The organism is Massilia sp. GER05 (genome assembly GCF_052056005.1).
In the GTDB taxonomy this organism is placed as follows: Bacteria; Pseudomonadota; Gammaproteobacteria; order Burkholderiales; family Burkholderiaceae_D; genus Telluria; species Telluria orientalis.
In genome coordinates, this window is sequence record NZ_CP178858.1 from 6,872,544 (window position 1) to 7,096,994 (window position 224,451).

The 224,451-nt window shown below is 65.5% G+C and carries 213 protein-coding genes, 1 other RNA gene and 6 pseudogenes (2 of these 220 running past the window's edge); 89 read left to right on the top strand and 131 right to left on the bottom strand.

The genetic code is table 11. The features are described from left to right. The 9 genes and pseudogenes from ACL58G_RS30245 to ACL58G_RS30285 all read right to left on the bottom strand — a co-directional run. Window positions 1-1,212, bottom strand: the 5' portion of a protein-coding gene (locus ACL58G_RS30245; protein ID WP_440964143.1) for an ATP-binding protein. 303 nt of this gene lie to the left of the window's left edge; only the first 1,212 of its 1,515 coding nucleotides appear in the window; its start codon is at window positions 1,210-1,212; its stop codon lies off the left edge, out of view. A gap of 10 nt (window positions 1,213-1,222) precedes the next feature. After that, window positions 1,223-1,675, bottom strand: a pseudogene (locus tag ACL58G_RS30250) (MHYT domain-containing protein); the annotation flags it as partial. A gap of 98 nt (window positions 1,676-1,773) precedes the next feature. Continuing rightward, a complete protein-coding gene (locus tag ACL58G_RS30255; RefSeq protein ID WP_440964145.1) occupies window positions 1,774-3,045 on the bottom strand; it encodes a Zn-dependent hydrolase in 1,272 nt (423 codons plus the stop codon). Between the two features lie 140 nt (window positions 3,046-3,185). Continuing rightward, window positions 3,186-4,574 carry a dihydropyrimidinase gene (hydA, locus tag ACL58G_RS30260; RefSeq protein ID WP_440964147.1) on the bottom strand — a complete coding sequence of 463 codons (1,389 nt, stop codon included), beginning with the start codon at window positions 4,572-4,574 and terminating at the stop codon, window positions 3,186-3,188. A 15-nt stretch (window positions 4,575-4,589) separates the two neighbouring features. Further along, complete coding sequence (locus ACL58G_RS30265; RefSeq protein ID WP_440964149.1) at window positions 4,590-6,092, bottom strand: NCS1 family nucleobase:cation symporter-1; 1,503 nt, start codon at window positions 6,090-6,092, stop codon at window positions 4,590-4,592. Between the two features lie 222 nt (window positions 6,093-6,314). After that, window positions 6,315-7,577, bottom strand: coding sequence for an NAD-dependent dihydropyrimidine dehydrogenase subunit PreA (gene preA, locus ACL58G_RS30270; protein ID WP_440968167.1), 1,263 nt, complete (start codon window positions 7,575-7,577; stop codon window positions 6,315-6,317). Continuing rightward, window positions 7,577-8,941 (bottom strand): NAD(P)-dependent oxidoreductase, encoded by a 1,365-nt coding sequence (locus tag ACL58G_RS30275; protein WP_440964151.1) that lies wholly within the window; start codon window positions 8,939-8,941, stop codon window positions 7,577-7,579. Before ACL58G_RS30275 ends, preA begins: the two co-directional genes overlap by 1 nt. A gap of 143 nt (window positions 8,942-9,084) precedes the next feature. Next, window positions 9,085-10,578 carry a CoA-acylating methylmalonate-semialdehyde dehydrogenase gene (locus ACL58G_RS30280; protein WP_413386989.1) on the bottom strand — a complete coding sequence of 498 codons (1,494 nt, stop codon included), beginning with the start codon at window positions 10,576-10,578 and terminating at the stop codon, window positions 9,085-9,087. Between the two features lie 8 nt (window positions 10,579-10,586). Beyond that, entirely contained in the window at window positions 10,587-11,903 is a 1,317-nt protein-coding gene (locus ACL58G_RS30285; protein WP_440964154.1) for an aspartate aminotransferase family protein, read from the bottom strand. Between the two features lie 171 nt (window positions 11,904-12,074). Between ACL58G_RS30285 and ACL58G_RS30290 the strand changes: the two genes are divergently transcribed. From ACL58G_RS30290 to ACL58G_RS30300, 3 genes are read left to right on the top strand one after another with little or no spacing between them, the layout of a single operon-like run. Further along, window positions 12,075-13,514: a PLP-dependent aminotransferase family protein gene (locus ACL58G_RS30290; RefSeq protein WP_440964156.1), complete on the top strand. Its 1,440-nt coding sequence runs from the start codon at window positions 12,075-12,077 to the stop codon at window positions 13,512-13,514. Continuing rightward, window positions 13,511-14,161: a TetR/AcrR family transcriptional regulator gene (locus ACL58G_RS30295; RefSeq protein ID WP_440964158.1), complete on the top strand. Its 651-nt coding sequence runs from the start codon at window positions 13,511-13,513 to the stop codon at window positions 14,159-14,161. Before ACL58G_RS30290 ends, ACL58G_RS30295 begins: the two co-directional genes overlap by 4 nt. Then, complete coding sequence (locus tag ACL58G_RS30300; RefSeq protein WP_440964160.1) at window positions 14,149-14,700, top strand: GNAT family N-acetyltransferase; 552 nt, start codon at window positions 14,149-14,151, stop codon at window positions 14,698-14,700. Before ACL58G_RS30295 ends, ACL58G_RS30300 begins: the two co-directional genes overlap by 13 nt. 4 nt (window positions 14,701-14,704) lie before the next feature. Here ACL58G_RS30300 and gcvA read toward each other — a convergent pair whose 3' ends face one another. Beyond that, complete coding sequence (gcvA, locus tag ACL58G_RS30305; protein ID WP_440964162.1) at window positions 14,705-15,586, bottom strand: transcriptional regulator GcvA; 882 nt, start codon at window positions 15,584-15,586, stop codon at window positions 14,705-14,707. A 97-nt stretch (window positions 15,587-15,683) separates the two neighbouring features. Between gcvA and ACL58G_RS30310 the strand changes: the two genes are divergently transcribed. Next, window positions 15,684-17,084 (top strand): amidase, encoded by a 1,401-nt coding sequence (locus ACL58G_RS30310; RefSeq protein ID WP_440964164.1) that lies wholly within the window; start codon window positions 15,684-15,686, stop codon window positions 17,082-17,084. Between the two features lies 1 nt (window position 17,085). Continuing rightward, window positions 17,086-18,261 carry an MFS transporter gene (locus ACL58G_RS30315; RefSeq protein WP_440964166.1) on the top strand — a complete coding sequence of 392 codons (1,176 nt, stop codon included), beginning with the start codon at window positions 17,086-17,088 and terminating at the stop codon, window positions 18,259-18,261. Here ACL58G_RS30315 and ACL58G_RS30320 read toward each other — a convergent pair whose 3' ends face one another. Together ACL58G_RS30320 and ACL58G_RS30325 are read right to left on the bottom strand one after the other, a co-directional pair. Beyond that, window positions 18,262-18,879 carry a glutathione S-transferase family protein gene (locus ACL58G_RS30320; RefSeq protein WP_413386981.1) on the bottom strand — a complete coding sequence of 206 codons (618 nt, stop codon included), beginning with the start codon at window positions 18,877-18,879 and terminating at the stop codon, window positions 18,262-18,264. A 60-nt stretch (window positions 18,880-18,939) separates the two neighbouring features. Beyond that, window positions 18,940-19,632 carry a helix-turn-helix transcriptional regulator gene (locus tag ACL58G_RS30325; protein WP_413386980.1) on the bottom strand — a complete coding sequence of 231 codons (693 nt, stop codon included), beginning with the start codon at window positions 19,630-19,632 and terminating at the stop codon, window positions 18,940-18,942. 189 nt (window positions 19,633-19,821) lie between these two features. On the opposite strand from ACL58G_RS30325, the gene ACL58G_RS30330 reads away from it, so the two are divergent. Genes ACL58G_RS30330 through ACL58G_RS30345 form a run of 4 tightly spaced genes read left to right on the top strand, consistent with a single transcriptional unit; the run spans window position 19,822 to window position 22,221 of the window. After that, the gene (locus ACL58G_RS30330) at window positions 19,822-20,076 is read left to right on the top strand and encodes a hypothetical protein (protein ID WP_440964168.1); all 255 of its coding nucleotides are present in this window, start codon (window positions 19,822-19,824) and stop codon (window positions 20,074-20,076) included. Between the two features lie 13 nt (window positions 20,077-20,089). Then, window positions 20,090-20,980, top strand: coding sequence for a sensor histidine kinase (locus ACL58G_RS30335; RefSeq protein ID WP_413386979.1), 891 nt, complete (start codon window positions 20,090-20,092; stop codon window positions 20,978-20,980). A 1-nt stretch (window position 20,981) separates the two neighbouring features. Next, window positions 20,982-21,764, top strand: coding sequence for a LytR/AlgR family response regulator transcription factor (locus ACL58G_RS30340; protein ID WP_413341878.1), 783 nt, complete (start codon window positions 20,982-20,984; stop codon window positions 21,762-21,764). Between the two features lie 22 nt (window positions 21,765-21,786). Further along, window positions 21,787-22,221 (top strand): VOC family protein, encoded by a 435-nt coding sequence (locus tag ACL58G_RS30345; protein WP_413386978.1) that lies wholly within the window; start codon window positions 21,787-21,789, stop codon window positions 22,219-22,221. Window positions 22,222-22,316: 95 nt separating this feature from the next. Here the strand turns inward: ACL58G_RS30345 and ACL58G_RS30350 are convergent, their stop codons facing one another. The 7 genes from ACL58G_RS30350 to xapA all read right to left on the bottom strand — a co-directional run bounded on the left by ACL58G_RS30350 (window position 22,317) and on the right by xapA (window position 30,695). After that, on the bottom strand, window positions 22,317-23,069 hold the full coding sequence (locus tag ACL58G_RS30350; RefSeq protein WP_440964171.1) for a DUF2076 domain-containing protein: 753 nt from the start codon (window positions 23,067-23,069) through the stop codon (window positions 22,317-22,319). 111 nt (window positions 23,070-23,180) lie between these two features. Continuing rightward, window positions 23,181-23,588, bottom strand: a complete 408-nt coding sequence (locus tag ACL58G_RS30355; protein WP_440964173.1) for a cytidine deaminase — start codon at window positions 23,586-23,588, stop codon at window positions 23,181-23,183. Between the two features lie 124 nt (window positions 23,589-23,712). Beyond that, on the bottom strand, window positions 23,713-25,035 hold the full coding sequence (gene deoA / locus ACL58G_RS30360; RefSeq protein ID WP_440964175.1) for a thymidine phosphorylase: 1,323 nt from the start codon (window positions 25,033-25,035) through the stop codon (window positions 23,713-23,715). 143 nt (window positions 25,036-25,178) lie between these two features. Then, entirely contained in the window at window positions 25,179-27,569 is a 2,391-nt protein-coding gene (locus ACL58G_RS30365; RefSeq protein ID WP_440964177.1) for an aldehyde dehydrogenase family protein, read from the bottom strand. 26 nt (window positions 27,570-27,595) lie between these two features. Continuing rightward, the gene (gene deoC, locus ACL58G_RS30370) at window positions 27,596-28,552 is read right to left on the bottom strand and encodes a deoxyribose-phosphate aldolase (protein ID WP_413386973.1); all 957 of its coding nucleotides are present in this window, start codon (window positions 28,550-28,552) and stop codon (window positions 27,596-27,598) included. Continuing rightward, window positions 28,549-29,742 carry a phosphopentomutase gene (locus ACL58G_RS30375; protein ID WP_440964179.1) on the bottom strand — a complete coding sequence of 398 codons (1,194 nt, stop codon included), beginning with the start codon at window positions 29,740-29,742 and terminating at the stop codon, window positions 28,549-28,551. Before ACL58G_RS30375 ends, deoC begins: the two co-directional genes overlap by 4 nt. A gap of 110 nt (window positions 29,743-29,852) precedes the next feature. After that, window positions 29,853-30,695, bottom strand: coding sequence for a xanthosine phosphorylase (gene xapA, locus ACL58G_RS30380; RefSeq protein WP_440964181.1), 843 nt, complete (start codon window positions 30,693-30,695; stop codon window positions 29,853-29,855). 212 nt (window positions 30,696-30,907) lie between these two features. Here xapA and ACL58G_RS30385 point away from each other — a divergent pair, with 212 nt between their 5' ends. From ACL58G_RS30385 to ACL58G_RS30395, 3 genes are read left to right on the top strand one after another with little or no spacing between them, the layout of a single operon-like run. Beyond that, window positions 30,908-32,032 carry a carbohydrate kinase gene (locus ACL58G_RS30385; protein WP_440964183.1) on the top strand — a complete coding sequence of 375 codons (1,125 nt, stop codon included), beginning with the start codon at window positions 30,908-30,910 and terminating at the stop codon, window positions 32,030-32,032. 2 nt (window positions 32,033-32,034) lie between these two features. Continuing rightward, a complete protein-coding gene (locus ACL58G_RS30390; protein ID WP_440964185.1) occupies window positions 32,035-32,955 on the top strand; it encodes a pseudouridine-5'-phosphate glycosidase in 921 nt (306 codons plus the stop codon). Between the two features lie 7 nt (window positions 32,956-32,962). Next, window positions 32,963-33,865, top strand: coding sequence for a LysR family transcriptional regulator (locus tag ACL58G_RS30395; protein WP_440964187.1), 903 nt, complete (start codon window positions 32,963-32,965; stop codon window positions 33,863-33,865). A gap of 90 nt (window positions 33,866-33,955) precedes the next feature. Here ACL58G_RS30395 and pcp read toward each other — a convergent pair whose 3' ends face one another. The 3 genes from pcp to ACL58G_RS30410 are packed head-to-tail and all read right to left on the bottom strand — an operon-like array spanning window position 33,956 to window position 36,289. Beyond that, window positions 33,956-34,627: a pyroglutamyl-peptidase I gene (gene pcp, locus ACL58G_RS30400; RefSeq protein WP_440964189.1), complete on the bottom strand. Its 672-nt coding sequence runs from the start codon at window positions 34,625-34,627 to the stop codon at window positions 33,956-33,958. A 7-nt stretch (window positions 34,628-34,634) separates the two neighbouring features. After that, window positions 34,635-35,591 carry a DUF979 domain-containing protein gene (locus tag ACL58G_RS30405; RefSeq protein ID WP_440964191.1) on the bottom strand — a complete coding sequence of 319 codons (957 nt, stop codon included), beginning with the start codon at window positions 35,589-35,591 and terminating at the stop codon, window positions 34,635-34,637. Beyond that, window positions 35,591-36,289: a DUF969 domain-containing protein gene (locus ACL58G_RS30410; RefSeq protein WP_440964193.1), complete on the bottom strand. Its 699-nt coding sequence runs from the start codon at window positions 36,287-36,289 to the stop codon at window positions 35,591-35,593. Before ACL58G_RS30410 ends, ACL58G_RS30405 begins: the two co-directional genes overlap by 1 nt. 205 nt (window positions 36,290-36,494) lie before the next feature. Between ACL58G_RS30410 and ACL58G_RS30415 the strand changes: the two genes are divergently transcribed. Then, window positions 36,495-37,658, top strand: coding sequence for a hypothetical protein (locus tag ACL58G_RS30415; RefSeq protein ID WP_440964195.1), 1,164 nt, complete (start codon window positions 36,495-36,497; stop codon window positions 37,656-37,658). On the opposite strand, the gene ACL58G_RS30420 is transcribed toward ACL58G_RS30415, so the two are convergent. After that, window positions 37,659-37,961 (bottom strand): YciI-like protein, encoded by a 303-nt coding sequence (locus tag ACL58G_RS30420; RefSeq protein ID WP_440964197.1) that lies wholly within the window; start codon window positions 37,959-37,961, stop codon window positions 37,659-37,661. Between the two features lie 117 nt (window positions 37,962-38,078). Here ACL58G_RS30420 and ACL58G_RS30425 point away from each other — a divergent pair, with 117 nt between their 5' ends. Then, a complete protein-coding gene (locus ACL58G_RS30425; RefSeq protein WP_440964199.1) occupies window positions 38,079-38,381 on the top strand; it encodes a PAAR domain-containing protein in 303 nt (100 codons plus the stop codon). A 112-nt stretch (window positions 38,382-38,493) separates the two neighbouring features. Then, on the top strand, window positions 38,494-39,036 hold the full coding sequence (locus tag ACL58G_RS30430) for a DUF2231 domain-containing protein (RefSeq protein WP_440964201.1): 543 nt from the start codon (window positions 38,494-38,496) through the stop codon (window positions 39,034-39,036). Here ACL58G_RS30430 and ACL58G_RS30435 read toward each other — a convergent pair. Both ACL58G_RS30435 and ACL58G_RS30440 read right to left on the bottom strand, forming a co-directional pair. Continuing rightward, window positions 39,033-42,428 carry an arabinofuranosidase catalytic domain-containing protein gene (locus ACL58G_RS30435; protein WP_440964203.1) on the bottom strand — a complete coding sequence of 1,132 codons (3,396 nt, stop codon included), beginning with the start codon at window positions 42,426-42,428 and terminating at the stop codon, window positions 39,033-39,035. The two genes, ACL58G_RS30430 and ACL58G_RS30435, sit on opposite strands and share 4 nt — an antisense overlap. Before the next feature lie 57 nt (window positions 42,429-42,485). Next, complete coding sequence (locus ACL58G_RS30440) at window positions 42,486-43,358, bottom strand: hypothetical protein (protein WP_440964205.1); 873 nt, start codon at window positions 43,356-43,358, stop codon at window positions 42,486-42,488. Window positions 43,359-43,565: 207 nt separating this feature from the next. On the opposite strand from ACL58G_RS30440, the gene ACL58G_RS30445 reads away from it, so the two are divergent. The 5 genes from ACL58G_RS30445 (at window position 43,566) to ACL58G_RS30465 (ending at window position 49,350) form a co-directional block, all read left to right on the top strand. Continuing rightward, window positions 43,566-44,504, top strand: a complete 939-nt coding sequence (locus ACL58G_RS30445) for an alpha/beta hydrolase (protein WP_440964207.1) — start codon at window positions 43,566-43,568, stop codon at window positions 44,502-44,504. 146 nt (window positions 44,505-44,650) lie between these two features. Then, window positions 44,651-45,655, top strand: a complete 1,005-nt coding sequence (locus tag ACL58G_RS30450; protein ID WP_440964209.1) for a BMP family lipoprotein — start codon at window positions 44,651-44,653, stop codon at window positions 45,653-45,655. A gap of 89 nt (window positions 45,656-45,744) precedes the next feature. Next, window positions 45,745-47,274 (top strand): ABC transporter ATP-binding protein, encoded by a 1,530-nt coding sequence (locus tag ACL58G_RS30455; protein ID WP_440964211.1) that lies wholly within the window; start codon window positions 45,745-45,747, stop codon window positions 47,272-47,274. A 15-nt stretch (window positions 47,275-47,289) separates the two neighbouring features. Next, window positions 47,290-48,384: an ABC transporter permease gene (locus ACL58G_RS30460; RefSeq protein ID WP_440964213.1), complete on the top strand. Its 1,095-nt coding sequence runs from the start codon at window positions 47,290-47,292 to the stop codon at window positions 48,382-48,384. Further along, window positions 48,385-49,350: an ABC transporter permease gene (locus tag ACL58G_RS30465; RefSeq protein ID WP_440964215.1), complete on the top strand. Its 966-nt coding sequence runs from the start codon at window positions 48,385-48,387 to the stop codon at window positions 49,348-49,350. A gap of 48 nt (window positions 49,351-49,398) precedes the next feature. Here the strand turns inward: ACL58G_RS30465 and ACL58G_RS30470 are convergent, their stop codons facing one another. The 9 genes from ACL58G_RS30470 to xdhA form a co-directional block, all read right to left on the bottom strand. Next, a complete protein-coding gene (locus ACL58G_RS30470) occupies window positions 49,399-50,226 on the bottom strand; it encodes a MipA/OmpV family protein (RefSeq protein ID WP_440964217.1) in 828 nt (275 codons plus the stop codon). Between the two features lie 96 nt (window positions 50,227-50,322). Continuing rightward, on the bottom strand, window positions 50,323-51,375 hold the full coding sequence (locus tag ACL58G_RS30475; protein ID WP_440964219.1) for a S1/P1 nuclease: 1,053 nt from the start codon (window positions 51,373-51,375) through the stop codon (window positions 50,323-50,325). Between the two features lie 38 nt (window positions 51,376-51,413). Then, window positions 51,414-53,084 carry a bifunctional metallophosphatase/5'-nucleotidase gene (locus ACL58G_RS30480; protein WP_440964221.1) on the bottom strand — a complete coding sequence of 557 codons (1,671 nt, stop codon included), beginning with the start codon at window positions 53,082-53,084 and terminating at the stop codon, window positions 51,414-51,416. Between the two features lie 130 nt (window positions 53,085-53,214). Then, the gene (locus ACL58G_RS30485) at window positions 53,215-56,628 is read right to left on the bottom strand and encodes a TonB-dependent receptor (protein WP_413386939.1); all 3,414 of its coding nucleotides are present in this window, start codon (window positions 56,626-56,628) and stop codon (window positions 53,215-53,217) included. Between the two features lie 577 nt (window positions 56,629-57,205). Beyond that, the gene (locus tag ACL58G_RS30490) at window positions 57,206-58,696 is read right to left on the bottom strand and encodes an adenosine deaminase family protein (protein WP_413386938.1); all 1,491 of its coding nucleotides are present in this window, start codon (window positions 58,694-58,696) and stop codon (window positions 57,206-57,208) included. A gap of 223 nt (window positions 58,697-58,919) precedes the next feature. Continuing rightward, entirely contained in the window at window positions 58,920-60,227 is a 1,308-nt protein-coding gene (gene guaD / locus ACL58G_RS30495; RefSeq protein WP_440964224.1) for a guanine deaminase, read from the bottom strand. A 1-nt stretch (window position 60,228) separates the two neighbouring features. Then, window positions 60,229-61,239, bottom strand: coding sequence for a xanthine dehydrogenase accessory protein XdhC (gene xdhC, locus ACL58G_RS30500; protein WP_440964226.1), 1,011 nt, complete (start codon window positions 61,237-61,239; stop codon window positions 60,229-60,231). 1 nt (window position 61,240) lies between these two features. Further along, on the bottom strand, window positions 61,241-63,586 hold the full coding sequence (gene xdhB / locus ACL58G_RS30505; RefSeq protein WP_413386936.1) for a xanthine dehydrogenase molybdopterin binding subunit: 2,346 nt from the start codon (window positions 63,584-63,586) through the stop codon (window positions 61,241-61,243). A gap of 10 nt (window positions 63,587-63,596) precedes the next feature. Next, window positions 63,597-65,090 (bottom strand): xanthine dehydrogenase small subunit, encoded by a 1,494-nt coding sequence (gene xdhA / locus ACL58G_RS30510; protein ID WP_413386935.1) that lies wholly within the window; start codon window positions 65,088-65,090, stop codon window positions 63,597-63,599. Window positions 65,091-65,257: 167 nt separating this feature from the next. On the opposite strand from xdhA, the gene ACL58G_RS30515 reads away from it, so the two are divergent. The 9 genes from ACL58G_RS30515 to ACL58G_RS30555 all read left to right on the top strand — a co-directional run bounded on the left by ACL58G_RS30515 (window position 65,258) and on the right by ACL58G_RS30555 (window position 75,644). Then, entirely contained in the window at window positions 65,258-65,815 is a 558-nt protein-coding gene (locus ACL58G_RS30515) for an ATP-dependent Clp protease proteolytic subunit (RefSeq protein ID WP_413337744.1), read from the top strand. Between the two features lie 216 nt (window positions 65,816-66,031). After that, window positions 66,032-67,273 (top strand): porin, encoded by a 1,242-nt coding sequence (locus tag ACL58G_RS30520; protein ID WP_440964229.1) that lies wholly within the window; start codon window positions 66,032-66,034, stop codon window positions 67,271-67,273. Between the two features lie 10 nt (window positions 67,274-67,283). After that, window positions 67,284-67,688 carry a hypothetical protein gene (locus ACL58G_RS30525; RefSeq protein WP_440964231.1) on the top strand — a complete coding sequence of 135 codons (405 nt, stop codon included), beginning with the start codon at window positions 67,284-67,286 and terminating at the stop codon, window positions 67,686-67,688. Window positions 67,689-67,750: 62 nt separating this feature from the next. After that, complete coding sequence (locus ACL58G_RS30530; RefSeq protein WP_440964233.1) at window positions 67,751-69,322, top strand: methyl-accepting chemotaxis protein; 1,572 nt, start codon at window positions 67,751-67,753, stop codon at window positions 69,320-69,322. A 191-nt stretch (window positions 69,323-69,513) separates the two neighbouring features. Next, window positions 69,514-70,197, top strand: a complete 684-nt coding sequence (locus ACL58G_RS30535; protein WP_440964235.1) for a hypothetical protein — start codon at window positions 69,514-69,516, stop codon at window positions 70,195-70,197. A gap of 4 nt (window positions 70,198-70,201) precedes the next feature. Next, window positions 70,202-71,017, top strand: a complete 816-nt coding sequence (locus tag ACL58G_RS30540; protein ID WP_413340973.1) for a slipin family protein — start codon at window positions 70,202-70,204, stop codon at window positions 71,015-71,017. 87 nt (window positions 71,018-71,104) lie between these two features. Continuing rightward, window positions 71,105-72,412: an HlyC/CorC family transporter gene (locus ACL58G_RS30545; RefSeq protein ID WP_413340974.1), complete on the top strand. Its 1,308-nt coding sequence runs from the start codon at window positions 71,105-71,107 to the stop codon at window positions 72,410-72,412. Between the two features lie 247 nt (window positions 72,413-72,659). Further along, complete coding sequence (pilB, locus tag ACL58G_RS30550) at window positions 72,660-74,396, top strand: type IV-A pilus assembly ATPase PilB (protein ID WP_440964238.1); 1,737 nt, start codon at window positions 72,660-72,662, stop codon at window positions 74,394-74,396. 9 nt (window positions 74,397-74,405) lie between these two features. After that, window positions 74,406-75,644 (top strand): type II secretion system F family protein, encoded by a 1,239-nt coding sequence (locus tag ACL58G_RS30555; RefSeq protein ID WP_413340978.1) that lies wholly within the window; start codon window positions 74,406-74,408, stop codon window positions 75,642-75,644. 391 nt (window positions 75,645-76,035) lie between these two features. Here the strand turns inward: ACL58G_RS30555 and ACL58G_RS30560 are convergent, their stop codons facing one another. Then, window positions 76,036-77,451: a hypothetical protein gene (locus ACL58G_RS30560; RefSeq protein WP_440964240.1), complete on the bottom strand. Its 1,416-nt coding sequence runs from the start codon at window positions 77,449-77,451 to the stop codon at window positions 76,036-76,038. Between the two features lie 21 nt (window positions 77,452-77,472). Beyond that, window positions 77,473-78,342: a S1 family peptidase gene (locus ACL58G_RS30565; protein WP_440964242.1), complete on the bottom strand. Its 870-nt coding sequence runs from the start codon at window positions 78,340-78,342 to the stop codon at window positions 77,473-77,475. A 714-nt stretch (window positions 78,343-79,056) separates the two neighbouring features. Between ACL58G_RS30565 and ACL58G_RS30570 the strand changes: the two genes are divergently transcribed. After that, window positions 79,057-79,215, top strand: a complete 159-nt coding sequence (locus ACL58G_RS30570) for a hypothetical protein (protein ID WP_413386925.1) — start codon at window positions 79,057-79,059, stop codon at window positions 79,213-79,215. Here the strand turns inward: ACL58G_RS30570 and ACL58G_RS30575 are convergent. Continuing rightward, the gene (locus ACL58G_RS30575; protein WP_440964245.1) at window positions 79,178-80,086 is read right to left on the bottom strand and encodes a LysR substrate-binding domain-containing protein; all 909 of its coding nucleotides are present in this window, start codon (window positions 80,084-80,086) and stop codon (window positions 79,178-79,180) included. The two genes, ACL58G_RS30570 and ACL58G_RS30575, sit on opposite strands and share 38 nt — an antisense overlap. 94 nt (window positions 80,087-80,180) lie before the next feature. Between ACL58G_RS30575 and ACL58G_RS30580 the strand changes: the two genes are divergently transcribed. The 3 genes and pseudogenes from ACL58G_RS30580 to ACL58G_RS30590 all read left to right on the top strand — a co-directional run bounded on the left by ACL58G_RS30580 (window position 80,181) and on the right by ACL58G_RS30590 (window position 83,143). Continuing rightward, entirely contained in the window at window positions 80,181-81,374 is a 1,194-nt protein-coding gene (locus tag ACL58G_RS30580; RefSeq protein WP_440964247.1) for an SGNH/GDSL hydrolase family protein, read from the top strand. Next, window positions 81,375-82,212: pseudogene (locus ACL58G_RS30585) on the top strand (AraC family transcriptional regulator). It abuts the gene before it with no gap. A gap of 34 nt (window positions 82,213-82,246) precedes the next feature. Next, complete coding sequence (locus ACL58G_RS30590) at window positions 82,247-83,143, top strand: DMT family transporter (RefSeq protein WP_440964249.1); 897 nt, start codon at window positions 82,247-82,249, stop codon at window positions 83,141-83,143. Here the strand turns inward: ACL58G_RS30590 and ACL58G_RS30595 are convergent. Continuing rightward, a complete protein-coding gene (locus ACL58G_RS30595; RefSeq protein ID WP_440964251.1) occupies window positions 83,113-83,418 on the bottom strand; it encodes a signal protein in 306 nt (101 codons plus the stop codon). The two genes, ACL58G_RS30590 and ACL58G_RS30595, sit on opposite strands and share 31 nt — an antisense overlap. 137 nt (window positions 83,419-83,555) lie before the next feature. Between ACL58G_RS30595 and ACL58G_RS30600 the strand changes: the two genes are divergently transcribed. The 6 genes from ACL58G_RS30600 (at window position 83,556) to yidD (ending at window position 88,938) form a co-directional block, all read left to right on the top strand. Beyond that, window positions 83,556-85,727, top strand: a complete 2,172-nt coding sequence (locus ACL58G_RS30600) for a sensor domain-containing protein (RefSeq protein ID WP_440964253.1) — start codon at window positions 83,556-83,558, stop codon at window positions 85,725-85,727. Between the two features lie 96 nt (window positions 85,728-85,823). Next, the gene (locus tag ACL58G_RS30605; RefSeq protein ID WP_413386917.1) at window positions 85,824-86,687 is read left to right on the top strand and encodes a prepilin peptidase; all 864 of its coding nucleotides are present in this window, start codon (window positions 85,824-85,826) and stop codon (window positions 86,685-86,687) included. A gap of 24 nt (window positions 86,688-86,711) precedes the next feature. Beyond that, window positions 86,712-87,353, top strand: a complete 642-nt coding sequence (coaE, locus tag ACL58G_RS30610; protein WP_413386916.1) for a dephospho-CoA kinase — start codon at window positions 86,712-86,714, stop codon at window positions 87,351-87,353. A gap of 73 nt (window positions 87,354-87,426) precedes the next feature. Beyond that, window positions 87,427-88,182 (top strand): cell division protein ZapD, encoded by a 756-nt coding sequence (gene zapD / locus ACL58G_RS30615; RefSeq protein WP_413342473.1) that lies wholly within the window; start codon window positions 87,427-87,429, stop codon window positions 88,180-88,182. A 9-nt stretch (window positions 88,183-88,191) separates the two neighbouring features. After that, entirely contained in the window at window positions 88,192-88,374 is a 183-nt protein-coding gene (gene yacG / locus ACL58G_RS30620) for a DNA gyrase inhibitor YacG (protein ID WP_371763541.1), read from the top strand. 6 nt (window positions 88,375-88,380) lie between these two features. After that, window positions 88,381-88,938 carry a membrane protein insertion efficiency factor YidD gene (gene yidD / locus ACL58G_RS30625; protein ID WP_413386915.1) on the top strand — a complete coding sequence of 186 codons (558 nt, stop codon included), beginning with the start codon at window positions 88,381-88,383 and terminating at the stop codon, window positions 88,936-88,938. Here the strand turns inward: yidD and ACL58G_RS30630 are convergent. The 3 genes from ACL58G_RS30630 to argJ are packed head-to-tail and all read right to left on the bottom strand — an operon-like array spanning window position 88,859 to window position 91,413. Further along, window positions 88,859-89,272, bottom strand: coding sequence for an NUDIX domain-containing protein (locus ACL58G_RS30630; protein ID WP_413386914.1), 414 nt, complete (start codon window positions 89,270-89,272; stop codon window positions 88,859-88,861). The genes yidD and ACL58G_RS30630 overlap by 80 nt on opposite strands. Continuing rightward, on the bottom strand, window positions 89,265-90,170 hold the full coding sequence (locus tag ACL58G_RS30635) for an ATP-binding protein (protein WP_413386913.1): 906 nt from the start codon (window positions 90,168-90,170) through the stop codon (window positions 89,265-89,267). The genes ACL58G_RS30630 and ACL58G_RS30635 overlap by 8 nt, the downstream gene beginning before the upstream one ends. Window positions 90,171-90,174: 4 nt before the next feature. Then, window positions 90,175-91,413, bottom strand: coding sequence for a bifunctional glutamate N-acetyltransferase/amino-acid acetyltransferase ArgJ (gene argJ / locus ACL58G_RS30640; protein WP_440964258.1), 1,239 nt, complete (start codon window positions 91,411-91,413; stop codon window positions 90,175-90,177). A 173-nt stretch (window positions 91,414-91,586) separates the two neighbouring features. On the opposite strand from argJ, the gene ACL58G_RS30645 reads away from it, so the two are divergent. The 3 genes from ACL58G_RS30645 (at window position 91,587) to ACL58G_RS30655 (ending at window position 95,151) form a co-directional block, all read left to right on the top strand. Next, window positions 91,587-92,648, top strand: a complete 1,062-nt coding sequence (locus ACL58G_RS30645; protein ID WP_440964260.1) for an AI-2E family transporter — start codon at window positions 91,587-91,589, stop codon at window positions 92,646-92,648. A 56-nt stretch (window positions 92,649-92,704) separates the two neighbouring features. Further along, window positions 92,705-93,715, top strand: coding sequence for a MerR family transcriptional regulator (locus ACL58G_RS30650; protein WP_440964262.1), 1,011 nt, complete (start codon window positions 92,705-92,707; stop codon window positions 93,713-93,715). Window positions 93,716-93,825: 110 nt separating this feature from the next. Next, window positions 93,826-95,151, top strand: coding sequence for an IS4 family transposase (locus ACL58G_RS30655; protein ID WP_440963700.1), 1,326 nt, complete (start codon window positions 93,826-93,828; stop codon window positions 95,149-95,151). 81 nt (window positions 95,152-95,232) lie between these two features. Here ACL58G_RS30655 and secA read toward each other — a convergent pair whose 3' ends face one another. Next, window positions 95,233-98,016, bottom strand: a complete 2,784-nt coding sequence (secA, locus tag ACL58G_RS30660; RefSeq protein ID WP_413386906.1) for a preprotein translocase subunit SecA — start codon at window positions 98,014-98,016, stop codon at window positions 95,233-95,235. A gap of 245 nt (window positions 98,017-98,261) precedes the next feature. On the opposite strand from secA, the gene ACL58G_RS30665 reads away from it, so the two are divergent. Then, on the top strand, window positions 98,262-98,765 hold the full coding sequence (locus ACL58G_RS30665) for a DciA family protein (RefSeq protein ID WP_440964265.1): 504 nt from the start codon (window positions 98,262-98,264) through the stop codon (window positions 98,763-98,765). A 195-nt stretch (window positions 98,766-98,960) separates the two neighbouring features. Here the strand turns inward: ACL58G_RS30665 and lpxC are convergent, their stop codons facing one another. From lpxC to mraZ, 19 genes are all read right to left on the bottom strand, one after another. Next, a complete protein-coding gene (lpxC, locus tag ACL58G_RS30670; RefSeq protein ID WP_413386903.1) occupies window positions 98,961-99,896 on the bottom strand; it encodes a UDP-3-O-acyl-N-acetylglucosamine deacetylase in 936 nt (311 codons plus the stop codon). Between the two features lie 71 nt (window positions 99,897-99,967). Continuing rightward, a complete protein-coding gene (locus ACL58G_RS30675) occupies window positions 99,968-100,849 on the bottom strand; it encodes a DMT family transporter (protein WP_413386902.1) in 882 nt (293 codons plus the stop codon). A 10-nt stretch (window positions 100,850-100,859) separates the two neighbouring features. Beyond that, window positions 100,860-101,321 carry a GNAT family N-acetyltransferase gene (locus ACL58G_RS30680; RefSeq protein WP_440964267.1) on the bottom strand — a complete coding sequence of 154 codons (462 nt, stop codon included), beginning with the start codon at window positions 101,319-101,321 and terminating at the stop codon, window positions 100,860-100,862. Window positions 101,322-101,328: 7 nt separating this feature from the next. Next, window positions 101,329-101,832 (bottom strand): peroxiredoxin, encoded by a 504-nt coding sequence (locus tag ACL58G_RS30685; protein WP_413339101.1) that lies wholly within the window; start codon window positions 101,830-101,832, stop codon window positions 101,329-101,331. 211 nt (window positions 101,833-102,043) lie between these two features. Continuing rightward, window positions 102,044-103,243: a cell division protein FtsZ gene (ftsZ, locus tag ACL58G_RS30690; RefSeq protein ID WP_056122832.1), complete on the bottom strand. Its 1,200-nt coding sequence runs from the start codon at window positions 103,241-103,243 to the stop codon at window positions 102,044-102,046. A gap of 217 nt (window positions 103,244-103,460) precedes the next feature. Continuing rightward, entirely contained in the window at window positions 103,461-104,693 is a 1,233-nt protein-coding gene (gene ftsA / locus ACL58G_RS30695; RefSeq protein WP_056122830.1) for a cell division protein FtsA, read from the bottom strand. Between the two features lie 21 nt (window positions 104,694-104,714). Then, window positions 104,715-105,542 (bottom strand): cell division protein FtsQ/DivIB, encoded by an 828-nt coding sequence (locus tag ACL58G_RS30700; protein ID WP_413386901.1) that lies wholly within the window; start codon window positions 105,540-105,542, stop codon window positions 104,715-104,717. Window positions 105,543-105,552: 10 nt separating this feature from the next. Next, on the bottom strand, window positions 105,553-106,527 hold the full coding sequence (locus ACL58G_RS30705; RefSeq protein ID WP_440964271.1) for a D-alanine--D-alanine ligase: 975 nt from the start codon (window positions 106,525-106,527) through the stop codon (window positions 105,553-105,555). Further along, on the bottom strand, window positions 106,524-107,921 hold the full coding sequence (gene murC / locus ACL58G_RS30710; RefSeq protein ID WP_371768690.1) for a UDP-N-acetylmuramate--L-alanine ligase: 1,398 nt from the start codon (window positions 107,919-107,921) through the stop codon (window positions 106,524-106,526). Before murC ends, ACL58G_RS30705 begins: the two co-directional genes overlap by 4 nt. Further along, entirely contained in the window at window positions 107,918-109,000 is a 1,083-nt protein-coding gene (gene murG, locus ACL58G_RS30715; RefSeq protein ID WP_413339094.1) for an undecaprenyldiphospho-muramoylpentapeptide beta-N-acetylglucosaminyltransferase, read from the bottom strand. The genes murC and murG overlap by 4 nt, the downstream gene beginning before the upstream one ends. Continuing rightward, window positions 108,997-110,223, bottom strand: a complete 1,227-nt coding sequence (ftsW, locus tag ACL58G_RS30720) for a putative lipid II flippase FtsW (RefSeq protein ID WP_440964274.1) — start codon at window positions 110,221-110,223, stop codon at window positions 108,997-108,999. The genes murG and ftsW overlap by 4 nt, the downstream gene beginning before the upstream one ends. Then, window positions 110,223-111,728, bottom strand: coding sequence for a UDP-N-acetylmuramoyl-L-alanine--D-glutamate ligase (gene murD, locus ACL58G_RS30725; protein WP_440964276.1), 1,506 nt, complete (start codon window positions 111,726-111,728; stop codon window positions 110,223-110,225). The genes ftsW and murD overlap by 1 nt, the downstream gene beginning before the upstream one ends. Window positions 111,729-111,744: 16 nt before the next feature. Further along, window positions 111,745-112,914, bottom strand: a complete 1,170-nt coding sequence (gene mraY / locus ACL58G_RS30730) for a phospho-N-acetylmuramoyl-pentapeptide-transferase (protein WP_056122815.1) — start codon at window positions 112,912-112,914, stop codon at window positions 111,745-111,747. Between the two features lie 4 nt (window positions 112,915-112,918). Next, the gene (locus ACL58G_RS30735) at window positions 112,919-114,385 is read right to left on the bottom strand and encodes a UDP-N-acetylmuramoyl-tripeptide--D-alanyl-D-alanine ligase (RefSeq protein WP_440964278.1); all 1,467 of its coding nucleotides are present in this window, start codon (window positions 114,383-114,385) and stop codon (window positions 112,919-112,921) included. Beyond that, window positions 114,385-115,950, bottom strand: a complete 1,566-nt coding sequence (locus tag ACL58G_RS30740; protein ID WP_440964280.1) for a UDP-N-acetylmuramoyl-L-alanyl-D-glutamate--2,6-diaminopimelate ligase — start codon at window positions 115,948-115,950, stop codon at window positions 114,385-114,387. Before ACL58G_RS30740 ends, ACL58G_RS30735 begins: the two co-directional genes overlap by 1 nt. Further along, entirely contained in the window at window positions 115,950-117,719 is a 1,770-nt protein-coding gene (locus ACL58G_RS30745) for a peptidoglycan D,D-transpeptidase FtsI family protein (protein ID WP_440964282.1), read from the bottom strand. The genes ACL58G_RS30740 and ACL58G_RS30745 overlap by 1 nt, the downstream gene beginning before the upstream one ends. Continuing rightward, complete coding sequence (gene ftsL / locus ACL58G_RS30750) at window positions 117,716-117,988, bottom strand: cell division protein FtsL (RefSeq protein ID WP_413339737.1); 273 nt, start codon at window positions 117,986-117,988, stop codon at window positions 117,716-117,718. Before ftsL ends, ACL58G_RS30745 begins: the two co-directional genes overlap by 4 nt. Further along, window positions 117,985-118,959 (bottom strand): 16S rRNA (cytosine(1402)-N(4))-methyltransferase RsmH, encoded by a 975-nt coding sequence (rsmH, locus tag ACL58G_RS30755; RefSeq protein ID WP_440964285.1) that lies wholly within the window; start codon window positions 118,957-118,959, stop codon window positions 117,985-117,987. Before rsmH ends, ftsL begins: the two co-directional genes overlap by 4 nt. Before the next feature lie 8 nt (window positions 118,960-118,967). Further along, window positions 118,968-119,396: a division/cell wall cluster transcriptional repressor MraZ gene (gene mraZ, locus ACL58G_RS30760; protein WP_036229930.1), complete on the bottom strand. Its 429-nt coding sequence runs from the start codon at window positions 119,394-119,396 to the stop codon at window positions 118,968-118,970. A gap of 477 nt (window positions 119,397-119,873) precedes the next feature. Between mraZ and ACL58G_RS30765 the strand changes: the two genes are divergently transcribed. Beyond that, the gene (locus ACL58G_RS30765) at window positions 119,874-120,824 is read left to right on the top strand and encodes an AAA family ATPase (RefSeq protein WP_413386891.1); all 951 of its coding nucleotides are present in this window, start codon (window positions 119,874-119,876) and stop codon (window positions 120,822-120,824) included. Between the two features lie 7 nt (window positions 120,825-120,831). Here the strand turns inward: ACL58G_RS30765 and ACL58G_RS30770 are convergent, their stop codons facing one another. The 6 genes from ACL58G_RS30770 to ACL58G_RS30795 all read right to left on the bottom strand — a co-directional run bounded on the left by ACL58G_RS30770 (window position 120,832) and on the right by ACL58G_RS30795 (window position 126,430). After that, window positions 120,832-122,547 carry a methyl-accepting chemotaxis protein gene (locus tag ACL58G_RS30770; RefSeq protein ID WP_440964288.1) on the bottom strand — a complete coding sequence of 572 codons (1,716 nt, stop codon included), beginning with the start codon at window positions 122,545-122,547 and terminating at the stop codon, window positions 120,832-120,834. 91 nt (window positions 122,548-122,638) lie between these two features. Further along, entirely contained in the window at window positions 122,639-123,067 is a 429-nt protein-coding gene (locus tag ACL58G_RS30775; RefSeq protein ID WP_413386889.1) for a YybH family protein, read from the bottom strand. Between the two features lie 18 nt (window positions 123,068-123,085). Beyond that, window positions 123,086-124,510, bottom strand: a complete 1,425-nt coding sequence (locus ACL58G_RS30780) for an MFS transporter (protein WP_440964290.1) — start codon at window positions 124,508-124,510, stop codon at window positions 123,086-123,088. Window positions 124,511-124,609: 99 nt separating this feature from the next. Then, window positions 124,610-125,518, bottom strand: coding sequence for a LysR family transcriptional regulator (locus ACL58G_RS30785; protein ID WP_440964292.1), 909 nt, complete (start codon window positions 125,516-125,518; stop codon window positions 124,610-124,612). A gap of 2 nt (window positions 125,519-125,520) precedes the next feature. After that, window positions 125,521-125,877, bottom strand: a complete 357-nt coding sequence (locus tag ACL58G_RS30790; protein WP_440964294.1) for a hypothetical protein — start codon at window positions 125,875-125,877, stop codon at window positions 125,521-125,523. 94 nt (window positions 125,878-125,971) lie between these two features. Beyond that, window positions 125,972-126,430: a hypothetical protein gene (locus tag ACL58G_RS30795; protein ID WP_440964296.1), complete on the bottom strand. Its 459-nt coding sequence runs from the start codon at window positions 126,428-126,430 to the stop codon at window positions 125,972-125,974. A 204-nt stretch (window positions 126,431-126,634) separates the two neighbouring features. Between ACL58G_RS30795 and ACL58G_RS30800 the strand changes: the two genes are divergently transcribed. Beyond that, window positions 126,635-126,973 (top strand): helix-turn-helix domain-containing protein, encoded by a 339-nt coding sequence (locus ACL58G_RS30800; RefSeq protein ID WP_413344188.1) that lies wholly within the window; start codon window positions 126,635-126,637, stop codon window positions 126,971-126,973. Next, on the top strand, window positions 126,957-128,204 hold the full coding sequence (locus ACL58G_RS30805) for a type II toxin-antitoxin system HipA family toxin (RefSeq protein WP_440964298.1): 1,248 nt from the start codon (window positions 126,957-126,959) through the stop codon (window positions 128,202-128,204). The genes ACL58G_RS30800 and ACL58G_RS30805 overlap by 17 nt, the downstream gene beginning before the upstream one ends. A 2-nt stretch (window positions 128,205-128,206) precedes the next feature. Here the strand turns inward: ACL58G_RS30805 and ACL58G_RS30810 are convergent, their stop codons facing one another. The 3 genes from ACL58G_RS30810 to rnpB form a co-directional block, all read right to left on the bottom strand. Then, a complete protein-coding gene (locus ACL58G_RS30810; RefSeq protein WP_440964300.1) occupies window positions 128,207-128,710 on the bottom strand; it encodes a hypothetical protein in 504 nt (167 codons plus the stop codon). Window positions 128,711-128,791: 81 nt separating this feature from the next. Next, window positions 128,792-130,285, bottom strand: a complete 1,494-nt coding sequence (gene glpK / locus ACL58G_RS30815; protein ID WP_440964302.1) for a glycerol kinase GlpK — start codon at window positions 130,283-130,285, stop codon at window positions 128,792-128,794. Window positions 130,286-130,315: 30 nt separating this feature from the next. Then, window positions 130,316-130,655, bottom strand: an RNA gene (gene rnpB / locus ACL58G_RS30820) — RNase P RNA component class A. 125 nt (window positions 130,656-130,780) lie between these two features. Here rnpB and ACL58G_RS30825 point away from each other — a divergent pair. Beyond that, complete coding sequence (locus ACL58G_RS30825; RefSeq protein WP_440964304.1) at window positions 130,781-132,481, top strand: thiamine pyrophosphate-binding protein; 1,701 nt, start codon at window positions 130,781-130,783, stop codon at window positions 132,479-132,481. 3 nt (window positions 132,482-132,484) lie between these two features. Here the strand turns inward: ACL58G_RS30825 and ACL58G_RS30830 are convergent, their stop codons facing one another. Together ACL58G_RS30830 and ACL58G_RS30835 are read right to left on the bottom strand one after the other, a co-directional pair. Further along, window positions 132,485-133,186 (bottom strand): YjjG family noncanonical pyrimidine nucleotidase, encoded by a 702-nt coding sequence (locus ACL58G_RS30830; RefSeq protein ID WP_440964306.1) that lies wholly within the window; start codon window positions 133,184-133,186, stop codon window positions 132,485-132,487. A gap of 54 nt (window positions 133,187-133,240) precedes the next feature. Continuing rightward, the gene (locus ACL58G_RS30835; protein ID WP_440964308.1) at window positions 133,241-133,486 is read right to left on the bottom strand and encodes a hypothetical protein; all 246 of its coding nucleotides are present in this window, start codon (window positions 133,484-133,486) and stop codon (window positions 133,241-133,243) included. A 167-nt stretch (window positions 133,487-133,653) separates the two neighbouring features. On the opposite strand from ACL58G_RS30835, the gene ftsY reads away from it, so the two are divergent. The 4 genes from ftsY to rpoH all read left to right on the top strand — a co-directional run bounded on the left by ftsY (window position 133,654) and on the right by rpoH (window position 137,736). Then, a complete protein-coding gene (gene ftsY / locus ACL58G_RS30840; RefSeq protein WP_440964310.1) occupies window positions 133,654-134,808 on the top strand; it encodes a signal recognition particle-docking protein FtsY in 1,155 nt (384 codons plus the stop codon). A gap of 8 nt (window positions 134,809-134,816) precedes the next feature. Beyond that, window positions 134,817-135,482, top strand: coding sequence for a cell division ATP-binding protein FtsE (locus ACL58G_RS30845; RefSeq protein WP_440964312.1), 666 nt, complete (start codon window positions 134,817-134,819; stop codon window positions 135,480-135,482). Continuing rightward, window positions 135,479-136,399 carry a permease-like cell division protein FtsX gene (gene ftsX, locus ACL58G_RS30850; protein ID WP_440964314.1) on the top strand — a complete coding sequence of 307 codons (921 nt, stop codon included), beginning with the start codon at window positions 135,479-135,481 and terminating at the stop codon, window positions 136,397-136,399. The genes ACL58G_RS30845 and ftsX overlap by 4 nt, the downstream gene beginning before the upstream one ends. 446 nt (window positions 136,400-136,845) lie before the next feature. After that, a complete protein-coding gene (rpoH, locus tag ACL58G_RS30855) occupies window positions 136,846-137,736 on the top strand; it encodes an RNA polymerase sigma factor RpoH (protein ID WP_413337570.1) in 891 nt (296 codons plus the stop codon). A gap of 61 nt (window positions 137,737-137,797) precedes the next feature. Here the strand turns inward: rpoH and ACL58G_RS30860 are convergent, their stop codons facing one another. From ACL58G_RS30860 to ACL58G_RS30870, 3 genes are all read right to left on the bottom strand, one after another. Continuing rightward, window positions 137,798-138,730 (bottom strand): FkbM family methyltransferase, encoded by a 933-nt coding sequence (locus ACL58G_RS30860; protein WP_440968169.1) that lies wholly within the window; start codon window positions 138,728-138,730, stop codon window positions 137,798-137,800. Between the two features lie 97 nt (window positions 138,731-138,827). Continuing rightward, window positions 138,828-139,712 (bottom strand): dienelactone hydrolase family protein, encoded by an 885-nt coding sequence (locus tag ACL58G_RS30865; RefSeq protein WP_440964317.1) that lies wholly within the window; start codon window positions 139,710-139,712, stop codon window positions 138,828-138,830. A gap of 38 nt (window positions 139,713-139,750) precedes the next feature. Continuing rightward, the gene (locus ACL58G_RS30870; RefSeq protein ID WP_440964319.1) at window positions 139,751-140,890 is read right to left on the bottom strand and encodes an acyltransferase family protein; all 1,140 of its coding nucleotides are present in this window, start codon (window positions 140,888-140,890) and stop codon (window positions 139,751-139,753) included. Between the two features lie 134 nt (window positions 140,891-141,024). Here ACL58G_RS30870 and ACL58G_RS30875 point away from each other — a divergent pair, with 134 nt between their 5' ends. The 3 genes from ACL58G_RS30875 (at window position 141,025) to ggt (ending at window position 143,865) form a co-directional block, all read left to right on the top strand. Continuing rightward, a complete protein-coding gene (locus ACL58G_RS30875; protein WP_440964321.1) occupies window positions 141,025-141,621 on the top strand; it encodes a glutathione S-transferase in 597 nt (198 codons plus the stop codon). 79 nt (window positions 141,622-141,700) lie between these two features. Next, window positions 141,701-142,105: a hypothetical protein gene (locus tag ACL58G_RS30880; protein WP_440964323.1), complete on the top strand. Its 405-nt coding sequence runs from the start codon at window positions 141,701-141,703 to the stop codon at window positions 142,103-142,105. Beyond that, window positions 142,102-143,865, top strand: coding sequence for a gamma-glutamyltransferase (gene ggt, locus ACL58G_RS30885; protein WP_440964325.1), 1,764 nt, complete (start codon window positions 142,102-142,104; stop codon window positions 143,863-143,865). Before ACL58G_RS30880 ends, ggt begins: the two co-directional genes overlap by 4 nt. On the opposite strand, the gene ACL58G_RS30890 is transcribed toward ggt, so the two are convergent. The 7 genes from ACL58G_RS30890 to ACL58G_RS30920 form a co-directional block, all read right to left on the bottom strand. Then, window positions 143,866-145,293: a hypothetical protein gene (locus tag ACL58G_RS30890; RefSeq protein WP_440964327.1), complete on the bottom strand. Its 1,428-nt coding sequence runs from the start codon at window positions 145,291-145,293 to the stop codon at window positions 143,866-143,868. Next, a complete protein-coding gene (locus tag ACL58G_RS30895) occupies window positions 145,290-146,162 on the bottom strand; it encodes an ABC transporter ATP-binding protein (protein WP_440964329.1) in 873 nt (290 codons plus the stop codon). The genes ACL58G_RS30890 and ACL58G_RS30895 overlap by 4 nt, the downstream gene beginning before the upstream one ends. Then, window positions 146,159-146,551, bottom strand: a complete 393-nt coding sequence (locus ACL58G_RS30900) for a GntR family transcriptional regulator (protein WP_440964331.1) — start codon at window positions 146,549-146,551, stop codon at window positions 146,159-146,161. The genes ACL58G_RS30895 and ACL58G_RS30900 overlap by 4 nt, the downstream gene beginning before the upstream one ends. A 173-nt stretch (window positions 146,552-146,724) precedes the next feature. Further along, a complete protein-coding gene (locus tag ACL58G_RS30905) occupies window positions 146,725-147,306 on the bottom strand; it encodes a TerD family protein (RefSeq protein ID WP_413386867.1) in 582 nt (193 codons plus the stop codon). 20 nt (window positions 147,307-147,326) lie between these two features. After that, the gene (locus ACL58G_RS30910; RefSeq protein ID WP_413386865.1) at window positions 147,327-148,022 is read right to left on the bottom strand and encodes a TIGR00266 family protein; all 696 of its coding nucleotides are present in this window, start codon (window positions 148,020-148,022) and stop codon (window positions 147,327-147,329) included. 31 nt (window positions 148,023-148,053) lie between these two features. After that, window positions 148,054-148,629, bottom strand: coding sequence for a TerD family protein (locus ACL58G_RS30915; RefSeq protein ID WP_413386864.1), 576 nt, complete (start codon window positions 148,627-148,629; stop codon window positions 148,054-148,056). Window positions 148,630-148,792: 163 nt separating this feature from the next. Further along, on the bottom strand, window positions 148,793-149,863 hold the full coding sequence (locus ACL58G_RS30920) for a DUF475 domain-containing protein (protein ID WP_440964334.1): 1,071 nt from the start codon (window positions 149,861-149,863) through the stop codon (window positions 148,793-148,795). Between the two features lie 122 nt (window positions 149,864-149,985). On the opposite strand from ACL58G_RS30920, the gene ACL58G_RS30925 reads away from it, so the two are divergent. Next, window positions 149,986-150,900, top strand: a complete 915-nt coding sequence (locus ACL58G_RS30925; RefSeq protein ID WP_440964336.1) for a LysR family transcriptional regulator — start codon at window positions 149,986-149,988, stop codon at window positions 150,898-150,900. Between the two features lie 48 nt (window positions 150,901-150,948). After that, window positions 150,949-152,295 (top strand): hemolysin family protein, encoded by a 1,347-nt coding sequence (locus ACL58G_RS30930; RefSeq protein ID WP_413386861.1) that lies wholly within the window; start codon window positions 150,949-150,951, stop codon window positions 152,293-152,295. Here ACL58G_RS30930 and ACL58G_RS30935 read toward each other — a convergent pair. The 3 genes from ACL58G_RS30935 to ACL58G_RS30945 all read right to left on the bottom strand — a co-directional run bounded on the left by ACL58G_RS30935 (window position 152,249) and on the right by ACL58G_RS30945 (window position 156,407). Then, complete coding sequence (locus tag ACL58G_RS30935) at window positions 152,249-154,318, bottom strand: acyltransferase family protein (RefSeq protein WP_440964339.1); 2,070 nt, start codon at window positions 154,316-154,318, stop codon at window positions 152,249-152,251. The genes ACL58G_RS30930 and ACL58G_RS30935 overlap by 47 nt on opposite strands. Before the next feature lie 156 nt (window positions 154,319-154,474). Continuing rightward, window positions 154,475-155,179, bottom strand: a complete 705-nt coding sequence (locus ACL58G_RS30940; protein ID WP_440964341.1) for an IS1595 family transposase — start codon at window positions 155,177-155,179, stop codon at window positions 154,475-154,477. Window positions 155,180-155,582: 403 nt separating this feature from the next. Next, window positions 155,583-156,407 (bottom strand): AraC family transcriptional regulator, encoded by an 825-nt coding sequence (locus ACL58G_RS30945; RefSeq protein ID WP_440964343.1) that lies wholly within the window; start codon window positions 156,405-156,407, stop codon window positions 155,583-155,585. Window positions 156,408-156,492: 85 nt separating this feature from the next. On the opposite strand from ACL58G_RS30945, the gene ACL58G_RS30950 reads away from it, so the two are divergent. After that, window positions 156,493-157,110, top strand: coding sequence for a glutathione S-transferase family protein (locus ACL58G_RS30950; protein WP_440964345.1), 618 nt, complete (start codon window positions 156,493-156,495; stop codon window positions 157,108-157,110). On the opposite strand, the gene ACL58G_RS30955 is transcribed toward ACL58G_RS30950, so the two are convergent. Both ACL58G_RS30955 and ACL58G_RS30960 read right to left on the bottom strand, forming a co-directional pair. Then, the gene (locus tag ACL58G_RS30955) at window positions 157,043-157,960 is read right to left on the bottom strand and encodes a DMT family transporter (RefSeq protein WP_440964347.1); all 918 of its coding nucleotides are present in this window, start codon (window positions 157,958-157,960) and stop codon (window positions 157,043-157,045) included. The genes ACL58G_RS30950 and ACL58G_RS30955 overlap by 68 nt on opposite strands. Further along, on the bottom strand, window positions 157,957-159,000 hold the full coding sequence (locus ACL58G_RS30960) for a TlpA family protein disulfide reductase (protein ID WP_440964349.1): 1,044 nt from the start codon (window positions 158,998-159,000) through the stop codon (window positions 157,957-157,959). The genes ACL58G_RS30955 and ACL58G_RS30960 overlap by 4 nt, the downstream gene beginning before the upstream one ends. Window positions 159,001-159,065: 65 nt before the next feature. On the opposite strand from ACL58G_RS30960, the gene pdxR reads away from it, so the two are divergent. The 5 genes from pdxR (at window position 159,066) to ACL58G_RS30985 (ending at window position 163,958) form a co-directional block, all read left to right on the top strand. Beyond that, a complete protein-coding gene (gene pdxR, locus ACL58G_RS30965) occupies window positions 159,066-160,439 on the top strand; it encodes a MocR-like pyridoxine biosynthesis transcription factor PdxR (RefSeq protein ID WP_440964351.1) in 1,374 nt (457 codons plus the stop codon). Window positions 160,440-160,541: 102 nt separating this feature from the next. Further along, window positions 160,542-161,012, top strand: a complete 471-nt coding sequence (locus ACL58G_RS30970; RefSeq protein ID WP_440964353.1) for a nuclear transport factor 2 family protein — start codon at window positions 160,542-160,544, stop codon at window positions 161,010-161,012. A gap of 11 nt (window positions 161,013-161,023) precedes the next feature. Next, window positions 161,024-162,088 (top strand): sensor histidine kinase, encoded by a 1,065-nt coding sequence (locus tag ACL58G_RS30975; protein WP_440964355.1) that lies wholly within the window; start codon window positions 161,024-161,026, stop codon window positions 162,086-162,088. Further along, window positions 162,085-162,813, top strand: a complete 729-nt coding sequence (locus ACL58G_RS30980) for a LytR/AlgR family response regulator transcription factor (protein ID WP_440964357.1) — start codon at window positions 162,085-162,087, stop codon at window positions 162,811-162,813. Before ACL58G_RS30975 ends, ACL58G_RS30980 begins: the two co-directional genes overlap by 4 nt. Continuing rightward, entirely contained in the window at window positions 162,810-163,958 is a 1,149-nt protein-coding gene (locus ACL58G_RS30985) for an acyltransferase family protein (RefSeq protein ID WP_413386852.1), read from the top strand. The genes ACL58G_RS30980 and ACL58G_RS30985 overlap by 4 nt, the downstream gene beginning before the upstream one ends. Window positions 163,959-164,123: 165 nt before the next feature. On the opposite strand, the gene ACL58G_RS30990 is transcribed toward ACL58G_RS30985, so the two are convergent. From ACL58G_RS30990 to ACL58G_RS31025, 8 genes are all read right to left on the bottom strand, one after another. Next, complete coding sequence (locus tag ACL58G_RS30990; RefSeq protein ID WP_440964360.1) at window positions 164,124-164,744, bottom strand: PEP-CTERM sorting domain-containing protein; 621 nt, start codon at window positions 164,742-164,744, stop codon at window positions 164,124-164,126. Between the two features lie 28 nt (window positions 164,745-164,772). Continuing rightward, complete coding sequence (locus ACL58G_RS30995; RefSeq protein ID WP_440964362.1) at window positions 164,773-167,277, bottom strand: cellulose binding domain-containing protein; 2,505 nt, start codon at window positions 167,275-167,277, stop codon at window positions 164,773-164,775. Between the two features lie 188 nt (window positions 167,278-167,465). Beyond that, on the bottom strand, window positions 167,466-168,536 hold the full coding sequence (locus ACL58G_RS31000; RefSeq protein WP_413386848.1) for an AI-2E family transporter: 1,071 nt from the start codon (window positions 168,534-168,536) through the stop codon (window positions 167,466-167,468). A gap of 151 nt (window positions 168,537-168,687) precedes the next feature. Further along, window positions 168,688-169,287: an SCO family protein gene (locus tag ACL58G_RS31005; RefSeq protein ID WP_440964365.1), complete on the bottom strand. Its 600-nt coding sequence runs from the start codon at window positions 169,285-169,287 to the stop codon at window positions 168,688-168,690. 8 nt (window positions 169,288-169,295) lie between these two features. Then, window positions 169,296-170,195, bottom strand: a complete 900-nt coding sequence (gene cyoE / locus ACL58G_RS31010) for a heme o synthase (protein WP_440964367.1) — start codon at window positions 170,193-170,195, stop codon at window positions 169,296-169,298. Continuing rightward, a complete protein-coding gene (locus ACL58G_RS31015) occupies window positions 170,192-171,349 on the bottom strand; it encodes a COX15/CtaA family protein (protein WP_440964369.1) in 1,158 nt (385 codons plus the stop codon). Before ACL58G_RS31015 ends, cyoE begins: the two co-directional genes overlap by 4 nt. Before the next feature lie 6 nt (window positions 171,350-171,355). After that, window positions 171,356-171,985 carry an SCO family protein gene (locus ACL58G_RS31020; protein WP_440964371.1) on the bottom strand — a complete coding sequence of 210 codons (630 nt, stop codon included), beginning with the start codon at window positions 171,983-171,985 and terminating at the stop codon, window positions 171,356-171,358. Further along, complete coding sequence (locus ACL58G_RS31025; protein ID WP_413338807.1) at window positions 171,963-172,706, bottom strand: SURF1 family protein; 744 nt, start codon at window positions 172,704-172,706, stop codon at window positions 171,963-171,965. Before ACL58G_RS31025 ends, ACL58G_RS31020 begins: the two co-directional genes overlap by 23 nt. Window positions 172,707-172,747: 41 nt before the next feature. On the opposite strand from ACL58G_RS31025, the gene ACL58G_RS31030 reads away from it, so the two are divergent. Then, a complete protein-coding gene (locus tag ACL58G_RS31030) occupies window positions 172,748-172,948 on the top strand; it encodes a twin transmembrane helix small protein (protein WP_036230020.1) in 201 nt (66 codons plus the stop codon). 137 nt (window positions 172,949-173,085) lie between these two features. Here ACL58G_RS31030 and ACL58G_RS31035 read toward each other — a convergent pair whose 3' ends face one another. The 7 genes from ACL58G_RS31035 to ACL58G_RS31065 all read right to left on the bottom strand — a co-directional run bounded on the left by ACL58G_RS31035 (window position 173,086) and on the right by ACL58G_RS31065 (window position 179,165). Beyond that, the gene (locus tag ACL58G_RS31035) at window positions 173,086-173,943 is read right to left on the bottom strand and encodes a cytochrome c oxidase subunit 3 (RefSeq protein WP_413386846.1); all 858 of its coding nucleotides are present in this window, start codon (window positions 173,941-173,943) and stop codon (window positions 173,086-173,088) included. A 76-nt stretch (window positions 173,944-174,019) separates the two neighbouring features. Next, window positions 174,020-174,241: a DUF2970 domain-containing protein gene (locus ACL58G_RS31040; protein ID WP_413338804.1), complete on the bottom strand. Its 222-nt coding sequence runs from the start codon at window positions 174,239-174,241 to the stop codon at window positions 174,020-174,022. Then, complete coding sequence (locus ACL58G_RS31045) at window positions 174,241-174,819, bottom strand: cytochrome c oxidase assembly protein (protein WP_413386845.1); 579 nt, start codon at window positions 174,817-174,819, stop codon at window positions 174,241-174,243. Before ACL58G_RS31045 ends, ACL58G_RS31040 begins: the two co-directional genes overlap by 1 nt. Window positions 174,820-174,826: 7 nt before the next feature. Beyond that, window positions 174,827-174,946, bottom strand: a complete 120-nt coding sequence (locus tag ACL58G_RS31050) for a cytochrome oxidase small assembly protein (RefSeq protein ID WP_229411904.1) — start codon at window positions 174,944-174,946, stop codon at window positions 174,827-174,829. A 7-nt stretch (window positions 174,947-174,953) separates the two neighbouring features. Next, window positions 174,954-176,561 (bottom strand): cytochrome c oxidase subunit I, encoded by a 1,608-nt coding sequence (gene ctaD, locus ACL58G_RS31055; RefSeq protein WP_371768734.1) that lies wholly within the window; start codon window positions 176,559-176,561, stop codon window positions 174,954-174,956. A 96-nt stretch (window positions 176,562-176,657) separates the two neighbouring features. Next, window positions 176,658-177,851, bottom strand: a complete 1,194-nt coding sequence (coxB, locus tag ACL58G_RS31060; RefSeq protein WP_413386843.1) for a cytochrome c oxidase subunit II — start codon at window positions 177,849-177,851, stop codon at window positions 176,658-176,660. A gap of 402 nt (window positions 177,852-178,253) precedes the next feature. Beyond that, entirely contained in the window at window positions 178,254-179,165 is a 912-nt protein-coding gene (locus ACL58G_RS31065; RefSeq protein WP_440964376.1) for a methyltransferase domain-containing protein, read from the bottom strand. A 103-nt stretch (window positions 179,166-179,268) separates the two neighbouring features. Between ACL58G_RS31065 and ACL58G_RS31070 the strand changes: the two are divergent. The 3 genes and pseudogenes from ACL58G_RS31070 to trmL all read left to right on the top strand — a co-directional run. Next, window positions 179,269-179,379, top strand: a pseudogene (locus ACL58G_RS31070) (ComF family protein); the annotation flags it as partial. 93 nt (window positions 179,380-179,472) lie between these two features. Then, a complete protein-coding gene (locus ACL58G_RS31075; protein ID WP_440968171.1) occupies window positions 179,473-180,069 on the top strand; it encodes a ComF family protein in 597 nt (198 codons plus the stop codon). Window positions 180,070-180,136: 67 nt separating this feature from the next. Continuing rightward, window positions 180,137-180,607, top strand: a complete 471-nt coding sequence (gene trmL, locus ACL58G_RS31080) for a tRNA (uridine(34)/cytosine(34)/5-carboxymethylaminomethyluridine(34)-2'-O)-methyltransferase TrmL (protein WP_413386840.1) — start codon at window positions 180,137-180,139, stop codon at window positions 180,605-180,607. A gap of 52 nt (window positions 180,608-180,659) precedes the next feature. Here the strand turns inward: trmL and ACL58G_RS31085 are convergent, their stop codons facing one another. Together ACL58G_RS31085 and ACL58G_RS31090 are read right to left on the bottom strand one after the other, a co-directional pair. Next, complete coding sequence (locus tag ACL58G_RS31085; RefSeq protein WP_413386839.1) at window positions 180,660-180,923, bottom strand: PAAR domain-containing protein; 264 nt, start codon at window positions 180,921-180,923, stop codon at window positions 180,660-180,662. A 45-nt stretch (window positions 180,924-180,968) separates the two neighbouring features. Beyond that, complete coding sequence (locus ACL58G_RS31090) at window positions 180,969-182,093, bottom strand: hypothetical protein (RefSeq protein ID WP_440964379.1); 1,125 nt, start codon at window positions 182,091-182,093, stop codon at window positions 180,969-180,971. 244 nt (window positions 182,094-182,337) lie between these two features. Here ACL58G_RS31090 and ACL58G_RS31095 point away from each other — a divergent pair. Continuing rightward, window positions 182,338-182,676: pseudogene (locus tag ACL58G_RS31095) on the top strand (integrase core domain-containing protein); the annotation flags it as partial. Window positions 182,677-182,738: 62 nt separating this feature from the next. Here the strand turns inward: ACL58G_RS31095 and ACL58G_RS31100 are convergent. After that, entirely contained in the window at window positions 182,739-183,959 is a 1,221-nt protein-coding gene (locus ACL58G_RS31100) for a hypothetical protein (RefSeq protein WP_440964381.1), read from the bottom strand. Between the two features lie 149 nt (window positions 183,960-184,108). Here ACL58G_RS31100 and ACL58G_RS31105 point away from each other — a divergent pair. Next, window positions 184,109-184,445 (top strand): annotated as a pseudogene (locus ACL58G_RS31105) (IS481 family transposase); the annotation flags it as partial. A gap of 62 nt (window positions 184,446-184,507) precedes the next feature. Here the strand turns inward: ACL58G_RS31105 and ACL58G_RS31110 are convergent. From ACL58G_RS31110 to ACL58G_RS31135, 6 genes are all read right to left on the bottom strand, one after another. Next, on the bottom strand, window positions 184,508-185,632 hold the full coding sequence (locus tag ACL58G_RS31110) for a hypothetical protein (RefSeq protein ID WP_413386835.1): 1,125 nt from the start codon (window positions 185,630-185,632) through the stop codon (window positions 184,508-184,510). After that, the gene (locus ACL58G_RS31115) at window positions 185,629-186,852 is read right to left on the bottom strand and encodes a hypothetical protein (protein ID WP_440964383.1); all 1,224 of its coding nucleotides are present in this window, start codon (window positions 186,850-186,852) and stop codon (window positions 185,629-185,631) included. Before ACL58G_RS31115 ends, ACL58G_RS31110 begins: the two co-directional genes overlap by 4 nt. Next, window positions 186,846-187,256: a hypothetical protein gene (locus tag ACL58G_RS31120; RefSeq protein WP_440964385.1), complete on the bottom strand. Its 411-nt coding sequence runs from the start codon at window positions 187,254-187,256 to the stop codon at window positions 186,846-186,848. Before ACL58G_RS31120 ends, ACL58G_RS31115 begins: the two co-directional genes overlap by 7 nt. Window positions 187,257-187,297: 41 nt before the next feature. Beyond that, complete coding sequence (locus tag ACL58G_RS31125; RefSeq protein ID WP_440964387.1) at window positions 187,298-190,102, bottom strand: type VI secretion system Vgr family protein; 2,805 nt, start codon at window positions 190,100-190,102, stop codon at window positions 187,298-187,300. A 1,108-nt stretch (window positions 190,103-191,210) separates the two neighbouring features. Beyond that, on the bottom strand, window positions 191,211-191,690 hold the full coding sequence (gene rfaE2, locus ACL58G_RS31130) for a D-glycero-beta-D-manno-heptose 1-phosphate adenylyltransferase (protein WP_413386831.1): 480 nt from the start codon (window positions 191,688-191,690) through the stop codon (window positions 191,211-191,213). Between the two features lie 10 nt (window positions 191,691-191,700). Beyond that, complete coding sequence (locus tag ACL58G_RS31135) at window positions 191,701-192,891, bottom strand: PilT/PilU family type 4a pilus ATPase (RefSeq protein WP_371766143.1); 1,191 nt, start codon at window positions 192,889-192,891, stop codon at window positions 191,701-191,703. 141 nt (window positions 192,892-193,032) lie between these two features. Between ACL58G_RS31135 and ACL58G_RS31140 the strand changes: the two genes are divergently transcribed. Then, window positions 193,033-193,977 carry a hydrogen peroxide-inducible genes activator gene (locus ACL58G_RS31140; RefSeq protein WP_413386827.1) on the top strand — a complete coding sequence of 315 codons (945 nt, stop codon included), beginning with the start codon at window positions 193,033-193,035 and terminating at the stop codon, window positions 193,975-193,977. Here ACL58G_RS31140 and ACL58G_RS31145 read toward each other — a convergent pair. Beyond that, window positions 193,955-194,476, bottom strand: a complete 522-nt coding sequence (locus tag ACL58G_RS31145; protein ID WP_440964390.1) for a hypothetical protein — start codon at window positions 194,474-194,476, stop codon at window positions 193,955-193,957. The two genes, ACL58G_RS31140 and ACL58G_RS31145, sit on opposite strands and share 23 nt — an antisense overlap. 167 nt (window positions 194,477-194,643) lie before the next feature. Between ACL58G_RS31145 and ubiA the strand changes: the two genes are divergently transcribed. From ubiA to ACL58G_RS31165, 4 genes are read left to right on the top strand one after another with little or no spacing between them, the layout of a single operon-like run. After that, window positions 194,644-195,498 carry a 4-hydroxybenzoate octaprenyltransferase gene (ubiA, locus tag ACL58G_RS31150; RefSeq protein ID WP_440964392.1) on the top strand — a complete coding sequence of 285 codons (855 nt, stop codon included), beginning with the start codon at window positions 194,644-194,646 and terminating at the stop codon, window positions 195,496-195,498. Between the two features lie 39 nt (window positions 195,499-195,537). Further along, on the top strand, window positions 195,538-195,858 hold the full coding sequence (locus ACL58G_RS31155) for a DUF883 family protein (RefSeq protein ID WP_413337132.1): 321 nt from the start codon (window positions 195,538-195,540) through the stop codon (window positions 195,856-195,858). Further along, entirely contained in the window at window positions 195,858-196,265 is a 408-nt protein-coding gene (locus ACL58G_RS31160; protein ID WP_440964394.1) for a phage holin family protein, read from the top strand. Before ACL58G_RS31155 ends, ACL58G_RS31160 begins: the two co-directional genes overlap by 1 nt. Further along, window positions 196,252-196,545, top strand: coding sequence for a hypothetical protein (locus ACL58G_RS31165; protein ID WP_056122581.1), 294 nt, complete (start codon window positions 196,252-196,254; stop codon window positions 196,543-196,545). Before ACL58G_RS31160 ends, ACL58G_RS31165 begins: the two co-directional genes overlap by 14 nt. Here the strand turns inward: ACL58G_RS31165 and ACL58G_RS31170 are convergent. Continuing rightward, the gene (locus ACL58G_RS31170; protein ID WP_413386819.1) at window positions 196,542-197,177 is read right to left on the bottom strand and encodes a hypothetical protein; all 636 of its coding nucleotides are present in this window, start codon (window positions 197,175-197,177) and stop codon (window positions 196,542-196,544) included. The genes ACL58G_RS31165 and ACL58G_RS31170 overlap by 4 nt on opposite strands. A 395-nt stretch (window positions 197,178-197,572) precedes the next feature. Next, window positions 197,573-197,788 (bottom strand): annotated as a pseudogene (locus ACL58G_RS31175) (GDP-mannose pyrophosphatase); the annotation flags it as partial. On the opposite strand from ACL58G_RS31175, the gene ACL58G_RS31180 reads away from it, so the two are divergent. Next, complete coding sequence (locus ACL58G_RS31180) at window positions 197,778-198,527, top strand: DeoR/GlpR family DNA-binding transcription regulator (RefSeq protein ID WP_440964397.1); 750 nt, start codon at window positions 197,778-197,780, stop codon at window positions 198,525-198,527. The pseudogene ACL58G_RS31175 and the gene ACL58G_RS31180 sit on opposite strands and share 11 nt — an antisense overlap. On the opposite strand, the gene ACL58G_RS31185 is transcribed toward ACL58G_RS31180, so the two are convergent. Together ACL58G_RS31185 and ACL58G_RS31190 are read right to left on the bottom strand one after the other, a co-directional pair. Beyond that, the gene (locus tag ACL58G_RS31185; RefSeq protein ID WP_413386815.1) at window positions 198,524-199,057 is read right to left on the bottom strand and encodes a hypothetical protein; all 534 of its coding nucleotides are present in this window, start codon (window positions 199,055-199,057) and stop codon (window positions 198,524-198,526) included. The two genes, ACL58G_RS31180 and ACL58G_RS31185, sit on opposite strands and share 4 nt — an antisense overlap. 52 nt (window positions 199,058-199,109) lie before the next feature. Continuing rightward, window positions 199,110-199,517, bottom strand: coding sequence for a hypothetical protein (locus ACL58G_RS31190; protein ID WP_413386813.1), 408 nt, complete (start codon window positions 199,515-199,517; stop codon window positions 199,110-199,112). A gap of 136 nt (window positions 199,518-199,653) precedes the next feature. Here ACL58G_RS31190 and ACL58G_RS31195 point away from each other — a divergent pair, with 136 nt between their 5' ends. Then, window positions 199,654-200,205, top strand: a complete 552-nt coding sequence (locus ACL58G_RS31195) for a DUF488 domain-containing protein (RefSeq protein WP_413386811.1) — start codon at window positions 199,654-199,656, stop codon at window positions 200,203-200,205. Here the strand turns inward: ACL58G_RS31195 and ACL58G_RS31200 are convergent. Both ACL58G_RS31200 and ACL58G_RS31205 read right to left on the bottom strand, forming a co-directional pair. After that, the gene (locus tag ACL58G_RS31200; protein ID WP_440964400.1) at window positions 200,202-201,542 is read right to left on the bottom strand and encodes an MBL fold metallo-hydrolase; all 1,341 of its coding nucleotides are present in this window, start codon (window positions 201,540-201,542) and stop codon (window positions 200,202-200,204) included. The two genes, ACL58G_RS31195 and ACL58G_RS31200, sit on opposite strands and share 4 nt — an antisense overlap. Continuing rightward, window positions 201,542-201,769, bottom strand: a complete 228-nt coding sequence (locus ACL58G_RS31205) for a hypothetical protein (protein WP_160409665.1) — start codon at window positions 201,767-201,769, stop codon at window positions 201,542-201,544. Before ACL58G_RS31205 ends, ACL58G_RS31200 begins: the two co-directional genes overlap by 1 nt. 58 nt (window positions 201,770-201,827) lie before the next feature. Between ACL58G_RS31205 and ACL58G_RS31210 the strand changes: the two genes are divergently transcribed. Continuing rightward, complete coding sequence (locus tag ACL58G_RS31210; protein ID WP_413337123.1) at window positions 201,828-202,211, top strand: type II toxin-antitoxin system PemK/MazF family toxin; 384 nt, start codon at window positions 201,828-201,830, stop codon at window positions 202,209-202,211. 8 nt (window positions 202,212-202,219) lie between these two features. Here ACL58G_RS31210 and ACL58G_RS31215 read toward each other — a convergent pair whose 3' ends face one another. Beyond that, window positions 202,220-203,116, bottom strand: a complete 897-nt coding sequence (locus ACL58G_RS31215; protein WP_440964403.1) for an alpha/beta hydrolase — start codon at window positions 203,114-203,116, stop codon at window positions 202,220-202,222. Between the two features lie 185 nt (window positions 203,117-203,301). On the opposite strand from ACL58G_RS31215, the gene ACL58G_RS31220 reads away from it, so the two are divergent. The 5 genes from ACL58G_RS31220 to ACL58G_RS31240 all read left to right on the top strand — a co-directional run bounded on the left by ACL58G_RS31220 (window position 203,302) and on the right by ACL58G_RS31240 (window position 208,511). Then, entirely contained in the window at window positions 203,302-206,214 is a 2,913-nt protein-coding gene (locus ACL58G_RS31220) for a TIM-barrel domain-containing protein (RefSeq protein WP_440964405.1), read from the top strand. Between the two features lie 16 nt (window positions 206,215-206,230). Continuing rightward, window positions 206,231-207,232, top strand: a complete 1,002-nt coding sequence (locus ACL58G_RS31225; RefSeq protein WP_440964407.1) for a family 43 glycosylhydrolase — start codon at window positions 206,231-206,233, stop codon at window positions 207,230-207,232. A gap of 69 nt (window positions 207,233-207,301) precedes the next feature. After that, window positions 207,302-207,685, top strand: coding sequence for a hypothetical protein (locus ACL58G_RS31230; RefSeq protein WP_440964409.1), 384 nt, complete (start codon window positions 207,302-207,304; stop codon window positions 207,683-207,685). After that, window positions 207,682-207,825 (top strand): hypothetical protein, encoded by a 144-nt coding sequence (locus ACL58G_RS31235; protein WP_413386800.1) that lies wholly within the window; start codon window positions 207,682-207,684, stop codon window positions 207,823-207,825. The genes ACL58G_RS31230 and ACL58G_RS31235 overlap by 4 nt, the downstream gene beginning before the upstream one ends. Window positions 207,826-207,827: 2 nt before the next feature. Further along, window positions 207,828-208,511 carry an alpha/beta hydrolase gene (locus ACL58G_RS31240; protein ID WP_440968173.1) on the top strand — a complete coding sequence of 228 codons (684 nt, stop codon included), beginning with the start codon at window positions 207,828-207,830 and terminating at the stop codon, window positions 208,509-208,511. Here ACL58G_RS31240 and ACL58G_RS31245 read toward each other — a convergent pair. Genes ACL58G_RS31245 through ACL58G_RS31255 form a run of 3 tightly spaced genes read right to left on the bottom strand, consistent with a single transcriptional unit; the run spans window position 208,508 to window position 210,574 of the window. Then, window positions 208,508-209,002, bottom strand: coding sequence for a hypothetical protein (locus tag ACL58G_RS31245; protein ID WP_440964411.1), 495 nt, complete (start codon window positions 209,000-209,002; stop codon window positions 208,508-208,510). The genes ACL58G_RS31240 and ACL58G_RS31245 overlap by 4 nt on opposite strands. 9 nt (window positions 209,003-209,011) lie before the next feature. Beyond that, window positions 209,012-209,830 carry a pyrroline-5-carboxylate reductase gene (gene proC, locus ACL58G_RS31250; protein WP_440964413.1) on the bottom strand — a complete coding sequence of 273 codons (819 nt, stop codon included), beginning with the start codon at window positions 209,828-209,830 and terminating at the stop codon, window positions 209,012-209,014. Window positions 209,831-209,872: 42 nt separating this feature from the next. Next, window positions 209,873-210,574: a YggS family pyridoxal phosphate-dependent enzyme gene (locus ACL58G_RS31255; RefSeq protein WP_440964415.1), complete on the bottom strand. Its 702-nt coding sequence runs from the start codon at window positions 210,572-210,574 to the stop codon at window positions 209,873-209,875. Window positions 210,575-210,738: 164 nt separating this feature from the next. Here ACL58G_RS31255 and ACL58G_RS31260 point away from each other — a divergent pair, with 164 nt between their 5' ends. After that, the gene (locus ACL58G_RS31260; RefSeq protein WP_056122528.1) at window positions 210,739-211,782 is read left to right on the top strand and encodes a type IV pilus twitching motility protein PilT; all 1,044 of its coding nucleotides are present in this window, start codon (window positions 210,739-210,741) and stop codon (window positions 211,780-211,782) included. Window positions 211,783-211,791: 9 nt separating this feature from the next. Next, a complete protein-coding gene (locus ACL58G_RS31265) occupies window positions 211,792-212,928 on the top strand; it encodes a PilT/PilU family type 4a pilus ATPase (RefSeq protein ID WP_056122526.1) in 1,137 nt (378 codons plus the stop codon). Window positions 212,929-212,938: 10 nt separating this feature from the next. Here the strand turns inward: ACL58G_RS31265 and ACL58G_RS31270 are convergent, their stop codons facing one another. Continuing rightward, window positions 212,939-213,370, bottom strand: a complete 432-nt coding sequence (locus ACL58G_RS31270; protein WP_440964418.1) for a hypothetical protein — start codon at window positions 213,368-213,370, stop codon at window positions 212,939-212,941. Between the two features lie 61 nt (window positions 213,371-213,431). Here ACL58G_RS31270 and ACL58G_RS31275 point away from each other — a divergent pair, with 61 nt between their 5' ends. Beyond that, window positions 213,432-213,914 carry a glutathione peroxidase gene (locus ACL58G_RS31275; protein ID WP_440964420.1) on the top strand — a complete coding sequence of 161 codons (483 nt, stop codon included), beginning with the start codon at window positions 213,432-213,434 and terminating at the stop codon, window positions 213,912-213,914. Between the two features lie 10 nt (window positions 213,915-213,924). Here the strand turns inward: ACL58G_RS31275 and ACL58G_RS31280 are convergent, their stop codons facing one another. The 3 genes from ACL58G_RS31280 to ACL58G_RS31290 all read right to left on the bottom strand — a co-directional run bounded on the left by ACL58G_RS31280 (window position 213,925) and on the right by ACL58G_RS31290 (window position 218,002). After that, window positions 213,925-214,920 carry an alpha/beta hydrolase family protein gene (locus tag ACL58G_RS31280; RefSeq protein ID WP_440964422.1) on the bottom strand — a complete coding sequence of 332 codons (996 nt, stop codon included), beginning with the start codon at window positions 214,918-214,920 and terminating at the stop codon, window positions 213,925-213,927. 46 nt (window positions 214,921-214,966) lie between these two features. Further along, window positions 214,967-217,009 (bottom strand): glycoside hydrolase family 97 protein, encoded by a 2,043-nt coding sequence (locus ACL58G_RS31285; protein ID WP_440964424.1) that lies wholly within the window; start codon window positions 217,007-217,009, stop codon window positions 214,967-214,969. A 63-nt stretch (window positions 217,010-217,072) separates the two neighbouring features. After that, window positions 217,073-218,002, bottom strand: a complete 930-nt coding sequence (locus ACL58G_RS31290) for a LysR family transcriptional regulator (RefSeq protein WP_440964426.1) — start codon at window positions 218,000-218,002, stop codon at window positions 217,073-217,075. 60 nt (window positions 218,003-218,062) lie between these two features. On the opposite strand from ACL58G_RS31290, the gene ACL58G_RS31295 reads away from it, so the two are divergent. Genes ACL58G_RS31295 through ACL58G_RS31305 form a run of 3 tightly spaced genes read left to right on the top strand, consistent with a single transcriptional unit; the run spans window position 218,063 to window position 219,872 of the window. Beyond that, complete coding sequence (locus ACL58G_RS31295; protein WP_440964428.1) at window positions 218,063-218,956, top strand: NmrA family NAD(P)-binding protein; 894 nt, start codon at window positions 218,063-218,065, stop codon at window positions 218,954-218,956. An 8-nt stretch (window positions 218,957-218,964) separates the two neighbouring features. After that, complete coding sequence (locus ACL58G_RS31300; RefSeq protein WP_440964430.1) at window positions 218,965-219,201, top strand: hypothetical protein; 237 nt, start codon at window positions 218,965-218,967, stop codon at window positions 219,199-219,201. After that, a complete protein-coding gene (locus ACL58G_RS31305) occupies window positions 219,198-219,872 on the top strand; it encodes a hypothetical protein (protein ID WP_440964432.1) in 675 nt (224 codons plus the stop codon). The genes ACL58G_RS31300 and ACL58G_RS31305 overlap by 4 nt, the downstream gene beginning before the upstream one ends. A gap of 21 nt (window positions 219,873-219,893) precedes the next feature. Here ACL58G_RS31305 and ACL58G_RS31310 read toward each other — a convergent pair whose 3' ends face one another. Next, window positions 219,894-220,172, bottom strand: a complete 279-nt coding sequence (locus tag ACL58G_RS31310; RefSeq protein ID WP_440964434.1) for a hypothetical protein — start codon at window positions 220,170-220,172, stop codon at window positions 219,894-219,896. 198 nt (window positions 220,173-220,370) lie between these two features. Here ACL58G_RS31310 and ACL58G_RS31315 point away from each other — a divergent pair, with 198 nt between their 5' ends. Both ACL58G_RS31315 and ACL58G_RS31320 read left to right on the top strand, forming a co-directional pair. Beyond that, window positions 220,371-220,865 carry an Hcp family type VI secretion system effector gene (locus ACL58G_RS31315; RefSeq protein WP_413337105.1) on the top strand — a complete coding sequence of 165 codons (495 nt, stop codon included), beginning with the start codon at window positions 220,371-220,373 and terminating at the stop codon, window positions 220,863-220,865. A gap of 26 nt (window positions 220,866-220,891) precedes the next feature. Beyond that, window positions 220,892-221,317, top strand: a complete 426-nt coding sequence (locus tag ACL58G_RS31320; protein WP_413337104.1) for a hypothetical protein — start codon at window positions 220,892-220,894, stop codon at window positions 221,315-221,317. 240 nt (window positions 221,318-221,557) lie between these two features. Here the strand turns inward: ACL58G_RS31320 and ACL58G_RS31325 are convergent, their stop codons facing one another. The 4 genes from ACL58G_RS31325 to ACL58G_RS31340 form a co-directional block, all read right to left on the bottom strand. After that, entirely contained in the window at window positions 221,558-222,247 is a 690-nt protein-coding gene (locus ACL58G_RS31325) for a pentapeptide repeat-containing protein (RefSeq protein ID WP_440964436.1), read from the bottom strand. A gap of 4 nt (window positions 222,248-222,251) precedes the next feature. Beyond that, window positions 222,252-222,566: a hypothetical protein gene (locus tag ACL58G_RS31330; protein ID WP_413337102.1), complete on the bottom strand. Its 315-nt coding sequence runs from the start codon at window positions 222,564-222,566 to the stop codon at window positions 222,252-222,254. A gap of 56 nt (window positions 222,567-222,622) precedes the next feature. Further along, the gene (locus tag ACL58G_RS31335; protein WP_440964438.1) at window positions 222,623-223,423 is read right to left on the bottom strand and encodes an STAS domain-containing protein; all 801 of its coding nucleotides are present in this window, start codon (window positions 223,421-223,423) and stop codon (window positions 222,623-222,625) included. Between the two features lie 97 nt (window positions 223,424-223,520). Continuing rightward, window positions 223,521-224,451 carry the 3' portion of an ATP-binding protein gene (locus tag ACL58G_RS31340; RefSeq protein WP_440964440.1) on the bottom strand. Its footprint extends 719 nt past the window's final position, so only the last 931 of its 1,650 coding nucleotides appear in the window; its start codon lies beyond the right edge, outside the window; it ends in the stop codon at window positions 223,521-223,523.

The following is a 224,451-nucleotide window of genomic DNA, read 5'->3' on the forward strand; positions in this document are numbered from 1 at the left end:
GCCGCTGTACGACAGGATCTGTTCCAGCACGTCGAGCGTATCCGGCGCGTCGTCGATCACGAGCACCCGCACGCCGGACAGGTCGGCCAGGTCGTCCGCGCCCGTCAGCGCCATCGGAAGCACGCCCGTTCCCGGCAACGTGACGGCGCTCGGGCGCGCCAGCGGCAGGCGCACGGTGAACGTGGTGCCCGTGTGCACGCCGGCGCTGTCCACGGCGATCGTCCCGCCGTGCAGTTCGACGAGCTGCCGCGCGATCGACAACCCCAATCCCAGGCCGCCGTGCTGGCGCGAGATCGACGCATCCTGCTGGCGGAAGCGGTCGAACACGTACGGGAGGAAGTCCCGCGCGATGCCGATGCCCGAATCGATCACGCGGATCACGGCGTCGTTGCCGTCGCGCCCCAGCAGCACCTGCACGCTGCCGCCCGTTGGCGTGAACTTGACCGCGTTCGCCAGCAGATTCCACAGCACCTGCTGCAGCCGGCCCGGATCGGCGCGCACTTCGAGCGGCAACATGCCCGGCTCGCGTCCCAGGTCGGCGCGCAGGGCGATCATCTTGGCCGCGGCGGCCGGGTGCACGGTGCCCAGCGCCGCCTCGATGATGCGGGACGGGTCGACCGTCTGCACGTCCAGGCGCACGGTGCCGGAAATGATGCGGCTCATGTCGAGCAGGTCGTCGATCAGCTTGCCCTGGGCGCGCGCGTTGCGCTCGATCGTCTCCAGGGCCCGTATCATGGTCGCCTCGTCCTTCACGCCCCGCTGCAGCATGCCGGCCCAGCCGAGGATCGCGTTCAGCGGCGTGCGCAGCTCGTGCGACAGGGTGGCGAGGAATTCGTCCTTCAATGCCGACAGGCGCTCGGCTTCGTCGCGCGCGACGCGCTCGCGCTCCAGCAGGTGCTGGCGCTCGGCGGACGTGGCCTGCGACATGGCGAGGATGCGCGCGTTCGCTTCCAGCCGCGCGTCGAACACGGACGCGATGAGGGCCAGGCCCAGCACGCAGAACGTGGCCAGCACGACGAGCGTGGCGAGGCTGTCGCGATGCACGCCGACGCGCGCGGCCATGCACACGCTGTCGGCCGGGAAGTTCGCGGCCGCCATGCCCGTGTAATGCATGCCGACGATGGCGCAGCCCATCACGACGGCGGCGCCGATGCGCGGCACCCACACGTTCTGGCGTGCTGCGGCGCAGCCGGAGCGCGATCCACAGCGCAAGCGCCGACGCGCCCACGGCGATCAGCACCGAGAGCGCGAACAACAGCGGGTCGTACACGATCCCGGGCTGCATGCGCATGGCGGCCATGCCCGTGTAATGCATCGCATTGATGCCGGCGCCCATGATGACGGCACTGACGCCCAGGCGCACCGGGCCGAGGTTGGCGCGGCTCACCTGCCACAGCGCGAGGCCGGACGCGGCGATCGGCAGCACCAGCGAGACGAGGGTGATGGGGATGTCGAAAGCGATCGGGATCGGGAGGCGGAACGCCAGCATCCCGACGAAGTGCATGGCCCAGATCCCGGATCCCATCGCGATCGCGCCGCCCAGCATCCAGGCGAATTTCGTCCGCCCGGTCGCTTCCGCCACCCTGCCCGCGAGGCTGAGGGCGGAATACGACGCGACGATCGCGACAAGGATCGAAATCAGGACGAGCGGGGTTTCATAGTATCCGGTCAGCATCGTCGGTCAGACGCGTGCCGCCCGGCGGGCGGCTTCGGACCACAGTATGCTACCGGCGCGTGCGATCGGCCAGAATAGTAACAAGAAATTGCACTTTGTTACTTTTGAGCAACAAGCTCACCGGCCTCCGACGTGGAAACGACGCCGGCCCGTTCCAGCATCGCGTGCAGCAGCACGTTGCAGCCGGCTTCCAGGTGGCCGGGCTGGGCATCCTCGATCTCGTTGTGGCTGATGCCGTCCTTGCACGGCACGAAGATCATGCCGGCGGGCGCCAGCCGCGCGACGTAGATCGCGTCGTGGCCGGCGCCGGACACCACGTCCATCGTCGAATAGCCCAGCCGTTCCGTCGCGGCGCGCACGGCGCCCACGCAATCCGGGTGGAACGGGCAAGGCGGGTAGTACGACACGCGCTGCAGGTCGATGGCCAGGCCCGTCTCGCGCCGCGTGCGCTCGACGAATGCCTCGATCTCGCCGTGCATCGTGTTCAGCAGCTCGTCGGTGACGTTGCGCAGGTCGATGCTGAACTTGACCTGGCCGGGGATCACGTTGCGGCTGTTGGGGAACACCTGGACCATGCCCACGGTGCCGCGGCCATACGGCGGGTAGCGGTTGGCGATGGCGACCGTCTCCTGCATGATGGCCGTCGCGACCTGCAGCGCGTCGCGCCGCAGATGCATCGGCGTGGGGCCCGCGTGCGCTTCCATCCCGGTCACGGTGCAGTCGTACCACGACAGGCCCATCACGGCGGGCACGACGCCGATCACCCTGTTCGCGTCTTCCAGCACGGGGCCCTGCTCGATGTGGGCTTCGAAATACGCGCCGATCGGGTGGTCGCCGGGTGTCTGCCCGCCCCGGTAGCCGATCCGGTCGAGTTCCTCGCCGACGGATTTGCCGTCGACGTCGCGCGCCGCATACGCCGTCTCCAGGCTGAACGCGCCGCAGAACACGCCGGAGCCCATCATGACGGGCACGAAGCGCGAGCCTTCCTCGTTGGTCCAGAACACGACCTCGATCGGCGCCTCCGTGCGGATGCCGCGCTCGTTCAGCGTGCGCACGACTTCGAGGCCGGCGAGCACGCCGTAGTTGCCGTCGAACTTGCCGCCGGTCGGCTGGGTGTCGATGTGGCTGCCCGTGACGATGGGCGGCAAGTCCGGGTTCGTCCCTTCCCGGCGCATGAACACGTTGCCGATCTTGTCGACAGTGACTGACAGCCCCTCGGCCTTCGCCCACTGGACGACGAGGTCGCGGCCCTGGCGGTCGAGGTCCGTCAGGGCGAGGCGCTTCACGCCGCCCTTCGCGGTGGCGCCGATTTGCGCCAGTTCCATCAGGGAGTGCCACAGGCGGGTGCCGTTGATGCGCAGGTCGTTCATCTTGTTCTCCAGTTGGTGCTTGCATCACCGTCGTCCTCGCGAAAGCGGGGACCCATGCTGAGTGTGCGATTTGGTGGCGTCAACCATGCACGCAGGCTCAGTATGGATTCCCGCTTCCGCGGGAATGACGTGCGTAGCGTTCAAATAGTGCTGGTGAAAGCCGGCCGCTCCACATATCGCCCGGCCCCACGCTCCGCCCGCAAATCCCCATTCGCATACACGAGCTTCCCGGCCGCCACCGTGTGCGTGGGAATCCCGCGCACCGTGCGCCCTTCGAACACGTTGAAGTCGCCCTTCGAATGCTGCGTCGCGGCCGACAGCGTGCGCGTCCCTTGCGGGTCCCACACGACGACGTCGGCATCCGCCCCAACGGACACGGAACCCTTGCGCGGATAGATATTAAAAATCTGGGCCGCATTGGTCGACGTCACGCGCACGAATTCGGACGGCGTCAAACGTCCCGTGTTCACGCCCGCGTCCCACACGACGGCCATGCGTTCCTCGACGCCACCGCAGCCGTTCGGGATGCGCGTGAAATCGTCCGCGCCCATTCCCTTCTGGCCGGCGCAGAACGTGCAGTGGTCGGTCGCCGTCGTGTGCAGGTTGCCGCCCTGGAGGCCTTGCCACAGCGCCGTCTGGTGGTGGCTGGAGCGGAACGGGGGACTCATCACGTAGGCGCGCGCGACTTCGGGATCCGCGTGGCGGTAGACGCTGTCGTCGATGACGAGGTGGCCCGCCAGCGCCTCGCCGTACACGCGCTGGCCGCGTGCGCGGGCGCGCGTGATGGCCTCCAGCGATTCGGCGCACGACACGTGCACGATGTAGACGGGCGTGCCGAGCACATTCGCGATGGCGATCGCGCGGTTGGCCGCTTCGGCTTCCACTTCCGGTGGGCGCGACAGCGGATGCGCTTCCGCCCCGCGGATGCCCTTCGCCAGCAGTTCGCGCTGCAACTGGTAGACCAGCTCCCCGTTCTCCGCGTGCACGGTCGGGATCGCGCCCAGTTCGAGCGCGCGCCGGAAGCTTTTCACCAGCGTCTCGTCGTCGGCCATGATGGCGTTCTTGTACGCCATGAAGTGCTTGAAGCTGTTCACGCCGTGGCGCTCGACGAGCGTGCCCATGTCTTCGTGCACCGTGTCGTCCCACCACGTGACGGCGACGTGGAACGTGTAGTCGGCCGCCGCCTTTTCCGCCCAGCCGCGCCACGTCTGGAATGCGTCCATCAGGCGTTGTTTCGGGTCGGGGATGACGAAGTCGATGATCGTCGTCGTGCCGCCCGCGAGGCCCGCCGCCGTGCCGGTGTAAAAATCATCGGCGGTGACGGTGCCCATGAACGGCAGCTGCATATGCGTGTGCGGGTCGATCCCGCCCGGCATCACGTACTGGCCGCCGGCATCGATCACTTCCGCGTGCGCGGGCGCCTCCAGGTTCTCGCCCACGGCGACGATCTTGTCGCCTTCGCACAGCACATCGGCACGAAATGCACGGTCGGCGTTCACCACCGTACCACCGCGTATCAACAGGGTCATTGACGTCTCCTCGGGTCAATCGAGCGAACGGGCCGGATGCAGCGCCGGCGCCGCCCTGCCCTTCATCATGAGGCCGTACACGACCGCGGAAATCGCGATCCCGACGAACCACGCATAGGTGTACAGGGTTTTGAACACGGCGCCCACGTCCGGGAACGAGTCCGGAAACGCCGCGTTCATGAAGCCCGGGATGTTCGGCAGCACGCCGGCGACGAAGGCAACGATCGCGGCCATGTTCCAGCCGCTTGGGGTAAATCCATTCTGGTAGCCATAGATGCCGTCGTCCTTGTACAGGTGGTCGACCGCGAGTTCCGTGCGGCGGATCAGGTAGTAATCGATGATCAGCACGCCCGCGATGGGTCCCAGCAGCGCGGAATAGCCGATCAGCCACGTGAAGATATAGCCCTGCGTCGACTCCAGGATCTTCCACGGCATCATCGCGAGCGCGATGCCGGCCGTGATGTAGCCGCCCGTGCGGTACGAGATGTGGCGCGGCGCCAGCGCGGAAAAGTCGTAGGCCGGGCCGACGAGGTTGGCGGCCAGGTTGACGCTGACCGTGTCGACCAGCAGAACAATCAACGCGATCAGCACTGCGGCGCCCGTCATGCGGCTGGCCAGGTCGACCGGGTCCCACAACGCCTTGCCGTACAGGACGACGGTGGCCGACGTGACGATGACGGCCAATGCAGCCAGCAACCCCATCGGCACGGGCAGGCCGACGGACTGGCCCAGGATCTGGTCGCGCTGCGTCCGCGCGAAGCGGGTGAAGTCGGGGATGTTCAGTGCGAGCGTGGCCCAGAAGCCGACCATCGCCGTCAGCGACGGCCAGAACGTGGACCAGAACTGGCCGGCCTTCTTGCCGCCTTCGACGAACTGCGACGGCGCGTCCAGCAGCGGGCCGAAGCCGCCCGCTTTCTGGTAGACCCAGCCGAGCAGCACGAAGCAGATCGCGATCTTCAGCGGCGCCGTGTACGTCTCCAGCTTGCGGATCGCATCCATGCCGTGCACGATGAAATAGAACTGGATCGCCCAGAACGCGAGGAAGCACAGCAGCTGCGCGCCGTTGATGCCCAGGCCGGCGAGCCTGGCGCCGCCGATCTCGTGCCCGGCCAGCACGCCCAGCAGCGTGTAGATCATGCTGCCGCCGAACCACGTCTGGATGCCGTACCAGCCGCACGCGACGATGGCGCGCATCAGCGCCGGCAGCCGCGCCCCGCGCGTGCCGAACGCGGCGCGCGCCAGCACGGCGTACGGGATGCCATATTTCGTGCCGGCGTGGCCGATCAGCAGCATCGGCAGCAGCACGATGGCGTTCGCGAGGAACACGGTGAACACGGCCTGGTACGCGGACATGCCGGCCTCGATCAGGCTGGCGGACAGCGTATAGGCCGGGATGCACATCACCATGCCGACCCACAGGGCGGCGAAGTGATACCAGCGCCACGTGCGCTGCGCGGCGCTCGTCGGCGCGAGGTCTTCGTTCCAGAGATCCTGGTTCATTGCGGGATCGGTGCTCATCGGGGCGGTCTCCGTCGGTTTCGTTCAATGCACCATATTAGCAAGACGTAGGGTGGGCGGCCCTCCGCCCACGCATAACGCCAACGAACCGCAAACGTTACGCGTGGGCACGGCCAACGACACGCAAACGTTACGCGTGGGCACGGCCAACGACATACAAACGTTACGCGTGGGCACGGCCAACGACATGCAAACGTTACGCGTGGGCACGGGGTGCCCACCCTACGCCTGCGGATTGCGGGGATCCTGCGTCCAGTTCATGTACGGCTTGCCCGTCTGCTGCGGCACCATCGTGATGCAGCTCTCGACCGGACAGGTGATCTCGCACAGGTTGCAGCCCACGCATTCCTGGTCGATCACCTCGTACTTGCGCGCATTCCCGTCGACCAGCCGCGCGATGGCCTGGTGCGACGTGTCCTCGCACGCCACGTGGCAGCGGCCGCACTGGATGCACTTGTCCTGGTCGATGTGCGCGATGACCTGGTAATTCATGTCCAGGTATTTCCAGTCCGTCGTGTTCGGCACGGCCTTGCGCGAGAACGCGGCGATGTTGTCGTAGCCCTTCGAATCCATCCAGCGCGACAGCCCGTCCTTCATCTCCTCGACGATGCGGAAGCCATGCAGCATCGCGGCCGTGCACACCTGCACCGAGCCGGCGCCCAGCGCGATGAACTCGGCCGCGTCGCGCCAGTTGCCGATGCCGCCGATGCCGGAGATCGGCAAGCCTTTCGTCACCGGATCGCGCGCGATCTCGGCCACCATGTTCAGCGCGATGGGTTTGACGGCCGTGCCGCAATAGCCGCCGTGCGTGCTCGCGTTGCCGACTGCGGGGAACGCGACCATGCGGTCCAGGTCCAGGTGCGTGATCGAATTGATCGTGTTGATCAGCGAGACGGCATCCGCCCCACCCGCCAGCGCCGCCCGCGCGGGTGCGCGCACGTCCGTGATGTTGGGCGTCAGCTTGACGATCACCGGCAGCCGCGTGTACGTCTTGCACCAGCGCGTAACCTGCTCGATCAGGTCCGGCTGCTGGCCCACCGCGGCGCCCATGCCGCGCTCGGGCATGCCGTGCGGGCAGCCGAAGTTCAGTTCGATGCCGTCCGCGCCCGTCGCCTCGACGAGCGGCAGGATCTCGCGCCACGGCGCTTCCTCGCACGGCAGCATCATCGACACGACCAGCGCCCGGTCCGACCACGCCTTCTTGACCGCGGTGATCTCGCGCAGGTTGATCTCGAGGCTGCGGTCCGTGATCAGCTCGATGTTGTTGAAGCCGATGACCTCGCGGTTCTTCCCGTGCAGCGCGGAGTAGCGCGACGACACGTTGACGGCCGGCGGATCCTCGCCCAGCGTCTTCCACACGACGCCGCCCCACCCCGCCTCGAAGGCGCGCACGACGTTATAGGCCTTGTCGGTCGGCGGTGCGGACGCCAGCCAGAAAGGGTTCGGCGACTTGATGCCGCAGAAATCGATGCTCAGGTCGGCCATCATGCCTCCGCTTTGGAAAGGATGTCGTCATGGATCGCCAGCGCGGCCAGCTTGCCGTGCTGGACGGCCTGCACCGTCAGGTCCTGCCCCGGCGCCACGCAGTCGCCGCCCGCGTACACGCCCGGCAGCTTGGTGCGGAACCGCGCATCGACGTGGATCTTGTCGCCTTCCCGCTCCAGTTCGCGCGCGAGCAGGTCGGACAGGGAGTCTCCGTCCATGTGCTGGCCGATGGCCTTGAACACGGCATCTGCCGCGATGTCGATGAACGCCCCCGTGCCGGCAAGGCGGCCGTCCTCCAGCCGCGTTTCTTCGAAGCGCATGCCGCGCACGCGTCCCGCGGCGTCGAGCAGGATCTCGTGCGGTGCGGCCCACGTGCGGATGCGCACGCCATTCGTCTTCGCGATCTCGATCTCGTGGCCGGTCGCGCTCATCGCGTCGAATCCGCGGCGGTACACGAGCGTGACCTCGTCCGCGCCGAGCCGCCCGATCTGCACGGCCATGTCGACGGCCGTGTTGCCGGCCCCGATCACGATGGCCCGCTTCGGCACCGGCAGCGCCGCGAGGTCCGCGGCCTGGCGCAACGTGGCGATGTAGTCGACGGCGGCCGCGAGGCCCGGCGCGTCCTCGCCCGTGAGGCCGAGGCGGCGGCTCGCACCCAGGCCCAGGCCGAGGAACACGGCGTCGTAGCGCGTGTGCAGGTCCTGCAAATGCAGGTTGCCGCCCAGGATGCGGCCGTACTGGATCTCGATGCCGCCGATGGACAGCAAGAAGTCGACCTCGCGCTGGGCGAAGTCGCCCGGCAGCTTGTACTTGGCGATGCCGTATTCGTTCAGGCCACCGGCCTTGTCGCGCGCTTCGAACACGACGACGTCATGGCCCAGCATCGCGAGCCGGTGCGCGCACGACAGCCCGGCCGGGCCGGCGCCGACGACGGCGATCGTCCTGCCGGTCGACGGCGCGCGCTGGAACGGATGATCGGCGAAGTGCGCGTTGTCGATGGCGTGACGCTGCAGCAGGCCGATCTTCACGGGCTGGCCTTCGGCGTCGTTGTTGCGCACGCAGGCGTCCTCGCACAGGATCTCCGTCGGGCACACGCGCGAACAGCTGCCGCCGAAGATGTTCTGCTTGAGGATGTTGACGGCGGCGCCTTCCACGTTGCCGTCGTGGATGTTGCGGATGAAGCTCGCGACGTCGATGCCCGTCGGGCAGGCGCGCGTACAGGGCGCGTCATAACAGTACAGGCAGCGGGCGCTTTCGATGGCGGCCTGGCGGGTCGTCAGTGCCGGCGCCAGGTCCGTGAAGCGCTCGGACAGGGCACCGTGCGTGCCGGCGGCGGGGGGCAGGTGGTGGAGTGACTCGATCATGAAGCATCCCTTCTTTTCGTAGTGACTCAAAAAAACCACCGTCGCTCCCGCGCAGGCGGGAGCCCAAGTTGAGTGCGTCGTCGAGATGCGTGCAACCTGGGTCCCTGCCTTCGCAGGGACGACGTATCAACGGATCGTGTCCGTCATTTCATCTGCGGGAACGCGAACTCCACCCCGCTGCTCGCCGTATTCGGCCACCTTTGCATGACCGCCTTGTGCCGCGTATAAAACCGCACACCCTCCGGCCCGTACGCGTGATGGTCGCCGAACAGGCTTTTCTTCCACCCGCCGAAGCTGTTGAACGCCATCGGCACCGGCAGCGGCACGTTCACCCCAACCATCCCGACCTGCACCTGACGCACGAATTCGCGCGCCACGCCGCCGTCGCGGGTGAACACGGCCACGCCGTTGCCGTATTCGTTGCGGTTGATGAGGGCCAAAGCACTCCCGACGTCCGGCAGGCGCACGACGCACAGCACGGGGCCGAAGATTTCTTCCTTGTAGATGGACATCGACGGCGTCACGTGGTCGAACAGGGTGCCGCCCACGAAGAAGCCGTTGGCGCGCTCCGGCACCTTGAAGCCGCGGCCGTCGACGACCAGCGTCGCGCCCTGCTCCACGCCTTCGCCGATCAGCTTTTCGATGCGCTGCTTGGCCGCCTGCGTGACCACGGGCCCCATCTCCGCGCCATCCGCCATGCCGTCCGCGATCTTCAGGGCACGCGTGCGCTCGGCCAGCCGGGCCACGAGCGCATCGCCCGCGTCGCCGATCGCCACGGCCACCGAGATCGCCATGCAGCGCTCGCCCGCCGAGCCGTACGCAGCGCCGATGAGTGCATCGACCGCCATGTCCATGTCGGCATCGGGCATCACGACCATGTGGTTCTTCGCGCCGCCCAGCGCCTGCACGCGCTTGCCGGCTGCGCTGCCGCGGGCGTAGATGTATTCCGCGATCGGCGTCGAGCCCACGAAGCTGACGGCCTGGATGTCCGGGTGGTCGAGCAGCGCGTCGACCGCGCCTTTGTCGCCCTGGACGACGTTGAACACGCCGTCCGGCAGCCCCGCCTCCTTCAGCAGCCGCGCATGCAGCAGCGACGGCGACGGATCCCGTTCGGACGGTTTCAGGATGAACGTGTTGCCGCACGCGATGGCGACGGGGAACATCCACATCGGCACCATCACGGGGAAGTTGAACGGCGTGATGCCCGCGACGACGCCCAGCGGCTGGCGCATCGACCACGCGTCGATGCCGCGCGCGATCTGGTCCGTGAACTCGCCCTTGAGCATCTGCGGGATGCCCACCGCGAACTCGACGACTTCGATGCCGCGTGCGACTTCGCCACGTGCGTCGGCGAACGTCTTGCCGTGTTCGCGCACGATCATCGCCGCGAATTCATCGGTATGCTTCTGGCACAGTTGCAGGTAGTTGAACAGCACGCGGGCGCGGGCCAGCGGCGGTGTCGCGGCCCAGGCGGGGAATGCGGCGCTGGCCGCTGCCACGGCAGCCGCGACGTCCTCGATGCTCGCCAGCGCCACGCGCGCGCAGGGCTCGCCCAGCGCGGGGTTGTAGACGTCCGCGTAGCGTCCGCCGGACCCTTCGGCGACGCTGCCGCCGATGTAGTGATTGATCGTCTCCATGTTCTCTTTCAGTCGAGGTTTTTCAGGACGGCGGCCAGCTTGCCGAACAATTCGTCGATGTGTTTTTTCTCCAGCACGAGCGGCGGCGACAGCGCGATGATGTCGCCCGTCGTGCGGATCAGGATGCCGTCCGCGAAGGCCTGCTTGAACGCGGCGAACGCGCGCGCCCCGATCTTGCCGGGGATGCTTTCCAGCTCGATGCCGGCGACGAGGCCGATGGTGCGGATGTCGATCACGTGCGGCAGGCCGCGCAGGCTGTGGACGGCGTCTTCCCAGTACGGCTGCAGCGCACGCGCGTTCTCGAGGATGCCCTGCTCCTTGAAGACTTCCAGCGTGGCGATCGACGCGGCGCACGCGAGCGGATGGCCGGAATACGTGTAGCCGTGGAACAGCTCGATGCCGGCCGGCGCTTCCATGAACGCATCGTGGATGAATTTTTTCGAGAACACGGCACCCATCGGCACGGTGCCGTTGGTGAGGCCTTTCGCCGTCGTCATCATGTCCGGCTCGACGTCGAAGTAATCGACGGCGAACGGCGTCGTCAGGCGGCCGAAGCCCGTGATCACTTCGTCGAAGATCAGCAGGATGCCGTGCTTCGTGCAGAGTTCGCGCAGGCGCTTCAGGTAACCCCGCGGCGGAATCAGCACGCCCGTCGATCCGGCCACGGGTTCGACGATGACCGCGGCGATGGTCGACGCGTCGTGCAGCGCGACGATGCGTTCCAGTTCGTCGGCCAGTTCCGCGCCATGTTCCGGCTCGCCGCGCGAGAACGCGTTCTTGCCGGGGTTGTGCGTGTGCGGCAGGTGGTCGACACCCGGCAGCAGCGGCCCGAAGGCCTTGCGATTCGGGCCGATGCCGCCGACGGACAGCCCGCCGAAGCCGACGCCGTGATAGCCCCGCTCGCGCCCGATCAACCGCGTGCGGCCGGCGTCGCCGCGGGCCTTGTGATACGCGAGCGCGATCTTGAGCGCGGTGTCCACCGCTTCCGAGCCGGAGTTCGTGTAGAACACGTGGCCGAACTTGTGATTGGTGTAGTCCATCAGGCGTTCGGCCAGGTCGAAGGCGGCCGGGTGGCCCATCTGGAACGTGGGCGCGAAGTCGAGCTGGGCGACCATCTCGCTGACGGCGGCGACGATCTTCGGCTGCGCATGGCCGCACGGGACGCACCACAGGCCGGCGGTGCCGTCGAGGACGGCGTTGCCGTCGACGTCCTTGTAATACATTCCTTGTGCCGAGACGAGGAGGCGCGGATGGGCCTTGAAGTCACGGTTGTTGGTGAATGGCATCCAGAAGGATGCCATCGATTCGGGTCTGGACTCGTTCATGCGACTCCCCTTATGAATATGACGGCCAGTACAAAATTTACCAACTGGCAAAAACAATGATGCAATAATAGACAGCAGTACAACAGCGGCACATATACACAATCTGCGAAAATGGCCAACCGTATAGGTAGCATAGCCTGTACAGTTTCGGACGTCGCGCGATGGAGGCGCATGGAACCAACCGAAAAGAGCGAGAGCGAGGGATGGCCGGCGCTGGCGATCGACCGCCAGCGGCGCGGCAGCCTGGTCGACCAGATCGTCGCGGCCATCGCCGAGATGGTAAATCGCCGCACGCTGCCCGCCGGGACCAAGATGCCGTCCGTTCGACAATTCGCAAAAGTGAATGGCGTCAGCACCTTCACCGTCGTCGAATCGTACGACCGCCTGCTGCACCTGGGCCTGCTGTCATCGCGACGCGGCTCCGGATTCTTCGTCGCACGCGGCACGGAAGCCCCCGCGCAGCAACCCTGTCTGCCCGCGGCCGCCAATGTGGTCGACACGCTCACGCCCGACCTCTATTCCGGCCAGACGGATGCGCTGCCCGTCGGCGCCGGCTGGCTGCCGCCCGAGTGGTATGGCGAGTCGACGATCCTCGACGCCGTGCGCCACGCGATGAAGATCCCGGCCAGCCGCCTGCGCGGCTATGGCCATCCGCTCGGCTTTCCCAGCCTGCGCCAGCATCTCGCCACGACGCTGTCGGCCGACCTGTGCGCGGTCGAGCCGGAGCAGATCCTGCTCACGCACGGCGCCACGCACGCGTTCGACCTCGTGCTGCGCACGCTCACGCGGCCGGGCGACGTCGTGTTCGTCGAGGATCCCGGCTACGGCAATTTGCTCGCGCTCGTCCGGCATCACGGCTGCGAGGCCGTCGGCATCCCGCGCGGCGCGCATGGCCTGGACATGGACGTCCTCGCGCGCGCGGCCCAGGCGCGCCAGCCGAAGCTCATGTTCGTCAACACGGTGCTGCAGAATCCCCTGGGCACGTCGCTGTCGCAGGCACAGGCGCACCGGCTGCTCGCGCTGTCCGAGCAGTACGATTTCTGGCTCGTCGAGGACGACATCTACCGCGAACTGGCCGCGCGCGGCGACTCGTCGCTCGCGGCCATGGACGGGCTGCGCCGCGTGATCCGCATCGGCAGCTTTTCCAAGACCCTGTCGCCCGTGCTGCGCGTGGGTTCCATTTGCGCCTCCGGGTCGTTGATACCGGAACTGGTGCGCGTCAAGATGCTCACGGGCCTGACGACGTCGGAAGTGAACGAGCGCGCCGTCTACGATGCCGTCGGCAGCCGCGCCTACCGCAAGCAGGTCGAGCGTCTCGTGCTGCAGCTGGACGACGCGCGCGAGCTGGCGCTGGAGCGCCTTGGCGACGCGGGCCTCGTGCCGCTGGCCCGGCCGCGCGGCGGCATTTTCGTCAGCGCGGGCTGGCCGGCGCAAAAACAAAGCGGCCGCGCCATCGCCGAACGCGCGCTGCGCGCGAGCATCCTGCTGGCGCCGGGCGAATTCTTTGCACTGACGCCGCCCGATACCGCCTGGTTCCGCTTCAACGTCGCCTATGCCCACGAGCCGGCCCTGCTCGATTTCCTGCGTTCGATCCGAGGAGAACTACCATGACCATCGCCCCCGTCAAACATCGCGTCAGCCACCGTGACAGGGTTGAAACAACCATCCTCACGGAAGCCGTGCGCCAGTTCGCCGAATGCGGCTACGAAGGCACGTCGATCGCCACCGTCGCCGAGCGTGCGGGCCTGTCGAAGCAAAACCTGATGTACTACTTCCCGACCAAGCAGGCCTTGTACCAGCGCGTGCTCGACAACGTGCTGGACGACTGGCTCGCGCGCATGGCCAGCCTCGCGGATCCGGGCAAGGACCCGGGCGACGTCCTGCGCACCTATGTGCGCGCGAAGCTGACGTTCTCGCGCGAGCAGCCGCTCGCGTCGCGCGTGTATGCGATGGAAGTCATCGGCGGCGCCAAGCTGTACGCCGACCAGATCCGCCGCCGCGTGATCCCGCTGCTGCGCGCGGACATCGCCGTGTTCGAGCGCTGGATCGCGGAAGGGAAGATCGCGCCTGTCAACGCCACCCATCTGCTGTTCGCCGTGTGGGCGATGACGCAGTCGTACGCCGACTTCGCCGCCCAGATGACGCTCGTGCTCGACCGCGAACAACTGCAACCATCCGACTTCGACGACGCCGAGCGCCTGATCACGGGCATGGTCCTCGCCGCGGTCGGCCTCCAGGAGAAAACATGCCCACCCTGAGCCCCATCGAACTGTTCACGCCCCGCCTGAAACTGCGCTGGATGAGCGAGCGCGACGTCGACGCGCACTATGCCGTGTTTTCCGATCCGGAAGTGGCGCGCTACTGGAGCAGCGGACCGTGGACGTCGCTGGACCAGTCGCGCGAGCACATCGCCGCCACGCAGGCCGCCTACGCGGACGGCAGCGGCATGCGCCTGGGCGTCGAACTGATCGAAACGGGAGAACTGATCGGCAACGTGAGCCTGCACCGCTTCGTCGACACCAGCCGCCGCTGCGAAATGGGCTACGCGTTGGCCCGTGCCCACTGGGGCGGCGGCTACGTCAGCGAGGCGCTGCGCGCGCTGCTGGCCTACGGTTTTACGACGCTGGACCTGAACCGCATCGAGGCCGACATCGACCCGCGCAACGGGGCGTCCGCACGGGTGCTGGAGAAGCTCGGGTTTCAAAAGGAAGGCTATATGCCCGAGCGGTGGATCGTGCAGGGCGAGCCTGCCGATACGGTGTATTACGGCCTGCTCCGCCGGCACTGGAACGGGTGACCTGCTAGTCCACCGCCAGGATCCAGTCGCGCAGGGCGGCCACCTTCGGGTTGTCCTGCCGGGCTTCCGGATAGACCAGGTAGTACGCGAACGTCTCCATGTGGGCCGGTTTCGCGAGCTTGACCAGGCGCCCGGCCTCCACCTCGTGCGCCACCATGGCGGCCGGCAGCAGGCCGGCGCCCTGCCCGGCCAGCACGGCACCCAGCAGCAGGCTGGCGTCGTCGAACGACGGGCCGCGCGGCAGCGCGACATCATCCACGCCGTTGGCCTGGAACCACAGGCTCCACCCCTTGCGGTCGGCATCGTGCACATGCGGCCAGCGCGCCAGGTCCGCAGGCGCTGACGGCAGGCCAAGGCGCTCGACGAGGGCCGGCGCGGCCACCGGCACGATCTCGACGGAGGCCACGCGATAGCTCCGCAGTCCGGGATAGCGCCCGGCGCCGTGCCGGACGGCGACGTCCACGCCGTCGCGCGCAAAATCGGCCAGCGCGGTGCTGGTCACGATGTGCAGGTCGATGCCCGGATGCGCGTCGCGGAACCGCTGCAGGCGCGGCATCAGCCACGCGGACGCGAAGAACGGCGTGACGCTCAACGTCAGCGTGCCGGCATCCGCGGACGCCGCGAGGCGCTGCGTGGCCTGCGCGATCTGCCGGAAAGCATTGCGCACGGGCGGCAGGTAATCGCGGCCCGCCTGGGTCAGCAGGATGCCCCGGTTGACCCGCTCGAACAGTTTTACGCCGAGGTGCTCTTCCAGTTGCCGCACGAGCTGGCTGACCGCGCCCGGCGTCACGCACAACTCTTCCGCCGCCGCTTTCACGGACAGGTGCCGCGCGGCGGCTTCGAACGCGCGCAGCGGCTTCAAGGGCGGCACCGGCTCACGGATCATTTAGAAAATCTCAATCGAAACAGGAAGGAAAACTCGGTTGTGCCACTGTCATGCCAAGGCTAAAGTACCCGCATTGTAAGCCGATTCTGGAAAGAGAATGACTAAACCGACAGATGTTCTGCACTATCTCGACATCGGCGCGCTTGGGCTCCTGATCCGCAACCGCAGCGTATCTTCCCGGGAGGTGACCCAAGCGCTGCTCGACCGCATCGCCGCGCTCGACGGCGACCTCCATGCGTACGCGCTGGTGCTGGCCGACGCCGCGCGCGCGCAAGCCGACGCGGCCGACAGCGAGATCGCGGCCGGCGGATGGCGCGGGCCGCTGCACGGCGTGCCGATCGCGGTGAAGGACCTGTTCGACGTCGAAGGCGTGCCGACGCGCGCCGGCATGCGGCTGCGCAGCCAGCCCGTCGCCACCCGCGACGCGACGGTGGTGCGGCGCCTGCGCGACGCCGGCGCCGTCCTCGTCGGCAAGCCCGAGCTCACCGAAGGCGCGTATTCCGACCACCACCCGTCCGTCATCCCGCCGCGCAACCCGTGGCACGCGGACTACTGGCCGGGCATCTCGTCGAGCGGTTCCGGCGTCGCCGTCGCGGCGGGCATGGCATATGGCTCGCTCGCCTCGGACACGGGCGGGTCGATCCGCTGGCCGTCCGCGGCGAATGGCCTGACGGGACTGAAGCCGACGTGGGGCCGCGTGAGCCGCCACGGCGCGGCCGAACTGGCGGCGTCGCTGGACCATGTCGGGACCATGGCCCGCAGCGCCATCGACGCCGGCATCCTGCTGGACGCCATCGCCGGGGCCGATCCGGACGACCCGACGGCGTCGCCGATGCCTGTCCCCGACGACACGTCAGGCGCCGGCATCGCGGGCTGGCGCATCGGGGTGGACGCGGCGTGGAACCGCGACGGCGTGGATGCCGGCACGCGCGCGGTGCTCGCCGGCGCGCTCGCGACGTTTGCCGCACTGGGCGCGGAAATCGTCGACGTCCGCTTCCCCGACGTCGCACAGGCCGTCGCCGACTGGGTACCGCAATGTGCCGTGGAGGCGGCCGTGGCGCACCGGGACCGCTATCCGCGCATGCAGGCGGATTACGGCACCGTCCTCGCGGCGGTGATCGAGACCGGCAAGGCATTGTCCGGCACCGATTACCAGGCCATCCTGCTGCGGCGCGCGGCCTTCCGCGGCCGTGTCGACCGGGTCCTCGCCTCCGTCGACGTCCTGCTCACGCCCGTGCAGCCGTTCGCCCCGCTCACGCTCGCGCAGATCCGGACGCTGGGCACGCAGCCGGACCTCATCGCCGGGCTGCAGCGTTACACGTGCCCCTTCAACATGTCCGGCCATCCGACGCTCACGTTGCCGGGCGGCTTCACCGACGATGGCATGCCGGTCGGCCTGCAACTGGTGGCGCCCCGCTGGCGCGAGGACGCCCTCGTGCGCGCCGGCGCCGCGTTCCAGGCGCGAACGTCGTGGCATCGGCGCCATCCGGAGCGGTAGCATGGGATCGCGCGTGTTCTACGGCTGGACCGTCGTCGCGGCGGCGTTCGCGGTCTGTTTCGTCGGATTCGGCTGCGCGTACACGTTCAGTGCGTTCGTGCCGGCGCTGCAGCGCGACTTCGAGGCGTCGCGCGGATCCGTGTCGCTCGTGTTTTCGCTGGCGGGCTTCCTGTATTTTGCGCTGGGCGTCGTCAGCGGCCCGCTCGCCGACCGCTGGGGTGCGCGCCGCCTGGCCATGCTCGGCATGCTGCTGGTGGGCGCGGGCCTCGCGCTGGCCGGCGTGGCGCGCAGCCTGCATGCGGTGTATGCCGCCTACGGCCTCGGCGTCGGCGTCGGCATCGGTTGTGCGTACGTGCCCGCGCTGGGCGCCGTGCAGCGCTGGTTCGTCACGCGCCGCGGTGTTGCGTCCGGCCTCGCGGTCAGCGGCATCGGCGTCGGCACGCTGGTCATGCCGCCGCTCGCGACGGCGCTGATCGACGCCTTGGGATGGCGCAACGCCTACCTCGCGCTCGGATGCGGCGCGGCGGTCGTCGGCATCGGCATGGCCGCGCTCATTGCCGACGATCCCGCCGGCAAGGACATGGGGCCGGCCGGCGTCCACTCGGGCATGCTGCTGCGCGAGGCCGTCCGGTCGCGGCAATTCGTCTTGCTGTACGCGGCCTGCCTGGTCTGCTCGTTCGGGGTATTCGTGCCGTTCGTCCACCTGGTGCCGTATGCGCTGGACCACGGCATCGGCCAGAAGGACGCGGCTTACCTGCTGGGGACGATCGGCATCGGCAGCACGCTGGGCCGGTTTTTCCTCGGTGGACTGGCGGACAGGGTCGGGAGACTGGCCTTCCTGCTGGCGATGTTTGCCGGCATGGCTGCCGCACTCGCGGTGTGGGCCGCGTCGACGGGCTTCCTCGCGCTGGCCGGGTTCGCGCTGCTGTTCGGCCTGTTCTACGGCGGCTGGGTCGCCATCATGCCGCCCGTGGTGACGGATTTGTTCGGCAACCGCCAGGTCGGCGGCATCATCGGCGTCCTGTACACGAGCGTCGCGGTGGGTACGCTCCTCGGTCCCACCGCGGCCGGCTACCTGTTCGACGCGAGCGGCAGCTATACGGTGCCGATCGTGGCCAGCGCAGCCGTCAACGTCGCGGCGGCGGGGATAGCCGCGCTCGTGGGCAGGCCGGCCTGATCACCATTCGTGCGTCGTCCGCTGCCACGCCGGCAGCGCCTGGATGCGCTCGAACCAGGCCAGCAGGTGTGGATACGCATCCAGCGGCAGGTGTGCCCGGTCCTTGTACATGAGCGGCGCCGCGACGGCGTAGTCGGCCAGGGTCACGCCGTCGCCGGCGAGCCACTGGCGCGTGGCCAGGTGCTGGTCCAGCACGCGGGCCGCCTCGGCCAGGTCGGCTGCGCCGCGCGCGACTTCCGCCGGATCGGCGTCCTGGCCCGTGACGAATTTCTTCCAGAGGTGTTCCCACGTGAACACGCCGATGGGCGGGGCGAAATGCTGGCACGCCCAGAACATCCAGCGGCTGACGTCCGCGCGCGCCCGGCGCTCCTGAGGCCATACGGTCTGGCCGGGCGTGCCCTCGGCCAGGTATTGCATGATCGCGCACGATTCCCACAGGATGAAGTCGCCGTCGATCAGCACGGGGAGCTTGGCATTCGGATTGACCTCGCCGAGGCGGCGGCGGTCGTCCTGGCTGGCCAGGTTGATCTGGATGAGGTCGAACTCGATGCCGAGGTGGTCGGCCGCCAGCAGCACGCGGCGGGTGTTGGACGAGTAGTGGTTGTAGTAGAGCTGCATGGCCGTCTCCTGAGGGTTGGTTGATGCGGTGATGTTAAGACGGCCCACTGACAGATTCTGTCAGGAGTATTCGGGGATGTCGTACGCCTTGCGCCACTCCCGCAGCAGCTGGTGCCGCGGCGACGGATAGCGCTCCGTGATCGGTTCGGCCCGGACGATGCGGTCGACGCGGAAGTGGCGGATCGCATCGCGCAGTTCGCACCATGCCGCCATCACGCGCTTGCCCTCGAAGAACGCGAGCGCGAACGGCCATACGATGCGCTCCGTCGCCGTGTCGCGCTCGTCGCGGTACGCGATGCGCAGCTTGCACTGGCGCCGGATCGCCTCGCGCGCCGGCTGGATGAACGCCTCGACCGGCGCCGCTTCCGGAAAGGCCGGCACCCACAGACTCATCTCGGCCATGTGGTCGCGCAGGTCGCGCGGCGTGGCCGTCGCGATCTTGGCCAGGGAGCGGTCGGCCGCGTCGGACAGCGCCGCGTCGCCCTGCTGGCGCACCCAGCGCGCGCCCAGCACCAGGGCTTCCAGCTCGTCGGCGTCGAACATCAGCGGCGGCAGGAAAAAGCCCGTGCGCAGCACGTAGCCGACACCGGCCGAGCCCTCGACGGGCGCGCCCAGTTGCACGAGTGTCTGGATGTCGCGGTAGATCGTGCGTTCCGACACGCCGAGGCGCTCGGCCAGGGCGCTGGCCGTCACGGGGCGGCGGTGGCCGCGCAGGGCGTCCATCAATTGGAACAGGCGTCCGGTGCGGCTCATGGCAGGCGTAAAAGTTTCATGGACGACATCATATTACGCCGGACCGACGGGGTCCAGACGCCCCCGTCCATCCGGCCGCACGACCAGTCATCCCGCATTTTCGGCAGTTCGTCGGTACCCCGTGGCCACGATGCCTGCAGGGATGTAAAGTGACTCCATCGAAACAAGTTCCAACCGCAAGGAGTCATCATGACCAGGACCTACCACCGCAGCTTCGGCGCCACGCTGGAAGACCTCGCCCGCGACATCGTCGACGCCTGCCGCCGCACCGTGCGCGCCATCGCCGTGATGCCGTGGCCCGCGATGCTGGCGTGCTGCATCGCCCTCGCCTTCGTGATCAGCATCCTGCCGCTCGCATTGTTCCTGTTCGTCCTGTTCATGGGCATCAAGGTCGTCATCGGCGCATTCGTCGTGGACCACCGCCGCGCACACCGCGAGAAATAAGCAGGAGAGCATCATGCGCGCCAGCGACATCAACCGCGTACTCGACTTCGTACGCGACGCCTTCCACGAAGCCAGCAAGGTGTGGTGGCGCTTCTTCGACTGGCTCGCCGTCGTCGAATGGCGCCAGCTGTTCCTGACGTGGTTCTTCGTCGTGGTCTTCTTCCAGCTCGTGAACACGCCCGAGCCGGCTTTCTGGTACATCTTCATCTCGTTCGCCGTCAAGGTGCTGGCGGGCGGCAAGCGCAAGGCGGAGCTGATGGCGCGCGAAGCGACGGCACAGGCCAACGTCGCCACGCTGGAACGCCGCCTGATGGAGGCGCAGATGGCCGCGCTGCAGGCCCAGGTCGAACCGCACTTCCTGTTCAACACGCTGGCCCTGATCGGCCAGCTGATCGAGACGGACCCGAAGGAAGCGGCGCGCGTGCACGCCCACCTGATCGACTACCTGCGCTCGACCCTGCCGCAGATGCGCCAGCGCGGCGGCGCGACACTGGGCAAGCAGGTCGAGCTGTCGCGGGCTTACCTTGCCATCATGCAGGCGCGGATGAAGGAACGACTCAACGTGCGCTTCGACGTGCCCGACTTCCTCGGCAGCGCCCCGTTCCCGCCGATGATGCTGCAGACCCTGATCGAGAACGCCATCAAGCACGGCCTGGAGCCAAAGATCGAAGGCGGCACCGTCGCCGTGCGCGCCCACGTGGTGGGGGCTGACCTGCACGTGGAAGTGTGCGACGATGGCGTCGGCATCGACCCGCACGCGGACGACGGCGTCGGCCTCGCCAACATCCGCGAGCGCCTGCAACTGCTGTACGGCGCGGAAGCGTCGCTGGCCATCTCGACCCCGCCGGGCGGCGGCGCCTGCGCCACGATCCGGCTGCCCTACAAGATGATGGAGGATGCTTGACATGGTTACCGCCCTGATCGCCGACGACGAAGCCCCGATGCGCGACCTGCTGCGCGCGCGCCTGCAACAGGCGTGGCCGGACCTGCAGATCGTCGCCGAGGCCGCGAACGGCGTGGAAGCCGTCGAGCTGGGAGAGCAATTCCGGCCCGACATCGCCTTTCTCGACATCCGCATGCCGGGCCTGTCCGGCATCGAGGCGGCGCGGCGGCTGTACGAGCGGTCGCACATCGTGTTCGCCACGGCCTACGACCAGTACGCGCTGGACGCCTTCGAACAGGGCGCGCTCGACTATCTGTTGAAACCCGTGTCGGCCGAACGGCTCGCGACCACGTGCGCGCGGCTGCAGGCGCGCCTGCGCAAGCGTTCGTCGGCCGAGGCCGCGCCCCCGCAGGACATCGGCCAGCAACTGGCGAAGCTGACCACCCTGCTGGAAAACAAGGGCAAGCCGGACAAACCGACTTACCTGCGCTGGATCCAGGCCCAGGTCGGCGCCAGCCTGCGCATGGTGAGCACGCGCGAGATCCTGTTCTTCCAGTCGGACGAAAAATACACGCGGGTGCAGACGGCGGCAGCCGAATTCCTGATCCGTAAGACGCTGAAGGAATTGCTGGACGAACTCGACCCGGACGAGTTCTGGCGCATCCACCGCTCGACGCTCGTGCGCGTGGACGCCATCGCCGAAGTGAAACGCGACCTGCGCGGACGCCAGATGCTGAAGGTGCGCGGCTATCCGGGCGAGCTCGAGGTCAGCCGCAACCACGGCAATCTGTTCCAGCAGATGTGAATCCATCCCATAGGAGACCGCCATGCCCTCGATCGCCATCCCCTGCCTGCGCTACCGCGACACCCCGGCCGCCATCGACTGGCTGTGCGAAGTCTTCGGCTTCGCCTGCCAGGTCGCCGTACCCGGCATCGACGGCGCCATCGCCCACGCACAACTGACGCTCGGCGACGGCATGATCATGCTGGGCTCGGTCAGCGACGAGGGAGAATATGGCAAGGTGCTCGTGCAGCCGGACGAGATCAGGGGCCGCCAGACCCAGACCGTCTACCTGCAGGTGAACGACGCCGACCGCGTGTGCGAGCGCGCACGCCATGCCGGCGCCATCATCCTGCAGGAACCGAGCGACACGGAATTCGGCAGCCGCGGCTTCATGTGCCGCGACCTCGAGGGGCATGTGTGGAACGTGGGGACGTATGATCCGTGGAAGCCGGAAGACCTGTTCCTGACGAACTCATGATCAGGTGTAGGGTGGGCGGCCCCCGCCCACGCGCGACGCTTGCACATTGCCGGCGTTACGCGTCGGCACAAGTGCCCACCCTACGAATGCGCAACTCAACTGAACAGGCCTTCGTCCGACCCATCCCCGTCGAAAAAGCCCTGCCCGCCGTCGATACTGCCGTTGTCGACGCTGCTGTCGAACAACCCTTCCGACGAGCCATTGTCCAGCACACGGTCCACGTCGCCCAGCCCCGCCTGGTCCGCCAGCGCGCTGCCGGACTGGTCGTTGAACAGGTTGTTGCTCGGATCGTCGCTGTTCAGCAAGCGGTTGCCGCCGTGGTCGTGGTGGCCGAACATGTTTTCCAGGCCCTGGAAGAGGAAGCCGCCGGCCGCGACACCGGCCGCCGTCGCGGCGATCGAACCCAGCGTACCGCCGAAGCCGCCACGCAGGAAGCCGGACGACGGCGCCGACTGGTATTGCGGCTGATACTGCGGCTGATTCTGCGGCTGATACTGCGGCTGATATTGCGGTTGGGATTGATAAGGCTGTTGGGTATCGCGTTGGTAGGACTGGGCCGGCTGCGACCTGCCGCTATTGCCCCAGGAATTTGCGTCGAGGAATTTACCGCCGTCACCACCTTGCTGACTGGAACGCACCTGGCTTTCCAGCCCGGCGATGCGGTCCTTGGCATTGTTCAGCGCCTGTTCGAGCAGCAACGCCCTCTGCACCAGCAGGTAGGCGGCGTCGGGCTGCTGGGCCACGGCGCGCTGGATCAGGGCATCCGCTTCCGGGTCTTTCTGGATGCCGCGGGCCTGGATCAACTGGCTCAGGAAATCGTGCAACATCTGCGAATCTTGCGGGCTCATGACATCTGCTCCTTTGAATGGTCGGATAGCCCACATGTTGTGGGCCTGTCCTTGAATTCAAGTTTGACAGCATCCGGGCAAGATTGCCTTAAACGGCGCTGAACCGTGCGCTCAAGGCTTCTGGAGATCCCGCCCGCCGAACGCGTTCGGCAACTGCGCGGCCGCGGTCGTCTCCATCACGTCGCCCTTCAGGTTCGCCAGCACGACGGGCAAGTCGTTGCCGCCCAGTTCCAGGATCACCTGGCGGCAGGCGCCGCACGGGGCGATGGGGCCATCCGTGTCGCCGATGACGGCCAGCGCCGTGAAGTCGCCCGGCACGTAGCCGTGGGCGATGGCGGAAAAGAATGCCGTGCGCTCGGCGCAGTTGCACAGCCCGTAGGACGCGTTCTCGACGTTACAGCCGCGGAACACGCGGCCGTCCTTCGTCTCGAGCGCGGCGCCCACCTTGAAGCGCGAATAAGGCACGTATGCCAGTTCGCGCGCGGCGCGGGCTTCAGCTATCAGTTTTTTGTATTTCATGGGGGCTCCCGAACGTCGTCCCCGGACTAGCCGTCCGCCTTGGCGGGGACCCAAGGTTGCTTGCGCAGTCGAGACGCCGACGAATTGGGCTCCCGCCTGCGCGGGAGCGACGGTTGATGTCGTCTTATGGGCGAATCGTTTTGTAGATCATCGGCTGCGCGGCAGGCTGTTCGGCCGCGATGCGGTACGCCGCCTGCACTTCGCGCACGGCGCGTTCCGCGGCATCCCGCGTGCGTGCGTGGACGAGCGCCAGCGGCTGGCCGGCCTCCAGTTGCGTGCCCAGCTCGACGAGGTCGGTGAGGCCGACGGCGAAGTCGATCGGATCCTGTGGACGGATACGCCCGCCGCCCAGGCCGACGACGGCCAGGCCCAGGCCGCGGCAATCCGTCGCGTACGCATAACCCGATTCGAGCGCCGGCACCGGCACCACGATCGGCGCCTTTGCGAGGTGCGCGTCCGGATCGTCCATCAGGTCGGCCGGACCACCCAGCGCCTTGACCATGCGCGCGAAACGCTCGGCCGCTTCGCCCGAATCCAGTGCGTGCTGCAGTTTGGCGCGCGCCGCCTCGTCGGTCGCGGCGAGGCCGGAGATGACGAGCATCTCGGCGCACAATGCCATCGTCACCTCGTGCAGGCGTGCCGGGCGCGACTTGCCGGCGAGGTAGTCGATCGCGACGCGCACCTCGACGGCATTGCCGGCAGCCGGGCACAGCGACTCGTTCATGCCGGTCAGGATCGCCGACGTGCGCGTGCCGGCGCCGTTGCCGACGTGGACGATGGACTCCGCCAGCTCGACGGATTTTTCATACGTCGGCATGAACGCGCCGCTGCCGGCCTTGACGTCCATGACGAGGGCATCGAGGCCGGCCGCCAGCTTCTTCGACAGGATCGAGCCCGTGATCATGGCGACGGATTCCACGGTCGCCGTCGTGTCGCGGATGCTGTAGAAACGCTTGTCGGCCGGCGCCAGCTGCGCGGTCTGGCCGATGATGGCGACGCCGACTTCCTTGACGATCTTGCGGAACAGTTCCGGATCCGGCACGGTGCAATAGCCGGGAATCGAATCGAATTTATCCAGCGTACCGCCCGTGTGACCGAGGCCGCGGCCGGAAATCATCGGGACATAGCCGCCGCATGCGGCGATCATCGGACCGAGCATCAGCGACACGACGTCGCCCACGCCACCCGTGGAGTGCTTGTCGACGACGGGACCGGGCAGGTCCAGCGACTTCCACTCCATGACCTGGCCGGAATCGCGCATCGCGAGCGTGAATGCGACACGCTCGTCCATCGTCATGTCGTTGAAGTAGACGGCCATCGCGAGCGCGGCGATCTGGCCTTCGGTGACGCTGCCGTCGGGGATGCCACGCACGAAGAAGCGGATCTCTTCCGGACTCAAGGTGCCGCCATCGCGCTTTTTGCGGACGATTTCTTGGGGGAGGAACATAACGTTCTCGCTTTAAACAATCGGTTCGTAAAACCGTAGGGTGGACACCCTGTGGCCACGCGTGACGCCAGCACGGAGTCGGCTTACGCGTGGGCTCGGGGAGCCCACCCTACGTTGGCGTATTCAAGCCGCCCATCAGAAAATCAGACGCCGTATGGAATCCACACATTTTTCACCTGGCTTGCGTGCTGCAAGACGGTACGCCCGCCCGCCTGCTTCGCATCGAACCAGTCGCGCCCTTTCGCGCCGCCGGTCCACGTGCGCTTCAGCGATTCCGCCGACAGCTTCTCGACTTCCGCACAGCCTTCCGCCGACCCGTCGTGGCGCCACACGGCATCCACGTCGAAGTGCGATGCCAGCGTGCGTGCCAGTTCGTCGTGGCTGCCCGTGACGATGTTCAGCGCGCCGCCCGGGAGGTCGGACGTGTCGAGCACCTGGTACAGGTCCAGCGCGGACAGCGGATGCGCTTCCGACGGCACCGCCACGACGCGGTTGCCCAGCGCCAGCGCCGGCGCGACGAGCGAGACGAAGCCCAGCAGCGGGTTCTCGTTCGGACACACGATGCCGATCACGCCCACCGGTTCGTTCAGCGCGACGGTGATGCCGTGCATCGGCGGCTGGTGCGCCAGGCCGTCGTATTTGTCGGCCCATGCGGCCCAGTAGAACAGGCGCTCGATCGATGCCTGCACTTCGCGTGCCGCATCCTTGGCGCCCGTCTGCGCAACGATGCGCGCGGCGAATTCGTCGGCGCGGATCGCCAGGTTTTCCGCGATGTAGTACAGCACCTGCGCGCGGTTGTGCGCGGTCGCTTTCGCCCAGCCGGACGCCTTGTGCGCCGCCTCGACGGCGTTGCGGATGTCCTTGCGGTTGCCCTCGCCCACGTCGGCCAGGAACTCGCCGCCGGCGCCATGGATCGCGCGACTGTACGCGCCGTCCGGGCGCGCCTGCTTGCCGCCGATGTACAGCTTCGCGGTGCGGTCGACGGCAAACGGGCTGTCGCCGCCCGCCAGCTTCACTTTGCCTTTGTGCTCCAACTGAGCTGCGACGACAGGTGCGGCCGGACGCGCATCTTCCGCCAGCGGCACCAGGTACTCGACCATGCCTTCTTTGCCGCCCTCGCGGCCGAAGCCCGATTCCTTGTAGCCGCCGAAACCGCATGCGGCGTCGAACTGGTTCGCCGTGTTGATCCACACGACGCCCGCCTTGATCTGCGGGGCGACGTCCAGCGCGAGGCTGATCGATTCGCTCCACACGCAGGCCGCGAGGCCGTACACGGTGTTGTTCGCGAGTTGCACGGCTTCGCCCGGCGTGCGGAAGCTCGAGGCGACGAGCACGGGGCCGAAGATTTCCGCCTGCGCCACGGAGGCCGACGTCGACGCGCCCGTGATCAACGTGGGCAGGTACCACGAGCCGGCGACCGGCGTTTCACCGGCCGGCTGCCAGATCTCGCAACCTTCGGCGCGCGCCGCTTCCACGAGACCGTGGATGCGCTGCTGCTGCACCGGATCGACGAGCGCGCCGATGTCGTTCGATTTGTCGAGCGGCGAGCCGACGCGCAGGTTCTGCATGCGCGCCTTGACCTTCTCGATGAAGCGCGGGTAGACGCTTTCCTGCACGAGCAGGCGCGAACCGGCGCAGCAGACCTGGCCCTGGTTGAACCAGATCGAGTCGACGAGGCCTTCGACGGCGGCATCCAGGTCGGCGTCGTCGAACACGATGAACGGCGACTTGCCGCCCAGTTCCAGCGACAGTTTTTTACCGGTACCGGCCGTGGCCTTGCGGATGATGCGGCCCACTTCCGTCGAGCCGGTGAACGCGAGCTTGTCGATACCCGGGTGATTGACGATCGCCTCGCCCACGCGGCCATCGCCCGTGACGATGTTGACGACGCCCGCCGGCACGCCCGCCTGCTGGCAGATCTCGGCGAACAGCAAGGCGGTCAGCGACGTGTACTCGGCCGGCTTGAACACGATGGTGTTACCCGCGGCCAGCGCGGGCGCGACCTTCCAGGCCAGCATCAGCAGCGGGAAATTCCACGGCACGATCTGGCCGACGACGCCGACGGCGCGGTAGTCCGCGAATTCTTCCGACTGCAGCTGGGCCCAGCCGGCGTGGTGATAGAAATGACGGGCGGCCAGCGGCAGGTCGGCGTCGCGCGTTTCGCGGATCGTCTTGCCGTTGTCCAGCGTTTCGAGCACGGCGAACAGGCGGGAATGCTTCTGCAGCAGGCGCGCCAGCGAATACAGGACTTTCGCGCGGCCGTGGCCACCGAGGGCGACCCAGCCCGGCTGCGCGCGGCGCGCGGCGTCCACGGCGCGGTCGACGTCGGCCTGCGTGGCCTGCGTCACCTGCGCCAGCTCGCTGCCGTCGGCCGGATTGAACGAGCCGAAGGTGTCGGCGCCATCGGTCCAGGCACCGTCGACGAACAGGCCGAAACGGCGGCCATGGGCTTCCAGCCACGCTTGCGCTTCCTTGGTGCTCTCGGGGGCCGGGCCGTAATCCATAGTTTGCAGAATTTCTTTAATAGTGGGCATGACAGGTCCGTGGGTGATCAACTGAGTCAAGGTTGCGCGTGACGGTGTGCCGCGGAATAGCTGCCGGTGACGTAGTGCTCGAGCTGGCGCTCGATGTCGGTCAGGAGGCTGGAGGCACCGATGCGGAACAGATGCGGTTGCAGCCATTCGTTGCCCAGCTCTTCCTTCATCACGGTCAGGTATTGCAATGCGGCCTTGGCGGAGGACACACCCCCGGCCGGCTTGTAGCCGACCTTGTAGCCGGTGCGTTCATAGTACTCGCGGATCGCTCGTACCATCACCAGCGACACGGGAATGGTCGCGTTCACACCTTCCTTGCCGGTCGATGTCTTGATGAAATCGGCGCCTGCCATCATGCAGACCCACGATGCTTTTGCTACGTTTTCCAGAGTGACGAGATCGCCCGTCGCGAGGATCGCCTTCACGTGCGCGTCGCCGCACGCCTGGCGGTACGCGACCATCTCGTCGTACAGCGCCTGCCAGTTGCCCGTCAGGACGTGCTGGCGCGTGATCACGATGTCGATCTCGGTGGCGCCCGCGGCCACGGACAGCTCGATCTCGCGGATTTTCGTTTCGAGGCTCGACAGGCCGGCCGGGAACGCGGTCGACACGGCCGCGATCGGGAGGCGGCCCTGCAGCACCTGCGCGGCCGGCTGGATCATCTCGTGGTAGACGCACACGGCGCCCGTCGTCAGGGAGTCAAGGCCCAGTGCCTGCATCAGGTCCGCGCGCAGCGGACGCATCGCCTTGCGGCACAGGCGCTCGACGCGGCCCGGGGTGTCGTCGCCGGACAAGGTCGTCAGGTCGATGCACTCGATGGCGCGGATCAGCCACGCGGCCTGGTATTCCTTCTTGACCGTGCGGCGATTCGCGAGGCTGGCGGCGCGGCGGTCGGCGGCGTTGCGGTTGACCTTCAGGTGGTTGATCCAGCCCAGGTCGAGGTCGATTGCCGTGTTACGTTGAAATTCCAGGTTGGGGCTCATAGCAAAGCGGTTCCGTTGGCAAGGGGTTTGACGCCGAGGTGGTGCGCCAGGGTGGCGCCGATGTCGGCGAACGTGTCGGACACGGGCAGCTCGCGCGCCGGCGCGGCCGGGCCGAAGAACAGCATCGGGATGTGTTCGCGCGTGTGGTCGGAACCGGGCCACGTCGGATCGCAGCCGTGGTCCGCCGTGATGACGACGAGGTCGCCCTCTTTCAGCTTCGCGATGAAGTCCGGCAGGCGGGCATCCAGTTCGTGCAGCGCGTTGGCGTAGCCGGCGACATCGCGGCGGTGGCCGAAGTGCATGTCGAAGTCGACGAAGTTCACGAACGTGAGCGACTTGCCCGGCGCGGTGTCCGCCACGTCCAGCAGGCGGTCGAACAGCGCCATGTTGTCGGCGCCCTTGATGAGTTGCGTGACGCCCTGGCCGGCGAAGATATCGCTGATCTTGCCGAGCGCGATGACCTCCCCGCCGGCATCCTTCACGTGGTCCAGCAAGGTCGGCGCGACGGGCGGCACGGCGTAGTCGTGGCGGTTGCTCGTGCGCTTGTAGTTGCCGTTGCTGCCGGTGAAAGGACGCGCGATCACGCGGCCGATGTTGTACGGCTTGACCAGTTCATACGCGGCTTCGCACACCTGGTACAGGCGCTCGAGGCCGAAGTGCTCTTCGTGCGCGGCGATCTGCATCACGGAGTCGGCCGACGTGTAGATGATCGGTTTGCCGGTGGCGACGTGTTCGTCGCCCAGTTCCGTGATGATGGTCGTGCCGGACGCGTGGCAGTTGCCCAGCCAGCCCGGCACGTTCGTGATCCCGGCCAGCTTGTCCGTCAACGCTTGCGGGAACGTGGGCACGGTCTTCGGGAAGTAGCCCCAGTCGAACAGCACGGGCACGCCGGCGATTTCCCAGTGGCCGCTCTGCGTGTCCTTGCCGGTCGAGCGTTCGCGCGCGACGCCCCAGGCGCCGGTGAAACCATCGCGTTTCTGGAAGCCCGCGGGCCACTCGCCGCTCGCCTTGTGCGCGGCGGCGCCGAGGCCGATGGTTTCCAGCGTGGGCAGCGACATCGGCTTGCCCGCATCCGCGGCCCACTTCGCGATATGGCCGAGGGTGTTGGCGCCCGCGTCGCCGTATTTGTCGGCGTCGGGCAAGGCGCCCAGGCCGAAAGAGTCCAGCAGGAGGATGAATGCGCGTGACATAAGTTATCCCTGTTCCCGTCGCCCCTGCGAAGGCAGGGGCCCAATTTTGTACGCGTTATCGAAACGCACGCAGAACTTGGGTCCCCGCCTTCGCGGGGACGACGCATCAATTAAGCGGTTTTACCCAGTCGTTCAATAAACCCGTGGATCAGCGTAACCATATCCTTGGCCGCAATCGCAGCATACTTCAGGGTCTGCTCGTGCGACAGCGGGAACGGGGTCAGGCCTTCGGCCAGGTTCGTGATGGCGGACATGCCCGCGACCTTCAGGCCGCAATGACGGGCCGAGATCACTTCCGGCACGACCGACATGCCGACGACGTCCGCACCCAGCGCCTTGAACGCGCGGATCTCGGCGGCCGTCTCGAAGTTCGGGCCCGGGCAGGCGAGGTACACGCCTTCGTTCACGGTAATGTTCTTCTCGGCCGCCGTGGCCTTGATCAGGTCGCGCATGTCGGCATCGTACGCATTGGCCATGCTGAAGAAGCGCGGGCCGAAGCGGTCGTCGTTCGGGCCGGCCATCGGGCTGCCCGGCAGCAGGTTGATGTGGTCCGTCAGCACGACGACGCTGCCCGCATCCACTTCCGGACGCAGCGAGCCGGCGGCGTTCGTCACGAACAGCAGCTCGCAGCCGATCAGTTTGAAGGTGCGCACGGCCGACGTCATCACGGCCGGGCCGTAACCTTCATAGAAGTGGCCGCGGCCCTTCATGCACACGACCGGCACACCGGCGAGCATACCCAGGACCAGTTCCCCCGCGTGGCCGTGCACGGTGCTGATCGGGAAGCCCGGCAGGTCGGCGTAGCTGATCGATACCGCATCCTCCATCTGCTCGGCCAGCACGCCGAGGCCGGAACCGAGGATCAGGGCCACGCGCGGCGTGAAGCCCGGCTTGCGGGCGCGGATGACGTCGGCGGCTTCGAAAGGAGTGTTGCTGAAGGAGTGAGTAGTCATTGTCGCGGTCCGGTCGAGAATCGGGCAGAGGGATGCACCAAATATGCCAACTATGCATGAACCCCGATTGTGTTGGCAAATACCATTTTTCTGGCAGATTTATATCTTGCGGGAATAAATTCGCGCTAGACTCCGATCATGCATATGCCCGCGTTGACCTTGGGCAAACATATGTTTAAGATGAAAAACAAAAGTTTAATCCAACCGTCATCGTGACAGAACCGTCGAAGAAACAACATCTCTACGAGGCCATCCGCGCGAATCCTTTCATTTCGCAGCAGGAGCTCGCCAACCAGCTCGGACTGTCGCGCTCCGCGGTCGCCGGCTATATCGCGGGTTTGATCCGCGAGCGCAAGCTGCTCGGGCGCGCCTACGTGCTGCCGGACCGCCGTCCCGTCGTGTGCGTGGGCGCGGCGAACCTCGACCGCAAGCTGCGCTCGACGGCGCCGATCGCCCTGCGCACGTCGAACCCGGCCAGCCAGAGCGAATCGTTCGGCGGCGTGGCGCGCAACATCGCCGAGAATCTCGCCCGGCTGGGCACGACGGTCGCGCTGCTGACCGCGATCGGCGCGGATTCCTCCGGCGCCGCCCTGCTCGACCACGCGGACAGCATCGGCATCGACGTGCGCGGCGCGCTGCGCCTGGACGGCTGCTGCAGCGGCACGTACACGGCCGTGCTGGACCGCGATGGCGAGATGGTCGTCGCGCTGGCCGACATGGCGCTGTATGACCGCATGGAGCCGGCGTTCGTCGACGCGCGCCAGGCGCAGCTCGCGGGCGCCGCGCTCGTCGTCGCGGACCTGAACCTGCCGCGCGACACCGTCGCCGCCCTCGCCCACCAGGCGCGCCGCAACGCGACGCCGCTCGTCCTTGTCGCGGTATCCGAACCGAAGATGGCGCGCCTGCCCGACGACCTGTCCGGCGTGCGCCTGCTGATCCTCAACGCCGGCGAACTGGCGGCGCGGGTCGGGCGTCCCCTGGTCGACGACGCCGCACTCGCGGCGGCCATCCGCGCAGTGCAGGCCCAGGGTGCGCAAGACCTGATCGTCACGCGCGGCGCGCGCGGCGTCCTCGTCACCGCGGGCGACGGCATCGTCGACCTGGCCGCGCCGCCGGTCGACGTCGTCGACGTGACGGGCGCCGGCGATGCGTTCGCCGCCGCCATTTGCTGGTCGCTCGTGCAGGACAGGGGTGACAACGGCGCCGACGACCTCGTACTGGCGTGCCGCCGCGGCCTGCATTTGTCGGCCCTCACCCTGGGCGTGCCCGAGACCGTCCATCCCGGCCTGGGGCCGGACAGCCTCGCCACCGAATTCCTTCCGCTTTCACAGGACTGAACATGCAAGCCTTCCTCCAGTTTTCCCCCGAAGTGCAAGCCGCGCGCGCGGCGGGCAAACCCGTCGTCGCGCTCGAGTCGACGATCATCTCGCACGGCATGCCGTACCCGCAGAACGTGCAGACGGCACGCGAGGTCGAGCAGGTGATCCGCGACGCCGGCGCGGTACCGGCCACCATCGCCCTCATCGACGGCCGCATCTGCGTGGGCCTGGCCGACGACCAGCTCGAACAACTGGGCAACGCGCAGGATGCGCTGAAAGTGAGCCGGCGCGACCTCGCGTACGTGCTGGCCGAGAAGAAGTTGGGCGCGACGACGGTCGCCGCGACGATGATCTGCGCGGCGCTGGCCGGCATCGAAGTCTTCGTCACGGGCGGCATCGGCGGCGTGCACCGCGGCGCGGAGACGAGCTTCGACATCTCCGCCGACCTGCAGGAACTGGCGCGCACGAACGTCGCCGTCGTGTGCGCGGGGGTGAAGTCGATCCTCGACATCGGCCTCACGCTGGAATACCTGGAGACGCACGGCGTGCCGGTGGTGAGCGTCGGCCAGCCCGGCTTCCCCGCGTTCTTCACGCGCGAATCGGGCTTCCATGCCGACTTCCAGCTCGACACGCCGGAACAGCAGGCCCGCTTCATCCGCACCAAGTGGCAGCTGGGCCTGACGGGCGGCGTCGTCGTCAGCAATCCGGTCCCAACGGAATCGGCGATGAAGAACGACGAGATCGACGGGATCATCGCGCAGGCCCTTCGGGAGGCCGACACGCAAGGCGTGAAAGGCAAGGCCGTGACGCCGTTCCTGCTGGCCCGCATCAAGGACCTGACGGGCGGCAGGAGTCTCGCCACGAACATCGCGCTCGTGAAGCACAATGCCCTCGTCGGCGCCCGCCTCGCGGTGGCGCTGCACGCGGCCGCCCACGTTTGAGACCATCATGTCGATCGACCTGAAGCAACTGAAATACTTCCTGGCGGTGGCCGAAGAAAAAAGCTTCAGCCGCGCCGCCGAGCGCCTGCACATCTCGCAGCCGCCGCTGTCGCAGCAGATCATGAAGCTGGAGAGCGAACTGGGGGTGCGCCTGTTCGCGCGCACGACGCGCAGCTTCGAGCTGACCGTCGCCGGCAAGGCGCTGATGCACGAAGCGGCCGACCTGCTGGGCCGCATGCGCATGACCATCGACACGATCCGCCAGATCGACCGCGGCGAAGTGGGCCGCCTGCGCGTGGGCATCGTCGGCTCGGCGATGTGGGGCCCGATCCCCAGCCTGCTGGAACAGTTCCAGAGCCAGTTCCCGCGCGTGACGTGGACGATCCACGAACTCGGTCCGAACGACCAGTGGGACGCGCTGCGCGGCAAGCAGATCGACGTGGGTTTCTGGCGCGAGCCGAAGATCGACGAGGACATGCTGAGGAACGCCGGCCTGCGCCAGGAACTGGCTTTCCGCGAAGACGTATGCGTCGCGATCAACGCCCAGCATCCGCTTGCGCAGCAGGAGGCGATCGAGCTGAGAGCCATCGCCGACGAGCCGATGCTGACCCTGCACCTGGACCAGTCGGCCGAGCCGCGTTACCTGATCCAGTGCTGCGTCAACGCGGGCTTCCAGCCGACGATCTTCCAGGAAGCCGCGGAGCCGCAGACCCTGCTCGCGATGGTCGGCGCGGGACTCGGCGTGGCGCTGATGCCGGCGACGACGAGCCGCATCGGCTGGCCGGGCGTGCGCTTCCTGCCGGTGCGTACCAATCCGCCGTCGGCCAATCTATACATCACGTATCCGACGCAGGACGATGCGCCGGTGGTGCGGGCATTCCTCAAGATCCTGCATCCGGCCGGAGAATAACCCGTTGGGTGGGCGGCCCTCCGCCCGCGCGCAACGCCGGCGATATGCGAACGTCGCGCGTGGGCACGGGGTGCCCACCCAACGCACGATTCAATGGGTAGCTCCGCCGGCCTCCGCCGTATCGGTCTCCGTCACCACCGCCACCTCCACCGCAATGCGAAGCGCGTCGACGATGTCGCGCAATGCCATCGACGGCGGCCGCTCGGGGCGATCGGCCGCCTGCTCGGGCAGGAACGGCACGTGGATGAAGCCCGCCTTCACGGGTTGCCCGACCGCGTGGTGCATCAGGCCGTAGAACACGTGGTTGCACACGAACGTGCCGGCCGTCTGCGACACGCCGGAAGGAAAGCCGCGCAGGCGCAGCGCCTTCACGATGGCCTTGACGGGCAAGGTGGTGAAATACGCTGCCGGGCCGTCGGCCGCGATGGGCGTGTCGACGGGCTGGTTGCCCGCGTTGTCGCGGATCGACGCATCGTCGACGTTGATGGCCACGCGCTCCAGCGAAATCTCGGAACGCCCGCCGGCCTGGCCGACGGCGATCACGATGTCGGGCTTGACGCCCGCGATGGATTCGCGCAGGACGTCGAGGGCGGTGCCGAACACGCACGGCAACTGGCGCGCGACGACCGCGAAACCCGGCCCGGACCAGCCGTCCAGCGCGCGCACGGCTTCCCACGACGGGTTGATGGCGGCGCCGTTGAACGGTTCGAATCCGGTCAGCAGGACGGTCCTGGTGGGTACTTGGGTGGTGGGTGCAGTCATGGTCGGCTCATCGATACATCAGGAAGTACAACAGGACGATATTCGCGCCCAGCAGCGGCAACGCGGTCGGCAGCTGGGCCTTGATCACGGCATTCTTGTCGGGCAGTTCGAGCAGTGCCGCCGGCACGATGTTGAAATTCGCCGCCATCGGCGTCATCAGGGTGCCGCAATACGCGCTGAACATGCCGATCGCGGCCATCACGGCCGGGTTCGCATGATACGCCCCGACCAGCACGGGAATCCCGATGCCGCCCGCGATGACGGGGAACGCGGCAAAGCCGTTGCCCATCACGACGGTAAATAATGCCATGCCCACGCAGAACGCGGCGCAGGCGAGCAGGCGCGAATCGAGCGGGATATAGCTCGTCGCGACGTGGGCCACGGCCTTGCCCACGCCCGCCTCGGAAAACAGCAGCCCGAGCACCGCCAGCATGTGCGGCAGCACGACGGCCCAGCTCATCGCATCGATCAGGCGCCGTGCCTCGCGCACGCCCTGCAGCGGTGTCGCGCGCGTGAGCCAGCACGCGAGCGCCAGCGCGGCGATGCTGCCGCAGCCCATGCTCACCAGGGTCAGGTTCTTCGGGTCCAGCAGGTAGCGCATGCCGACGTGGACGTCCTTCAGCACGACGGAACCGAGCATCGTCACGACGGGAATCGCCAGCGCCGGCACGAGCAGGCGGTTGCCCAGGCGCGCCGCGGTGGATTGTCGTTCCGCTTCCGGCAGGACGTCCGCCTTCCCCGGTCGCACGAAACCGAACCCGGCGACGAGCGCCATCGAGATCATCAGCACGCCCGCCACGCTGGGGGCCAGGCGTTCGCCCAGCAGGTAGACGAGCGCGTACAGGCCCCAGAACAGTGCCGTCGTGAAGCGGCGCGGATTCGTCTTGTCGCGCAGCGTCATGAGCGCGCATGCCGCGAACAGGAGGCCGACGAGCAGGTAGAAAAAATCGAGCGCAACGAACATTACGCAACCTCGCTTGCGGTCTCGCGGCGGATGCGGGCGTCGAGCCGGCGCAGGTTCCACGCGTGGATCACGAACGCCGTCACCGCCGTCGGGATGCCCCACAAGGCCATGTGGATGGGATCGACCTCCAGGCCCTCGGCTTTCAGGATCGTCTGCATCAGCACGATGGCGCCGAACGCGACGAACACGTCCTCGCCGAAGAACAGGCCGACGTTGTCCGTGGCCGCGCTCATCGCCCGGATGCGCTGGCGCAGCGGTTCGGGCAGGTGCCCGTGGCGCGCCTCGGCCGCCGCCTCGGCCATCGGCGCGACGAGCGGACGCACCATGTTCGGATGGCCGCCCAGGCTCGTGAGGCCGAACGCGGCCGCCACCTCGCGCGCCAGCAGGTACACGGTCAGCAGACGGCCCGTCGTGGCCGAGCGGATGCGCGCGATGCTGGCCTGCGCGTGCTCCTTCAGGCCGAAGCGTTCCAGCAGGCCGATCGCGGCCAGCGGCAGCAACAGGATCAGCGGCAGGTTGCGCGTCTTGATGAACGCCGTGCCGAGCGACTCCAGCAGGTGCAGCAGCGGCAGGTGCGCGGCCCAGCCGGTCACGCCGCAGGCCACGATCACGACGAGCACCGGATTGGCCCGCAACACGAATCCGGCGGCCACGGCCGCGATGCCGAGCAGCGGCCACAGGTTGACGGCAGATTGCATGATCCTCCAGCGGTTGTGGTTGCGTGCGGAATCTTAACCTAGAGCCAGCCCTGCGCCGTTCGTGTCTTGTGCATCCGGTGATGCCGTCGCTTCGCCACGACGCGCCGCCGACCTGCACACAAGCGGGCGGCACGCTTTGCGCGCACGCATGGCTTACCAGGCGATGCGCGCTAAGCTCGATGCCGTATCCATCGGGGGTTCGGCCATGACTGTCTTCGAACGCGCGCTACGCTGGGTTGTGTCTGGTTTCCTGCTGCTGGGCTTGTCCAGTTGCGGCGGCGACGTGGGCATCGGCATCGGGATCGGCTGGTTCCACGAGCCCGACCATCCATGGCCCGACCATCCCGACTGGCCCAGCTGGCCCGACCGGCCGCAGGGCGCCACGGGCCTGTTCCCGATCGCGGGCGACGTCTGCGGGCAATGCGCCGGCTCGCAGGATGGCACGGGCGGCGCTGCGCGCTTCAACGGTCCGCAGGGCATCGCGGCGGACGCGGCGGGCAATCTGTACGTGGCGGAAAGCGCCAGCGCCACCGTGCGCAAGATATCTCCCGACGGTGTGGTGACGACGCTGGCGGGCACGCGCGGCGCCGTCGGCTATGCGGACGGCGCCGGCGCGGCGGCCCGCTTCAACGACCCGAGCCGGCTCGTCGCGGACAGCAACGGCAATGTGTACGTGACGGACAGCGGCAATGCCGTCATCCGCCGCGTGGCGCCGGACGGCACGACGACGACCATCGCCGGCGACGGCACCTGCGGCAGCGCGGACGGCAAAGGCACGGCGGCGCGCTTCTGCAAGCCGCGTGGCATCGCGCTGGACCGCCTGGGCAATCTGTGGGTGGCCGATACCGGCAACCACATGCTGCGCCGCATCGACGCGGGCGGCAACGTCACGACGGTCGCCGGCACCCCGGGCGTGTGCGGCAGCCGCGACGGCAACGGCGGGCAGGCGCAATTCTGCGAACCGCAGGACGTGGGCGTGGACAACTGGAACAATGTCTACGTCGTCGACACGGGCAATTCGACGATCCGCATGGTGAACGACAAGGGCATCGTGTCGACGCTGGCCGGCCAGCCGGGCCGCTGCGATGCGGTGGACGGCAGCCCGGGCGTCTCGCGCCTGTGCGCGCCGGGCGGCATCGCCGTCGACGGCAACGATCTATACATCGCCGACACGGGCAACTCGACGATCCGCCGCATCAACCTCGACAACGTGACGAGCACCGTGGCCGGCGTGCCGGGCCACGCGGGCATCACCCTCGGCGCCCTGCCCGGCAGCCTGGACCGGCCGATCGGCGTGGCGCTGGCGCCCGACCGCTCGATCGCGCTCACGACGCACAACCTCGTCGTGAAGCTGTTGCCGGCGAAGTAGTTACGCTGGACGGACGGGGTTGCTGGCCTGCTCGCCAACGACCGTGATCCACGGCCGCACGTGCCACTGCGTGACGAGTCCATTCACGACATACGGATCGGCATGGGCGAAGCGCTCGGCGGCGTCCGACGATTCGCCGCTGAACAGCAGCACGGCCTTGTCGGCCGGATCGGCCAGCGCACCGGCGATGACGATCTCGCCGCGATGCTGGGCTTCCCATGCCAGCTTCAGGTGTTCGTTGCGGAATTCGCCACGGCGTTCAAGGTAGTCCGGGGCCAGGTCGTAGATCAGCAGAAAGTGCACAGTATGTCTCCGTAAAAACGCGTTGGTGCCGGACATGGTAATCGCTTCGGCGCGGCGGCGTCGTGTCAAGGCGGTTTGCACAACGTCGACCGCGGCAGCGCATGACAGCATTGGGAGATGAAACGACATCACATCACACTGGGTGCGCCCACCACGGCCGACGGCACCGTGACCTCCGCGAGCGCGCGGGTCTCGATTAACGGCGGCCGCGTTGCGCTGGAGGGCGATACGATCGCTTGCCGGACCTGCGGCAGCACGGGCGTCATCCGCTGCGTCGGGCCGCGCATTCCGGAGCGCTACAACGGCAAGCAGGTCGCGCTGGAGAACGATCTGTGCATCTGCAACTGCCCGAGGCCGCCCAGGCTGGTTGCGAACCAGACGATCAAGGCGCAGTTCATCGACGATGGCGCGATGCCATGACCGACCGTGCCCCACGGTACCGTGCGTAGCCGATACCCGGCCTTATGCCACACTTTGCTTCTCCCGCCGGCTCGCCTGTCCTGGTGCCGGCACCATCTTTTCCGGAGGAAGCATGCCAAAATCGACGATTGCCGGCCATCCGCTGCACCCGATGCTGATCGTGGCGCCGGCCGCCCTGATTCCGTTCGGTTTCATCCTCGACGCCATGCACCGCGCGACGGACAACGACGACTATGCGAACGCCGCCTTCTACAGCCTGACCGGCGGCCTCATCGGCGGTCTCGCGGCCGGGGTCGCCGGGGCCATGGATTACCTGGAGATCGAGAACGAGACCGAGGTCAAGCAGACGGCCAACGTCCACGCGATGCTGAACGGCGGCGCGCTTGCGGTGACGGCGGCCAACTTGGCGCTGCGGCGCAACGGCTACAAGCACACGGGCGGGTCGCTGGCACTGTCGGCGATCGCCGCCATCGGCGTGGTCGTGTCCGGCTGGTTCGGCGGCCGCATGGTCTACGAACATGGGATGCGCGTCAAAGGCGTCAGTCCCGTGGCGCATGCGCCCGAGGCGAAGATGCTGCCGGGCGACGAGCGCGTCGTGCAGGCGCTGCACGACGTAGAACGTTACGCGCCCTCGTCCGGCCCCATGCTGCACTAGAGCTGGGCAGCTCGACGGCGGACAGGCTTGTTGGCGGCGCCCGGCGTCGCCAGCTCGTCCGCCGCCGTCATCACCGTGCCTGCCGGATGGGCGTTGGCGAGCGGACGGGTGAAGACGACGCCGGTACCCGACACGCTGGCGCCCGCGTCATGGGCGCGCGTCAACGGCGCCTGGAGCGTCAGCTTGCCTGATCTCCACCCCGTCTCCACTGCGGCGACGACACCCTGCTCTTCCTCCGCCCCGCTGCCGATGACAACGGCCTGGCCGGCCGCAAACTGGCGCGCATCGTCGACCCGGACGACCGTGGAGCCCTTGTCTGCGGGCGCCGCTGCGCGGGTGAGCCCGGGCGAACCGACCGTCGCGACCGTCAGGGTTTCGGCATGGTCGCCCGCATCGATGACGACGGCCTGGCCGGGTGCAACATGCGCGACCGTGTCCACCTTGACGCTCGTCGATCCCGCCGTCGTCGCGCCTGTCCGGACCGAGACGGGCGTTACAAAATCCACGCAGTCGTTGTCGCTGTCCTGGCCGTCGGGATAGCGTCCCGTGCTGCCCTGGGTCGCATCCACTTTCGCGAGGACGCCGCTGAACGGGATGCCCGGGAGGGAGCGCTCCCCCGTTTGCGCGGCGCGGATACCCGGCGCTTCCGCGTGACAGGTGGCGGCCTTGCCGGCGGCGCCGCGGAATCCACCGGATGCCCACGGGTCGACGAGATCCCCGTAGTTCAGGCTGTCGACGACGTACCCCGCCGCATCGCGCAGCACCATGCTGCCCGCCTCCCGGGACAACACCGGGCCGCCGAACCACTGGTTCGGTGTGCCCTGGAATCCCGCGCTGGTCACGGTGTCCACGCGCACGACGGCATCCGTGTCATGCGCACGCGCCAGGGCGCGGTCGAGCACGATCCCGCTGCCCGCCGGGCGCACCGGCTCGTTGCTCGAGTGCGCATGGCGGGTGGCGGGAGTAAAACGGATGCCCGTGCCGCGCACGCTGAACGGCAGGTTGGCGGCATGGTCGTGCTTCAATGGCGCCGCCAGGTCGAGGTCCGTGCCCGGTTCCACGAACGGCTCGTTGGCCACGTGATCCTTTGCGAGTGCAGGGGAAATGGTCAGCGTGAGGTCGCCGCCCGGCGTGCCCTCGACGCGCACGATATCGACGGTCTGGAGCTTGCCGGGCGCACCGATCACGGCCTTGCCGGGCGTGTAATCGACGGGCTTCGGTGTGGGGAAGCCGATCGCGCCATGCACGACGATCGTCGTGGCGCCGGCAGCGGCGTCGCGGGCCAGGCTCGTGCGCCGCGCGGCCGTGCCCACGTGCTTGACGGTGACGACGTCGATGCCATGATCGGCGCTGTCGATGTCGAGCCGGATCTTGTCGCCGGCGGCGATGCCATCGGTCGACGTCACCTGGATATTGGTGGCCCCTGCCGCCGCGTCGAGACCGAGCCACGCCTGGCTGCCCGCCGTGCCGACGCCCGTGATGGTGACCTTTTCGTAATGCTCGGTCGCGCGCCCGTCGACGGGATACGACATGCCGTAACCAAGGGCAAGCGTATCGCCTACGGCAAAACCTTCGGTGCTGGTCACGGGGACGCTCGTCGAACCGGCGGGAATGGTGATGATGGGACCGTCGGGCAGCGGCTGCCACAGCGGCGTCGCCTGGCCGGCCGCCGTGCCGACGCGGACGACCTTGCGGGTTTCGTCGCCGACCACGATAGTGTCGCCCGGCTTGATGCCATCGACGTTCCGCACGTGGATGGTCGCATCGCCCGGCTGGGCGGGCAGCACGAGGCCCGAATTGGACAAGCCCAGTACATAGAAGCCGTGCGGCGCCAGCCGGGTCCCGGCAGGCATTTTCACCTTGGAAAACAGGGGCTCGCGCGTCGCGTGTTGCGCGAACGTCCAGTTCGAGATATCGACTTCTTTCTCGCCGGCGTTGTACAACTCGATGAAAGCATTGGTCGCGTTGGTGCGCGCGCCGTCGCTCAGGCGGAATTCGTTGATTTTTACCGGCGCCACATTGCGCACCTTCGCCACGGCCGATTCGGTGCGGCCTGCCCACGTGGCCACGCCTTTCAGGTCGCCATTGAACGGCGCGGCACCGGATGTCACCTTGAAAACGGCATGCGCGCTTTGGCCGGGCGCGACCGCGTCGGCGATGGTTTTCGCGGCCGCGTCGACATGCCAGCCCTTCGGCACCGCCAGCGACAAGGCGACGCCCTGGACGGGTTGGCCCGTCGTATTCGTGAACGTGACCGCCAGGTCTTTGGACGCCAGCGGCGCGAACGTGTGCAGGCTGCCCGGGACGTCGGACGCCGCTGCGGCCCCGACACTGACGGCTGCGACCTCGTAACGGGCGGCCGCCACGTTCTGCGCGACCAACTGGTCCGTCTCGTTGGACGGATACGTCCGCGGCGCCGTCATCGCGCCTTCGTAGAACGTGCCTTGCGACGCGGTACTGTTGTCGCCGCCATTGCCGAGAAGGACGGCGCCCTGCTTGCGCATGGGGTCGTAGGACGCATCGATCCGGCGGCCTTCGTACATGACGGCCAGTTGTCCCCGCTGGGCATCGCCGCCCAGCGTCGCCCAATGTCCGGGCTTGCCTTTCGTGACGGCCGTGATGAAGCGCGAACCGAGGGTGGGCAGGTTGGCGCACAGCTTCGATTTGTCGTCGTTGACGCAACCGACGAGATTGTTTTCATGGTCGGCCATCACCCAGGGCCCGGTCCCGCTGCCGCGATACCACCCTTTCGCGTTGCCGAAATAGATCGCTTCCATGGTGCCGTTGTCGTCGTCGATGCTGTCGATCTCGCCGTTGCCATAGTCGAAGCAGCAGGCACCGTTGTAGTGATAGCCATTGATGACGGCATATTGCCCACCCGCCTGATCGTCGACGGGCACGCCGTGCGTATCGTTCAGGCGCAGGCCCATGCCCGGCGCGATGTACACGCCATAGACCTTGTGCCCCATGATGGTGACCGGCGCCAGGTCCGCGAGCGGCAGATTGTCCATGCCGCCCAGCGCGGGCCCGGTCCACGTGCCGCGCGGCGCCTGCACCAGGTGATTGCGCTTGCCCGACTGGTCGTACAGGATCGTGATCCAGCAATAGGTGTCGGCGCAAAACGCGTCCTGCGCCGCCGCGTTCGCATAGCCGGCGCCTCGCACGACGCCGATGTCGCGCGTTTTGCCGTCCGACTGGCGCATGACCTGGTACAGCGGGCCGTCGTACGCGGCATAGAGCGCGCGCGTGGTGCTGTGCGCGGCCACGCAGGGCGCGCCCGCCTTCGCATAGATGTCGCAGGGGCCTTCCGGCCGGGGAGCCTGGGTGGATGCCCAGGCCGGCAGTCCACTCAACAGCAGCGCCAGGCTGAAGAACAGTTTTAGAATTTTCATGTTATCGATCTCTCCAAGAACCTCCCATCGTAGAGTCGATCACATGACCTGGACCAATTACTTTTTTTGCTTGATCGATATCCGATTTGCAATGTCCCGCTGGTCCGCGGCGCGGGCAACGATCGCGTCGGCATGCGCCTGCGCACGCGCCTTCTGGTCCGGCGTGAGGCCGGTACCGATCTCGTCCAGGAACGGACCGTTGAACGGGATGGCCTGCGGCTCGGGCACGCCGTCCAGCTTGACCATGATGTCGCGCAGCGCCATGCCGTAGGCCAGCGCGCTCTGGCGGTCCGCGGCGATGGCCGGGTGGCCGAACCAGAAACCGGTAAAGAGTTGGTACAGGCTGGCCCAATAGCCCTGCTCCGCCTGCTCGTTCAGCATCCCGTTGATCCTCTCCTTCCACTCCTTCACGAGTGGATCGCCGGGGCGCGTCGTGAGGGCGGTCGGGTCGCCGAACGGGCCTTCTTCGACCAGTTCCGCCAGCGCGCCGTCCACGCCCGCGCGCGCGGCGCGTTCGAGATGGTCGATGCGCGCCATCTTCATTCTTTCGTTGACGGTCGCGCAGGCATGCGCGGGATCGGCGATGGCATCCGGTTCGGTGCCGTCACGCTCGGGCAAGTGACCGGTGCGCCCGAACACGACGCAGGCGTGCAACAGCCACCACGCGCGGTACGCATCGCGCGGATCGCCGCTGGCGACCAGCCGCTCGATGCGCTGCGCCAGCGGTTCGGCGGGCACCGGCAGCGGGGCCGGCGGCGCACCGAGGTCGGACAACCAGGCCGGCCCGGCCGTCGCGCCGGTCGTCGACGCTGGCGGCACGGGCAAAGCAGCCGGCGTGACGACCGGCGGCGCCGACCGCCACGCCGGCACCACCAGCACCGCCAACAGGCCCAGCCCGGCACATGCCGGCACGACCGCTTTCCACCTCATCCCGCCTCCACATCCTGTCTTCATGGACAGCCTAACAAACCCTGTGAGGCGGCGACAACGCCCGCGCTGTAACAGGATGTTGCGGCAAAGCTACTCTTCGTGAGTTCGCACCATAATGAAGGTGTATTTGATGGGCACCGCACAGACTTCATCCGTAGCCACAGGTAGACTGTATACATGAGCACACATAAAAAATTGGCGGCAGGTATGGCTGGCTTTGCCAGCATGTTGTGGCTGGGCCTCACGGCCGCGGTCGCGGCGAACCAGCGCCGTCTCGTGTTCAATCCCACCGTCGAACGCGAAGTGGCGCATCCACGCAGCAGCGGCCACCGCACCCGCCCCGTCGTGCTGCGCGCCAAGGACGGCACGCGGCTGTCCGGCTGGCTGATGACGCCGAAGATGCCCGGCTTGCGTCCCGCCGTCATTTATTTCGGCGGCCGGTCCGAGGAAGTGTCCTGGGTCGTGCGCGATGCCGGCAAGCTGTTCCCCGGGATGGCTGTGCTGGCCGTGAACTACCGCGGCTACGGCGATTCCCACGGCGACCCGGCCGAAGCGCACATGATCGACGACGCCTGCATGCTGTTCGACTGGATGGCCGCGCACCACCACGTGGATCCGAAACGCATCGCCGTCGTCGGCCGCAGCCTCGGGTCCGGCGTGGCCGTGCAGGTCGCGAAGGAGCGGCCCGTGCACTCCGTCGTGCTGATCACGCCTTACGATTCGATCCTCGCCCTCGCGAAGCGCAAGTTCCGCGTGATGCCGATCGAGTACATGCTGCGCCACCGCTTCGAGTCGATCAAGTACGCACCCACGCTGAAGGCGCCCACGTTCGTGCTGCGCGCCGCCAGCGACGACATCGTGCCGCACTCGCACACCGACCAGCTCGTCGCCAAGCTGGCCCAGCTGATCGGGGACGAGACCGTGCCCGACTCGGACCACCTGAATATCCCGTACCTGGAAGACACGCAGACGCGCATCGCGCGCTTCCTCACGTCGCAGTTCGCCAGGCCGATCGAGATTCCCTCCCCCGCGCCGACACCGGCCGCGCCCATTCCGGCGCCGGCACCGGAGATCGTCATCCCGGCTACGACCACCGCGGCCGTCGCCGCCATCGCCGTTCCGCCCGCACTCCCGCTCGCCGACTGAAACGGCGCTATTTATATGTCAACAAAATAAATAGCAAAGTAAAATCGTATTTGCCACGAATAAACTGGCTGATGCATAGTTCCGAGAATCCCCCTCCCTGCACAGCCGTTGCGCCGGTAAAATATGGGATTCAGGAGCCTAAATCAATGAAATTCAAGCAACTTTGTACGATGATCGCGGCGCTGTGCATCAGCGCCAGCGCCAGTGCCGACATGGCGGGCGCGAAGCTGGCGATCGTCTACGATGCCGGCGGCAAGTTCGACAAATCCTTCAACCAGTCCGCCGCCGAAGGCGTCGCGCGGTTCACGAAGGAAACCGGCGTCAAGGTGTTTGAAGCCCAGGCCAACTACGACACCCAGGCCGAGCAGGTCCTGCGCGCGCTCGCCCGCAAGAAGCTGCAACTGATCGTCTCGATCGGCTTCTCGCAGACGCAGCCCGTGCAAAAGATCGCGGCCGAATACCCGAACGTGCACTTCGTGATCATCGACGGCAATGCCCAGGGCAAGAACGTCAACTCCGTGCTGTTCAAGGAAGAAGAAGGCTCGTACCTCGTCGGCGTCGCCGCGGCGATGGCGTCGAAGACGAAGACGATCAGCTTCGTCGGCGGCATGGACATCCCGCTGATCCGCGCGTTCGCCTGCGGCTACGTGCAGGGCGCGCGGGCCATCAATCCGAAGGTGCAGGTCCTGCAGAACATGGTCGGCACGACGGCCGCGGCCTGGAACGACCCGGCCAAGGGCGGCGAGCTGGCACGCGCGCAATTCGACCGCGGCTCCGACGTCGTCTTCGCCGTCGCGGGCGGCTCCGGCATGGGCGCGCTGCAGATGGCCAAGGAAAAGGGCAAGCTGGCGATCGGCGTGGACTCCAACCAGAACTACCTGTACCCGGGCACGATGCTGACGTCGATGGTCAAGCGCGTCGACAACGCCGCGTACGAAGCGTTCATGAAGGCGAGGAACGGCCAGTTCACGTCGGGCATCACGTACGAAGGCCTGAAGGAAGGCGGCGTCGACTGGGTGCTCGACAAGGACAACCGCATGGTCGTCACCCCCGAGATGGAAAAGCGCGTGACGGCGGCCCGGGCCGACATCATCGCCGGCAAGATCAAGGTGGTCGACTATCGCGCGGCCAATTCGTGCCCAGTGCAGTAACACGGCATCGAACACAGTTTGACAGTGAAGCGCGCCGCGCCGGTTTCCATGCCGGCGCGGCGCGCTTTTAAATGAATGGACAGACCGCTATGCAGCCAGCCGTAGAATTTCGCAACATTAGCAAAGCCTTCGGGGCGGTGCAGGCGAATGCCGACGTCAGCTTCGCCATCGCCAAGGGCTCGATCCATGGCGTGATCGGCGAAAACGGCGCCGGCAAGTCGACCCTGATGAGCATCCTGTACGGCTACTACAACGCCGACAGCGGCCAGGTCCTGATCGACGGCCGCCCGCAGGACATCCGTACCAGCCATGAGGCTATCGCGCTCGGCATCGGCATGGTGCACCAGCACTTCATGCTCGTCGAGAACATGACCGTCCTCGACAACGTCATGCTGGGCAACGAGGGCGGCTTCAAGCTGGCCGCGAAGCGCGGCGCCGTGGAAGCGAAGCTGCGCGAGATCTGCGACCGCTACCGCCTCGACGTCGACCCGCTCGCGACGATCCACGATTTATCCGTCGGCGCGCAGCAGCGCGTCGAGATCCTCAAGCAGATCTACCGCAGCGCCAACATCCTGATCCTCGACGAGCCCACGGCCGTGCTGACCGCGCAGGAGACGGCGTCGCTGTTCGAGATCCTGCGGCTGTTCAAGGAACAGGGCAAGACCATCATCCTGATCACCCATAAACTGCAAGAGATCATGGAGATCACGGACGAGGTGACGGTGATGCGCGCGGGCCGCGTCGTCGGTGCGGTCAAGACCGCGGAGACGTCGCGTGAAGAACTGGCCAACATGATGGTCGGCCGCCCGATCCAGAGCGAGCTGCCGCGCGCGCCGTACAACCCGGGCGCGGAAGTGCTGAAGGTCTCGAACCTGCGGCTGCAGGATGCGAACGGCGTCGCCCTCCTCGCCGACATCGACTTCACCCTGCGCGCGGGCGAAGTGGTCGCCATCGCGGGCGTGTCGGGCAATGGCCAGAGCGAGCTGCTCGAGATCCTGTCCGGCATGCGCCTGCCCACGTCGGGCAAGGTCGAATTCCTCGGCCAGGACCTGCCGTACACGGGCCGCACGAACGCGGACGGCCTGCCGGCGGAGTTCCGGGAACGGGGCATCGGCCACGTGCCGGAAGACCGCCTGCGCGACGGCGTGATCAAGGATTTCTCCGTGATGCAGAACACGGTGTTCGGCTACCAGGACAACGTAAAAAACCGCTGGGGCCTGTTCGACTACAAGAAGATCGCGCAGCGCTGCGCGCACCTGATGACGGCGTTCGACGTGCGTCCGAACAATCCGGACCTGCGTATCGGCCTGCTCTCGGGCGGCAACCAGCAGAAGGTCGTCATCGCGCGCGAAGTGGCCGCGAAGCCGAAGCTGATGCTGGTCGGCCAGCCGACGCGCGGCGTGGACATCGGCACCATCGAAAGCATCCACACGCAGCTGCTGCGCCTGCGCGACGAAGGCGTGGCGATCCTGCTGTCGTCGGTGGAACTGGAAGAGGTGCGCGCGCTCGCGGACCGCATCATCGTGATGTCCGGCGGCCGCATCACCGGCATCCTCCCCATCGACGAATTCGATACCACCCGCATCGGCCTCATGATGGGCGGCATGCACAAGCACTAAGGCCGGAAACTGAGCATGAAAAAGACTGAATTGCCACGCTGGGCCACCGGTTTCGTCCTGCCCATCCTGAACCTGATGTCGGCGCTGCTCGTCGCGGCGCTCGTGATCCACCTGCTGGGCGAGAGCCCGTCGGAGTCGCTCCGCATCCTCGTCGACAGCGCCATCCTCGATCCGGAAGGCCTCGCGTACACGCTGTTCTACGCGAGCACCTTCATCTTCGCGGGCCTCGCCGTGTCGATCGCGATGCAGGCTGGCCTCTTCAACATCGGCGCGGAAGGCCAGATGTACGTGGGCGGCCTGGGCTTGACGTGGGTCGTGCTGGCGCTCGACGCGCACCTGCCGGGCATCCTATTGACCCCGCTCGCGATGATCGGTGCGGCCGTCTTCGGCGCGCTGTGGGCGTTCATTCCGGGCTATCTGCAGGCGAAACGGGGCAGCCACGTCGTCGTCACGACGATCATGTTCAACTTCATCGCGGCGAGCCTGATGAACTTCGTGATCGTCAAATACCTGATCCCGGAAGGGCAGCAGAACCCGGCCTCGCGCGTGTTCGCCGACAGCGCCGCCCTGCCCCTGCTGAGCAAGCTCCTGCCGGTGCTGGGCGACACGCCGCTGAACATCAGTTTTATCCTTGCCATCCTCGCCCTGGTGATCTACGGCGTCGTCGTATGGCGTTCGTCGTGGGGCTACCAGCTGCGCGCGACGGGCCTGAATGCGCACGCCGCGCACTACGCGGGCGTGAAAATCAGCCGCACGATCATCGTGACGATGCTCGTGTCGGGCGCGCTGGCCGGCCTCGGCGCCGTCAACTCCGTGATGGGCTCGACGCACTACCTGTCACTGAACTTCCCCGCCGGCGCGGGCTTCGTGGGCATCGCGATCGCGCTGATGGGCCGCCAGCATCCGGTCGGCATCTTCCTGTCGTCCGTGCTGTTCGGCGCGCTGATCCAGGGCGGCTTCGACCTGTCGCTGGAAAAACCGAACATCCCGCAGGAGACGTTCATCTTCATCCAGGGTCTGATCATCCTGTTCTGCGGCGCGATGGAAAACTTCTACGCCCCGGCCATCCTGAAACTGCTCAACGTCACCCGTACCAACAAGGGGATTTGAATGGAAGACTTCCAACTCGCCAGCATCATCGTCTCCACGGTGCGCAACGCGCCGGTGCTGATGTTCGCCGCGCTGGCCGGCCTGTTCGCCGAGCGCTCGGGCGTCGTCGACATCGGCCTCGAAGGCAAGATTCTCGCGTCGGCATTCGCATCGGCCGCTGTTGCGTACACGACGCAGAACCCGTGGTACGGCATCCTCGCCGGCATGGGCGTGTCGGTCGCCCTCGCGATGGTGCAGGCGTTCGTGTCGATCACGCAGAAAGGCAACCAGCTCGTGGCCGGCATCGCCATCAACATCGCCATGAGCGGCCTGACGTTCGTGCTCGCGCAATTCTTCTTCCAGCAGGGCGGCCGCACGCCGGACCTGCGCAATGCGCGGCTGCTCGACGTCGTCCTGCCCGGCACCGCGGCCGTCGAGCATATCCCCGTCATCGGCTGGCTGTACGGCCACCTGATCGGCGGCCAGTCGGTGCTGGTCTACGTCGCGTTCCTGCTGCTGCCCGTCGTGCACTGGGTCGTGTACCACAGCCGCTTCGGCCTGCGCCTGCGCGCGTGCGGCGAGAACCCGCATGCGGCCGACGCGGCCGGCGTCTCGGTCGAGCGCACGCGCTATCTCGCCATGTTCGTGGCCGGTGTCCTGTGCTCGTTCTCGGGTGCTTACCTGACGCTGGTCCAGAGCGGCTTCTTCCTGCGCGACATGTCGGCCGGCGCCGGCTACCTGGCGCTGACGGCGCTCGTCTTCGGCAACTGGCGCCCGCTGCACACGGTGCTGGGCTGTTTGATGTTCGGCCTGTTCGGCGCGATCCAGATCCAGCTCGAAGGCGTCGACCTGCCCGTCGTCGGCCGCCTGCCGGGGTCGCTGATCCAGGCGATTCCGTACATCGTCACCGTCGTCGTTCTCGCCGGCCTGATGGCCAAGTCGGTCGCGCCGAAAGCCATCGGCAAGCCGTTCGTCAAGTCGCGTTGAGATTGTCGCGATGCCGTAGGGTGGGCTCCCCGAGCCCACGCGAACGCATCACTCATTGGCGCGCCGCGACGAGCGCGCCAACGTCCACGCCAGCCCCACCCCGGCCGACGCGCCGGCATCCTTCCTGAAGAGCGGACTGTCCCGGTTCGCATTCCCCGCATAGCTGTCCAGCCGCACGAACGCGAACGCGCGCACGTCCGGGTTGACCTTGACCGTACCGAACACGCCCGTCCGCACCAGCATCAAGCCGCTGTCCGCCCGGTAGGCCGGCCGGTCCGCCGTCGCATACTGCGGCGCGACGTCGTAGAAATAACCATGGATGCGGCGGTCGCCGAACACGGCGCCGACCTGCGCTTCCATCGTCCAGCGGCCCGCGTCGCCGCGACGTTCCCACACGAAGCGCGGCTCCGTCGTCCACCCCTGGCGGCGCAGGCCGCCGCGCGCTTCGATGACGGCGCGTACCGGGAGTTCGAAGCGCAGGCGCCCCGCCTCGCCCAGGTCGGCGAATTTATACTTCACGCGCGGGCCGAATTCGACGAGCGTGCCGAGGTCGGGCATGCCGCGGCGCGCCTCGACGTCGTCCGAACGGGACGGCAGCGCGCCCGCGAAGCCGATGTCGAATTCGACCTTGTCCGTGTCCAGCAGGCGCGCGCCGACGCCCTGCTGGTCGGCGCGCAGCACCTTGCCGCGATACAGCAGGAACGGCAGCACGAGGCCGCGGTTGCTGCGGTCGGACGCGCCCGGATACGCGGGCGTGTTGAACACGGCGGCGCCGATGCCGGCTTCCCACAGCGGGAGGTTGGGTTCGGCGGCCACGGCGGGCACGAGTGCCACCAGTGTGGACGCGGGGATGATGAAACGAAGAATCGTGGGCATGGTAAGGGTCCGTATGAATCCGCGATTCTAACCCACGAAAAAAAACCGCCGCGGCCTTGTGGGCGCGCGGCGGCTTGCGGAAGGCTGGCGCCGGGATTACGGCCAGATCGCCTTCAGCAGCGAGGCCAGGTTGTAGCCGCCCTTGATCATCTGTGTCTTTGCGAGCGCGGAGCTGGGCACCGGATAGTCATTCGGCACTTCCAGCGTCCACGTGTAATAGGTCTCGCCCTTCTTGCTCACCTGCGGCACGATCTTGCCCGCGGTGACGCCCGCGAACGCGATCTTCGAGACCGCCAGCGTATCGTCCGCCCACTGGTACGGCCAGGTGACGGGATCGCCGCTGTTCTGCGCCACGTTCGGCTTGCCGTCGATGGCGGCCTGCGCGAACCGCTCCGGCGTCTTCGCGCGGACGCGGCGGAACGCGTAGTCGACCGTCGTGCTGTCCCAGTACGAGTGGAACGGCTTCGTCAGCGCCTGCGGCACGCCCGGCTTGACGGGCTTCGGTTCGCCGGGCGGGATCAGGTTGGCGGACATCTGCTCGATCTTCGCGTCGTCCATCAGGAAGTTGTTGCCGCCGCGCGAATCGAAGACGACGGTCTCGTCGATCTCGGCCTTCGTCTTCGGCACGATGAATTTTCCGTCCTTGTCGACGAAGGCGGCGCCCACGTGCAGCGGCTGGACGATGTCGCCCGCCAGGTGGGTCACGAGGATCAGCGCCTGGCGCTTCGTGAACTTGTGCGGATTGGTCGCGGGCGTGTCCTTGCCCTGCAGGACGGCGATGGCTTCCTTCAAGGTCTGCACGATGTCGTCGTCGGCCGTGCCGGCGGCGCCGTCGTGGTAGTGGTCGAGCTGGAACGGGACGTCTGTGTAGTGGTATTCGCCGTGCTTCGGATTCGCGTTCACGTACTCGATCATTTCCGGCGTCTGCGGACCGCACCAGTTGCCCTTCACGCAGTCGGGCCACGTCGACACGGCTTCCAGCGATTCGCCCGGCAGCAGCAGTGCCTGCACCTGCGCCTCGGCATGCGTGCCCTTGATCAGCTTGTCGGCGATGGCGCCCACGGCGCGGTGGCCGTCCGTGCCCCATGCGGCCGCATCCATCGACACGAAGGCGCCGGCCAGCGCCACGACACATGCGATTTTCTTCATGAGATTCTCGTTAAATACTGTGAATACGGTTTATATCGTTAGCGGACCTTGCGGATGCGCTGAGGTGCGGCAAAACTCATGCCGCCGGCTTCCGGATGCTTCTGCAAGTACGCGATCAGCGCATCGAGGTCGCGCAGGCCCGTCTCGACGCGGCGCGTGCCCTTGGCGAACATCGGGATGTTGTCGCCGCCCTCCGCCAGGAAGTTGTTGGCCACCACGCGATACACCTTGTTATCGTCGAGCGCCTTGCCATCCACCTTCACGTTCGCCGTGCGGCGGCCGACGGGTTGCGTGCCGTCCCAGTCGTACGTCAGGCTGCTGGACACGGCGAGGATCGAAGGATCGGACGATGCCGGCCGGTCCCACTGCTGTTCGAGCACGCGGCGCAGCTGCGCGCCGGTGAGGTCCATCACGACGAGCGTGTTCCCGAACGGGAGCACGGCCTGCGCCTGGCCGAAGCTCACCACGCCGCCCTCGCCCACTTCGAGGTCCTTGCGGATGCCGCCCGGGTTCATGAAACCGATCTGCGCGCCCTGGTCGCGCGTGGCGGCGACGGCCGCGTCGGCAATCACGCCGCCCAGCGCCGATTCGCCGGCCGGATTCTCCTTGCGCGACAACGCGCCCTGCACGCGTGCCACCGGCTTCGCCAGCTCCGCGCGGCTCTTCGCACGCACGTCGGCGAGGTACGCCGACAGGCTCGCGTCAGGCTGGAATGCGTCCGGCGCCATCACGACGTTGCGCACCTGGATGTCCTGGACGGCCTTCGTGGCCGGATCGAGCGTCAGCCTGATGCGCGACAGCAGATGGCCGTACGCGTCCGCCTGCGTGACGACCTTGCCGTCCACCTTGCACAGATAGCCCGTGTGCGAATGGCCGCTGATGACGAGGCGGATCGCGGGGTCGAGTTTCTTCGTGATGGCGACGATCGGGCCGTGCAGGGTGTCGCAATCGGCCTTGTCGTACGGCTGGTCGGCGAAGCCGCCTTCGTGGATCAGCACGACGAACACCTGCGCGCCCTGCGCACGCATCGCGGGCAGCACGGCGTTGATCGATGCCGCTTCATCCTCGATGGCCAGGCCTTTGATGGACGAGGCGATCGTCACGGAGGCGAGATCGTGCAGCACGGCGCCGATCAGGCCCACCTTGACGCCCTTGACGTCGACGATGCGCCAGCCCGGCACGAGGGTCTTGCCCGTCTGCGCGTCGACGACGTTGGCGGCGAGGTAAGTAAAACCGGCGCCCTTGAAATCGGGCGAGAAGCGGCATGCTTTCGCGGGACGCGGCGAATCGCAGCCGCCGTGCTGCTGGCGCAGCAGCTCCTTCGGTCCCTGGTCGAATTCGTGGTTGCCGAGCGAGCTGGCGACGAGGCCCATGCGGTTCAGCGCCTCGATGCTCGGTTCGTCCGCGAACATCGACGACGCGGCGGGGCTCGCGCCGACGAGGTCTCCGGCCGCGACGAACAACAGGTCCGGGTCGTCCTTGCGGAACGTGTCCAGCGCGCCTTTCAGCACGTCGATGCCGCCCGCCTGGATCGTGCGCGGCTGCGTGGAGCCCGGCGGCGTGTACGTGTACTTGCTGGGCTCGAGATTGCCGTGGAAGTCGTTCAGCGCGACGAGATTGATCTCGAGCGGACGGACCGGCGCGGAGGCGCAGCCGGACAGCAGCAACGCGGCGCCCAGGGCCAGCACGAACGGACGGGATACGATCATATGAAGTCTTTGTGATGCGAACGGCAGCCATCGATTATGGCACGCCCGTTCGCAGTTCTGGTCTTTACAAGGGAAGAAAAGACGGCCGGTGTCGCCACCGGCCGTCATCGTTACATCGGCACGCGTCCGATCAGAACTCGTACTTGACGGTTGCCTGGATTGCCCACTGCGATTCGCCCTTGTTCTGGCGGATGACGTAGTCCTCGACCTGCGGACGCACCGCGTACACGTATTTGCCGTTCTGCATGCCCGCGTAATCGACGAAGCTGCGCGCCTGGCCGCCGGCGGACTGGAAGGCCACCTCGTTGATATGACCCCATTTCTTGTTCAGCAGGTTGCCGAAGTTGATGAAGTCCAGCGAGAAGAAGGCTTTGTTCCGCTTGAACATACCCGGGATTTCCTGGCTGATGCGCAGGTCGAAGCTGTTGGTCCAGGGCGCGAAATCGCTGTTGCGTCCAACCACGCCGCCTTTCGAATTGCGCAGGGCCTTGTTGCCATTGACGATATCCCAGAACTTCTGCTCGTTGGCGTGGCTGGTCGCCGTATCGCCGGCGAAGACCACCTCACCCGAACCGAAGGCCTTCGGAACGTACAACAGGTCGTTGCCGGCCTGGCTGTCGCCGTTCATGTCGTTGTTGAAGGTCCAGCTGAACGGCTTGCCGGAACGGCCTTCGTAGAACACGCCGAAGCGCGTCTTGTACTCGCCAAAGAACTTCTTCTCCCAGTTCACGAGTGCGTTGATGCGGTTCTTGACCAGGTAGCCCGCGTTGGCGGCCACGTTTTCGTTCGGATTGAACACCGAGCGGCCGTTCCAGTTCGAGGTCGACACCGACGACGTCAGCGGCGAGACTTCCGTCGCGTCGGTGTGGCTATAGGCCACCGACCAACCGAGGCCCTTGGTCATCGGCGCCGTCAGCGAGACGGTGGCGACCTTCGAGCGGCCCTTGTCGGTCGAGCGGGCGAGCATCACGTCGGTGAAGCTGCGGTTGCTCAGGAACTTGCTCGTCACGTTGCGCGACACGGTGACCGTGCCGTCGGCGGCCGAGAAGTTCGCCGAATCCATGCCGGCGGCATTCCAGAACAGCTGGCGGCCATCCGAACCAACGGCCGTCGCGCCTCCCAGGTTCAGGTTCTCGTAATAGATGGCGTCCTTGTTCTTGGTGTACAGGTACTCGGCGCCGAACACAAGGCCATACCAGGGCAGTTCGGTATCGAACGCCACGTTGGATTTCCAGATGGACGGCTGGCGCAGACCTGGATCCAGGAAGTCGACCTTGGCCGCCGGCGCGCCCGGGATCGTCGGTTGCGCATCCGGGTTTACGCTGAAGAAGCCGTCGCCCTGCGGGCACTTGACAGTGCCGGTGACGGAGCAGTTGACGATGCGGGTGGAGACGCCCGGGTTCGAGAACGGGTTGGCCATCCAGACGGCGGCGGCGGCACCCTGGAACAGGCCGATGCCACCACGCACCTGGGTCGGACGGGCACTGTCGACGCGGTAGTTGAAGCCGAAGCGCGGCTGCCACAGCTTCTGGCCGTCCGGCGTGACCGTGTTGTCGTAACCGAAGCCGCCGGATTGCGCCTTGCCGGTCGCGAAGTTCCCCGGCACGACCGGCTGGGCCGCGGCGGCGTTCGCGAGCGGACGGCCGCCCACGCCCGTCTCGTCGACGCGCACGCCATAGGTCAGCGTCAGGTTCTTGTTGACGTTCCATGTATCCTGCACGAACAGGCCGGTGTCGCGCATCGAGAAGCTGGCGGCGGCGTCGTTCAGCGACGCCACGCCAGGCGCCGTCAGCTGCACGCTGTACGAGGTCGGGCGGCCGCGGCGGAAGTTTTCCAGTACCGCCGCTTCGATCTGGGCGTTCGTGCCTTTGGAGCAGGTGAACGTCGAGGGCACCGAGGTATAGCCGCCGATCGCGTTGTAGTCCGCGCAACCGAACGTGTAGTTGCCGTAGACGTCCTGCAGGTAGGCGTTGAAGATCTCGTTCTTGCTGTTGTCCGCACCGAACTTGATCGCGTGGTCGCCAACGGTCCAGTTGGCGCCCGCGTACAAGTCATACGTCTTGGTGCCCAGCACGTTGAACTGGCGCGAGCGCTCGGTGCCGAAGTTCAGGTAACGGGTCGCCGTCGGCACGCCTTCCGGGGCGTCGGCGGGCAGCGGACCCGAGAACTGGAGCGCCATGGCCGGCAGGCGTGTGCTGTTGGCCGGCACCGAATCATAGAGGCGCTGCGAGGCCTTGAACTCGGTCGAGAACGTCGGCGTCCAGTCCGAGAGCACCTGGCCGACGATGGTTTCGATGCTCTTTCCCTGGTTGTAGTTCGACGAGGTCAGGCCGACGCCGCTGTTCGAATAGCCCGGGTACATCGGCTCGCTCTGCGACGTTTTCGAATAACGCAGGCTGGCCCGGTGGTCGTCGTTGATGTTCCAGTCGAACTTGAGCATCTGCTCGCGCGACGTCATCTTCGAGCCGCCGGCCGTCGGGCTGCCGATGTCAATGCCGTAGACGCTCCTGGCGATCTGCTGCGCCGAGGCGATCGACGACTGGGTGATGCCGACCGTGGTGGCGGCGCCGCTGCCGAGCGGGCCGTAGTTGGACGAGGCGCGGGTGCTGTCGAATTCTTCGCTCAACGCGAAGACGAACAGCTTGTCCTTGACCAGCGCACCGCTGGCCCAGACGCCCTTGGTCGTCTCGTCGAACGACGGCGGCGCACTGTAGGTATCCTTGGTGATGTCGTAGCGGTCGCCGGCCCACTTGTCGTTGCGGTAGACGTAGTAGACGCCGCCCTTCCACTTGTTGGTGCCGGATTTGGTGACGGCGTTGATGTTACCGCCGGTATACCCCTTCTGGGTCACGTCGTAGTTGGCGACGTTGACCTGCACCGACTGGATCGCTTCGATCGAGATCGGCTGGCGCGCGGTCGGGCTGCCGTTCGACTCGAGGCCGAAGGTGTCGCTGACGTTCACGCCGTCGATGGTGATCGTGTTGTAGCGCGAGTTCTGGCCGGCGACGGACATCTCGCCGCGTTCCTTGTCCGTTTGCGAGACGCGCGGGTCGGCGCGGGCATAGTCCTGCAGGTTGCGGTTGATCGAGGCCTGGGTCTGCAGTTGGGTGGCGCTGATGGCGGTGCCCGCGCCCATGTTGCTGTTGTTGAAGATGTCGGAACGCGCGCGGTTGCCGGCGATGGTCACGGTCTGCATCGGCGCGCCGACGGTCGCGTCGACGGTGGCGGTTTCCGCCAGCTGCAGGTAGATGCCTTCGCGTTTTTCGGTAACGCCGTCCTTGGTGATGATGATCGTGTACGGACCGCCGGTACGCAGGCCGCGCGCGATGTAGCGGCCTTGCGCATCGGTGACGACGTTGCTGACCGAACCGGATTCGGTGTGAACGATTTGCACTGCGGCGCCGGCGGCCGGTCGGCCGTCAGCGCTCGAGATACGACCGCCGACAGCCGACGTCGTGTTCTGCGCCAGGGCCGGCGCCCCCGCGAGCGCAATCGACAGAGCCAGCGCCAGCTTCGTCAGCTGGATCCGTTTTTGATAGATCATTGGATTAACCCCAAATAGACTTGATAGTTATGGTTGGGAACGGAGTTCCCCCCTCTTGAGTACTGCAATCCTCGACCGGCCGCTCATGACGCCCGGTCTCTCGTTCTTTCTGCATGCTGTTCGACGGTGCGGATGTGGATGACAATGCACCAGCAAAAAGCAGCGCACGCGAGTCTAGCGGTTAATTGTTTCCAGGCTATTACACCCAAAACCACGCATTTTCTCGGACGTTGGCTTAATAAAAGGCCAATATGGCATGAAGCCGTTTATCGAGACAAATACGTTTTCACTTCGGAATTTATAGCTTGAGCGTATAAGTTGCTCAAGAAGTGAGCAGGCGGTCGCGTGCGGGATGCATTTTCCCTCAGAAACGGACAGGTCGGGATGATAAATGGGGCGTTCTCGAATGAAATTGTTTAGCTTGGTTTTTAAGCAAACGACATGACAATTAATCCATTCTGTCGCGAGTTGGCCACAGGGGCGGCATATGCGGTGCCTGTTCCACATAGTCGGGTGGCAACTGCGGTTCGGAGGAAGGATGCCGGCGGCGGGACCGCCGCCGGCGGGAGGATAAAACTCAATGCTTCACGGCGGTGCGTTCGAGCGCGGCGACGTCCGACTCGAAGCGCGCGAAGCGTGCATCGAGCAGGCGCGTCAGGCGCTGCTTGTCGGAGTCCGGCAGGAAGCTGTAGCGGATGCTGTTGTACGACGCCTTTTTCACTTCCGCATAGCTCGGCTTGTAGCGGCTGGCGAACAGCACGTATTCGTTGGCCAGGTTGTGGCGCGTGACGCCCGCGTCGTCCGTCGAGATCACGTACGGCACGCCATATTTGCGGTACAGCGTGATCGGGTGGTTCTCGCCCTGCACGCCCTCGATGAACGCGTTCGACGTCAGGTTGATTTCGACCGGGATGTCCTTCGCGCGCATCGTCTTCATGATGCCGACGGCGTTCGTCTCGTGCGCGAGGTCGATACCGTGGCCGATGCGCTGCGCGCCCGCCACGTTCAGCGCCTGGTCGATGTGGTATTTCAGGTCTTCCGGCGGCACGTCGCCCAGCGCCAGCTCGCCCGCGTGCATCGCGACGTTGACCTTCGGGTACACCTTCTTCAAGTAGCGGAACATCTGCATGTGCAAGGTGTAGTCGCGCATGGAGACCATCTGGCTTTCCTGGCCCACGATGTTCACGCCGACGATCTTGCCGCCCCGCGCGGCCGATTCGAACGCGGCCAGCATCGACGAGAATACGCGCGACGGCGAGAACAGGCGCACGACATAGGTCTGGTAGCGCATCGTGAAGTTCTCGTCGTCGATGCCCTGCGCCGCTTCGTTGACGGTGCGGACGAACGTGTCGACGGAGGCGCGGAACGCCGGCGTCGCGTTCAGCTTCTGGCGCGCGGATTCCAGCAGCTGGGCGAATTTCGCCTCGTCGCGTGCGCTGTCCCAGGCGCGCTTGTCGAATTCGGGATCGGAGACCGTGTCCGGGCTCTTGAACATCGTCTCGATGTAGGCCACGTTCTCGGCCAGCGCGCGGTTCTTCAGCTCGACGAGGCCTTCGTGGAAGTTGCGGTCGGAGATGGGGCCGAAGTAGCCGAAGGTCTGGAAGAACTGGCGGTCCGGCGGCGGTTGGATGGCGCCGTGATTATTGAAATCCTTGCTCGACCAGCGCTGCAGCAGCTCGCGCCACGTGGCGTCGTCGGCATACACGTCGGACGACGACAGGCAGGCGCGGTCCTTCGGCTGCTTCGCGCGCTCGTGCTCGACGACGCTCCTGTCGGTCTCGATCTTGTAGGTCAGCTTGTTGACGCAATAGCCCTGCTTGTCGAGCCAGTCGACATAAGTCTCGGCATAGATCGCGCCGGAGTAGTGGTGGTGCAGGTCGCCGCCCTTGGGCATCTGCGAGAAGAACAGGACCAGCTCCGCCGTCTTCGGCTGGGCGCCCGCGATCAGGGACGCGTAGTGGCGCGCGGTGGCCGCTTCATTGGGGCCGGACGCCGGGGTGCGCGCGGAAGCGGCGGCCGCGAGGGCCGCCAGGGTGATCAGCAGGCTGCTGCTCAGGGTTTTTGTCATGTCGGTCTCGACTGGTGAGTGGTTGTTGACAGTATCTCATCAGCCGCCGAGTCGCAGAACACGAACTACAGGACCGCAAACCTCAAAACCGTCATCCCCGCGCAGGCGGGGATCCAAGCTTGTATGCGCAGTCGAGATGCAAACAAAACTTGGGCCCCCGCCTTCGCGGGGGCGACGATTCATGAGCTCACGTTACTCACACGTTCGGTTTCATGCTCTTCGCTTACTGCGCCCGCTCGTGCACCCGCTTGCCCGCCGCATACGTGGCACGGATCGCGCGGTCGTCGCCCAGCAGCGCCAGCGCGAACAGGGTTTCCTCGAGCGAGTCGCCGTTCGCCGTGCGGCGCGCCAGCAGCGGCGTCGCCTTCGGGTCGAGGACGATGAAGTCCGCCTCGGTGCCGGCGGCAAAATTGCCGATCGTCCCTTCGAGCTGCATGCTGCGCGCGGCGCCCAGCGTGGCGAGATAGAACATGCGCAGGGCCGGGAGATAGCTGCCTTTTAACCGCGCAACTTTATACGCTTCATTCATTGTTTGCAACATCGAGAACGACGTGCCCGCGCCGACGTCCGTCCCCAGCGACACGTGGGCATGCACGCTGTCCGCCTTCGCGACGTCGAACAGGCCGCTGCCGAGGAACAGGTTCGACGTCGGACAGTGGGAAATCGCGGCGCCCGTGTCGGCCATCAGCGCGAAGTCGACGTCGTCCAGCCAGATGCAGTGGCCGAACATCGCGCGCGGGCGCATCAGGCCAAAGTGTTCATAGACCTGCAGGTAGCTGCGGTTGTCCGGGTACAGGCTTTTCACCCACGCGCATTCGTCGCGGCTTTCCGACACGTGCGTCTGGATGTACGTGGTCGGAAACGCGCGCGCCAGCTCGCCCGCCGCGGCCAGCTGGGCCGGAGTCGACGTCGGCGCGAAGCGCGGCGTGATCGCGTACATCGCGCGGCCGTGATTGTGCCAGCGTCGGATCAGCTCTTCGCTCTCGCGCAGGTCGGCCGTGTCTTGCAGGAAGTCCGGGCAATTCCGGTCCATCAGCACCTTGCCGCCGGCCATGCGCAGGTTGCGCGCGGCGCTCGCCTCGAAGAACGCGTCGACGGATTCCTTGTGCACCGTGCAGTAGACGAGCGCCGTCGTCGTGCCGTTGCGCAGCAGTTCGTCGAGGAAGAATTCGGCGACGGTGCGCGCGTGCACCGGGTCCTTGAACTGGCGCTCGGTCGGGAACGTGTAGTTCTCCAGCCACGGCAGCAGGTCCGGCGCGGGCGAGCCGATCATGTCGGTCTGCGGGAAGTGCAGATGCGTGTCGATGAAGCCGGGCGTGATGATCTGGCCCCGGTAGTCGACGACGTCGGTGCCGTCGGGCAGCGTGGCGACCAGCTTGTCGTAGTCGCCGGCGGCGAGCACGCGGCCGTTCTCGACGACGAGCAGGCCGTCCTGGTGCCAGGCATGGGCGTTCTCGGCGAAGGCCGGATCGGCGTGGAAGTGCAGCAGGCTCGCTCGGTAGGCCTGCACGGTACGGGTATCGTTGGACATCTCAGTCTTGTTCCAGTGGGACTTCGGTTGCGGTCGCGGGCGCGGCGAGGGCCGCCTCCCAGACCATCAGCAGTTGCGCGACGACGGCGACGGCGATCACCGCGGGTTCCTTGCCCTTGATGCCGGGGACGCCGATCGGGCACACCATGTCGTCCAGGCGCGCGCGGGAAATGCCGCGGTCGCGCAGGCGGTGCTCGAACTGCCTGCGTTTGGTTTCCGATCCAATGAGGCCGAACCAGTCCTGGTGCGCGGGCCGTCGGAGGATCGCTTCGGTCAGGCGCTGGTCGAGCGCATGGTTGTGCGTCATGACGAGGAAGCTCGTGCCGGCGGGCGCCGCGCGCACGACGGCTTCCGGCAGGTCGGTCGCTTCCACGACGACGTTCGGGGCGACGGTGGCCGGGAACAGGTCTTCCCGTTCGTCCACCCACGTCACCTTGCACGGCAGGTCCGCCAGCAGGCGCACGATGGCGGCGCCCACGTGGCCGGCGCCGAACAGCATCACGTGCGCGCGCGGCGCCGGGACGTGGTCGACGAGCCAGCGCCGTCCCGCGTCATCGAGCAGCACGCGAGTGCCGCCGCTGCGCTCGAAATCCGGGTAGCGGCCGCCCTTGCGCTGGATGTTGTGGCCCAGCGCGTCGACGAGCGCGAGATCGGGTTCGCCGTCCAGGGCGACGACGCGCCACACGTCTTCATGACGGCGCGCGGCCAGCTCGGCGCACTGGTCGCGGTCGACCAGTTCGAACGCGAGGTGCACGACGCCGCCGCAGCACTGGCCCAGGCTCGGGCCGAGCGGGAAGCGTTCGATGCGGCGCGCCTCGCTGGCGCCGGCGGCGAGCATGGCGCGCGCCGTCTCGATGCCGCGCAGCTCGAGGTGGCCGCCGCCGACGGTGCCCCACTGCCCGCCGGCGTCGACGAGCATGCGCGCGCCCGGTTCACGGGGTACGGAACCGTCGACCTTCGCGACCGTGATCAGGACGGCCGGCTGCGCGGTGGGGATGAGCCAGTCGTCCATGCTAGGGCCCCTTCGATTCCTGCACGGCCTGTTCGACGAAGGACACGGCGTCGAGGATCGCCTCGCTCGTCGCCGGCGCGCGCAGCGGCGGGTTCACCTTGTGGTCGCCCACGGCCGAGATGGCGTCGCGGATCGCGAGGAACACGGAGAACGGCAGCAGCAGCGGCGGTTCGCCGACGGCCTTCGAGCGGTGGATCGAATCGGCCACGTTGCGGTTGTTGAAGAGCTTCACCGTGAACGCGTCCGGGCAATCCGACACGCCCGGGATCTTGTAGGTGGACGGCGCATGCGTCATCAGCTTGCCCTGCGCATTCCACCACAATTCTTCCGTCGTCAGCCAGCCCATGCCCTGGATGAACGCACCTTCGACCTGGCCGATGTCGATGGCGGGGTTCAGCGAGTTGCCGGCGTCGTACAGCGCATCGGCGCGCAGCAGTTTCCACTCACCTGTCAGCGTGTCGATGACGACTTCCGCCACCGCCGCGCCGTATGCGAAGTAGAAGAACGGGTTGCCCGTCATCGTCTTCGGATCCCAGTGCAGGTTCGGCGTCGCATAGAAACCGTCCGACCACAGCTGCACGCGCGACAGATACGCTTTCGCCACCAGTTCGCCGAACGGGACTTCGTGGCCGTTCGCGAACACGGTGTCCGCGACGAAGCGCACGTCTTCCACGGCACCGCCGTACTGCTTCGCGGCAAACGCGGCGAGGCGCTCGCGGATCTGGCGCGCCGCATCCTGCGCAGCTTTGCCGTTCAGGTCCGCGCCCGTCGATGCGGCCGTCGCCGACGTGTTGGCGACCTTGCTCGTGTTGGTCGCGGCGATGCGCACGCGGGTCAGGTCGACGCCCAGTTCGTGCGCGACCACCTGCATCACCTTGGTGTTGACGCCCTGCCCCATCTCCGTGCCGCCGTGGTTGACGAGGATGGAGCCGTCCACGTACACGTGCACGAGCGCGCCGGCCTGGTTCAGGTGCGTCACGTTGAACGCGATGCCGAATTTTACGGGCGTCAGCGCGAGACCCTTCTTCAACACGGGGCTCGTCGCGTTGTACTCATTGATGGCCTGGCGGCGCGCGCGGTATTCGCTCGTCTGTTCCAGCTCGCCCACCAGTTCGTGGATCACGTTGTCGACGACAGGCTGGCCGTACGGCGTCACGTTGCGGTCGATCTTGTCGTAGAAATTCAGCTTGCGGATGTCGAGCGAATCCTTGCCGAGGTTGCGCGCGATCTCGTCGATGATGTACTCGATCGCGATGGCGCCCTGCGGACCGCCGAAACCGCGGAATGCCGTATTCGACTGGGTGTTCGTCTTGCCTGCCGCCGCGCGGATGTCGCAATCGGACAAATAATACGTGTTGTCGAAGTGGCAGATGGCGCGGGTGGCCACAGGGCCGGACAGGTCCGCCGAGTAGCCGGCGCGGCTCACCATGTCGACCTTCGCCGCGAGGATGCGGCCGGCGTCGTCGTAGCCCACTTCGTACAGGTAGTGGAAGCAGTGGCGCTTGCCCGTGACCATCATGTCGTCGTCGCGGTCCGCACGCAGCTTCACGGCGCGGCCCAGGCGTTTCGCCGCGATGGAGGCGCAAGCGGCCCACAGCGCCGACTGCGATTCCTTGCCGCCGAAGCCACCGCCCATGCGGCGGCACTCCACCACCACGTTGTGCGAGTGCAGGCCCAGCGCATGCGCCACGACGTGCTGCATCTCGCTCGGGTGCTGCGTGGAGCACAGCACGAGCATGCCGTCGTTTTCCTGCGGGATCGCGTACGAGATCTGGCCTTCGAGATAAAACTGCTCCTGGCCGCCCACGTACAACTCGCCCTTCACGCGCAGCGGGGCACGTTCGAATGCGGTTGCGGCATCGCCGCGCGTCAGGCGCATCGGCGGTAGCACGTACGAGCCGGCGGCGCGCGCGGCCTGCGGCGTCAGGATCGCCGGCAGTTCTTCGTAGCTGACTTTCGCCTTCTTCGCGGCACGGCGGGCCAGGTCGTGGCTGTCGGCCACGACCACGAAGATCGGCTGGCCGATGTATTGCACGAGGCCGTCCGCGAGGATCGGGTCGTCGTGGATGATCGGGCCGCAATCGTTGGTGCCCGGGATGTCCTTTGCCGTGAGCACGGCGCGCACGCCGCGGCTGGCCAGGACGTCCGTAAAATCGATGTCGAGGATGCGGGCGTGCGCCTTGCCCGACAGGCCAAGCGCCGCGTGCAACGTGCCGCGCACTTCGGCGATATCGTCGGTGTAGTCGGCCTGGCCCAGCACGTGCAGCCGGGCCGATTCATGCGTCTTGCCGAGGCCGACCTGCTTCCATTCGGCCTTGGTCAGAGCGGGGGATCCTGCGTCGTTCATGTGTATCTCCTCAAGCCAGTGCGGTCGGCGCGCTTTTAATTTCAATCTTCGCGAACGGGTTGACCGCGTCAGGCGGCAGCGGGTTGTCCTTGCGCGTTTCGAGCCAGTAGCGGCGCAGCAGGTTCTGCGCCGTCTTCATGCGGTAGGCGCTCGAGGCGCGCATGTCGGACAGCGGTGCGTAGTCGTGCGCCAGCGCGGCCATCGCGTCCGTCACGGCCGCTTCGTCCCAGGCGCGCCCGTTCAGGACAGCCTCGGCTTGCGCGGCGCGCTTCGGCGTCGCGGCCATGCCGCCGTAGGCGATGCGGGCCTCGACCACGATGCCGTCTTCCAGCGTGAAGGCGAAGGCGGCGCAAACGGCCGAGATGTCCTGGTCGAAGCGCTTGGCCAGTTTATAGGTGCGGAACGCGACGTTCCTGCGCGGCAGCGGCACGCGCACGGCCTGCACGAATTCGCCGTCGCGCCAGTCCTTCACCTGGTAGCCGAGGTAGAAGTTCTCGAGCGGCATGGTGCGCTCGCCGTCCGGACCGCGCAGCACCAGTTCGCTGCCGATGGCGATCAGCCACGGCATCGAGTCGCCGATCGGCGAACCGTTCGCCACGTTGCCGCCCAGCGTGCCCGCGTTGCGGATCGGGAGCGATGCGAAGCGCTGCCACAACTCGCCCAGCGCCGTCTCGTAATGCTTGCAGATGGCGGCATACGCATCTTCGAGGGAGACGCCGGCGCCGATCTCGACGTAGCCATCCTGCTCGCGCACGGTCTTCAGTTCGGCCACATGGCCCAGGTAGATGACGTCCGTCAGGTCGCGCATCTGCTTCGTGACCCACAGGCCGACGTCGGTTGAACCGGCGAGGATCGTCGCCTTCGGATGCGCGGCGCGCACGGCCACGAGTTCATCCAGGGTACGCGGGGCGTGGAAGGTCTGGCCATCGTATTCATAGGTGGCGCCCGCGTCACGCTGCAGCGCCCGCAGTTGTTCGGTGACGGCGGCGCGGTCGAAATCGACGCGCGGCAGCGTGACCATGCGCCTGGCGGCGTCGATGATGGGACGATAGCCCGTGCAGCGGCACAGGTTGCCGGACAGGGCATCGTCGATCTCGCAGCGGCTCGGCTCGCGGCCTTCCTGCTTCAAATACATGCCCCACAGCGACATCGCAAAACCCGGCGTGCAGAAGCCGCATTGCGAGCCGTGGCATTCGACGAGGGCCTGCTGCACGGGGTGCAGGTTGCCATCCTGCTGCGCCAGGTCTTCGACGGTGAACAGGGCCTTGCCGTCCAGGGTGGGCGTGAACTGGATGCAGGAATTCACGGAGCGCATCTGCAGTTCGCCGTTCTCCAGCGATCCGACGACGACGGTGCAGGCACCGCAATCACCCTCGGCACAGCCTTCCTTGGTGCCGGTGCAGTGCAGGTCCTCGCGCAGGTGCTGCAGGATGGTCTGCGTCGGCGCGACGTCGTTCACTTCATGGACGGCGCCGCGGTAGAAAAATCGGATCGGTGTGGACATCATCGCCTCGGAAAGGATCTTGTGAAAATTATGACTAACTGGATGCAAGAGTAGCACCGGGGGGCAGGCTAGATATATCGGAATACCGATTTTGAATATCAGATATTTTCAATAGCGCGACGTAGGCTTGTGAAACTTGCTATGCTTGAGCCGTCAATGGAGGCGTCATGGCTTTGCACATCGTACATTTCATCGGACCGATCAACGCAAATTCCGCCTGTACCGTGCGCAACCTTTGCTTGCAGGCACTGCAGAGCGGCGCGACGGAGATCGAGCTGCACATGTCGACCGAAGGCGGCAACATGACGGCCGGCTTCGCCCTGTACTACTTCCTGAAATCGCTGCCGCTGCCGCTCACGACGTGGAACGTGGGCAGCGTGGAGTCCGTCGGCGTCGCCATCTTCCTGGCCGGGCAGCAACGCTATGCCTGTCCCGGCACGCGCTTCCTCATCCACCCGCTGCACTGGGGCTTCGGCAACCTCGTGGCGGCGGACCACGCCCGCATCTCCGAATGGCGCGACTGCCTCGACTTCGACGCCGAGCGCTATGCCGCCATCTACGAAGACGCCACCCGCGGCGCACCCGGCGCCCACGACATTCGAACCTACCTGACGGGCAGCGCCCGCATCTACACGGCCGAGCAAGCGGTCGAGGCCGGCATCGCGCACGCGGCGCGGCAGGCGCGCCTGCCGGAAGCCGGCACGACGACGCACTGGTGGAATTAAATACATCATCCAATTCTGACAGGACGCCCTGTCTGATCTGCACAACAAAGATAGCGGTCACAACTGAATAGAGTGACTATTCGTGAGTTTTTCCTTGCTGCAATTTTTGCTGCAACTCTACAATTCACTACAGATTCGTTACACGGCCTGACGCGCGCCGTCACAGTGCTTCCATAACAAGAACCTCCACCCGCCGTCTTCAGCAGGGAACCCCCCATGAAAAAACGCATCGTCGCGAGTGCGCTCGCCTTGTCTTTTGTCGCGCCTTGCGCATTCGCGCAGAATGCCGTCCGCATCAGCGGTTTCGGCACCGGCGCCCTCACCTGGACCAACACCGACAAGGCCGAGTTCGGCCGCCCGAACCAGGCCGGCGGCGCCACGAAGGACGTCACCACCGGCGTCGATTCGAACTTCGGCGTGCAGGCCGACTACGCCGTCAACAGCTGGCTGTCCGTGACGGGCCAGGGCCTCGTGCGCAAGGATGCGCAGGACGATTTCGGCGCCGAACTGGCATGGGCATTCGCCAAGGCGAAGGTGTCGGACGACGTCTCGATCCGCGTCGGCCGCATGGGCCTGCCGGCATTCATGATCTCGGACTACCGCAACGTGGGCTACGCGAACACGATGCTGCGTCCGCCGGCGGAAGTGTATTCGCAGATGCTGTTCAACACGGTCGACGGCGCCGACGTCACCTGGCAGCACAGCGATGCCGCCACGACGTACACTGCACAATTCGCGGTCGGCAAGACCAAGGCCGACGTCGCCGGCGGCCCGAGCCTGGACGGCCGCCGCGTGACGGCGCTGAACCTCGTGGCCGAGCACGGCCCGCTGACGGTGCGCTTCGGCCGCGTCGATGGTCGCCTGACGCTGAACGGCTCGGCGTCGCTGACGGCGCTGCTGAACACGCTGAATACGGTCGCTGCCGGCTACAAGTTCCCGCAGGCGGCCCAGCTCGCCAAAGACATCGACGTGCGCGACAAGAAGGCCTCGTTCACGTCCCTCGGCGCGACGCTCGACTGGAACGACATCGTCGTGCAGGGCGAGTACGCGAAGCGCAAGACGGACAGCTACATCAACGACACCACGTCGTGGTACGTGATGGGCGGCTATCGCATCGGCAAATTCCTGCCGTACTACAGCCACGCCAGGCTGTCGATCGACGGCAATGTCCACAACGGCATGCCGGCGGCCTGCCCGGCCGGCTACCCGGCCGCCTGCACCCCGACGCTGGCCACGCTTTCCGGCATCGTGTCGAACCTGCGCTACACCGGCGTGAGCCAGGGCGAACAGCAGACCGACACGATCGGCCTGCGCTGGGATGTCCACTCCTCCGTGGCCCTGAAGGTGCAGTTCGACCGCGTGCGTCCGAACAAGACCGCCGGCCTGCTGATCGATGCGCAGCCGGGCTTCAAGGGTCCGGTGACCGTCGGCGCCGTCGCGCTCGACTTCGTGTTCTAAGGGGACGACGATGAAACATCCGATCAAGACCGGCCTCGCCGCCGCCGCACTGTGCCTCGCGCTGCCCGCCATCGCCGACGTGGTCGTCGTCGTGAACCCGAAGGCTGCCGACGCCTCGATGACGAAAGACCAGATCGCGCAGTATTTTCTTGGCAAATCGGGCGCGATGAGCCCGATCGACCAGCCTGAAAGCGCCCCCGTCCGCGCCGAGTTCTATAAAAAGGTGACGGACAAGGACGGTTCCCAGGTCAAGGCCTTGTGGTCCAAGCTGGTGTTCACCGGCAAGGCCACGATGCCGAAGGAAGCCGCCGACAGCGCCGCCGTCAAGAAGTTGGTGGCCAGCGACCCGAAGGCCATCGGCTACATCGAAAAGAGCGCGGTCGATGCCTCGGTCAAAGTGATCTACACACCGTAAGCATCCCCACCCACCCGCCCCGGCGTTATCCGGCGGCGGGTTGTTGAACTTAAGGAAACGGCATGAGCATCAAGCGCAAGATCTGGGCACTCCCCGTCATCTCGACCATCATCTTCGGCCTCGGCGTGGCGGTCTCCGCCAGCATCGCCAGCGGCGCCCTGGACTCGATCCGCACGACCGAAGCCGTGGATTACCCGGCGCTGGGCACGGCGAAGGCGTTGACGGCGGACCTGCAGGGCATCACCGACGGCTTGCGCGATGCCGTCTCCGAAGGCGACAAGGCCCGCATCGCCCAGATCGGCGACCAGGCCAACAAGGTCCGCGCCAAGCTGGCCGACGTGACGAAGATCCCGGGCATGGACGCCACCGGCAAGCGCCTCGCGAAGGAATTCGAGGATTACTATGCGCCGGCCGTCTCCGCCGCCAAAATCATGCTCGAACTCGAGCAGGGCGATCCGCAGGCGACCGTGCAGCGCATGCAGGGCGCGCTGACGGTGCTCAATGCCGACGTCGCCAAGCTCAACGACCAGGCCCAGCAGAATTTCAAGGACGGCATCGCGCGCAGCAGCTCGAGCGTGCGCCGCGTGCTGTCCGTCACCATCATCACGGCCCTGATCGTGATCGCCACGCTGATCGGCGTGTCGTGGTTCGTCATCCGCACCATCTGGCAGCAGCTGGGCGGCGAGCCGGAGTACGCGCGCGAGATCACGCGGCTTGTTGCGGCCGGCGACCTGTCGATGGATATCCGCCTCGACGCCGGCGACCAGCACAGCCTGCTCGCCGCGCTGCAGGAAATGCGTACGCGCCTGGCGACGATGGTGTCCGGCATCAAGACGTCGGCCGAGACCATCGCCTCGGCCAGCGCCGAAATCGCCAGCGGCAACGCCGACCTGGCCAGCCGCACGGAATCGCAGGCCGGCAGCCTGGAGCACACGACGCGCGCCGTCGAATCGCTGACCGATACGGTCCGCACGAACGCGGCCAACACGAACCAGGCGAACGCGCTCGTCGTGTCCGCCACCGACATCGCCACCCGCGGCGGTGAAGTGGTCGGCAACGTGGTGTCCACCATGGGCGCCATCAACGCGTCCGCGAAGCAGATCGTCGAGATCATTTCCGTGATCGACGGCATCGCCTTCCAGACGAATATCCTTGCGCTGAACGCCGCGGTGGAAGCGGCCCGTGCCGGCGAACAGGGCCGCGGCTTCGCCGTCGTCGCGGGCGAGGTGCGCAACCTGGCGCAGCGCTCGGCCGCCGCCGCCAAGGAAATCAAGCAATTGATCGGCGATTCCGTCGCCAAGGTCGACGCGGGCAGCGCGCTCGTCGACGAAGCGGGCGCCACGATGGGACAGATCGTCGCGTCAGTGCGCAAGGTGCACGACATCATGGCCGAGATCAGCGTCGCGGGCCAGCGCCAGGCCGAAGGCATCGAACAGATCGGCCGCGCAATCGACGACATGGACCAGATGACGCAGCAGAACTCGGCGCTCGTCGAGGAAGCGTCGGCTGCGGCGGAATCGCTCGCGGAGCAGACGGAGCAGTTGTCGGGTGCGCTGGCGCAGTTCAAGCTGGCGGCCGGGCACGCGCTGGGGGCGCCGGCGGTCCAGGCACGGCTGGCGCTGGCGCGCGGCTGAACGGCGGCGCGCAATTCGCAATGGACAGTGCACATCCTGTCCGGATTCGGCGTATGCTGTCATTACAAGCGCCGTACTGCATGCAGTGACCGACCTGGTCGCGCGGAATCAACGGCAACGCACGGAACCCGGCCGCCAGCGGCGGCCACTCGCCGGCACGACGCTCTCCATGAGACAACGGGGAGATCATCATGCGTCACACCTTGAAAGCCGTCTTCGACCAACGCAGCGATGCCCAGCACGCCCTGGACGCATTGCTGGCATCGGGCTACCCACGCGCCGACATGGCGCTCTCGAACATGCGCACGACGGAACCGGACACCTCGCTCCGGCATACCGCCGCGCGGCTGCTCGGCACCTTGTACCACCGGCACGCGCAGCCAGGCGACACGCGCGAACGCCACATCGTCACGCTCACGACAGGCACCGATCCGGAAGCCGCGCGCGCCACCGGGATCATGGGGCAGTACCGCCCGGCCGGCGTCGAAGACATTCCTGACGAGGGTGATCCCGCCGCCTGGACCGGGACCGTCGCGCCGCGCCGCGCCTACCCGCCGGGCACCGCACCCGGCGCCCTGCAGCACCATCCGCACGAAGACAGCCATTATTTCGGCACCCAGGACGCCGACGCTCCGCCCGCCGGCAACACGTTCAAGGAGACGATGGGCAGCATCGCGCGGTGGGACAACCCGGACGAGGATGCCACGTGGGCCGCCCCTGCCGGCGCCAAGGCGCCGCAGTCCGACCAGGCCTGGGAAGACGTCGAGCCCGCGCTGAAGCGCGAGTGGGAATACCGGCACGCCGGCAGCGCGGCGTCCGCCTGGGACAAGGTCAAGCTGGCCATGCGCCATGGCTGGGAACGGATGCATCACTGACATCATGAATCCGGTCACATCGTTCCTGGTCGCCGTCAGCCTGGGCATCGGCATCGTCCTGACCTGGTGGGTCAATCCGCTGCCCGGGTTGCTGTTCGTCGCGCTGGCCGTGATCATCGCGTTCTCGCTGAAAATGGCGAACACGTGGCAAAAATTCGTCATCCTGAGGCTGGGGAAGCTCCATAGCGTCAAGGGCGCCGGCCTGTTCGCCATCGTGCCCGTCATCGACAACGTGATCGCCGTCATCGACGTGCGCATCCAGACGACGGCCTTCAACGCCGAGCAGGCGCTGACCAAGGATACGGTGCCGGTCAACGTCGATGCCATCATTTTCTGGCACGTGCACGATGCGGAGAAGGCCGCGCTGGCGATCACCAACTACCGCGAGGCGATCGACCGGGTCGCCCAGACGTCGCTGCGGGAAATGATCGGCATGTCGATGCTGGCGGCGCTGCTGTCCGAGCGCAAGGAGGCGGACGCGCAACTGAAGGAATCGATCGGCCGGAAGACGGCGCCGTGGGGCATTACCGTCGGTTCGGTGGAGATCCGCGACGTCGCCATTCCCGTCGTGCTGCAGGATGCGATGTCGCGCCAGGCCCAGGCGGAACGCGAGAAGCAGGCCCGCGTCATCCTCGGTTCCGCCGAGGCCGCCATCGCCGGGAAATTCGTGGAAGCGGCCGACATGTATGCCGGCCATCCGGCGGCCCTGCAACTGCGGGCGATGAACATCATCTATGAAACGACGAAGGAGCGCGGCGCCACCATCCTGATCCCCAGTTCGATGGTCGACAGCCTGAATCCGGGCACCGCGCCTCCCTAGCCAAACTTGCAAGCCCCCTCCCCTTGTCTTAGAATCGACCTCTGCGCTGGCCTTCGCCAGTTTCCCGACGATTCTTCACGGTGATCCTTGGAAACCGTACCACTTTGGGTGCTCATCCTCGCACTCGCCCTCCTGATCCTCTGTTCGGCCTTCTTCGCGATGGCGGAAACCGCCCTGATGGCGGCCAACAAATATCGCCTGCGCCATCTCGCGAAGCGGGGCAACCGCGCCGCCATCACCACCCTGTGGCTGCTGGACCGCACGGACAAGCTGCTGTCGCTGGTCCTCATCGCCAATACGCTGATCAATGCGATGGCGACGGCGCTCGTCACCGCGATCGCCATCCTGTTCTTCGGCCACGAGGAAAGCGTGATCACGATCGCCACGGCCGTCGTCGCGTTCCTGCTGATCGTGTTCGCGGAGATTTCTCCGAAGATCATCGGCGCCACGTATCCGGAGCGCATCTCGCTCGGGTCCAGCTACGTGCTGCGTGCGCTGATGAAGGTCGCGAAGCCGGCGATCTGGTTCGTCAACCTGTTCGTCAACGGCCTGCTGCGCGTGCTGCGCATCCGCGGCGTGGGCGTGGGCCATGCGGATGCCCAGCAGAGACTGTCGCCGGAGGAATTGCGCTCCGTCGTGCTGGAAGCGGGCAGCTACATCCCGCAAAAGCACAAGAGCATCCTGCTGAACCTGTTCGAACTGGAAAAGATCTCGGTCGAAGACATCATGACGCCGCGCAGCCAGATCGAAGCGCTGAACCTCGCGCTGCCGGTCGACGACCTCAAGGCCGAGCTGACCACCTGCTACCACAACAAGCTGCCCGTGTACGAGGGCGAGATCAACCGCATCGTCGGCATCTTGCACGTGCGCAAGGCCGTCGCGCTGCTGAACGAGGAAGACGACCTCACGATCGAGCACTTCCGCGAACTGTTGACGGAGCCCTACTTCATTCCGCAGGACACGGGCGTCTTCACGCAGCTCCAGTATTTCCAGGAAAACAAGGAGCGCCTGGGCATCATCGTGGACGAATACGGCGAGGTCCAGGGCCTGGTGACCCTGGAAGACATCATCGAGGAAATGATCGGCGACTTCACGACCTCGACGCCGGGCGCCGCCCGCAGCGATGCGATGGCGTGGAATGCCCAGGGCGAAGTCCTGCTGGAAGGCACGACGCCGCTGCGCGACATCAACAAGAAGCTCGGTCTCGACCTGCCCCTCGACGGGCCGAAGACCGTCAACGGCCTGCTGCTGGAACAGCTGCAGGAGATCCCGGAATTCCCCATCGCCCTCAGGATCGGCAACTGCGTGATCGAAGTCGTGCAGGTGCAGAACCAGGCCATCAAGGTCGTGAAACTGTTGCGGCCGGTCGCGGTCAAACGCTGGTTGGCAGCCTGATCGGGCCTCGCCGGCCGAGCGCCGCCGGCCACGAACCGGCGGTAAGCCCTTGTTCTTGCACGAGGAATAACGATGTTGTTCACACGACATTGCGAGCCGGTTACATGCCATTTCATCCACGTGGTATGCACGCATCTTTCCCTACGACAAAGTCTTGACCGATTTGATGCCTACGGGCATCATCGAGACGATCCGCCGGGGCCGTCCATCCTGCCCGGCTTCCTGTCGTCCTTCCAAACCTGACCATATGGCAGCAGTCCTTCCCAACACCACCCCTGGCACGGCGTTGCCCGGGCTGGCGCGTGCACTGGTGCAGGCCGGACGGCTGACCTTGCCTCAAGCGGACACCTTGCAAAAGAAGGCGTCCGCCGACAAGGCCGGTTTCATCGACACCTTGCTCGGCAGCAGCTCCATCGATGCGAAATCCCTGGCGGCGTTCTGCGCCGAGACGTTCGGCTATCCCCTGCTCGACCTGAGCACCTTCAGCCCCGACGCCCTGCCCGTCAACGCGATCGACCCGAAACTGATGCAGGCCCAGCGCGTCGTCGCGCTGGCACGCAGGGGCAACAAATTGTCGGTGGCGGTGTCCGATCCGACGAATACGCAGGCGCTCGACCAGATCAAGTTCCAGAGCGAGTCGACGGTCGAGCCGGTGATCGTCGCCCACGACACCCTGCTGGCGCTGCTGGCGAACATCGCCAAGAGCGCCGAACAGGACTTGAGCGAGCTGGCCGGCGAGCAAGGCGACATCGAATTCGCCGACGAAGAACCGCAAACGCAGGCGGCGGAAGCGGCCGCCGCCGCGGCGGCGGAAGTCGAGGACGCGCCCATCGTGCGCTTCCTCAACAAGGTGCTGATGGATGCAATTACCTTGGGCGCGTCGGACATCCACTTCGAGCCCTACGAAAAGCAGTACCGCATCCGCCTGCGCGTGGACGGCGTGCTGCGCGACCATCTCGCCCCGCCGCTGTCGATCCGCGACAAGCTCGTCTCGCGCATCAAGGTGCTGGCCAAGCTCGACATCTCGGAAAAGCGCGTGCCGCAGGACGGCCGCATGCGCCTCGTGCTGTCGCCCACGAAGACGATCGATTTCCGCGTCAGCACCTTGCCCACGCTGTTCGGCGAAAAGACGGTCATGCGTATCCTCGACGCGACGCAGGCCCAGATGGGCATCGACGCGCTCGGCTACGACCCCGACCAGAAAGCCCTGCTGATCGACGCCATCACGCGCCCGTACGGCATGGTGCTCGTGACGGGCCCGACGGGTTCGGGTAAAACCGTGTCGCTGTACAGCTGCCTGAACCTGTTGAACAAGCCGGGGATCAATATCTCCACAGCGGAAGACCCGGCCGAGATCAACCTGCCCGGCGTGAACCAGGTCAACGTCAACGAAAGAGCGGGCCTCACGTTCCCCGTCGCGCTGAAAGCCTTTCTGCGCCAGGACCCGGACATCATCATGGTCGGCGAGATCCGCGACCTGGAAACGGCCGACATCGCCATCAAGGCGGCGCAGACGGGCCACATGGTGTTTTCCACCCTGCACACGAACGATGCGCCGTCGACCTTGACGCGCCTGATGAACATGGGCGTGGCGCCGTTCAACATCGCCTCGTCCGTCATCCTGATCACCGCGCAACGCCTCGCGCGCCGCCTGTGCACGTGCAAGCAGCCGCTCGACATCGGCCGCGACACGCTGAAGGCCGCGGGCTTCCGCGACACCGACTTCGACGGCGACTGGAAACCCTACGGCCCCGTCGGCTGCGAACGCTGCCTGGGCTCCGGCTACAAGGGCCGCGTGGGCATCTACCAGATCATGCCGATCACGCCCGCGATCGAGGCGCTGATCCTCGCGCACGGCAACGCGATGCAGATCGCCGCCCAGGCCGAGGCCGAGGGCGTGAACTCGCTGCGCCGCTCCGGCCTGCTGAAAGTGAAACAAGGCCTCACCAGCCTCGAAGAAGTGCTCGGCTGCACGAACGAATAAGGATCCACCATGGCAACGACATCCGCCCCGGCACGCCGCGCGCCCAGCGCGCAGATCAAGGAACACATCTTCGCCTGGGAAGGCAAAGACAAGACCGGCAAGACCGTGCGCGGCGAAATGCGCGCCGGCGGCGCGACCATCGTGAACGTGACCCTGCGCCGCCAGGGCATCATGGTCACCAAGGTCAAGAAAAAGGTGTACCGCAGCGGCAAGAAGATCCAGGACAAGGACCTCACGCTGTTCACGCGCCAACTGGCCACGATGATGAAGGCCGGCGTGCCGCTGCTGCAATCGTTCGACATCGTCGGCAAGGGCCATTCGAACCCGTCGATGTCCAAGCTGATCATGGACCTGCGCGCCGACATCGAGACGGGCACCAGCCTGAACAACGCGTTCCGCAAATATCCGCTGTACTTCGACCCGCTGTTCTGCAACCTCGTCGGCGCCGGCGAGCAGGCCGGTATCCTCGAAGACCTGCTGACGCGCCTGGCGATCTACAAGGAAAAGACGCTCGCGCTGAAGAGCAAGATCAAGGGTGCGCTGATGTACCCCTGCGCGATCATCGCCATCGCCTTCATCGTCACCGCCGTGATCATGATCTGGGTGGTGCCCGCGTTCAAATCCGTGTTCTCCAGCTTCGGCGCGAACCTGCCGGCGCCGACCCTGATCGTGATGGGCATCTCGGATTTCGTCGTGAAATGGTGGTACATCATCTTCGGCTCGATCTTCGGCGCGCTGTACTTCTTCTTCCAGTCCTGGCGCAGGTCGCTGAAAATGCAGCAGTTCATGGACCGCGTGCTGCTACGCCTCCCCGTGTTCGGCGAAGTGATCCGGAAGGCGACGATTGCCCGCTGGACCCGCACGCTGGCGACGATGTTCGCGGCCGGCGTGCCGCTCGTGGAAGCGCTGGACTCCGTCGGCGGCGCATCCGGCAACAACGTCTACCTGGAAGCCACGAAAAAGATCCAGACGGAAGTCAGCACGGGCACGAGCCTGACGGCCGCGATGCAGAACGCCAATGTCTTCCCGAACATGGTCACGCAAATGGTCGCCATCGGCGAGGAATCCGGCGCGCTGGACGGCATGCTGGGCAAGGTGGCCGACTTCTACGAGGAAGAAGTGGACGAGGCCGTCAAGACGCTGTCGTCGCTGATGGAGCCGATGATCATGGTCGTGCTGGGGGTGCTGATCGGCGGTCTCGTGATTGCCATGTATCTGCCGATCTTCAAGCTGGGGTCGGTGGTCTGAAGGCGGTGCTGTAGATCCTCGAAATACATCGCAATGTCTCAGAAAACTTCGCAGTGAATTTGCAGTGTCATCACGTAGTCAGCAGTAGTTTTGCTTGGATCTGGCAAAACTACTGCACAGGCGAGCTGCGCAACGACTGAGGATTTCCCGAGAAACAAGACGCTGCGAACGGTCAAGCGTTCGCGGTCCATGCATCCTGCAACTCGGCCGTATCCCAGGCGGGCGCGTTGCAACCCCGTCGCCAGTCAAGCGTGTGAGATGACGAGGGCAACCTGGTTCGACAATGACGGGATCGATGTCTGCCACGAGTTCGTAGTACGTCGCCTGAGTATTCAAATTGCCCTTCGCGGCGAATGCGAGCACATCCAGACTTGTTGCTATTCCGGTCGATCTAAGGATTCGCCATGGTGCCCTGCATACTGTTCGTTACCGCCTCCGGTTGCTGCCAACTATTTCCGAGTCCTGGCACCGTATTGCGTGGCATGCGCACGTAACCGGTGTGGGAATCCAGCACATTGCCAGCGAGGACGGCGCCGTCGCTGCCAAGCAGGCTGTAAGCCAGCACGGCGCCACCGGAATGGAACAGCTTGGCGCCCGTGAACAGGTTGTTCGTTGCCAATGAATTGCCACCGGAAGCGACGACCTTGACGGTCAAAGCCGGTACGCCATCCCTGAGTTTCCTGATACTGAATCCGACCTTGATCAGTTGAGTCAGTGGGCTGACAGGATGCTGTTCGCTGGTCGCATTGAGCGCATCGATGACTTGGGTGACACGTGTATCGATCGACTTGAGTTGCGCGAGCAGCGTGGTGACGCCTTCCACTGCCTGCTTCTTCTGCAGGGACACGGCGGCGGTAGCCGGCTTCTTATTGGCCGCCCCTTTTGCCGCTTTCGGCTTGGCGGCGTCGGCGGCATCCTGGACCGCGCGGTTGTTCAGCCAGGTCGTCATGTCCGATTGCAGGTCAACCGCCCGGTCATGGTCCGCGGCCAGTTCGTTCACCGTAGCGCCAATGTCGGAGGCGGCGGCGCCATCCACGAACCCGGGATAGACGACCAGCGCTTGACGGTTTCCGGAAACGCTGCGCCACGAATGCGCCAATGCGGCCTGCAATGCAAGGGGATCGATCGTAATGGCCGATGAGACAACGCTCATCTGCGTTTTGAACGCCTGGGCAAGGCTCGCCAATGCGGCAATGCCGTTCACGACCAGCGGGATCGTCGCCGGTCCAGCTTTGGTTCCCGACTCGGCCGTGGTTTTGAGCGACACGAAATCGTTCTGGGCCTTGTTGACGGCCGCCTTGTATTGCCGGCTGAGTGTCTTCAGGGAATTCTCGGCCACTTGGTAGGCGGGGAATGACGAGAGCAATGATTCATCGGCCAGGAGTATCCCCTTGCTTCCCACTGGGTCGATGTCCTTGATCTCCGTGACGATCCGGTCTGTCAGCGGCAGTAATGTGCGATAGGTCAGCGCACTCGTTTCGATGGCCACACCGCTCACGCTGACATCCGTGATCGCGCCCTTCAGCGACATTTCCGACAAACTCTTGGTCGCCGTGGCCAGCGTCGCCTGGCGCTTATCGGCCAGGTCCTGTTCCTTGGCGTCGGCTTCCTGCGCGGCTGTTTTCTCTGCCTGATCGAGGGAAAGTTGTGCCTTGCGCGCGCGCAGCTGATCCTCGAGCGCGTCGGCTTTTGCTTTTTCGATAGCAGCAGTCTCTTCAGCGATTTCCTTGGCGGTCTGCGCGAATGCAGCGGAATAAGCGGACAATGAAATCGCCAGCACACAAAGCAGTCTGAATCGTGGGGACATAGTTCACACTTTCCTGAGAAGTTAGCAGGTAGCTGCACGGATACCGGCAGGAGTGCAGCGCGAGGCTTCGGCACGTTCGCGGTCCGGATCGAGCAGCGTTTCGCCCGTCTTGGCGAGTTGCTGCGCGACCCAGGCGCGTTGCGCGATGACTTTGGCGTATACGCCCGGCACCTTGCCACAGCTTAGGCCACCGACCGTCACGCCGAACTGGATGCCACGGCCCCCGCCAAGGGGACGGTAGAGCGGGCCGCCGCTGTCGCCATGGCAGGTATCGGCGCCGCCCGCGCCCGCGCAGAACGTGCGGATCGTCAGCATGCCATCATATGCCGCAACGCCCGCGCAATCGGGTGGCGTTTGCGGCACCTTCGCTTTCAGCAGTTCATTCGATACCGACGATCTTTCGGTCATTCCCCACCCCACCACGCTTAATGGGGAGCGATCGTTTTCCTCGGCAGCAGCCAATGCCATGAAAGGAGGCGACAAGGAGGTTTTCGTGTGGACGAGCGCGATATCGTTATCCCAGATTCCATAGCGGTATTTTTCGTGCGGGATCACCTCGAGCACCTCAATATATTTCCGCGCACTCGAGAGCTTCGCGGCCCCGGTCGACATCGACAGCACATCATTTGGTATGCGTTGTTGCGTGCTGGGGTCCCAGAAACAGTGCGCCGCCGTCAGTATCCAGTGCGGTGCGATGACTGTGCCGCCGCAAAGCAGTCCGGCGACGGGACCGAGGTTGGCAACGTGAATGGCGACTTGCCATGGAGCCTGTTCGGATGGAATCGGCACACCGCGATAAACCTCGATGCCCTGTGGGGCAGACAATGCCATTTGTCCGGTCAGGGCAAGAATACAGAAGCAAAAGAACTGGTGCGCACGATGAATTTTCATATCCGACCCGATTTAGGAAAGCAATTACCTGCCTCGTATCCAAACCAGGCTGTCATCTCTGCACACACGACAGAACCTGCGACACGTCCTGTCAATACTACAAGACTTGCCACAATTAGTATATGAATAGTTAATACTGCTTTTCGTCATTCGACTTGCATAGCAGCTCTTCTTTCCACTTTTCAGCCCGTACTCGTTTTCTACTCACGCTGTAGAAACTGCGACGTTTTATGAGACAGCTACGACGAGATGCGTGAGAAAAGTTCGGAGTTCAAAGGTGTACTACTGCGAGAGGACTTGGTTCCCTACAGGTGCCGACCAGCGTCGTACGCCGCAACCGGACTCGCGAATGCGGCGTCCGGATGCCGGCCACGATGCCCCAGATGGCGGCCCAGCGCAACGCGCGGTCCGTGGACGGCCCAAGCGGCCGCGCCGCCGCCGCACGCTGCAGCGCGAGCGACATGCGTTTCATCGCATAGAGTTTTCGATCGGATACCGGGAGTGCCATGTTTGCAGATTAACAAGCGCAACGATGGCTGACCGTGATCTGCCTAACGCACCATGCGTGAGCGCGGATGTGTGCGCCACCGCACGGTCCAGCTCAGCCATGACTGGTATTTTAGTTGACGATTCTTCAACACTCACCGGTATCTCATGGCCTCTTGCCCCGAATGTGGTTCTTCCTACGTACGCCGCATCCCGCGTACGCCCCTCATGCGTATCCTGTGGAGCAGCCAGCACATCCTGTGCAGCGATTGCGGCGAACGCTCCGTCGTCTTCCCGAAGCTCATGACACTGGCCGCAAAGCACCGCGCATCGAGCCGGACCGCGCGCTTCATCCTGAACCGCCTGCAAAGCCAGCAATCCCACTGAATTGCCCGACCGCGAAGTCGATGAACAGCCGCGTCCGCAGCGGCTGAAACTGCCGCGACGGATACAGCAGCGTTAAATCCTGCGGCCGCGCGGCCCACCCCTCCAGCACCCGCACCAGTTCCCCACTGTCCAGCAGATCCCGGACGAGCCAGTCCGGACACACGCCGATCCCGCCGCCCAGCACCAGCGCCTCCCGTATCGCCAGCGCATTGTTCACCCGGAAGCGGCTCGATGTCGGCACCCGTGCCCGCTCTTCGCCTCGGAACAATTCCACCGTGTTGCCCGGCGTCCAGGCGAAGCGGACGACGTCGTGCGCCGGCAAGTCGTCCGGCACCGACGGCACGCCCCGCCGCGCGAGATACATGGGTGCCGCCACCAGGAAGCGCGGCACGCTCGCCAGGTGCCGGCCGATGGCATCCGGCGGCAGCGTGCCGCCCAGCCGGAACGCGACGTCGACGCCTTCCTCGACCAGATCGACGAAGCGGTCGTTGAGAATCAGTTCGACGTCGATGGCGGGGTGGTCGGCCAGGAAGCGCTGGACCATCGCATTGATGCGGAACTGGCCCAGCGCGACCGGCGCATTGATGCGCAAGAGTCCTGCCGCCTGCCCCGTCATGCCCTGCACGTCGCCCACGGCCGCGTCGAATTGCTCGACGATGCGTTTGGCGTCGGCGTAGAAGCGCTGGCCCTGCTCCGTCGGCGACAGCCCGCGCGTGCTGCGTTCGACCAGGCGTACGCGCAGCTGCCGTTCCAGCTGGGCCAGCCATTTGCTGACGGTGGGCTGCGTGGTGCCGAATTCCCGGGCCGCCGCGGACAGGCTGCCCAGTTCGAGGGTGCGTACGAAGACGCGCAGCGCGTGGAGCGTATCCATCTATTCTAAATTGGAATGAGTGACCATCGATCCTACCATCTTCATCGCCACTCCAGAATGACCTAATGTGGAGTCCTCAACCAAGGAGCCCACCATGTCCAAACCGATCGCCGCACTCACTCTCTCCCTGCTGCTCGCCGCACCCGACGCGCCGGCGGGCGAGCACTGGGCCACGTCCTGGTACGCGGCCCCGCAACCCGCCTGGGACGGCAGTTTCACGCTGCCGATGAATGTCCCCACCAGGCTCGACAACGCGACCCTGCGCGAGACCGTCCGCCTGAGCGCGGGCGGGCAGCGCATCCGGCTCGTGTTCTCGAACCGGTACGGTCATGAACCGGTCAGGCTCGGCGCCGTGCGCGTCGGCCCCGCCGACGACCCGCACGCGGCGCGGGCGCTGACGTTTTCCGGGCAATCGGGCGCATCCATCCTGCCGGGCGCCACGGTGACGAGCGATCCGCTCGCCCTCCCCGTGCGGCCGCTGTCCCGGCTGGCCGTGACGACGCGGCTGCCCGCGCCGACGAACGTCGCCAGTTTCCATTGGGGCGCGCAGCAGACCGTGCAGATCGACAGCGCCAATGTCGGCGGCCGTTTGTTCCTGAGCGCCGTCCTGGTCGAGACCCCACAACCCGCGCGCACCGTCGTCGCGCTCGGCGATTCGATCACGGACGGCAACGGCTCGACGCCGGACGCGGACCGCCGCTGGCCGGACATCCTGGCCGAACGGCTGGCGCCGCACGGCATCGCCGTCGCCAATGCCGGCATCTCGGGCGGACGGCTGGCGCGCGACGGCATGGGCGCGAGCGCCCTCGCCCGCCTCGAACAGGATGTATTGAGCCAGCCCGGCGTGTCGGATGTCATCGTACTGCTCGGCATTAACGACATCGGCTGGCCCGGCAGTCCGTTCGCGCCGGGCGAGCGTCCCGCCACGCTGGAGGAACTCACGGCCGCGTACCGGCAATTGGTCGCTGCCAGCCACGTCCGGGGCGTACGCGTGACGGCGGCGACATTGCCGCCGTTCGAAGGCGCCCTCGCCGGCACGCCGTACGCCGGCCACTACAGTCCCGCCAAGGAACGCCTGCGCCGGCAGTTGAACGACTGGATCCGCACGGCCGGCGTGTTCGATGCCGTCGTCGACTTCGACGCCGTCCTGCGCGACCCTGCCCGGCCGCGCCGCCTGCGGGCCGGTTTCGATTCGGGCGATCACCTGCATCCGGGGGATGCGGGCTACCGCGCCATGGCCGAGGCGATCGCGCAGTTGCCCGATTTGCGCGGCTGGTACACTGAGTAGATGCCCAAGTCCAGGAAAAGCGCCGATTTCAGGATCGTCCGTGCCGCGGTGCCGGGGGTGCAGGCCGTGGAAGCGCGCAGCGACCACGTCTTCGCGCGCCACAGCCATGACCAGTACGGCGTCGGCCTCATGCTGGCCGGCGGCCAGAACGTCGAGCAGCGGGCGCGGCCAGGTCGAGGCGCTGGCCGGCGACATCATCACGGTGAATCCGGGCGAAGTGCACGACGGCGCCCCGCTCGGCGGCGCGCCCCGCGCGTGGCGCATGCTGTACCTGCCGCCGCATATCGCCGATACCGTCGCGGCCGACCTGAGCGAAGGCGCCCGCCGCGATTACGCGTTTCACCTGCCGGTCGCCCACCATGCCGCGCTGGCCGACTGTTTCCGGCGGCTGTACGCGGCCGTCACGGGCGACGCGACGGCCCTCTTGCGCGAGCAATTGCTTCTCGAATTGCTGCATGGCCTGCAAGGTGATGCACGACCCGACCGGCCCACATCGGTCACGGCCGCGATCGCGCGGGCGCGGGCGATGATCGACGACGCGCCGGCCGCCGCGCCCAGTCTCGCCGACCTGGCGGCAGCCTGTGGGCTCAGCCGCTTCCAGCTCGTGCGGCAGTTCGCGCGGGCGACGGGGCTGACGCCGCACGCCTACCTGATCCAGCGCCGCATCGACGCGGCCCGTGCCTTGCTGGCGCGCGGGTCGACGCTGGCGGACGCGGCCGCCGCCAGCGGTTTTGCCGACCAGAGCCACATGACGCGCCTGTTCATCCGCACCTACGGCATCACGCCCGGCGCGTACGCCTGCAATTTCGTTCAATACCGGCGCACACACGAGGACTAACCTGCGTTCCCATGTCGATGACGAGGAGAACGCCGTGTCCGCTAAAACCCTGGGTTACCTGTACCTGACGCTGGCCATGGTGCTCGTCGGCAGCACCGTCGTGGCCAGCAAGATCGCCGCCGCCGGCCTGCCGCCGTTCACGGCCACCGCGCTGCGCTTCGCGCTCGCGCTGCCCTGTTTTCTCGTGCTGCTGCGCGTCTCCGGCCAGCGCCTGCCGCGGCCGGGCTGGCGCGACGGCGCCCTCCTGCTCGTACAGGGGCTGGCCGGCACGGCCGGTTACACGGCGCTGCTGATGGCCGGGCTGCGCGCGACGTCGGCGCTCGATGCCGGCGTCATCCTCGGCACCCTGCCCGTCGTGTCGGCCGTCGTGGCCGTGCTCGTGCTCGGCGAGCGGCCGCGGCCCGCGCTGATCGCGACCGTGCTGCTCGCGGGCGTCGGCCTGTACGTGCTGCAGCCGGCGGCCCGCGGCGCGGGGTCGTCGACGGGCAATGCGCTCGTCTTCGGCGCCGTGCTGTGCGAAGCCCTGTTCATCCTGCTCAACAAGCGGGTGCGGATCGCGATGTCTCCGCTCGCCCTGTCGACGCTGATGAGCGCCATCGGCCTCGCCGCGTCGCTACCGTTCGCGCTGGCCGAACGCGGTTCGATGGCGGCCGTGACGCCGGCCGCGCTGCTCGCCGTCGGCTACTATGCGCTGCTGCCGACGGTCGGCGGGTTCCTGCTGTGGTATGCGGGCACCGCCCGCGTCGGCGGGACGGAGGCCGCACTGTTCACGGCGCTGGCACCCGTGGCCGCGCTGCTGCTGGCGGCCCTGCTGCTGGACGAGCCGGTGGGACCGCGGCAATTCGCCGGCATCGCGTTCGTGCTCGCGGCGGTGGGCGTATCGGCATGGCCCGCGACCCGTCAGCCGCAGGTCTTGCCGCCCACGCCGTGATAGCCCTTCGCCCTGGCGTCCGCTTCCGTCATGTACTCGCCCTTCCTGGTCTTGCCGTAGTACTTGCTGCCTTCGCAGTGATAGACCTTGCTGGCGCTGTTCGCCCACACCTTGCCCGCGCCGCCGCCGGACGCTTCTTTCTTCGGCGCGGGCTTGCTGGCCGCGGGCGCGGTCGGCGCGCCCTTGTCCGGTGCCAGCGGGTTCGGCACGGTGGTCTGGGCGAATGCGGTGGCGGCGGCAAGTGCGGCCAACAGCAGGACGAGATGACGTTTCATGGTGGCTCCAATAGGCCGGATCGAACACCGGCATGTAACTTGCATTGTACGGGGTAGTCCAATACTACGATGGCAACCAGCCCGTTTCAGTGCAAATCGAAACCGCCCGTCCGGTTCTGGTGCACGCCTGACATTACATGCAAAACATCGACATCTCTCTCCTCCATGACGACGCGGGCGACCGCCTGGCCGGACTCGGCCGCTGGTGGCTCGACCGCGCGGGTGGCGGCATCACACTGTCGGCCGTGGCCGCATCGTTCTTCGGCACCGGCCGGCATCCGGATTGCCTCGCGCGCATCGAGCCGGACGACCGCGCCGCCGTGCATACCACCCTCGACCGCATCAAGAAAGGCGACGCCGGCGCCGAATGCGAATTCCGCGTCCACACCGATGGACTCGGCCTGCGCTGGCTGCGCCTGCAGCAGATCGACAGGTCCGCCACGGGCATCCTCGTCGACGTGACGGCCGCCCGGCAGGCCGCCGCGCGCGAGCGGTTCAATTTCGCGCTCACGCAATACCTGGTGGGCACCGACAGCATCGACGACGCCGTCACCGGCATCCTGCAACTCGTGTGCGAGGAACTGGGCTGGGAATGGGGCGCATTCTGGGCCCTCGACGAGCGCACCGGCACGCTGCGCTGCCGCTACGCGTGGCAGGCGCCGCGGCAGGCGCTGGCACCGTTCCGGGCCGCGAGCGCGCGCCTGACGATGGCGCCCGGCGAAGGCCTGATCGGCACCGTGTGGGACAGCGGCGAGGCCCGCTGGATCGAGGATGCGAGCGGCACGGCCGACCTGTTGCGGGCGGAGGCGGCACGCGCGTGCGGCCTGCAGTCGGCGTACTTCTTCCCCGTGACGTTCGTCGCGTCGGACGCGTGCCTGATGCGGCCCGGCGTGCTCGAATTCTTCAGCGTCCAGCAGCGCCAGCCGGACGCGCAGTTGCCGGGCCTGGCGAAATCGATCTCCGCGATGATCGCCCAGGCCGTCGAGCGCATGACGCAGCAGGAGCGCATCCGCGTGCGTGCGCAGACGGACGAGATGACGGGCCTGGCCAACCGCGCCCATTTCTACGACCAGGTCGACCGCCAGTGCCGCGACGCGCGGGCCGGGCAGACGTTCGGCGTGCTGTTCGTCGACCTCGACCAGTTCAAGCCCATCAACGACGCCTTCGGCCACGACGCCGGCAACGTCGTGCTGACGGCGTTCGCGTCCCGCCTGCGCGCGCTGGCGCCGCCCGGCTGGCGCATCGGCCGCCTGGGCGGCGACGAGTTCGCGCTGCTGTCGGCGCCCGGCGTCGCGCCGCAGGAACTGGAACGCGTCGCCGAGTCGGTGCTGGACGCGGCGCGGCGCCGCTTCGTCTACGGCGAGCACCGGCTCGCGGTGTCGGCGAGCATCGGCATCAGCACGTATCCCGACCACGGCGGCTGCACGCGCGAACTGCTGCACGCGGCCGATGCCGCCATGTACGCCAGCAAGCGGAACGGCCGCAACCTGGCAAGCCGCTTCAGCGGCGACGGCGCGCCGGCCGACGCGGGCCACCGCATCGGCCTGCTGACCGACCTGCATTGCGCGATCCGGCGCGGCGAATTCTTCCTCGAGTACCAGCCGATCCGCACGACCACCGACATGGACATCGAGGCCGTCGAGGCGCTGATCCGCTGGCGCCGGCCGAACGGCGAGATCGTCCCGCCGAACGTGTTCATTCCGCTGGCGGAGCAGAGCCGCCTGATCGTCGACATCGGCCGCTGGGTCGTGCGCCAGGCCTGCCACGACCTCGCCCGCCTGCGCGCGGCCGGGCTGACCCGCGTGCGCGTGCACGTCAACATGGCGGCGCCGGAATTCATCGATGCCGAACTGCCGGACCGGCTCACGGCCATCGCCGCGGCGGCCGGCGTCGATCCCCGCGGCATCTGCCTCGAACTGACGGAAGGCGTCGTGATGAAGCATGCCGATAAATCGATCGCCATCATGCGCGAACTGCGCCGGCGCGGCTTCGGCATCGGCCTGGACGACTTCGGCATGGGCTATTCGTCGCTGTCGCTGCTGAAGAACCTGCCGATCGGCTCGCTCAAGATCGACCGGCTGTTCATGGCCGGCGTGCCGTACGACCGCAACGATTGCGCCATCGTGCGTTCGCTCCTCGACCTCGGCCGGCACATGAAGCTGACGGTGGTCGCGGAAGGCGTCGAGACCGATGCCCAGCTGGGCTATCTGCGCCAGTTCGGCTGTCCCCTCGTGCAGGGCTGGCTGCCGGGCCGGCCGGTGCCGCTGGAGCGCCTGTTCGACCTGATCGCGCAGCCGCAGGCGGCTTGAACGTGGCGGCGGCGCCTCATTGTGCTGCCCAAAGAGCGGGAAAACCCCTAGAATAGTTGATCCACGGAATCAGCCACCCATCGGATCATCGTACTCATGGAAACCCTGCTCTTCGCCGCCCCGGCGACCCTCGCCGCGACCCTCGCCGCCGCCTTGTTCGGCCTGTTGATCGGCAGCTTCCTGAACGTGGTCGTGTACCGCCTGCCCGTGATGGCGCAGCGCGAACTCGACAACTACATCGCGCACGAAGCGGGCAAGGACCTGCCGCACCCGGACCGCTTCAACCTGATGGTGCCCCGCTCCGCCTGCCCGCACTGCGGCCACCAGATCACGGCGCTGGAAAACATCCCGATCGTCAGCTGGCTGGCCCTACGAGGCAAATGCAGCGCGTGCAAGGCGCCGATCTCGCCCCGCTATCCGATCGTGGAAGCCGTCACGGGCCTGCTGTCGGCCGTGCTGGTCTGGCATTTCGGCAGCGGCTGGCTGGGCCTCGCGAGCCTCGCGTTCGCGTACTTCCTCATCGCGATGACGCTGATCGACTACGACACGAAGACATTGCCGGACGACCTCACGTATCCGCTGCTCTGGCTGGGCCTGCTCGTGAACCTGAACGGCACCATCGTCCCGCTGCGCGACGCCGTGATCGGCGCCATGGCCGGCTACCTGGCGCTGTGGGCCGTGTACTGGCTGTTCAAGCTCGCCACCGGCAAGGAAGGCATGGGTTACGGCGACTTCAAGCTGCTCGCCGCGCTGGGCGCGTGGATGGGCTGGGCGATGTTGCCGACCATTATCATCCTGTCGTCCGTCGTCGGCGCCCTCGTCGGCATCTCGCTGATCGTGTTCGCCCGCCGCGACCGCAACAATCCGATTCCCTTCGGACCGTATCTCGCCGCGGCTGGTATGATCGCACTCTTGTACGGAATACCACTCACCCGCTACGCGCAGGGTTTCTTGGTCTAGCCTCGCGCCGGGCCCGAGGATCGCATGGAGACAGCTTCACGTTTTGCGGTAGGGCTCACCGGTGGCATCGGCTGCGGCAAGACGACCGTGGCCGACCTGTTCGCCGCGCGCGGCGCCGCCGTCATCGACACCGACCAGATCGCCCACAGCCTCACGGCCCCGCACGGCGCCGCGATGCCCGCGCTGATCGCGGCATTCGGTCCCGACTACGCCACGCCGGACGGCGCCCTCGACCGCGCGAAAATGCGCGCGCTCGTGTTCTCCGACCCGTCCGCGCGCGCCCGCCTGGAGGGCATCCTGCATCCCCGCATCCGCGACGCGACGGCCGCCGCCGCCCTGCTCGCGGATGGTCCTTACACGATCTTCGTCGTGCCGCTGCTGATCGAATCGGGCACCTGGCGCGAGCGCGTCGCGCGCGTGCTCGCGATCGACTGTTCGGAAGAAACGCAGGTTGCACGCGTGATGGCCCGCAACGGCATGGCGGAAGACCAGGTCCGTGCCATCATGGCGGCCCAGGTGACGCGGGCGCGCCGCCTGGAAGAAGCGGACGACGTGATCCTGAACGACGCCGGCATCGACGCCCTGTTGCCGCAAGTGGAACGCTTGCACCGCTTTTATCTTGACGAAGCGGCAAGATTAACAATGCCGCCAAGCCAGCGTTTGTAATTTTGTGCATCATGGTTCAGAATCACGAGGTTACTCGCCAGCCTACATTCAGGGGAATGAGAGGAATGACATTTTGATCGTCTATGAATACCCATTCAACGAGCGAATTCGCACGTTGTTGCGGCTGGAGGACCTGTACGAGAAGTTCAAATTCTTTGTAGCCCAGGAACATCCTCTGCAGCACCATGTCGCGCTCGCGACGATCTTCGACATGCTGGAAGTGGCGGGCCGCGCGGACCTCAAGTCCGACCTGCTGCAGGAACTCGAACGCCAGAAGCAGAGCCTGCTGGGCTACCGCAGCAATCCCGCCGTCGCCAGGGACATGCTCGACGCCGTACTGGCCGAGCTCGACACGGTCAGCAACGCCCTCGTCAACGCCCAGGGCAAGACGGGCCAGAACGTGCGCGACAACGAATGGCTGATGAGCATCCGCGGCCGCACGATCATCCCCGGCGGCGCCTGCGAATTCGACCTGCCGTCCTACCACGCGTGGCAGCGGCGCCCGACCGAACAACGCCACGCCGACATCATGGCGTGGTTCGCCCCGCTGGCTCCGCTGTTCGAGGCCCTGGCCCTCGTGCTGCGCCTGCTGCGCAATTCCGGCGGCCCCGTCAAGATGATCGCCTCGTCCGGCAGCTACCAGCAGATGTTGCAAGGTAAGGTGTACCAGATGCTGCGCCTGTCGGTGGACGAGTCGCTCGGCGCGATCCCGGAAATCTCCGCCAACAAGTACATGCTGTGGGTACGCTTCACGACCCAGGGCGGCGACCTGAAACCGAAGCCGCTGGAAGAAGACGTCCCGTTCGAACTCACACTCTGCAATTTTTAGAAGCACACCATGACCGTCGTATCCTGCCCCACCTGCGGCAAGAAGGTCGAATGGAAGCCGGAAAACAAATTCCGCCCATTCTGTTCCGAACGCTGCAAGCAAATCGACCTGGGCGCCTGGGCCGAAGAGAAATACACGATTCCCGGCGCGCCGCCGGGCGATGCCGACGACGAATCCGTCTCGAAAGAATAAGTTCGCGTGAAGGCCGCCGCACTGGCGCTGGCCGCCATCCGCTTCTACCAGCGTTTCATCTCTCCGTACAAGGGCTTTTCCTGCGCGCTGCGCGTGGCGACGGGCGGTGACAGCTGCTCGGCGTATGGCCACGCGGTCATCGCGCGCTTCGGGCTCAGGCGCGGACTCGGACTGCTCGACCGCCGCCTCGCGCTGTGCGGCCACGTGCACCGGCAGATGCCGCGCCCGCCCGCGCCCGTGCTCCATCCGCGCGTGCGACGCCAGCAGGGATTCTGCGACGCGCCGTGCGACGTGCCCTGCGACGGCCCCGGCCACTGCCATTTTCCGTGCGACGGCCACCACCACTGCGGCGGCGTGCCGCGGCATCTACCCTGCGACGCGTGCGATCTGTGCGATGTCTGCGACGGCTGCGACGCGTGGAAACGCTGGCGCGAGCGCCGCCGCCGGCACGACACGCGTGACCTGGATGCGGCGGCGGAACGGATCAGGCGCCGGAATGCCCCGCGTACCGCACCTGGTCCAGCCACTCGAGCAGCGGAATCGTCGCCGGCAGCAGAGGACTGACGGCATACGCGCCCTGCCACGCGAACGCCTGCCCTTCCAGGCTTTGCGGCTCACCTTCCCACTCGCGGCTGATGTAGAAATACAGCCGCACGTGCGCGTGCTCGTACACGTGTTCGACGCAGCACCACGGCTCCGCCGAGATCACCGTCACGCCCAGTTCTTCGACGAATTCGCGCTGCAGCGCGTGGAAGATGTCCTCGCCCGGCTCGACCTTCCCGCCCGGGAATTCCCAGTAGCCGGCATACGGCTTGCCGTCCGGGCGCTGGCCCAGCAGCACGTCGCCGTTCGGGCGCATCAGCACGCCCACGGCCACATCGACAGGCTTCTCAGACATCGACCTGTTCCTGGTCCGGCGCGGGCGGCAGCTTGCCCGCGTAGTCCTTGGCGAACTGCCACGCGACGCGGCCCGAGCGCGAGCCGCGGCCCAGCGCCCAGCGCAGCGCATCGCCGCGCGCGCCCTCGATCTGCTCCGGCGTGCAGCCGAAGCTCGCCAGCCAGTGGCCGACGATGTCCAGGTAGTCGTCCTGCTTGAACGGATAGAACGACAGCCACAGGCCGAAGCGCTCGGACAGCGAGATCTTTTCCTCGACCGTCTCGGCCGGGTGCAGGTCGTCGTCGGCCACGTGCTTGTAGCCGGCGTTGTCCGAGAATTTTTCCGGCATCAGGTGACGGCGGTTCGACGTCGCGTAGATCAGCACATTGTCCGACTGCGCCGCAATGCTGCCATCGAGCGCCACCTTCAGCGCCTTGTAGCCCGCCTCGCCCTCTTCGAAACTGAGGTCGTCGCAAAAGATCACGAAGCGCTCCGGCCGGCCCGCGACGAGGTCGACGATGTCCGGCAGGTCGGCCAGGTCGGCCTTGTCCACTTCGATCAGGCGCAGGCCCTGCGGCGCGAACTGGTTCAGGCACGCCTTGATCAGCGACGATTTACCGGTGCCGCGCGCGCCCGTCAGCAGCACGTTGTTGGCGGGGCGTTTGGTCACGAACTGGCGCGTGTTCTGCTCGATCTGCTCTTTCTGCGGACCGATGTGCTGCAGGTCGTCCAGGCGGATGCTGGCCGTGTGCGCCACGGCCTGCAGGTACTTGACGTTGCCCGCGCCCGGGCGCTTGCGCCAGCGGTAGGCGTAACCGTGGCGGAAATCCGGATCGCGCGGCGCCGCGGGCGGCAATAAAGCCTCCACACGCGCCAGCAGGGCTTCGGCGCGGTGCAGGAAATTCTCCAGCTGGTTCATCGGGTCAGGAACGGTAGTCGGCGTTGATCGAGACGTAGTCGTGCGACAGGTCGCAGGTCCACACGGTGGCATCCGCCTTGCCGCGCGCGAGCACGACGCGCACGAGGATCTCGGCCTTCTTCATCACGCGCTGGCCATCCTCTTCCTTGTACTCGGGATTGCGGCCGCCGGCCTTGGCGACGAGGACGTCGTCCAGGTACAGGTCGAGCTTCGCCGTATCGAGATCGTCGACGCCCGCGTAGCCGATGGCGGCCAGGATGCGGCCCAGGTTCGGGTCCGATGCGAAGAACGCGGTCTTCACGAGCGGCGAGTGGGCGATGGCGTAGGCGATCTTGCGGCATTCTTCCATGTCGCGGCCCTGCTCCACGGTGATCGTGATGAACTTGGTGGCGCCTTCGCCGTCGCGGATGATCTGCTGTGCCAAATGGCGCGAGATGCCGGTGACGGCGTCGCGCAGCGCTGCGTAGTCCGGGCTGTCGGTCGAATCGACGACGAGCGAACCCGCGCCCGTGGCGACGAGGATGAACGAATCGTTGGTCGACGTGTCGCCGTCGATCGTGATGCTGTTGAAGGAGCGGTCGGCCGCGTACTTCACGAGTTCGTCCAGCACGGGTTGCGCGACCTTCGCGTCGAAGGCGAGATAGCCCAGCATCGTCGCCATGTTCGGCTTGATCATGCCGGCGCCCTTGCTGATGCCGGTCATCGTGACGGCGTGGCCGCCGATGGTGGTCGTCAGCGACGCCGCTTTCGGCTGCGTGTCCGTCGTCATGATGGCTTCGGCCGCGTTGAACCAGTTGTCCGCCTTCAGGTTCGCAATGGCGGCCGGCAGGCCCGCGACGATCTTTTGCACCGGCAGCGGTTCCAGGATCACGCCGGTGGAGAACGGCAGCACCTGCTGCGCGTCGAGACCCAGCAGGCGTGCCACTTCGGCGCACGTGGCCTGCGCGTTCTGCAGGCCCGGCTCGCCGGTACCCGCGTTCGCGTTGCCCGTGTTGACGACCAGCGCGCGGATCGGCTTGCCGCCACCTTTGACCGCTTCGAGATTCGCCTTGCTCACCTGGACCGGCGCCGCGCAGAAGCGGTTCTTGGTGAACACGCCGGCGACGGTCGCCCCTTCGGCGAGCTTCATCACCAGCACATCCTTGCGGTTCGGCTTCTTGATGCCGGCTTCGGCGTAACCGAGTTCGATGCCGGCGACGGGTTTCAGTTCGGCGGCGACGGGCAGGGGGGAATTGACGGCCATGGCGTTCTCTAATGAAAAGATGGAAAGAAGGTCCGGTATTGTACCGCCTGCGGGCGACATGCACGGACGGGCAGCCGCTGTTAATACACGCTTAAGTCGACCACTTAATAATCGGCAACACTACTTACCCGGCGATGACGCTTTGGTAAGATGGCCCATCCACCGGAGGAGCAATGACCGACAACCAACGCGACGTAATGAGCGCCGGCTTTTCGCTGGCGATCGTCCTGTGTGCCCTGTTCGTGACGCAGCGCTTCATCCTGCCGCTGCTGTGGGCCGCGATCCTGTGCATCGCCACATGGCCGCTGTACGCGCGCGTCCGCACGGCGCTGGGCGGGCGCACGATCGTCGCGGCGGCCCTCGTCACGGTCATCGTCGCCATCGTGTTCATCGCGCCGCTCGCGCTGGGCGTCACGTCGGCCGCGCGCCAGGCGCCCGCGCTGGCGCAGCTGGTCGCGAGCGCCAATACGGAAGGCCTCGCGGCGCCCGAGTGGCTGCACCGCATCCCGTTCGCCGGCGACGCCATCTACAACTGGTGGCTGGCCACGCTCGGCCAGCCGCACGGCCTCGCGCACCTGCTGCAGGACGGCTCCGTGGGCCGCATGCAGACCGCCAGCGAAGTGCTGAAACGGGTCGGCAGCGGCGTCATGCACCGCCTCGTCGACATGCTGTTCGCCTTCCTGTGCCTGTTCTTCTTCTACAAAGACGGGGCCGCGCTGCAGCGCCAGACGGACGCCATCGGCGCGCACCTGATCGGCACGCGGCGCTGGACCTTGTTCTCGCTGAAGGTGCCCGTCGCGGTGCGCGCCACCGTCAACGGCCTGGTGCTCGTCGGTCTCGCGGAAGGCGTGCTGCTGGGCATCGGCTACCAGATCGCGGGCCTGCCGTCGGCCGTGCTGTGGGCCGCCGCGACGGGCGTCCTCGCCATCATCCCGTTCGGCGCCCCGCTCGCCTTCGGCGCCGCCGCCGCGCTGCTCGCGTACCAGGGCGCGACGATCGCGGCGATCGGGATCCTCGTGTGGGGCGCCATCATCCTGTTCATCGCGGATCACTTCGTGCGGCCGGCGATGATCGGCAATGCGACGCAGCTGCCGTTCGTCGCCGTCCTGCTGGGCATCCTCGGCGGCGTCGAGACGCTGGGTCTCATCGGCCTGTTCGTCGGGCCTGTCGTGATGACCTTGTTCGTCACGTTGTGGCACGAGGCGCGCGCGTTGCGCGAGGCGCGTACCGCTTGACCCTCACCTAACGTGAGGCCCGAGACTGTCCGCACGCTGAAGAACGGAGACGAACGATGCTGAAAGTAGGAGAGCTGGCCGCCCTGGCCAACCTGACGGTGCGCACCCTGCACCACTACGACGGCATCGGCCTGCTCCGCCCTTCCGCGCGTTCCGATGCCGGCTACCGGCTCTACGACCGCGACGACGTGGCCCGCCTGCACCGCATCCAGGCCCTGCGCGCGTTCGGCCTGAGCCTCGCCGACATCGCCCTCACGCTGGACAGTCCGGCCGGCTCGCCGCTGGCGATCGTCGACCGCCAGCTGGAAGCGCTCGAAACGCGCATGGCGGAAGCCAGGCGCCTGCGCGACCAGCTGCTGCGCGTGCGCGCGCAACTCGTGCAAGGCAGCGCGCCTGACCTGTCCACGTGGCTCACCACATTGGAGAACACCATGGACATGATCAACGTGTACGAACGCTATTTCACCAAGGAGGAACTGGAACGGCTGCCGATGGTCCGCAGCGACGCCGCCCAGGCGCAATGGCAGGCGATGGTCGAACAGGTGCGCGGCCTGATCGAATCGCAGGTGCCCCCTGGCTCGGATGCCGCCAAGGCTTTTGCGCTGCGCTGGCTGCAGACATTCGACCGCGACACCGGAGGCGACGCGGCGCTGCAGGCAAAGCTGAACGCGATGGTCGAGCGCGAAAAGGACGCCGTCGGCATGCCTGCGCAGATTTTCGACTACGTGAAGGCCGCCGTCGGCGAGCTGAAATCCGACACGTGGGCGAAATACCTGCGGCCGGAAGTCCTCGACCGCATGCGCCGCCACATCGCCGCGCGCGGCCACGAATGGACGCCGCTGATCGCGCAAGTACAGGCCGAGATCAAGGCCGATCCGAACGCAACGGGCCCGCGCGCGCGCGACCTGGGACGCCAATGGATGGCCCTGTTCCACGACATGGTCGGCACGGACCCGCAAGACGTCGACGCGTTCCGCAAGGCCACCGCGACGGAACCCCTGCTGCGCATGGGGCCGGGCATCGGCGACGCGACGCTGGCCTGGCTGCGCAAGGCGCTAAGTACCTGAAGCAATTGCTTAAAACCGGGGTCAGAGCCCTAATGCCGTTCAGTTAAGACTGAACGGCATTTTTATTTAATCGTTGTAAACGCCGGGCATCGCTGTTAACCTTCGTCGCCATGTTCGACGACACTCTGCATTTTCTGGCAAATCATCTTGAGGCTCCCGACTGGGCAAGGTTGGGGGAGCATTTGCCATACGAATGGATCGAGCAGGCCGTCATAAGCACGGAAGCGACGAGTATCCGACATCGTCGCCTGCCTGCCGAGCAGGTTGTATGGCTGATGGTGGCACTGGCTTTGTATCGGCACAAATCGATCAGCGAAGTGCTGGATGATCTTGGTTTGGCGCTACCGGACGCGCAGACGCCGTTCGTCAGCAAAAGCGCTGCGGCCCAAGCGCGCCAGCGCGTCGGACCTGAGCCCTTGAAGTGGCTATTCGAGCGCTCGGCAAGGCATTGGGTGACGCAGGACAGGAAGGCTTACCTGTTCAAAGGACTGCAGCTGTTCGCCATGGACGGGACGACCTTGCGCACGCACGACACTGCGGAAAATCGCAACCACTTTGGCGCCCAGAGTTACGCCAGCGATACGGTCGCCAGCTATCCGCAAGTGCGCGGTGTCACCCTCACGTCGCTGCCCACGCACCTGGTGCATAGTGCCGCGTTCGGCCCATACTCGACCAATGAAATGCTGTACGCAAAGCAGCTTATCGAGGCTATTCCGGATGAATCGCTGACGGTCTTCGATCGAGGCTTTCTCTCGGCCGAAATCTTGTGCGGCCTGACAGGCAGCGGCGCCGAACGGCACTACATCATTCCAGCCAAATCGAACACCAAGTGGGAAGCGCTCGAAGCCGAAAGCGACGATATGTTGGTGCGCATGCGTGTGTCGCCCCAGGCCAGGGCCAAGTGCGCAGAATTGCCTGAGTTCTGGGAAGCGCGCGCGATCACCGTCGTCGACGCACAGGCGCGCAAACGCATCCTGCTGACCTCGCTGCGCGACCGTCGTCGCTACAAGCCAAGCGATATCGCCGCCTGTTACGACAAGCGCTGGGGGATTGAAACGAGCTACCGGGAGCTCAAGCAAACGATGCTCGGCACGGCACTGACGCTGCGCTCGAAAACAACGGATGGCGTATATCAGGAAATCTGGGGAACGCTTATCGCCTACAACCTGATCCGGCTCGAGATCGCCAAGGCTGCGCTGGCGGTGAAGTGCGAGCCGACCGAGGTCAGCTTCATCCGGGCATTCCACCTGATCCAATTCGAACTGCACTGGGCCGGCGTCACGAGATCGTATGGAAAATTGCCTGCGTCGATGAGACACTTGCGGGAAAGGCTGGTTAGCCTCCTGAAAGACGAACGGCCCGGCCGCAAATGCGACCGGGCCGTCAAGGCAACGCCAAAGCGTTATGCCGTCCGGAAGGTCAAGAAGCTAGCTTAACTGAACGGCATTAGGGTCAGAGCCCGGTTTTAAGCAACAAAAAAGGCACCCGCGGGTGCCTTCTTTTTGGGGGTTACGGCATCACGCCAGCTTGCCGTGGCAAGCCTTGAACTTCTTGCCGCTGCCGCACGGGCACGGGTCGTTGCGGCCGACCTTCACGCCCATGTAGGTGGTGGCCGGATCGTCCGCCATCGCCGTCGTGCCTGGAGTGACTGCGAGCGGCGCCAACAGTTCTTCCGGCGCCGCCGTCGGGTCGAAGTCGGCGTGCTGGTAGTTGACGTTTTCCAGGTGTGCAGCCGCTGCCTGCATCGCCGCTTCCGCCGCCTCGACTTCCTCGCGGGTCTGGATGCGGACGGTCATGATGGTGCGGATGACTTCGTTCTTGATCTGGTCGAGCATCGCGCCGAACAGTTCGAACGCTTCGCGCTTGTATTCCTGCTTCGGGTTCTTCTGCGCATAACCGCGCAGGTGGATGCCCTGGCGCAGGTGGTCCAGCGCGGCCAGGTGCTCGCGCCAGTGCGTGTCGATGTTCTGCAGCATGACGTTGCGCTCGAAGCCGCCGAACGCTTCCTTGCCGACGATGCCGACCTTCGCTTCGTACGAGCTCTCCGCGGCGGCCAGCACGCGCTCGAGGATGTCGTCGTCGTTCAGGTTCGGCTCTTCCTCCAGCATCTTCGCCAGCGGCACCGGCAGGGCCCATTCGTCGGCCAGCACGCGCTCCAGCGTCGGGATGTCCCACTGCTCTTCCACCGACTCCGCCGGCACATGGGTGCGCACGACGTCGGTGAACACGCCGATGCGCAAGCTGGCGATCAGCTCGGAGATGTCGGCCGCTTCCAGCAACTCGTTACGCTGGGTATAGATCACCTTGCGCTGGTCGTTGGCGACGTCGTCGTATTCCAGCAGCTGCTTGCGGATGTCGAAGTTGCGGGCCTCGACCTTGCGCTGCGCGCCTTCGATCGAGCGCGTGACCATGCCCGCTTCGATCGGTTCGCCTTCCGGCATCTTGAGGCGGTCCATCACGGCGCGCACGCGGTCGCCCGCGAAGATGCGCAGCAACGGGTCGTCCAGCGACAGGTAGAAGCGCGACGAACCCGGGTCGCCCTGGCGGCCCGAACGGCCGCGCAGCTGGTTGTCGACGCGGCGCGACTCGTGGCGTTCGGTGCCGATGATGTGCAGGCCGCCCTGCGCGACGACGTGGTCGTGCAGCGATTGCCATTCCTCGCGCAGCTTGGCCGACTGCTCGGCCTTCTGTTCCGGCGACAGCGATTCGTCCGCCTCGATGAACTGGATCTGCTTCTCGACGTTGCCGCCCAGGACGATGTCGGTGCCGCGGCCGGCCATGTTGGTGGCGATGGTGATCATCTTCGGACGACCGGCCTGCGCGATGATCTCCGCCTCGCGGGCGTGCTGCTTCGCGTTCAGCACGTTGTGCGGCAGCTTGGCCTGGTCCAGGATGCCCGACAGCAATTCCGAGTTCTCGATCGACGTCGTACCGACGAGGACCGGCTGGCCGCGCTCGTAGCAGTCGCGGATGTCGTTCACCATCGCCTGGTATTTTTCCTGCGCCGTCTTGTACACCTGATCCTGGCGGTCCTTGCGCTGCGACGGACGGTTCGGCGGGACGACGACGGTTTCCAGGCCGTAGATCTCCTGGAATTCGTACGCTTCCGTGTCCGCCGTACCCGTCATGCCCGACAGCTTGCTGTACATGCGGAAGTAGTTCTGGAAGGTGATCGAGGCCAGCGTCTGGTTCTCGTTCTGGATGCGCACACCCTCTTTCGCTTCCACGGCCTGGTGCAGGCCGTCGGACCAGCGGCGGCCCGTCATCAGGCGGCCGGTGAATTCGTCGACGATCACGACCTCGTTGTTCTGCACGACGTAGTGCTGGTCCTTGTGGTACAGCACGTGCGCGCGCAGGGCGGCGTACAGGTGGTGGATCAGCGTGATGTTGGCGGCGTCGTACAGCGACGCGCCTTCCGGCAGCAGGCCCATTTTCGTGAGGATGGCCTCGGCCTTTTCGTGGCCGGCCTCGGTCAGCAGCACGGTGTGCGCCTTCTCGTCCTTCGTGTAGTCGCCCGGGACTTCGATGTTGCCCCTGCCGTCCGGGGTTTCCTCGCCGATCTGCAGGGTCAGCAGCGGCGGGACTTCGTTGATCTTGTGGTACAGCTCCGTGTGGTTCTCGGCCTGTCCGGAAATGATCAGCGGCGTACGCGCTTCGTCGATCAGGATCGAGTCCACCTCGTCGACCACGGCGAAGTTCAGGCCACGCTGCACGCGCTCGCGCATCTCGTAGACCATGTTGTCGCGCAGGTAGTCGAAGCCGTATTCGTTGTTGGTGCCGTAGGTGATGTCGGAACCGTAGGCCTTCTGCTTGCTGTCGTGATCCATCTGCGACAGGTTCACGCCCGTCGTCAAACCGAGCCAGCCGTACAGGCGACCCATCTGCTCGGCGTCGCGCTGGGCCAGGTAATCGTTGACCGTCACGACGTGCACGCCCTTGCCGGACAACGCGTTCAGGTACACGGGCAGGGTCGCCATCAGCGTTTTACCCTCGCCGGTGCCCATCTCGGCGATCTTGCCGTAGTGAAGGACCATGCCGCCGATCAGCTGCACGTCGAAGTGGCGCATCTTCATGACGCGCTTGGCGGCTTCGCGGCAGACGGCGAAGGCTTCCACGAGGATGTCGTCCAGCGTGGCGCCCCCGGCCAGGCGTTGCTTGAATTCGTTTGTCTTTGCCTGGAGATCGGCATCGGACAGCGCTTCCATCTGCGGCTCGAGCGCGTTGATCTCGCGTACGGATTTTTGGTATTGCTTGAGCAGACGCTGGTTACGGCTGCCGAAAATCTTGGTCAGGAATGACATGCTGTGTTCTTCAAAAGTACGCCGCGAAAAAGGTCCGAGGAGCCCAGGATGATAGCAAAAACATATCTCCCCGAGAGCACCAATGGCAAAAAGCCACCGATTTTATCATGCGATCCGGCCACACTTGGGGGTCGCCCGGCGGATCACAAGTGCGGCTGGCAAAAAATGTTATCAAACTGCATTCGATTTCACACAAGACGCACGATTCTTCGCGGCAGGGCCGGCGGCTGTGGTATGTTCCGAGCATGCAGTCCACGAACAATCAGCAGCGTCCCTTCCATATCTACGGCACCCGCGACCGCAAGACGTCGTTCGTGGCGACCGACTTCCTGCGCGCCAACGACCGCCTCGCCGCCCTGATGCCGACCGCCCTGCGCGTGGGCAATTTGCAGCGCGACGTCAAAGCGATCCTGCCGCCGATGTACGCCGGCTGCGACGTGCTGTCGTTCCAGGATGCCGTGCTGACCCTCGCCGTGCCCTCTTCCGCCGTCGCGGCCAAGCTCAAGCAGCAGCTGCCCAAGCTGCAGGCGGGTTTGCAGAAAAAGGGGTGGCAAGTGGAGAACGTGCGCATCAAGATCCAGATGCGGCCGAACGTGCCCGTGCGCGAGGAGCTGAAGCCGTCCTCGCTGACCTTGCCGCCGACGGCGGTGGATGCGTTCGAGCAGTTGGGGGAAACGTTGCCGGAAACGCCGCAGAACGCGGCGCTGATCGCGGCAATCAAGAGGCTGGCGGAGAGACGGAAGAAATAGGAGCGTCGTTACTGCGAGACCGTCGTGAAAGTAACAAGCGCCGTTACCTTAACACCGTCATTCCCGGCACTGCCGGAAATGACTTCCCGCGAAGGCGGGCATCCAAGTGCGTTAGCGCAGTGCCGGCCTGCATTGGGTTCCCGCCTGCGCGGGAACGACGTTGTTTGGGGACGCGGGTAAGCTAAAGCCGGCGCCTCAGGTCAGCGCCCACTCCCTTTCCATCTGCGCGCCGTAGGACACGGGCGCCCGCTCCTGCGCATCGAACGTCACGATCTCGTACGATTCCGGATGCGCCAGCAGCTCGCGCAGCAGCAGGTTGTTCAGGCCGTGGCCCGACTTGTGCGCCTCGTAGCTGGCCAGCAGCGGCGAGCCGACGAGATACAGGTCGCCGATCGCGTCGAGGATTTTATGGCGCACGAACTCGTCGTCGTAGCGCAGGCCGTCCGCATTCAGGATGCGGTACTCGTCCATCACGATCGCGTTTTCCAGCGAGCCGCCGCGCGCCAGGCCCATGCCGCGCAGGCTTTCCACGTCCTGCATGAAGCCGAACGTGCGGGCACGCGCCACGTCGTGCACGTACGAGACCTTGCCGAAGTCGACGATCGCGCGCTGCGTCGTGCCGTCCACGGCCGGGTGGTTGAATTCGATGAAGAAGTCGAGCTTGAAGCCGTCGTACGGGGTCAGGCGCGCCCATTTCTCGTTGGCACCGCTGCCCTGGCGGACTTCCACGGGTTTCAGCACGCGGATGAATTTCTTGGGCGCGGCCTGCTCCTGCACACCCGCCTGCTGCAGCAGGAAGACGAACGACGACGCGGAACCGTCCATGATCGGAATCTCTTCGGCCGTGACGTCGACGTACAGGTTGTCGATGCCGAGGCCGGCGCAGGCCGACATCAGGTGCTCGACGGTCGAGACGCGCGCATTGCCCTGCGTGAGCACCGACGCCATGCGTGTATCGCCCACGATATCGGCATTCGACGGGAACTCGACGATGGGGTCGAGATCGACGCGGCGGAACACGATGCCCATATCGGCGGCCGCCGGACGCAGGGTCAGCTCGACCTTGGTGCCGGAGTGCAAGCCGACACCTGTCGTGCGCACCAGTTGTTTGATGGTTCGTTGTTTGAGCATCGTTCGATTATATCGTAGCGTTTACAGCCTTGCCGGGACCCGCCTGCCCCGGTGGCAGGAACACCACGTTTTCAAGGATGCTCGGCTTCCGCGTGAGTGGTTTCGTGGCGGATCAGGTACAGGCCACTGCCGATGATGATGGCGGCGCCCAGTAAAGTGTATTCATCTGGCAAGGTTTTCCACATGAGCCAGTCGATGGCCACGCCCCAGGCCAGCGCCGTGTATTCGAACGGCGCCACCACGGACGCCTCGCCGTGGCTGAACGCCTCCGTCAGCGCCAGCTGGCCGAAAAAGCCGCTCACGGCCAGCATCAGGATCAGCAGCCAGTGCCCGGCCTGCACGGGCACCCACGCGGGCGCGGCCATGGGCGTCGCACCGATCGCCATCAGCACCATCAGCCAGAACATCATGTGCTCGCCCCGGTCCGTGCGCGCGAGCACGCGTCCGGCCACGGCCGACACGGCATAGCACACGGCCGCGGTCAGCACCGCGAGTCCGCCCAGCGAGAAAAAGCCGGCGCCGGTCGGCCGCAGCACGACGAGCACGCCGGCCATGCCGACGCCGATCGCGATCCAGCGCGCGCCGTTCACGCGCTCGCCCAGCACGAACACGGACAGCACCGTGATCAGGATCGGGCCGATGAAAAAGATCGAATACGCTTCGGCCAGCGACAGCGTCTTGAGGCCGTACGTGAACAGCGCCAGCATCGCGATGCCGATCGCGCCGCGCAGCAGGTGCAGCGGCCAGCGGATCTGCCAGAGCGACCGCTGGCCGCCGCGCCAGAATAAATAAGCGCCGACGAGCGGCAGCGCGGACAACGCGCGGATCGACGCCACCTGCATCGCCGGGAAGTGCGCGGACAGGAGCTTCATCGTCATGTCCATGATGGAGAACATGGCGACGCAGACCAGCATCGCGCGAATGCTGCGCATGTTCCCGGCGAGGCGGCTCATGGGCGATCTCTCAAAGCGGCATCTCCATGAACAGCGACAGCGGATCCTCCCGGTAATCGCCGAACGGCGCGCGGCGCTCGAAGCCGAGACGCTCGTACAACCCGATGGCTTCCGGCTGATGAATGCCGGTCTCCAGGCGCAGCACCGACAGGCCGGACATCCGCGCGAACATCACGAGGTGCTCGAGCAGCTTGCGCCCGGTGCCGAGGCCGCGCTTGCGCTCGTCCACGAACATGCGTTTGATCTCACCATAAACTGAGCCATACTCCTGCTGGTTGACGAGCGCCGCGCACCCGACCGCCGCACCGTCCACGTCGCGCGCGACCAGGAACAGCACGTCGCCCTGCATCAGCGACGCGACGTCCATCAGGTGGTTGCTCTCGACCGGATACAGCGCGGCGCAGTACGCGTCGAGGCGCGCGAGCAGGTCGCGCACCTCGGGTTGGTCCGGCGTTTCGGTGTTGATGATCAAGGGTCGATCAGCCCAGTTGCTTGAGCAGCGTCTCGGCCGACGACACGTCGAAGCCGCCGTTCTCGATGTTCAGCTGCTTGACGACGCCGTCCTGCACCAGCATCGAGTAGCGCTTGGAGCGCACGCCAAATCCCTTGGCGACGAGGTCGAATTCCAGGCCCAGGGCCTTGGTGAACGTGGCGCTGCCGTCGGCCATCATGCGCACGATGCCGGTGGCCTTCTGGTCGCGGCCCCACGCGCCCATCACGAACGCGTCGTTCACGGAGATGCACCAGATCTCGTCGACGCCCTTGGCTTTCAGCTGGTCGGCCAGCTGGATGTAGCCGGGCAGGTGCTGCGCGGAGCAGGTCGGGGTGAAGGCACCCGGCAGGCCGAAGATGGCGATGGTTTTACCTTTCACGAGGTCGGCCACGTTGAACGTGTTCGGACCGAGTGCGCAGCCTTCGGTTTCGACGTCGATGAATTCTTGCAGGGCGCCTTCCGGCAGGCGGTCGCCGATCTGGATCGTCATGGTGGTATTCCTTTCAAGTTTCAAGAACCCGCAAGTATGCCTGAACCAAAGAAAACCGGGGTCAGAGCCCTTATTTTGGCAACTGCCCACGAGCCAATTCCAAAAATCGGGCTCTGACCCCGGTTCTCAAAAACGAAAGGCCAGGCTGCTTGGAACAGCCTGGCCCCGCATCATGGAGCGCCGGTGGTCAGCCGGCGTTGGAGTCTGCTACTTAGTCGGCTTGCTTGCGCAGGAACGCCGGGATGTCGTAGGTCTCGACACCGTTGTTCTGCATCGCGCGCACCTGCTCGGAGGCCTGCTCGCGGCGCCACACGGCCGGCTGCTTCATGCCGTCCATCGCGCCGGCGGTCGCCGTACCCATGGTCACGCCGGCCGTCACGCCCGGGGTGCCCGACATCATCGGCGCGCCGTACGTGCCGGTGCGCAGCACCTGCTGCGGCTGCACCAGCGAGATGTTGGCCTTGTTCTTGCCCAGGCCCGTCGCGACGACGGTCACGCGCAGTTCGTCGCCCATCTCGTCGTCGTAGGCGATGCCTTGTGCGATCGCGGCGTCCGGTGCCGCGAAGGCGCGCACGGCGGCCATGACTTCCTTGATCTCCTTGCCTTTCAGGCCGCGCGACGCGGTGACGTTCACCAGGACGCCCTTCGCGCCCGACAGGTCGATGCCGTCCAGCAGCGGCGAAGCGACGGCCTGTTCGGCGGCGATGCGCGCGCGGTCGACGCCCGACGCGGTCGCGGTGCCCATCATGGCCTTGCCCTGCTCGCTCATGATGGTCTTCACGTCGTTGAAGTCGACGTTGATGTGGCCCGGGACGTTGATGATCTCGGCGATACCGGCGACGGCGTTGTTCAGCACATCGTCCGCATGCTTCATCCAGTCCAGCATCGATTCGTCTTCGTAGATGTCTTCCAGCTTCTCGTTCAGGATGACGATCAGCGAGTCGACGTGCTTGGTCAGTTCGTTCAGGCCGTTTTCGGCGACGTCCATGCACTTCTGGCCTTCGTACGAGAACGGCTTCGAGACGACGGCCACGGTCAGCGCGCCCAGGCTCTTGGCGACTTCCGCGACGATCGGCGCGGCGCCGGTGCCCGTGCCGCCGCCCATGCCGGCGGCGATGAAGACCATGTGCGCGCCGCGCAGCGCGTCTTCGATGCGCATGCGCGATTGCTCGGCCAGCTGGCGGCCGATTTCCGGACGCATGCCCGCACCCAGGCCGGACTCGCCGATCTGGATGATGTTGTGGGCGCTGGATGCGGCCAGCGCCTGGGCGTCGGTATTCGCCGCGATGAACTCCACGCCGGCGACGCCCTTGTTGATCATATGCTGGACCGCATTGCCACCCGCGCCGCCAACGCCGACGACCTTGATGACCGTGCCCAATGCTGCGTTATCGACCATATCGAACTCCATGATGAACTCCTAATCTCGATGAGCCGTTTCCAAGCCCGAATCCTCGCGGACATCGCCAGGACTCGAGATTGGAAACGCGCCACTATTTTAAAAATGTTTCGTGTCCGTTACCAAGCAAATCTGCTACTAGCTGTTACAACCACTCCGAAAAACCCGCCACGCGTTGCGTTTACGTTGTTCCCATCCTGGCTCACGCGCGCTGCGGTCCTCCGCCGCCTCAGAAATTCCCGAGGAACCACTCTTTCATTCGTTGCCACACTGCCTTCACCGACCCGTCCTGACGGGTGACGATATGACCGCGCAGGTACTGTTTTTTCGCTTCCAGCAGCAGACCGAGGACCGTCGCGTAGCGCGGGCTGCGCACGACGTCCGCCAGTTGGCCGCGGTATTCCGGCGTGCCGAGGCGCGCCGGCTTCAGGAAGATGTCTTCCGCCATTTCGATCATGCCCGGCATGATCGACGAGCCGCCGGTCAGCACGATGCCCGACGAGAGCACGCCTTCGTAGCCGGACTCGCGCACGACCTGGTGCACCATCGCGAACAGTTCTTCCACGCGCGGCTCGATCACGGCAGCCAGCGCCTGGCGCGACAGCGAACGCGGTCCGCGGTCGCCGAGGCCCGGCACTTCCAGCGACTCGCCCGGATCGGCCAGCACCTGCTTGGCCACGCCGTAGCGGATCTTGATCTCTTCCGCCTCGCCCGTCGGCGTGCGCAGCGCCATCGCGATGTCGCTCGTGATCTGGTCGCCGGCGATCGGCAGCACGGCCGTGTGGCGGATCGCGCCGTCGCTGAACACCGCGATGTCGGTGGTGCCGCCGCCGATGTCGATCAGCACGACGCCCAGTTCCTTCTCGTCGTTCGTCAGCACGGAATCGGCCGACGCCATCGGCTGCAGGATCAGGTCCGAGACCTCGAGGCCGCAGCGGCGCACGCACTTTACAATATTCTGGACCGCGGACACCGCACCGGTGACGATGTGCACGCGCACCTCGAGGCGGATGCCGCTCATGCCGATCGGCTCGCGCACGTCTTCCTGGTTGTCGACGATGAATTCCTGCGGCACCGTGTGCAGCAGCTGCTGGTCGGTCGGGATGTTCACGGCCTTCGCCGTCTCGATCACGCGCGCCACGTCCGTGGCCGTCACTTCCTTGTCCTTGATGGCGACCATGCCGCTCGAGTTGAACGAACGGATATGGCTGCCGGCGATCCCCGCATACACGTTGCGGATCTTGCAGTCGGCCATCAGCTCGGCTTCCTCGAGCGCGCGCTGGATGGATTCGACGGTCGCTTCGATGTTGACGACAACGCCCTTCTTCAAACCCTTGGATTCGTGCTGGCCCAGTCCGATCACCTCGTGGCGGCCATCGGCCATCACTTCGGCCACTACCGCCACCACCTTCGAGGTACCGATGTCGAGGCCGACGATCAGGTTCTTCGCGTCTTTTGTCATGTTTGCTGTCGCCTGCTTAAATTAGATCTGCTTTGTAGTTTTGGTATTTGTTTTTTTCTTCACTGCCGCCTTCACGGGCTTGGTCGCATCCGCCGGCACGGTCAATGCCGCCGAGGACAATGCGAGACCGTTCGGATAGCGCATGTCGATCGTATCGATGCGCCCCTCCTGCAGTCTAGCCACCAGCTGGGGGTAAATGCTCACCAGCCGCTGCACGCGCCCGTGCAGCGTGTCCTTGTCCTTCTCGCGCCCCAACTCCACGCTCATGCCGTTGTTCAGCTTCACGGTCCAGGCGTAGCGGTTCGACAGGCTGATCGACTCCGGCATCAGGCGGATCGGCGCGAACCAGCGGCGCAGTTCCGCGAAGCGCGTCAGCACTTCCTTCTCGCTGCCGGGAGGACCATCGAACGCAGGCAGTGCGTGGTCCTCGTCGGCCTCGGCCTCGCCCAGGTTGGCCGTGAACACGTCGCCCTTCACCGACAACAGCTTGCCGTCCCCGCCCCAGGTGCCGAGCGCCTCGTGCTCTTCCACCTGCACGATCAGCTGGTTCGGCCACTCGCGGCGCACGCTGGCCTTGCGCACCCACGGCACGGCCTCGAAGGTGGTGCGCACCTGTTCGAGGTCGGTCGTGAAGAAGTTACCGCTGATCTTCCCGAGCACCCCGTTACGCACCGTCAGCTCGTTCACGTGCTGCAGGTCCAGCCCGTACATGCTCTCGACCCGCACCGCGCGCAACGTGAACATCGGGCGCTGCGACAGCCACCACACTCCCGACGCCACACACGCGAGCACCACCAGCGCGGTGAGCGCGCTGGCGGTTGCATTCAGAGCTCGCACGTCATGCCACATCTTTGCTTCCTTATCCCTTCTTGGCCTGGCCAGCTTTCAGGCTGGCGGAGCGCAGGATGTCCACGCACAGGTCTTCGTAACTCGTGCCCTCGGCACGCGCCGCCATCGGCACGAGCGAGTGCGTCGTCATGCCCGGCGACGTGTTCACCTCCAGCAGGAACGGCTCGTTGTCCGACGCGCGCAGCAGCACGTCGATGCGGCTCCAGCCTTCGCAGCCGAGCGCACGGTACGCGTTCACCACGTGCGCCTGGATCGCGGCCGTCGTCGCCGCATCCAGCGGCGCCGGGCAGTGGTACTTGGTGTCGTCCGTGAAGTACTTGTTCTGGTAGTCGTAATTGCCCTCGGGCGCGACGATCTCCACGATCGGCAGCGCGCGCGCGGTGGGGCCGCTGCCCAGCACCGGCACGGAAAATTCGCGGCCCTGGATGAACTGCTCGACCAGCACCACCTTGTCGTACTGGCGCGCCAGGTCGACGGCGGCCTGCAGCGCTGCCGCGTCGGTCACCTTGGTGATGCCGATCGTGGAACCTTCGAGCGGCGGCTTGACGATCAGCGGCAGGCCCAGTTCGGCGACGATGGCGTCCGTGTCGACGTTCGCACCGGCGGCGATGGTGACGTAGCGCGGCGTCGGCACACCGGCCGCCAGCCACACGATCTTGGTCGTGACCTTGTCCATGCCGACGGAGGACGCCATCACGCCGCTGCCCGTGTACGGGATGCCCAGCAGTTCCAGCGCGCCCTGCAGCGTGCCGTCCTCGCCGTAGCGGCCGTGCAACGCGATGAACACGCGGTCGAATTTTTCCGCGGCCAGTTCGGCCAGCGAGCGCTCGGCCGGGTCGAACGCATGCGCGTCGATCCCCTTCGATTTCAGCGCCTGCAGCACGCCGCCGCCCGAAATCAGCGAAATCTCGCGCTCGGCGGAGCGGCCGCCGAACAGCACGCCGACCTTGCCCAGGGCTTTTGCGTCGGTTTCCGTAATGCTCACGATGTTACCTTTTGATTCGATGTCAGTTGATGGGGAACGCCGCCGATGGAGCCGGCGCCCATGGTGAGCACGACGTCGCCGTCGCGCGCCACCTTGAGGATCGTCGCCGGCATGTCGGCGATCGCTTCCACGAAAATCGGTTCGACCTGGCCGCCCGCGCGCAGCGCACGCGCGAGCGCGCGGCCGTCCGCCGCCACGATCGGGGCTTCGCCGGCCGGATACACCTCGGCCAGCAGCAGCACGTCCGGCGCGGCCAGCACCTTGACGAAGTCCTCGAACAGGTCGCGGGTGCGGCTATAGCGGTGCGGCTGGAACGCCAGCACGAGGCGGCGGCCCGGATACGCGGCGCGCGCGGCGGCCAGCGTGACCTGGGCTTCCACCGGGTGGTGGCCGTAGTCGTCGACGAGCGTGAAGCTGCCGCCCTGCGGCAGTTCGATCTCGCCGTAGCGCGTGAAGCGGCGGCCCACGCCGTTGAATTCGCGCAGGCCCTGCGCCGTCGCTTCGTCCGGCACGCCGATCTCGCGCGCGATCGCGATCGCGGAACAGGCGTTCAGCACGTTGTGCATGCCCGGCTGATTCAGCACGAAGTCCGTGTCCGGATAACCCTGCTGGCGCACGGTGAAATGCATCTGGATGCCTTGGGCGCGCGCGTTCAGGGCGCGCACTTCGGCGTCTTCCGAAAAGCCGTACGTGGTCACGGGCTTCGTCACCTGCGGCAGGATAGCCCGCACGTTCGCGTCGTCGATGCACATCATCGCGCGGCCGTAGAACGGCAGGCGGTGCGTGAAGTTGACGAACGCGCCCTTCAGCTTCTCGAAGTCGTGTTCGTACGTGTCCATGTGGTCGGCGTCGATGTTGGTGATCACCTCGATCATCGGCGACAGGTTCAGGAACGACGCATCCGATTCGTCCGCCTCGGCCACGATGTAGTCGCCGGTGCCCAGCTTCGCGTTGGCGCCCGCGCTGTTCAGGCGCCCGCCGATGACGAACGTCGGGTCCAGGCCACCCTGCGCGAGCACGGACGCGACGAGGCTCGTCGTCGTCGTCTTGCCGTGCGTGCCGGCGATGGCGATGCCGCGCTTCAGGCGCATCAGCTCGCCCAGCATGATCGCGCGCGGGACGATGGGGACTTTCGCGGCGCGCGCGGCGACGACTTCCGGATTCGCTTCGTTGACGGCGGTCGACGTGACGACGGCGTCCGCGCCGGCGATGTTGTCCGCCGCGTGGCCGATGCGCACGTCCGCGCCCAGCTGCTGCAGGCGCTGGCTGGCCGCGTTCGACGCGAGGTCCGAGCCCGACACTTTATAGCCGAGGTTCAGCAGCACTTCCGCGATGCCGCTCATGCCGCTGCCGCCGATGCCGACGAAGTGAATGTGTTTGATCTTGTGTTTCATTGTCCGCCGTTCGCCAGTTCTTCAAGTACGCGCGCGATCGCCGCATTGGCGTCGCGCCGTCCCACGGCCTGCGCCGCCTCGGCCATCGCCAGGCAGTCGTCGCGCGTGGTGGTTTGCAGCAGCTTTGCCAGCTGCTGCGGATTCAGTTCGCCTTGCGGCAGGTGCACGGCCGCCTTCTGCCCCGCCATCCAGATCGCGTTGTCGCGCTGGTGGCTCGTCGTGCTGGCGACGAACGGCACGAGCACGCTCGCGACGCCGGCCGCCGTCAGTTCCGAGATCGTGATCGCGCCGGCGCGGCAGATCACGAGGTCCGCGTTCGCATATTCCGCCGCCATGTCGTCGATGAAGTCGACCACGTTCGCCTGCACGCCCGCCTGCGCGTACGCGGCACGCAACGCATCGATGTTCTTCTTGCCCGACTGGTGGGTCACGGTCGGACGCAGCCCTTCCGGGATCAGCGCCAGCGCGGCCGGCACGCTGTCGTTGAGCACCTTCGCACCGAGGCTGCCGCCGACGACGAGGATGTTCAGCGGGCCGGTGCGGCCGGCGAAGCGGTGCCCCGGCGAGGGCATCTCGAGGATTTCCTTGCGCACCGGGTTGCCGGTGACGACGGCTTTACCTGCCGCCTTGCCGAAATCGGCCGGGAAGCCGAACAGCACCCGCTGCGCGAGCGGGCTCAAGGTCTTGTTCGACAGGAGCAGGGCCGCATCCGCGTTCACGAGCGCCAACGGGATTCCGCGCGAGCGCGCCATCATCCCGCCCGGCACCGTCACGTAGCCGCCCATGCCCAGCACGACGTCCGGGCGGCGCAATGCGAGGTACTTGCGGATTGATGCAAAGCTGGCGACGAGCTTGAACGCGCCGGACACCGTGTGCGCGATGCCCTTGCCGCGCATGCCGGCGAAGTCGATGGAATCCATCGGGATGCCGTGCTTCGGCACGATATCCTTTTCCATGCCGTGCTGCGTGCCCAGCCACGAGACTTCCCAGCCGCGCTCGCGCATCGATTGCGCGATGGCGATGCCGGGAAAGATGTGGCCACCGGTGCCGGCGGCCATGATCATGAGCTTCCTGGTCATTGACGGCCTCCCCGCATCCGTACCCGGTTTTCGTAATCGATGCGCAGCAGGATCGCGAGACCCACGCAGTTGAACAGCACGCCGGAACCACCATAGCTCATCAGCGGCAACGTCAGGCCCTTCGTGGGCAGCAGGCCCAGGTTCACGCCCATGTTGATGAACACCTGTACGCCGATCCAGATGCCGATGCCTTTCGCGGCGAGGCCGGCGAAGTGCTGTTCCAGCGCGATGGCCTGGCGGCCGATGTCGAACGCGCGCTTGACGAGCCAGTAGAACAGGCCGATCACGATGAGCACGCCGACGAGACCCAGTTCCTCGCCGATGACGGCCATGATGAAGTCGGTGTGCGCTTCCGGCAGGTAGTGCAGCTTCTCGACGGAACCGCCCAGGCCCACGCCGAAGAATTCGCCGCGGCCGAACGCGATCAGCGAGTGCGTCAGCTGGTACGCCTTGTCCAGCGCATTGCCCTCTTCCCACGGGTTCATGTACGCGAACATGCGCGCGCGGCGGAACGGCGACAGCGCGATGATGGTCGAGAACACCAGCACGAGGACGGCGCCGATGCCGCCGAACCAGATCATGTTGAAGCCGCCGAGGAACAGGATGCCCATCGAGATGCAGACGACGACGCCGAACGCGCCGAGGTCGGGTTCGAGCATCAGCAGCGCGCCGACGAGCGCCATCGCGGCGGCCATCGGCATGAAGCCCTTCGTCAGCTTGTGCATGTACTGCTGCTTGCGCACCGTGAAGTCGGCCGCGTACAGCACGGACACCACCTTCATGATCTCGGACGGCTGCAAATTGAAAATCTTCAGCGACAGCCAGCGGCGCGCGCCGTTGACGACGACGCCGACGCCGGGGATCAGCACGAGCGCCAGCAGGACCAGCGTGGCGACGAACATCAGCGGCGCGAAGCGCTGCCACGTCGCGACGGGAATACGGAAGACGAACAGGCCCGTCACCATCGAGATCACGATGAACATGGCCTGGCGCACCAGGAAGTAGTTATTCTTGCCGGCGAGGTAGGCGAACTTGGGCGAGTCCGGCAGCGCGATCGACGCCGAGTACACCATCACCATCCCGAACAGCATCAGCAGCAGCACGACCCACACGAGCGGCTGGTCGTATTCCATCATGCGCGACGGGCGTGCGCGCGTCGCGATCGCGCTGTTTCCCGCGTCGCTGGAGCTGCCGCCGAACTTGAAGGGAATCTGGAAGGCCATCAGAGATCCTGTCCCTTCTCGAGCGCGATGTCGCGCACGGCGTCGACGAAGACCTGGGCGCGGTGCGCGTAGTTCGTGAACATGTCCAGGCTCGCGCACGCGGGCGACAGCAGCACGACGTCACCCGATTTCGCCAGGCCGCTCGCGCGGCGCACGGCTTCCGGCAATCCCGGCAGGTCGAAGCACGGTACGCCGGTGGGGGCCAATGCGGCGCCGATGGCGGGGCCGTCGCGGCCGATCAGCAGCACGGCGCGCACGTAGCGCGCGCACGGGCCCGCGAGCGGGCTGAAATCCTGGCCCTTGCCGTCGCCGCCGGCGATGAGCAGGATCTGGCGATCGGTCTCGCCGAACGTTTTACCGAGGCCTTCCAGCGCGGCGACCGTCGCGCCCACGTTCGTGCCCTTGGAATCGTCGTAATACTCGACGTTGTCGATGCTGGTGACCAGTTCGACGCGGTGCGGCTCGCCCTGGTAATCGCGCAGGCCGTGCAGCAGCGGCGCCAGCGGCAGGCCACAAGCGCGGCACAGCGCCAGCGCGGCCAGCGCGTTGGAGGCGTTGTGCAGGCCGCGGATGCGCAGCGCGTCGGCCGGCATCAATCGATTGATCGTGACTTCGACCGGCTCAGTCGATTGCGCCGGGTCGTTCTTCTTTTTCTTCTTCTCGGGTTCTTCCAGAGGATTCGCATTCGCAAGCCACAGCACGCCGCGCTCGTTCACGAGACCGAAGCTGCCCGGCGCATCCGGTTCGCCCGTGCCGAACGTGGTGATCGTCGCGCCCGGCGCCGTCATGCCCATCACGACGCTATCGTCGCGGTTCAGCACGCGCACCGTGTCGGCGCCGAAGATGCGCGCCTTGTCGGCGGCATAGGCGACCATGCTGCCGTGCCAGTCGAGGTGGTCCTGCGTGATGTTCAGGACCGTCGCCGCGTCCGGGTTCAGGCTGTACGTCGTGTGCAGCTGGAAGCTGGAGAGTTCCAGCACCCAGGCCTGCGGGAGCTCATCCGCATCAAGCACCTCGCGCAGCACGTCCAGCGCGGCGGGGCTGATGTTGCCCGCGACCTTCGTCGTGAGACCGGCGCGGCGGCACAGCAGGCCGGTGAGGCTCGTCACCGTCGTCTTGCCATTGGTGCCCGTGATGGCGATGACTTTCGGGGAATACCCCTGCTCCGCCTTCAGCGCCGACAGCGCCTGCGCGAACAACTCGATCTCGCCCCACAGCGGCACGTGGCGTTCGACGGCCGCCGGCGCGATCTCCGCGAGTTCGCGGTTCGGGGCGAGGCCCGGGCTGACGGCGACGAAGTCCACGCCGTCCAGCAGGTTCGCGGCGAACGGGCCGGCGACGAAGTCCGCATCCGGCACCGCAGCGCGCAGCGCGGGCAGGCGCGCGGGTTCGGCGCGCGTGTCGGCCACGCGCACGCGGGCGCCGCGGCGCGCGAGCCACAGCGCGATCGCCAGGCCCGATTCGCCGAGTCCCAGTACCAGTGCGGTTTTGCCGTCGTAGTTCATCTCGGTTACCCCGTTATCAGCGCAGCTTGAGGGTTGAGAAACCGACGAGGACCAGGATCATCGTCACGATCCAGAACCGCACCACGACCTTGGTCTCCTTCCAGCCCTTCTGTTCGAAATGGTGGTGCAGCGGCGCCATGAGGAACACGCGGCGTCCCGTGCCATAGCGCTTCTTGGTGTACTTGAACCAGCTGACCTGGATGATCACGGACAGCGTCTCGGCGACGAACACGCCGCCCATGATGAACAGGACGATCTCCTGGCGCACGATGACGGCGATGGTGCCGAGCGCGCCGCCCAGCGCCAGCGCGCCCACGTCGCCCATGAACATCTGCGCGGGGTGCGCGTTATACCAGAGGAACGCGAGGCCCGCACCGGCCATCGCGCCGCAGAAGATCAGCAGTTCGCCGGCGCCCGGGATGTGCGGGATGAACAGGTATTTCGAATACGTCGCGTTACCGGTGAGATAAGCGAACAGGCCCAGCGCGCCGCCGACCATCACGGTCGGCATGATGGCGAGGCCGTCGAGACCATCGGTGAAATTGACGGCGTTGGAGGCACCCACGATCACGCAGTACGTGAGCGCGATGAAGCCCCACACGCCCAGCGGATAGCTGATGGTCTTGAAGAACGGGACGATCAGGTCGGCCTTCGGCGGCAGGTCCATCGAGAAGCCGGACTGCACCCATGCGAAGAACAGCTGCCACACTTCCCACGGCGTCGCGGCCGAGACGGAGAACGCGAGGTACAGCGACGAGGTGATGCCGATCAGCGACATCCAGAAGTATTTTTCGCCCGAGCGCATGCCCTCGGGGTCCTTGTAGACGACCTTGCGGTAATCGTCGACCCAGCCGATGGCGCCGAAGCCCAGCGTGACGACCAGGACTGGCCAGATCAGGCGGTTCGAGAGGTCGCACCACAGCAGCGTCGAGACGCCGATCGCGATCAGCACGAGCACGCCGCCCATGGTCGGGGTGCCGTGCTTGGACAGGTGCGTCTGCGGACCGTACGTGCGCACGGCCTGGCCGACCTTCATCTCGGTGAGCTTGCGGATCACGGCCGGACCGCACAGCATGCCGATGCTGATCGCGGTGATGGTCGCGAAGACGGCGCGGAACGTGATGTAGTTAAAAACGCGCAGCGGACCCAGATAGTCCTGAAAATATTGTGCGAGCCAAAGCAGCATAAGTCTAGTGGGCTTCCTTGCCGGTGTTGGTTGATGCGGTCAGGTGTTGGACCACGCGTTCCATCTTCATGAAGCGCGAGCCCTTCACCAACACAGTTGCGTCAGATTTGCTGCCCAGTTTTTGATCCAGTGCTGCCAATAATTCGTCGAACTGCTCGTGGTGTTGCGCTCCCGATCCGGTCATGTGGCGAGCCAGTTCGCCGGTCGCGAGCACGGTGTCGATGCCGCGGCTTGCGGCATACGCACCGATTTCCTGGTGAAACTCAGGTCCTTGCGTGCCAACCTCGCCCATGTCGCCCAGCACGAGGATGCGCGGCGACGGGTACTGCGCGAGCACGTCGATGGCGGCGCGCACTGAGTCGGGGTTGGCGTTGTACGTATCGTCGATGATCGTGGCGCCGTTCGCGGCCTGCTTGCGCTGCAGGCGGCCGCTCACGGGCGCGAAGGCTTCCAGGCCGCGCACGACGGCATCGACGGGGATGCCCGCCGCGAGCGCGCAGGCGGTGGCGGCCAGCGCGTTGCGGACGTTGTGGACGCCGGCGGCGTTCAACTTGATCGTAAACTCAGCCGCGTCGCCCCCGTGAAAACGGGGGCCCATGCTGACGTCGGGTTGAGGCGCATTTTGCTGGTCCTGCGCGCTCGGCATGGGTTCCCGCTTCCGCGGGAACGACGTAACTTTGAGCTCACTGCCGAAATCTGTCGTCGTGTACGTCGCGCGCACATCGCAATCGTCGGTCAGGCCGAACGTCAGCACTTCGCGCTCGCCCGCCAGCCCGCGCCACAGGTCGGTGTATTCGTCGTCGCCCGGGAACACGGCCACGCCGTCCGCCGGCAGCGCCTGCAGCACGGCGCCGTTCTCGCGCGCGACAGCTTCCACGGTGTGCATGAATTCCTGGTGCTCGCGCTGCGCGTTGTTGACGAGGGCGACGGTCGGCGCGGCGATGGCGGCCAGGCGCGCGATCTCGCCCGGGTGGTTCATGCCCAGTTCCACGACGGCGGCCTGGTGCGCTTCCGTCAGGCGCGTCACGGTCAGCGGGACGCCGATCTCGTTATTCAGGTTGCCCTGCGTGGCCAGGCGTCCCTCCGCGCCGAAGGCGGCCGTGAGGATGGACGCGATCATTTCCTTGACCGTCGTCTTGCCGTTGCTGCCGGTGACGCCGATGACGGGGATGGCGAAGCGGCGGCGCCAGAAGTTGCCGATGCGGCCCAGCGCGACGAGCGTGTCCGGCACGACGATGGCCGGCAGCGGATAGTGGTCGGGGAGCTTGTCGACGACGACGGCGGCGACGGGCTTGTCGACCAGCTGGCCGAGGAAGTCGTGCGCATCGAAGCGGTCGCCGCGCAGGGCGACGAACAGCGACCCCGGCATCACCTGCCGGCTGTCGGTCGACACACCCTGGAAGTACGCGTCGCGCGTGACGCGCGCGCCCTCGATGGACGACATCACTTGCTCGATCGAGCCACGAATCATCAGACAGTCCTCATCATGGTGAGCCGCGCGGTCAGCGCCAGCGCGGCGTGGTCGGCATCGGAAAACGGAATCTTCCGGCCCTTGATTTCCTGGTACGGCTCATGGCCCTTCCCCGCCAGCAGGATCACGTCCGGCTTGGCGGCATGCTTCACGGCCGACAGGATCGCGGCGGCGCGGTCCTCGATGGCCTGGTGCGTCGACGCCGGATGGTGCGGGTCCATGCCGGCCACGATCTGCTCGATGATCGCGCGCGGCTCCTCGCTGCGCGGGTTGTCGCTCGTGACGAGCACGTGCTCGGCCATCTGGGCGATGCGGCCCATCTGCGGACGCTTGCCCGGATCGCGGTCGCCGCCGCAGCCGAACACGCACCACAGCTGGCCGCCCCGCTCCTGCGCGACCTGGCGCAGCGCTTCAAGCGTCTTTTCCAGCGCGTCCGGCGTGTGCGCATAATCGATCACGACCATCGGCGTATCCTGGCCGCCCAGCTGCTGCATGCGGCCCGGCGCCGGCACGAGCGCCTCGACGGCGTCGAGCGCGGCGCGCAAGTCGACGCCTTTCGCCAGCAGCGCGCCCAGCACGGCCAGCACGTTGCTCGCGTTGAAGTGGCCGACCATGTGCGTGCGCGCGACCGCGCTGCCGTACGGCGACTCGATGTGGAATTCGCTGCCGTTCGGGCGGCTGCGCAGGCTCGATGCGCGCAGCACGGCGACGCCGTCCAGCTCCGGTCGCATTTGCCCCCCCTTGTGCACCGCGCGCAGCGTGTAGCCGAGGACGGCGACATCGGGACGCGCGGAACGCAGGTGCCGCGCGATGCGCACGCCCGCTTCGTCGTCCAGGTTGACGACCGCCGTCTTCAGGCCCGGCCAGTCGAACAACTGGCGCTTCGCCGCTTCGTACGCCGCCATGTCGCCGTGATAGTCGAGGTGGTCGCGCGTGAGGTTCGTGAACACGGCCACGTCGAAGTGCATGCCCGCCGTGCGGTGTTCGACGAGGCCGATCGACGACACTTCGATCGCGAGCGACGTCGCGCCCGCGTCGCGCAGCCTGGCGAGTTCCGACGCGAGCAGCACGGCGTCCGGCGTCGTGTAGCCGGTGACGTCGAATTCCGGTTCGGCGCGGCCGCGCACGAGGCCGACGCCCAGCGTGCCGATGACGGCCGTGGTCTCGTTCAAGTGAGCGAGCGCCTGCGCCGTCCACAGCGCGCACGACGTCTTGCCGTTCGTGCCCGTGACGCCGACGGTGAACATGGCGGCATCGGGCGCGCCGTAGTACGCATGCGCGATCGGGCCGGCGTTCTTTTTCAGGTCCCGCGCAGCGAGATGCGGCACATCCAGCGTTTTGTCGAACGCCTGCGCGTCCGACTCCCAGGCGAAATCGCGGTCGTCGAACACGACGGCGGCGGCGCCGTTCTCGATGGCGGAGCGGATGAAGCGGCGGCCGTCGGCGGCCTCGCCCGGATAGGCGAAGAACACGTCGCCGCCGCGCACGCGGCGCGAGTCGGAAACGAGACGGCCGCCTGGTGCGGCGGCCTTGATCCACTGGACGATGTTCGGCGTCTCGGCCATCAATTACTCTCCTCGAGAGGATGTTCGGGAATGATGATGTCGGTGACCGTGGAGTCGGGCGGCACGTTGGCGGCCCGTAGCGCATTCGCGGCCAGCGCCGCGAACGTCGGCGCCGCGACCGCGCCGCCGGTGTGGAACGGGCCGGACGGATCGTCGATCATCACGGCAATGACGAAGCGCGGGTTCGACATCGGCGCGATGCCGACGAAGTTGCCGACGTAGTGCGTCTGCGAATAGCGGCCGTTGATGACTTTCTGCGCCGTGCCGGTCTTGCCGCCGACGCGGTAGCCGGCGACCTGCGCCTGCGACGCCGTACCCTGCGGGCTCACCACCGATTCCACCATCGTGCGGACCTGGGCCGCGGTCTTCGGCGAGATGATCTGCTGGCCGACCGGCTTCTCGGTCACCTTCTGGAACGACAGCGGGATGACGTCGCCGTCGCGCGCGAAGATCAGCCAGGCATGCGCCAGCTGCAGCAGCGACATCGAGATGCCCTGGCCGAACGACATGTTGGCCTTGGCGACGGTCCGCCACGATTTGTAGGGACGCACGCGGCCGGCCGCGGCGCCGGGGAAACCGTAGCGCGGCGCCTGGCCGAAGCCGACCTTGGTGAACATCTCCCACATCTCCTGGGCCGACAGCATCTCCGAGATCTTGGTCGTGCCGATGTTGGACGACTTCTGGATGATCGTGGTGACGTCGATGACGCCGTGCGGATGCGTGTCGCGGATCGTGTGGCCGCCGGTCTGGTAACGGCCGTTGCCCGTGTCGAACAGCGTGGTCGGCTTGATCAGGCCCTTGTCCAGCGCCAGCGCGACGGTGAACGGTTTCAAGGTGGAACCCGGCTCGAACGTGTCGGTGATGACGCGGTTGCGCAGCTGCTCGCCGGTCAGGCGCGAGCGGTCGTTCGGGTTATACGTGGGCCAGTTGGCCAGCGCCAGCACCTCGCCCGTGTGCACGTCCAGCACAAGGGCGGCGCCGGCCTTGGCGTGGAACTTCTCCACCGCGTCCTTGATGCTGTTGAAGGCGATGTACTGCAGCTTGGAATCGACGGACAGCGTGAGGTCCTTGCCGTCGTGCGGCTCGCGCGACAGGCCCACGTCCTCGACGATGCGGCCCAGGCGGTCCTTGATCACGCGCCGGCTGCCGGTCTGGCCCACGAGGTTCTTCTGCTGCGCGAGCTCGATGCCTTCCTGGCCCACGTCCTCGACGTTCGTGAAGCCGACGATGTGCGCCATCACCTCGCCCTGCGGGTAGTAACGCTTGTATTCCTTGCGGGTGTCGATGCCGTCGATGCCGAGCTTCTCGATTTTGGCGATGACGTCCATCTCCACCTGGCGCTTCAGGTAGACGAAGGTGCGGTCGGAATCGAGCTTCTTCAAGAGGTCGGCCTCCGGCAGGTCGAGCAGCTGCGCCAGTTCGCGCAGCTTCGGACGCGGCGAATTCAGCACGTCCTCGGGGATCGCCCACACGGCCTTCACGGGCAGCGACGACGCGAGCACGATGCCGTTGCGGTCGAAGATCTTGCCGCGCGTGGCCGGCAGTTCGAGCGTGCGCTCGTAGCGGCTCGCGCCCTGCTTCTGGAGGAACTGGTTGGAGACGCCTTGCAGCCACAGCGCGCGCCCGGCCAGCGCGAGGAACGCGGCGAACAGCACGAACAGGACGACGCGCGAGCGCCAGTCGGGCAGGCGCACGGCCAGCACGGGGCTCTTGGAAAACGCCACGCCCTTGGCGGCGGCGACGCGGGATCCGTTGGTGCCGGCCTTCATTTACCGCCTTCCGTCAGGTATTGGGTACGCGCCGGGGACAGCGGTGCCATGTCCAGCTGCGAGCGCGCGATCTGTTCGATGCGCTCGTTCTTGCCGAGGGTGGATTGGTCGAGCTGGAGCTGCGCCCAGTCGATCTCGAGCTGGCGCTGCTGCTGCAGCAGCTTTTCCTGGTCGATGAACAGGTGGCGCGCCTGGTAGCGCGCGTTCACGACCGACAGCGCGCAGCCGACGAGGAGCACCGTCAGCACGACGTTCAGCTTGCCGCTCATCGGGCTCCCTCCGGCGCGTCCACTCCCAGCCGCTCGGCCACGCGCAGCACCGCCGAACGGGCGCGCGGGTTGGCGCCGACTTCCACGTCGGACGGTTTCGTCTTGCTGATCAACTTCATCAAGGGCTTGGGCAAGTCGACGGCGCGGATCGGCAACCGGCGATCCGGTTGCTCGACCTTGGCCTTCGACGCCAGGAACTGCTTGACCATGCGGTCTTCCAGCGAGTGGAAGCTGATCACCGACAGGCGAGCGCCGGGCTTCAGCAGTTCGAAGGCGGCGTTCAGACCTGCTTCAAGGTCCTCAAGCTCTTGATTGATGAAAATCCGGATAGCCTGAAAGGTGCGGGTTGCCGGATCCTTGCCTTTCTCCCGGGTTTTGACCGCGTTTGCCACGATTGCGGCAAGCTGTCGTGTGGTTGAAATTGGTTCGACTGCCCGGCCAGCAACAATCGCCTTTGCAATCTGAAAAGCAAACCGTTCTTCTCCATAATCCCGAATCACCTTTTCCAGTTGTCTCTCCGGCACTTCGGCCAGCCAGGCGGCGGCGGAAATGCCCCGTGTCGTATCCATCCGCATGTCCAGGGGCCCATCGTTGCGGAAGCTGAATCCACGGCTCGCATCGTCGACCTGGGGCGAGGAGATGCCCAGGTCCAGCAGGATGCCGTCGACCTGGTGCACGCCCCGTGCCGCCAGCGCTTCGCGCATCGTCGCGAAGCTGTCGTGCACGATCGAGAAGCGCGGATCGTTCATCTGCTCGGCCGTCGCGATCGCCTGGGGATCCTTGTCGAAACCGATCAGGCGCCCCTGGGGCGCCAGTTTCGACAGGATCAGCCGGCTATGACCGCCGCGGCCGAACGTGCCATCTATATAAGTACCCGCAGCGCGCTCGCCTTCGAGGGCGAGTGCATCGACTGCTTCATCCAGCAGCACCGTACGATGCTGCAAACCGGGCACCGGCTGAGTCACATTCATGCGGCGCCTTAGAAGGAGAAATTGGAAAGGACATCGGGCATGCCACCCGCGACGGCTTGGGCCTCGTTTTCCGCCAGCTTGGCGGCGTCCCAGATCTCGAAATGGGTCCCCATCCCGAGCATCATCACTTCCTTCTCCAATCCAACTGCATTGCGCAGTTCGGGCGAAATGAGCACCCGACCCGCGCCGTCCATCTCGACATCGCAGGCGTTCCCCAGGAAAATGCGTTGCCACGCCCGCGCCGACATCGGCCAGGCGGCGATCTGTTCGCGATGCTCTTCCCACACCGGGCGCGGGAAGAACAACAGGCAACCATGTGGGTGTTTCGTGAGCGTCATACGGCCTTCACATTGCTGCATCAAGGCGTCGCGATGCTTGGCCGGTATTGACATCCGTCCTTTGGCATCGAGATTGATCGCTGACGCGCCCTGAAACACGTTGTACCTAGTTTTGGAGAGTTATCAGTCTGATTATTTTTAGGCGCCGGGAGATACACCGATCTCCCACAAAACTGCACTTTTTGCCACCGTTTCCCACTTTAGAGGAAGCGTTGTCTGTGGTCAAGCGAATTCACGTTTAGAAAACGGCGAAATTGCCAATGAAACCAATGACTTAGCGAACTTACTTGACGGAACCTCAAGTAAAAATGTTGAGCAAAATTAGGCACTTAGGTAAAACAATGCATGTGCGACCTCATCTGCACACATGTGTTTCACCCTTAATAAAGGACAAGACTTGACTGTCGGTAGGTTGCCATATGGCAACACAGACAGCACGGCAGAAAGCGCGATTCGATCACGTGCGCGTTAGAATGAAAGCGAGGCGATCACCCGGCCGTTTCCGGCTCGCTTGGCGGTTTTTTCGGGGAGCCCAGTAGTATAAGTGAGTCCGTACTATCGTGCAGGAGTTTTGCCATGAGCCTTACCTTGGCCCGCAGCCGTGCCGTCTACGATCTCAATGAAGTACAGGGCGCGCTCGACCGTAGCCGCGGACGTTCGCCCGAGCTCGAAGCGTTCTACGAACGCATGCTCGAGACCGGCGCCGAACGTTTCGTCACCACCCCCTCTTCCATCGACGCCCTCGACCCGCTGTTCGAGGAATGTCCGAATTTCGACGAAGTGCTGGACGACCTCGCGCGCTATTTGCGCCTGGCCCATGCCGGCGATAAGGGTTTTAACGTCATGCCGATCCTGCTGCTGGGCGGCCCGGGCGTGGGCAAGACCCATTTCGCCAAGCGCCTGGCGAAGGTCATGCACACGGACTGCGAGCTGATCAGCATGAATGCGCTGTCGGCCGGCTTCGTCATCACGGGCAGCTCGGCCAGCTGGCGCGGGGCCAAGTGCGGCAAGGTGGCCGAACGCCTCGTGCGCGGGCAGTTCGCGAATCCGGTGATCGTGCTGGACGAGGTGGAAAAGGCGACGGGCTCTTCGCAATCCGACCCGCTCGCGGCGCTGTATCAGTTACTGGAGCCGGAAACGGCCAGCGCGTTCCGCGACGAATTCATCGACGTCGACATCGACGCTTCGCAGATCTTCTGGGTGCTGACCGCGAACTCCACCGAAGGCATTCCGCACCCGCTGCTGAACCGGATGGCCGTCTACGAAGTCCCGGCACCGACGCCGGAACAGGCCGCCGGCATCGCCCAGCGCATGTATGCCGGGCTGCTGCGCGAGCTGAATTTGGCGGCGTTCGATCCGCTCCTGGGCGACGGCGTGCTGGACAAGCTCGCGGGCGTGTCGCCGCGCGACCTGCGCAAGACGTTACTGGATGGGCTTGGCTATGCGGTCGCGGACGGGCGCGCGCACGTGAAGGTGGACGACATCCGCCTCAAGCCCACGCCGGGCAAGGGGCGGATCGGGTTCTAATCAAAGATCAGAACTCTTCCCACTCGTCGCCCGCGCCGGCACCGGCCAGATGCCTGGCACGCGGCCGCTCTGCCGACGCCTTGGCCGGCGCGGCCGGCTTCTTCCGCACCGGCGGCGCGATGGCCGGCGCCGCCTGTTTCGGCTGCACGGCGGGCACAGTCGCGGCCCGGTCATGCGCACCACCCAGCCGGAACACGGCGACGGTCTGCGACAGCTTGGATGCCTGCTCGCGCAGCTGCTCGGACGCGGCGGCCGCTTCCTCGACGAGCGCGGCATTCTGCTGCGTGGCCTGGTCCATCTGGGAAATCGCGAGCTGTACCTGCCCGATGCCGTCGGTCTGTTCCTGGCTCGCGGCGCTGATCTCGCCCATGATGTCCGCCACGCGGCGGATGCTCTCGACCACGTCGCGCATCGTCGTCCCGGCCTGGTCGACGAGCCTGCTGCCGTCGTCCGCCTTCTGGACGGAGTTGTCGATCAGCGCCTTGATTTCCTTCGCGGCCGCCGCGCTGCGCTGCGCCAGGCTGCGCACTTCCGACGCCACCACCGCAAAACCCCGTCCCTGCTCGCCGGCGCGCGCCGCTTCGACGGCCGCGTTCAGCGCGAGGATATTGGTCTGGAAGGCGATGCCGTCGATGACCGCGATGATGTCGACGATCTCGCGCGCCGATTCGTTGATCGCGCCCATGGTGTCGACCACTTCCGCCATCACCGCGCCGCCCTTCTCCGCCACTTCCGATGCGGATACGGCGAACTGGTTCGCCTGGCGCGCATTGTCCGCATTCTGTTTCACCGTCGACGTCAGTTCTTCCATCGACGACGCCGTTTCTTCCAGCGACGACGCCTGCTCCTCGGTGCGCGACGACAGGTCGGCGTTGCCGGACGCGATCTGCTGCGACGCGGACGCGATGGTCTCCGTGCCGCTACGCACTTCTCCGACGATATTGACCAGCGCTTCGTTCATGTCGCGCAGGGCTTGCAGCAACTGGCCGGTTTCGTCCGCCGAGTGCACCTCGATCCGCGTGCCGAGGTCGCCGGTGGCCACGGTGCGCGCCACGTCGACGGCTTGCCGCAGCGGCCGCGTGATCGAACGCGTGATCCAGACGGCCACGACCGTGCCGAGCACGAGCGCGACGGCCGCCAATCCCATCAGCCAGGCGATCGTCGACTGGTAGGTCTCCTCGGCGCGGTGGCCGCTGTCGAGCACGCGCCTATCCTGAAACTTGATCAATTCCCGCACGGCGTCGAAATAGCCGCGCTGGTCCTTGCGCACCTGGGTCAGCAGGAAGGCCGCGGCTTCCGGTTTTTTACCGGCATCCATCATGTCGAGAAAGGCCTGCTGCGACGTGCGGTACACCTCCCGCGCATCCTGCACGGCTTTCAGCTTGACCTTGCCTTCGTCGGATTTGATCAGTGCCGCCAGCTTGTCGAGATTGACGGTGTTTTCCTGCCTGTTCTGGAGCACGGTCTGCCGTTCCCGCGCCACTTCCTCCGGTTTGTCCCACAACAGCATATTGCGCATGGCGCGGGCATTGCGGTTCACGACGTCGAGGCTTTCGTAGGCGAGGACCGTCTTCGGATAATCCTCGTCGACGATCTTCGACGTACCTTCGTTCAACAAGTGCAGGCTGGCAATGCCGAACCAGATGCATGCCCCCAGCAACACGAGCAGCAGTCCGAATGCGCCGCCCAGCCGATTACCAATTTTCCAGTGTTTGATATTCATGCCGCCTTCCATTCGTCAGGACCAGCCGGTAGCATACATGATTGCAATAAAGCATTGTTTGATACCTGTCGATGTTGCCAGTACGAAAATCTCAGGCGGTGTTTCTCAGAACCGTTTCCCCCGTTTTCGGATTCGTCAGCGTGACGTTCTCGAGCGCCTTGATGCGCCAGGCGCCGGCCTGCCGCGTCAGCACGGCAAGAATCAGGGTATCGACGGCGTGCGCACCGGCCGGATGCGCCGGACCGGCCGCGAGGCGGCTCCAGAAGTGCACGACCGCCGCGTCGGCGCCGATCGGGATCACGTCGATCAATTCGTTGTCGAGCGTGGAATCGCTGTAGACGGTGGCGTGGATCGGGACATGCATGTCGACGATCGCGTCGATGCCGCGTACGTAGCGGCCGAACCGGTTCACGAACGTCGCGTCGTCATGGAACAACGTCCGCAAGGCTGTCATGTCATGGCTGTTCCAGATGGCCTGGAATGCGTGGGGTGCATCGTCGGGTCGTGCCAGGAGTGTCATTTGGATCCTCATCGATATCTATTTATGCACTTCAATGTCCAGCGTGATCTCACGGCCGGCCGGCAGGCGCGGCTGCACACGCCATACCACGATCGCGATCATGGCGGCGACGCCCAGCGCAGCCGTGACGTGGACGGCTGCCAGGGCGTGCGCCATGTCCGGTCCGCCTTGCGACAGCGGCACGAGCAGCGCGATGCCCACCGCACTGCCCAGCTGCTGGCAGGTCGACGCCGCACCGGAAGCGACGCCTTGCCGATGGGCCGGCACGCCCGTCGTCGCCGTCGCGAACATGACCGTGAACGTCATGCCCATGCCGGCACTGTACAACAGCAGGCCAGGCAGCAATCCGGTATAACCGCTCGCGCCTGCCATCGCCCAGGCCGTCAGCAGCATGCCGACGCCGCCGGATACCAGGCCGATCAGCAGACCGTGCCGTAGGCCCAGGCGGCCCGCAACGTGTCCACCCAGCGACGACATCACGATGATGACGCAGTACAGGGGTACATAGGCCAGTCCGGCCTGCCATACCGGGAAGCGCAACACGGCTTGAAAATACTGGGCCAGGAAATACAACAGCGAGCCGAACGTGGCGCTGAACATGAGGATCACGGCAAGGCCCGGCGCCAGGCCAGGTGCCGCGAACAGGGACGGCGGCAGCAGCGGGTCGCGGGCGCGCCGTTCGATGGCGACGAATCCCGCGAGCAGCAGCACGGCCGCCAGCCCCGCCGCGAGGATGGGCGCCGCGTCCCAGCCATGCTCCGGACCGCGTACGAGCACGTAGACGAGCAACGTCATGCCGAGGGTGCCCGCGAGCGCCCCGGCCGCATCGACATCGCGGCGCCCGGTGCGTGCCCCGTCCGGTGCGATCACGAGGAAGGCGGCCAGCACCCCGGCAACGGCGAGCGGGACGTTGACGAGAAATATGGCACTCCAGCCGAACATCTCCGTCAGCAGGCCGCCGGCCAGCGCGCCCAGGGCCATGCCGCTGCCGCCCACGCCGGCCCAGACGGACAGGGCCAAATGCCGCGCCCGTCCCTCCGCGAAGTTGACGGTGATGAGCGACAGCGTGGCCGGAAACAGCAGGGCCGCGCCGACGCCCTGCACGGCGCGCGCCGCGAGCAACAACCCCGGGCCTGGCGCCAGGCCACCTGCGAGCGACGCGAGTCCGAACAGCGTGAAGCCGGCGACGAGCATGCTGCGCCGGCCGAACAGGTCGCACGCGCGGCCGCCGAGCAGCAATAACCCGCCATACGGAACGATGTACGCGCTGACCACCCATTGCAACGTCTGCGGCGTGAAGCCGAGGGCCGTGCGGATCGATGGCAGGGCCACGAAGACGATCGTGTAGTCGAGCGAGATGATGAGGTGGGAAAATGCCAGCAAGGCGAGCGCGGCGAGGTGGCGCCCGCGCGGCGCGGACGTCGATGATGTCGTGTCGGTCATGGGTTCCTCCTGTTGACACGGGCATTATCGAAGCGGCGCCGGCGCCTCCGCCATCATCGATTTTGCATGCCCCGGCCACGCGCGTGCAGGGCGGACGCGTCAGGACGGCGTGCGCTCCAGCCGGGCCGGCAATTCCGCCGCCAGGAAATCGACGAGCGCGCGCAAGCGGACGTTCTCGCGCATGTCGGCGTGGAAGCCGAGGCGCAGGTCGAGTGCCGGATCGGACGCCGGAACAACGAGGCGGTGCAACTGCGCGAACGATTCGCCCAGCGGACGGGGCACGTGTCCGATCGCCTCCCCGGCCAGCGTCGCGGCCACGACCGTATGCATGTCGCCGGCCCGCAGTATGACGTGCGCATCGGGCAGCACCGCGCGGATCCATGCGTCGTGCAGGAAGACGTCCTCCCGCGGTTCGATCAACACGAGGCGGTGGCCGCGCCCCTGCTGCGCCGGGTCCGGCAGACCGTGGCGTTCGATGTAGCCGGGAGCGGCGAACAGGCTGTAGGGAACGGTGGCGAGGCGACGCTGGATGAGGTTGTCCTGTTCGATCCGGCGGAACGACACGCTCAAGTCCGCCTCACGGGCCGCCAGATTGAAATTGCGCTTTTCGTTGATGAGCCGCAGCGTCAACCCGGGGTGCTGCGCGCCGAAGCGTGCCAGCAGGGGCGCCACGAAGGCGGCGCCGAGCCAGTCGATGCTGGTAATCGTCAGCGCGCCTTCAAGGCCGTCCCCGGTCGCCGCCAGCTTACGCAGCACACCTTGTGCTTCGGCATCCATGCGCTCCAGGCCGGCGAGCAGTCCGGCACAGGCGGCGGTCGGCACCATGCCGTACATGTCGCGGTCGAACAACTGGATGGCGAGACGCCCTTCGATGGCGGCCACGCGGCGGCTCACGGTCGGCTGGGTCAGGCCGAGGACGCGCGCGGCACCGTTGAGAGAACCATGCCGCGCAACCGCGAGCAGGACGCGCAGGTCATCCCAGTCGGGACCGATCGTCATGTGTGCCATCCTCACAAAATCGACGCCAGCAGCAAGCCTCCGCAGACCGCCACGTTGCTGAAAAAACCGTTCGCGGCGCCAACGCGCTCCCGGCCCGACAGGCGCCAGAAGTCGAGCAGGGTTACGCTGGCGCAGGTCGTAAAGGCGAGCAATGCAATCGCGCTGGCGTGGCGCGACGGCTGCCAGAGCAACCCCAGGCCGGCCACGATCTGCACGGCCGACCCGGCGGCAAGCATCGCCCGGGGCGCGGGCCAGCCGCGGACGGCCAGCATACTGCACATTTCACGGAAACGGAGAAAGTGAGCGCAGCCCGCGCGTACGAAATTCAGGGCGATACACGCGAGCGCAACCATCGATACTGCGGACATGAGCATTCTCGAGAAAGAGGAAAACCCGATTCTCGGGTCCGCCGCGCCCTGATGCCATCATCGATTTTGCATGCCCGGTCTGCGTGGTGCGCCATCACACTGTCGCCATGTCCTCGACACGCAAATAATTGACGAGTTCATCGCGCTCGAACGATCCATCCCACTGTTTTTCGCCTAGCAGTTGCGGCAATGCGCTGTGGGTCAGCAGCGCGTGGAACCTATCCTTGATGAGTTGCGGCCGGATATCCCGCACGCGCACCCGCGACACCTTGCGCGATAAATCCATGACGATCCCGAACAGGATCCAGTCGAGCTGTAACAGCAGCATGCTGGCCGACTGGATCGCCCGCGGCGCGATGCTGGTTTCGTACAGCCGGGCCACCGACGATTGCCGCGCCCCGGCATCGGCGCCGGGATCTCCCGTCAATTCCTCCGGCCACCAGGCCAGTACCTGGTTCAGCAGGCACGCGAAATCGGCATGGTCGGGAAGGATGATTTGCCCATCAAACATAAAAGAAAGGTAAGAAATATTACCGGGCAGTATATCGATCAAAGTGAACGAAAAGCTCTCACAATTTCACCATTAAAAGGAATCGCACTGTTCAGATTGCATACGGGTCCGCGAACGTTGCTCATGGCATTCATAGATAACGGTTTATAGTCCATAAAACGCTATCTATGAAACCATTTTCTTAACAAAGCCTTTATAGATAATCGCTTACTTGCTGTAAGACGCGTTCTTTGATAGCCTCGAAACATGCCCAAAAAACTTTCAAATGCCGACATGTGGCCGACGCTCGTGCAGGAGCGCCTGGTCGAATGGGGCCGCTGCGTCAATGTGCAGCGTATGCAGCAGCGCATCACGGCGGCCGACCTGTGCCGCCGGCTGGGCATTTCGGAAGCCACGCTGCGGCGCCTGGAGCGGGGTGATCCGGGCGTCGGTGCCGGGGCCTACCTGAATGCGCTGCTGACCCTGGGCATGGCGGATGAAGCCACGCCAGCCTTGAAACCCGAACTCTGGCGCAAGGCCCCGGGCAAGCGGGTCCGGCCGACGCGACAGGAGCAAGGCGCCACATCCGATGCCGATTATTTCTAAGCCGTTGTACGTGTACCTGCAGCGCCCGGACGACGGCGCATGGGTCACCGTGGGCCGCTACGTGGCCAGCGCGCCCGGCGAAGGCACGTTCATGTATGCGCCGTCGTATGTCGACAGCGGACTTGCGTGGGCGATCGATCCCGTGAACCTGCCGTTCGTACCCGGCACCCAGTACAGGACCCGGCGTTACCGGGGATTGCACGACGTCTTGCGCGACGCGTGTCCGGATGCCTGGGGCCAGGCCTTGCTGCGGCGCGAATACAACCTGCCCGCCGACGCCCCGCCGTTGCAATACCTGATCAAGACCGGCAATATCGATCGCTGGGGCGCGCTCGCCGTCGGGTCGACACCCCGGTTTTCCGGCGCGGCGCTGAACAGTCCTCCCTTGCCCCTGCTCGACCAGCTGGTCGAGGAACTGGCCGCGCTGGCGGAACACCGGCCACCGGTCCGGCCCGCCATCCGGCGGCGGCTGGTGCAGACGGCCAGCGTCGGCGGCGCGCGTCCGAAGACGACCGTACGCGATGACGCCGGCGCCTTCTGGCTGGTCAAGCCGCGGATGCCGATGGACCCGGCCGACATCCCCCGCCTCGAACACTTCGCCCTCGAATGGGGCGCGGCGAGCGGGCTGGATGTGGTGGAAACCGTCCTGCATCCAGGGCCGGGAGGCCGCAGCGTCCTGCGCGTGCGCCGCTTCGATCGCGACGGCGGCCGGCGCTTCATGTGCGTCAGCGCGGCGTCCCTGCTGCAGGCGGAATATCCGGACGATCCGGCCCACACCGACCGCTGGAGTTACCCGCGCCTGGCCGAAGAATTGCGCCGGGTCGGCGCACCGCCGGAGGATGGTATCGAACTGTTCGGCCGCATGGTCTTCAACGCCGTCTGCGGCAACGACGACGACCATGTGCGCAACCACGCGATCGTCCATGGGCAAGGCCGCAAGGGCTGGCGCCTCGCGCCGGCGTTCGACGTCGTGCCGAATCCGGCAGAAACGCCGCGCCGCCTGGTCATGCAACTGTCCAGGGGGCGCTTCGACATCGCGCGGGACGCCATCCTCGGCGACGCCGTCCGCTTCGGTTTCACGGGGCGCGACGCCTGCGCGGCGTATCTCGACGCGCTGCTGGCGCGCATCGAGGCGGCGTTTCCGCTGGCCGCCGCGCGGCTCACGGACGACTGGCGCGCGACACTGCACGCGCGGATGACGGCGAACCTCGCGCTCCTGCGCGGCACGTAGCCCTACTCGTCCACCTTCGCATCCTCGCTCTTGGCCGCTTCCATCGCCTCCGGCTCGAGCACTTCCGCCGATTTGTTCATGCGGATGAACACGCCCCAGCCGGCCATCAGCAGCCCCGCCGCGACGAGCACCGACGCCGCGTGCGGCAGCAGTTCCGGTTCCTCGTGCAAGGCCTTGAACGTGCCGACCAGCCCCTCGATCGACAGCGCGACCACGACGACGACCATGAAGCGCGACAGGTAGCGGCGCACGCGCGTGGGCGCGCTGATGTGGGCGTCGCGCACGACTTCTTCCTCGGTGATGGTCTGCGCGATCTGCAGCGACACGACGGCGATGGCCAGCAGGCCGATCGCCTCGATGGCCATTTCGGCGCTCTCCTCGGCCTCGGCGCCGACCGCCTGCCAGCCGGTCTGCACGGCCAATACCGTGATCAGCACGGACACGAGCACGAACAGGAAGCCGAGCACCGCGTGCGCGGTCGAAAAGAAAAACTTCAGGAATTTCAAAGACGCCTCCGGTCGCAACGCATCGATGACAAGGTTGCATCGATTGTGCCCGAACCGCGCCGGCGCGGCCGCACGCGAGCGTCAGTGGTGTTCCGGCACCGCCCACGCGCGCGCATGCGCGACCGCGCGCGACCAGCGCGCCATCATGTCGTCGCGCCGCGCGGCCGGCAGCTGCGGCTCGAAGCGGCGCTCGCTCTTCCACTGCGCCGCGATCTCGTCGCGCGACGACCAGAAGCCGACGGCGAGACCGGCAAGGCAGGCGGCGCCGAGGGCCGTCGTCTCCGTCACCTGCGGCCGCACGACGGGCACGCCCAGCAGGTCGGCCTGGAACTGCATCAGGAGGTCGTTGCGCGCGGCGCCGCCGTCGGCGCGCACTTCGTGCACGACGCAGGCGGCGTCCTTCTGCATGGCGGCCAGCAGTTCCGCGCTCTGGTAGGCGATCGCTTCGACGGCGGCGCGCGCGATGTGCGCGGCCGTCGTCCCGCGCGTCATGCCGACGATGGTGCCGCGCGCATACGGGTCCCAGTGCGGCGCGCCGAGGCCGACGAAGGCCGGCACGAGCATCACGCCGCCGCTGTCCGGCACCGACAGGGCGAGCGCCTCGACGTCGGCCGACTGCTTGATGATGCCGAGGCCGTCGCGCAGCCATTGCACGGTGGCGCCGCCCATGAACACGCTGCCTTCGAGCAGGTAGTCGGTGTGGTTGCCCACGGTCCAGCCGACGGTGGCGAGCAGGCGGTTGTGCGACTGCGGCGGCGTGTCGCCCGCGTGCATCAGCATGAAGCAGCCGGTGCCATACGTGTTCTTGACCATGCCGCGCCGGTGGCAGGCCTGGCCGAACGTGGCCGCCTGCTGGTCGCCCGCGATGCCCGCGATGGGGATGGCGCGGCCGAACCAGGCGGGGTCGGCGTCGGCCACGATGCCGGAACTGGGCACGACTTCCGGCAGCATCGACGCCGGCACGCCGAACAGAGACAGCAGTTCCGGGTCCCAGCGCAGGCTGTTGATATTGAAGAGCATCGTGCGCGCCGCGTTGCTCGCGTCCGTGACGTGGCGTCCCGTCAATTTATAGGTGAGCCAGCTGTCGACGGTGCCGAACGCGAGCTCGCCCCGCTCCGCGCGCGCGTGCGCGCCCGGCACGTGCGTGAGCAGCCATTGCAGCTTGGTCGCGGAAAAATAGGCATCCAGTTCGAGACCCGTCTTGCGCTGGATGAGGGGGGCCTTGCCCGCCGCGCGCAGATCGTCGCAGAGTTCGGCCGTGCGCCGGTCCTGCCAGACGATGGCGTGGCACAGCGGTTCGCCCGTGCGGCGGTCCCACACGACGGTCGTCTCCCGCTGGTTCGTGATGCCGATGGCGGCGACGTCGCCCGCATCGATGCCGGCCTCCGCCAGCACCTGGCGCGCGCATGCGAGCTGGCTGTTCCAGATGTCGAGCGGGTCGTGTTCGACCCAGCCGGGCTGCGGGAAATGCTGGGGATATTCCTGCTGGGCGATGCGCACGACCTGGCCCTGGCGGTCGAACAGGATGGCGCGCGAACTGGTGGTGCCCTGGTCGAGGGCGAGGATGTAACGCATCGTCGTCGAGCTCCCCGGACCGTGAATCATGTGTAAAGCAGGCCGATAGGCCGGATTCTGTGTAACGTCCTTGCGGACGCTATGACAGCCATTCCTCTAGGCGCCGAATTACTCCGGCGCTCAAGCTTCCTACCCGCACGCTCCGCGAGCAACATCAACGCGTGCCTATTTGGAATTGCTCCGAGTGGAGGTTACCGCGTTTCACCGTAACTTAATACGCTCGTCTCTGTGGCCCTATTCCTCGCCTTATACCCGGCTTGCGCCGGGCTTTCGGCGGACGGCCGTTAACCGTCACCCCGCTCTGTGGAGTCCGGACCTTCCTCCCGCCCACGACCTTGCGGCGTGGACCAGCGGCTGTCTGGCCTGCTTCACGGGCTGCATTGTACAGGATTACGTAGCTGCCATTTGTGAAAGGTCGTGTCGCTATTTGAAAAGCCAGCCCAGGGCGAGTTGCATAGAATGCCCGAATTCCATCGTGATAAGGATGACCTCACCATGACGCACCCCTCCCGCAGCGGCGGCCAGATCCTGGTCGATGCGCTCCAGGTCCACGGCGTGGACACCGCCTTCGGCGTGCCCGGCGAAAGCTATCTCGACGTGCTCGACGCGCTGCACGACTCGAACATCCGCTTCGTCATCAATCGCCAGGAAGGCGGCGCGGCGTTCATGGCCGAGGCCTACGGCAAGCTGACGGGCAAGCCCGGCATCTGCTTCGTCACGCGCGGCCCCGGCGCAACGAACGCCTCCATCGGCGTGCACACCGCGTACCAGGATTCCACGCCGATGATCCTGTTCATCGGCCAGGTCGGCACCGACTTCATGGACCGCGAAGCGTTCCAGGAAATCGACTACCGCCGCATGTACGGCCAGATGGCGAAATGGGTCGCGCAGATCGACCGCGCCGAACGCATCCCCGAATACATGGCGCGCGCGTTCCAGGTGGCGACGAGCGGCCGTCCCGGCCCGGTCGTCCTCGCGCTGCCGGAAGACATGCTCGTGGCCCGCGCGCAAGTCGCGGATACGCGCCGCTACCAGCCGACGCAGGGCGCGCCGTCTGCCGCGCAGATCGCACAACTGCGCACGCTGCTGGCACAAGCGAAAAAGCCCTTGCTGCTGCTGGGCGGGGGCACGTGGACGGATGCGGCGTGCGCCGACGTGCAGAAATTCGCCGAGGCGAACGCCCTGCCCGTCGCGTGCGCGTTCCGCTTCCAGGACCTGCTGGACAACGAGCACCCGCACTACGCGGGCGACGTCGGCATCGGCATCAATCCGAAGCTGGCCGCACGTGTAAAAGAGGCCGACGTGCTGATCGCGTTCGGCCCGCGCCTGGGCGAGATGACGACGAGCGGCTACTCGCTGCTGGCATCGCCCGTGCCGCGCCAGCGCCTCGTGCACATCCATCCCGATCCGGAAGAACTGGGCAGCGTCTACCAGGCCGAATTGATGATCGCGAGCGGCGCGCCGCAGGCGGCATCGATGCTGGCGGCGATGGAGCCGGTCGATGCATCGGCATGGCGCCACACGGTCGAGGAAGCGAAGGCCGAGCTGCGCGCGTGGCAGGAGCAGCCGCCGATCTTCAAGGACGGCACCGCGCCGCTGGACCTGTGGCAGATGGTGCAGGACCTGCAAGCCGCCCTCCCGCGCGACACGATCATCACGAACGGCGCCGGCAACTACGCGACGTGGGCGCACCGCTTCTGGCGCTACGGCGCGATGCGCACGCAGCTCGCCCCGACGAGCGGCGCGATGGGATATGCCGTTCCCGCCGGCGTGGCGGCCAAGATCGTGCGGCCGGAGCGCACCGTCGTCACCTTCGCGGGCGACGGCGAATTCATGATGACGGGCCAGGAACTAGCGACCGCGGTGCAGTACGGCGCCGGCGTCATCTTCCTGGTCTTCAACAACGGCATGTTCGGCACGATCCGCATGCACCAGGAACGCGAATACCCGGGCCGCGTGTCGGGCACGCAGCTGCACAATCCGGATTTCGCCGCGCTGGCGCAAGCGTACGGCGGCCACGGCGAGGCGGTCGAGACGACGGCCGGTTTCGGCCCGGCGCTCGAACGCGCCATCGCGTTCACACGCACGCACAGGCTGCCGGCGCTGATCGAGCTGCGCTACGACGGCAACCTGATCACGCCGGGCGCCACCCTGGACACCATCCGCCGCAACGCGCAGGCGGCCAAGGCGGGCTGATCTTCAAGCCACGGCCAGGCCGCGCAGGGCCGGGACGACGTCATGCAGGCGCGCCACTTCGAAGGTGGGCAGCGCATGCGTGTCGTTGGCGAGGCCGCCGGGATTGAACCAGCAGCTTTCGATGCCGAAGCGGTTGGCGCCGAGGATGTCGGCATCGAGGCGGTCGCCGACGATGATCGTTTCCGCATGCGTGAACGCGCGCGCCATCCTCACGGTGTAGTCGAAGAAGCGGCTGTCCGGCTTCGCATGGCCGCACGCCTCCGACGTCGCCACGAACGACACATGGTCGCGCAGCCCGGCACTGGCGATGCGGCGGTGCTGGATCTGCTCGACACCGTTCGTGATGATGCCCACCTCGCCGATGGCGGCCAGGGTCGCGCAGAGTTCCTTCGCGCCGTCGATGAGGACGACCGTGTCCGACAGCGATTCGAGGTACAGGCGGCTGGCCGCTTCCGGATCGAGGTCGAGACCGCTCGCGGCGAAGGTCTGGCGGAAGCGTTCCACCTTCAGGAAATCCTTGGAGACAGTGCCCGTCTCGAAGCTTCGCCACAGTGCCGTATTGATGGCCTGGTAGCGGGCGAACAGCCCGTCGGGAAGCGCGGCCAGGCCCAATGCACGCATCGTGCGGTCGAACGACAATTGTTCGGAAGCTTTGAAGTCGAGCAGGGTGTCGTCGAGGTCGAAAAGAAAAAGTCTGTGTTTCATGGCGCTGCAACCGCAAGGTGTCCTTCGGAAATAACAGGATACCAGCAGCGCAGATTACATGCCGAGGTTGCCGTCGAGTCCCAGTTCGGCCGGCCACGGCACCGGCGCGTCGAAGGCGCTGGCGGGACTGGATGGATGGGTCAGGAACAGGGCGACAAGGGCAATGAAGAGCCAGACGATGACGTTGCGCAGCGATGGCGCCGAACTGCCCACCACGTGATCGCCGGCGATGAGCCTCTTGATAAACCTGGATACGTTCACGATCGTCCCTCGGTGACGCGTCTTCTTATCGATGTTCACAATTTACACCCGTTACGTACTAAATTCCAGCACGGTGAGCGGAGTGGTATTGTTGAGCTGTATTCTAGCCACAATATGGTCGAGCAGGCGCACCTCAGAAGTGTGTTCCCGCTCTGGTAGAATACGCGCGACCCTATCCGGCATTCCGCCGCCCTCCCGAATACACAATGTTTAGTTTCTTCAAAAAGAAAAAACCTGAAGCCGAGACGCCGGCTGCGGTCGAACCCGCGGCGCCCGTGGCCCCGGAGGCTGAAGCGCCGGGCGTCGCCACGCCAGCCGAGCAGCCGGGTTTCCTGCGCCGCCTGTTCGGCGGTGGCGATGACGCACCGGCCGCGCCCGAGGAAGTTGTTGCGGGCGCTTCGACGGCCTACGAAGGCCAGCTGTTCCCCGAAACCGCCGAACGTCCCGTCAGCGAAGCGGAAGCCAGGCGTTCCTGGATGTCGCGCCTGAAGGCCGGCCTGGCCAAGACGTCGAGCAACCTGTCGCTGCTGTTCGTCGGCGCGCGCATCGACGAAGACCTGTACGAGGAACTCGAATCCGCCCTGCTGATGTCCGACGCCGGCATGGATGCCACGCAATTCCTGCTGGACAACCTGCGCCGTAAGGTGAAGGAAGACAAGCTGCTCGACGCGGCCGCCGTCAAGGTGGCGCTGAAGGGCCTGCTGGTCGACCTGCTGCGTCCGCTGGAAAAGCCGCTCGAGCTGGGCCGCCATGAGCCGCTCGTGATGATGATCGCGGGCGTCAACGGCGCCGGCAAGACGACGACCATCGGCAAGCTGGCCAAGCACATGCAGCGCCATGAACAATCCGTGCTGCTGGCCGCCGGCGACACGTTCCGCGCCGCCGCGCGCGAGCAACTGATGGTGTGGGGCCAGAGAAATAACGTCACCGTGATCTCGCAGCAGTCGGGCGACCCGGCCGCCGTCGCGTTCGACGCCGTCCAGTCGGGCAAGGCGCGCGGCGTCGACGTCGTCATGGTCGACACCGCCGGCCGCCTGCCCACGCAGCTGCACCTGATGGAAGAGCTCAAGAAGATCAGGCGCGTGATCGGCAAGGGCATGGAAGACGCGCCGCACGAAATCCTGCTCGTCATCGACGGCAACACGGGCCAGAATGCGCTGGCGCAAGTCAAGGCGTTCGACGACGCGCTGCAGCTGACCGGCCTCGTGATCACGAAGCTGGACGGCACGGCCAAGGGCGGCATCCTGGCCGCCATCGCACGCACCCGTCCGGTGCCGGTGTACTTCATCGGCGTGGGCGAAAAGCTGGAGGACCTGCAACCCTTCAGCGCCGACGAATTCGCCGAGGCGCTGCTGGGATAATACGCACGATGATCGAATTCCAGTCCGTCTCCAAGAAGTACTCGGATTCCGCCGACACGCTCGCGCTGTCCGACGTATCCCTGAACATCGCCAAGGGCGAGCTGGTGTACCTGGCCGGCCCGTCCGGCGCCGGCAAGTCCACGTTGATGAAAATGGTGGCCGCCATCGAGCGTCCGACGTCCGGCCGCGTGATCGTGAACGGGCAGGACGTCGGCCGCATCCGCAAGGCCGGCATCCCCTTCCTGCGCCGCAACCTCGGCCTGATCTTCCAGAACCAGCGCCTGCTGAACGACCGTCACCTGCTGGCCAACGTGATGCTGCCGCTGATCGTCACCGGCGCGCCCAGGGCGCAAGCCGAACAGCGTGCCCGCGCGGCGCTGGACAAGGTCGGCCTGCTCGACCGCGCCTTCGCCCTGCCGATGGAACTGTCCGGCGGCGAACAGCAGCGCGTGGCGATCGCCCGCGCCATCGTCAACCGCCCGCAGATCATCCTGGCCGACGAACCGACCGCGAACCTCGACCGCGCCGCGGCCGACAAGGTCATCGACGCGCTGCACGCATTCCACGCCGTGGGCGTCACGTGCGTCATCTCGACCCACGACGACCAGATCCTGGACAGCGCTGCGCGCGTGATCCGCCTCGAACACGGCCATGTGACGGGAGGTGGCGCATGAACATCTGGTTCCGCCAGCACCGCTTCGCGCTCGGCGCCGCGCTGTCCCACGTGCGCAAGGCGCCGGGCAGCTTTTTGTTCAACGTGCTCGTCGTCGCCGTCGCGCTGGCCCTGCCCTTCGCCGGCGTCACCCTGCTCGACAATGTGCGCCCGTTATCGCAAGAACTGTCCGTCGATCCGGAAATCAGCCTGTTCCTCAAGACCGACACCCCGCGCGACCAGGCCCAGGCCCTCGCGCCGCAGCTGCAGCAGATCCTGCACGGCAGCCATGCGAAGGTCAGCTTCGTGCCGCGCGAACAGGCGCTGGCGAGCCTGAAGGAAAAGAGCGGTCTCACGGACGTGATCGAGACGCTGGGCGACAACCCGCTGCCGGACAGCTATGTGATGAAGCTGGAAGGCTTCGCCAGCGGCGCCGACGCCGCGCGCGTGGACGGCCTGGCCGAGCAAATGCGCGCCCTGCCGGACGTCGACTCCGTGCAAATCGACTCGGCCTGGGTGAAGCGCCTCGCAGCCCTGCTGGGCATACTGCGCCTGGCGCTGCTGCTGCTCGCGATCACGCTGGGCGTCGTCGTGATCGCCGTCGTGTTCAACACGATCCGTTTGCAGGTGCTGACGCAGCGCGAGGAAATCGCCGTGTCGAAACTGCTGGGCGCGACCGACAACTTCATCCACCGCCCGTTCTACTACACGGGCGCCCTGCTGGGCCTGTGCGCGGGTGCGGTGGCGCTGGGTGCCGTTACGCTGGCGCTGCGTCCGCTGAACACGGCCATCGCCGAGTTTGCCCGGCTGTACGCGTCGGAATTCCAGCTGGCGCCGCTGCCGCCGCTGGGCATGGCGGCCTTGCTGGCGATCAGTGCCGGGCTGGGCCTCGTTGGGGCCATGTTGTCGGTGCAGAGGCATCTGGCGCGGCTCAAGTAAGCATTCTTTTTTCGCCCGCCCCGTGAACCCGTCCGCTGCTGGCCAGTCAAATCCGGCAGCGGACGCGAGGCATCCACCTACATGGCAACGTGCGCCAGCCAACAGAAAGCGCAGCACGCGTCGCCTAACCTGTCTTCTACCGATTTCAAACGATATGAGCGTCACATTTGAGCCGTATCAACTGAACCGCGCGTACCTGCTCTACAGTTGAATCGAACCGTTTTTTTTGATTCCTGCGGGCAATACTTTAATGAAACTTAAACCCATCGTAAGGGATATGGTGGCGCCTAGCACTCACCTCAAGAGAGTGCTAATATTACGTCAGACTATCGCGGGAAATGGTTTTGATAGCACCGTCAGCATCCCGACTACAAGCCAGCCAGCTGCGCCTTCGGGGCTCTGGAGATGGCGAGACGATGCAGCAGTTTATCTACGAGGGAGTGACTATGTCCGCACAATCCGCATTGGTTCCGGCCGGCAGTCATGCACTGGGACTGGGTTTCAGTGGCAATCTCGGTAATATCGACGCCTATATCTCGGCAGTGAACCGCCTGCCGATGCTGTCCCACGAGGAAGAAGTTTCCCTGGCTAAGAGCCTGCAGGAAAAGAATGACCTGGACGCGGCCCAGAAACTGGTGCTGTCGCACCTGCGCCTGGTCGTGTCGATTGCACGCGGCTACCTGGGCTATGGCCTGCCGCACGCCGACCTGATCCAGGAAGGCAATATCGGCCTGATGAAGGCAGTCAAGCGTTTCGACCCGAACCAGGGCGTCCGCCTGGTGTCCTACGCCATGCACTGGATCAAGGCCGAGATGCACGAATACATCTTGAAGAACTGGCGTCTGGTCAAGGTTGCAACGACCAAGGCGCAGCGCAAGCTGTTCTTCAACCTGCGCAGCAACAAACAGGGCCTGGACGCCATGTCGCCGCAACAAGTCGACGACCTGGCGAAGATGCTCGACGTGAAGCGCGAAGAAGTGATCGAGATGGAAACGCGCCTGTCCGGCCGCGACATCGCGCTGGAAGCGCCGACCGACGACGAAGACGACAAGTTCTCGCCGATCGCCTACCTGTCCTCGGACCAGCAGGAACCGACCAAGGTCCTGGAAGCCGAAGAAGTGGTGCGCCTGCAATCGGAAGGCCTGGAAACGGCCCTGTCGAAACTCGACCCGCGCTCGCGCCGCATCGTGGAAGCGCGCTGGCTGGCCAACGACGACGGCTCGGGCGCCACGCTGCACACGCTGGCCGAGGAATTCGGCGTGTCGGCCGAGCGTATCCGCCAGATCGAATCGGCCGCGCTGAAGAAGATGAAAACCGCGCTGGCGGCTTACGTGTAAGCCGTTTGCAGCCCAACGACAAAGGCACCCCAGGGTGCCTTTTGTTTTTTGGACATGCCGTCTACGAAATCGTGCGCCCGAATCTGCCAGCGAATGCCTGGAGCCTGGCAGGGTCGAAGGCGCCCACGATGTTCGGATACCTGAAGCCCCCGACGACGTGGTGATACATGACGTGGTAGGCATCGTCGGCATTGTGGAGGTCGCGGATGTCGTCCATGTCGACCGCGTACAGGTAAGGAAAGACGCCCCGCAGGAAATCGAAGAAATCGGGGATGGGGATGCGCTGGAATACGTTCAGGCACCAATGGTTCAGTTCGAGGGTGACCGTCGGCTTGCAGGTCGACAGCGTGTCGCGCAGGCCTTCGATGACGTCGCGCTCGAATCCTTCGACATCGATCTTGATGAAATCGACGCCGTCCAGGTTGGCGCCCTGGATGAACGTATCGCCCTGGGCAATCTCGATCGCCTCGACCTGGTGCCCCGCCGATGCCTGCATCTTGTTCGATACGAATCCACCTGAACGGTTATTGGCGGAAAACGTCAGCTCGAAACGCCCTTCGGTCTTGCCCAGCCCGAGGTTCAGCGCGGTCACGTTGTGCAATCCCGATGCGTCCAGGTTCTTTTTCAGGAACCCGAACGTGGTCGGGGACGGTTCGAAGCTGACGACCCGGCGCGCGCGGCTGCCGAACAGGATCGACGTGCAACCGATATTGGCGCCGATGTCGAGGACGGTGTCGGACGGTGCCACCAATGAATCGAACAGTTGGACCATGTGGGGTTCGAATACCCCGCGGATGTGGTCCAGGTAGTTGTCGTCGGACTCGATACGGTAGTACTTGCCACCAATGTCCGTCGTCACGTGACCGGGACCATCGGCGTCGGGCGCGTCGGTCACCCCGGGCGCCTCGGACGCTTCCATGGCAGGTTCGGGAGCGTCGGCTGCCTCGTCTTTGTTCGACACCGGGGATGGGCGCTTGAAATAGCTCAGCAACATCTTCAACGTTCTCTCCACAAGTCATTAACGATAGGGTGCGGAGGGCACGATAGCACGGCCGGACGAGCGCAAGACTCACCAATTATCAAACGCGCCGCTACGCCAGCTTCGCCTTGAAGAACGTCATCGTCCGGCCCCACGCCAGTGTCGCGGCCGCTTCGTCGTAGCGCGGCGTCGTGTCGTTATTAAAACCGTGCTCCACGCCCGGGTAGACGAAGTGCTGGTAGTCGACGCGGTTCGCCTTCAGCGCGGCCTCGTACGCGGGCCAGCCGGCCAGGATGCGCTCGTCCTTGCCGGCGTCATGGATCAGCAGGGGCGCGCGGATGCGGGCGACGTCGGCCGCGGGCGGCTGCATGCCGTAGAACGGCACCGCGGCGGCCAGGTCCGGCAACTGCGTCGCGAGGTAGTTGGCGATGCCGCCACCGTAGCAGAAGCCCACCACGCCCACCTTGCCCGTGCCCTGCGGCAGCGCGGCCAGCGCGTGGGCGGCGGCGATGAAGTCGGCGCGCGTCTTCGCCTGGTCGAGCTTGGGGAAGAGTTCGCGGGCCTTGTCTTCGTCGCCCGGATAGCCGCCCAGCGGGGTCAGCGCGTCCGGGGCGAAGGCGACATAGCCGTCGAGCGCGACGCGGCGGGTAACGTCCTCGATGTGCGGGTTCAGGCCGCGGTTTTCGTGCACGACGAGGATCGTCGGCAGCTTTCCTTTCGCATTGGCCGGCTCGGCCAGGTAGCCGTGCACCTTGCCGTAGCCCTGCGGCGACGGGAAGTCGACGTACCGCGTCTTCAGGCGCGCGTCCGCGGGCGCGACGAGCGGCGCGACGAACGACGGCGACAACTGCGCCAGCAACGCGGCGGCCGTCGTGCCGCCGGCGGCATAGCGGCTGGCACGCGACAGGAAATCGCGGCGCGACACGCGGCCGTGCACATAGCCGTCGAACAGTTTCAGTACCTCGGGGTCGAAATCCGCTGCGGTCAAACGTGTCATGTCCAGCCTCCTGTCGGGTTCAAGAGCGCCAGCATACTTCAGATCCGGATGACGATGCGCCTCTTGAACAGCTGCCACAGCCCTGCCCCCAGCACGAGCAGCAGCAACGCCGAATACGCGGCCGAGGCCACCCGCGCTTCGGGAATCGCCTGCGCCAGCCACGCGGCCAGCAGGTCGTGCAGGCTGCCGGCACCGAGCGGCAGCTGCATCACCGTATCGATCAGCGTGATGCCGACGAAGGCCAGCGTCGCATTGGTGCCGAAGGCGAGGACCGGCCGGGTCCACGCGGGCGCCTCCTGGCCGGGCGGCACGAGGCGCATCAGCACGAGCAGCGACAGCAGCGTGAACCCGCCGGACGCCAGCGCAAAGCTGGGCGTCCACAGTTTTTTCACCATGGGCACGAGCGGATCGAGCAGGAAGCCGGCCAGCAGGCAGGCCACGCCGGCGATCGCGAGGGCCGTCAGCGTGGCGCGCTTGTGCGACCGCATCAACAGCAGCGACGCCGCCACGCCGAACAGCACGTTGACGAGCGCGCCCAGGGTGGACACGAGGCCTTCCGGGTCGAAGGTGACGACGTCGCCGGTCTTCCCCCACGGCCACAGGTGCGGGACGCCGAACACGGCGCGGTCGACGACGGCCGGCAGCGCGTGCAGGGAGTCGAAGCACGCGCGCCCGCAGCCGGGCGCATCCCACGCGAGCAGCAGCGCGGCATAGCCCACCAGCAGCGCGACGCTGGCCGCCACCGGCACCGAGACCCGCAGTCCGTCGCGCCGCAACGCCAGCACGCACCCCGTACCCACGATGGCATAACACAGCCCGATGCGCTGCAGGATGCCCGGCAGGCGGACATGGGCGAAGTCGAAGCCCGGCAGCAGGTTCAGCACGACGCCGAGCGCGACGAGCACGGCCGAGCGGCGCAGCACGTGGCCGACGAGGGCCGCCCTCCCCCGGCCCGCGCGCCGCGCGAGCGCAAAGGGCAGCGCCGCCCCTGCGCAGAACAGGAAGGCCGGAAAGATCATGTCGGCGATGGCGAAGCCGCGCCAGTCGGCATGCGTCAGGAACGTGAAACGCCGGTCCCAGCCGCCCGCGTACGCGACCATGATCATGCCCATCACGGCGAGGCCGCGCAGCAGGTCGATGGCGGTCACGCGCGGCGTGGAAGGTGCTGGCTTTTCCATGCTGTTCCCCATGTATGAAATCGATTTCAAATATGCGCCGCGGGACGTGCCATCGTCAAGTCATGATGCATAACGCACATCATTGTCCAGAAGGAAATAGAATGGAAGACCACCGCAACCCACCAGGAGATTCCATGCAACTCATCGGCATGCTCGATTCACCGTTCGTCCGCCGCGTCGCCATCTCGTTCGACCTGCAGAACATTCCGTTCGAGCACAAGGCACTGTCCGTGTTCCGCAACTTCGACGAATTCTCCGCCATCAATCCGACGGTCAAGGCGCCGACGCTCGTGCTGGACGACGGTTCCTTCCTGATCGATTCCACGCTGATGCTCGAATACGGCGACGCGCTGGCGGGCAACTCCCTGCTGCCGGCCGCCCCGGCCGCGCGGGCGCAGGCGCTGCGTGCCATCGGCCCGGCGCTGGCGGCCTGCGAAAAGACGGCGCAAATCGTCTACGAGTACTCGCTGCGCCCGCAGGAAAAACAGCACCAGCCGTGGCTCGACCGCGTGCAGCAGCAATTGCTCGCGGCGCTCGGGCTGCTGGAAGCGGAGACGGACGCGTTCGACATCGACGCACTCGACCAGGCTGCCGTCACGGCCGCCGTCACGTGGTCGTTCGTCCGCTTGATGGTGCCGCAGATCGTGTCGCCCGACCACTTCCCGCGCCTGGCCGCCTGGACCTCGCGTGCGGAGGCGCTGCCGGTCTTCCAGCGCTATCCGCTCGTCTGAGCGCCACTGAACGGCAAGCGCGCCGGCCTGGACTGGCGATTTTGCTATGATTGGTTTCACACCAACAACCGGACGCCCAATGAAACTGCCGTCCCTGGCCGCCCTCGCGGCGGCCGCGTCGATGCCGATCCTGGCCGGCTGCGCCTCCCCTCCGCCGCAGGACGCCGTGTACCCGCTCCGGCCCGAGCAAAGCGTCGTCCTCGCGCGCGGCGCCGTGCTCACGTACGACAGTTACAGCGACAGCCGCTGTCCCGCGAACACGCGCTGCGTCTGGGCCGGACGGCTGATTTTCCGCTTCCTCATCGACGGCCCGAACGGCGCCGAAGAATTCACGCTCGGTCCCGACCAGCCGACGGCCACGCCCGCGGCGCTGCACGGGGCCCGCGTCACGCTCGACACGTCCGCGATCCCGCCCGCGCGCGCGGCCGGCACGCTGCGCCCCAGCGACATCATTCCCGTCACGCTCAAGATCTCCGCCAAATGACCACGTCGACCACTTCCGCCAAAACCCTCGCCTGCGGCCTGATCCTCTCCATCGTCCTGACACCGCCGCTCGCGCTGGCCAAGACTCCGGTCGCGACGGGCACCGGCGGTGCCGTCGCCACGATCAGCGAAAAGGCGTCGGCCTCCGCGCTCGCGATCCTCAACAAGGGCGGCAATGCCATCGACGCGGCCGTCGCGGCGGCGGCCACGCTGGGCGTCACCGATCCGTTCAGCTGCGGCATCGGCGGCGGCGGCTTCATGGTCGTGTACCTCGCCAAGGACAAGCGTGTCGTCACCATCGACCACCGCGAGGCGGCGCCCGCGTCGTTCAGTCCTTCCGTCTTCCAGGAGAACGGCAAGGCGATCGATTTCGACACGGCCGTCGCCAGCGGCGCATCGGTCGGCGTACCGGGCACCGTGCGCGGCTGGCACGAGGCGCTGGAGCGCTACGGCACGATGTCGTTCAAGCAGGTGCTGGCGCCCGCGATCCAGGTCGCGACGAAGGGCTTCCCCGTCAGCGACACGATGCACGGCCTGATCGTCGAGAACGAGAAAAAATTCGGCATGTTCGAGACGACGAGCAAGCTGTATCTCAGGAACGGCAAGGCCCTGCCGGCCGGCACCGTCGTCAAGAACCCGGACCTCGCCAGGGCCTACCGCGAGCTGGCGGCGAAAGGCTACAAGGTGTTCTACGAAGGCCCGCTGGCGCAGGCCGTCGTCGCCGCGGTCAATCGCCCGCCCGTCACGGCGGGCGTCCAGGTCCGCCCCGGCACGATGAGCCTCGCGGACATGGCCAACTACGAGGCGCGCATCCGCCAGCCGATCCGCTCCACCTACCGCGGCTACGACATCTACGGCATGCCGCCGCCCAGCAGCGGCGGCGTGACGGTGGCCGAGGCCCTCAACATCCTCGAAGGCTTCGACCTGAAGTCGATGCCGCGCGCGAACGTCGAACACCTGTACCTGGAAGCGAGCCGCCTCGCTTTTGCCGACCGCAACGCCTTCCTCGGCGACCCGGAATATGTCGACGCGCCCATCGAAGGCGTGCTGTCGAAGCAGTTCGCGGCGCAGCGCCGCTCTCTGATCCGGCCGGACCGCGCGGCGGGCGTCGTCCCCGCCGGCGACGCGTTCCTGTACGAGAACGACCAGAGCTTCCCCCTGCGTCCGCAGCAGAACCTGATCATGAAAGAAGGCACGCACACGACGCACCTGACGGTGTCGGACAAATGGGGCAACGTCGTGGCCTACACGTTCACGATCGAGTCGTGGGGCGGCAGCGGCATCGTCGTGCCGGGCTACGGCTTCCTGCTGAATAACGAGATGACCGACTTCGATTTCACGGGGCCGGCGCCGAACATTCCCGAAGCCGGCAAGCGCCCGCGCAGCAGCATGGCGCCGACGATCGCCTTCAAGGACGGCAAGCCCGCCTTTACCATCGGCAGCCCGGGCGGCGCGACGATCATCACGACGGTGCTGCAGACGATCGTCAACTACATCGACCTCGGCATGACGATGGACCAGGCCATCGACGCGCCCCGCCTATCGCAGCGCAACGCGAAAGAGACCTCGGTCGAACCGGGTTTTACGGACACCCCGCAGGCCCAGGCGCTGGAACAGTTCGGCCACAAGTGGGAAGCGAAGCCCGAGGAGATCGGCGCCGCCAACGCGATCGTGTTCAATCCCGACGGCACCGTGACCGCGGTCAGCGAAGGCCACCGCCACGGCATTGGCACGGCGCTCGTGCAGAAGCGCGGGCACTGATCACCCCAGCCGGCCTGCCGGGAAGGCCGGCGGCGCGGCGAGCATGCGCTTCCAGTCGAGCCGCAGTTGCACGAGGCAGACGGCCAGCGAGAGTTCGATCAGCCACGGCCAGGCCGTGGTGCCGGTCAGCTTGCCGAGGGCCACGGCCACGAGCGCCTGCACGAGGGCGTACGCGCCAGCGCGCAGGCCCAGGGCCAGGTTCCAGCCGCCGCGGACGCTCGCGTAATCGCCCAGCAGTCCCATCATCGCCACCTGCCCGGCCAGGCTGCACAGGCCGAGCTGGCGCAGCAGCCCATCCGGTCCCATGCCTGCCATGAACGACGCGCCCGTCAAGGCTGCCGTCAACAACATCCACACCGCGAGCGCCTGACGCAGCAGCCGCGTGGCGAGGCGCCGGTTCAGCAGCGCGGCATTGCCGGCCAGCGGCGTCAGGCGCAGCAAGGCCTGCTCGCCCTGCGTGCGGCGCAGCTGCTGGCCATACTGGGCCGTGCTGAATGCGACGACGAGCGCCATCATGGCCGGCCCGGCGTCCAGTAACACGCCGGCGAACGATTGCGCCGCCGCGCCGCGCGGCACGGCCAGCACGATGTGCACGACGACGCTGACGACCATGACCACGACGATGGCGCCGCCCCAGGAAGTCCAGTGCGCCATCGGTCCCAGCGCATGCATCAGCATCGTGCCCGGATCGGCGCGCCGGCGCTCGCAACGCAGCGCGACGCGGTACAACGACAAGTTGCCTTGCCACGCCATACCGTCGGGCATGGGCTGTCGTTGTTCCGTACGGAAGGCGAAGTGGTTCAGGCGCCTGATCTGGTCGCCGCGCCGCGCCAGGAAAGCGTCGCCGCCGGCCGGATACATCCAGCGCAGGCCCCACACCGCGGCGGGCAGGACCAGGATGCTCATGACCCAGAAGGCGGCGTTGCCCGTCATCCCTTCCACCCACGCGGGCGGCAGTATGAAGTGCACCAGCCACGGTCCGTTGCCGCCCAACACGAGCAAGACCACGACGTACTTGTTCCCCGCCATCATCAACGCCAGGCACAGCGTGCCGAGCGCGACGATCGGCAGCACGGCCCAGTTGCCGAGGCCGTACGCAATGCCGAGCGTGGCGATGCACAAGTACGCGGCCGTCATCTGCAGCAGGCGGCGGCGCTGGCGCGGCAGCAGCCATGCGTTCATGGGCGAATTCAGGCGGATGGAACCGGGTACGAACAGGAAGGTCCAGATGAACGCCAACGCCATGAAGACGACGGCGATGGCAAAGCGCAGCGCCTGCAAGGGAGACAGGTCGCCCAGCACGGCCACGATGATGCCGCATGAGGCGATGGCGCCGGCCACCAGATAAACGCCGCGCAGCGACCCCGGTTCGCGCTGCGCCGCCGCCGCGCGCCAGATCGCCCGACAATCCTGCAGCGCGGCGTTCATTGCGTCACCTCGATGAACAGGTCTTCCAGCGTCAGCGGTTCCACGCGCACGCCCGGCTCGCGCGCGAGGCGCGCGACGTCGTCGCCCTGCGCCTGCACGATCACGCTCGTCATGCCCCCCTCGTGGCGCCGCCGCACCTCCCCCGCCAGCGGCGCACCGGGCAACGTGGCGGCCGGCACGACGACGCGGCGCGCGCCTTCCAGCAGCGCATCCGTCTGGCCCTGCAGCGCGATGCGGCCATCTTTCAAGAACGCGAGGTCGAACGCGACGCGCTCCAGGTCGGACAGGATGTGCGTGGAGAACACGACGCTCGTCCCCCGCTCGATCACCTGGTCGACCAGCTCGCGCAGGAATTCGCGCCGACCGACGGGGTCGAGCGCGGACACGGGTTCGTCGAGGATCAGCAGTTCCGGCTCGTGCGCCAGCGCGCGGATGATGGCCAGTTTCTGCTGCTCGCCGCCGGACAGGCGCTTGATCGGCTTGTTGCGCAGCTCGGGGCCGAAGTCCCAGCGCGACAGCAGACCGTCGACCTTGCCGGTGTTCCAGCGCGGGTACATCGCGCGGAAGTAATCGAACATCTGCACGGGCGTCAGCCAGTCGAACAGGTCGGTGCGCTGCGGGACATAGCCGATGCGGCCCCGTGCGTCGTCCGACAGCCTCGCCACGTCTTCGCCGAACAGCGCAACGCTGCCGGCGTCGGCCTCGCGCAATCCGAGCATGCATTCGAGCAGCGTGGACTTGCCGGCGCCGTTGCGGCCCAGCAGGCCGACCACCTGGCCGGGTGCGATCTGCCAGTCGAGATCGGCAAGCACCCGCTGGCTGCCGAAATACTTGCTGACCGAGGACATGCGAACGATGGCGGCACTCATTTTGTTTCCTTCAGAATAGTTGCGAACAGGGACAGGACGGTTTCTGGATCGAGCTCGAGCTGGCGCGCCTCGACGGCGGCACGCTCGAGCGTGGGACGGAGCAGATCGGCGCGGTCGGCCGGCTGCGTGGATGCGGACTCGGCGACCACCATGCCGAGGCCGCGGCGGCGCGCCAGCACGCCTTCCATCTCCAGCAGGCTGTAGGCCTTGGAGACGGTCATCGGATTGAGCGCCAGCGCCTGCGCGATCTCGCGCACGGACGGCATCTCGTCGCCGGGACGAAGCTGGCCGCTGGCGGACAGGCGGCGCACCTGCTCGACGAGCTGGCGGTAGATCGGTTCGGACGAGCCGGTCGCGATCGAAAACAGGTTGGCGGTGTGTGCGGGCATGGTGTCTACTGTATTAATTGAGTAATACAGTACGCCCGAGGCGTATCGCCGTCAAGCGATATTTACAAAAAAAGACGGCTCCACGAGGGAGCCGTTAAAGGGCGTGGGCGCCAAGCCGCCCACGTTGGATCTGCGGACGGAGACTGGTCCGCAGGGACGACAAAAAAATTACATCAGAGGTGCGGGACGATCAGCGGCATCAGGTCGTCGAAGGTGCGGCCAGTGCCGTTCTCGCCGATCGCATGCATCTTCCACTCGCCGTTATGGCGGTACAGCTTGGCCATGATCTGGGCCGTGTGCGAACCCTGCACCGACAGGTCGTAGCGCGCGATTTCCTTGCCGTTGCTCGTGTCGAACAGGCGGCAGAACGCGTTCTGGACCGTCGAAAAATTCTGGCCCGTGAAGCTGTTGACGGTGAAGACGAGCGACCTCACGTTCTCCGGCACCGTGCGCAGGTCGACGACGATCTGTTCGTCGTCGCCGTCGCCGGCCCCCGTGCGGTTGTCGCCGGTGTGCGTGATGCTGCCGTCACGGCTTTTCAGCTGGCGGAACCAGACCACGTCGACCGGGCGGTTCGATTCGTCGAACATCACGACCGACGCGTCGAGGTCGACCGCCTGGCTCTTCGCGCCGAAGCCGAAGAAACCGCCGGACTTCGCGACGTCCCAGCCGAGGCCCATCGTCACGCGGGACAGGGCGCCGCCGGCTTCCTTCTCCAGCGAGATCTTCTGGCCCTTCTGCAGATTGACTGCCATAGCTAATACTCCTTTGATTGTCAGCGTCCGGGCGCCTGCATCCACGCCTTGAACGTGGCGCGATTGCGCGAACAGACATAAATCTTGCCGCGACCGGAGAAGCGCAGGACGAGGCCCTCGCCGCTGGTCTGGCTGTTGATCAGGTTACCCAGGAAGCCGCCGCTGGTGCCGGTCGTGATCGAGACCTCGTAGTGCAGGGTGCTGTCCCAGGCGACGACGTGCGAGTTGTCGATGATCGCGTCCTTGCCCGGTTCCACATCGAGCACGTTCATCGAGCCGAAGCCGGAGACGACCACCTGGCCGCTGCCCGACGTCTCGGTCACGAAGAAGCCGCCGCTCTGGGCGAACAACGCGTTGCCGAGACTCTGGGTGCGCACGCGCAGGTCGACGCCGGAACTGGCCGCGACGAACGCGCCGTCGCTGATGATGAACTGGTTCGGGCCGCAGTCGACCACCTGCATCGCGCCCGGCAACGTGGGAGACAGCAGGCAGTCGCCGTCGCCGCGGGTCGCTTCGATGTGCTGCTGGAAGAACGACTCGCCGTTGGCGAAGGTGCGCATCAGCGCGCTGCCCAGGCCACCCTTCATCTTGCCCTTGAGGTCGAGAGTCGATTCCATCATGACCATCGCATCCGATTCGCAGTAGATGGTCTCACCGCGCTTCAGCGATACATGCAGGAAGGGATCGACGTCCCCGGTCACGGTAAACACTGGCATTTCTAGCTTCCTTTCAGGCCGGCGTTTTAAATTAGACGCTCACGCCATAGTTCTTGGCGAGGGGGCCGAGGCCGCCGTTGAAACCCTGGCCCACTGCGCGGAACTTCCAGTCCGCGCCGTTACGATACACCTCGCCGAAGATCATGGCCGATTCGGTCGAACCGTCTTCGGACAGGTCGTAGCGGGCGATCTCGCTGTTGTTGGCCGCGTTGATGCAGCGGATGAACGCCTTGCCGACCATGCCGAAATTCTGGCGGCGCGTATCGCCCTCGTGGATCGTCACGGCCAGCACGATGCGGTCGACGTCGGCCGGGACTTTCGTGAGGTCGATGTTGAGGGTCTCGTCATCGCCTTCGCCGGCGCCGGTGCGGTTGTCGCCCGAGTGGGTCACCGAGCCGTCGGACGACTTGGCGTTGTTGTAGAAGATGAAGTCGGCATCCGAGCGGACCTTGCCCGACTGGTTCAGCAGGAACGCGACGCCGTCCAGGTCGAACGCGGCGCCATCGGTGGCGCGCACGTCCCAGCCGAGGCCCAGTTTGAGGCTGGACAGGCCCGGTGCTTCCTTCGACAGGTTGACGTTACCGCCTTTTTGCAAGCTGATTGCCATGATGATTCTCCTTCGTTTTGATGTGAACACCCTGGTTGCCACATGCGGTGAACTGGTGTTCTGCCGTTCGCCGCGTATTCTTTTCGTAGGGTGGGCGGCCTCCGCCCACGCGGGCGTTTGCGTATCGCCTGCTTCCGCGTGGGCACGGGGTGCCCGCCCTACGTCATTCCACTGCTGCTAACTCTTTACGATCCAATCCCAACGCTTCCTGCTTCTTGCGATACCGGATCGACGACCACACCGAGGCACCGATGAAGGCGACACCCGCCAGGCCCGTGACCAGTTCCGGCACGTGGAACTTCATACTCGCCAGCATGATCAAGGCCAGGATGCCGATCGCGTAGTGAGCGCCATGCTCCAGGTACACGAACTGGTCGAGCGTGCCCTTTTCCACCAGGTACACCGTCAGCGAACGCACGAACATCGCACCGATCGCCAGGCCCAGCATGATGATCACGACGTCGTTGGTGATGGCGAACGCGCCGATCACGCCGTCGAAGCTGAACGATGCATCCAGCACTTCCAGGTACAGGAAGCCGCCGATACCGCCGCGCTTGACCATCTCGCCGACGTCGCCGCCACCCTCTTCCGACTTCTCGAGCAGGTTCGACAGCACGTCCACGCCGACGTAGATCAGGATGCCCCACAGGCCCGAGATCAGCACGACCATCTTCTGGGCTTCCGGCACCAGCGACAGACTGGCCATCAGCGCGCCGATCGAGATCATCACGGCGATCGACGACACCTTGCCGAGCGAGCCGAGCTTGGCTTCGAAGTGGCCGAGCCAGTGGTGTTCCTTCTCTTCATCGAACAGGAAGTTCAGGAAGACCAGCAGCAGGAACATGCCGCCGAATGCCGCCACTTCCGCGTGGTGGTTCGTCAGGTGCATCGAGTACTGCTTCGGATCCTGCAAGGCCATGTTCCACACGTCCATCAGGCCCAGGTCGGCCGCCACCGCGACGATCACAAGCGGGAACAGCAGGCGCATACCGAACACGGCGATGATGATGCCGACGCCCAGGAACAGCTTTTTCCAGAACGCGTCCCAGGTCTTCAGCACGGAGGCGTTGACCACCGCGTTGTCGAACGACAGCGAGACTTCCATGACCGCGAGAATCGCGGCGATACCCATCGCCGTCAGCGCGCCGGCCACGCCGGCATGCTCGTAGCCCCACCATGCCGAGCCCAGCAGGCACAGCGCCGTGACGATGAATGACACCCTAAAATGCTTCATTCTTATGTCCCTTCTTGGGATATGTGTTGTTGACAAGGCGCAGTGTAGAGGCGATGATCCAAGCGAAAAAGCGAAGATAACAAGAGAATCACTTCGAAAAAACCTGCGTTATTCACGTGATAATGAAATCCGACATCAATTTCCGCCACCTGTACTACTTCTGGGTCGTGGCCAACGAAGGGGGCATCACCCGTGCCGCCGAACGGCTGGGCCTCGCCGTGCAGACGGTCAGTTCGCAATTGACGCTGCTCGAGCAATCGTTGGGCAAGACGCTGTTCGCGCAGCAGGGCCGGCGCCTCGTGCTGACGGAAGCGGGCCGGCTGGCGCTGGGCTATGCCGACCAGATCTTCCTGCTGGGCGAGCAGATGCAGGAGGCGCTGAACGAGTTCGACAGCGGCCGCACGCGTCTCACGGTGGGCATCTCGGACTCGCTGCCGAAGCTGTCGGCCTACCGCATGCTGGAAGCCGTCACGCGCATGGACCGCCCCGTGCGCATCGTCTGCTACGAAGACCAGTTCGAGGCGCTGCTGGCCGACCTCGCGCTGCACAAGCTGGACGTCGTGCTGACCGACCGTGAAGTGCGCGCCGGCGCGACCCTGAAAGTGTTCAGCCACCAGCTGTTCGACAGCGAGATGGTGGTCGTGGGCACGCCCGCGCTCGCGCAGCGCTACGGCGGCGCGGACGACGAGTTCCCGAAGAATCTGAACGGCGCGCCGTTCCTGCTGCCGGCACGTAATAATGCCCTGCGCGGCAAGATCGACGAGTGGTTCGTACAGCACCACGTGCGGCCGGACGTGGTCGGGGAGTTCGAGGACAACGCGCTGCTCAACACGTTCGGCCGGCGCGGCCTGGGCCTGTTCTTCGCGCCGGCCGCGCTGGCGGACGATGTCGCCGAGCAGTTCGGCGCCGTGCGGGTCGGGCTTGTTCCGACGGTGCGCGAACAGTTCTACATGATCTCGAGCGACCGCAAGATCATGCACCCGGCGGTCGAGGCCATCCTGGCGGGATCGCGAAAAGCGACGCACCCGGCGGCCTGACCGTTACAATGCAGCTCGGCTTTTGCCTTTCGAGTAAACATACCTTCTATGCAAAACGTATTGCTCGTCGTTCTCTCGCTGCTGCTGGTGGCGCTGAACGGCTTCTTCGTGGCGGCCGAATTCGGCATCGTCACCCTGCGCAAGACCCGCGTGCGCGCCATCGCCAAAACGGGCGGCCTGCGCGGACGCATCCTCTACAAGGTCCACAGCCAGCTCGACGCCTATCTGTCCGCGTGCCAGCTGGGCATCACGCTCGCGTCGCTGGGCCTGGGCTGGGTCGGCGAACCCGCGTTCGCGAACCTGCTGGAACCCGTGTTCTCGCTGCTCGGCGTCACGAGCCCGCAGATCATCCACGGCGTGTCGTTCGTCGTGGCGTTCAGCGTGATCTCGTTCCTGCACATCGTCGTGGGCGAGCTGGCGCCGAAGTCGCTGGCGATCCGCGTGCCGGAAGCCGTGGGCCTGTGGAGCGCCGTGCCGCTGTACGGCTTCTACTGGTCGATGTATCCGGCCATCTGGCTGCTGAACGAAAGCGCCAACCTCGTGCTGCGCGTCGCGGGCCTCTCGGGCGTGGGCGGCCACGAAACGCATTACTCGAACGACGAACTCAAACTGATCCTGCGCACCAACACGGGCACGCCGGCCGAACGCTTCACGCACGACGAGCGCCACATCCTCGCGCAGTCGCTGGAGTTCGCCCAGCACACGGTGGCGGACCTCATGCGCCCCATTAACGAGGTGAGCGCGCTGTACGCGAGCCGCTCGCTCGAGCAGAACCTCGACACGATGCGCCGCAACCGCTTTTCGCGCTACCCGTATTTCGACGAGGACGGCGAGGAAGTGCTGGGCGTGATCCACCTGAAGGACCTGTTTTTCGCCGAGCAGTCCGGTAAGGACGTCGATGACCTGACGGATTACCTGCGTCCCGTCGACCTGATCTCGGCGCGCACGCCGGCCATCGAGCTGTTCCGCCGGTTCCGCAGCGGCGCCCCGCACTTCGCGCTGATCGGAGAGAAAGGCAAGCGTCCGGTCGGCTTCATCACGCTGGACAACCTGCTGGGCGCCATCGTCGGCGAAATCCGCGACGAGTTCCGCCTCAACGAAAACGACTGGCTGCCGCAGGGCGACGGCACCTACATCGGCAAGGCGAGCCTGCCGATCGTCTCGCTCGAACGCGTGCTCGGCATCGACATCGACAACGAAGAGATGGGGCTCGATGAAGTCGAATCCGTCGGCGGGCTGTTGATGGCCAAGCTGGGGGATATTCCCAAGCAGGGGCAGCGCATCGAATTCCCGAAATTCGACGTCGTCGTCAAGAAGACCAACGGGCCGCGCATCCTGCTCGTCAAAGTCATTCCGCAGCTGGAGCGGGGGGCGGATGAAGACGATCTGGACTGAGAGAAGCAGTTCCTGACCTGTTCGCGTCGAGGAATGCGTTGAGATCTTTGCCGATCAGCCCCGCGGCATAGTCCGATATGTGGTCCGTATGGCCGTACAGGAAACGGCCGTCCTTGCGCATGCCGCAATAACCGGTCACGCCGTCGCACAGATATTTCGCCGTCTCGAACAGCGCCACGTCGTCGGTAAATACTGCGCGCACATCCTCCAGGACGGAACGGTATTTCTGCGACAACTGCAGTTGCCGATCCAGCGAAATCCTGCAGTTCTCATTTTCTGCGACAAACAGCTTGTTCACGACAGGAATCGACGTGATGCGGCCAAGGCAATCCTCCGGATGGGCCAATGTCGGGTTGTCGACGACCAGCACGACTTTCTTGCGGGCGCGAACGATCTTTTCGACGGTGTTACGCAAGCCTGCCGCGACCGCATCGCGATTGTTACTCGTAGGCAGGTCTTCGATGGTGTAGTCGTGCTCCAGCGAAAACATTGCGCGCGCGGATGTCGCAATGACGACTACCCGGATGTCCGGATTCGCCACCGCCGCGTTCACCATGGACGCTGCAACAGTCCGGTAGGGATTGAAGATACGGTTGTCGGACAAGATCGGCACGGAACCGCCGCCGGGTCCGTTATCGCCGATCAGGAGCCAGCGCCCCGCGGCGCTCGAGGTACGTACGACGCCGGGCCACAGCGCGCCTGCCTTGCTGTCGCCCAGCAACGCGTACGTGACGGGGCCGCGCGGATCCTTGAAGCAGCCGAAGAACAAGGCTTTGTCGGTCTCGCTCAATCCACAATCGTGCACGAGTTCCACGCCCGGACCGCCGTCGTTGCCGGTAGCGATCGAAGTATTGATCTTCACGACCTCGCGGAAAGCGAGCCCGTACCTGACAAACGTGTCGTAGCCCACCACCCCGACGACCGGCATCAGGGCCACCAGCGCTGCCACCTTGAACCCGGCGCGGCGGCGGCCCAGCCGTACGGGCCTTTCGACCAGCCGGTAAGTCAGCCAGGCAAGGACGATGGACACCAGCACGATCGCGCCGCGCACCGGAGCAGCCGGCACTTTGCTGTGGAGAATTCGGGCATACGTCAGCAATGGCCAATGCCAAAGGTACAGCGGAAAACTGATCAGCCCGATCCATACCGCGATCCGGTTCGACAGGATCACGCGATTGACCCAGGCGCCAGGACCCGCGAAGATCAGCAGCACCGCGCTCAGTACGGGGACGAGCGCCCATTTGCCTGGAAAGCCGAGGCGTTTGTCGATGTGCCAGAAACCGAATGCCAGCAGCAGGGCCGCAACGACGGACATGGTGCTGGACCATCGTTCCAGCCGAGGCGCGTTCGCGGCCGTGAAGTTGGGCTTGTACAGCGTCACCCAGGCGAGAATACTTCCCAGCATCAGCTCCCAGAAACGCGTTTGCGGCGAATAGAAATCCGCAATGGCGTCTACCTTGACCTGGTGCAGATTCAAGCCGAAGGACAACAGGGCAACCAGTATGCCGATACTGAGCAGGTCAAGGCGTACGCGGTAGGAGAACCACAGCAACAGTGGCCAGAAGATGTAGAACTGCTCCTCGACACCCAGGCTCCACAGGTGCAGTAGCGGCTTGGTGTCGGCCGTGTTATCGAAATAACCGGATTCGCTCCATAGCACGAGGTTGGAAACGAAGCCGGCGCCGCCGGCGATATGCTTGCCGAGTTGCATGTATTCGTCGCCCAGCAGGGAAAACCAGCCGAACGCGTAACAGGACACCAGGACGAGCAGCAGCGCCGGGAAAATGCGCTTGACGCGACGGAGATAAAACTCGGTAAAACTGAATGTCCCGCGGTCGAGGTTTTCATAGATAATCGTCGAGATCAAATAACCCGATATCACGAAAAACACGTCGACGCCGATGAATCCGCCTTTGATCCATTCCGGGAAGGCGTGGAAGGCGACCACCGACAGGACCGCGACGGCGCGCAAACCGTCGATGTCGCGCCGGTACTTGGGATGCGAAAGGTGAGGGAGTGACATGTTTGCGGCCGCGCGAGCGACAATTAACAATGCAAACCATCCAGCAAAGCAGGTAGCCTAGCCGGAAAAGTCACTGATATTCACGACGTGCATCAATCGACGCCGAGTGACGTCTTTTTGTAGGCTGTGTTCGCGATGATTCGGTAACCCGCTCGCCTAGCCGAGCTGGACCGCAGCGCACAGCAGATGAGCCGGCTTCGTGAGCCGACGATCGTCCAGCATGCGCTGCCATCCCGAGTAATGGATCAGGTAGCGGCTCGCCACGCCGCGGAACCGCACCAGCCAGCTCTTGAAGCGGCTGTGCCAGCTATTCACGTTTTGAATGTGAATCGCGCCGCGCGCCCGGATGCCCGCTTTCACGTTCACCGCTTCATGCGTGATGCCGGCCTGCTCCGCGAAATGCCGATATACGATGGCGCCGTCGGTGATCAAGAGGACGTCGTCCGGCAGCACGGGTTTGAGGTACTCATGCAATTGCGCCACCGTCACCTGGCCGCGCCCCGTATGAAAATCGAGCGTACGGCCACTGCGGTCGCGCGCGATGAGCAGGCAATCGTGTTCCCGGTTGATACCCCGCCGCTTGGCCACGCCACCCCGCTTTCGCGGCGGCCGCGCGAGATTCCGTGCCCCCTTCTGCGATTCGAGCCGATACGTCTCGTCGACTTCGACGATGGCCGACAGCGTTGCCGGCCGGTCGCGCATGGCACCGGGCACGAACCGGTGGCGCCATCGAAAACTGGTCGTACGATGCACACCGACGACTTGCGCGGCATCACGCACCGTGCGCGATTCGAGCAAGCATTGCAGATACGGCAGCCAGAGCTCCTTCTTGCGCAGCCGCGCCAGCGGCGTTCCGGTCAATGCGTTGTGGCTGCGCCCACATGTGAGGCAACGGAAGCGCTGCAGTCCGCTTGCCTGGCCGCAGCGGTGCTTGCGGGCGCAGCCGCAGTGCGGACACGGCCGGCCCGCCGCCGCCTGCTCGATCAGGGCAATGCACTCGGCCGGATCCGCGATGCCGCCGATCCATTCCCGTAGCCGGGCCAGGTCGTTCTGGCGACAACTGCACCGCCAGCAACATGGCGAACAATTCGTCGAACGTCAGGCCGCGCATCGCCACTCCTCATGAGTTAACTCGACGATGCGTATGACCTCTGCAACGAATTACAGTTCACATAACTAGCGCGAACACAGCCTTTTTTGTATTAGCTACGCATCGGCGGTACGGGATGCGGCGCTGGACACTGCTCCATGCGTCTTGAACAGGTCACGCGCCGAGCGCCTGCCGCGCTTCCTCGCGATACCGCCCCGGCGACTTGCCCACGAGCCGCCGGAAATCCGACGTGAAGTGCGCCTGGTCGAAATACCCGAGCCCCTGCGCCAGCGCGGCCAGGTCGACGTCCGCGCCTTGCGCCAGGCGATCCGCCGCCTCGTGCAACCGAAACCGCCGGATCACCCATTTCGGGCTCACGCCCACGTACTCGCTGAACAGCTGCTGCAGGCTGCGCACGCTCATGCCCGCCGTCGCGGCCAGCGCCTCCACCTGCGTCAATCCGGGCATCGATTCCACCGCGCGCAGGATCGCGGCGATCCGGTCGACCTGCGGATCGGGTGCCGGCAGTACGGAGCGCAGCAGCGCCCCCGCCGCCTCGATCATCGCGGCATCGTCCGTCGTATTCAAAACCGCATTCTGCGCGGTCCCCTCGTCCCACGGGAATACGTCGCCGAGCACCAGCACCTTGTCCGTGATCGTGTGCAGCGGCCGGCCGAGAAACGCGCGAAAAGCGCCCGCCCGGAAACGCAGCCCGCAGACCTTCCCCGCGTCCTTCAATTCGTAATCGAACGAGCCCGTCGTCAGGCCCCAGATGCCCGTGCGGGCGCGGTCGAACACGATGTGCACGCACGGGTACGGCAAGGTGCGCTGCGTGTGCGGCGGGCGGCCCTGCAAGTCCCACTCGACGATCCAGTAATGATCGAGGAACGGCGCCAGATCCGGCGGCGGCAGGTAGCGGCCGAGCCGGAACATCTTGCCGGCGAGCGCCGGCGCGACGACGCCCTTGGCGCGGTCGGTGACGGTGGGAAGATGGCTCATCGGGGCATTCTAGCATTCGCGTTTTTCCAAGACGGCAGCGGCGGGCAAGCCTACTCTGTCCGCTCACCGCCATCACGAGGACCCCATGAACCTGACCCTGTTCCACGCTCCGAATTCGCGCTCCGGCGCGGCCCGCATCCTGCTCGAAGAACTCGGCGCGCCCTACCACCTGCACGTGCTGAACCTCAAGAAGAACGAGCAGCGCGCGCCAGCGTACCTGGCCATCAACCCGATGGGCAAGGTTCCCGCCATCCGCCACGGCGATGCCCTCGTCACGGAGCAGCCGGCCGTCTTCATCTACCTGGCCGACCTGTTCCCGCAAGCGGGTCTCGCGCCCGCGCTGGACGATCCGCTGCGTGGTCCCTATCTGCGCTGGCTCGCGTTCTACGGCTCGTCGTTCGAGCCGGCCATTACCGACCTCGCGATGAAGCGCGAGCCCACGCCGCCGATGATGTGCCCGTACGGCGACTTCGACACGATGCTGGCCACGTTGACGGCCCAGCTGCGCGCGGGCCCGTACCTGCTGGGCGAACGCTTCTGCGCCGCCGACGTCCTGTGGGGCATCTCGCTCGGCTGGGCCACGATGTTCAAGCTGGTGCCGGAACTGCCCGAGATCATGGCCTATATCGATCGCGTCAGTTCGCGTCCGGCCGCGCGCCGGGCCGCGGAAGCGGATGCGCTGCTCGCGGCCGCGCAGGGTTGATCAGGCCAGTCGCCAGCGCCGTCCCCAGCACGATCAGGGCGCTGCCGGCCGCCATCGCGGTCGTAACAGTCTCGCCGAGGAACAGCACGCCCCACAACACGCCGAACGCGGGTACGAGGAACGGCACGGCCATCGTCCTCGCCGCGCCCACGCGGGCGATCAGGCGGAAGAACAGCAGGTACGCGAGCGCCGTGCAGAGCGCGCCGAGGCACAGCAGCGCGCCCCACGCACGGGGCGACGGCAGCGCGGCCGGATGCAGGGCCAGTGCTGCCGGCGCCAGCACGAGCGCGGCGGCCAACTGGCTGCCCCCGGCGACGGCCAGCGGCGGCACCGCTGCCAGATAACGCTTGCTGAAATGGGCGGAAAACGCGTACAGCATCGTGGCCGCCACGCATGCCGGCACGGCCCATCCCGTCGCCCCCGGCTTGAAACCGGCGTTGTCCGCCACGAGCCACACCACGCCGCAGAACCCGAGCGCCAGCCCGGCGGCGCGCGTGCGGCCGATGGCCTCGCCCAGCCACGCGCGCCCGATGACGGCCGCGTACAGCGGCGTGGCCGCGTTGAAGATGGCGGACAGGCTCGCGTTGATGCCCAGCGCCGCGAGCGCGAACAGCACGAACGGCAGCGCGGAATTCGTCAGGCCCACGAGCAGCACCGGCTTCCAGTGCCGGCGCAACGCACGCCAGTCGCCGGCCAGCAGCGGCAGCAGCAGAACGGCGGCGATGGCGGCGCGGGCACCGGCCAAGGTCAGCGCGCCGAACTCGCCGGCGCACACGCGCATGAACGGATACGATGCGCCCCACAGCGCGGCCAGCGCCGTCAGGCAGGCAATGTCGCTCTTCTTCATCATTGCCCCCTCGCCGCGCGCAGCGCCGCATCGAGGCCGCGTTCCTGCGGCCCCAGCACGCGTGCCACGCGGCCCTCCGCGTCGATCAGCACGACGCTCGGGATGGCGCGGATGCCGAAGGCGGCGAACGCCGCGCCGTCGCGGTCGAGCGCGACCGGCGGCGTGCCGGGATGCGCCTTCGCGTAGGTCGCCAGTTCGGCGGCCGACGTCCACAGCGGCGCGGCGACGGCAAGCCAGTCCACGCCGCCCCGTTTCATCAGGCGCGTCGCGTCCTCGCGCACGCGCCGGCAGGCCTGTGCGGTGGCGGGACGGGTCTCGCGCAGATACGTCTCGCACCACGGCGCAAAGAACACGAGCGCGCGCGGCTTGCCGGCCGCGCCGGCGGGCAGGTCGACACCTTCGACCTTGTCGCCGACATGGAACACGCGCGCCGCCTGCGCCTGCGGCGCCAGCGCGACCGGTTGCGCCGGCGCCGCCGCGGCCCGGCCTTGCGCGGCGCGATCCAGCGCCGCATGCAGGGCCGCATCGTCGAGATGGCCCACGTACGCGATGCGGCCGTCGGCACCGATCAGCACGTGCTGCGGCGTCACGCGCAGGTTCAGGCGGCGCCCCAGGGTGCCGTCGTCGAGCGCGATCGGCATCGTGAGGCCGTGGCGGGCGCGGTAGGCGCGCACGTCGGCCTCGGTGTCGCTGAAGCCCGCATTGACGGCGATGACGTCGATGCGCTTGCCGTACTGCCGGTGGATGCGTTCGAAGCCCGGCATCTGCTGCAGGCACGGCGCGCACCACGTGGCCCAGAATTTCAGGTAGACGGGCTTCCTGCCGTAGCGGGTGGCGAGGTCGATGGTGCCGCCGTCGAGCGTGCGCAGGACGGCGGCCGGTGCCGGCTGGCCGATCAGCGGCTGGCCGGCGTGCGCGGCGCGGCTGGCGCCGTCGTCCGCGGCCCCGCAGGTCGCGCAGGCGAACAGCGCGGTGGCCAGGGCGGCGATGAAGTGGATGAGGGTCATGGGATTCTTCATGGTGACGGTGGATGAGGCTTTCATCGTAGTCACCAGTTGGATCAGACCAAAGACGCAAGAATTGCATGAATCCCTGTACCATTCACCGCATGGACCTTTCGATCAACATCGACCGCGGCGCGCGCACACCCGTCGCCGGCCAGATCGCCGCCGCGATCGGTGCCGCCATCCACGACGGCCGTCTCTCTCCCGGCGCCCGGCTGCCGTCCTGGCACGACCTGGCCGTGCAGCTGGGCGTCGCGCGCGGCACCGTGCGCGCCGCCTACGACAGCCTGCGCGACCAACAGCTCATCGTCACCGCCGGCGCGGCCGGCACGCGCGTGGCGCGGCAGGCGGTGCGTGCGGGCACCGCGCCCGAACGTCCGGCTACACCGCCGCCGCGCCTCGCCGCACCGGTCCCGTTCCAGGTCGGCGTGCCGGGCCAGGACGTGTTCCCCTTCAAGACGTGGTCGCGCATCATGGGCCGTGCCGCGCGCGCCGCGGCCGCGCAGCCGCTGGGGTATCCCGATCCGCGCGGCGAACCGGTGCTGCGCGCCGCCATCGCGGCCTACCTCGGCATCGCGCGCGGCATCGCGTGTCACCCGTCGCAGGTGTTCGTCGCGAACGGCCATGCCGCCGCGCTCGGCCTCGCCCTGCGCGCGCTGCGCCTGGAAGGACGCACCGCGTGGGTCGAGGATCCCGGCTACGCGTCGGCGCGTACCGTGCTCGCGCAACATGGCGTGACGCCGTCTCCGGTGCCCGTCGATGCGGAGGGACTCGACGTAGCGGCGGGCATCGCATCCTCTCCGAAGGCGGCACTGGCGGTCGTCACGCCGGGCCAGCAGGCGCCGTTGGGCATGACCCTGTCGCTGGCGCGCCGGCATGCGCTGCTCGACTGGGCCGCGCATGCCGGCGCGTGGATCGTCGAGGACGACTACCTGGGCGAGCTGCAGCTGCAAGCCCGCGCCACGCCGGCGCTCGCCGCGCGCGACCATGCAGGCCGCGTGCTGCACATCGGGACCTTCAGCAAGACGATCGCCCCGGCGCTGCGCGTCGCCTTCCTCGTCGTGCCGCCCGCGCTGGCGCCCGCGGTTGCCGACGTGGCCGATGTCGCCGCGGCGGCGCCGGCACCCGCGATCCAGTTCGCCATCGAGGAATTCCTGCGCGACGGCCACTACCTGCGCCACCTGCGCCACATGAAGCGCGTGTACGCCGAGCGCCGTGCCGCGCTGTGCGCCTGCCTGCGCGATCTCGGCCTGGCGCATGCCGAGGCCGGCCTGTCCGTGCTGCTGCCGCTGGCGGATGGCGTCGACGATGCCGCGCTGGCGGCGCGGGCGCGCACGGTGGGCCTCGCGCCGTCCGCCCTGTCGTGGTGGCGCGCGCAAGAAGACGATGCGCCCGGCGGCCTGCTGCTGGGCGTGACGAACGTGCCGCCCGAGCGCGCGCAGGCCGCGTGCGCCGCGCTGGCCGCGCTGCTGCGCTGAGCCGCTACCGGTTCGCCGCACGGCGCGCACGGTCCGGCGCAGCGTGCTGGCCCGCGCGCGCGGACACGCCTATCGTGGTGTCTTTCCATATCGGGAGCCGCCATGCGCGCCATGTTTTCTCTCTTCCTCGCCCTCTGCCTCGCCGGTCCGGCGCACGCGGCCAATGCCGAAGACGCGGCCATCCGCCAGCTCGTGCAGCAATTCCAGACCGCCATCGTCGCGCGCGACGGCAAGACGCTCGGGTCGCTGTTCGTGCAGGAAGGCGGCAGTTGGTGGTCCGTGCTGGACGAACCGACGTATGCGGCGGCCAAGGCGCGCAATCCGGCCGCGCGGCGCCTGGAGCCATCCACATGGCAGGAGTTCGCCGAATTCGTCTCGCACAGCGCCAGACCGATCGAGGAGCGCTTCTACGACGTGCGCGTCCGCACGAACGGCACCGTCGCTTCCGTGTGGTTCGATTTCGACTTCCTCGCCGACGGCAAGGTGACGAACCGCGGCAGCGAAACGTGGCAACTCATGCGCACGGACGATGGCTGGAAAATTGTCGCGATGCTGTATTCCGTCCACCAGTGACGCGGGCTAGAATGGCCGATCCGTCCACACGCCACGCCGCCGTGAAAGAAGACACGCCCCTGCTCGTCCCCGTCCTCGCCGCCCTGCCGGTATTCACCTGCATGGTGATCCTCGGCCTGCCCGCGCTGGGCCATGGTTACGCGCCCATGTTTCGCACGCTGTTCTTCGTCGCGTGCGCCGTCTGGACCGTGCCGCTGGTCCTGCTGCAGCGCGCGCTGTGGCGCCAGGGCCGCGCGTGGTGGGCGATGACGCTCGTCCTGCTCGCGGCGTCGTATGCGATGGCGGTCGCGAACTCGCTGCTGGGCCAGTGGCTGTCGATCGCGCTCGGGCTGGAGACGGGCTACCACTGGGACGACCTCCTGCGCGGCCTGGACGGCTGCTGGCTCGCGCTGGTCGCGTTCTGCGCGATGCATGCGGTGGCCGTGTACTACCTGTCGCTGCAACGCACTCGGCTGCGCCTCGCGCAGGCGCTCGCGGATGCGCGCGACGCCGAACTGCGCGCGCTGCGTCTGCAGGTCAATCCGCACTTCCTGTTCAACACGCTGAACGCGGTGTCGGCCCTCGTCGCGGCCGGCGCGAACCGCGACGCGAACCGCATGCTCGCCCGCGTGTCCGATTTTCTCCGCGCCACGCTGGCGCACGACGGCCGCCACGAGCACACACTGGCCGAAGAACTGGCGCTGACGGAAGCCTATCTCGACATCGAAAAAGCGCGCCTCGGCGAGCGCCTGCAACTGGCGATGCATGCGGGGCCCGACCTGCTCGATGCCGCCGTGCCCCATTTGATGCTGCAGCCGCTCGTCGAGAATGCCGTGCGCCACGGCATCGCGCCGCTCGCCGCGCCGGGCCGCATCGACATCCACGTCGACCGCGCGGACGACCGCCTGTGCGTGGACGTGCGCAACGACGGCGCCCAGCCGACGCAAGGCGGCGGCGGCATCGGCCTCGCCAACGTCGCGAACCGCCTGCGCCATTTGTACGGCGATGCCCAGCGGGTCGACGCGGGCTGGCGCGACGGCCGCTTCCACGTGTCGCTGACGTTGCCCCTCAGGGTGAGCACTGGGGTGGCGGCATGATGCGCGTGGCGATCGTCGACGACGAACCGCTGGCCCGGCTCGCCGTGAAGGCGCGACTGGCGCGCCACGCGGACCTGGCACTGGTGGCGGAATACGGCGATGGCGACACGGCCGCCGCCGGCCTCGCGGCCATCCGGCCCGACCTGGTGTTCGTCGACGTCGAGATGCCCGGCAAGAACGGCCTCGACATGCTCGCCGCCCTGCCCCGCGCCGCGCGGCCGCTGGCGATCCTGCTCACGGCCCACGACACCTTCGCCGTGCGCGCCTTCGACCTGGCCGCCCTCGACTACCTGTTGAAACCCGTCGACGACGACCGCCTGGACGAAGCACTGGACCGCGCCCGCACGGCCATGACGCACATGCGTCCCGCGCCAACGCCCGCATGGACGCGCAACTTCACGGTGCGCGTGGGTACCCGCACGGTGCTCGTCGACGCGGCCGACGTCGAGCGCATCGAGGCCGACGGCGACTACGCCACGCTGCACGCGGGCGGCAAGACCTACCTCGTGCGCGAACCGCTGCAGGAACTGGCCCGGCGCCTCGATCCGGCCCGGTTCCAGCGCGTGCACCGGTCCAGCATCGTGCGCCTGGACGTCGTCGCCGAACTGCGTGCGCTGACGAACCGCGACGCCATGCTGCGCCTGCGCGACGGCACTTTGCTGCGCGCGAGCCGAACGTACATGCCTGCGCTGACGCAGGCGCTGACCCTTCTTGCGCATCCATGATCCAATCTGCCTTCACTGCCCGCCTGCGCGGCCTCGACCTGCTGCGCGCCGCCGCCATCCTGCTCGTCCTGATGAGCCACTACATGGGTTTCGTCAGCCACGCGCCCACGTTCGGCGTCGTCGGCCAGGTCGGCTGGGCCGGCGTCGACCTGTTCTTCGTGCTGAGCGGCTACCTGATCGGTAACCAGCTGCTGGCCCCGGCCGCGCGCGGGGAATCCCTGTCGCTGAAGACCTTCTTCATGAGGCGCCTGCTGCGGACGCTGCCCAATTACTACGTCGTGCTCGCCGCTTATTTTCTAATCCTCTGGTTGTTTCCCGGCGCGCCGCTCGGCGGTTCCAGCATGGCGGACCCGTGGCGCTTCCTGACGTTCACGCAGAACTTCGGGCTCGCCTACGGCCAGACGTTTACACACTCCTGGTCGCTGTGCATCGAGGAGCAGTTTTATGTGCTGCTGCCCCTCGTCGTGCTGGCCCTCGCGCGCATCGGCTTTCCCGTGCGGTTCGCGTGGGGCCTGCTCGTGGGCGGCATCGTCGCGGGCATGGCCACGCGCGCCGCGGCGTATGCGCTGCACGGGCACGATGCGTTCATGGCCGAGGTCTATTATTCGAGCTTATGCCGCGCCGACGAACTGCTGCCCGGCGTCGCCATCGCCCTGCTGCGCAAGTTCCATCCGCACGCATTCACTCGCCTTCTGCGCCACGCGAACGCGCTGTGCGCGGCGGGCCTCGCGCTGGGCGTCGGCATCCTGACCTGCATCCACCTCGACTGGCCAACGACAGCCTTGACGTCGACGTTCGGGTTCTCGCTGCTTGCGATCGGCTGCGCGCTGATGACGTGCGCGGCGCTGTCCCCGGCGTGCATCCTGAATCGCATCGACATTCCCGGCGCGTCGCAACTGGCGCTGTGGTCGTACGCCGTGTACCTCGTGCACAAGCCCGTGTTCATGGCGCTGCGGCCGCACATCGAGCGCCTGCACATCGATGCGGGCGCACCGCTCACCGTCGTCGCCGTCATGGGCGCGGGCTGCGCCGGCGGTTGGGTGCTGTACCGCTGCGTGGAGACGCCGTTCATGCGGCTGCGCGCGCGCCTGACCACCGCTCATACCGCCGACAACGCATTCCATCGCACGGCCGGCGTGCGCTGATCAGGGCAGGTCTACAGTGGCATCATCGCCACCGTGGAGAGCCCGCCATGCTGGAACTGCAGGGCGGACATCGTCGGCTTCCATGGCAATGCTACCGTCATGTCGAGCCTCGCGTGGGCGAGACTCGGCGGAACAGAACGCGCCCAGCCGGCCTGACGATTTACTTCACGCCGCCGCGCCAGGCGCCTTGCGGCGGCGCGCGCGGCCCAGGATCAGGGCGAACGCGCCCAGGCCGAGCACCAGCGGGCTAGCCGGCTCGGGCACCGTGCCGCTGGGGGGAACGGAAGCGGCGGTGGTGAAGTCGTCCATGACGAACCAGCCGGTATCGCGCGTGATGGTCAGCGACGACACGTTGTCGAATGCCGCGGCCGCCCACGTGTAGCTGCTGCCGATCGCGACCGGACCGGTCGTGCCGATGAGGTGATTGAGGGCGTCATAGGCGGAGATGGCGATCCACGACGCCTTGTCCGCGGCGCCCATCGGCGCCGCGAACCACGCGCCGGCAAAGTTGAACGGCGTGGCGCTGCCGATGGTGGCGCCGTCGGAGCCGAAGCCGTTCACGGCGAAATGCGTGCCGCCGTGGGCGCCGTTGCCGTAGCCGTCGATGCCGGTGTCGCCGGCATACCAGTCGTCGCTGAAGGTCAGGCCGGCATACGGATTGAGATCGGCCAGGCCGGCGAAGTCGCCGTCCGTGGCCACGTCCTCGAAACCGACGATACCGGCGTTGGCGGCGCCGGCCAGCATCAGGCTGGCGCTGGCGATCAATGCGAACAGAGTCTTTTTCATGGGAATACCTTTGCTGTATCGGGGTTCGTTATTTGCAGATGTCGCCGGTCACTTGCGGGACATTCGCGTTCAGCGCGTCCTGGCCCGCGATGACGAAGCCGAGCGAGGCCGTGCCGCCCGGCGCGATGTCCTTGTTCCAGCCGCCGCCGTCCGACGCCGTGAACGTCGGTGCGGTGCCCGTCACGACCCCGTTCCACGCGCTGCCCGACACATACGTGCCATCGCTGTAGGTCCAGGACACCTCCCAGCCATGCAGCGTCTCCGTGCCCTGGTTGGTGATCGAGACGGTGGCCATGCCGCCGCCCCACCAGGTGCTGGAGAGTTCGTACTTGCACACGGCGGTGGGCGCCGGCTTGACCGGAACCTGCGGAACCACTTGCACGTCGCCGGTCGGATCGATCTTGCCGTAGGCGATGCCGCGGCCGTTGGTGCTCATGTAGACCAGGCCATACGTGTTCATGTCGCCGGTGACCCAGCGTCCCAGCGTGCCGCCGTATTGATGGGCGTCGTCGTTGACGCGGTCCCAGTGGGCGCCCTTGTCGATCGAGCGCAACAGGCCGCGCGACGTGCCCACCGTACCCCACATGTAGAGGGTCGGATAGCTAGCACCAGGCGCTTCCTTGCCCAGGCCCATGGTGCCGCAGGAGCTGATCCCGCCGACGCTGGTGAACGTGGCGCCCGAATCGGTCGAATGGGAGATGCCCTTCGAACCCACGCAGGCCCACACGTCGCCCTCGATGCCGGGCGTGGCGCGCACGAGGCTGTTACCGCCGGCCGGCAGGGTGGCCTTGGCGTCGAACGACACGCCGCCGTCGGTGCTGACCAGCATCTTGCCCGTGCTAATGTCGTAGACGTAGAACTTGGCCGGGTTGACCCGGTCGGCGACCGGATAGGCGTCCTTCACGGACAGGCCGGCCACCGGCGTCCAGTTGGCGCCGAAGTCGGTCGAGCGATACGTGGTGGGCGAACCTTGCGGGCTGTGCAGCAGCACGGCGCCGTCGGCCGACAGCGCCAGGTTGCCGAACTTGCCGTTCATGGTCGGCGCCTTTTGCCAGCTCGCGCCCGTATTGGTCGAGATATACATGGCGTTCGAGCCGACCCGCGCCATCACGTGCGTCGCCTGCGGCGCCACGGCCAGGCCGGTCGTCGTGCCGACGCCCGGCGAATGGCGCAGCGCGTACTGGGACGGATCGGGCTGGGTGAAGCCGTCGTAGTCGCCGATGACGGACACGAACGGGCCGCCCGGGATGGCCTCGGCGGCGAACGAACCGGTTTCTTCCATGCCTTTCACGTCGAACTTCCAGACGCTCGTCGTCGCGTCGAGATCGGTGGTCCTGAACACGCCGTTACCCGAGATCACCCACGCGGTCTTCGGATCGAACGGGTCGAACTCGACGTCGCCGGCCCAGTGGATCGACGATTCCTTGACCCAGTCGATGCCATTCGGGTCGATCTCCATGCCGCGTTGCATCAGGTCGACCCAGGAACGGCCGGCGTCGTAGGACGTGAAGATGTGGTCGCCGTACCCGTCCGGGTTCCTGTGTTGCAGCCAGTACATGTTGGTGGTCGACGCGATCAGGTGCTTCGGATTGCTCGGGTCAACACTGATGCCGGCGAACGCATTGGTCATGCCGGCCGGCGTGATGTTGGTCCAGGCGCCGCCGACCATGTTGTATTCCCAGACCTGGCCCGTGGTCATCGGTTCGCTGTCGCTCTGGCCGTGCGGTCCGGCGCCGTTGGCGTAGGTCAGGTACAGGCGGCCCTTGTTCGTCAATGCCGCGCGCTGCGGCATCAGGTTCGCCGGCGCACCCGCGACCGGGGCGAAGGTGATGCCGCCGTCCTTGCTCATGTACAGGTTCGGTCCGACCGAGCCGTAACGCGATACGCCGACGAAAATGCGCTTGGCCGTCCCGCCGCTGACGCTGGTCGGATCGAGCAGCACGAAGCTGATGCCGTTGCCGTTGGGCGTCGAGGCCACGTTCAGCCCGTTCACGTGAGTCCAGGTCGCGCCTGAATCGACGCTCTTGAACAGGCCGTTGTCGCGCGTACCGACGAACAGGACGTTGCTCGAGCCCGGGTCGACCTGCAGTCGTTCGCCGTTCGAGCGGCCCATGCCATTGCCGTGGGCCTTGAACTGGGCCGTCACGTCGACCAGGTCGAAATGCTGGCCGTAGTCGGTGGAGCGCATGATCACGGTCTTGCCGTTGCTGAAGTAGCTGGTGCCGGCCAGCATGTAGACGGTGCCCGGGTTGCGCGGGTCGACCGCGATCGACTCGACGCCCATCAGGCCGGTATCGCTTTCGCTGATCCAGTCCGTCAGCGCGACCCAGCGTTCGTCATGGGCATCCCAACGGTAGGAACCGCCCACGTCGGTGCGGGCGTAGATCACGCCGCGCTCGAGTTTACTTGGGATGATTCCGCTGACAAAACCACCGCTGCCCATTGCAACGTTGTCCCAGCGATAAGTTTCGGCGTGCGCGCCCAGCGAGAACAGCAGGCCCAAGGCCACCGCCAGCGATTTTTTCAATTGCATCGTTGTCTCCACTTTTTTACGAGAAGGCCCCTGCCTGCTCTCATCGCCGCCCGCGAGCGGGTTCAACGGCTTTATGATGGAAACAATTATGTAAGTACGAAGTGAGAGTTAATAGTCCATTAATCAATAAGGTTAATAATGAAATCTATCGAAAAATAACTTCTGCCGGTCGCGAGTTCCGATTTGGATCAGACGCCGTTGCCGTTCTGCCTGACGATCGGATCCTTCGTATGGGTCCACCCGCTCATCAGCGAATAGCCCACCGCAAGCAGCGTGGGGCCGATGAACATGCCGACGAAGCCGAACGCGATCACGCCGCCCAGCACGCCCAACAAGGTCAGCAGGAACGGCAGGCTGGAGCCGCGGCTGATCAGCATCGGGCGCACGACGTTGTCGACGCCGCTGATCAGGAAGAAGCCCCACACGAGCATGAAGATGGCCCATCCCGTCTCGCCCTGCGCGAACAGCCAGATGGCCGCCCCGCCCCACACGATCGGCGGCCCGACGGGAATCAGCGACGACACGAACACGAGCACGGACAGCAGCGGCACCGCGGGCACGCCCGCGATGAAGAAGCCCAGCGCGGCGACGAGCGCCTGCGCCAGCGCCGTGCCGAGCAGGCCGTACATCACGCCGCGCACGGTCTGGCTGACGGTCTCCGCGACCGATTCCGCCTCCTCGTCCATGATGCGGTGCATGGCGGCCCTGATGACGGCCATCAGCGCTTCGCCGTCGCGATAGAAAAAGAAGCTGACGAATGCCGCGAGGCTCATCTGCGCGACGCCCGCCCCCAGCATTATCCCGCCGGACAGCAGCGCGTGGCGTGCCGGTTCGACCATGCGCCGCGCGAGTTCCATCATGCGGTCACGGCTGGCGACGAGCTGGCGCAGGTAGTTGTCGAGCTGGTCGCCGACGAGCGGGATGTCGCGGATCCACTTGGGCGGCAGCAGCTCGCCCTGGTTCAAAGCGGCGCGGATCTGGTCGAACGACGACGCGACGTTGTCCGCGAGGTTGTACGCGACGAGCGCCAGCGGGATGATCACGAGCAGCGTGAGGGAGAGCGTCATCGTCAGCGCAGTGAGCGTGCGCCGGCCGCGCAGGCGCAGCAGCAGGCGCTGGTACAGGGGCCAGGACGAGATGACGACGGCGGCCGCGAACAGGATCGCGGCCAGGAAGGGTTGCAGGACGTAGAGGCAGCCGAGCGTCAGCAGGATGACGACGGCGGCACGCGTGTAGTTTCTACCTGGTCGTTTGTCCATTCAGCCTGATATCCGAAGGTTTTCAGGGGCCTCGAAAAACCGTAGCGAGCGGCAGCAGATTCGGCCGAGAAGCGCAGCTGTACGAGAGTACAGCGAGCATCGCAGGCTGAATCTGCAACGCGCAGCAGGTTTTTCGACGCCCCTGCGATTGTCAGGATAATAACTGACGGAGGTCGTGCACGATAGGATCGGGGCCCTGGCCGTGGCGGATGAACAGGCGCAGGCGGCCGGCGCGGTCGAAGACGTAGCTGCCGGCCGTGTGGTCGATCGTGTAGCTGCCCGGGTCCGTGCCCGGCACCTTCGAGTAGAACACCTTGAATTCCTTGGCGGTCTTCGCCGTCTGCTCGGGCGTGCCGCGCAGGCCGAGGAAGCGCTTGTCGAACGCGGGCACGTAGTTGGCCAGCAGTTCCTGCGTGTCGCGCTCGGGGTCGAGGGTGACGAACAGCACCTGCACCTGGTCGGCCAGCGGACCCAGTTTCTGCATCACGGCGGCCATCTCCGCCATCGTGGTCGGGCAGACGTCCGGGCATTGCGTGTAGCCGAAGAAGACGACGACGGCCTTGCCCTTGAAGTCGGCCAGGGTGCGCGGCTTGCCGGTGTGGTCGGTCAGCGCGAAGCCTTTCGCGTAATCGAGGCCGGTGACGTCGGTGTTCTGGAACGATTCCTTCTGCTTGCCCGGCAGCTTGTCGCATGCGGCGAGGGAGACGGTCAGCGCGCAGGCGGCGACGAGGACGGGCAGCAGTTTTTTCATCATCGGTTCTAGAGGTATTGTTTGACGTAGTGGTCGACGAGCAGCGCCGCGAACAGCAGCGACAGGTAGACGATGGACCAGGCGAAGGCCTTGCGCGCGACCTGGTCGCTGTAGTGCTTGTGGATCATCCAGCCATGGCGCAGGAAGATCGCGTTCAGCACGATGGCCGCCGCCAGGTACACGACGCCGCTCATGCCGACGGCGAACGGGAACAGCGTGCAGGCCGCCAGCGCGACGGAGTACAGCCACACCTGCTGGCCCGTGTACTGCATGCCGTGCGTGACGGGCAGCATCGGCAGGCCGGAACGCACGTAGTCGTCGCGGCGGTACATCGCCAGGGCCCAGAAGTGAGGCGGGGTCCAGACGAAGATGATCAATACGAGCAGCCAGGCTTCCATCGGCACGGTATTCGCGACGGCGGCCCAGCCGAGGGCCGGCGGCATCGCGCCCGACAGGCCGCCGATGACGATGTTCTGCGGCGTGTTCGGTTTCAGCAGGACCGTGTAGATCAGCGCATAGCCGACGAAGGTGACGAACGTCAGCCACATCGTCAGCGGATTGATCATCGTGTACAGGATGCCCATGCCGGCACCGCCGATGATCGCGGAAAAGATCAGGACCTGCGTGGTCGACAGCTCGCCCATCGCGGTGGCGCGGCGCGCCGTGCGGGCCATGCGGGCATCGACTTCCGCCTCGATCAGGCAGTTGACGGCGAACGCGGCGCCGGCCAGCAGCCAGATGCCGATCGTGCCCCAGACGAGCACGTGCCAGCCCGGAAAACCGTCGGTGGCGAGGAACATGCCGATCACGGCGCAGAAGACGGCCAGTTGCGTGACGCGCGGCTTGGTCAGCGCCCAGTACTGGGCGACGCGGCTGGGCGGTTTGTGGATGGCGGTTTGCGTAATCATGGGTGGCTCGCGGACGTCGCCGCCTCACGTCGTGGACTGCGCAGCGCCAGCTCGAGTTGATACTGTACCTTGTAGTTTAACATGGTCACCAGAAGGACGAGGCCAGCCGCCCCCGCGTTGTGGAGCACGGCAATCGGCAACGGGAAGTTCAGGAACACCGTCGCGATGCCGGTCGTTGCCTGGGCGACAAGCACCAGCGCGAGGTTGCGCGCCGTCCCGTGCAGGCCCGGCAAACGCCACGCGCGCCACGCCGTATAGCCCAGTACGAGGACGACGACGAGCGCGAAGTTGCGGTGCACCCAGTGGATCGCCGTCAGCGCGGAAAACGGCAGGTAATGCCCGGCCGCCGTCTTGCCCAGCTCGCGCCACAAGGTGAAGCCATGTTGCCAATCCATCTCTGGGACAATTTGTCCATTACAAAGCGGGAAATCGCTGCATGCGAGTGTCGCGTAATTGGTACTCACCCACCCGCCCAATGCCAATTGGACAAGCAGCACGGCGCCCGACAGCCAGGCCAGCGGACGCAGCTTGCGTAGCACGGTGGGCGGGACGGCCGGCGGCGGGGCCAGCAGGTTGTCTTCGCGTCCGGCCAGCCACACGGCCAGCGCCAGCAGGGTCAGGCCGAACAGCAGGTGCAGCGTGACGATGACCGGCTGCAGTTTCAGGGTGACGGTCCAGGCGCCGAACGCGCCCTGCACACACACCCACAGGAAAAGGAGTGTCGGCAACGCCGGGCCATGCGTGGGCCGCACACCGCGTGCCCGCGCACGGCGCCATTCCAGCCACGACGCCACCATCAACCCGATGATCAGGAAGCCGATGCCCATCGCGAGGAAGCGGTGGATCATCTCAATCCAGGCTTTCACTTTCGTCACCGGGCCGGTGGGCATCAGCGCCTCGGCCGCGGCGATGTGTTCATGCGCGAGGAACGGGTTCGCTTCGCCGTAGCAGCCGGGCCAGTCGGGGCAGCCGAGGCCGGAATCCGTCAGGCGCGTAAAACCGCCGAACACGATCAAGTCGAACGTGAAGAACGCGATCACCCACGCCAGCTTGCGGTATTTGTGGGTGCCCGTCGCCGTCCACACGAGCGCGAGCGGCACGCTGGCCGCCAGGATGCCGGTCAGGGCCAGCAGGATGAAATTCGAGACTTCCATTGCGCGTTACCCGACGGCCGATGCCTTCAACAGCTTGTTGATGTCCTTGTACACCTTGCGCACTTCCTGCAGCTGCGGATCCTTCGGGAAGCGCATCATCAGGTGGCCCAGCGGGTCGATCAGGTAGATGTGGTCGGCCGGCGTCGTGCCGCCGTCGACCGGCAGCCATTGATTCACCGTCGCGGCGTCGGCGCGCAGCATGTGCGTGCCGTCGTATTCGCGGATGATCAGCGTGTCCAGCGGTTCCTGGTCGGTGATGAGCCAGACGCGCTCGATGCGGTCCGCTTCCTTCCCCTGCATCAGGCGCAGCTGGCGCAGCGCGAACAGCTGCTTCCGGCAAGAGTCCGGGCATGCCCCCGGCCCGACCACCAGCATGACCCACTTGCCCTTGAACTGTTCCAGCGCCTGCGGACGGCCGTCCAGCGTGGTCGTCGCCATCGCGGGGACCGGATGGGCGCGCTGGTCGATCAGGGTGCCGTAGTTGTTGCGCTTTTCGGGCTTGATGACGTAATAGGTGAAGTACGACGCGATCATCGGCGACGCGCACACGAGCAGCACCAGCCACAGCATCCAGCGGCCGCGCTTGCGGGCGCTCTTCGGGTCGATTGCCGGTTCAGCCAGCTTGTTTGGTTCCACTTCGAAATCCTGTTATCACAAAAAATAGAAAGGCCATCGCCGCCAGCGCATACCACTGGAATGCATAGCCCTTGTTGCGGTCGACGTCGACCGCGGGGGCAGGCCATTTGCGGATGAGCCCGGCGGCTCCGGTGTCGTCCGCACTCGTCTGCTCGACCAGCACGGGCAGCGTGCGCAGGCCGCTGGCCTGGGCGAAGCCCGCCGGATCGACATTCTGGACGATGGCGCCGGGCCGGGGCGGCGGCGCCTTGCCGAGTTCCATCACGCGCGCCGGATGCAGGATCGCCAGGCCTTCGATGGTCGTGCGGCCGCTTGGCGTTGCCACCTGCGGTACGCGATCGTGCACGGCCGGATCGCGCGGGACCCAGCCGCGCGCGACGAGGACAACATCGCTTGCACCCGCGTCGGCACCCGCTATTCTAAACGGCATCAGCAAAACGAATCCGGTACGGCCTTCGAATGGCCGGTTGTCGAGGAACAGCGGCCAGTGGGTGACGAATTCCCCGGTCACCATGACACGGCGATATTCGACAGCGGCGGGATCGACCGGCTTCCCGTCCAGCACGAGCGGCGGCAACGCAGCGCGCTGCGTGAGCCGGGCCTGCAGCGCGGTCTTCTCCGCGGCGCGGCGCACCTGCCAGTTACCGAGCAGGATGCCGACCGCGACCAGCACGAGCGTCGCGAGGAAAGGAATGGTTCTGAAACGGAAGCGCAGTCGCATACAATGATCGTACAACCCAAACAACTCTCTACCGGCCGCCCATGAAAACCGTCGTCGCCATCGCCTTCGTGCTCATCATCGGCAGCCTCGCGTCCGCCCTGTTCTTCCTGATGCGCGACAAGGGCCGCAGCAACCGCACCGTGCAGGCGCTGGCGATGCGGGTCGGGCTGTCGATCACGCTGTTCCTGTTGGTGCTGTTCTCGTACAAGATGGGGTGGATCCAGCCGAAGGGACTGCATTAAAAACGTCGTTCGCGCTTTCGCGGGAACGACGCTTCATGGATGCGTAGGGTGGGCGGCCTCCGCCCACGCGTTACGCCAACCTGATGCCAACGTCACGCGTGGGCACGCATTCAAGCCCCCGGCTTGAATGCCCCACCCTACAGCCAGTACACGACGACGTACAGGCCCAGCCACACCACGTCGACGAAGTGCCAATACCACGCCGCACCTTCGAACGCGAAGTGATGTTCCGGCGTGAAGTGGCCGCGCAGCACGCGGTACAGCACGACCGACAGCATGATCGCGCCCATCGTCACGTGGAAGCCGTGGAAGCCCGTGAGCATGAAGAACGTCGAGCCGTAGATGCCCGAGGTCAGCTTCAGGTTCAGTTCGCTGTACGCGTGGTGGTATTCGTAGGCCTGGAAGCCCATGAAGATGGCGCCCAGCAGGATCGTCGCGAACAGGAACAGCGCAGTGCGGGCACGGTGGCCGGCACGCAGGGCGTGGTGGGCGATCGTCAGCGTCACGCCCGACGTCAGCAGCAGTGCCGTGTTGATGGTCGGGATCGGGAACGGGCCCATGGTGCTGAACTGCTCCACGGTACCGGCCGGGCCGATGTTGCCCCAGTGGCCCGAATAATCCGGCCAGATGACCTTGTGGTCGAGGTCGGACAGCCACGGCATCGAGATCGCACGTGCGTAGAACAGCGCGCCGAAGAAGGCGCCGAAGAACATCACCTCGGAAAAGATGAACCAGCTCATCGACCAGCGGTAGGACAGGTCGATGCGCTCGCCGTACTTGCCGGATTCCGACTCGCCGATGGCGTCGCCGAACCAGTTGTACAACACGATCAGCATCGCGACGATGCCGGCCGTGCACACGCCGGGTCCCCAGGCGGCCCCGTTGACCCAGCCGGACGCGCCGGCCATCGTGACCAGCATCGAGATGCCGGCTGCCAGCGGCCACCTGGAGGGACCGGGGACAAAATAGTACGGCGCGGTATGGGGTGAACTCATGTATATCTCCTCAATCAAGCATTGTTTCGAATTCCGGGGTACTGCGCTTCCCTGCTTTCGTGTTGCTTATATAGTTTTAACTCTTGGCGACGACCATGCGCACGACGAACACCAGGATGCCGATGAACAGCGCCACCCCGATCAGCCCGCCCACGATCACGTGGATCGGGTTCAGGTTGGCCGCGTCGTGCTCGTAGTCGCGGCGCTTGCGCACGCCGAAGAACGACCAGAACACGGCCTTCATCGTGGCGCCGAACGACGCGGTTTTTACGGGTTCGCGTGGATCGTCGTTGGCCATTATTTTTGCGCCGTCACGGCGCCACCGATTTCAAAGAACGTGTACGACAGCGTGATGTTCTTCACTTCGCGCGGCAGCTCCGGGTCGATGAAGAACACGACCGGCATCTGGCGCGCCTCGTGCGGCTTCAGGATCTGTTCCTTGAAGCAGAAGCACTCGACCTTTTTAAAATGCGGCGTCGCGGACTGCGGCGCGTAGCTCGGGATGGCCTGCGCCTTCACCGTGCGGTCCTGTGTGTTCACCACTTCGTAGACGACGGTCGCCATCTCGCCCGGGTGCACGTCGATGCTGCGCTGCGTCGGGCGGAAGCGCCACGGGCCCTGGGCGTTGCCGTCCAGTTCCACCGTGATCGTGCGCGCGAGGTCGACCTGGGTGTTGGCAGGCCGAGCCACCGTGCCGTCCTTCTGCGTGAGCACGTTGATGCCGAGCGCCTCGCACACCTGGCGGTAGATCGGCACCAGCGCATAGCCGAAGCCGAACATGATGCCGGCGACCACCACCAGTTTGATGAGGGTGGTCCGGTTCAGACGCAGGCGGCCACTGTCCTCGTGGCGGCCCGCATTCGTTTCCGCTTGCATGACAGCCTCAGTTCAGCCACAGGCGCTTGACGAACAGCACGACGAAGAAGAACAGCGCGAGCCCGGCCAGCCACAGGGCCGTGCGCCGGTTGTTCTTCCTGATCTGCTGCGAACGATCATCGTTCATCGCGCTCTCACTTCACCAGCGGCGGCGTTTCGAAGGTGTGGAACGGCGCCGGGCTCGGCACGGTCCACTCCAGGCCCTCGGCGCCTTCCCACGGCTTGGCTTCGGCCGGCTTGCCGCCACGGATGGTCGGCAGCACGACGAAGAACAGGAAGTACACCTGCGACAGGCCGAAGCCGAACGCGCCGATCGACACGATCTGGTTGAAATCGGTGAACTGCACGGCGTAGTCGGCATAGCGGCGCGGCATGCCGGCCAGGCCCAGGAAGTGCATCGGGAAGAAGGTCAGGTTGAACCAGAACAGCGAGTTCCAGAAGTGGATCTTGCCACGCAGTTCCGGATACATGTGGCCGGTCCACTTCGGTGCCCAGTAGTAGAAGCCGGCGAACAGGGCGAACAGCGAGCCGGCGACCAGCACGTAGTGGAAGTGCGCGACGACGTAATAGGTGTCCTGCACCTGGATGTCGATCGGGGTCACGGCCAGGATCAGGCCCGTGAAGCCGCCCATCGTGAACACGAAGATGAAGCCGACGGCGAACAGCATCGGGGTCTCGAACGTCATCGAGCCCTTCCACATCGTGGCCACCCAGTTAAAGACCTTCACGCCGGTCGGCACCGCGATCAGCATCGTCGCGTACATGAAGAACAGCTGGCTCGTCACCGGCATGCCGGTGGTGAACATGTGGTGCGCCCACACGATGAACGACAGGATCGCGATGGAAGCGGTTGCATACACCATCGATGCGTAGCCGAACAGCGGCTTGCGGGCGAAGGCCGGGATGATCTGCGAGACGATGCCGAAGGCCGGCAGGATCATGATGTAGACCTCGGGGTGGCCGAAGAACCAGAAGATGTGCTGGTACATGACCGGGTCGCCGCCGCCGGCCGCGTTGAAGAACGAGGTGCCGAAGTGACGGTCGGTCAGGGTCATCGTGATGGCGCCCGCGAGAACCGGCATCACGGCGATCAGCAGGTAGGCGGTGATCAGCCAGGTCCAGCAGAACATCGGCATCTTCATCAGCGTCAGGCCCGGCGCGCGCATGTTCAGGATCGTGACGATGATGTTGATGGAACCCATGATCGACGAGGCGCCCATGATGTGCAGGGCGAAGATCGCCATGTCCATGCCCGGGCCCATCTGCGTCGACAGCGGCGCGTACAGCGTCCAGCCGGCGGCGGTGGCGCCGCCCGGGACGAAGAACGACGTCGCCAGCAGGATCGCGGCCGGCGGCAGCAGCCAGAACGAGAAGTTGTTCATGCGGGCGAACGCCATGTCGGATGCGCCGATCTGCAGCGGGATCATCCAGTTGGCGAAGCCGACGAAGGCCGGCATGATCGCGCCGAACACCATCACGATGCCGTGCATGGTGGTCAGCTGGTTGAAGAATTCGGGGCGGAAGAACTGCAGGCCGGGCTGGAACAGCTCGGTGCGGATCATCAGCGCCAGCACGCCGCCCGAGAGCAGCATGATGAACGCGAACCACATGTACAGCGTACCGATGTCCTTGTGGTTGGTGGCAAAGAGCCAGCGGCGCGCGCCGACCGGATGGTCGTGCGCGTGGTCGTGGCCATGCTCATTTGTTCCGGTATGAGTGTGATCGATAGTAGGGGAAGTCATGTCAGTATCCTAGTCGTGCGGGACAGCAAGGCCGTGGTGCGGTGACGCGGTGACGGCCCGGTCCCTGTAATCCAAACGCTTGTTGCTTGTCTTGTCTTATTTGCCGCGGGCAGCCAGGACTTCGGAAGGCTGGACGATGTTCTCGTCGGCCTTGTTGGTCCAGTTGTTGCGGGTATAAGTGATGACGGAAGCGATCTCGGAATCCGACAGCTGCTTCCACGACGGCATTGCCGACGGATACTTACCGCTGTGCTTGCCATTCAGCAGCACGGCGATCTGTTCGGCCTTGTGGCCGAGTACGACGGGCGAACCGACCAGCGGTGCGAATGCGCTCGGCACGCCCTGGCCGTTGGCCTGGTGGCAGGCCACGCAGTTGGCCGCGTAGACTTTCTCGCCCTTCGTCTTGAGCTCGTCGATGGTCCAGACCTTGTTCGGGTCGTCGGCCAGCGCGGCCATGCGTTTCTTCTCGCCGCCCACCCACGCCGTGTAGTCCTCGGCCGAGACGACTTTCACGACGATCGGCATGAACGCGTGTTCCTTGCCGCACAGCTCGACGCAGTTGCCGCGGTAGGTGCCCACCTGTTCGGCCTTGAACCACGTGTCGCGCACGAAGCCGGGAATGGCATCCTGCTTGACGGCGAACGCGGGGATGGTCCACGAATGGATCACGTCGTTGGCGGTCAGCACGAGGCGGACCTTCTTGCCGACCGGGACGACGACGGGATTGTCGACCTCGAGCAGGTAGTTCTCGGTGCGCTTCTCGGTCGGTGCGATGCCCGGCTCGCCCACCTGCGTGCGCGGCGTGGCCAGGTTCGACAGGAACGAGATGCCTTCGCCCTCGCCCTTCAGGTAGTCATAGCCCCACTTCCACTGCATGCCGGTGACCTTGATGGTCAGGTCCGGGTTGGACGTGTCCTTCATCTGCACGACGGCGTGCGTGGCCGGCAGGGCCATGCCGATGACGATCAGGAACGGTACGACGGTCCAGGCGATCTCGACCGTGGTGGATTCGTGGAAGGTGGCCGGTTTGTGGCCGAGGGACTTGCGGTGCTTGAACACCGAATAGAACATGACGCCGAACACGCCGATGAAGATGACCAGGCAGACCACCATCATCCAGTTATGCAGGCTATAGATATAAGCCGCAATGCCCGTCACGGGCGCCTGCATGTTGAGCTGATGTTCCACCGGACGACCGGTAATGACGGGCTCGGTAGCCGCCATCGCCGGGATGCTGGCCGCTACTGCGAGACCGAGCATCAACGCTTTGAATCGTTTTGCATATGTCATGTTGTCCCCAACCACCTTTAGAAGAGAAATTTCTAGAACGGAAGCGGCCCTCCTCTGGCTCGCCATGGAGGAACCACGGAAGACAACTTCCGTTCTGAAATCCTTTTTAAACTAAACGCAACCACTTCCCGTCGCGCCGGCGGGCGCTTCGGGACTCGACACCGTCCAGCCGGATGCCGTCTGGCATCCTCGATGAACGATGTCTTCAAACCTTGCTTGCGGGGGATACCCGATACGCTGCCTTGTATCCCCGGGTGATGCTCCAACCCTCGACTTGACGCCTTTATGCTTAATTTTTTAGCGCTTTTTTGATCCAGTCGAAAAAAGTGTGTTTGATTATACTGAAAGCGGTAATTTTTATTCAAGGAAAATTACCGCGATCGTATACAGGATGCATGGGTCTTACCGCGGCTTGGGCGGCTGGAAGCGGACGATCGCCTCGCCCGCGGCCGTCGTCTTCGGTGCCGGCCGGAACGCGTGGCCGTAGATGACCTCGAACGTCAGCGCCAGCTTGCCGTCCGCGCGGCGGCCCGCTTCCAGCGCGTCGCGCATGCGTTGCCACGCCGCCCGGCCGACGAGGCCGCGGCGGCGCGTGGCCAGCGGGTTGCCGCCGAACGCGCGCACGTCGGCCAGCAGCTTGTCGGCCGTGTCGTACGTCACCGTGATCTGTTCCATGTCCATGACGGGCGTCGTGAACCCCGCTTCCACGAGCTGGTCGCCGAAGTCGTGCATGTCGACGAACGGCAACGTGTGCGGGGTCTCGTCCATCGCCGCGAACGCGGCACGCAGTTCGCGGAACGTGTCCGGACCGAAATTCGAGAACATCAGCAGGCCATCCACGCGCAGCACGCGACGCCACTCGGCGAACACGCGGTCGGGTTGGGGATGCCAGTGCAATGCCAGGTTCGACCAGACCAGGTCGAGCGAGTTCGGCCCGAACGGCAGGTTGCCGAAGTCGCCGCAAACGAGATCGATGCCGGCTTTGGCCGGCAGCAAACGACTCAACAAGGAGCGCGGCGCCGACGTGGCGGCCGTGGCGGTCGCCAGCATGGCCGCCACGGCGTCCAGGCCGAGCACCTGCGCAGCCGGATAGCGTTTCTGCAACTCGGCGATATCGACGCCGGCGCCGCAGCCGGCGTCGAGCACCTGGCGCGGCGCCGTCTTGACGAGCGTCAGGCGGTCGAACATGCGGGTGGCGATCTCGCGCCGCAGGAAATCGGAAGGGGCGACCCGGGCGGGGTCGGCGAACAGCTGGCGCACGCGGACCGGATCGATCGGGGCGCTCATCTTCGACGGGGCTTGGGGTGAAACCATGATGGGGCTGCGGTGAATGGGATAATGGCGGGAGTGTACATGATGGGTGGAACTTACGATGACGGCCCGTTATTTGTCCCTGCGGCATTGGCTGCGCGTGCTGATGCCGTCGATGTGCGCCCTGTGCGGGAGCGGCAGCGACGACGTCGTATGTACTGCGTGCCGGGATGCGTATGCGGGGGTGCGGCGGGTGCGTTGCGGGCAGTGTGCGAACCCGATGCCGGGGTTTGCGCTACATGCGGCACAAGAACCGTCGCTCCCGCGCAGGCGGGAGCCCAATTTCGCGCTGCCGACGACGCATGAAAAATTGGATCCCCGCCTGCGCGGGGACGACGTCGATAAGCGCGAGCACGACGATAACATTTGCGGCTCCTGCCTGCGCGACCCACCCGCCTTCGACGCCACGATCGCCGCCGTCGATTACGCAATTCCCCTCGACCAGCTCGTGCTTCAATTAAAATTCGGCGCCCGCCTCGCGCTCGCGCCGTGGTTCGCGCGCCAGATCCGCGATGCCGTGCTGGCCCGCCCCGGCCTGCAGCTGCCCGATTTGCTGTGCCCGGTCCCGCTGGGGCCCGGCCGGCTCGTCGAACGCGGCTTCAACCAGGCGCTGGAAATCGCGCGGCCCCTGGCGGCGGCGCTCGGGGTAGCATGTCATCCGGCGCTGGCGCTGCGCACGCTCGACACGCCGGCGCAGTCGGGCGTCGCGCCGAGCGTGCGGGCGAAGAATGTGCGTGGCGCGTTCGCCGTGGAGGACCCGGACCTCGTCGAAGGCCGCCACGTCGGCCTCGTCGACGATGTCATGACGAGCGGCCACACGCTGGGCGAACTGGCCGCCACTTTTAAACGGTTCGGCGCGGCGCGCGTGACGAATCTTGTATTTGCGCGCACGCCGCCCCATAAGTAACCTGGATCCCCGCCTACCCGGGGAGTCATTTGCCGCGGAGGCAATGACAAAATTGAGGAGATTGATTTTGTTTCACGTCGTACTGGTCGAACCCGAGATCCCGCCCAACACGGGCAACATCATCCGCCTGTGCGCGAACACGGGGGCGCAGCTGCACCTGGTCGAGCCGCTCGGCTTCCCGCTGGACGACGCCAAGATGCGCCGCGCCGGTCTCGACTACCACGATTACGCCACGATGAAGGTCCACAAGAACTGGGACGCCTTCCTGGCCGACGCACAGCCGGACCGCACGCGCATGTTCGCGATGACGACGCACGGTTCGTCGCCGTTCGCGGATGCCGCGTTCCGCCCGGGCGACGTATTCGTGTTCGGCGCCGAATCGCGCGGCCTGGACCCGGCCTTGCGCGAATCGTTCCCGCCGGCCCAGCGCATTCGCCTGCCGATGATGCCGGGCAACCGCAGCCTGAACCTGTCGAACACGGTGGCCGTCGTCGTCTACGAGGCGTGGCGCCAGAACGGGTACGCCGGCGGGGGCTAAGGCGGCTGGATCGCCGGGCCGTCTTTACCCGGCACTCTCCCATACGCGTGATTTACGGTGTTCCCGAGGTGAAGGCGGAAGAGATAAGGCTTGCACCGCATGACGTCCTGTGGCCGTGAAAGGCAACCGGAACCCCGCCGATCAACACGGACGGGTCACCCTCAATGATCACGCATATCGAATGCCCGGGGATGGGGCAGACACATGCGTCACCTTGCCGTGCAACGGCAAGGCCGTTGACCAAAGAGGTGGCGGATGCGATCACAACCTTGCCACCGTGACTGGTCAGATCGCCCAATCGAATCACGCCTTTCATGGACGTTCTCCTGTGCAGTTTAGTAGGTCTTTGTCGTAAATACTTTTACATCTGATTCTCGCCCCACTGCCAGAACGTAACGCCGTAATCCGTACCGAAGGCTGGCGTGATTTCACCGTCCTTGAAGTAACGACGTGATCCTCCTTTTGCTGGCGTGAACCAATATCCGGCACGCACACAGGCATGACCTCCTTCGACGCGCAAACGTTCTTGGGTGTTCATGGTGAGGCTATCATCTTCGCTGACAACGGCGATGTCTTCGAATTCGTCATTGATGATTTCGACGAAATACCAATTCGAAGGGATTTCAGTAAAGGCGGAACGTGCCACCAGTGAGGGGGCGAGGTATGGATCCGGCTTGCCAGGAATAATCATCTTACCTGCGAAGAACGATGCATATTTCTGCGATTGAACAAACGCGAACATTTTCGCGCCATCAAACCAAAGGTCCTTTCGACCAACTTGCTGGAGGGCATCGAGGCCGATCTCATTGAACGTGGATGCGGGACGAAGTTTGCCACCGCCACCGCCGGTCCATGCAAATTGTAACGCGGCATTGGGATCGTCAGATGAGACGTAAACTCCAGTACGGGGGGGAGCTTTGGAACTTTCTGCCGTCACGTCGGTACGCACCCAAAATTTCGGGATGCATGGAAACCGTTTCGAAAATTCAGGATAGTTATATGCAAAGTTAAAATCAGTCCATCGGCTGCGCGACCGATCATCCATTGTGTAGTCTATGTTTCTAGCGTAATTACTTATCTCTTTTAATACTGTCTGAATTTTCTCTTCTTCATCCGGCGCTGCCCAATTCATTGAGAATTCATTCAAACCACGCAGGCACTCATTGGCGCCAGTGACTTCATAATGTTCCATAGTGCGTAAGGCGATGTCTCTTGTGAGGGATTGTCGAAAATCGCTTAAAAAAGGCCACGCGCTGTTTGTCCAATTCTGCACGGTATTCCTGTCGCCCCACCGTGCATCCCTTAATACAGCATCCCGTCCCTGCACCCTCGCCAGATTTATTAATGGATCAATCTCGCCATCCATTAGTTCGCTCACCATTTGATGCAAGCCTTTCAAGTAGTCCAGCGAGGCGTAATGATAAAGCATGGCCGCCTGAACCTTGTGCCATGCCGATAATGAAAGTTGATTTCCTGGTGTGCTCACATCGCCCCCTTTGCAATTGCAGTTGTCTGCCCAGGCAGAGCCGGCAAGCTTACTTTGTCCGACCTCCAGACTTCGTAAAATTCTGTGTAACTCCATCCGGTATCAAACACAACGCCGAAAGTCCGGCAGGAAATCAAGTACTCTGGCCTGTCGGATCGTCATGCGGAGAAGGTCTTCGGTATCATGCGGACGACGGACGGAAGTGACTCCAGCGCGAAGACATGTCGCCCTTGGATCGGTAGACAACAGGACGTTGACCGATGACGGCTCGCAAGTCACCGACTGTTTCGCCACCGAAGACAAGAAACCCAGCGGCAAGCACGCCTTCGACGAGGCTGCGCCTCAATCACCGTCGAACGCCGCTTGACATTGCCGTCATCCACAAACGGACGGTATGGTTGAACGCCTTGATGGTCGCATCAACGAACGGCTACAGCAGACCCGCTACGACAGCGAGGCCGACCTGGAAGCGACCTTGATGAACTATTTGAAGCCGTACTACCACCACATTCCGCACCGTAATCTCGACGCAAAAACCCCTACTCCGCCCCTCAAGGAATGGCAGAAACAGCGCACAGAATGATTGGTCAATCGCATTTCCGATCAAATGGGACTGGACATTTAACTTTCTAGTAACGAATAACTTTATAGCTGATTCTCGTCCCACTGCCAGAACGTAACGCCGTAATCCGTGCCGAAGGCTGGCATGATTTCACCGTCCTTGAAGTAACGACGTGATCCTGCTTTTGCTGGCGTGAACCAATATCCGGCACGCACAAAGGCGTGACCTCCTTCGACGCGCAAACGTTCTTGAGTGTTTATGGTGCGGCTATCATCTTCGCTGACAACGGCGATGTCTTCGAATTCGTCATTGATGATTTCGACGAAACACCAATTCGAAGGGATTTCAGTGAAGGCGGAGCGTGCCACCAGTGAGGGAGCGAGGTATGGATCCGGCTTACCAGGAATAATCATCTTGCCTGCGAAGAACGATGCATATTTCTGCGATTGAACAAACGCGAGCATCTTCGCGCCATCAAACCAAAGGTCCTTTCGACCAACTTGCTGGAGGGCATCGAGGCCGATCTCATTGAACGTGGATGCGGGACGAAGTTTGCCACCCCCACCGCCGGTCCATGCAAATTGCAAAGCCGCATTGGGATCGTCTGAAGAGACGTAAACTCCCGTACGGGGAGGAATTTTGGAATTCTCCGCCTTCACATCGGTACGCACGCGAAATTTCGGAATGCGTGGAAACTGTGCTGAAAATTCAGGATAGTTATATGCAAAGCCGTGATCGTGCCACAGACTACTCGGCCAATCATCCATGGTATAGTCTATATTCCTTGCATAACGACTTATCACTTGCAATATTACCTGAATTCTCTCCTCTTCATCCGGTGTCGCCCAGTTCATTGAGAATTCATTCAAACCACGTAAGCATTGGTTCGCGCCAGTGATTTTATATTGTTCCATGTTGCGCAACGCGATGTCTCTTGTGAGAGATTGTCGAAAATCGCTCAAGAAAGACCACGCACTGTTTGCCCAATTCTGCACGGTATTCCTGTCACCCCACCGCGCATCCATCAATACTGCATCCCGTCCCTGCGCCCTCGCTAGATTTATTAATGGATCAATCTCACCATCCATTAATTCGCTCACCATTTGATGCAAGCCTTTCAAGTAGTCCAGCGAGGCGTAATGATAAAGCATGGCCGCCTGAACCTTGTGCCATGCCGATAATGAAAGTTGATTTCCTGGTGTGCTCACATCGCCCCCTTTGCAATTGCTGTCACTTGCCCAGGCAGCGCTGGCAAGCTTATTTTGTCCGACCTCCAGACTTCGTAAAATTCTGTGTAACTCCATCCGGTATCAAACACAACCCCGAAAGTCCGGCAGGAAATCAAGTACTCTGGCCTGTCGAATCGTCATACGGAGAAGGTCTTCGGCATCATGCGGACGACGGACGCGAAGTGACTCAAGCGCGAAGACATGTCGCCCTTGGATCGGTAGACAACAGGATGTTGACCGATGACGGCTCGCAAGTCACCGACTGTTTCGCCACCGAAGACAAGAAACCCAGCGGCAAGCACGCCTTCGACGAAGCTACGCCTCGATCGCCGTCGAACGTCGCTTGGTATTGCCGTCATCCACAAACGGACGGTATGGTTGAACGCCTTGATGGTCGCATCAACGAACTGCTACAGCAGACCCGCTTCGACAGCAAGGCCGACCTGGAAGCGACCTTGATGAACTATTTGAGCCGTACTACCGCCACATCCGCAAAGTGCGCTCGACGCAAAAACGCCTATCCCGGCCCTCAAGGAATGGCAGAAGCAGCGCACAGAATGATTAATTAACGCATTTCCGATCAAATGGGACTAACATTTAACACGCTCTAGTGACGAATAACTTTATTGCTGATTCTCGTCCCATTGCCAGAATGTAACGCCGTAATCCGTGCCGAAGGCTGGCATGATTTCACCGTCCTTGAAGTAACGACGTGATCCTGCTTTTGCTGGCGTGAACCAATATCCAGCACGCGCGCAGGTATGACCTCCTTCGACGCGCAAACGTTCTGGAGTGTTTATGGTGCGGCTATCATCTTCGCTGACAACGGCGATGTCTTCGAATTCGTCATTGATGATTTCGACGAAATACCAATGCGAAGGGGCCGCGGTAAAAGCGGACCGTGCTACTGCCGGTGAAGCAAGGGATGGGGCCGGCTTGCCGTCAATCACTATCTCGTTTGCGAATAACGGTGCATATTTCTGCGATTGGACAAACGCGAGCATCTTCCCTTCATCGAACCAAAGATCTCTTCGGCCGACCTGCTGGAGAGCATCCAGACCGATCTGATTGAACGTAGACGCTGGACGAAGTTTTCCACCCCCGCCTCCGTTCCACGCAAATTGTAACGCGGCATTGGGATCATCTGATGAAACGTAAACTCCAGTGCGTGGCGGCGTCTTGGAACTTTCCGCCGTCACATCCGTACGAACGCGAAACTTCGGAATGCGTGGAAACTGCGCCGAAAATTCTGAATAATAATATGCAAAGTTGAAATCGCGCCATCGACTAGTTGGCCAATCATTTAACGTATCGTCAATTTTATTTGCGTAACGACCTATTTTTTGCAATATTGACTGAACCTTCGCCTCTTCATCTGGTGTTGCCCAATTCATTGAGAACTCATTCAAGCCGCGTAAGCATTGGTTGGCACCAGTGATTTTATATTGGTCCGTGGTGCGCATCGCGATGTCTCTTGTAAGCGATTGTCGAAAATCGCTTAAAAAAGGCCACGCACTGTTTGCCCAATTCTGCACGGTATTCCTGTTACCCCACCGTGCATCCATCAATACGGCATCCCGTCCCTGCGCCCTCGCTAGATTGATTAACGGATCAATCTCGCCATCCATTAGTTCACTCACCATTTGGTGCAAGCCTTTCAAGTAGTCCAGCGAGGCGTAATGGTAAAGCATGGCCGCCTGAGCCTTGTGCCATGCCGATAACGAAAATTGATCTCTTGGTGTGCTCATATCGCCCTCTTAGCAATTGCAGTTGTCTGTCCAGGCAGAGCCGGCAGGCCAATTTTGTCTGACGTCCAGACTCCGTCGAATTCTGTGTATCCCCATCCGGTATCAAACGGTCCACTAATGTTTGGATGATTAATTTGCAGGCGCAGCCCAATGTGCCGGGCAAGAAATTTATCTTTTTCAGACTTATTCATCGATGCCGTAACGTGGTTGATGTGAGCCTGGGTCAGTGGCGGGCCCAGTGTCGTACCTTTGGGACTTTTCAGCAACTCATAATACATCATCGTGTCGTTGCCCGGGTCGCTACGTTCGATCTTAAAAACAATTTGCTCCCAACCGCCCTCGAGGAAGTTACCTACAAGCCCATCCTTTTTTTGGCTTGAAGCCGGACCACGCCAGACATTCAATGATTCGCCTGCTTTTACATCGTAGATGACGAATTGCCCGTTGACGTTCCAATCCGGCCAAACGGCCAAATATCGACGCCAAGCCTCCTTTGGATTAGGAGAATTCTGCAATTTATTGAAGACCTCTTCTGACACCCAACAATCGCTCATGCCACGACTGTTCGGAGCAAGGATGCGATACAGACGAGCAGGACCTTTGATTGTGTGCGCCTGTAGAGTATGGAAGGACCGGATATTTTGCTCGGATAAGTGAGGAAAAATATCTTCTTTCGGCCGAGGATTGCCAGCTGCGTCAAGTTTCGCTGAAAGGTTGTCTACCTTGCCTTGATAATCTATGACCTGTGCTGGATCAATAAACTTATCACCGGTTTTACTTAACCATGGCGGCTGATGTTGCCGCATCAAGGTGATCGCATCCGCTTCCGGAAGCGCACCACAGAAGTGAATATTGCTCGCATTTAAGATTGCATGCTCTCTCTCGAGAGTTCGGCGCTCCAGGTTCAATATAATCGTGGTCAATATATCGTGGACAGGTTTCAGCGTCTCTTCCATGTGCTGGTTAGCCGCCAACCGTATCGCTTTGGCCTGCTCCAATGCAGCCTTGGCTTTGCGATAGATGGTCGGTACAAGCCTGACCTTGTTAACCATCCCCTCAAGCGCAGAAATTCCCGTATCAAATGCGGCGAGCAGCGCCTTGGTATTTACCCGACCGCGAAGTTCTTTAACGCCAGTTGCAAGCCATGCAAACAGGCGATCGATTTTGCGGGCCTTGATGTATTTTTGAACCTCTTCCCTTCGCAAATATACGATCACCACGACATTCCCCTTTCGACAGCCTTTGCCGCCTGGTCGATGCCGGCACGCCTGACGTGCGCAAAGATGATTTTGAGTACACCCTTGAGCAATGAGCCGAGTGTCGGAAACAGGCCAATAAGGGTCAGGACCAAAGCCAGCCATGCCGCCTTGTCCTTGTAATCATGACTGAGCTTTTTGCAGTTTGCTATGAGATCGCGTAGGTCGCAAATTTGATCGACTAACGGAATCATCGAAATTGCCGCGTCGGTGAGCAGTTGGGCGGTCGATCGATCTTCGTTGAAGTCGCCCTCGATCGCTTCCCAGAACCATACGATTGGATTCGTACTCGGTTCCCTGGCTTTTTCCCTGTCGTTTGTCGCCCATGCCAAGGCGTCGCGCATTTGTGTTGTATTGACTTCAGCCATTCAGTATGCTCGCTACCAATATTGTCGATATTCGTTATGCTTTATTCTTGCAACAAATCGCTCAGCGGTGCTGCTGGCTTATCCGTTCCCGCCGTGCGCGGCTTATAAATCACTTTTTTCACGGGCTTGTTGGCGACGTTTTCCCGTCGGGTCTTGCCGTTTGCGTCCAGCGTTCCATTCAAGACGGGTCCCTTGTCGAAATGGATTTCGTATTCCGCTCCATCGACTCCCTCTCCGGTGTCGGCATCCCGATAGTCCAGACCGATCCATTGTGCCGGCGGTTTTCCTTCACCAGAGAAGTGCGGTAGATCGAACGACATCCGGCCTGGGCCATCCCATTTGTGCATGCCTGCCTTGACAGTGAAATCGCCACTGCAACCCAGTTCGATTTTGCCGTCCGCTATCTTGATGTATGCGCCACCACAAATCAGACTGATGCTCTTTTGGGCAGCAATCGTAATCTCGCCTTCACTCGCGGTAATCGTCATGTCGTTTCCCGCGGCAATACCAATGCTGTCGTGTTGTGCCTGGATGTCGACTTTTCCGGTGTGCGCGATGTACTTCATCCCGTTCTTTTGCGAGAAGAGTGAGATACCCTGTCGAGCATTGATGTTGACGCGCTCACCCGCGACCGCCTGGATGTTCTGTTGTGCGATCACATTGTGCTGTTGGCCGCTATAGCTAACGGAAGAATAAGGGGTTGCGCTGAGGAAACCACCGTGTGCGTATTGCGCGATAAGCGGCGAAGCGGTGTCGACTTCCCCGCCGCTCTGCGTGTTGGTGCCTTTCTCGGCATTCCGCAGGTTCTCGTTCAGGTCCTTGTGTGGTTCCGGGTCCACGGCCATGGCCTGATTCTGTTCAGCAAACTCCCCCAACTCCTTCAGGAGTGCCTGCGAGCTCTCAAGCAGTCCTTGAAGCATGCCGCGTTCCAGTTGATTGCCCTGTGCTCGCAGCATGGCCTGCGTCGTCAACAGCAATATCTGGGCCGAGCGGATGACGACCGAGTTATCACTGCGCAGTTCTGCTCCTTCCCCTCGGGGACGGGCTTTGCCGCCCTGCCGTGGGTGTGTCAGCCAGCCCAGGTTCAACTCGCTGTAGCCGTGCTCGCTCGCAAGCTGTGCGCTGATTTGCTCGGGCGTATCGTCCAGGCGAAGCTGGTTCAGGCGGCCCCCTTGCACTTCCTTGCTCTTGATACCGGATAGATATCTGTTCTCCGGTAGGGTGCCGGTATGGTTGAATTTGGGCGGCAATGCCGCGCCGTTGTAGACCTGGCCAACAATAAGCGGCTTGTCAGGATCGCCACCGAGGAAATCGACGATCACTTCATCGCCAACCCGCGGCAGTGTGAATGCACCGCGCTGGCCACCCGCCCACGTGCTGACGACCCGCACCCAGGCGGAATCGCTGTCGGTGTCGCTCGCGCCGGCGCCTGCGTGGTCTTGTTGCCGGGTTGCCGGAAAACGGATCTTGACCCGACCCATTGAGTCGCAATGCACTTCCTCGCCGTCCGGACCGACAACCAACGCGCTCTGTAACGTTGCTACCGGCAGATCGGTGCGAGGATCGAACGACGGCACAATCGGAATGCCGCGACGTACGCACGTGAACCGATTGCTGTAGCGTACTTCGCGTTCTTCATTGGCCTGGAGCAGAGTAGAGGTTGACAGTTCCGTTTGCCATCCATTGGCTGAGAACAGCCGTTGGATTTTCTCGTCGACCGCTTTGGGCAAGTTACTGTCAGCCAGGACCGAGAGCTCGGTAATCACGAACTGTCTCTCATCGCTCGGATGCGTGTCGATTTCCGGGTGGCCGGACAGTCCAATCCATTCGCCGACGCACAGGTCACGTACGCCGCTTTCGCCGTGGAAGCACTTCGCTTCGTACTCGTGTCGACGCATGCGAAGGTCGCCCAAACGGCGGTAATCTTTCATGTCGTCGCCAGCGTGAGGCACATCGACCACGTATTCGTCGATGCCGGCAGCGAGCTGGTCCCCCATCGGTCCTTGCTGCATGGTCGTCAGCGCCTGCGTTTCCATGTGACGAACGCTTGCGTAGTCCCAGCTGTGGCGCGTAACGCCGCCGGGTTTCAGGCTACGCATGGCGGTCCAGGTAGTGATACTGTCCCGCGATTCGGTAGCGTGATCGCGGTGGTAGCGCACGATGCCGGCGGAATTCTGAGCCAGACCGGTTACGTCGTCGAATAACACCAGCGTGTGGGCTGGCATGTCGTTGCTGTCGTCCTGGCTTGCCCGCCCCGGCCGCATGAACCACGCAATGCCTTGGCGCTTCCACAAACGACGCAGAAAGGCAGCGTCCGATTCATTGTGCTGCATGATGAATTCGCGGGCCGGGTAACTCCCCCGTAACTGGGCCGTGTCAACATCGAATGCTTTCGCGAGGACAGCGTTCGTCTGCTTCCATTCGTCGAGAATCGCCAGTGCAACGTCGACTTCGTTCTTGTTTCGGAAAACTCGTGTGTTGACGCGTTGTTCCATGATTGCGAGCGCATCACGTGCAACCAGCTGATACGTGGCCAACCCGCCGTCGCTTTGTCCCGCGAACGCATGCGTGACGACGCCGCAGACAGAGCGCAATTCACCTCGGTCGGTGACCAGTTGCAGTTCAATCGGCAGTGCGATGAAATCCTTCAATGCCAGTCCGGACTGGGCTGATACGCATTGCAGGCGATATTCGAAGCCCCCGCACATGGATTCGTTCCCGACAACACGCTTGACCAGCAGTACATCATCCAGGAGCTTTCGCTCGCCTGCCAGACGAAGACGAATCGGGCGGTTGGTTTGGGTGAGCGCACTTAGGAAGGCTCCGGCGAGATCGCGCGAGTTCATGTCAACGGTATCGATTGGTAGGATTGGAGGCAACGCAGGTAAAGCGCGTAAAGGTCGGCATCGGGGGGCGATATCCCAATCATTCTGCTAGTTAGTCCATTATTCAGCAGCTTGCTCTGCATCCCCTTTAGAGCCATATTAAGATCGTCAGACAGTAACTCGACACCGCACTCGAAATCGCATGACAGTTATTCTATGGCCCCATGCTTATTGGGCATGAAATGAGCTTTTGGGCCGTCGTCACGAGAAAATAACCGCGAATACTGCGGTAAGATCGAGGAGTCGAACAAGACGCCATATGCCCCTGCCGAAACGTGGCACCCTGCCTTTTCGCATTGAAGTAATCTAAACTAATGTTGCAAAATTTCTCTATTTATTGCAATCTGAAAACTCAAATTAACTAATTGCCGGCAATGGCAGTTAGTCTGTAATCAGGTCGAATATTCGTCCGCGCAATTTGATTTGTTCAGGTTATATAAATTTAACGGCGGAAAGTTTAACAACAGCATCTGTGTCTTGTCCAGTAGCACACGATAAACATCAGCATAAAAATCTTGGTGAAAAAGCGATCAAGCGGTTACATTGCGTTAGAAATCAGGGGCGAGAATTATCAATATTTTTAATGCTTGGGCCGATCGATAAAACAGCGAACGCAGATTGCCGGATCAAATTAATGATGCAGAGCGAAACCCAGCCAGGAAATGCCGAAGAGGCGCCAGAACGCCAGAACTATTGGTAATTGGAGAAAGTTGAATAACATCGGCAGACCTGTAGCCCGTAGGGCTCTGCCTCTCGATCCATTGCCGCGCGATTACAGCCCGGCGGGCGTCGATGATTGTTGGTTTACTCGGAAATTATCTGGGCGTTTCATCGGCGCGATAGAGAGTGCCGCTGGTCGCAACAACCCAGCGCATCGGCCTGCCGATGATGCCCATCAGTGGCACATCTGCTGCTGCATTTGTAGATGCCGTTCGCGCTCTTCCGTGGGCATGCCGGCCTAGCCTGGCCCTCATGGCCTGGCGCTCTTCCGGTAAGACGGCGAACATCGTCGTCATGAGTATCCCGTCGGAATACTCATTCGACCATGCGGGACGCGGCTAATTCCCGATCAGCCGAACTGCCGAATCTTCGCGACGAGCTTCGTCGTCGAGCGGTCGTGCGCGAAATCGATCGCGACGGCCTTGCCGCCGTAGGCGATCACTTCCTTCCCTTCCGGAATGGCGCTCATCACGTAGTCGCCGCCCTTGGCATAGATGTCCGGACGGGCTTCCTGGACGACTTCCAGCGCCGTGTCCTCGTCGAATTCCACGACGAGGCTGACGGATTCCAGCGCGGCGAGCACGGCCATGCGGTCGGCCAGCGTGTTTAGCGGGCGGTCGTCACCTTTACCCAGGCGTTTCACGGACGCGTCCGTGTTGACGGCGACGACGAGCGACGCGCCCAGTTCGCGGGCCTGGGCGAGATACGTCACGTGGCCGCGGTGCAAAATGTCGAACACGCCGTTCGTTAGCACGACGGGTTTCGGCAGTTCGGCGATGCGTTGCGGCAAGGTGGCGCGGGTGCAGAGTTTTTGTTCGAAGGTAGCCATGGCGTGCATTTTAACTTGCGGCCGGCGGTTCCTCTTCCGGCTCGTCGATCAACATGGACAGCTCGGCCGGCTTCGCGGCACCGCCGCCCTCCCCCGGCGCTTTTCTTTCTCCCGACAGCTTGATCTGGAGGCGCAGGCCGTTCGCGGAATCGGCGTTGCGGATGGCTTCGTCGTAGCTGATGTAGCCCTTGTTGTAGAGTTCGAAGAGCGCCTGGTCGAACGTGCACATGCCCAGCTCGCGCGACTTGTGCATGATCTCCTTGATGCTCTGGAAGCTGCCCTTCAGGATCATCTCGCCGATCGTCGGCGTGTTCAGCAGGATCTCGATGGCGGCCTTGCGCCCCTTGCCATCTTCCGTGCGGACGAGGCGCTGCGAGACGATGGCGCGCAGGTTCGACGACAAGTCCATCAGCAATTGATTCCTCCGCTCTTCCGGGAAGAAGTTGATGATGCGGTCCATCGTCTGGTTCGCATTGTTCGCGTGCAGCGTCCCCAGGCACAGGTGACCCGTTTCGGCAAACGCGATCGCGTGTTCCATCGTTTCCGTGTCGCGGATCTCACCGATCAGGATCACGTCCGGCGCCTGGCGCAGCGTGTTCTTCAGCGCGTTGTGCCACGACAGCGTGTCGACGCCCACCTCGCGGTGCGTGATCAGGCAGCTCTTGTTCTTGTGAACGTATTCGACGGGATCCTCGACCGTGATGATGTGGCCGGCCGAGTTGCTGTTGCGGTAATCGATCATCGCCGCCAAGGTCGTCGACTTGCCGGAACCCGTGCCGCCGACGACGAGCACGAGGCCCCGCTTCGTCATCACGACGTCTTTCAAGACCTCGGGCAGGTCGAGTTTTTCGAAGTTCGGGATTTCGGATGCGATGGTCCGCACGACCATGCCCACGCTCTGCTGCTGCACGAACACGTTCACGCGGAACCGGCACACGCCCGGCAGGGAAATCGCGAAATTGCATTCCATCTCGGCTTCGAACTCGGCCCGCTGCCGCTCGTTCATGAGGGAGAGGGACAGCGCGCGCGTGATGTCGCCCGTCAGGCGCTGCTGGCTCAGGGGTTTCATGGCGCCCTGATGCTTCATGCTGGGCGGAAAGTCGGCCGAGATGAACAGGTCGGAGCCGCCCTGCTGGTGCATGACCGTGAGCAGCTTGTGCATATAGGCCTGGGCTTCCGCCGGGCCGAAGGTCGAGGACATGGATGTCTTCCTATTAACGCAAGGCAACATCGCCTGCCCGGCCATTATATCCATGGCTTTACCGGTAAAATAGTGACAGACTGCTTAAAAGGCAGGCAAACGTGTCTTCGAGAACACGGCCGTTCAATAAACTCCGATCCCATGACACTGACCGAACTGAAATACATCGTCGCCGTCGCACGCGCCCGCCATTTCGGGCATGCGGCCGAAGCCTGCTTCGTCGCCCAGCCCACGCTGTCCGTCGCGATCAAAAAACTCGAGGACGAACTCGGCGTCACGCTGTTCGAACGGGGCGGCTCGGAAGTGTCCGTGACGCCGCTGGGCGCGCAGATCGTCGCCCAGGCCGAGCGCGTGCTCGAGCAGACGGCCGCCATCAAGGAATTGGCCAAGCAGAACAAGGATCCGCTGTCCGGCCCGCTGCGCCTCGGTGTGATCTACACCATCGGTCCGTACCTGCTGCCGCCGCTCGTGAAAAACCTGATCGCGAACGTGCCGCAGATGCCGCTCGTGCTGCAGGAGAATTTCACGGTGAAACTGCTCGACCTGCTGCGCCAGGGCGAGCTGGACGCCGCGATCATGGCCCTGCCGCTGCCGGAACACGGCATGGCCGTGCAGGCGCTGTACGACGAACCGTTCGTCGTCGCGATGCCGAAGAACCACCCGTGGTCGACGCGCACCGAGATCGCGGCCGAGGACCTCAAGAGCGAGACGATGCTGCTGCTGGGCGCCGGCCACTGCTTCCGCGACCAGGTGCTCGAAGTCTGCCCGGAGATGGCGCGCTTTTCTTCGTCGCCGGGTAACGGCATGCAGCGCACCTTCGAGGGCTCGTCGCTGGAGACGATCCGGCACATGGTCGCGAGCGGCATCGGCCTGACCGTGCTGCCGCGCGCCTCCGTGCCGGACATGAAGGATCCGAACGGCATGCTGACCTTCGTCCCGTTCCAGGATCCGGTCCCGTCGCGCCGCGTCGTGATCGTATGGCGCAAGAGTTTTACGCGCCGCGCCGCCATCGATGCCGTCGTCAAGGCCGTGGCCGACTGCGGACTGCCCGGCGTCGAGATGGTCACGCTCCAGGCCGCGGCCTGACGCGCACGGGCAGGACGGGCGCGGCCACAGGGGGTGCCGCGTCCGCATCGTCCGTCCGGACGCCGATGCCGCCGCAGGGCCCCGCCTGCTTTCCGGACAGCGCGCCGACCAGTTCCGCGCCCCGCTGCGGCACCGACACCAGCGGCGCACACCGCACCGCATCCCACGTGCTGCCTTCCTGTTTGAATTCGACGGCGCGCACGGCATAGACGCGGCCGCCCTGCTCCAGCGCGATCAGCGCCGTGCCGCCGTTCACGACCCCGAGCACGAAGCGGCGGCGCGGCATGCTGTCGTCGCTGGCGTCGGTCTCGCTGAAATCGCCGCCCCGGTCGGCGATGCCCGCGAGCCCGAGTCCCACGCCCAGCAGCGCCTGGATGCCGGCCGGGAGCTCGCGCAGCGACCGCGCCTCCGTCCACGCGCCCTGTTCCTGCCCGCCGGCCTGCGCGAGCAGGCAGCTTCCAAGTCCGATTCCGGCCACCACCATGGTTACGAACCGCATATGCATTCTCCTTGATCCGAAGCCGGCATCGTAAAGCGCGCGCGTGCGCCATGCCTTGTGCATCGTCGACGTGCGCATGATCGCCGCGTATCGTCCTGCGCCGTACAGCCGGGCGCGCCCCGACAGGCTACAATCCTGACCTTGCAGATTTTCAATTCGAACGCACAATGAACAAGCTGGCGCTTTATTTCCGCCTGGTCCGGGCCCACAAGCCCATCGGCATCCTGCTGCTGCTGTGGCCCACGCTGTGGGCCTTGTGGATGGCGTCGAACGGCCATCCCGATCCGATGATCCTCGCCATCTTCATCGTGGGCACGGCGCTGATGCGATCAAGCGGCTGCGCGATCAACGACTACGCCGACCGCGACTTCGACCGCCACGTCAAGCGCACGGTCGACCGCCCGCTGACGAGCGGACGCATCAAGGGCTGGGAAGCGCTGATGGTGGCGGCGGTGCTCGCGATCGTCTCGTTCCTGCTGATCCTGCCGCTGAACACGCTGACGAAGCAGCTCTCCGTCGTGGCCGTGATCGTCGCGGGCAGCTATCCGTATTTCAAGCGCTTCTTCGCGCTGCCGCAGGCCTACCTCGGCATCGCGTTCGGCTTCGGCATCCCGATGGCGTTCGCAGCCGTGCAGGACCACGTCCCGGCCGTCGCGTGGTGGCTGCTGGTCGCCAACGTGTTCTGGTCGCTGGCCTACGACACCGAATACGCGATGGTCGACCGCGACGACGACCTCGTCATCGGCATCCGCACGTCCGCCATCACGTTCGGCCGCTACGACGTCGCCGCAATCATGGTGTGCTACGCGGCCACGCTCCTCATCGACCTCGTGTGCGGCTGGTCGCTGGGCCTGCGCTGGTGGTTCGTGGCGGGCATCGCCGTCGCGGCCGGGATGGCCGTCTACCACTACACCCTGATCCGCGGCCGCGACCGCATGAAGTGTTTTGCCGCGTTCAACCACAACAATTGGTTGGGTGCGGCCGTGTTTGCTGGCGTCGCGTTAGACTATGCATTAGGATAATATTGTCCCTTGAATAACCCATAACGAGAGGTTCCCCCCATGATGGAAAAAATCCCGACCCAGTCCGGCGCCCGCGACCAGTTGCTGTCCGACCTGAAGACCGTCGTCCAGGACGCGGAAGCGTGGCTGCGCCACAGCGGCCACCTGACCGGCGAAGAATTCAAGGCCGCCAAGGTCAAGTTCGAGCGCACCCTGGTCAAGGCCAAGGAAGACATCGTCCGCCTGGAAGAAGCCGCGGTCGAAAAAGCCAAGGTCGCCGCCAAGGCCACCGACGAATACGTCAAGGAGAATCCGTGGAAGGCCGTCGGCCTGGGCACCGCAGTCGGTGTCGTGATCGGCATGCTGATCGCCCGTAAGTAATGATGGCTGGCGTCTTCGCGGCGGCAGGCCGGATCGGTGCGACGCTCGTCGCGATGGCGGGCACGCGGCTGGAACTGGCCGCGGTCGAATTCCAGGAAGACGCACGCCGCCTGCTGGGCCACCTCGCGTGGACCCTGCTGGCCGTGTTCCTCGCGGCCGGCGCCCTCCTGCTGGCCGCGCTGTTCGTCATCGCCATCTTCTGGGACACGTACCGCCTGCAGGCCGTCGGCGGCATGGCCATCCTGTTCGGCGCGCTGGCCGGCATCATCCTCATGAAAGTCCGCGCCAGCATGACCGCGGAAGCGCCGCTGCTCTCGGCCACGCTGGCCGAACTGCGCAACGACGTCGACTACCTGCGCCATGGCCTGGCCCAACATCATGCGGAGGCAACCGATGAACAAGCCTGACCTCGCCACCCGCCGCGCGGCCCTGATCGAACAATGCGCCGAACAGCGCGTGGGCCTCGCCTACGAGCTGAAGGCGCTGCGTCCGTCGAATGCACTGGCCGGGCATCCGGTCATGGGCTATGTCGCCGCCAACCGCAAGCTCGTGCTGGGCGCGGCCGGTGCCGTGCTGGGGCTCGTCCTCATGCGCCGCAAGCGCCTGGCCGGGCTCGTCACGTCGGCCCTGTCGGCGGTGAAGATGGCGCGCGGCGCGCTGGGCATTCTCGCGCAGCTGCGCCGCTAGTCGTTGAGGCCGAGCGCTTCCCAGCCATTCGGCGTCAGCTTGACGTACAGTTTTTCCTTCTGGGAGCGCTCGCCGTCGACGTTCCGCCCGACTTCGGGGAACGCTTCCTTGACCTGCGGCTTCCGGGCCCACTCGGCCACGTTCGACAGCTGATAGGTGTAGATCACGCTGGTTTCCTCGTGGTCGCCCACCTTGGCCGGGTCCGCCCAGCGGAGCACCTTGCTCAGCGACTTGCGGCCCCAGCAGATGCGCGGCTGCTTCCCGGCGTTCGCGTGCAGGTAGGGCTTCGCGGCATCGGCCATCGTGTAGCGCTTGACCTTCACCCCGCTCGCCTTGCCATTGACGATGGCGCCTGGTAATTCCACGTCCTCGCTCCTGGCAAGGCCGACGGATTCCAGCGCCGACATCTGGCCGGCCACGCCGTCCGGGTACATCTTCTGCTGGCGGATGTCGGTTTCATACACGTCGACCGGCCATTTGATGGGATCCAGGCACAGGTCGCCCTTCTTGTCGAAATACTGGGAGACGGTGAGGCCGAAGTTCTTTTCGTTGGCCGACGTCTTGCTGCTGCAGGCGGACAGCGATGCGACCAGCGTCGCGCCCAGCACGAGGGAGATGGCAGTCTTGTTCATGGTGATGTGATTGTACCAAGGCTGGGCGCGGGTGGAATCTCTTCCATAGACGCGAACACACGCTTGCCCAGCTTCTGCGCTGTCGCCACCATCCGGTCCGCCCCTTCCGACGCGCCCCCGATACGCAGGACGGCGTCGCACCGCTCCAGCAGGCGCTGCGCATGCGGGTGGAACACGGCGTCGAACACGGCGTCCCCCGGCGCCTGCGATCCGGCCAGGCGCACCGTCGGCAACGCGAGCCATTCGCCCAGCACGGGCAGGTGCCCGGCGTCGTACAGCGGCATCACGCACGCTTCCATCGCCGCGACGTTGGCCGCGATACGGTCCGGATCACCGTCCGTGCCCGACCGGTACGGGCCCGCGACCAGGATCGTCATCCCGCGCGGCGCGAACAGGTGCGAGCGCGCGTACTGCAGCAGCATGATCGTCTTGCCGTCGACGATGCCCGTGCCGATCATGGCCAGCGCTGCGTCGATGTCCAGTTCCAGCACGTCCAAACGTTCGCCCTCCGCCGCCACGCCGCCGCCGGGTCCCACGCGGTCGCGCGCCTCGTACTCGGCCACGAAGAAGTGCAGGCGCTCCGTCACGCTGCCTGGGCTCATGAACGCATCCCACAAGCGCGTGATGTTGCGCCGCGACGGCCAGATCGTCGCCACGAAGATGAGCGCGGAACTGGGCGTTTCGGAGGACACGGTCCGGCGCGACCTGCGCGAGCTGGCGAAGGAAGGCCTGCTGCAGCGGGTGCACGGCGGCGCCCTGCCCGCCAGCCCGGCGCTGGCGGACTTCGCGACGCGCCACAACATCGCCACCGACGACAAGGCCGCCATCGGCCGCGCCGCCGCCGCGCTCGTGCAGCCGGGCCAGGTCGTGTTCGTCGACGGCGGCACCACGTGCGCGCAACTCGTGCGCGCGCTGCCGCGGCGCCTGAAAGCGACGGTCGTCACGCACAGCCCATCCATTGCGATGGAGCTGATGGACCATCCGGACATCGAGGTCATCATGCTCGGCGGCGGCCTGTTCCGCCACTCGGCCGTCGGCGTGGGTGCGGCGACGCTGGAAGCCATCGCGCAAATCCGCGCCGACACGTATTTCATGGGCGTGACGAGCGTGCATCCCGAGCGCGGGCTGTCGACCGGCGATTACGAGGAAGCCTGCATCAAGCGGGCGCTATGCCATGCGGCGGCGGAGACCGTCGTGCTGGCGTCGTCGGAGAAGCTGGCCACCGCGTCGCCGCACCGGATCGTCGGGCTGGCCGAGATCAGTGGGCTCGTGGTGCCGGCAACGACTGGCGAGGAAGTGTTGCGGCCATATCGGGAAATGGGGATTGCGCTGACGCTGGCGGCGCACTAGCGGCAGGTCGGCTCCACGTCGTATCCGAGATAGTAGTAATAGCTCGCGTACGGCTTCCGGTCGGCCAGCCGGCGGAACAGCCGCACCCGCAGCCCTTCGCCCGAGTAGCAGGTGCGAACGAACACCGGGTCGCCGGCCTGCAGCGTGACCTGGTAGGTGTCGCGACCTTTCTTCGTTACCGTTTGCATGCCTTCGAAACCGTAGGCCTGTTCCAGCTCGGGCTTCTTTGCGCTGCTGAACTGGACGGCGTGGCTGAAGATGGGCTTGTCGTCGTCCGCCACGAACCTGGCCGTGTCGTCATCCCCTTTGCGGGCGGGCTTGCGTCCGGTAGCCCTGAAACAGCATCCCATGCCGACCTGCTCGACCAGCGCATACGACAGGTCGCCCTTCGGTGCGGTTTGGGACTCGCTGTACAGGACGGCCTTGCCCGTGTTGGCAATGTCGATGAAGTAGAACGGCGCGTCGGCGGCGTTCGCGATCGAGGTGGCCAGCAGCAGGGACAGGCCGAGGGGCCGCAAGATACTCGTCATGGTGGTACGCAATGGTGTCAATGTTGCAACATTGTACACCGTGCGCACCCACTCAGCGCCTGCAGCTCAACCGCACCGTCTCATTCTCGCGCGCAACGACGCGGACGGCTTCGCTGTCACCGCACCGATACACGATGCGCAACCGCTTCGGCTCCCCGCGCGCCGGATCGCCGCACAGCTGGTTATCCGCGCGGACGGCGCCGCGATTGCGTTCGACCTGATAGCGCACGGCGCGGCGTGCGTCGCAGGACGCGAAATGCGTGCCGTATTCCGCGTCTTCGACGAAGATGCGCGAGCCGCGGCCTTCACCGCGACCGCCGCCGGCTTCGCGCAGGCCGGCGGCATAGCCGTCGTCATAGCCGCGGCGATATTCGGCGCTCTGCGCGAACGCGGACGTGGTGGCGGCGCTCAAGGCCAGGATGACGGCGATGCGCAGGAGGGGGCGATTATTGAGTGTCATTTTGTTCTCCCGATTGAAGTGGATGACTTCATCGTAGCGCGCGCGCCAGAAACGCTCTGTTCGGTCGCTGTAAGAGACGTTTCAGTCTGTAAGGAAGCGGGCGCCCCGCCCCGCGCGGCCGTGCCAGAATAGGGTCATGACACCCGCACCCGTCTGCACCATCGGGCATTCGAACCGTACGATCGAGGAGTTCATCGGACTGCTCTGGCAGAACGGCATCGCCTGCCTGCTCGATATCCGGACCGTCCCCAAATCGCGCCACAATCCGCAATTCGGGCAGGATGAACTCGCGGCCTCGCTGCTCGATGCCGGCATCGAATACCGATACATGAAAGGCCTCGGCGGCCTGCGCCGCCCGCTCAAGGATTCACCGAATGCCGCCTGGCGCAACACGTCGTTCCGCGGCTACGCGGACTACATGCAGACCGACGAATTCGCGGCCAACGTCGATGCGGTCATCGAACTCGCGCAGACCCGGCCCTGCGCGCTGATGTGCGCGGAAGCGGTGCCGTGGCGCTGCCACCGCTCGCTCGTCGCCGATGCGCTGCTGGTGCGCGGCGTGCCCGTCGACGACATCATCGATGCGCGCCAGCGCAAGCCGCACAAGCTGACGCCCTTCGCCCACGTCGAGGGCCTGCGGATCACGTATCCGCCGGAACAATCACAACTGGACTTCGGGCCGGGCTAGCGCGCGAGCAACCGCCGCAACTGCGCCCGCTGGTAGGCGCCGAAGCCCTCGCTGAACAGGCAGCGGATCAGCGGATCCTCGATCACGTCGGCCTGCGCCAGGTCACGCTCCGTGTCCGCATCGAACACGGCATCGTTGATGCGCATGTACAGCGACGTCAGCGACTCGCCCAGTTCCAGCGCCGCGTACAGTTTCGCGGCCGGGATCCCGGTGGTCCAGCCCAGTGGCCCATCATCGTCGACAGGGTCCGCGCTGCCTGGCGACAGCCGGTAGCGGAAGCGCGTCACCTCGCCCGCATGATCGTGGATCGACAGCTGCCAGACGCGCGGCCCGTCGAAATACTCGCTCTCGTCATCCAGCGCGGCGTAGCGGTCCGCCAGGCCCGTGCGGCAAAAGTCCAGCACGCGCGTCCACTGGTCCGCCGTCAGCGCAGGGAAGTGGCGGGCGATGTCGGCCGTGGGCGGCGCGTCGGCATTGCCCTCATACATGTAGTCGACGTCCTGTGCGCCGACGGGAATGACCCAGTCCAGCGGCGGCGCCGCGCGCAATCCGTCCGCATCGAGCTGCATCGAGACCGACGGATCCATGCGTACGACGCGCGCCCGCGGCAGCACCGCCTGCACCTCGGCGGTGAAACGGGCATACGAGATCGGGAAGAACGCGCGGTTGTACCACGACCAGGGTTCGAGCTGGAACTGGCATGAACTCGGCACGACGAAGCGCGGGTCCAGGGCCTGCAACTGCTCCAGCCATTCCTCCGGCAGCGCCGGCGGCGCGGGTTCGGCGCGCGTCGGGGCCAGCACCTCGATCTCGCGCATCGTCTGGAACGGAAACAGCACGAGGTCCCATGGCTTTTCGGCGACGAGGCGTGCGAGCGCCGCATCGTCGATCCACGAGTCGACCACGTTCAGGACGTTCAGCCCGGCGGCACGGACCTGGAACATCGAGTCGACCTCGGCATCCATCGCTTCGCGCGGCACGACCCGGAACGGGCCGACGTCCACGGGCACGTCAAGCTGCAGCGCGTGGACGCGCGTAAAACCCAGTTCGCGCACCATGTCGAACAATTCGTCGAACAGGCAGTAGATGTACAGCGGCGTCGCGCGGTCCAGCAGGTCCAGGCTCTCGAGCGAGCAGTGGTCGTCGTGGAAGTGGGAGATGAAGACGGCGTCGAAGCGCTGGCGCCGGATCAGCGCTGCGTCGAAGCGCACGTCCGGGAACGCGTGGCAGTTGCGGCTGAACGGGTTTTCGAAGATAGTGTCGAAGGCGATGCGCGTACCCTCGCATGCGAACACGTAGCCCGCATGCAGGATCCGCGAGACCGTCAACGCGGCCATCAGTCCAGCCGCTTCAAGCGCTGGCCCAGGATGCCCCAGCGGCAAGCGACGCCGTCCAGCTGCGCGCACAGCGCCCAGCCGGTGCCGATCTTCTCGACCGTGACGGGCGTCTCGATTTCCCTGGCCAGCTTCTCGGCCCAGCCGCGCGCCGCGCCCTGGCCCTTGAACAGCTCGTTGCCTTCGTAGATGACGGTGGCGTCGAATACGGGCATGGCGAATATGGTCATGGCTTCCTCTGGATGGTGCGTAAAGCGCTATCCTATCATTCCACTGATTGGAAACCACATGGACAACGACCACACGCCCGCGCGGCGCATCGACAGGGGTGAGCTCTACTGGGTGGCGCCGGACGGCACGCGCGGCTCGGTGCCCGGGTATCCCCATCCGCACCTCGTGGTGCAGGACGACCTGTTCAACCATTCGCGCATCGACACCGTGATCGTCTGCGCCCTGACGACGAACCTCAGGCGGGCAAGCGAGCCCGGTTGCGTGCCGCTGGAACCCGGCGAGGGCGGACTCGAGAAGCGCAGCGTCGTCCTGCCTTCGCAGATCAGCGCAATCCCGAAAGCACGGCTGGGGACACGCATCGGCCGGCTGTCCAGCGAACGCGTGGACCAGGTGCTCGCCGGCCTGCGCTTCCTGCAGGCGTCGCACTTCCGCGGACGCTGACCGGCGCCCTACTCGCCCTGCTGCTGCATCGCCTTCGTCAGCCCGCTCGGCCCGGCCGGCTTCTTCGGCTTCCATACCCACATCAGGCCGCGCACGTAGCCGTCGCCTTTCACGGCCGTGTGATCGAGCCCTTCCATCGTCCAGGTCTGCAGCGCCAGGCCCCGGTAGTTGCGGTTGCCCAGCTGCTTCTGGAACGCCGCGATGGGCTGCTGGAATGCGGGATATTCGATGCTGCCGTGCGAGATGAACATGCGCGCGGGCAGCGTCTTGTGGTCGCGGGCGTAGGCGGCATCGAGCTTGCCGAGCGCGCCGTGGTCCCAGCCGGCCGCGGGGCTGATCGCGATATGGCCCGCGAAGAAGCCCGGCGCCTTGTACGCGGCCGCGATGGCGAACAGGCCGCCCAGCGAGCTGCCGGAGATCACGCGGTCCGTCTTCTCGGCGCGGAAGCGGCTCTCGATCAGCGGCGCGACTTCCTTCGTGATGAAGCCGAGGAAGGCGTCGGCCTTGCCGGAATCGGCGTCCGTCGCGGTGATGGTGTAGTCGCGGCGGCGCTCGACGTCGTAGTTGGCGCCGGATGGATACGACAGGCCCACCATGATGAACTCGGGGACCTGGTTATCGTAGATCAGGTTGCCGTAGGTGGCGGTCAGCAGCGGCGTGTCCCAGTACGCGTCGAGGTAGTACAGCACGGGATAGCGCTTTTCCGGATGCGCCGCGTAGCTGGACGGCAGCACGACGACCAGCTCGTGCGCCCTGCCGGTGGACTGCGACTGCACGGGGATGATCTGCGTGTTCTCCAGCACGAAGTGCCGCTCGGGCGCCTGGGTGGCGGGCTGCTGTGCCCAGGCCGGGGCGGCGACGCTCAGCGCCAGGGCGTAGATGGATGTGATGAGCAGCTTTTTCATTGAAGTCTCCGTTGTTGTTATAGGGATCAACGTTCGATGATAGCGCTATCTCAACATCTCGGGGCACATACGCGGGCTGTGCCATGCCGTTTTCGTTATGGTTTTAGTGAAAATTTGTAATATCACCGAACAAATTATTCTGCTAACGTCTCACGTTAACCTCAGCCATCCAGATCAGGAATGTCATGAAAACCTACACCGCACTGCCGGCGCTCACGCTGCTCGCCATGCTTGCCGGGAGCGCGCATGCGGCGCCGCTCGCCGGCCTCGACGCCAACGGCCACCTGCTGCCGGTCGCGGCCGCGACGTCGGCCTTTTCGTATGCGCCCATCGCGCACGGCGTGCAGGTCCGCGTCGGCGGCGTGACCAAGAACGTGATCTTTTACGGCCCGGCGACGGTGCGCGTGAACACGACGCTCGGCGAAAACTACTGGCGTCATCCGAGCATCGTCGTGACGCACGCGCCCGCGGCCGTCGCCTTCACGACGCGCGACGGCGCCGACTCCCTCACGCTGGAAAGCAAACGGCTGCGCATCGTGATCGACAAGTCGACCGGCGCCATCACGTTCCAGGATGCGCAGGGCAAGATCTACACGCAGGAAAAGCGCAGCGCGCCGCAGACGCTGAAGAAAATCGAGCTGGCCGGCGCGCCGACCTATGAAGCGCGCAACACGTTCACCCTGAAGCCCGGCGAGGGCATCTACGGGTTCGGCTTCGTGGGCGAAGGCGACATCAACCGCCGCAACAAGGACCTGCTGCTGGTGCAGACGAATGTCGGCATCATCATCCCCGTCATGATGTCGACGGAACGCTACGGCATCCTGTGGGACACGTATTCGAAGATGCGCTTCACGGATAACGCCGACGGCGCGTCGCTGTGGGCGGAAAGCGCGCCGGGCGGCGTCGACTACTACTTCATGGCCGGCGCCACGCTGGACGACGTCGTGGCCGGCTACCGCGACCTCACCGGCGCGGCGCCGATGGTGCCGAAGCAGGCGTTCGGCCTGTTCATGAGCAAGGAGCGCTACCAGACGCAGGACCGCCTCGTCGAGGTGGCACGCACCTTCCGCAAGGAGCAGTTCCCGCTCGACTACATCGTGCAGGACTGGCAGTACTGGGGCAGCGACAAGGACGGCACCTGGAGCGGCATGACGTGGAACCGCGAGCGCTTCCCCGATCCGAAAGGCATGACGAAGGCCATCCACGACATGCACCTGAAGCTGATGGTGTCGATCTGGCCGTCGATCGGCAACGACACCGCGCTGGCGCACGAGCTCGACGAACACAAGCTGCGCTTCGAGCCGCTGCACTGGATTTCGAAAAAGGCGCGCATCTACGACGCCTTCAGCCCCGAAGGCCGCAAGATCTACTTCAAGCACGTCAAGAAGGGCCTGCTCGACGTGGGCGTGGACGCGCTGTGGATGGACGGCACCGAGGTCGAAGTCGGCACGGCCGCGCACAACGCCGCCGACAACGAGCGCGACATCAAGGGACTCGGCAACAACGCGATGGGCGACTTCGCCCGCTACCTCAATCCGTACTCGCTGATGACGACGCTCGGCACCTATGAAGGCCAACGCGCCACCAGCAACAAGCGCGTGTTCACGCTGACGCGCTCGGCCTGGGCCGGCGCGCAACGGACCGCGGCGGCCTCGTGGTCGGGCGATACGCGGGCGAGCTGGAAAACCCTGCTCGAGCAGATCAACGGCGGCGTCAACGTCACCATCACGGGCAACCCGTACTGGACGCAGGATACCGCCGGTTTCTTCATCGGCGGTGAATTCCCGGGCGGCGAAAAGAATGCGTCGTACCGCGAACTGTATGCCCGCTGGCTGCAATACGCCGCCTTCAATCCGCTGATGCGCATCCACGGCACCGACATCGAGCGCGAGCCTTACCTCTTCAAGCAGACGGATCCCGAGATGTACAAGGCGCTGTACGATGCCGTGCGTCTGCGCTACCGCCTGCTGCCCTACACGTACAGCCTGGCCGGGAAAGTCACCCGCGACGGCTACACGCTGATGCGCGCGCTGCCGATGGATTTCCCGGACGACCCGCGCGTGCGCGATATCAACGACGCCTTCCAGTTCGGCCCGTCCCTCCTCGTCCATCCGGTCACGCGCCAGATGTACCGTTTCCAGCCGCCGCCGCCCGCCACCATCCCGGCGACCGCGCTGCGCACGCCCGACGGCAAGCCCGGACTGGCCGGTCAATACTTCGCGGGCACCAATTTCGAGACGCCGCACGACAAAACCGTCGATGCCACCATCGACTTCCAGTGGCCCGGCCCGCCGCTGGCCGACATGCCGGCCGGCCTGGCGAGCCTCGACAACTTCTCCGCGCGCTGGACCGGCGCCGTCGTGGCGCCGGAAGACGGCGAATACGAGCTGGGTGCGGAAGGCGACGACGGCTACCGCCTGTACGTCGACGGCAAGCTCGCCGTCGAGGACTGGAAAAACGGCGGCAAGCGCTACGCCGGCACCAAGGTCGTCCTGAAAAAGGGCCAGAGCCTCCCCATCACCCTCGAGTATTTCAATGCCACGTCGGAGCGCAGCCTGCGCCTGGCATGGCGCACGCCATCGCAGCTGGCCGCGCAGGCGCAACCGTCGGGCAAGCCGGACACGACGATGCAGACCTACCTGCCCGCCGGCACCGACTGGTACGACTTCTGGACGCACGAGCGTTTCCACGGCGGCACGACCGTCGCGAAGGACGTGCCGCTCGACGTCTTCCCGCTGTACGTGCGCGCCGGCGCGATCGTGCCGATGGGTCCCGTCGTCCAGTACGCGACCGAGCGGCCGGATGCGCCGTACGAGATCCGCGTCTATCCGGGCGCCGACGGCAAGTTCACGGTCTATGAAGACGACAACGAAACGTACGACTACGAAAAGGGCAAGTACGCCACGTATGACCTGGCATGGAACGACGCCGCGCGCACCCTGACCATCGGCGCCCGCAAGGGCACGTTCAAGGGCCTGGTCGGGACGCGCAAGCTGAATGTCGTCGTCGTCGGCCGGGACAACGCGACCGCCATCGAACCGGCGGGCGCGACGAAGTCGGTCACGTATGCCGGCAAACCGCTATCGATCAAGTTCTGAGTCCACCGGAGATCCCATGAAATCGTTCCTCGCCACCCTGGCCCTTGTGCTGCCGCTGGCGGCCAGCGCCGCCGACGTCGCACCGAAACCGGTGTTCCGCGACCCCGTGTACGACGGCGCGGCGGATGTGTCCATCGTCTACGACCGCGCCGCCAAGCTGTGGAAGATGTTCTATACCAATCGCCGGGCGACGATGAAGCTGCCCGACCCGAAGGACGTCGAGTGGGTGCACGGCACGGCCATCGGCATCGCGACGTCCCCTGACGGCATGCACTGGCGCTACCAGGGCACGGCCGAGTTTCCCAAGGCGTGTACGGACGTGACGCTCTGGGCGCCCGAGATCTACTATGAAAACGGCACGTACCACATGTGGCTCACGATCGTCCCGGGCATCTTCCACCGGTGGGGCGGCCCTGGCGCGGATGGCCGCATCGAGCACCTGACCAGTACCGACCTGTCCAAATGGCAGTGCGAAGGCACCGTGAAGCTGGACACCGGCCGTATGATCGACCCGACCGTCATCAAGCTCGGACAGGGTTACCGGATGTGGTACAAGGACGAGCGCGCCGGCAGCAAGATCCTGGCCGCCGACAGCCAGGACCTGCGCACGTGGAAGAAGGTGAGCGACGAGCCGGTCAATCCGACCACGGGCGAGGGACCGAAGGTGTTCCGCTTCAAGGGGTATTACTGGATGGTCGTCGACGTGTGGAAGGGCCTGATGGTGCTGCGGTCCGACGATGCGCGTACCTGGACGGAACAGAAAGGCTACATCCTCGGCGAACCGGGCCACAAGGCCACCGACCGGGCCAAGGGACAGCACGCGGACGTCGTCGTCGATGGCGACCGCGCGTTCATCTACTACTTCGTCCATCAGGAAAACGAACCGGAAGCGGCGACGGATGCGCGCTGGCACCAGCGCACGGTCATCCAGGTGGCGGAGCTGGTGTTCAAGGATGGCCGGCTCGAGGTCGACCGCGACCGGGATGTCTCGTTCCGGCTGAAGGCGCCAACGCCCTGACGTGACTTTGTGCGTATTTATGCGGGGTGAAAACGAAATACACTAAGCGCCTTTATCAATGGGCACGCCATGGACATTCACACCCGCATTACCGCCGCGCTTCACATCGTCATCGGCGTGCTGGGCGCCGGCATGATGCTGATCTTCGCACTCAGCACCAACTGGATCGGCCACTTCATCGCCGACTCGGCCGGCAGCGACGGCGCCGTGGCGAACTTCTTCTTCGGCTTCGGCGCGGTAGTGGCCGGATTCTTCGCGCTGCTGCTGGCGGCGGAAGCCATCGCCGGGATCGCGCTGCTGAAAGGATCGCCGACGGGACGGGTGTTCACGATCATATTCAGCGTGCTCGGGCTGCTCAACTTCCCGTTCGGTACCGCGATCGGCGTCTATTCGCTCTGGGCGCTGCTGGGCAAGCGGCCGGCACAACCACCGCAACTCGAAGGGCGTCCGTGAAAAAAGCGCTGCTCGTCCTGCTGCTGTCCGTTGGCCTGGCGTCCGCCGCACTCGCCGAGCCAACGTCGAAGAAATTCGTGTTCGGTAATTCGGACATCGTGTCCGTGAAGTCGGCCTATACCGCCAGACCCACGAACTGATCATCGTCTACCCTGACAGCTACTGGAGCAATCCGAACAAGAAATATCCGGTCCTGTATTTCACGGACGGCTACTGGGACACGCCGCTGCTCGCCGGCGCCTACGGCAACCTGGTGTACGACAACATGGCGCCGGAGTTCATCATGGTCGGCCTGTCGTACCCGGACGGCACGGACTACGGCAGCGCCCGCGTGCGCGATTACACCTATACGTCGATGTGGATGGCGCCCGGCTCGGGCAAAGGCGATCAATTCCTGAATTTCCTGGAAAAGGAAGTCGCGCCGCTGATCGAATCGAAGTACCACGGCGACAAGGACAACCGCACACTGGCCGGTGCCTCGCTGGGCGGCCTGTTCACGCTGGGCGCCGCCATGAAGACGCCGGACTTTTTCACGGGCTATATCGCGCTGAGTCCCACCGTCGTCTGGGACGGCGGTGCCTTGTTCAAACTCGAGGAAGCGCTGGCCAGGCAGAACCGGCCCTTGAAGGCGCGCATCTTCATTTCCGTCGGCTCGATCGAACAGGCCCAGTATCGCGGCGCGATCGAGCAATTCGAAAAGCAGCTGGCATCGCACCAGTACCAGGGCTTGCAGCTGCAGACCATCACGATCGAGGGCATGGGCCACGGCACCAGCAAGGCCGAAGGGTATATGCGCGGCTTGAAGTGGGTGTGGCAAAACCGCTAGGTCGGCGGCGCAACGGCGCAGTACTGGGGCTGTCCGAGCATCGACGACACTGTATGCGGTCCGTTGCCGCCGCGGTGCGGGCGCGCCACGTCGCAATCGAGGCGGATCGCGACGGGTTCCTGCCGCCCCATGAACAACATCGCCCCGATCAGCACACCTTTCACCGGATGACGGATGCAGAAAGCCGTCAACGTGGCGATCGCCGCCCCCGCATCGGCCGGCGCATCCGTGCGTTCGCGTTCCCGCGGCGGCGTCCATGAAAAGCTGCCGTCCGCCGCCACGGGAATGACCTCCCCCACGTCGGTGCAAGGCTCATTCTTGCCCGGAAACTTGCCAAGGAAGAGCGCCACGCCAGCAACCGGTTTGCCGCCCTCCAGGACGATCCCGTCGATCGCCGGCCGCGACTGAGCCATGCACGGCATCGGCCCGCTCGCCATCAGGCTCACGGCAAGCATCAGGACGAGCGGCGGGCGCGGCATCGCAGGCATCATCGGCGGTTGTCAGGCGTCCTTGCCCAGTTCCTCGCCGAGCTCCTGCCCGCGCGCCGCCGCCGCCTTCATGGCCTCGACGATGGCCTGCTTGACGCCGGCCGCTTCCATGCTCGTGATGGCCGCATGCGTGGTACCGCCCTTCGAGGTCACGCGCTGGCGCAGCACGTCGACGGGTTCGTCCGATTGCGCCGCCAACTGGGCCGCGCCCGTGAACGTGGCCAGCGCGAGCGCCTTGCCCTGCTCCGCCGACAGCCCCATTTCCGCGGCCGCCTGCTGCATCGCTTCGAGGAAGTAGAACACGTAGGCGGGGCCGCTGCCCGACACCGCCGTCACCGGATCGATCAGGCTTTCTTCATCGAGCCAGACGGTCTGGCCGACGGCGCGCATGATGCTGTCGGCGGCGTCCTTTTGCGCGGCGCCGACGCCGGCCATCGCCACCATGCCCGTGATGCCCTGCCCGATCAGTGCGGGCGTATTCGGCATCGTGCGCACGATGGCGCCGTAGCCGCCGAGCCAGCGCGACAGATCGGCGCCGCGGATGCCCGCCGCGATCGACAGCAGCAGCGGCTTGTTCGCGAGCTGCGACTGCAGGTGCACCGTGACGTCGCGCATCTGCTGCGGCTTCACCGCGAGCACGATGACGTCGCTGGCGGCGACGGCCGCGCCGATGTCCGGCGACGTCGTCACGCCGTATTGCGTGCGCAGGCGCTCGAGCGCGTCCGCGTTCGGGTCGACGACGTGGATGTCCGCCGCCTGCGCGACCTTGCCGGCCAGGCCGGCGATGAGGGCGGTGGCCATGTTGCCGCCGCCGATGAAACTGATTTTCATGAGAGTCCCGGGGTTAGGCGCGCGTGATGCGCGCTTTTTCATTCACTCATAATGGCGCGCGCCGAAAATCGCGCTGCCGATGCGTACGATGGTCGCGCCTTCCAGCACGGCCGATTGCAGGTCGCCGGACATGCCCATCGACAGCGTGTCGAGGTGGATGCCGGCTTTGACGGTGTCTTGCGCGAGCGCGCGCAGGCGTGCGAACGGGGCGCGTTGCAGGGCCGGATCGGCCTGCGGTTCCGGGATCGCCATCAGCCCGCGCAGGCGCAGGTTCGGCAGCTGGACGACGGCCTTCGCCAGGTCCAGCAACTCCTCCGGCTTGACGCCACTTTTGGTGGCCTCGCCGCTGATGTTCACTTGCAGGCAGATGTCCAGCGGGCCCAGTTCGGCCGGGCGCTGTTCCGATAGCCGCTGCGCGATCTTTAAACGTTCGACCGTGTGCACCCATTGGAAGCTGGTCGCGATGGGCCGCGTCTTGTTGCTCTGGATCGGGCCGATGAAATGCCATTCAAGCATCAGGCCCGGTCGCGCTTTTGCCACAGCGGCGATCTTGTCGACGCCTTCCTGCACATAGTTTTCGCCGAACGCGCGCTGGCCCGCTTCGATCGCTTCCAGCACGGCTTCCGCCGGAAACGTCTTCGAAACGGCCAGCAACTGGACCGTGGAACGGGGCCGGTTCGCGGCCTCGCAAGCGGCCTGGATTGTCGCTTCGACAGCTTGCAAGTTGGCTGCGATTGTGGACATAATGGTTTTCTTCAGGAAATATTTTTCTAGCCTGGCGGTGCGATATCTCATCGTCATCCCCGCGCGGGCGGGGATCCAAGCTCAGCCTGCATGCACGCAGCAATTGGGTTCCCGCCTGCGCGGGAACGACGGTGTTCTAGCTCCGCGTCAAAGGATCATTATAAATGGACATCTCCGAACTGCTCGCTTTCTCGGTCAAGAACAAAGCCTCCGACCTGCACCTGTCGGCCGGCCTGCCGCCGATGATCCGCGTGCATGGCGACGTACGCCGCATCAACCTGCCGCCGCTGGAGCACAAGGACGTGCACGGCATGATCTATGACATCATGAACGACGGCCAGCGCAAGCAGTACGAAGAGATGCTGGAGTGCGACTTCTCGTTCGCGATCCCCGGCCTCGCGCGCTTCCGCGTCAACGCGTACAACCAGGAACGGGGTGCGTCCGCCGTGCTGCGGACGATTCCGTCCAAGATCCTGTCGCTGGAAGAACTGAACGCGCCGAAGATCTTCGCCGACCTCGCATTGAAGCCGCGCGGCCTCGTGCTCGTGACGGGTCCGACGGGCTCCGGCAAGTCGACGACCCTCGCCGCGATGGTCAACCACCTGAACGAGAACGAGTACGGTCACATCCTCACCATCGAGGACCCGATCGAGTTCGTGCACGACTCGAAGAAGTGCCTGATCAACCAGCGCGAAGTCGGTCCGCACACGCTGTCGTTCAACAACGCGCTGCGCTCGGCGCTGCGCGAAGACCCGGACGCGATCCTCGTCGGCGAGCTGCGCGACCTGGAGACGATCCGCCTCGCATTGTCCGCCGCCGAGACGGGCCACCTCGTGTTCGGCACCCTGCACACGTCGTCGGCCGCGAAGACCATCGACCGTATCGTCGACGTGTTCCCGGCGGAGGAAAAGGAGATGGTGCGCGCGATGCTGTCGGAATCGCTGCAGGCCGTGATCTCGCAGACCCTGCTGAAAACGAAGGACGGCGCCGGCCGCGTGGCCGCGCACGAGATCATGATCGGCACGCCGGCCATCCGCAACTTGATCCGCGAAGCGAAGATCGCGCAGATGTATTCCGCGATCCAGACCGGCTCCAACGTCGGCATGCAGACGCTGGACCAGAACCTGACGGACCTCGTGCGCCGCAACGTGATCTCGTCCGCGGCCGCGCGCGCCGCCGCCAAGATCCCCGAAAACTTCCCAGGTTAAGGACAGCGCATGGAACGCGACCAGGCCTCCAAATTCATGTTCGACCTGCTGCGCCTGATGGTCAGCAAGGGCGGTTCCGACCTGTTCATCACGTCCGGCTTCCCGCCCGCGATGAAGATCGACGGCCGCATGACGCCCGTGTCCAGCCAGGCCCTCACGGCCTCGCACACGGCCGACCTGGCGCGCGCCATCATGAACGACAAGCAGGCCGCCGGCTTCGAGCTCTCGAAGGAAGCCAACTTCGCCATCAGCCCCGGCGACCTGGGACGCTTCCGCGTTTCCGCCTTCATGCAGATGGGCGCCGTGGGCATGGTGCTGCGCGTGATCACGACGACGATCCCGAAGTTCGAGGACCTCGACCTGCCGGAGGTGCTGAAGGACGTGATCATGACCAAGCGCGGCCTCGTGATCATGGTCGGCGCCACGGGTTCCGGCAAGTCGACGACGCTCGCGACGATGGTCGGCTACCGCAACGAAAACAGCTACGGCCACATCATCACGATCGAGGATCCCGTCGAATTCGTCCACCCGCACAAGAACTGCGTGATCACGCAGCGCGAGGTCGGCGTCGACACGGACAGCTTCGAGGCAGCGCTGAAGAACTCGCTGCGCCAGGCGCCGGACGTGATCCAGATCGGAGAAATCCGCGACCGCGAGACGATGGAACACGCGATCGCGTTCGCCGAGACGGGCCACCTGTGCCTCGCCACCCTGCACGCGAACAGCTCCAACCAGGCGCTGGACCGCATCATCAACTTCTTCCCCGAAGAGCGCCGCCAGCAGCTGCTGATGGACCTGTCGCTGAACATGAAGGGCCTGATCTCGCAGCGCCTGATTCCGAAGAAGGAAGCGAAGGGACGCGTGGTCGCGATGGAGATCATGCTGAATTCGCCGCTGATCTCGGACCTGATCTTCAAGGGCGAGGTCCACGAGATCAAGGAGATCATGAAGAAGTCGCGCGAACTGGGCATGCAGACCTTCGACCAGGCCCTGTTCGACCTGTACGAGGCGGACAAGATCACCTACGAGGATGCGCTGCGCAACGCGGACTCCGTGAACGACCTGCGCCTGAACATCAAGCTCAATAGCAAGCACGCGAAGAACCGCGATTTCTCCGCGGGCACCGAGACGCTCGGTCTCCTCTGATCCGCTTCGGCTACAGCGCCGCCCAGCGCTGCACGAGGCCGACGAGGTGCACCACCCCGTAGCCGAAGCAGATCACCGAACTCCACACGACGAACGGCGTGATCGCGCCGCCCCTGGCGAGAACGAGCGGCGCGAACGCCGCCCCGCGCACGAGATAGACGGCCGTGATGGCGACCAGCGCCGCCTTCAGGAACGGCAGCCCGCCGATGACACCGGCGCCCGCCAGCGCATACGCGGACCACGTGAACAGCACGGCGGCGATCCCCAGCGTGACGAGGGCCGGATACCGGCGCCCTTCCGCGGCCGCCCGCGCGAACCGCTCGCCCGCGCCGAAGAAGCGGTACCACGCCGGACCGCCCGCGACGATGCCCAGGTGGAGCAGCGCGGCGACGGCGCTGAGCAGCGCACCCGCGGCCAGGGGAATGTTCACAGTGGACTGCATCGATGTCTCCTTTGCCTTACACTGTTGCCTTCGAATCAACCCAAGCTTACAGGAGCCCACGATGAACGTGTTCGACTTCCAGGCCACCTCCCTCGACGGCAAGCCGGTCGACCTGGCCCAGTATCGCGGCAAGGTCCTCCTCATCGTCAACACCGCCAGCAAATGCGGCTTCACGCCGCAATACCAGGGCCTCGAGGCCCTGTACCTCGAACTGCACGCGCGCGGCCTGGAAGTGCTGGGCTTCCCCTGCAACCAGTTCGGCAGCCAGGAGCCGGGCACGGAATCCGAGATCGGCGCGTTCTGCGAAAAGAACTACGGCGTGTCGTTCCCGCTGTTCGCCAAGGTCGACGTCAACGGCGATGCGGCGCACCCGCTGTGGAAATACCTGAAGAACGCGGCGCCGGGCGTGCTGGGCACCGAGGGCATCAAGTGGAACTTCACCAAGTTCCTCGTCGGCCGCGACGGCACCGTGCTGCATCGCTACGCGCCGCAGACCAAGCCGGAAGAGATCGCGGGCGATATCGAGAAGGCGCTGCAGCCGTAAGCGACAACGCTCAGCGGCGGTCGAACCACGCCATGATGGCATCGTACTCCTTCTGCACGTCCGCCATCGAGCCCCCTTCCGCCATCAGGTTGTGGCCCGCGCGCGGCAGGCGCCGGAACGTGACGTCGCGCCCGAGCGCGCGCAGGCGCGCGTACGCGACCTCGGTCGACAGGACCGGTACGCTGTCGTCGCGCATGCCGCTGGCCAGCCAGACCCGCGCCTTCGACTGGACCAGGTTCTCGCCGGGCGCCTGCGCGAAGAAGGAACTCCAGCGCAGATAGGTGTGGCCCCACGCGAATTTCACGCTGCTGCGCGGGTCCGCGTTGATGGCGTCGACGGTCGCGTCGATGTCGCGCAGGCGCGCGAGCGTGTCGTCGTCGTTCGTCCCCGCACGATAGGCGTTGGCGGCGAAGTCGAACAACTGGCTCGTGCCGGTGCCGCCGATCAGCGCCACGTGCGTCACCTCGGGCAACGCGCGCGCGAGGCCCGCTGCCATCACGGCGCCTTCCGACACGCCGAACACCAGCACGCGGCTGCCGTCGACCCACGGCAAGGCCAGCGCATGGCGCAGCGCGCCGCGCAGCGTGTCCAGCCAGCTGTCGTAGGAAAAGTTGGCGTTGAAAGCGGCCGGACATCCCGTCGCCACGCCCGGCGGCGCGTGGGGCGGGGCCTCCGGCTGGTACGGCTTGTCGACCACCATCACGGCGTAGTCGCCCCGCTGCGCCAGCGGCACGACATTGAAGACGGTCGAGTAACGGTTCGGCGTGCCCAGGCCGACGAACGGCGGCGTGCAGCCGGAACCCTGCACGAACAGCACGAGCGGCGCCTTGTGCGCGGGTTGCGAGATGACGTAGCGGATGGCGGGCGCGCCGTCGCGCTGCACCGTGAAGCGCGTGGCGGCGGCCTTGCCGAATTCCAGCGGTTCCTGCTGCACTACGGGCGCGGCGTGGGCCGCCGAGGCGGCGAGCAGGATGCCGCCGAAGAATGCGAGTAAGTGTTTGTTCATGGACGTGATCATCCCACGAACGGCGCCCTCGCAGCCTATCGAAAAATCACTGCTTCGGCACGATCCGCACCGCCAGCCCGCCGCCCGGCGCCAGCCGCACGTCGAGTACATCCTTCGCCGCCACGGTCTTCGTCTCCGTCACGAGATCGAACCGGTGCTCGTTGCGGTAATCGGCCTGCTCGCCGTCGCGGTAGATCTCGGCCACGTACTGCCTGCCCGGGTCGAGGAAGGCCAGCGGCACGGCCACCGTGCGCGCCATGCCGTCCGTGACGGCGCCCACGTACCAGGCGTCCGAACGGCGGTCCTTGCGCGCGATGGTCGCGTACTCGCCGACGGCGCCGTTCAGCACGCGCGTGTCGGCCCAGTCGGTCGGCACGTCGCGGATGAACTTGAAGGCGGCCGGATACTTCGCGTAGTTCTCCGGCAGGTCGGCCGCCATCGCGAGCGGCGAATAGATGACGACGTAGTTGGCGAGCTGCTTGGCCTGCGTCGAATTGAACGTCTTGCCGCCCGCGCCGACGAGGCTCAATACGCCCGGCGTGTAATCCATCGGGCCGCTCAGCATGCGCGTGAACACGAGCTTCGCTTCATGGTCGGCGGCGTTCGGCGGCTCGCCCCACGCGTTGTACTCGACGCCCCGTGCGCCCTCGCGCGCGAGCCAGTTCGGGTACGTGCGGCGCAGGCCCGTGTCCTTCACGGGTTCGTGCGTGTCGATGGCGACGCGGTAGCGCGCCGCCTCCGTCACGGCCTTCACGAAATGCCGCACGCCTTCCTGCGAATCGTAGTTCCCGTAGTGGACCTTGCCGTCCGGGCCGGGGAACTGCATCGTGCCCGCTTCGTGCACATAGCCCGACTTGACGCTGTCCACGCCCAGCTTCGCGTACAGTTTATAGGCCGCATCCATCTGCTTTTCGTAGGCCGCGACGTTGCCGCCCGTCTCGTGGTGGCCGATCAGGCGCACGCCCTTCTGCTTCGCGTACGCGGCGAGCGCTGGCAGGTCGAAGTCGGGATAAGGCTGCGTAAAACTGAAGTCCGCGCCGCCGTGGCCCCAGTCGCTTTCCCAGCCGCGGTTCCAGCCCTCCACCAGCACGCCGCGAAAGCCGTTGGCGGCGGCGAAGTCGATGTAGCGCTTGACGTTGGCCGTGTTCGCGGCATGCTTCGGCCCCGCGTTCCACGTTCCTTTGTTCAGGTGCATTTCCCACCACACGCCGACGAATTTCGACGGGTGGACCCACGACACGTCGCCCAGCTTGTTCGGCTCGTTCAGGTTCAGCTCGAGGTCCGACATGTACAGGCCGGGCGCATCGTCCGCGATGCGCAGGGTGCGCCACGGCGTCGTGAACGCGCCATGGCGCACGACGGCCGCCCCGGTCGTGGACGGCGCCAGCTGCGCGCGCAGCTTCTGGCCCGCGACCTTGCGCACCCACATCGTCGCGTAGTCGACCAGCGCCGCTTCGTGGAGGGCGATGTGCGTGCCGTCGTCCAGGCGCAGCGTCAGCGGCGTGTTGGCCGTGCCGATCTCGGCCAGGGGCGCCTTCTCGACGATCTGCTCGAGGCCCGACAACTCGCCGGCCGGGATCCACCACGCCGTCGCGGGCCGGGCGACGACGAATTCCGTCAGCTCGTCCGTGATGGCGACGTCGCGCAGCTGCGGCTGGTCGGGGAATTCGTAGCGGAAACCGATGCCGTCGTCGTAGATGCGGAAGACGATGGCGAGCCGGCGGTTCGAGCGGTTCGTCTGCTCGACGTCGACGCGCAGCTCGCGGTAATGGTTGCGCACGTAGCGGCGCTCGCCCCACGGCTGTTCCCATGTGTCGTCATGCTCGCTGACGCGCTTGTCCTTCACCGTGAAACCGTCGTCCATCTTGGGCGCATTGGCGAGGTTGAAGCCGAGATGCGACGGGGCGATGATCTCCTTGCCCTTGCGCTTGATGTCGTAGGCCAGCTTGCCCATGTCGTCGAGCTGGACGTCGACGGTCAGCACGCCGCCCGGCGAGCTGGCCGTGGCCACGACGGTTTGCGCCCAGGTGGTCGGGGCCGCCATGTAGCTTGTAAACATCGCGGCAAGCGCGAGCAGACGGAGACGCATCTTTACACTCCCAAAAGGCCGGGCGGCGCAGCGATCCGGCAGGATGATGGAAGTGTAATATTACTACACGAATGCCGCCGCGATGTCCGCAAGTTGTTGCCTGACCCAAACATGGGCGGGGTCGCCGTGGCAGCGCTCATGCCAGATCATGGCCGGCGAAAAAGGGGCGACCTCCAGCGGCACATCCAGGAGCGCAATCGGGAGCTTGTCCGCCAGCCGGCGCGCGAGGCGGCCCGGCAGCGTGAGGATCATGTCGCTGTCCGCCACCAGCAGCGCACCGGCGATGAAATGGGGGACGCGCAGCGCGACGCGGCGCGTGAGGCCCAGTGCCGAGAGCGCGGCGTCGACCGCACTTTCACCCAGCCCGGAAATGGTCACGGTCACGTGGCGCAGCGCCACATACTGTTCCAGGCCGAGTTCCCGCGCCACGCCGGGGTGGCCGGACCGCACTACGCATACGAAGCGGTCGGTGTACAGCCCGCGTCGATAAAGACTGCCCGGCAGGCTCTCGAACGTGCCCAGGGCCAGATCCGCCATCCCCTGCTCGACGAGCCGCACATTGTCCCCGGCAGGTTGTGCGATATGCAGACTCAATCCGGGCGCCTGTCGTTCAAAACGGGCGATCAATTCACCCAGGACCACCAGGCTCAGGTGATCGTGCGCGGCAATCGTGATCCGCCCCGTTGCGGCGGCCGGATCGAAGACGGCAGGCGCGACGATGCCCCGGGCGTCGTCCAGCAACCGGGTCACCCGGCCTGCCAGGGCTTCGCCGCGCGGCGTCAATTCGAGACCGGACGCGCCGCGGACGACGAGGCGATCGCCCAGCATCGTACGCAGTCGTCCCAGTGCGCGGCTGGCGGCCGGTTGGCTCAGGCCCAGGCGGAGGCCCGCCCGGGTGACGCTGCGCTCCCGGACGAGTGCTTCGAACAGTTTCAACAGGTTGAGGTCGGCCCCGGACAAATCCACTTGGCGCATTTTCACTATGCCTTTCATGTCATTGATGCATGTCCCGCAATCATGCACGCTTCCGGTTCAACTTCACAGGAGATTTCCATGACTGCTGCCCCCTCTCTTCCTTACGCCGTGTCCGGCGTGACCGGCCGCACCGGTGCCGCCGCAGCCGATGCGCTGTTGCGCGCCGGCCAGTTTGTCCGCGTCGTCGTGCGCGACCCGGCCCAGGGTCGCCACTGGGCTGAACGCGGTGCGGAGGTCGCGATCGCCGACCTGACGGATCTGGTCTCGCTGACCAGGGCGCTCAGTGGCGTCCGCGGCGCCTACGTCGTCAGTCCTCAACAATACGGCCGCGACGACCTGTTCGAGCACGCCGACCTGATTGCCGCCACCACGGCGCGCGCGGCGGCGGCGGCGCGCGTGCCCAGGCTCGTGGCCCTGTCCTCGGTGGGCGCCGACCGCGAGAACGGCACGGGCTGGATCGGCATGAACCGGATGTTCGAGCAGCGCCTGGGCGAATCCGGCGTGCCGGCCGCCTTCCTGCGCGCGGCCTATTTCATGGAAAACTGGATGCCCATGGTCGGCCAGGCCGTGCGCAGCGGCACCCTGCCGACGTTCCTGGCACCGCCGCAGCGCGCCATCCCGATGGTGGCCACCGCGGACGTCGGCAACGCTGCGGCCGCCTTGCTGCAGGAAGCATGGACGGGGCACCGCATCGTCACGCTCGCGGGGCCCGCGGACTACGCCCCGATCGACGTCGCCGCCAGCGTTGCGGCCACGCTCGGGAAGCCGGTCGACGTGGCGGTCCTGCCGGACGCTCAGTGGCCGGACGCGCTGGCGGATGCGGGCTTTTCGCCGGCAGCACTCGCCGGTTTCACGGAAATGACGCGGGGCCTCAATGGCCCGCATATCGACATCAGGAGCGATCCCGACGCCGTCGAATGGGCGGGGACCACGCCGCTGCAGCACGTCATCACCGGACTGGCAACGCGCTAGAATAAGGCATGGACCAGCCCTACATCCCGATCAATTGCGAGCGCCATGACGAACTCCTGGCGCTGGCCACCTTGCGCCGCCCGTGCACGCTGGACGTGGAGCGTCCAAGTGGCCCGCTCGACAACCTGGCGGGCGTGATCGAGGATGTCTACGCCGACACCGGCGTCGAATATCTGCGGCTGCGTGGCGGCCCGACCGTGCGGCTCGATCGGATTCGTGCACTGAACTGCCGCCCCTTTCCATGACCAGAGACTATCCCTCCGCAGCAAGAGACCTTTTTTCGAGATGGCGCGCCAGCAGTCCGGATTTTCAGGACCACTTCGTCGAGGACGGTATCGTCGATCCGGCCCGGTGGCTCCAGGCCGGCACGCAGATTCTTTTCGTACTCCGAGAAACCAACGGCTACCGCGGCAACATCGCAGCGCTGATTCATAAGGCGTGCACGACCCATCCATCGAGCAAGCTATGGGATCGCCCCACCTTCCACAATGTCGGGCGTTGGGCACATGGACTTGTCCACGCCGCGGACGCCAGTTTTCCGACCTTCGAGGACGCGCACAAGAACAGGAAGACTGCACTACTCGCATGCGCGTTCATCAACCTAAAAAAGACAACGGGAGGTGCCAGAGCGACCAACGCTGTGGAGCACGCCGCCGCACGCGACGCCATCTTCCTGCGCGAACAGATCGAGTTGATCGATCCCCGGATCGTCGTGTGCGGTGGGACCTATCGAGCGATCAAACAACACGTTTATCCCGCAATCCGACGCGTCGGCCCACGCGTGCACGAGGCAGGCGGACGGATCTTCATCAACGCCAACCATCCGTCGTATTTGAAGAAGACTGCAGAAATGTATGATGATGTGGTGGGAAACTATCAGCGGTATCAGGCTGCATCGAAGGCGGTGATAGTCTGAATGACGTACCGGTCGTCCTGGTTAAACCACGTTCAACCCCAGCCCCCGCACCAGCTCCGCCGCCTGCCGCGTCGAAATCGTCGCGCCGGCAAACTGCTTCGCATTCGACAGCTTCAGGCCACCCGGATCCGCCTCGCGCAGATCGGCGACATCGAAGCGCGCGCCCGTCAGCTCGCAACCGCAGAACGCCATGGAGGCGAGCAGGTTCAGGCGCGACAGCTCCGCGCCGCTCAGCGGTGACAATGGCGCGGGACATGAGATCAGCGCGTCTCGACACGCGCCGACGCGCGGATCGTGCAACCGCGGTGCACGTTTATTTATGATCGCCGGGCCATCGCGATCTCGCCTCATAAATCCCGTACGGCCGTATTACACCGCTGTAGCTGCGACATGCCAGCGCTGTTGATCTTTCCCCTTTGATGTACTGACGATCACCAACGTTGCTGATAGGAGGCCAAGCCAGAATGCATCACTTGCTCAATCGACAACGGAGGCATCATGGCAGTGGACGCTTATCTTCATATCGAAGGCATCAAGGGTGAGTCCCAGGACTCAGCCCACAAAGACTGGATCGAGTGCTTGAATGTGCACTTCGGTGTAGATCAACCACGGAGCCCCGTGACCTCGACCAGCGGCGGCCATACATCGGCTCGTGCCGATTTCGATGATGTCGTAGTCGCCAAGCTGGCCGACCTTTCTACACCGCTCCTGCTGCAACACTGCGCCATGGGGAAAACTATCCCAAAAGCAAAGTTCGAGTTCTTCCGGGCCGACAGTAACGGCGAGCGGGTCAAGTATTTCGAGATGAACCTCGAACATGTGTTAATCGGTTCCATCAAGCCGGGACTGACGGCGACAGGTGGGATGCAGGAACACTTTCAATTGAAATTCGCCAAGATGACCTGGAAGTACACGCAACAAAAAATCTCTGGCGGTGCCGGTGGGTCGACTGCGGGAGGCTGGGACTTGTCGGCCAATAAGGTCGTTGCATAGCGCGCGGCACAACCGGGAGCCATCCAATGTCGGACTTCTACAAATATTTCAAAGAGAACATGGATGCGCTCAATTTACCTGCGCCCGAAAATCTCTATGGATCGGTTGCAACCGCGCAGGCCAGCATATCCGGCATGCTCGCCTATATCGACAAGTACGGGACCAAAGTAACCGTTCTGGAGATGATCGGTGCAGGAACGAACCTGGAACGCCTTGCCACTGTGGCCGCAGTTCAGGCAGCGTACTACATAGGGGCGGCAATAGGCAGCTTGGCAGTAGCAACGGGCCGAACGCTGGCGGGTGGCACGTCGTTGAGCGACGTGCTGTTCGAGGCGTCCCGCTGGAATTTGAAACGGGATTGGCTGTTGCCGCTTCTCCATCGCAATCCGGGCATCTACGACGCAAGCGTAGCGGGGCGAAAGTACCACAAGCTCTACGAGAACTTCAAATGAAAGACTCGCTATTATTGTTCGCTACAGGGCTGGGTCTGGCCCTGACCTCATGGGCATTCTGGAAGTTCGGCAGCAATGATGCCCTATCCGTGTTTGCGACTGTCGGGTTCGTGTGCGCAGTGGCAGACAATGTGAAGCTTCGCCGTCAGTTACGGGAAACGCGAGCGAAAGGTTGAGGCCCTGTAATGAGTTGATGGTATGGGTGCCGGATCCGCGACAACGTCCGCTTATGCTTCCGCGCTAAGCCACGTGTAATCCCAGCCCCCGCACCAGCTCCGCCGCCTGCCGCGTGGAGATCGTCGCGCCCGCAAACTGCTTCGCATTCGACAGCTTCAGGCCACCCAGATCCGCCTCGCGCAGATCGGCCGCATCGAAGCGCGTGTCCTTGATGTGGGCCTCGCGCAGGCTGCAGCCTTCTTCGAACACGGCCTCGCGGAAATCGCAGCCCGACAGATCGGCATCGGCGAAATCCAGCCCGCGCAGCACCGCCTTGCGGAACGACATCCGGCGCAGGTCGGCGCCGACCAGCAGGCAGTCTTCGAACGAGAGACCCAGTTGGCTCACCTCCTCGAAGCGCGCGCCCGTCAGCTTGCAGCCGCGGAACGCCACCGATGCCAGCTTCGTGCGGCGCCATCCGGCGTTGTTCAAGTCGCAGCCGTCGAACTTCGCATCGACCAGGTCGGCCGATTCAAAATCCGCATGGCCGCCGCGGCAGCGCTGCCAGCGCGTGCGCGCCAGGTTCGCGGCATAGAACGACGTCTCGGATACGGCACAGCGGATGAATGCGCAATCCTGCAGGTTCAGGCGCGACAGGTCCGCGCCGGCGAGGTCGCAGTCTTCGAGCACGAGCAGCGTGTCTTCCGCCAGCAGGGCGTCGATGCGTGCGCGGCCGACCTGTTCGCCGCTCAGGGTAACGGTGGTGCGGGACATGGAATCAGCGCGTCTCGACACGCGCCGACACGTGGATCGTGCAGCCCCGGTGCACGTTTTCCAGGAAACGCAGCGCTTCCTCCTGGCGGCACGAGGACGGCAGCATGCGGCCCAGCGATTCGTCGCCGGCGATGCGGTCGACGCCGTACGCGATCGCGCGCGAGATGTCGCGGGCCTCGCGGCCGTCGCTGTTGTACAAGGCGTCGTACACGCCGACCTCTTCCCACAGCGGGACGTAGCCGGGACTGATGCTGTCCTGGAAGGCGACGGACGGCGCCGCATCCTCGTCCTGGGATATCAGCCGAAACACGAAACTCACCGGGTCCTCCATCGATCACTGAAACAGGGCGCCGATGCTACCACGGCCCGCCTTTTTCAGTCGGCCGCCGTCCCGGTCGCGTGCAGAAACGCGTCGGCCAGCGTCGCTTTCGTGACGACGCCGGCGAGGTTCACGCCGAGATGCACGATGGTCTGGGCGATCTGCGGCCGGATGCCGCTGAGGATGCAGTCGGCGCCCATCAGGCGGGCCGCCGCGATGGTCTTCATCAGGTGTTGCGCAACCATCGTGTCCACGGTGGGGACGCCCGTGATGTCGATGATGGCCGTATGGACGTGGGTCGCGGCGATCCGGTCGAGCAGGCTTTCCATCACGACTTGCGCGCGGACGCTGTCGAGCGTGCCGATCAGGGGCAAGGCCAGCACGCCCTCCCACAGGCTGATGACCGGCGTCGACAGCTCCAGCAATTCCCGTTGCTGGCGCGCGATGATCTGCTCGCGGCTGCGCTGGAAGGCGTCGAGCGCATACATGCCCATCTGGTCCACCCACGTGTCGACGGCCCGCAGCGCCGCGGGCGCGGCAGCGTGGTGCGTCCGCAGCAGGTCGGCCAGCGGCTGCTTGACCGCGAACACGAAGGCCACGGCCGCAGCCGCCGTCGAGCCGCGCCCGGCCCGGGCCGTCGTGATGTCGTCGAGCGTGTCGCGCATGGCGCGCCAGGCGCGGCCTTCGATGTTGCCGGCCTGCGGATCGTCGACCGCCTCGGCGAAGGCCTGCAGGAAGCGCTCGCAGTGCGCAGGAACGGACGGCGCGCCGGCGCGTTCCAGCCACGCGGCGCACAACGCCGCCTGGTGGTCGCGCACCAACTGGCCGAGATGGACGGCATGGGATTGGGGAATCATCGGTGGCTCCTGGTCGGGTCGGGCTATGAAAGTCTTGCGCCGACCGAGAGGCATCGGAGATTAACTGCGTGGTCGATGGACTATACCACCGATTGCGCTAGCCAAGATTGGCCACGCGGGCGACGGCCGCGCCCAGCTCGGCGAGCTGGAACGGCTTGCGCAGCACGGCATCGCTGCCGATCGCGTGTTCGATCGCGCCCATGTCCGCATACCCCGTCGCCACCAGCACGGGCAGGCTCGGGAACAGCGCGCGGGCGCGCACCGCCAGGTCGACGCCCGTCATGTCCGGCATCAGGTAGTCCGTCAGCAGCAGGCCGGGCCGGTCTCCCTCCAGTGCCGCCAACCCTTCCCCGCCGTCGCCCGCCTGCGACACGTTGCAGCCGAGGGCCAGCAGGGCATCGACGATCCCCGCGCGCACGGATTCGTCGTCCTCGACGACGAGCACGCGCAGGCCGGCCAGCTTGCGGCGGTCGACCGCGACGGGCCGTTCCGCCGCCGGGGCGTCATGCGCGGCGGGCATCCAGATCTCGATCGTCGCGCCCTCGCCCGGGACGCTGTGCACGAACGCCGCGCCGCCCGATTGCTGGGCCATGCCATACACCTGGCTGAGGCCCAGACCCGTGCCCTTGCCCACGGCCTTGGTCGTGAAGAACGGCTCGAAGACTTTCGCCGCCACTTCCGGCGACATGCCAGGGCCGTTGTCGGACACCGCGACGCGGACGTAGTCGCCCGTCGCCAGCGTCCCGGCGGGCGGTTGCGCGCACGACGCCTGCAGGCGGATACGTCCCCGTCCGCTCATGGCGTCGCGCGCGTTGATCATCAGGTTGAGCAGGGCCATTTCCATCTGGCTCGCGTCGGCCAGCACGCTGTCCACGTCGTCGTCGACCGACAGCACGAGCTCGACACCCGCCCCCAGCACCGGACGCGCGAGCTCCTCGACGCTCTCGAACAGTGTCCGCACCAGCAGCGGGCGCAGGTCCAGCGACTGGTCGCGCGCGAACGTCAGCAGCTGGCCCGTGAGCTTGGCG

Bases quoted from the DNA above. Each gene is read 5' to 3' on its own strand.
- ACL58G_RS30255 (WP_440964145.1), bottom strand. From the start codon at position 3,045: ATGAACGACCTGCGCATCAACGGCACCCGCCTGTGGCACTCCCTGATG.
- hydA (WP_440964147.1), bottom strand. From the start codon at position 4,574: ATGACCCTGTTGATACGCGGTGGTACGGTGGTGAACGCCGACCGTGCA.
- ACL58G_RS30265 (WP_440964149.1), bottom strand. From the start codon at position 6,092: ATGAGCACCGATCCCGCAATGAACCAGGATCTCTGGAACGAAGACCTC.
- preA (WP_440968167.1), bottom strand. From the start codon at position 7,577: ATGGCCGACCTGAGCATCGATTTCTGCGGCATCAAGTCGCCGAACCCT.
- ACL58G_RS30275 (WP_440964151.1), bottom strand. From the start codon at position 8,941: ATGATCGAGTCACTCCACCACCTGCCCCCCGCCGCCGGCACGCACGGT.
- ACL58G_RS30280 (WP_413386989.1), bottom strand. From the start codon at position 10,578: ATGGAGACGATCAATCACTACATCGGCGGCAGCGTCGCCGAAGGGTCC.
- ACL58G_RS30285 (WP_440964154.1), bottom strand. From the start codon at position 11,903: ATGAACGAGTCCAGACCCGAATCGATGGCATCCTTCTGGATGCCATTC.
- ACL58G_RS30290 (WP_440964156.1), top strand. From the start codon at position 12,075: ATGGAACCAACCGAAAAGAGCGAGAGCGAGGGATGGCCGGCGCTGGCG.
- ACL58G_RS30295 (WP_440964158.1), top strand. From the start codon at position 13,511: ATGACCATCGCCCCCGTCAAACATCGCGTCAGCCACCGTGACAGGGTT.
- ACL58G_RS30300 (WP_440964160.1), top strand. From the start codon at position 14,149: ATGCCCACCCTGAGCCCCATCGAACTGTTCACGCCCCGCCTGAAACTG.
- gcvA (WP_440964162.1), bottom strand. From the start codon at position 15,586: ATGATCCGTGAGCCGGTGCCGCCCTTGAAGCCGCTGCGCGCGTTCGAA.
- ACL58G_RS30310 (WP_440964164.1), top strand. From the start codon at position 15,684: ATGACTAAACCGACAGATGTTCTGCACTATCTCGACATCGGCGCGCTT.
- ACL58G_RS30315 (WP_440964166.1), top strand. From the start codon at position 17,086: ATGGGATCGCGCGTGTTCTACGGCTGGACCGTCGTCGCGGCGGCGTTC.
- ACL58G_RS30320 (WP_413386981.1), bottom strand. From the start codon at position 18,879: ATGCAGCTCTACTACAACCACTACTCGTCCAACACCCGCCGCGTGCTG.
- ACL58G_RS30325 (WP_413386980.1), bottom strand. From the start codon at position 19,632: ATGAGCCGCACCGGACGCCTGTTCCAATTGATGGACGCCCTGCGCGGC.
- ACL58G_RS30330 (WP_440964168.1), top strand. From the start codon at position 19,822: ATGACCAGGACCTACCACCGCAGCTTCGGCGCCACGCTGGAAGACCTC.
- ACL58G_RS30335 (WP_413386979.1), top strand. From the start codon at position 20,090: ATGCGCGCCAGCGACATCAACCGCGTACTCGACTTCGTACGCGACGCC.
- ACL58G_RS30340 (WP_413341878.1), top strand. From the start codon at position 20,982: ATGGTTACCGCCCTGATCGCCGACGACGAAGCCCCGATGCGCGACCTG.
- ACL58G_RS30345 (WP_413386978.1), top strand. From the start codon at position 21,787: ATGCCCTCGATCGCCATCCCCTGCCTGCGCTACCGCGACACCCCGGCC.
- ACL58G_RS30350 (WP_440964171.1), bottom strand. From the start codon at position 23,069: ATGAGCCCGCAAGATTCGCAGATGTTGCACGATTTCCTGAGCCAGTTG.
- ACL58G_RS30355 (WP_440964173.1), bottom strand. From the start codon at position 23,588: ATGAAATACAAAAAACTGATAGCTGAAGCCCGCGCCGCGCGCGAACTG.
- deoA (WP_440964175.1), bottom strand. From the start codon at position 25,035: ATGTTCCTCCCCCAAGAAATCGTCCGCAAAAAGCGCGATGGCGGCACC.
- ACL58G_RS30365 (WP_440964177.1), bottom strand. From the start codon at position 27,569: ATGCCCACTATTAAAGAAATTCTGCAAACTATGGATTACGGCCCGGCC.
- deoC (WP_413386973.1), bottom strand. From the start codon at position 28,552: ATGAGCCCCAACCTGGAATTTCAACGTAACACGGCAATCGACCTCGAC.
- ACL58G_RS30375 (WP_440964179.1), bottom strand. From the start codon at position 29,742: ATGTCACGCGCATTCATCCTCCTGCTGGACTCTTTCGGCCTGGGCGCC.
- xapA (WP_440964181.1), bottom strand. From the start codon at position 30,695: ATGACTACTCACTCCTTCAGCAACACTCCTTTCGAAGCCGCCGACGTC.
- ACL58G_RS30390 (WP_440964185.1), top strand. From the start codon at position 32,035: ATGCAAGCCTTCCTCCAGTTTTCCCCCGAAGTGCAAGCCGCGCGCGCG.
- ACL58G_RS30395 (WP_440964187.1), top strand. From the start codon at position 32,963: ATGTCGATCGACCTGAAGCAACTGAAATACTTCCTGGCGGTGGCCGAA.
- pcp (WP_440964189.1), bottom strand. From the start codon at position 34,627: ATGACTGCACCCACCACCCAAGTACCCACCAGGACCGTCCTGCTGACC.
- ACL58G_RS30405 (WP_440964191.1), bottom strand. From the start codon at position 35,591: ATGTTCGTTGCGCTCGATTTTTTCTACCTGCTCGTCGGCCTCCTGTTC.
- ACL58G_RS30410 (WP_440964193.1), bottom strand. From the start codon at position 36,289: ATGCAATCTGCCGTCAACCTGTGGCCGCTGCTCGGCATCGCGGCCGTG.
- ACL58G_RS30415 (WP_440964195.1), top strand. From the start codon at position 36,495: ATGACTGTCTTCGAACGCGCGCTACGCTGGGTTGTGTCTGGTTTCCTG.
- ACL58G_RS30425 (WP_440964199.1), top strand. From the start codon at position 38,079: ATGAAACGACATCACATCACACTGGGTGCGCCCACCACGGCCGACGGC.
- ACL58G_RS30430 (WP_440964201.1), top strand. From the start codon at position 38,494: ATGCCAAAATCGACGATTGCCGGCCATCCGCTGCACCCGATGCTGATC.
- ACL58G_RS30435 (WP_440964203.1), bottom strand. From the start codon at position 42,428: ATGAAAATTCTAAAACTGTTCTTCAGCCTGGCGCTGCTGTTGAGTGGA.
- ACL58G_RS30440 (WP_440964205.1), bottom strand. From the start codon at position 43,358: ATGAGGTGGAAAGCGGTCGTGCCGGCATGTGCCGGGCTGGGCCTGTTG.
- ACL58G_RS30445 (WP_440964207.1), top strand. From the start codon at position 43,566: ATGGCTGGCTTTGCCAGCATGTTGTGGCTGGGCCTCACGGCCGCGGTC.
- ACL58G_RS30450 (WP_440964209.1), top strand. From the start codon at position 44,651: ATGAAATTCAAGCAACTTTGTACGATGATCGCGGCGCTGTGCATCAGC.
- ACL58G_RS30455 (WP_440964211.1), top strand. From the start codon at position 45,745: ATGCAGCCAGCCGTAGAATTTCGCAACATTAGCAAAGCCTTCGGGGCG.
- ACL58G_RS30460 (WP_440964213.1), top strand. From the start codon at position 47,290: ATGAAAAAGACTGAATTGCCACGCTGGGCCACCGGTTTCGTCCTGCCC.
- ACL58G_RS30465 (WP_440964215.1), top strand. From the start codon at position 48,385: ATGGAAGACTTCCAACTCGCCAGCATCATCGTCTCCACGGTGCGCAAC.
- ACL58G_RS30470 (WP_440964217.1), bottom strand. From the start codon at position 50,226: ATGCCCACGATTCTTCGTTTCATCATCCCCGCGTCCACACTGGTGGCA.
- ACL58G_RS30475 (WP_440964219.1), bottom strand. From the start codon at position 51,375: ATGAAGAAAATCGCATGTGTCGTGGCGCTGGCCGGCGCCTTCGTGTCG.
- ACL58G_RS30480 (WP_440964221.1), bottom strand. From the start codon at position 53,084: ATGATCGTATCCCGTCCGTTCGTGCTGGCCCTGGGCGCCGCGTTGCTG.
- ACL58G_RS30485 (WP_413386939.1), bottom strand. From the start codon at position 56,628: ATGATCTATCAAAAACGGATCCAGCTGACGAAGCTGGCGCTGGCTCTG.
- ACL58G_RS30490 (WP_413386938.1), bottom strand. From the start codon at position 58,696: ATGACAAAAACCCTGAGCAGCAGCCTGCTGATCACCCTGGCGGCCCTC.
- guaD (WP_440964224.1), bottom strand. From the start codon at position 60,227: ATGTCCAACGATACCCGTACCGTGCAGGCCTACCGAGCGAGCCTGCTG.
- xdhC (WP_440964226.1), bottom strand. From the start codon at position 61,239: ATGGACGACTGGCTCATCCCCACCGCGCAGCCGGCCGTCCTGATCACG.
- xdhB (WP_413386936.1), bottom strand. From the start codon at position 63,586: ATGAACGACGCAGGATCCCCCGCTCTGACCAAGGCCGAATGGAAGCAG.
- xdhA (WP_413386935.1), bottom strand. From the start codon at position 65,090: ATGTCCACACCGATCCGATTTTTCTACCGCGGCGCCGTCCATGAAGTG.
- ACL58G_RS30515 (WP_413337744.1), top strand. From the start codon at position 65,258: ATGGCTTTGCACATCGTACATTTCATCGGACCGATCAACGCAAATTCC.
- ACL58G_RS30520 (WP_440964229.1), top strand. From the start codon at position 66,032: ATGAAAAAACGCATCGTCGCGAGTGCGCTCGCCTTGTCTTTTGTCGCG.
- ACL58G_RS30525 (WP_440964231.1), top strand. From the start codon at position 67,284: ATGAAACATCCGATCAAGACCGGCCTCGCCGCCGCCGCACTGTGCCTC.
- ACL58G_RS30530 (WP_440964233.1), top strand. From the start codon at position 67,751: ATGAGCATCAAGCGCAAGATCTGGGCACTCCCCGTCATCTCGACCATC.
- ACL58G_RS30535 (WP_440964235.1), top strand. From the start codon at position 69,514: ATGCGTCACACCTTGAAAGCCGTCTTCGACCAACGCAGCGATGCCCAG.
- ACL58G_RS30540 (WP_413340973.1), top strand. From the start codon at position 70,202: ATGAATCCGGTCACATCGTTCCTGGTCGCCGTCAGCCTGGGCATCGGC.
- pilB (WP_440964238.1), top strand. From the start codon at position 72,660: ATGGCAGCAGTCCTTCCCAACACCACCCCTGGCACGGCGTTGCCCGGG.
- ACL58G_RS30555 (WP_413340978.1), top strand. From the start codon at position 74,406: ATGGCAACGACATCCGCCCCGGCACGCCGCGCGCCCAGCGCGCAGATC.
- ACL58G_RS30560 (WP_440964240.1), bottom strand. From the start codon at position 77,451: ATGTCCCCACGATTCAGACTGCTTTGTGTGCTGGCGATTTCATTGTCC.
- ACL58G_RS30565 (WP_440964242.1), bottom strand. From the start codon at position 78,342: ATGAAAATTCATCGTGCGCACCAGTTCTTTTGCTTCTGTATTCTTGCC.
- ACL58G_RS30570 (WP_413386925.1), top strand. From the start codon at position 79,057: ATGCGTATCCTGTGGAGCAGCCAGCACATCCTGTGCAGCGATTGCGGC.
- ACL58G_RS30575 (WP_440964245.1), bottom strand. From the start codon at position 80,086: ATGGATACGCTCCACGCGCTGCGCGTCTTCGTACGCACCCTCGAACTG.
- ACL58G_RS30580 (WP_440964247.1), top strand. From the start codon at position 80,181: ATGTCCAAACCGATCGCCGCACTCACTCTCTCCCTGCTGCTCGCCGCA.
- ACL58G_RS30595 (WP_440964251.1), bottom strand. From the start codon at position 83,418: ATGAAACGTCATCTCGTCCTGCTGTTGGCCGCACTTGCCGCCGCCACC.
- ACL58G_RS30600 (WP_440964253.1), top strand. From the start codon at position 83,556: ATGCAAAACATCGACATCTCTCTCCTCCATGACGACGCGGGCGACCGC.
- ACL58G_RS30605 (WP_413386917.1), top strand. From the start codon at position 85,824: ATGGAAACCCTGCTCTTCGCCGCCCCGGCGACCCTCGCCGCGACCCTC.
- coaE (WP_413386916.1), top strand. From the start codon at position 86,712: ATGGAGACAGCTTCACGTTTTGCGGTAGGGCTCACCGGTGGCATCGGC.
- yacG (WP_371763541.1), top strand. From the start codon at position 88,192: ATGACCGTCGTATCCTGCCCCACCTGCGGCAAGAAGGTCGAATGGAAG.
- ACL58G_RS30630 (WP_413386914.1), bottom strand. From the start codon at position 89,272: ATGTCTGAGAAGCCTGTCGATGTGGCCGTGGGCGTGCTGATGCGCCCG.
- ACL58G_RS30635 (WP_413386913.1), bottom strand. From the start codon at position 90,170: ATGAACCAGCTGGAGAATTTCCTGCACCGCGCCGAAGCCCTGCTGGCG.
- argJ (WP_440964258.1), bottom strand. From the start codon at position 91,413: ATGGCCGTCAATTCCCCCCTGCCCGTCGCCGCCGAACTGAAACCCGTC.
- ACL58G_RS30645 (WP_440964260.1), top strand. From the start codon at position 91,587: ATGACCGACAACCAACGCGACGTAATGAGCGCCGGCTTTTCGCTGGCG.
- ACL58G_RS30650 (WP_440964262.1), top strand. From the start codon at position 92,705: ATGCTGAAAGTAGGAGAGCTGGCCGCCCTGGCCAACCTGACGGTGCGC.
- ACL58G_RS30655 (WP_440963700.1), top strand. From the start codon at position 93,826: ATGTTCGACGACACTCTGCATTTTCTGGCAAATCATCTTGAGGCTCCC.
- secA (WP_413386906.1), bottom strand. From the start codon at position 98,016: ATGTCATTCCTGACCAAGATTTTCGGCAGCCGTAACCAGCGTCTGCTC.
- ACL58G_RS30665 (WP_440964265.1), top strand. From the start codon at position 98,262: ATGCAGTCCACGAACAATCAGCAGCGTCCCTTCCATATCTACGGCACC.
- lpxC (WP_413386903.1), bottom strand. From the start codon at position 99,896: ATGCTCAAACAACGAACCATCAAACAACTGGTGCGCACGACAGGTGTC.
- ACL58G_RS30675 (WP_413386902.1), bottom strand. From the start codon at position 100,849: ATGAGCCGCCTCGCCGGGAACATGCGCAGCATTCGCGCGATGCTGGTC.
- ACL58G_RS30685 (WP_413339101.1), bottom strand. From the start codon at position 101,832: ATGACGATCCAGATCGGCGACCGCCTGCCGGAAGGCGCCCTGCAAGAA.
- ftsZ (WP_056122832.1), bottom strand. From the start codon at position 103,243: ATGGAGTTCGATATGGTCGATAACGCAGCATTGGGCACGGTCATCAAG.
- ftsA (WP_056122830.1), bottom strand. From the start codon at position 104,693: ATGACAAAAGACGCGAAGAACCTGATCGTCGGCCTCGACATCGGTACC.
- ACL58G_RS30700 (WP_413386901.1), bottom strand. From the start codon at position 105,542: ATGTGGCATGACGTGCGAGCTCTGAATGCAACCGCCAGCGCGCTCACC.
- murC (WP_371768690.1), bottom strand. From the start codon at position 107,921: ATGAAACACAAGATCAAACACATTCACTTCGTCGGCATCGGCGGCAGC.
- murG (WP_413339094.1), bottom strand. From the start codon at position 109,000: ATGACCAGGAAGCTCATGATCATGGCCGCCGGCACCGGTGGCCACATC.
- ftsW (WP_440964274.1), bottom strand. From the start codon at position 110,223: ATGGCCTTCCAGATTCCCTTCAAGTTCGGCGGCAGCTCCAGCGACGCG.
- murD (WP_440964276.1), bottom strand. From the start codon at position 111,728: ATGAACTACGACGGCAAAACCGCACTGGTACTGGGACTCGGCGAATCG.
- mraY (WP_056122815.1), bottom strand. From the start codon at position 112,914: ATGCTGCTTTGGCTCGCACAATATTTTCAGGACTATCTGGGTCCGCTG.
- ACL58G_RS30735 (WP_440964278.1), bottom strand. From the start codon at position 114,385: ATGATTCGTGGCTCGATCGAGCAAGTGATGTCGTCCATCGAGGGCGCG.
- ACL58G_RS30740 (WP_440964280.1), bottom strand. From the start codon at position 115,950: ATGGCCGAGACGCCGAACATCGTCCAGTGGATCAAGGCCGCCGCACCA.
- ACL58G_RS30745 (WP_440964282.1), bottom strand. From the start codon at position 117,719: ATGAAGGCCGGCACCAACGGATCCCGCGTCGCCGCCGCCAAGGGCGTG.
- ftsL (WP_413339737.1), bottom strand. From the start codon at position 117,988: ATGAGCGGCAAGCTGAACGTCGTGCTGACGGTGCTCCTCGTCGGCTGC.
- rsmH (WP_440964285.1), bottom strand. From the start codon at position 118,959: ATGAATGTGACTCAGCCGGTGCCCGGTTTGCAGCATCGTACGGTGCTG.
- ACL58G_RS30765 (WP_413386891.1), top strand. From the start codon at position 119,874: ATGAGCCTTACCTTGGCCCGCAGCCGTGCCGTCTACGATCTCAATGAA.
- ACL58G_RS30770 (WP_440964288.1), bottom strand. From the start codon at position 122,547: ATGAATATCAAACACTGGAAAATTGGTAATCGGCTGGGCGGCGCATTC.
- ACL58G_RS30775 (WP_413386889.1), bottom strand. From the start codon at position 123,067: ATGACACTCCTGGCACGACCCGACGATGCACCCCACGCATTCCAGGCC.
- ACL58G_RS30780 (WP_440964290.1), bottom strand. From the start codon at position 124,510: ATGACCGACACGACATCATCGACGTCCGCGCCGCGCGGGCGCCACCTC.
- ACL58G_RS30785 (WP_440964292.1), bottom strand. From the start codon at position 125,518: ATGGCACACATGACGATCGGTCCCGACTGGGATGACCTGCGCGTCCTG.
- ACL58G_RS30790 (WP_440964294.1), bottom strand. From the start codon at position 125,877: ATGTCCGCAGTATCGATGGTTGCGCTCGCGTGTATCGCCCTGAATTTC.
- ACL58G_RS30800 (WP_413344188.1), top strand. From the start codon at position 126,635: ATGCCCAAAAAACTTTCAAATGCCGACATGTGGCCGACGCTCGTGCAG.
- ACL58G_RS30805 (WP_440964298.1), top strand. From the start codon at position 126,957: ATGCCGATTATTTCTAAGCCGTTGTACGTGTACCTGCAGCGCCCGGAC.
- glpK (WP_440964302.1), bottom strand. From the start codon at position 130,285: ATGCGTTACATCCTCGCCCTCGACCAGGGCACCACCAGTTCGCGCGCC.
- ACL58G_RS30825 (WP_440964304.1), top strand. From the start codon at position 130,781: ATGACGCACCCCTCCCGCAGCGGCGGCCAGATCCTGGTCGATGCGCTC.
- ACL58G_RS30830 (WP_440964306.1), bottom strand. From the start codon at position 133,186: ATGAAACACAGACTTTTTCTTTTCGACCTCGACGACACCCTGCTCGAC.
- ftsY (WP_440964310.1), top strand. From the start codon at position 133,654: ATGTTTAGTTTCTTCAAAAAGAAAAAACCTGAAGCCGAGACGCCGGCT.
- ACL58G_RS30845 (WP_440964312.1), top strand. From the start codon at position 134,817: ATGATCGAATTCCAGTCCGTCTCCAAGAAGTACTCGGATTCCGCCGAC.
- ftsX (WP_440964314.1), top strand. From the start codon at position 135,479: ATGAACATCTGGTTCCGCCAGCACCGCTTCGCGCTCGGCGCCGCGCTG.
- rpoH (WP_413337570.1), top strand. From the start codon at position 136,846: ATGTCCGCACAATCCGCATTGGTTCCGGCCGGCAGTCATGCACTGGGA.
- ACL58G_RS30860 (WP_440968169.1), bottom strand. From the start codon at position 138,730: ATGTTGCTGAGCTATTTCAAGCGCCCATCCCCGGTGTCGAACAAAGAC.
- ACL58G_RS30865 (WP_440964317.1), bottom strand. From the start codon at position 139,712: ATGACACGTTTGACCGCAGCGGATTTCGACCCCGAGGTACTGAAACTG.
- ACL58G_RS30870 (WP_440964319.1), bottom strand. From the start codon at position 140,890: ATGGAAAAGCCAGCACCTTCCACGCCGCGCGTGACCGCCATCGACCTG.
- ACL58G_RS30875 (WP_440964321.1), top strand. From the start codon at position 141,025: ATGCAACTCATCGGCATGCTCGATTCACCGTTCGTCCGCCGCGTCGCC.
- ACL58G_RS30880 (WP_440964323.1), top strand. From the start codon at position 141,701: ATGAAACTGCCGTCCCTGGCCGCCCTCGCGGCGGCCGCGTCGATGCCG.
- ggt (WP_440964325.1), top strand. From the start codon at position 142,102: ATGACCACGTCGACCACTTCCGCCAAAACCCTCGCCTGCGGCCTGATC.
- ACL58G_RS30890 (WP_440964327.1), bottom strand. From the start codon at position 145,293: ATGAACGCCGCGCTGCAGGATTGTCGGGCGATCTGGCGCGCGGCGGCG.
- ACL58G_RS30895 (WP_440964329.1), bottom strand. From the start codon at position 146,162: ATGAGTGCCGCCATCGTTCGCATGTCCTCGGTCAGCAAGTATTTCGGC.
- ACL58G_RS30900 (WP_440964331.1), bottom strand. From the start codon at position 146,551: ATGCCCGCACACACCGCCAACCTGTTTTCGATCGCGACCGGCTCGTCC.
- ACL58G_RS30905 (WP_413386867.1), bottom strand. From the start codon at position 147,306: ATGGCAGTCAATCTGCAGAAGGGCCAGAAGATCTCGCTGGAGAAGGAA.
- ACL58G_RS30910 (WP_413386865.1), bottom strand. From the start codon at position 148,022: ATGCCAGTGTTTACCGTGACCGGGGACGTCGATCCCTTCCTGCATGTA.
- ACL58G_RS30915 (WP_413386864.1), bottom strand. From the start codon at position 148,629: ATGGCAATCAGCTTGCAAAAAGGCGGTAACGTCAACCTGTCGAAGGAA.
- ACL58G_RS30920 (WP_440964334.1), bottom strand. From the start codon at position 149,863: ATGAAGCATTTTAGGGTGTCATTCATCGTCACGGCGCTGTGCCTGCTG.
- ACL58G_RS30925 (WP_440964336.1), top strand. From the start codon at position 149,986: ATGAAATCCGACATCAATTTCCGCCACCTGTACTACTTCTGGGTCGTG.
- ACL58G_RS30930 (WP_413386861.1), top strand. From the start codon at position 150,949: ATGCAAAACGTATTGCTCGTCGTTCTCTCGCTGCTGCTGGTGGCGCTG.
- ACL58G_RS30935 (WP_440964339.1), bottom strand. From the start codon at position 154,318: ATGTCACTCCCTCACCTTTCGCATCCCAAGTACCGGCGCGACATCGAC.
- ACL58G_RS30945 (WP_440964343.1), bottom strand. From the start codon at position 156,407: ATGAGCCATCTTCCCACCGTCACCGACCGCGCCAAGGGCGTCGTCGCG.
- ACL58G_RS30950 (WP_440964345.1), top strand. From the start codon at position 156,493: ATGAACCTGACCCTGTTCCACGCTCCGAATTCGCGCTCCGGCGCGGCC.
- ACL58G_RS30955 (WP_440964347.1), bottom strand. From the start codon at position 157,960: ATGATGAAGAAGAGCGACATTGCCTGCCTGACGGCGCTGGCCGCGCTG.
- ACL58G_RS30960 (WP_440964349.1), bottom strand. From the start codon at position 159,000: ATGAAAGCCTCATCCACCGTCACCATGAAGAATCCCATGACCCTCATC.
- pdxR (WP_440964351.1), top strand. From the start codon at position 159,066: ATGGACCTTTCGATCAACATCGACCGCGGCGCGCGCACACCCGTCGCC.
- ACL58G_RS30970 (WP_440964353.1), top strand. From the start codon at position 160,542: ATGCGCGCCATGTTTTCTCTCTTCCTCGCCCTCTGCCTCGCCGGTCCG.
- ACL58G_RS30975 (WP_440964355.1), top strand. From the start codon at position 161,024: ATGGCCGATCCGTCCACACGCCACGCCGCCGTGAAAGAAGACACGCCC.
- ACL58G_RS30980 (WP_440964357.1), top strand. From the start codon at position 162,085: ATGATGCGCGTGGCGATCGTCGACGACGAACCGCTGGCCCGGCTCGCC.
- ACL58G_RS30985 (WP_413386852.1), top strand. From the start codon at position 162,810: ATGATCCAATCTGCCTTCACTGCCCGCCTGCGCGGCCTCGACCTGCTG.
- ACL58G_RS30990 (WP_440964360.1), bottom strand. From the start codon at position 164,744: ATGAAAAAGACTCTGTTCGCATTGATCGCCAGCGCCAGCCTGATGCTG.
- ACL58G_RS30995 (WP_440964362.1), bottom strand. From the start codon at position 167,277: ATGCAATTGAAAAAATCGCTGGCGGTGGCCTTGGGCCTGCTGTTCTCG.
- ACL58G_RS31000 (WP_413386848.1), bottom strand. From the start codon at position 168,536: ATGGACAAACGACCAGGTAGAAACTACACGCGTGCCGCCGTCGTCATC.
- ACL58G_RS31005 (WP_440964365.1), bottom strand. From the start codon at position 169,287: ATGAAAAAACTGCTGCCCGTCCTCGTCGCCGCCTGCGCGCTGACCGTC.
- cyoE (WP_440964367.1), bottom strand. From the start codon at position 170,195: ATGATTACGCAAACCGCCATCCACAAACCGCCCAGCCGCGTCGCCCAG.
- ACL58G_RS31015 (WP_440964369.1), bottom strand. From the start codon at position 171,349: ATGGAAGTCTCGAATTTCATCCTGCTGGCCCTGACCGGCATCCTGGCG.
- ACL58G_RS31025 (WP_413338807.1), bottom strand. From the start codon at position 172,706: ATGCGACTGCGCTTCCGTTTCAGAACCATTCCTTTCCTCGCGACGCTC.
- ACL58G_RS31030 (WP_036230020.1), top strand. From the start codon at position 172,748: ATGAAAACCGTCGTCGCCATCGCCTTCGTGCTCATCATCGGCAGCCTC.
- ACL58G_RS31035 (WP_413386846.1), bottom strand. From the start codon at position 173,943: ATGAGTTCACCCCATACCGCGCCGTACTATTTTGTCCCCGGTCCCTCC.
- ACL58G_RS31040 (WP_413338804.1), bottom strand. From the start codon at position 174,241: ATGGCCAACGACGATCCACGCGAACCCGTAAAAACCGCGTCGTTCGGC.
- ACL58G_RS31045 (WP_413386845.1), bottom strand. From the start codon at position 174,819: ATGCAAGCGGAAACGAATGCGGGCCGCCACGAGGACAGTGGCCGCCTG.
- ACL58G_RS31050 (WP_229411904.1), bottom strand. From the start codon at position 174,946: ATGAACGATGATCGTTCGCAGCAGATCAGGAAGAACAACCGGCGCACG.
- ctaD (WP_371768734.1), bottom strand. From the start codon at position 176,561: ATGACTTCCCCTACTATCGATCACACTCATACCGGAACAAATGAGCAT.
- coxB (WP_413386843.1), bottom strand. From the start codon at position 177,851: ATGACATATGCAAAACGATTCAAAGCGTTGATGCTCGGTCTCGCAGTA.
- ACL58G_RS31065 (WP_440964376.1), bottom strand. From the start codon at position 179,165: ATGGTTTCACCCCAAGCCCCGTCGAAGATGAGCGCCCCGATCGATCCG.
- ACL58G_RS31085 (WP_413386839.1), bottom strand. From the start codon at position 180,923: ATGAAAGGCGTGATTCGATTGGGCGATCTGACCAGTCACGGTGGCAAG.
- ACL58G_RS31100 (WP_440964381.1), bottom strand. From the start codon at position 183,959: ATGGAGTTACACAGAATTTTACGAAGTCTGGAGGTCGGACAAAATAAG.
- ACL58G_RS31110 (WP_413386835.1), bottom strand. From the start codon at position 185,632: ATGAGCACACCAAGAGATCAATTTTCGTTATCGGCATGGCACAAGGCT.
- ACL58G_RS31120 (WP_440964385.1), bottom strand. From the start codon at position 187,256: ATGGCTGAAGTCAATACAACACAAATGCGCGACGCCTTGGCATGGGCG.
- ACL58G_RS31125 (WP_440964387.1), bottom strand. From the start codon at position 190,102: ATGAACTCGCGCGATCTCGCCGGAGCCTTCCTAAGTGCGCTCACCCAA.
- rfaE2 (WP_413386831.1), bottom strand. From the start codon at position 191,690: ATGGCTACCTTCGAACAAAAACTCTGCACCCGCGCCACCTTGCCGCAA.
- ACL58G_RS31135 (WP_371766143.1), bottom strand. From the start codon at position 192,891: ATGTCCTCGACCTTCGGCCCGGCGGAAGCCCAGGCCTATATGCACAAG.
- ACL58G_RS31140 (WP_413386827.1), top strand. From the start codon at position 193,033: ATGACACTGACCGAACTGAAATACATCGTCGCCGTCGCACGCGCCCGC.
- ACL58G_RS31145 (WP_440964390.1), bottom strand. From the start codon at position 194,476: ATGCGGTTCGTAACCATGGTGGTGGCCGGAATCGGACTTGGAAGCTGC.
- ubiA (WP_440964392.1), top strand. From the start codon at position 194,644: ATGAACAAGCTGGCGCTTTATTTCCGCCTGGTCCGGGCCCACAAGCCC.
- ACL58G_RS31155 (WP_413337132.1), top strand. From the start codon at position 195,538: ATGATGGAAAAAATCCCGACCCAGTCCGGCGCCCGCGACCAGTTGCTG.
- ACL58G_RS31160 (WP_440964394.1), top strand. From the start codon at position 195,858: ATGATGGCTGGCGTCTTCGCGGCGGCAGGCCGGATCGGTGCGACGCTC.
- ACL58G_RS31165 (WP_056122581.1), top strand. From the start codon at position 196,252: ATGAACAAGCCTGACCTCGCCACCCGCCGCGCGGCCCTGATCGAACAA.
- ACL58G_RS31170 (WP_413386819.1), bottom strand. From the start codon at position 197,177: ATGAACAAGACTGCCATCTCCCTCGTGCTGGGCGCGACGCTGGTCGCA.
- ACL58G_RS31180 (WP_440964397.1), top strand. From the start codon at position 197,778: ATGAACGCATCCCACAAGCGCGTGATGTTGCGCCGCGACGGCCAGATC.
- ACL58G_RS31185 (WP_413386815.1), bottom strand. From the start codon at position 199,057: ATGACGAGTATCTTGCGGCCCCTCGGCCTGTCCCTGCTGCTGGCCACC.
- ACL58G_RS31190 (WP_413386813.1), bottom strand. From the start codon at position 199,517: ATGACACTCAATAATCGCCCCCTCCTGCGCATCGCCGTCATCCTGGCC.
- ACL58G_RS31195 (WP_413386811.1), top strand. From the start codon at position 199,654: ATGACACCCGCACCCGTCTGCACCATCGGGCATTCGAACCGTACGATC.
- ACL58G_RS31200 (WP_440964400.1), bottom strand. From the start codon at position 201,542: ATGGCCGCGTTGACGGTCTCGCGGATCCTGCATGCGGGCTACGTGTTC.
- ACL58G_RS31205 (WP_160409665.1), bottom strand. From the start codon at position 201,769: ATGACCATATTCGCCATGCCCGTATTCGACGCCACCGTCATCTACGAA.
- ACL58G_RS31210 (WP_413337123.1), top strand. From the start codon at position 201,828: ATGGACAACGACCACACGCCCGCGCGGCGCATCGACAGGGGTGAGCTC.
- ACL58G_RS31215 (WP_440964403.1), bottom strand. From the start codon at position 203,116: ATGAAAAAGCTGCTCATCACATCCATCTACGCCCTGGCGCTGAGCGTC.
- ACL58G_RS31220 (WP_440964405.1), top strand. From the start codon at position 203,302: ATGAAAACCTACACCGCACTGCCGGCGCTCACGCTGCTCGCCATGCTT.
- ACL58G_RS31225 (WP_440964407.1), top strand. From the start codon at position 206,231: ATGAAATCGTTCCTCGCCACCCTGGCCCTTGTGCTGCCGCTGGCGGCC.
- ACL58G_RS31230 (WP_440964409.1), top strand. From the start codon at position 207,302: ATGGACATTCACACCCGCATTACCGCCGCGCTTCACATCGTCATCGGC.
- ACL58G_RS31245 (WP_440964411.1), bottom strand. From the start codon at position 209,002: ATGATGCCTGCGATGCCGCGCCCGCCGCTCGTCCTGATGCTTGCCGTG.
- proC (WP_440964413.1), bottom strand. From the start codon at position 209,830: ATGAAAATCAGTTTCATCGGCGGCGGCAACATGGCCACCGCCCTCATC.
- ACL58G_RS31255 (WP_440964415.1), bottom strand. From the start codon at position 210,574: ATGTCCACAATCGCAGCCAACTTGCAAGCTGTCGAAGCGACAATCCAG.
- ACL58G_RS31260 (WP_056122528.1), top strand. From the start codon at position 210,739: ATGGACATCTCCGAACTGCTCGCTTTCTCGGTCAAGAACAAAGCCTCC.
- ACL58G_RS31265 (WP_056122526.1), top strand. From the start codon at position 211,792: ATGGAACGCGACCAGGCCTCCAAATTCATGTTCGACCTGCTGCGCCTG.
- ACL58G_RS31270 (WP_440964418.1), bottom strand. From the start codon at position 213,370: ATGCAGTCCACTGTGAACATTCCCCTGGCCGCGGGTGCGCTGCTCAGC.
- ACL58G_RS31275 (WP_440964420.1), top strand. From the start codon at position 213,432: ATGAACGTGTTCGACTTCCAGGCCACCTCCCTCGACGGCAAGCCGGTC.
- ACL58G_RS31280 (WP_440964422.1), bottom strand. From the start codon at position 214,920: ATGAACAAACACTTACTCGCATTCTTCGGCGGCATCCTGCTCGCCGCC.
- ACL58G_RS31285 (WP_440964424.1), bottom strand. From the start codon at position 217,009: ATGCGTCTCCGTCTGCTCGCGCTTGCCGCGATGTTTACAAGCTACATG.
- ACL58G_RS31290 (WP_440964426.1), bottom strand. From the start codon at position 218,002: ATGAAAGGCATAGTGAAAATGCGCCAAGTGGATTTGTCCGGGGCCGAC.
- ACL58G_RS31295 (WP_440964428.1), top strand. From the start codon at position 218,063: ATGACTGCTGCCCCCTCTCTTCCTTACGCCGTGTCCGGCGTGACCGGC.
- ACL58G_RS31300 (WP_440964430.1), top strand. From the start codon at position 218,965: ATGGACCAGCCCTACATCCCGATCAATTGCGAGCGCCATGACGAACTC.
- ACL58G_RS31305 (WP_440964432.1), top strand. From the start codon at position 219,198: ATGACCAGAGACTATCCCTCCGCAGCAAGAGACCTTTTTTCGAGATGG.
- ACL58G_RS31315 (WP_413337105.1), top strand. From the start codon at position 220,371: ATGGCAGTGGACGCTTATCTTCATATCGAAGGCATCAAGGGTGAGTCC.
- ACL58G_RS31320 (WP_413337104.1), top strand. From the start codon at position 220,892: ATGTCGGACTTCTACAAATATTTCAAAGAGAACATGGATGCGCTCAAT.
- ACL58G_RS31325 (WP_440964436.1), bottom strand. From the start codon at position 222,247: ATGTCCCGCACCACCGTTACCCTGAGCGGCGAACAGGTCGGCCGCGCA.
- ACL58G_RS31335 (WP_440964438.1), bottom strand. From the start codon at position 223,423: ATGATTCCCCAATCCCATGCCGTCCATCTCGGCCAGTTGGTGCGCGAC.